This window comes from Alteromonas sp. AWQ4_252, assembly GCF_056158205.1.
Genome location: NZ_JBSWSV010000001.1, coordinates 230,685 through 461,370, shown reverse-complemented (window position 1 = coordinate 461,370; position 230,686 = coordinate 230,685). Strand labels below are relative to the sequence as shown.

At 45.9% G+C, this 230,686-nt stretch carries 204 protein-coding genes, 2 pseudogenes and 1 riboswitch (1 of these 207 running past the window's edge); of the genes and pseudogenes, 91 read left to right on the top strand and 115 right to left on the bottom strand.

The window, feature by feature from the left end; translation table 11 throughout:
* On the top strand, positions 1-1,247 hold the 3' portion of the coding sequence (locus tag ACXACM_RS02070; RefSeq protein ID WP_474819459.1) for a tetratricopeptide repeat protein. It extends 424 nt beyond the left edge of the window; 1,247 of the gene's 1,671 nt are visible here — the last part of the coding sequence; the start codon falls outside the window, past its left edge; the stop codon is at positions 1,245-1,247.
* A gap of 89 nt (positions 1,248-1,336) precedes the next feature.
* Here ACXACM_RS02070 and ACXACM_RS02065 read toward each other — a convergent pair whose 3' ends face one another.
* Genes ACXACM_RS02065 through ACXACM_RS02045 form a run of 5 tightly spaced genes read right to left on the bottom strand, consistent with a single transcriptional unit; the run spans position 1,337 to position 6,853 of the window.
* Complete coding sequence (locus tag ACXACM_RS02065; protein ID WP_474819457.1) at positions 1,337-2,656, bottom strand: sugar MFS transporter; 1,320 nt, start codon at positions 2,654-2,656, stop codon at positions 1,337-1,339.
* 45 nt (positions 2,657-2,701) lie between these two features.
* The gene (nagA, locus tag ACXACM_RS02060; protein WP_474819456.1) at positions 2,702-3,826 is read right to left on the bottom strand and encodes an N-acetylglucosamine-6-phosphate deacetylase; all 1,125 of its coding nucleotides are present in this window, start codon (positions 3,824-3,826) and stop codon (positions 2,702-2,704) included.
* Positions 3,827-3,828: 2 nt separating this feature from the next.
* Positions 3,829-4,830 (bottom strand): glucosamine-6-phosphate deaminase NagB-II, encoded by a 1,002-nt coding sequence (gene nagB-II / locus ACXACM_RS02055; RefSeq protein WP_474819454.1) that lies wholly within the window; start codon positions 4,828-4,830, stop codon positions 3,829-3,831.
* A gap of 1 nt (position 4,831) precedes the next feature.
* Positions 4,832-5,713 (bottom strand): glucosamine kinase nucleotide-binding domain-containing protein, encoded by an 882-nt coding sequence (locus tag ACXACM_RS02050; protein WP_474819453.1) that lies wholly within the window; start codon positions 5,711-5,713, stop codon positions 4,832-4,834.
* Between the two features lie 54 nt (positions 5,714-5,767).
* The gene (locus ACXACM_RS02045) at positions 5,768-6,853 is read right to left on the bottom strand and encodes an acyltransferase family protein (RefSeq protein WP_474819452.1); all 1,086 of its coding nucleotides are present in this window, start codon (positions 6,851-6,853) and stop codon (positions 5,768-5,770) included.
* Positions 6,854-7,034: 181 nt separating this feature from the next.
* On the opposite strand from ACXACM_RS02045, the gene ACXACM_RS02040 reads away from it, so the two are divergent.
* The 3 genes from ACXACM_RS02040 to ACXACM_RS02030 all read left to right on the top strand — a co-directional run bounded on the left by ACXACM_RS02040 (position 7,035) and on the right by ACXACM_RS02030 (position 13,181).
* Positions 7,035-8,060 (top strand): LacI family DNA-binding transcriptional regulator, encoded by a 1,026-nt coding sequence (locus ACXACM_RS02040; RefSeq protein WP_474819451.1) that lies wholly within the window; start codon positions 7,035-7,037, stop codon positions 8,058-8,060.
* 183 nt (positions 8,061-8,243) lie between these two features.
* Positions 8,244-10,880 (top strand): TonB-dependent receptor, encoded by a 2,637-nt coding sequence (locus ACXACM_RS02035; RefSeq protein ID WP_474819449.1) that lies wholly within the window; start codon positions 8,244-8,246, stop codon positions 10,878-10,880.
* Between the two features lie 78 nt (positions 10,881-10,958).
* Positions 10,959-13,181 carry an alpha-N-acetylglucosaminidase gene (locus ACXACM_RS02030; protein ID WP_474819448.1) on the top strand — a complete coding sequence of 741 codons (2,223 nt, stop codon included), beginning with the start codon at positions 10,959-10,961 and terminating at the stop codon, positions 13,179-13,181.
* Positions 13,182-13,216: 35 nt separating this feature from the next.
* Here the strand turns inward: ACXACM_RS02030 and ACXACM_RS02025 are convergent, their stop codons facing one another.
* The 7 genes from ACXACM_RS02025 to ACXACM_RS01995 form a co-directional block, all read right to left on the bottom strand.
* Positions 13,217-14,668 (bottom strand): M20 family peptidase, encoded by a 1,452-nt coding sequence (locus ACXACM_RS02025; RefSeq protein ID WP_474819447.1) that lies wholly within the window; start codon positions 14,666-14,668, stop codon positions 13,217-13,219.
* A 12-nt stretch (positions 14,669-14,680) separates the two neighbouring features.
* Positions 14,681-15,217, bottom strand: a complete 537-nt coding sequence (locus ACXACM_RS02020) for an NUDIX domain-containing protein (RefSeq protein ID WP_474819445.1) — start codon at positions 15,215-15,217, stop codon at positions 14,681-14,683.
* A 211-nt stretch (positions 15,218-15,428) separates the two neighbouring features.
* Positions 15,429-15,695 carry a hypothetical protein gene (locus ACXACM_RS02015; RefSeq protein WP_474819444.1) on the bottom strand — a complete coding sequence of 89 codons (267 nt, stop codon included), beginning with the start codon at positions 15,693-15,695 and terminating at the stop codon, positions 15,429-15,431.
* Positions 15,696-15,704: 9 nt separating this feature from the next.
* Entirely contained in the window at positions 15,705-19,058 is a 3,354-nt protein-coding gene (locus ACXACM_RS02010; protein ID WP_474819443.1) for a PKD domain-containing protein, read from the bottom strand.
* A 223-nt stretch (positions 19,059-19,281) separates the two neighbouring features.
* Positions 19,282-22,095: a hypothetical protein gene (locus tag ACXACM_RS02005; RefSeq protein WP_474819441.1), complete on the bottom strand. Its 2,814-nt coding sequence runs from the start codon at positions 22,093-22,095 to the stop codon at positions 19,282-19,284.
* Positions 22,096-22,107: 12 nt separating this feature from the next.
* Entirely contained in the window at positions 22,108-23,892 is a 1,785-nt protein-coding gene (locus ACXACM_RS02000; RefSeq protein ID WP_474819440.1) for a DUF885 domain-containing protein, read from the bottom strand.
* A 137-nt stretch (positions 23,893-24,029) separates the two neighbouring features.
* Complete coding sequence (locus ACXACM_RS01995) at positions 24,030-25,400, bottom strand: GntP family permease (protein ID WP_474819438.1); 1,371 nt, start codon at positions 25,398-25,400, stop codon at positions 24,030-24,032.
* 165 nt (positions 25,401-25,565) lie between these two features.
* On the opposite strand from ACXACM_RS01995, the gene ACXACM_RS01990 reads away from it, so the two are divergent.
* Positions 25,566-26,153: a gluconokinase gene (locus ACXACM_RS01990; RefSeq protein WP_474819437.1), complete on the top strand. Its 588-nt coding sequence runs from the start codon at positions 25,566-25,568 to the stop codon at positions 26,151-26,153.
* On the opposite strand, the gene ACXACM_RS01985 is transcribed toward ACXACM_RS01990, so the two are convergent.
* Positions 26,118-27,116: a substrate-binding domain-containing protein gene (locus ACXACM_RS01985; protein WP_474819435.1), complete on the bottom strand. Its 999-nt coding sequence runs from the start codon at positions 27,114-27,116 to the stop codon at positions 26,118-26,120. The genes ACXACM_RS01990 and ACXACM_RS01985 overlap by 36 nt on opposite strands.
* Positions 27,117-27,318: 202 nt before the next feature.
* Here ACXACM_RS01985 and ACXACM_RS01980 point away from each other — a divergent pair, with 202 nt between their 5' ends.
* Both ACXACM_RS01980 and ACXACM_RS01975 read left to right on the top strand, forming a co-directional pair.
* Positions 27,319-28,695 carry a YcjX family protein gene (locus tag ACXACM_RS01980; RefSeq protein WP_474819433.1) on the top strand — a complete coding sequence of 459 codons (1,377 nt, stop codon included), beginning with the start codon at positions 27,319-27,321 and terminating at the stop codon, positions 28,693-28,695.
* Between the two features lie 2 nt (positions 28,696-28,697).
* A complete protein-coding gene (locus ACXACM_RS01975; RefSeq protein ID WP_474819432.1) occupies positions 28,698-29,600 on the top strand; it encodes a DUF697 domain-containing protein in 903 nt (300 codons plus the stop codon).
* Positions 29,601-29,690: 90 nt separating this feature from the next.
* Here the strand turns inward: ACXACM_RS01975 and ACXACM_RS01970 are convergent, their stop codons facing one another.
* From ACXACM_RS01970 to ppnP, 4 genes are all read right to left on the bottom strand, one after another.
* Positions 29,691-30,731 (bottom strand): mechanosensitive ion channel family protein, encoded by a 1,041-nt coding sequence (locus tag ACXACM_RS01970; protein ID WP_474819431.1) that lies wholly within the window; start codon positions 30,729-30,731, stop codon positions 29,691-29,693.
* 140 nt (positions 30,732-30,871) lie between these two features.
* Positions 30,872-31,084 (bottom strand): transcription antiterminator/RNA stability regulator CspE, encoded by a 213-nt coding sequence (gene cspE, locus ACXACM_RS01965; protein ID WP_474819429.1) that lies wholly within the window; start codon positions 31,082-31,084, stop codon positions 30,872-30,874.
* A gap of 246 nt (positions 31,085-31,330) precedes the next feature.
* On the bottom strand, positions 31,331-32,557 hold the full coding sequence (locus ACXACM_RS01960; RefSeq protein ID WP_474819428.1) for a threonine/serine exporter family protein: 1,227 nt from the start codon (positions 32,555-32,557) through the stop codon (positions 31,331-31,333).
* A 15-nt stretch (positions 32,558-32,572) separates the two neighbouring features.
* Complete coding sequence (gene ppnP / locus ACXACM_RS01955) at positions 32,573-32,857, bottom strand: pyrimidine/purine nucleoside phosphorylase (RefSeq protein WP_474819426.1); 285 nt, start codon at positions 32,855-32,857, stop codon at positions 32,573-32,575.
* A 379-nt stretch (positions 32,858-33,236) separates the two neighbouring features.
* Between ppnP and ACXACM_RS01950 the strand changes: the two genes are divergently transcribed.
* From ACXACM_RS01950 to ACXACM_RS01910, 9 genes are all read left to right on the top strand, one after another.
* Positions 33,237-34,640: an undecaprenyl-phosphate glucose phosphotransferase gene (locus tag ACXACM_RS01950; RefSeq protein WP_474819425.1), complete on the top strand. Its 1,404-nt coding sequence runs from the start codon at positions 33,237-33,239 to the stop codon at positions 34,638-34,640.
* Between the two features lie 150 nt (positions 34,641-34,790).
* A complete protein-coding gene (gene rfbA / locus ACXACM_RS01945) occupies positions 34,791-35,669 on the top strand; it encodes a glucose-1-phosphate thymidylyltransferase RfbA (protein WP_474819424.1) in 879 nt (292 codons plus the stop codon).
* Positions 35,669-36,214 (top strand): dTDP-4-dehydrorhamnose 3,5-epimerase, encoded by a 546-nt coding sequence (gene rfbC / locus ACXACM_RS01940; RefSeq protein WP_474819422.1) that lies wholly within the window; start codon positions 35,669-35,671, stop codon positions 36,212-36,214. Before rfbA ends, rfbC begins: the two co-directional genes overlap by 1 nt.
* Positions 36,215-36,237: 23 nt before the next feature.
* The gene (gene rfbD, locus ACXACM_RS01935; protein WP_474819420.1) at positions 36,238-37,104 is read left to right on the top strand and encodes a dTDP-4-dehydrorhamnose reductase; all 867 of its coding nucleotides are present in this window, start codon (positions 36,238-36,240) and stop codon (positions 37,102-37,104) included.
* Between the two features lie 11 nt (positions 37,105-37,115).
* On the top strand, positions 37,116-38,204 hold the full coding sequence (gene rfbB, locus ACXACM_RS01930) for a dTDP-glucose 4,6-dehydratase (RefSeq protein WP_474819418.1): 1,089 nt from the start codon (positions 37,116-37,118) through the stop codon (positions 38,202-38,204).
* Between the two features lie 479 nt (positions 38,205-38,683).
* Positions 38,684-39,868, top strand: a complete 1,185-nt coding sequence (locus tag ACXACM_RS01925; protein WP_474819417.1) for an outer membrane beta-barrel protein — start codon at positions 38,684-38,686, stop codon at positions 39,866-39,868.
* Between the two features lies 1 nt (position 39,869).
* Positions 39,870-40,430 carry a polysaccharide biosynthesis/export family protein gene (locus tag ACXACM_RS01920; RefSeq protein ID WP_474819416.1) on the top strand — a complete coding sequence of 187 codons (561 nt, stop codon included), beginning with the start codon at positions 39,870-39,872 and terminating at the stop codon, positions 40,428-40,430.
* Positions 40,431-40,442: 12 nt separating this feature from the next.
* On the top strand, positions 40,443-42,656 hold the full coding sequence (locus ACXACM_RS01915) for a GumC family protein (RefSeq protein ID WP_474819414.1): 2,214 nt from the start codon (positions 40,443-40,445) through the stop codon (positions 42,654-42,656).
* Positions 42,657-42,754: 98 nt separating this feature from the next.
* A complete protein-coding gene (locus ACXACM_RS01910; RefSeq protein ID WP_474819413.1) occupies positions 42,755-43,768 on the top strand; it encodes a nucleotidyltransferase family protein in 1,014 nt (337 codons plus the stop codon).
* Here ACXACM_RS01910 and ACXACM_RS01905 read toward each other — a convergent pair.
* The 14 genes from ACXACM_RS01905 to ACXACM_RS01840 form a co-directional block, all read right to left on the bottom strand.
* Positions 43,748-44,503 carry a WecB/TagA/CpsF family glycosyltransferase gene (locus tag ACXACM_RS01905; protein ID WP_474819411.1) on the bottom strand — a complete coding sequence of 252 codons (756 nt, stop codon included), beginning with the start codon at positions 44,501-44,503 and terminating at the stop codon, positions 43,748-43,750. The genes ACXACM_RS01910 and ACXACM_RS01905 overlap by 21 nt on opposite strands.
* A 5-nt stretch (positions 44,504-44,508) precedes the next feature.
* On the bottom strand, positions 44,509-45,780 hold the full coding sequence (locus ACXACM_RS01900; RefSeq protein WP_474819410.1) for an oligosaccharide flippase family protein: 1,272 nt from the start codon (positions 45,778-45,780) through the stop codon (positions 44,509-44,511).
* A gap of 8 nt (positions 45,781-45,788) precedes the next feature.
* Positions 45,789-46,889: a DUF1972 domain-containing protein gene (locus ACXACM_RS01895; RefSeq protein ID WP_474819408.1), complete on the bottom strand. Its 1,101-nt coding sequence runs from the start codon at positions 46,887-46,889 to the stop codon at positions 45,789-45,791.
* On the bottom strand, positions 46,867-48,090 hold the full coding sequence (locus ACXACM_RS01890) for a hypothetical protein (protein WP_474819407.1): 1,224 nt from the start codon (positions 48,088-48,090) through the stop codon (positions 46,867-46,869). The genes ACXACM_RS01895 and ACXACM_RS01890 overlap by 23 nt, the downstream gene beginning before the upstream one ends.
* Before the next feature lie 2 nt (positions 48,091-48,092).
* On the bottom strand, positions 48,093-49,112 hold the full coding sequence (locus tag ACXACM_RS01885; protein WP_474819405.1) for a hypothetical protein: 1,020 nt from the start codon (positions 49,110-49,112) through the stop codon (positions 48,093-48,095).
* Positions 49,113-49,185: 73 nt separating this feature from the next.
* Complete coding sequence (locus ACXACM_RS01880; RefSeq protein WP_474819404.1) at positions 49,186-50,133, bottom strand: glycosyltransferase family protein; 948 nt, start codon at positions 50,131-50,133, stop codon at positions 49,186-49,188.
* A complete protein-coding gene (locus tag ACXACM_RS01875) occupies positions 50,126-50,776 on the bottom strand; it encodes a sulfotransferase family 2 domain-containing protein (RefSeq protein WP_474819403.1) in 651 nt (216 codons plus the stop codon). Before ACXACM_RS01875 ends, ACXACM_RS01880 begins: the two co-directional genes overlap by 8 nt.
* Positions 50,776-52,086 (bottom strand): BNR-4 repeat-containing protein, encoded by a 1,311-nt coding sequence (locus ACXACM_RS01870; protein ID WP_474819401.1) that lies wholly within the window; start codon positions 52,084-52,086, stop codon positions 50,776-50,778. The genes ACXACM_RS01875 and ACXACM_RS01870 overlap by 1 nt, the downstream gene beginning before the upstream one ends.
* A gap of 1,031 nt (positions 52,087-53,117) precedes the next feature.
* Positions 53,118-53,831, bottom strand: coding sequence for a metallophosphoesterase (locus tag ACXACM_RS01865; protein ID WP_474819400.1), 714 nt, complete (start codon positions 53,829-53,831; stop codon positions 53,118-53,120).
* Between the two features lie 41 nt (positions 53,832-53,872).
* Positions 53,873-54,997: a pectinesterase family protein gene (locus ACXACM_RS01860; RefSeq protein ID WP_474819399.1), complete on the bottom strand. Its 1,125-nt coding sequence runs from the start codon at positions 54,995-54,997 to the stop codon at positions 53,873-53,875.
* Positions 54,990-56,447, bottom strand: a complete 1,458-nt coding sequence (locus ACXACM_RS01855) for a glycoside hydrolase family 28 protein (RefSeq protein ID WP_474819397.1) — start codon at positions 56,445-56,447, stop codon at positions 54,990-54,992. Before ACXACM_RS01855 ends, ACXACM_RS01860 begins: the two co-directional genes overlap by 8 nt.
* Positions 56,444-57,412 (bottom strand): alpha/beta hydrolase fold domain-containing protein, encoded by a 969-nt coding sequence (locus ACXACM_RS01850; RefSeq protein ID WP_474819396.1) that lies wholly within the window; start codon positions 57,410-57,412, stop codon positions 56,444-56,446. The genes ACXACM_RS01855 and ACXACM_RS01850 overlap by 4 nt, the downstream gene beginning before the upstream one ends.
* 5 nt (positions 57,413-57,417) lie before the next feature.
* Positions 57,418-59,070, bottom strand: coding sequence for a glycoside hydrolase family 43 protein (locus ACXACM_RS01845; protein WP_474819395.1), 1,653 nt, complete (start codon positions 59,068-59,070; stop codon positions 57,418-57,420).
* 80 nt (positions 59,071-59,150) lie between these two features.
* Entirely contained in the window at positions 59,151-60,350 is a 1,200-nt protein-coding gene (locus ACXACM_RS01840) for a glycoside hydrolase family 88/105 protein (protein WP_474819393.1), read from the bottom strand.
* Positions 60,351-60,785: 435 nt separating this feature from the next.
* On the opposite strand from ACXACM_RS01840, the gene ACXACM_RS01835 reads away from it, so the two are divergent.
* The 7 genes from ACXACM_RS01835 to ACXACM_RS01805 all read left to right on the top strand — a co-directional run bounded on the left by ACXACM_RS01835 (position 60,786) and on the right by ACXACM_RS01805 (position 73,149).
* Positions 60,786-63,524, top strand: coding sequence for a TonB-dependent receptor (locus ACXACM_RS01835; protein ID WP_474819392.1), 2,739 nt, complete (start codon positions 60,786-60,788; stop codon positions 63,522-63,524).
* An 87-nt stretch (positions 63,525-63,611) separates the two neighbouring features.
* Positions 63,612-64,367 carry a rhamnogalacturonan acetylesterase gene (locus tag ACXACM_RS01830; protein WP_474819390.1) on the top strand — a complete coding sequence of 252 codons (756 nt, stop codon included), beginning with the start codon at positions 63,612-63,614 and terminating at the stop codon, positions 64,365-64,367.
* A 171-nt stretch (positions 64,368-64,538) separates the two neighbouring features.
* Positions 64,539-67,217, top strand: coding sequence for a TonB-dependent receptor (locus ACXACM_RS01825; protein WP_474819389.1), 2,679 nt, complete (start codon positions 64,539-64,541; stop codon positions 67,215-67,217).
* A gap of 52 nt (positions 67,218-67,269) precedes the next feature.
* Positions 67,270-68,784 carry a CehA/McbA family metallohydrolase domain-containing protein gene (locus tag ACXACM_RS01820; protein WP_474819388.1) on the top strand — a complete coding sequence of 505 codons (1,515 nt, stop codon included), beginning with the start codon at positions 67,270-67,272 and terminating at the stop codon, positions 68,782-68,784.
* Entirely contained in the window at positions 68,771-69,298 is a 528-nt protein-coding gene (locus tag ACXACM_RS01815; RefSeq protein WP_474819387.1) for a sigma-70 family RNA polymerase sigma factor, read from the top strand. The genes ACXACM_RS01820 and ACXACM_RS01815 overlap by 14 nt, the downstream gene beginning before the upstream one ends.
* On the top strand, positions 69,298-70,221 hold the full coding sequence (locus ACXACM_RS01810; RefSeq protein ID WP_474819385.1) for a FecR family protein: 924 nt from the start codon (positions 69,298-69,300) through the stop codon (positions 70,219-70,221). Before ACXACM_RS01815 ends, ACXACM_RS01810 begins: the two co-directional genes overlap by 1 nt.
* An 84-nt stretch (positions 70,222-70,305) precedes the next feature.
* Positions 70,306-73,149, top strand: a complete 2,844-nt coding sequence (locus tag ACXACM_RS01805; protein ID WP_474819383.1) for a TonB-dependent receptor — start codon at positions 70,306-70,308, stop codon at positions 73,147-73,149.
* A 103-nt stretch (positions 73,150-73,252) separates the two neighbouring features.
* Here ACXACM_RS01805 and ACXACM_RS01800 read toward each other — a convergent pair whose 3' ends face one another.
* The 13 genes from ACXACM_RS01800 to kduD form a co-directional block, all read right to left on the bottom strand.
* Positions 73,253-74,170 (bottom strand): sugar kinase, encoded by a 918-nt coding sequence (locus ACXACM_RS01800; protein ID WP_474819382.1) that lies wholly within the window; start codon positions 74,168-74,170, stop codon positions 73,253-73,255.
* The gene (eda, locus tag ACXACM_RS01795; RefSeq protein WP_474819381.1) at positions 74,167-74,805 is read right to left on the bottom strand and encodes a bifunctional 4-hydroxy-2-oxoglutarate aldolase/2-dehydro-3-deoxy-phosphogluconate aldolase; all 639 of its coding nucleotides are present in this window, start codon (positions 74,803-74,805) and stop codon (positions 74,167-74,169) included. The genes ACXACM_RS01800 and eda overlap by 4 nt, the downstream gene beginning before the upstream one ends.
* On the bottom strand, positions 74,805-76,265 hold the full coding sequence (locus ACXACM_RS01790; protein ID WP_474819379.1) for a mannitol dehydrogenase family protein: 1,461 nt from the start codon (positions 76,263-76,265) through the stop codon (positions 74,805-74,807). Before ACXACM_RS01790 ends, eda begins: the two co-directional genes overlap by 1 nt.
* A gap of 3 nt (positions 76,266-76,268) precedes the next feature.
* Complete coding sequence (gene uxaC / locus ACXACM_RS01785) at positions 76,269-77,684, bottom strand: glucuronate isomerase (RefSeq protein WP_474819378.1); 1,416 nt, start codon at positions 77,682-77,684, stop codon at positions 76,269-76,271.
* A gap of 16 nt (positions 77,685-77,700) precedes the next feature.
* Positions 77,701-79,188, bottom strand: coding sequence for a UxaA family hydrolase (locus tag ACXACM_RS01780; protein ID WP_474819377.1), 1,488 nt, complete (start codon positions 79,186-79,188; stop codon positions 77,701-77,703).
* A 135-nt stretch (positions 79,189-79,323) separates the two neighbouring features.
* A complete protein-coding gene (locus tag ACXACM_RS01775; protein ID WP_474819375.1) occupies positions 79,324-80,346 on the bottom strand; it encodes a LacI family DNA-binding transcriptional regulator in 1,023 nt (340 codons plus the stop codon).
* 133 nt (positions 80,347-80,479) lie between these two features.
* Positions 80,480-80,614 (bottom strand): hypothetical protein, encoded by a 135-nt coding sequence (locus tag ACXACM_RS01770; protein ID WP_474819374.1) that lies wholly within the window; start codon positions 80,612-80,614, stop codon positions 80,480-80,482.
* A 37-nt stretch (positions 80,615-80,651) separates the two neighbouring features.
* Entirely contained in the window at positions 80,652-80,789 is a 138-nt protein-coding gene (locus tag ACXACM_RS01765) for a hypothetical protein (protein ID WP_474819373.1), read from the bottom strand.
* 244 nt (positions 80,790-81,033) lie between these two features.
* The gene (locus tag ACXACM_RS01760) at positions 81,034-82,329 is read right to left on the bottom strand and encodes a TRAP transporter large permease (protein WP_474819372.1); all 1,296 of its coding nucleotides are present in this window, start codon (positions 82,327-82,329) and stop codon (positions 81,034-81,036) included.
* Entirely contained in the window at positions 82,329-82,817 is a 489-nt protein-coding gene (locus ACXACM_RS01755) for a TRAP transporter small permease (protein ID WP_474819370.1), read from the bottom strand. Before ACXACM_RS01755 ends, ACXACM_RS01760 begins: the two co-directional genes overlap by 1 nt.
* A 3-nt stretch (positions 82,818-82,820) precedes the next feature.
* Positions 82,821-83,807 (bottom strand): TRAP transporter substrate-binding protein, encoded by a 987-nt coding sequence (locus ACXACM_RS01750; protein ID WP_474819369.1) that lies wholly within the window; start codon positions 83,805-83,807, stop codon positions 82,821-82,823.
* A 15-nt stretch (positions 83,808-83,822) separates the two neighbouring features.
* Positions 83,823-84,668 carry a 5-dehydro-4-deoxy-D-glucuronate isomerase gene (gene kduI, locus ACXACM_RS01745; protein WP_474819367.1) on the bottom strand — a complete coding sequence of 282 codons (846 nt, stop codon included), beginning with the start codon at positions 84,666-84,668 and terminating at the stop codon, positions 83,823-83,825.
* Between the two features lie 19 nt (positions 84,669-84,687).
* Positions 84,688-85,449, bottom strand: a complete 762-nt coding sequence (gene kduD, locus ACXACM_RS01740) for a 2-dehydro-3-deoxy-D-gluconate 5-dehydrogenase KduD (protein ID WP_474819365.1) — start codon at positions 85,447-85,449, stop codon at positions 84,688-84,690.
* 187 nt (positions 85,450-85,636) lie between these two features.
* Here kduD and ACXACM_RS01735 point away from each other — a divergent pair, with 187 nt between their 5' ends.
* Complete coding sequence (locus ACXACM_RS01735) at positions 85,637-86,881, top strand: DUF4861 family protein (RefSeq protein WP_474819364.1); 1,245 nt, start codon at positions 85,637-85,639, stop codon at positions 86,879-86,881.
* A gap of 111 nt (positions 86,882-86,992) precedes the next feature.
* On the opposite strand, the gene ACXACM_RS01730 is transcribed toward ACXACM_RS01735, so the two are convergent.
* Positions 86,993-88,615, bottom strand: coding sequence for a methyl-accepting chemotaxis protein (locus tag ACXACM_RS01730; protein WP_474819362.1), 1,623 nt, complete (start codon positions 88,613-88,615; stop codon positions 86,993-86,995).
* Between the two features lie 335 nt (positions 88,616-88,950).
* Here ACXACM_RS01730 and ACXACM_RS01725 point away from each other — a divergent pair, with 335 nt between their 5' ends.
* The gene (locus ACXACM_RS01725) at positions 88,951-89,133 is read left to right on the top strand and encodes a type II toxin-antitoxin system HicA family toxin (protein ID WP_474819361.1); all 183 of its coding nucleotides are present in this window, start codon (positions 88,951-88,953) and stop codon (positions 89,131-89,133) included.
* A 75-nt stretch (positions 89,134-89,208) separates the two neighbouring features.
* Positions 89,209-89,625 carry a type II toxin-antitoxin system HicB family antitoxin gene (locus tag ACXACM_RS01720; RefSeq protein WP_474819360.1) on the top strand — a complete coding sequence of 139 codons (417 nt, stop codon included), beginning with the start codon at positions 89,209-89,211 and terminating at the stop codon, positions 89,623-89,625.
* A 136-nt stretch (positions 89,626-89,761) separates the two neighbouring features.
* On the opposite strand, the gene ACXACM_RS01715 is transcribed toward ACXACM_RS01720, so the two are convergent.
* The 4 genes from ACXACM_RS01715 to ACXACM_RS01700 form a co-directional block, all read right to left on the bottom strand.
* A complete protein-coding gene (locus ACXACM_RS01715) occupies positions 89,762-91,240 on the bottom strand; it encodes a hypothetical protein (protein WP_474819358.1) in 1,479 nt (492 codons plus the stop codon).
* A gap of 72 nt (positions 91,241-91,312) precedes the next feature.
* Complete coding sequence (locus ACXACM_RS01710; protein ID WP_474819356.1) at positions 91,313-92,416, bottom strand: SIR2 family protein; 1,104 nt, start codon at positions 92,414-92,416, stop codon at positions 91,313-91,315.
* Between the two features lie 11 nt (positions 92,417-92,427).
* Positions 92,428-95,226: a hypothetical protein gene (locus ACXACM_RS01705; RefSeq protein ID WP_474819355.1), complete on the bottom strand. Its 2,799-nt coding sequence runs from the start codon at positions 95,224-95,226 to the stop codon at positions 92,428-92,430.
* Positions 95,227-95,259: 33 nt separating this feature from the next.
* A complete protein-coding gene (locus ACXACM_RS01700; RefSeq protein ID WP_474819354.1) occupies positions 95,260-95,997 on the bottom strand; it encodes a hypothetical protein in 738 nt (245 codons plus the stop codon).
* A 291-nt stretch (positions 95,998-96,288) separates the two neighbouring features.
* Here ACXACM_RS01700 and ACXACM_RS01695 point away from each other — a divergent pair, with 291 nt between their 5' ends.
* Positions 96,289-97,197 carry a hypothetical protein gene (locus tag ACXACM_RS01695; protein WP_474819352.1) on the top strand — a complete coding sequence of 303 codons (909 nt, stop codon included), beginning with the start codon at positions 96,289-96,291 and terminating at the stop codon, positions 97,195-97,197.
* A gap of 17 nt (positions 97,198-97,214) precedes the next feature.
* Here ACXACM_RS01695 and ACXACM_RS01690 read toward each other — a convergent pair whose 3' ends face one another.
* Complete coding sequence (locus tag ACXACM_RS01690) at positions 97,215-99,344, bottom strand: winged helix-turn-helix domain-containing protein (RefSeq protein WP_474819350.1); 2,130 nt, start codon at positions 99,342-99,344, stop codon at positions 97,215-97,217.
* 147 nt (positions 99,345-99,491) lie between these two features.
* Here ACXACM_RS01690 and ACXACM_RS01685 point away from each other — a divergent pair, with 147 nt between their 5' ends.
* Complete coding sequence (locus ACXACM_RS01685; protein ID WP_474819349.1) at positions 99,492-101,321, top strand: serine hydrolase domain-containing protein; 1,830 nt, start codon at positions 99,492-99,494, stop codon at positions 101,319-101,321.
* A gap of 32 nt (positions 101,322-101,353) precedes the next feature.
* On the opposite strand, the gene thiH is transcribed toward ACXACM_RS01685, so the two are convergent.
* From thiH to ACXACM_RS01630, 11 genes are all read right to left on the bottom strand, one after another.
* Positions 101,354-102,466: a 2-iminoacetate synthase ThiH gene (gene thiH / locus ACXACM_RS01680; protein ID WP_474819348.1), complete on the bottom strand. Its 1,113-nt coding sequence runs from the start codon at positions 102,464-102,466 to the stop codon at positions 101,354-101,356.
* Positions 102,463-103,236 carry a thiazole synthase gene (locus tag ACXACM_RS01675; protein WP_474819346.1) on the bottom strand — a complete coding sequence of 258 codons (774 nt, stop codon included), beginning with the start codon at positions 103,234-103,236 and terminating at the stop codon, positions 102,463-102,465. The genes thiH and ACXACM_RS01675 overlap by 4 nt, the downstream gene beginning before the upstream one ends.
* A 3-nt stretch (positions 103,237-103,239) precedes the next feature.
* Entirely contained in the window at positions 103,240-103,440 is a 201-nt protein-coding gene (gene thiS / locus ACXACM_RS01670) for a sulfur carrier protein ThiS (RefSeq protein ID WP_474819345.1), read from the bottom strand.
* A 1-nt stretch (position 103,441) separates the two neighbouring features.
* Entirely contained in the window at positions 103,442-104,182 is a 741-nt protein-coding gene (locus ACXACM_RS01665; RefSeq protein WP_474819343.1) for a HesA/MoeB/ThiF family protein, read from the bottom strand.
* Positions 104,172-105,734, bottom strand: a complete 1,563-nt coding sequence (gene thiE, locus ACXACM_RS01660; protein ID WP_474819342.1) for a thiamine phosphate synthase — start codon at positions 105,732-105,734, stop codon at positions 104,172-104,174. The genes ACXACM_RS01665 and thiE overlap by 11 nt, the downstream gene beginning before the upstream one ends.
* Before the next feature lie 3 nt (positions 105,735-105,737).
* Positions 105,738-107,609, bottom strand: a complete 1,872-nt coding sequence (thiC, locus tag ACXACM_RS01655; RefSeq protein ID WP_474819340.1) for a phosphomethylpyrimidine synthase ThiC — start codon at positions 107,607-107,609, stop codon at positions 105,738-105,740.
* Positions 107,610-107,727: 118 nt separating this feature from the next.
* Positions 107,728-107,842, bottom strand: a riboswitch (TPP riboswitch).
* 47 nt (positions 107,843-107,889) lie between these two features.
* Entirely contained in the window at positions 107,890-109,059 is a 1,170-nt protein-coding gene (locus ACXACM_RS01650; RefSeq protein WP_474819339.1) for a heme biosynthesis HemY N-terminal domain-containing protein, read from the bottom strand.
* Entirely contained in the window at positions 109,056-110,225 is a 1,170-nt protein-coding gene (locus tag ACXACM_RS01645; protein ID WP_474819338.1) for a uroporphyrinogen-III C-methyltransferase, read from the bottom strand. The genes ACXACM_RS01650 and ACXACM_RS01645 overlap by 4 nt, the downstream gene beginning before the upstream one ends.
* A gap of 3 nt (positions 110,226-110,228) precedes the next feature.
* Positions 110,229-110,939, bottom strand: a complete 711-nt coding sequence (locus ACXACM_RS01640) for a uroporphyrinogen-III synthase (RefSeq protein WP_474819336.1) — start codon at positions 110,937-110,939, stop codon at positions 110,229-110,231.
* A gap of 1 nt (position 110,940) precedes the next feature.
* Positions 110,941-111,882 (bottom strand): hydroxymethylbilane synthase, encoded by a 942-nt coding sequence (gene hemC / locus ACXACM_RS01635; RefSeq protein ID WP_474819334.1) that lies wholly within the window; start codon positions 111,880-111,882, stop codon positions 110,941-110,943.
* 104 nt (positions 111,883-111,986) lie between these two features.
* Positions 111,987-112,658 (bottom strand): alpha/beta hydrolase, encoded by a 672-nt coding sequence (locus ACXACM_RS01630; protein ID WP_474819333.1) that lies wholly within the window; start codon positions 112,656-112,658, stop codon positions 111,987-111,989.
* 125 nt (positions 112,659-112,783) lie between these two features.
* Between ACXACM_RS01630 and gmk the strand changes: the two genes are divergently transcribed.
* The 9 genes from gmk to ACXACM_RS01585 all read left to right on the top strand — a co-directional run bounded on the left by gmk (position 112,784) and on the right by ACXACM_RS01585 (position 121,723).
* Positions 112,784-113,425, top strand: coding sequence for a guanylate kinase (gene gmk, locus ACXACM_RS01625; protein WP_474819332.1), 642 nt, complete (start codon positions 112,784-112,786; stop codon positions 113,423-113,425).
* 119 nt (positions 113,426-113,544) lie between these two features.
* The gene (rpoZ, locus tag ACXACM_RS01620; RefSeq protein WP_474819331.1) at positions 113,545-113,817 is read left to right on the top strand and encodes a DNA-directed RNA polymerase subunit omega; all 273 of its coding nucleotides are present in this window, start codon (positions 113,545-113,547) and stop codon (positions 113,815-113,817) included.
* A gap of 139 nt (positions 113,818-113,956) precedes the next feature.
* Positions 113,957-116,071: a bifunctional GTP diphosphokinase/guanosine-3',5'-bis pyrophosphate 3'-pyrophosphohydrolase gene (gene spoT, locus ACXACM_RS01615; protein ID WP_474819330.1), complete on the top strand. Its 2,115-nt coding sequence runs from the start codon at positions 113,957-113,959 to the stop codon at positions 116,069-116,071.
* Between the two features lie 18 nt (positions 116,072-116,089).
* The gene (locus tag ACXACM_RS01610; protein WP_474819329.1) at positions 116,090-116,476 is read left to right on the top strand and encodes a RidA family protein; all 387 of its coding nucleotides are present in this window, start codon (positions 116,090-116,092) and stop codon (positions 116,474-116,476) included.
* Positions 116,477-116,685: 209 nt separating this feature from the next.
* A complete protein-coding gene (locus ACXACM_RS01605; protein ID WP_474819327.1) occupies positions 116,686-117,297 on the top strand; it encodes a peroxiredoxin-like family protein in 612 nt (203 codons plus the stop codon).
* A 111-nt stretch (positions 117,298-117,408) separates the two neighbouring features.
* Positions 117,409-119,481, top strand: coding sequence for an ATP-dependent DNA helicase RecG (gene recG / locus ACXACM_RS01600; RefSeq protein ID WP_474824185.1), 2,073 nt, complete (start codon positions 117,409-117,411; stop codon positions 119,479-119,481).
* Complete coding sequence (locus tag ACXACM_RS01595; RefSeq protein ID WP_474819326.1) at positions 119,468-120,235, top strand: class I SAM-dependent methyltransferase; 768 nt, start codon at positions 119,468-119,470, stop codon at positions 120,233-120,235. Before recG ends, ACXACM_RS01595 begins: the two co-directional genes overlap by 14 nt.
* 9 nt (positions 120,236-120,244) lie before the next feature.
* Positions 120,245-120,718 (top strand): redoxin family protein, encoded by a 474-nt coding sequence (locus ACXACM_RS01590; RefSeq protein WP_474819325.1) that lies wholly within the window; start codon positions 120,245-120,247, stop codon positions 120,716-120,718.
* Between the two features lie 312 nt (positions 120,719-121,030).
* Positions 121,031-121,723: a helix-turn-helix transcriptional regulator gene (locus tag ACXACM_RS01585; protein ID WP_474819323.1), complete on the top strand. Its 693-nt coding sequence runs from the start codon at positions 121,031-121,033 to the stop codon at positions 121,721-121,723.
* Positions 121,724-121,747: 24 nt separating this feature from the next.
* Here the strand turns inward: ACXACM_RS01585 and ACXACM_RS01580 are convergent, their stop codons facing one another.
* On the bottom strand, positions 121,748-122,335 hold the full coding sequence (locus ACXACM_RS01580) for a class GN sortase (protein WP_474819322.1): 588 nt from the start codon (positions 122,333-122,335) through the stop codon (positions 121,748-121,750).
* An 18-nt stretch (positions 122,336-122,353) separates the two neighbouring features.
* Complete coding sequence (locus ACXACM_RS01575) at positions 122,354-124,498, bottom strand: marine proteobacterial sortase target protein (protein ID WP_474819321.1); 2,145 nt, start codon at positions 124,496-124,498, stop codon at positions 122,354-122,356.
* A gap of 205 nt (positions 124,499-124,703) precedes the next feature.
* On the opposite strand from ACXACM_RS01575, the gene ACXACM_RS01570 reads away from it, so the two are divergent.
* Together ACXACM_RS01570 and ACXACM_RS01565 are read left to right on the top strand one after the other, a co-directional pair.
* Positions 124,704-125,114, top strand: coding sequence for a YbaN family protein (locus ACXACM_RS01570; RefSeq protein WP_474819320.1), 411 nt, complete (start codon positions 124,704-124,706; stop codon positions 125,112-125,114).
* Positions 125,115-125,129: 15 nt separating this feature from the next.
* Positions 125,130-125,744 (top strand): DNA-J related domain-containing protein, encoded by a 615-nt coding sequence (locus ACXACM_RS01565; protein WP_474819318.1) that lies wholly within the window; start codon positions 125,130-125,132, stop codon positions 125,742-125,744.
* A gap of 8 nt (positions 125,745-125,752) precedes the next feature.
* Here the strand turns inward: ACXACM_RS01565 and ACXACM_RS01560 are convergent, their stop codons facing one another.
* Positions 125,753-126,367, bottom strand: coding sequence for a TetR family transcriptional regulator (locus tag ACXACM_RS01560; protein ID WP_474819317.1), 615 nt, complete (start codon positions 126,365-126,367; stop codon positions 125,753-125,755).
* A gap of 110 nt (positions 126,368-126,477) precedes the next feature.
* On the opposite strand from ACXACM_RS01560, the gene ACXACM_RS01555 reads away from it, so the two are divergent.
* The 4 genes from ACXACM_RS01555 to ACXACM_RS01540 all read left to right on the top strand — a co-directional run bounded on the left by ACXACM_RS01555 (position 126,478) and on the right by ACXACM_RS01540 (position 133,705).
* Positions 126,478-127,614: an efflux RND transporter periplasmic adaptor subunit gene (locus ACXACM_RS01555; protein WP_474819315.1), complete on the top strand. Its 1,137-nt coding sequence runs from the start codon at positions 126,478-126,480 to the stop codon at positions 127,612-127,614.
* A gap of 31 nt (positions 127,615-127,645) precedes the next feature.
* Positions 127,646-130,756: an efflux RND transporter permease subunit gene (locus tag ACXACM_RS01550; protein ID WP_474819313.1), complete on the top strand. Its 3,111-nt coding sequence runs from the start codon at positions 127,646-127,648 to the stop codon at positions 130,754-130,756.
* A 169-nt stretch (positions 130,757-130,925) separates the two neighbouring features.
* On the top strand, positions 130,926-132,767 hold the full coding sequence (locus ACXACM_RS01545) for a GNAT family N-acetyltransferase (protein ID WP_474819312.1): 1,842 nt from the start codon (positions 130,926-130,928) through the stop codon (positions 132,765-132,767).
* The gene (locus ACXACM_RS01540) at positions 132,764-133,705 is read left to right on the top strand and encodes a histone deacetylase family protein (protein ID WP_474819310.1); all 942 of its coding nucleotides are present in this window, start codon (positions 132,764-132,766) and stop codon (positions 133,703-133,705) included. The genes ACXACM_RS01545 and ACXACM_RS01540 overlap by 4 nt, the downstream gene beginning before the upstream one ends.
* An 11-nt stretch (positions 133,706-133,716) precedes the next feature.
* On the opposite strand, the gene ACXACM_RS01535 is transcribed toward ACXACM_RS01540, so the two are convergent.
* Both ACXACM_RS01535 and ACXACM_RS01530 read right to left on the bottom strand, forming a co-directional pair.
* Positions 133,717-134,244 (bottom strand): DUF6436 domain-containing protein, encoded by a 528-nt coding sequence (locus ACXACM_RS01535; RefSeq protein ID WP_474819309.1) that lies wholly within the window; start codon positions 134,242-134,244, stop codon positions 133,717-133,719.
* Entirely contained in the window at positions 134,241-135,725 is a 1,485-nt protein-coding gene (locus ACXACM_RS01530) for a methyl-accepting chemotaxis protein (protein WP_474819308.1), read from the bottom strand. Before ACXACM_RS01530 ends, ACXACM_RS01535 begins: the two co-directional genes overlap by 4 nt.
* A 112-nt stretch (positions 135,726-135,837) precedes the next feature.
* On the opposite strand from ACXACM_RS01530, the gene ACXACM_RS01525 reads away from it, so the two are divergent.
* Complete coding sequence (locus ACXACM_RS01525) at positions 135,838-136,380, top strand: DsrE family protein (protein WP_474819307.1); 543 nt, start codon at positions 135,838-135,840, stop codon at positions 136,378-136,380.
* A 1-nt stretch (position 136,381) separates the two neighbouring features.
* Here ACXACM_RS01525 and ACXACM_RS01520 read toward each other — a convergent pair whose 3' ends face one another.
* Positions 136,382-137,347 (bottom strand): zinc transporter ZntB, encoded by a 966-nt coding sequence (locus ACXACM_RS01520; protein WP_474819306.1) that lies wholly within the window; start codon positions 137,345-137,347, stop codon positions 136,382-136,384.
* 193 nt (positions 137,348-137,540) lie between these two features.
* Here ACXACM_RS01520 and ACXACM_RS01515 point away from each other — a divergent pair, with 193 nt between their 5' ends.
* Both ACXACM_RS01515 and ACXACM_RS01510 read left to right on the top strand, forming a co-directional pair.
* Entirely contained in the window at positions 137,541-138,059 is a 519-nt protein-coding gene (locus tag ACXACM_RS01515) for a hypothetical protein (protein ID WP_474819305.1), read from the top strand.
* Positions 138,060-138,070: 11 nt separating this feature from the next.
* The gene (locus ACXACM_RS01510) at positions 138,071-138,940 is read left to right on the top strand and encodes an ATP-grasp domain-containing protein (RefSeq protein ID WP_474819304.1); all 870 of its coding nucleotides are present in this window, start codon (positions 138,071-138,073) and stop codon (positions 138,938-138,940) included.
* Here the strand turns inward: ACXACM_RS01510 and ACXACM_RS01505 are convergent.
* From ACXACM_RS01505 to ACXACM_RS01495, 3 genes are all read right to left on the bottom strand, one after another.
* Positions 138,937-140,136, bottom strand: a complete 1,200-nt coding sequence (locus tag ACXACM_RS01505; protein ID WP_474819303.1) for a DUF3300 domain-containing protein — start codon at positions 140,134-140,136, stop codon at positions 138,937-138,939. The genes ACXACM_RS01510 and ACXACM_RS01505 overlap by 4 nt on opposite strands.
* Positions 140,137-140,254: 118 nt before the next feature.
* A complete protein-coding gene (gene ribA, locus ACXACM_RS01500; protein WP_474819302.1) occupies positions 140,255-140,869 on the bottom strand; it encodes a GTP cyclohydrolase II in 615 nt (204 codons plus the stop codon).
* A gap of 181 nt (positions 140,870-141,050) precedes the next feature.
* Entirely contained in the window at positions 141,051-141,368 is a 318-nt protein-coding gene (locus ACXACM_RS01495; RefSeq protein WP_474819301.1) for a DUF3630 family protein, read from the bottom strand.
* A gap of 94 nt (positions 141,369-141,462) precedes the next feature.
* Here ACXACM_RS01495 and ACXACM_RS01490 point away from each other — a divergent pair, with 94 nt between their 5' ends.
* Positions 141,463-142,125: a glutathione S-transferase gene (locus ACXACM_RS01490; protein WP_474819300.1), complete on the top strand. Its 663-nt coding sequence runs from the start codon at positions 141,463-141,465 to the stop codon at positions 142,123-142,125.
* On the opposite strand, the gene recQ is transcribed toward ACXACM_RS01490, so the two are convergent.
* A complete protein-coding gene (recQ, locus tag ACXACM_RS01485; RefSeq protein WP_474819299.1) occupies positions 142,116-143,966 on the bottom strand; it encodes a DNA helicase RecQ in 1,851 nt (616 codons plus the stop codon). The two genes, ACXACM_RS01490 and recQ, sit on opposite strands and share 10 nt — an antisense overlap.
* 227 nt (positions 143,967-144,193) lie before the next feature.
* Here recQ and ACXACM_RS01480 point away from each other — a divergent pair, with 227 nt between their 5' ends.
* Positions 144,194-145,528 (top strand): magnesium transporter, encoded by a 1,335-nt coding sequence (locus ACXACM_RS01480; protein WP_474819298.1) that lies wholly within the window; start codon positions 144,194-144,196, stop codon positions 145,526-145,528.
* A gap of 80 nt (positions 145,529-145,608) precedes the next feature.
* Positions 145,609-146,541, top strand: a complete 933-nt coding sequence (rarD, locus tag ACXACM_RS01475) for an EamA family transporter RarD (RefSeq protein ID WP_474819297.1) — start codon at positions 145,609-145,611, stop codon at positions 146,539-146,541.
* Here rarD and ACXACM_RS01470 read toward each other — a convergent pair.
* The gene (locus ACXACM_RS01470) at positions 146,517-147,761 is read right to left on the bottom strand and encodes a GGDEF domain-containing response regulator (RefSeq protein ID WP_474819296.1); all 1,245 of its coding nucleotides are present in this window, start codon (positions 147,759-147,761) and stop codon (positions 146,517-146,519) included. The two genes, rarD and ACXACM_RS01470, sit on opposite strands and share 25 nt — an antisense overlap.
* A 76-nt stretch (positions 147,762-147,837) precedes the next feature.
* Positions 147,838-150,009: a DNA helicase II gene (gene uvrD, locus ACXACM_RS01465; protein WP_474824184.1), complete on the bottom strand. Its 2,172-nt coding sequence runs from the start codon at positions 150,007-150,009 to the stop codon at positions 147,838-147,840.
* A gap of 280 nt (positions 150,010-150,289) precedes the next feature.
* Here uvrD and ACXACM_RS01460 point away from each other — a divergent pair, with 280 nt between their 5' ends.
* Entirely contained in the window at positions 150,290-151,432 is a 1,143-nt protein-coding gene (locus tag ACXACM_RS01460) for a hypothetical protein (RefSeq protein WP_474819295.1), read from the top strand.
* A 65-nt stretch (positions 151,433-151,497) separates the two neighbouring features.
* Here ACXACM_RS01460 and ACXACM_RS01455 read toward each other — a convergent pair whose 3' ends face one another.
* Complete coding sequence (locus tag ACXACM_RS01455; RefSeq protein WP_474819294.1) at positions 151,498-151,689, bottom strand: CsbD family protein; 192 nt, start codon at positions 151,687-151,689, stop codon at positions 151,498-151,500.
* Between the two features lie 393 nt (positions 151,690-152,082).
* On the opposite strand from ACXACM_RS01455, the gene cysE reads away from it, so the two are divergent.
* Positions 152,083-152,901, top strand: a complete 819-nt coding sequence (cysE, locus tag ACXACM_RS01450; RefSeq protein ID WP_474819293.1) for a serine O-acetyltransferase — start codon at positions 152,083-152,085, stop codon at positions 152,899-152,901.
* Positions 152,902-152,970: 69 nt separating this feature from the next.
* On the opposite strand, the gene ACXACM_RS01445 is transcribed toward cysE, so the two are convergent.
* The 8 genes from ACXACM_RS01445 to ACXACM_RS01410 are packed head-to-tail and all read right to left on the bottom strand — an operon-like array spanning position 152,971 to position 159,234.
* Positions 152,971-153,690 carry an HAD-IA family hydrolase gene (locus tag ACXACM_RS01445; protein ID WP_474819292.1) on the bottom strand — a complete coding sequence of 240 codons (720 nt, stop codon included), beginning with the start codon at positions 153,688-153,690 and terminating at the stop codon, positions 152,971-152,973.
* 22 nt (positions 153,691-153,712) lie between these two features.
* Positions 153,713-154,627, bottom strand: a complete 915-nt coding sequence (xerC, locus tag ACXACM_RS01440) for a tyrosine recombinase XerC (RefSeq protein WP_474819291.1) — start codon at positions 154,625-154,627, stop codon at positions 153,713-153,715.
* Complete coding sequence (locus tag ACXACM_RS01435; protein WP_474819290.1) at positions 154,627-155,325, bottom strand: DUF484 family protein; 699 nt, start codon at positions 155,323-155,325, stop codon at positions 154,627-154,629. Before ACXACM_RS01435 ends, xerC begins: the two co-directional genes overlap by 1 nt.
* Entirely contained in the window at positions 155,322-156,152 is an 831-nt protein-coding gene (gene dapF / locus ACXACM_RS01430; protein WP_474819289.1) for a diaminopimelate epimerase, read from the bottom strand. The genes ACXACM_RS01435 and dapF overlap by 4 nt, the downstream gene beginning before the upstream one ends.
* Positions 156,153-156,186: 34 nt before the next feature.
* Positions 156,187-157,437, bottom strand: a complete 1,251-nt coding sequence (lysA, locus tag ACXACM_RS01425) for a diaminopimelate decarboxylase (RefSeq protein WP_474819288.1) — start codon at positions 157,435-157,437, stop codon at positions 156,187-156,189.
* The gene (lptM, locus tag ACXACM_RS01420; protein WP_474819287.1) at positions 157,437-157,592 is read right to left on the bottom strand and encodes an LPS translocon maturation chaperone LptM; all 156 of its coding nucleotides are present in this window, start codon (positions 157,590-157,592) and stop codon (positions 157,437-157,439) included. Before lptM ends, lysA begins: the two co-directional genes overlap by 1 nt.
* A gap of 51 nt (positions 157,593-157,643) precedes the next feature.
* Positions 157,644-158,711 (bottom strand): MJ1255/VC2487 family glycosyltransferase, encoded by a 1,068-nt coding sequence (locus ACXACM_RS01415; RefSeq protein ID WP_474819286.1) that lies wholly within the window; start codon positions 158,709-158,711, stop codon positions 157,644-157,646.
* 1 nt (position 158,712) lies between these two features.
* Entirely contained in the window at positions 158,713-159,234 is a 522-nt protein-coding gene (locus ACXACM_RS01410) for a phosphatase PAP2 family protein (protein ID WP_474819284.1), read from the bottom strand.
* 217 nt (positions 159,235-159,451) lie between these two features.
* Here ACXACM_RS01410 and rraA point away from each other — a divergent pair, with 217 nt between their 5' ends.
* Positions 159,452-159,937 carry a ribonuclease E activity regulator RraA gene (gene rraA, locus ACXACM_RS01405; RefSeq protein ID WP_474819283.1) on the top strand — a complete coding sequence of 162 codons (486 nt, stop codon included), beginning with the start codon at positions 159,452-159,454 and terminating at the stop codon, positions 159,935-159,937.
* An 18-nt stretch (positions 159,938-159,955) separates the two neighbouring features.
* Here the strand turns inward: rraA and ACXACM_RS01400 are convergent, their stop codons facing one another.
* Genes ACXACM_RS01400 through mpl form a run of 3 tightly spaced genes read right to left on the bottom strand, consistent with a single transcriptional unit; the run spans position 159,956 to position 162,772 of the window.
* Positions 159,956-160,765 carry a S1/P1 nuclease gene (locus ACXACM_RS01400; RefSeq protein WP_474819282.1) on the bottom strand — a complete coding sequence of 270 codons (810 nt, stop codon included), beginning with the start codon at positions 160,763-160,765 and terminating at the stop codon, positions 159,956-159,958.
* 14 nt (positions 160,766-160,779) lie between these two features.
* Entirely contained in the window at positions 160,780-161,400 is a 621-nt protein-coding gene (locus tag ACXACM_RS01395) for a flavin prenyltransferase UbiX (RefSeq protein ID WP_474819280.1), read from the bottom strand.
* A 25-nt stretch (positions 161,401-161,425) separates the two neighbouring features.
* Complete coding sequence (gene mpl, locus ACXACM_RS01390) at positions 161,426-162,772, bottom strand: UDP-N-acetylmuramate:L-alanyl-gamma-D-glutamyl-meso-diaminopimelate ligase (RefSeq protein WP_474819279.1); 1,347 nt, start codon at positions 162,770-162,772, stop codon at positions 161,426-161,428.
* Between the two features lie 265 nt (positions 162,773-163,037).
* Here mpl and ACXACM_RS01385 point away from each other — a divergent pair, with 265 nt between their 5' ends.
* The 5 genes from ACXACM_RS01385 (at position 163,038) to ACXACM_RS01365 (ending at position 169,556) form a co-directional block, all read left to right on the top strand.
* Positions 163,038-164,015, top strand: a complete 978-nt coding sequence (locus ACXACM_RS01385; protein ID WP_474819278.1) for a class 1 fructose-bisphosphatase — start codon at positions 163,038-163,040, stop codon at positions 164,013-164,015.
* A gap of 168 nt (positions 164,016-164,183) precedes the next feature.
* Positions 164,184-164,717, top strand: a complete 534-nt coding sequence (ppa, locus tag ACXACM_RS01380; RefSeq protein ID WP_474819277.1) for an inorganic diphosphatase — start codon at positions 164,184-164,186, stop codon at positions 164,715-164,717.
* Positions 164,718-165,564: 847 nt separating this feature from the next.
* Positions 165,565-166,653 (top strand): methyl-accepting chemotaxis protein, encoded by a 1,089-nt coding sequence (locus ACXACM_RS01375; protein WP_474819275.1) that lies wholly within the window; start codon positions 165,565-165,567, stop codon positions 166,651-166,653.
* A 53-nt stretch (positions 166,654-166,706) separates the two neighbouring features.
* Entirely contained in the window at positions 166,707-167,729 is a 1,023-nt protein-coding gene (locus ACXACM_RS01370; protein WP_474819273.1) for a sensor histidine kinase, read from the top strand.
* A gap of 246 nt (positions 167,730-167,975) precedes the next feature.
* Positions 167,976-169,556 (top strand): methyl-accepting chemotaxis protein, encoded by a 1,581-nt coding sequence (locus tag ACXACM_RS01365; protein WP_474819272.1) that lies wholly within the window; start codon positions 167,976-167,978, stop codon positions 169,554-169,556.
* 119 nt (positions 169,557-169,675) lie between these two features.
* Here ACXACM_RS01365 and ACXACM_RS01360 read toward each other — a convergent pair whose 3' ends face one another.
* Positions 169,676-169,963 (bottom strand): YebG family protein, encoded by a 288-nt coding sequence (locus tag ACXACM_RS01360; protein ID WP_474819271.1) that lies wholly within the window; start codon positions 169,961-169,963, stop codon positions 169,676-169,678.
* 91 nt (positions 169,964-170,054) lie between these two features.
* On the opposite strand from ACXACM_RS01360, the gene ACXACM_RS01355 reads away from it, so the two are divergent.
* The 3 genes from ACXACM_RS01355 (at position 170,055) to ACXACM_RS01345 (ending at position 172,356) form a co-directional block, all read left to right on the top strand.
* The gene (locus tag ACXACM_RS01355; RefSeq protein WP_474819269.1) at positions 170,055-170,471 is read left to right on the top strand and encodes a S24 family peptidase; all 417 of its coding nucleotides are present in this window, start codon (positions 170,055-170,057) and stop codon (positions 170,469-170,471) included.
* A complete protein-coding gene (locus tag ACXACM_RS01350) occupies positions 170,459-171,721 on the top strand; it encodes a Y-family DNA polymerase (RefSeq protein ID WP_474819267.1) in 1,263 nt (420 codons plus the stop codon). The genes ACXACM_RS01355 and ACXACM_RS01350 overlap by 13 nt, the downstream gene beginning before the upstream one ends.
* 131 nt (positions 171,722-171,852) lie before the next feature.
* Positions 171,853-172,356, top strand: coding sequence for an HAD family hydrolase (locus tag ACXACM_RS01345; RefSeq protein WP_474819266.1), 504 nt, complete (start codon positions 171,853-171,855; stop codon positions 172,354-172,356).
* A gap of 278 nt (positions 172,357-172,634) precedes the next feature.
* On the opposite strand, the gene ACXACM_RS01340 is transcribed toward ACXACM_RS01345, so the two are convergent.
* The 4 genes from ACXACM_RS01340 to ACXACM_RS01325 all read right to left on the bottom strand — a co-directional run bounded on the left by ACXACM_RS01340 (position 172,635) and on the right by ACXACM_RS01325 (position 175,603).
* A complete protein-coding gene (locus tag ACXACM_RS01340; protein ID WP_474819264.1) occupies positions 172,635-173,168 on the bottom strand; it encodes a hypothetical protein in 534 nt (177 codons plus the stop codon).
* Positions 173,169-173,413: 245 nt separating this feature from the next.
* Positions 173,414-173,869, bottom strand: coding sequence for a hypothetical protein (locus tag ACXACM_RS01335; RefSeq protein ID WP_474819263.1), 456 nt, complete (start codon positions 173,867-173,869; stop codon positions 173,414-173,416).
* A gap of 158 nt (positions 173,870-174,027) precedes the next feature.
* Entirely contained in the window at positions 174,028-175,293 is a 1,266-nt protein-coding gene (locus ACXACM_RS01330; RefSeq protein WP_474819262.1) for a hypothetical protein, read from the bottom strand.
* The gene (locus ACXACM_RS01325) at positions 175,265-175,603 is read right to left on the bottom strand and encodes a hypothetical protein (RefSeq protein ID WP_474819260.1); all 339 of its coding nucleotides are present in this window, start codon (positions 175,601-175,603) and stop codon (positions 175,265-175,267) included. Before ACXACM_RS01325 ends, ACXACM_RS01330 begins: the two co-directional genes overlap by 29 nt.
* Before the next feature lie 220 nt (positions 175,604-175,823).
* On the opposite strand from ACXACM_RS01325, the gene ACXACM_RS01320 reads away from it, so the two are divergent.
* From ACXACM_RS01320 to ACXACM_RS01310, 3 genes and pseudogenes are all read left to right on the top strand, one after another.
* On the top strand, positions 175,824-176,789 hold the full coding sequence (locus ACXACM_RS01320; protein WP_474819259.1) for a hypothetical protein: 966 nt from the start codon (positions 175,824-175,826) through the stop codon (positions 176,787-176,789).
* A 165-nt stretch (positions 176,790-176,954) separates the two neighbouring features.
* Positions 176,955-177,638 (top strand): annotated as a pseudogene (locus ACXACM_RS01315) (alpha/beta hydrolase); the annotation flags it as partial.
* Positions 177,639-177,683: 45 nt separating this feature from the next.
* Positions 177,684-177,920 (top strand): annotated as a pseudogene (locus ACXACM_RS01310) (HAD family hydrolase); the annotation flags it as partial.
* 1 nt (position 177,921) lies between these two features.
* On the opposite strand, the gene ACXACM_RS01305 reads toward ACXACM_RS01310, so the two are convergent.
* Entirely contained in the window at positions 177,922-178,104 is a 183-nt protein-coding gene (locus ACXACM_RS01305) for a hypothetical protein (protein WP_474819258.1), read from the bottom strand.
* Positions 178,105-178,163: 59 nt separating this feature from the next.
* Here ACXACM_RS01305 and ACXACM_RS01300 point away from each other — a divergent pair, with 59 nt between their 5' ends.
* The 3 genes from ACXACM_RS01300 to ACXACM_RS01290 all read left to right on the top strand — a co-directional run bounded on the left by ACXACM_RS01300 (position 178,164) and on the right by ACXACM_RS01290 (position 183,385).
* Complete coding sequence (locus ACXACM_RS01300; RefSeq protein ID WP_474819257.1) at positions 178,164-182,027, top strand: hybrid sensor histidine kinase/response regulator transcription factor; 3,864 nt, start codon at positions 178,164-178,166, stop codon at positions 182,025-182,027.
* A 177-nt stretch (positions 182,028-182,204) separates the two neighbouring features.
* The gene (locus tag ACXACM_RS01295; protein ID WP_474819255.1) at positions 182,205-183,089 is read left to right on the top strand and encodes an alpha/beta hydrolase; all 885 of its coding nucleotides are present in this window, start codon (positions 182,205-182,207) and stop codon (positions 183,087-183,089) included.
* A 5-nt stretch (positions 183,090-183,094) separates the two neighbouring features.
* Positions 183,095-183,385 carry a tetratricopeptide repeat protein gene (locus tag ACXACM_RS01290; RefSeq protein WP_474819254.1) on the top strand — a complete coding sequence of 97 codons (291 nt, stop codon included), beginning with the start codon at positions 183,095-183,097 and terminating at the stop codon, positions 183,383-183,385.
* Positions 183,386-183,395: 10 nt separating this feature from the next.
* Here ACXACM_RS01290 and ACXACM_RS01285 read toward each other — a convergent pair whose 3' ends face one another.
* Entirely contained in the window at positions 183,396-184,142 is a 747-nt protein-coding gene (locus tag ACXACM_RS01285; protein WP_474819253.1) for a hypothetical protein, read from the bottom strand.
* A 107-nt stretch (positions 184,143-184,249) separates the two neighbouring features.
* On the opposite strand from ACXACM_RS01285, the gene ACXACM_RS01280 reads away from it, so the two are divergent.
* The gene (locus tag ACXACM_RS01280) at positions 184,250-185,119 is read left to right on the top strand and encodes a LysR family transcriptional regulator (RefSeq protein ID WP_474819252.1); all 870 of its coding nucleotides are present in this window, start codon (positions 184,250-184,252) and stop codon (positions 185,117-185,119) included.
* Positions 185,120-185,122: 3 nt separating this feature from the next.
* Here the strand turns inward: ACXACM_RS01280 and ACXACM_RS01275 are convergent, their stop codons facing one another.
* Positions 185,123-185,722, bottom strand: coding sequence for a lysostaphin resistance A-like protein (locus tag ACXACM_RS01275; RefSeq protein WP_474819250.1), 600 nt, complete (start codon positions 185,720-185,722; stop codon positions 185,123-185,125).
* A 140-nt stretch (positions 185,723-185,862) separates the two neighbouring features.
* Positions 185,863-186,573 (bottom strand): 2OG-Fe(II) oxygenase, encoded by a 711-nt coding sequence (locus tag ACXACM_RS01270; RefSeq protein WP_474819249.1) that lies wholly within the window; start codon positions 186,571-186,573, stop codon positions 185,863-185,865.
* A gap of 231 nt (positions 186,574-186,804) precedes the next feature.
* Here ACXACM_RS01270 and ACXACM_RS01265 point away from each other — a divergent pair, with 231 nt between their 5' ends.
* Complete coding sequence (locus ACXACM_RS01265; protein WP_474819248.1) at positions 186,805-187,548, top strand: sugar-binding protein; 744 nt, start codon at positions 186,805-186,807, stop codon at positions 187,546-187,548.
* A gap of 81 nt (positions 187,549-187,629) precedes the next feature.
* On the opposite strand, the gene ACXACM_RS01260 is transcribed toward ACXACM_RS01265, so the two are convergent.
* The 10 genes from ACXACM_RS01260 to ACXACM_RS01215 all read right to left on the bottom strand — a co-directional run bounded on the left by ACXACM_RS01260 (position 187,630) and on the right by ACXACM_RS01215 (position 196,912).
* Positions 187,630-188,289: a hypothetical protein gene (locus ACXACM_RS01260; protein WP_474819246.1), complete on the bottom strand. Its 660-nt coding sequence runs from the start codon at positions 188,287-188,289 to the stop codon at positions 187,630-187,632.
* The gene (locus ACXACM_RS01255; protein WP_474819245.1) at positions 188,286-188,624 is read right to left on the bottom strand and encodes a PadR family transcriptional regulator; all 339 of its coding nucleotides are present in this window, start codon (positions 188,622-188,624) and stop codon (positions 188,286-188,288) included. Before ACXACM_RS01255 ends, ACXACM_RS01260 begins: the two co-directional genes overlap by 4 nt.
* A gap of 202 nt (positions 188,625-188,826) precedes the next feature.
* Positions 188,827-189,003, bottom strand: a complete 177-nt coding sequence (locus tag ACXACM_RS01250; RefSeq protein ID WP_474819244.1) for a hypothetical protein — start codon at positions 189,001-189,003, stop codon at positions 188,827-188,829.
* Positions 189,004-189,199: 196 nt separating this feature from the next.
* A complete protein-coding gene (locus ACXACM_RS01245; RefSeq protein ID WP_474819243.1) occupies positions 189,200-190,210 on the bottom strand; it encodes a cytochrome d ubiquinol oxidase subunit II in 1,011 nt (336 codons plus the stop codon).
* A 9-nt stretch (positions 190,211-190,219) separates the two neighbouring features.
* On the bottom strand, positions 190,220-191,584 hold the full coding sequence (locus tag ACXACM_RS01240; RefSeq protein ID WP_474819242.1) for a cytochrome ubiquinol oxidase subunit I: 1,365 nt from the start codon (positions 191,582-191,584) through the stop codon (positions 190,220-190,222).
* Between the two features lie 13 nt (positions 191,585-191,597).
* Positions 191,598-192,149: a GbsR/MarR family transcriptional regulator gene (locus ACXACM_RS01235; RefSeq protein WP_474819240.1), complete on the bottom strand. Its 552-nt coding sequence runs from the start codon at positions 192,147-192,149 to the stop codon at positions 191,598-191,600.
* Positions 192,150-192,375: 226 nt separating this feature from the next.
* On the bottom strand, positions 192,376-192,615 hold the full coding sequence (locus tag ACXACM_RS01230; RefSeq protein WP_474819239.1) for a hypothetical protein: 240 nt from the start codon (positions 192,613-192,615) through the stop codon (positions 192,376-192,378).
* Positions 192,616-192,648: 33 nt separating this feature from the next.
* Positions 192,649-195,471: a glycine betaine ABC transporter substrate-binding protein gene (locus ACXACM_RS01225; RefSeq protein WP_474819237.1), complete on the bottom strand. Its 2,823-nt coding sequence runs from the start codon at positions 195,469-195,471 to the stop codon at positions 192,649-192,651.
* A 211-nt stretch (positions 195,472-195,682) separates the two neighbouring features.
* Positions 195,683-196,534 carry a glycoside hydrolase family 43 protein gene (locus tag ACXACM_RS01220; protein WP_474819236.1) on the bottom strand — a complete coding sequence of 284 codons (852 nt, stop codon included), beginning with the start codon at positions 196,532-196,534 and terminating at the stop codon, positions 195,683-195,685.
* A gap of 249 nt (positions 196,535-196,783) precedes the next feature.
* A complete protein-coding gene (locus tag ACXACM_RS01215; protein WP_474819235.1) occupies positions 196,784-196,912 on the bottom strand; it encodes a hypothetical protein in 129 nt (42 codons plus the stop codon).
* 147 nt (positions 196,913-197,059) lie between these two features.
* Here ACXACM_RS01215 and ACXACM_RS01210 point away from each other — a divergent pair, with 147 nt between their 5' ends.
* From ACXACM_RS01210 to ACXACM_RS01200, 3 genes are read left to right on the top strand one after another with little or no spacing between them, the layout of a single operon-like run.
* Complete coding sequence (locus ACXACM_RS01210) at positions 197,060-198,430, top strand: sugar porter family MFS transporter (protein ID WP_474819233.1); 1,371 nt, start codon at positions 197,060-197,062, stop codon at positions 198,428-198,430.
* A 19-nt stretch (positions 198,431-198,449) separates the two neighbouring features.
* Complete coding sequence (locus ACXACM_RS01205) at positions 198,450-199,433, top strand: inositol oxygenase family protein (RefSeq protein WP_474819232.1); 984 nt, start codon at positions 198,450-198,452, stop codon at positions 199,431-199,433.
* Positions 199,434-199,493: 60 nt separating this feature from the next.
* Positions 199,494-200,432: a family 43 glycosylhydrolase gene (locus tag ACXACM_RS01200; RefSeq protein WP_474819231.1), complete on the top strand. Its 939-nt coding sequence runs from the start codon at positions 199,494-199,496 to the stop codon at positions 200,430-200,432.
* A 128-nt stretch (positions 200,433-200,560) separates the two neighbouring features.
* Here ACXACM_RS01200 and ACXACM_RS01195 read toward each other — a convergent pair whose 3' ends face one another.
* On the bottom strand, positions 200,561-203,275 hold the full coding sequence (locus tag ACXACM_RS01195) for a TonB-dependent receptor (protein WP_474819229.1): 2,715 nt from the start codon (positions 203,273-203,275) through the stop codon (positions 200,561-200,563).
* A 499-nt stretch (positions 203,276-203,774) separates the two neighbouring features.
* Between ACXACM_RS01195 and ACXACM_RS01190 the strand changes: the two genes are divergently transcribed.
* A complete protein-coding gene (locus tag ACXACM_RS01190; protein WP_474819228.1) occupies positions 203,775-204,806 on the top strand; it encodes a LacI family DNA-binding transcriptional regulator in 1,032 nt (343 codons plus the stop codon).
* A 579-nt stretch (positions 204,807-205,385) separates the two neighbouring features.
* Positions 205,386-207,053, top strand: coding sequence for a glycoside hydrolase family 28 protein (locus ACXACM_RS01185; RefSeq protein ID WP_474819227.1), 1,668 nt, complete (start codon positions 205,386-205,388; stop codon positions 207,051-207,053).
* A 235-nt stretch (positions 207,054-207,288) separates the two neighbouring features.
* Here the strand turns inward: ACXACM_RS01185 and ACXACM_RS01180 are convergent, their stop codons facing one another.
* Entirely contained in the window at positions 207,289-208,188 is a 900-nt protein-coding gene (locus tag ACXACM_RS01180) for a trypsin-like serine protease (protein ID WP_474819226.1), read from the bottom strand.
* Positions 208,189-208,367: 179 nt separating this feature from the next.
* On the opposite strand from ACXACM_RS01180, the gene ACXACM_RS01175 reads away from it, so the two are divergent.
* The gene (locus ACXACM_RS01175; protein ID WP_474819225.1) at positions 208,368-210,557 is read left to right on the top strand and encodes a winged helix-turn-helix domain-containing protein; all 2,190 of its coding nucleotides are present in this window, start codon (positions 208,368-208,370) and stop codon (positions 210,555-210,557) included.
* A gap of 89 nt (positions 210,558-210,646) precedes the next feature.
* On the opposite strand, the gene ACXACM_RS01170 is transcribed toward ACXACM_RS01175, so the two are convergent.
* The 3 genes from ACXACM_RS01170 to ACXACM_RS01160 form a co-directional block, all read right to left on the bottom strand.
* A complete protein-coding gene (locus ACXACM_RS01170; RefSeq protein WP_474819224.1) occupies positions 210,647-211,135 on the bottom strand; it encodes a GAF domain-containing protein in 489 nt (162 codons plus the stop codon).
* A 149-nt stretch (positions 211,136-211,284) separates the two neighbouring features.
* Positions 211,285-212,124, bottom strand: a complete 840-nt coding sequence (locus tag ACXACM_RS01165; RefSeq protein ID WP_474819223.1) for a carboxylesterase family protein — start codon at positions 212,122-212,124, stop codon at positions 211,285-211,287.
* A gap of 95 nt (positions 212,125-212,219) precedes the next feature.
* The gene (locus ACXACM_RS01160; protein ID WP_474819221.1) at positions 212,220-214,442 is read right to left on the bottom strand and encodes a GspE/PulE family protein; all 2,223 of its coding nucleotides are present in this window, start codon (positions 214,440-214,442) and stop codon (positions 212,220-212,222) included.
* 472 nt (positions 214,443-214,914) lie between these two features.
* Between ACXACM_RS01160 and rpsJ the strand changes: the two genes are divergently transcribed.
* The 12 genes from rpsJ to ACXACM_RS01100 all read left to right on the top strand — a co-directional run bounded on the left by rpsJ (position 214,915) and on the right by ACXACM_RS01100 (position 221,942).
* Positions 214,915-215,226 (top strand): 30S ribosomal protein S10, encoded by a 312-nt coding sequence (gene rpsJ / locus ACXACM_RS01155; protein ID WP_008845776.1) that lies wholly within the window; start codon positions 214,915-214,917, stop codon positions 215,224-215,226.
* Positions 215,227-215,244: 18 nt separating this feature from the next.
* Positions 215,245-215,883, top strand: a complete 639-nt coding sequence (gene rplC / locus ACXACM_RS01150) for a 50S ribosomal protein L3 (RefSeq protein ID WP_474819220.1) — start codon at positions 215,245-215,247, stop codon at positions 215,881-215,883.
* Between the two features lie 18 nt (positions 215,884-215,901).
* Entirely contained in the window at positions 215,902-216,507 is a 606-nt protein-coding gene (gene rplD / locus ACXACM_RS01145) for a 50S ribosomal protein L4 (protein ID WP_474819219.1), read from the top strand.
* Positions 216,504-216,803: a 50S ribosomal protein L23 gene (rplW, locus tag ACXACM_RS01140; protein ID WP_474819218.1), complete on the top strand. Its 300-nt coding sequence runs from the start codon at positions 216,504-216,506 to the stop codon at positions 216,801-216,803. Before rplD ends, rplW begins: the two co-directional genes overlap by 4 nt.
* 14 nt (positions 216,804-216,817) lie before the next feature.
* Entirely contained in the window at positions 216,818-217,642 is an 825-nt protein-coding gene (gene rplB / locus ACXACM_RS01135) for a 50S ribosomal protein L2 (protein WP_474819217.1), read from the top strand.
* 15 nt (positions 217,643-217,657) lie between these two features.
* Entirely contained in the window at positions 217,658-217,933 is a 276-nt protein-coding gene (gene rpsS / locus ACXACM_RS01130; protein WP_332930445.1) for a 30S ribosomal protein S19, read from the top strand.
* Between the two features lie 11 nt (positions 217,934-217,944).
* Positions 217,945-218,277 carry a 50S ribosomal protein L22 gene (gene rplV / locus ACXACM_RS01125; RefSeq protein ID WP_474819214.1) on the top strand — a complete coding sequence of 111 codons (333 nt, stop codon included), beginning with the start codon at positions 217,945-217,947 and terminating at the stop codon, positions 218,275-218,277.
* A gap of 9 nt (positions 218,278-218,286) precedes the next feature.
* On the top strand, positions 218,287-218,991 hold the full coding sequence (rpsC, locus tag ACXACM_RS01120) for a 30S ribosomal protein S3 (RefSeq protein ID WP_070125804.1): 705 nt from the start codon (positions 218,287-218,289) through the stop codon (positions 218,989-218,991).
* Positions 218,992-218,993: 2 nt separating this feature from the next.
* The gene (gene rplP, locus ACXACM_RS01115; protein ID WP_216027168.1) at positions 218,994-219,407 is read left to right on the top strand and encodes a 50S ribosomal protein L16; all 414 of its coding nucleotides are present in this window, start codon (positions 218,994-218,996) and stop codon (positions 219,405-219,407) included.
* A complete protein-coding gene (rpmC, locus tag ACXACM_RS01110) occupies positions 219,407-219,598 on the top strand; it encodes a 50S ribosomal protein L29 (protein ID WP_119499835.1) in 192 nt (63 codons plus the stop codon). Before rplP ends, rpmC begins: the two co-directional genes overlap by 1 nt.
* Positions 219,598-219,855, top strand: a complete 258-nt coding sequence (rpsQ, locus tag ACXACM_RS01105; protein ID WP_119499836.1) for a 30S ribosomal protein S17 — start codon at positions 219,598-219,600, stop codon at positions 219,853-219,855. Before rpmC ends, rpsQ begins: the two co-directional genes overlap by 1 nt.
* A gap of 212 nt (positions 219,856-220,067) precedes the next feature.
* Positions 220,068-221,942 (top strand): DUF885 domain-containing protein, encoded by a 1,875-nt coding sequence (locus tag ACXACM_RS01100; RefSeq protein WP_474819213.1) that lies wholly within the window; start codon positions 220,068-220,070, stop codon positions 221,940-221,942.
* A gap of 25 nt (positions 221,943-221,967) precedes the next feature.
* Here the strand turns inward: ACXACM_RS01100 and ACXACM_RS01095 are convergent, their stop codons facing one another.
* On the bottom strand, positions 221,968-222,606 hold the full coding sequence (locus tag ACXACM_RS01095) for an MOSC domain-containing protein (protein ID WP_474819212.1): 639 nt from the start codon (positions 222,604-222,606) through the stop codon (positions 221,968-221,970).
* Positions 222,607-222,754: 148 nt separating this feature from the next.
* On the opposite strand from ACXACM_RS01095, the gene ACXACM_RS01090 reads away from it, so the two are divergent.
* The 4 genes from ACXACM_RS01090 to dnaB all read left to right on the top strand — a co-directional run bounded on the left by ACXACM_RS01090 (position 222,755) and on the right by dnaB (position 226,430).
* The gene (locus tag ACXACM_RS01090) at positions 222,755-223,330 is read left to right on the top strand and encodes an RNA polymerase sigma factor (RefSeq protein WP_474819211.1); all 576 of its coding nucleotides are present in this window, start codon (positions 222,755-222,757) and stop codon (positions 223,328-223,330) included.
* On the top strand, positions 223,323-223,817 hold the full coding sequence (locus ACXACM_RS01085; RefSeq protein ID WP_474819209.1) for a hypothetical protein: 495 nt from the start codon (positions 223,323-223,325) through the stop codon (positions 223,815-223,817). The genes ACXACM_RS01090 and ACXACM_RS01085 overlap by 8 nt, the downstream gene beginning before the upstream one ends.
* A gap of 15 nt (positions 223,818-223,832) precedes the next feature.
* A complete protein-coding gene (locus tag ACXACM_RS01080) occupies positions 223,833-224,858 on the top strand; it encodes a DUF4097 family beta strand repeat-containing protein (RefSeq protein WP_474819208.1) in 1,026 nt (341 codons plus the stop codon).
* A gap of 183 nt (positions 224,859-225,041) precedes the next feature.
* Positions 225,042-226,430, top strand: a complete 1,389-nt coding sequence (gene dnaB, locus ACXACM_RS01075; protein ID WP_474819207.1) for a replicative DNA helicase — start codon at positions 225,042-225,044, stop codon at positions 226,428-226,430.
* 70 nt (positions 226,431-226,500) lie between these two features.
* Here the strand turns inward: dnaB and ACXACM_RS01070 are convergent, their stop codons facing one another.
* From ACXACM_RS01070 to rsd, 5 genes are all read right to left on the bottom strand, one after another.
* On the bottom strand, positions 226,501-227,631 hold the full coding sequence (locus ACXACM_RS01070; protein WP_474819205.1) for an OmpA family protein: 1,131 nt from the start codon (positions 227,629-227,631) through the stop codon (positions 226,501-226,503).
* A gap of 108 nt (positions 227,632-227,739) precedes the next feature.
* Positions 227,740-228,174 carry a secondary thiamine-phosphate synthase enzyme YjbQ gene (locus tag ACXACM_RS01065; RefSeq protein ID WP_474819204.1) on the bottom strand — a complete coding sequence of 145 codons (435 nt, stop codon included), beginning with the start codon at positions 228,172-228,174 and terminating at the stop codon, positions 227,740-227,742.
* Positions 228,164-228,628, bottom strand: a complete 465-nt coding sequence (locus ACXACM_RS01060; protein WP_474819203.1) for a chemotaxis protein CheX — start codon at positions 228,626-228,628, stop codon at positions 228,164-228,166. Before ACXACM_RS01060 ends, ACXACM_RS01065 begins: the two co-directional genes overlap by 11 nt.
* A complete protein-coding gene (locus ACXACM_RS01055; protein ID WP_474819201.1) occupies positions 228,618-229,091 on the bottom strand; it encodes a transcriptional repressor in 474 nt (157 codons plus the stop codon). The genes ACXACM_RS01060 and ACXACM_RS01055 overlap by 11 nt, the downstream gene beginning before the upstream one ends.
* 58 nt (positions 229,092-229,149) lie before the next feature.
* Positions 229,150-229,620 carry a sigma D regulator gene (gene rsd, locus ACXACM_RS01050; protein ID WP_474819200.1) on the bottom strand — a complete coding sequence of 157 codons (471 nt, stop codon included), beginning with the start codon at positions 229,618-229,620 and terminating at the stop codon, positions 229,150-229,152.
* A 149-nt stretch (positions 229,621-229,769) separates the two neighbouring features.
* Here rsd and nudC point away from each other — a divergent pair, with 149 nt between their 5' ends.
* Positions 229,770-230,603, top strand: a complete 834-nt coding sequence (nudC, locus tag ACXACM_RS01045; RefSeq protein ID WP_474819199.1) for an NAD(+) diphosphatase — start codon at positions 229,770-229,772, stop codon at positions 230,601-230,603.
* Positions 230,604-230,686 lie beyond the last annotated feature (83 nt).

Below are 230,686 nucleotides of genomic sequence, written 5' to 3'. Positions count from 1 at the left end.
CGACGCGCTACTCGCAAGATCGCTCGTTAAAAGATCGCGAGCAGCTGGATATTGTTTACGCGAAGGCAATGAGAGCGTTAGTTAGCAAGTACCCCAAGGACCCTCATATACGCACACTTTTTGCCGAATCCCTGATGGTCATTCACGCTTGGGACTACTGGCACAGTGATGGGCAGCCAAAAGAATGGACTCCTGAAATTCTTGCTGCACTGGAAGCCGGACTCGAAGATTATCCCCGTCACGCAGGACTGATTCACTACTATATTCACGCTACAGAAGCGTCTAAAGCGCCCGGGCGCGCCGAGAAGTACGCCGATACTTTGCGCGATTTGGTACCTGGGGCTGGTCACCTCGTGCATATGCCATCACACATTTATTTGCGCATCGGCCGCTACCAGGATGGCGTGGTAGCCAATGAAAAAGCCATGCTGGTTGATGACAACTACATCTCTCAATGTCGTGCACAGGGGGTTTATCCGGTTGCCTATGTTCCTCACAACCGCCATTTCTTGTGGGCCATGGCCTCCATGCAGGGGAATAGCCGAAAAGCCATCAGTGCGGCGGAACACATGTCCCGCCACATCGATAGCCAACTCATGCGTGAGCCAGGGCTTGGCACGCTACAGCATTATTGGGTTACACCGATGTACGCCTATGTTCGATTCGGAAAGTGGGAGTCAATTCTTCACCATAAAAAACCCTCTTTGGATCTCAAGTACCCCTTAGGCATTTGGCATTATGCGCGAGGTATCGCCTTTACCGCACAAAATAATCTCCACCGCGCTCGCCTCGAGTTGGGTATGGTCAAATCTCTCTCCCGTGATGATGATTTAAAACATGTGACCGTTTGGGATATTAATGACGCGCAGAGTGTTTTGACGATTGCAGCACTTGCCCTGGAAGGCGAGATTGAAGGTCAGGCCGGAAATTACGATAAATCGATTGCAGCGTTTATGGCCGCGATTTCCATGGAAGATACCTTAAATTATAACGAACCTTCGGACTGGCATTACCCCATGCGCCAATCACTGGGCGCGATCTATCTTAAAAAAGGCGATTTCGAGCGTGCTGAAAAAACCTATCGGGAAGACTTAATCAATTACCCGAAAAATGGCTGGTCGCTGTTCGGATTAGCCGCAGCACTGTCAGGCCAGGGAAAAGCGGAAGAATCCGAAAAAGTGAAGCAACAGTTTGAGCAGAGCTGGCGCTATGCCGATTTCGAACTTAAGGCATCGCGAGTGCTTTAACGCTTCCTCCAGGCAGGCGTTCAAAGTAGTATTTGCACAAAAAAGGCGCAACGATTAGGGTGCGCCTCAGCATGTCTTCAAGGGATGCATTACCAACGCGTAATACGGCAGCCTTTTATTGCATAGAAAATAATGAAGCCGTAACAGGGTATGGTCATCCAGTACGCGTTAAGTACCCCGTAATGGTCGGCGATGGCACCAAAAACCATGGGAAGAATAGCACCGCCGGCAATACCCATAATTAACAGGGCAGAGCCTCTGGCGGTAAACTGGCCGAGTCCGGCGAGGGCGAGCGGCCACACGGCTGGCCAAACGATGGCATTTGCCAGGCCAAGTAAAGCTATGCAGGTGATTGGGTCAGGTAAGGTTGCGACGCCTGTCCAACCCCAAAATACGCTGGCAATACCGTGGCTTTGTGGGTCTGAAAAAGGAATGTACAGTGCCAGCAGCATGCCGAGGACAGCAGAAAGCATCAGAAGCTGGTGTTGGGTGAGCACTCGGGGAATAAGGATTAATCCAAGCGCATATCCAATAACCATAAAAAACATGGTGTAAGACGTTAGCCCCAGTGCACCGGGCACACCAAGTTCAGATCCGGCTAACCCGATAGTGTCACCGGCTATGACCTCAACACCCACATAGAAAAACAGCGCAACAACCCCTAGTACCAACTGAGGAAACTGAAGTACTGAGCCCTGAACCTGACCTTTATCGCCCAACTGGTTGTCTTCTTCGTCCAGGTTAAGTTCGGGTAACCCAGAAAAGCGCAGCGCCACGGCCAGTATTAGTAGCGCAATTGCCATTCCAATGTAAGGTGTGACCAGGCTATCAGCGAGAGATTGTATTTGCACCTGACGCTCAGCAGCTGGCATGGCTTCAATGCTCTGGGCTGTAACACCGGAAAATTCGCCCAACACTAATGCAGTAAACACAATTGGCGCAAGCCATCCCGCCCCTTTGTTCAACAAGCCCATAATGGAAATTCTAGCGGCTGCACTTTCACTTGGCCCCACTTTAACCAGGTACGGGTTTGACGCCGTTTGCAAAATCGTTAACCCGGAACCCACTACGAATTGCGCGGTGATAAACAAGCCGAAGGTTTGAGATTCTGCTGCAGGTACGAATAGCAAACAACCCGCAGCAATAAGTGCCAGACCCAGAGACATGGCGTTTCGATAACCTGTTTTGTTGAGTACATACGACATGGGCAGAGCCATAACAACGTACGCAATGTAAAAACTAAAGGCGATGAGCAAGGCTTCTGTGCCGGAAAGCTGGCAAACAATTTGTAAGAACGGGATAAGCGCACCATTCAGCCAGGTAATAAAGCCGAATACAAAAAACAATGTGCCAATAATAATCATCGGCATTAACGATGAGGATTTTGAAGGGGGTTGTGCTGTTGTCATTATTATTTCCTACTTGTTGTTGTTCGCGGCGTTGCCTCTGCAGGGCTACGACATGGGGGTGCCGTTTCGCCAGAAGTCGGTAACCTTGAGCTTGTCGTCCAAAGCTATCCAGTTTGCGCATGCGCCTTCAGTTAATACACCCACCTGGTCGTCGATGTCGAGGAAGTGCGCTGGTGTGCTGGTCGCCATTTTAAGCGTACTGGCCAGAGGTATATTTAAATCAAAATGTGTGTGCTGAATAGCTTCTTCCATAGTAAGCACTGAGCCCGCCAGCGTGCCGTCTTCCAACCTGAGTGTTGGGCCCTGGCGCAAAACCTTTATACCCTGATAATAAAAATGGTCGCTGTCGCTTGCCGCCGGTGCCATTGCATCGGTAACCAGCATAAGTTTATTGTCGCCTTTCAAGCGTATAGCAAGAGCGGCGCTTACAGGGTGAACGTGTTGATGGTCTACTATCAGGCCGCAATATACGTCTTCGCGATAGAGGGTTGCGCCTACAGCTCCAGGCGCCCGGCTGGTTAACGCAGACATGGCATTAAATAAATGAGTAGCAGCAGTAGCCCCGGCATCGAAAGCCTTTAAGCAAGTTTCAGCCTCGGCATTGGTGTGGCCAATGGAAACAATTACGCCCGCATCGGTGAGCCGTTTAATATCTTCAGGAGGCACCATTTCCGGTGCTACGGTCACCATCACTGTGCCTAAATCGCTGCGAGTAAACAACGCAAACTCTTCGTCGCTTAAGGGGCGAATATGTTTATCACTGTGCATGCCTTTTTTGGCAGAACTTAAGTGTGGACCTTCAAAATGGACGCCGGGAATTGCGGCTTGGTCCCATGCATGAGCCTGGGCAATGGCATCAGCGCCCTGCTGCATAACGGCAATATCGTCGGTGATCAACGTGGGCATAATGCTACCCGTGCCTACGGTAAGGTAGGCACTGGCCATTTGCTGCAGCGTCGCCAGGGTAGGGGCATCATTAAACTGCACGCCGCCACCGCCATTTACCTGTACATCCACCATGGCCGGCATAATTAAACCGGTTAGTACGGTGGCGCCAGCCGGGGTGGAGCGGGTAACCACCCGGGTAATTTTACCGTTATTCACTTCAAACCTGACATTATCGTGCAGGTTGTAGCCGTCGAAAAATTTTTTCGCGAAATAACGCATCATAGTTATACCGTTTCTGTGACTTTCTTTAATCCTACCGGGCTGTCTGGATCCATATCCAGCTCGCGGGCAGCAAGTTCAATATCTAAGTAGAAACGTTGCATAATGAGCAAAGGTGCCACCAAAGGCAAGGTGTCTTGCGGTACTTCAAGTAAAGAGCAAACGTTCGCACCACGGCGTTTTACTTCTTCAATTTGATCTTTATGGTACTGACTCGATGCATCTGGCACGTGCACATCTAAGATTGCCACACCACGGTTTAGCAACGAGATAGGACCGTGTAAAAACTCTGCACTGCTAAAGGCTTCAGCCTGAATGCCGCACACTTCTTTCATTTTAAGGGCGATTTCCCGCGACACGGCATAACCAAAGGCGCGGCCAAGTACTACGCAGCGCTCCATTGACCCCAGCAGTTTGGATGTCATTACCGGGCTGGCCGCTATTGTGTTTTCCATTTTCTCTGGTAACGCAGTTAGCGCATCCTGTAATTCAGTGTTGGCAGTACAAGCGCCAACAATACTGAGTAGTGCAAACAGTGTTGCCAGGTAGCTTTTCGTGGCGGCGACGGCAATTTCAGGGCCAGCACAAAGGGGGATGAAAAAGTCTGCGATGTCTTTCAAAGGGGAGGTTTCGTCGTTAACAAGGGCCACGCACAATGCACCTTTTTCCTTTGCCATCTTCGCTTGAGCCAGTATGTCCGGGCTTCTGCCCGATTGCGAAATTACAATGACCAGGGCTTTCTGCAAACGAAGCTTTTTACCGAAGACGCTGTTTACTGATGGTGCCGCTGCGGCTACAGGCAACCCCATTTCTGTTTCAATAAGGTACTTACCAAAGACGCCAGCGTGATCTGAAGTGCCCCGGCCAATCATGTAGGCAAATTCGGGGTCACGTTCTTTGATGGCCTCGGCCAGCTGCGCGACTTTGGCTTGGTTAGCCGATAATTGGCGACGGAAAACGTCAGGTGTTTCGGTGGCTTCAGTCGCCATTTTCGTCATTTGAGCCATTTCAGGCCTCCTTAAAATAATGTTTTGCCAGTGTCACCGCGCCGGATTCGGGTGAACAACGTGCCGGGCTAATAAATTGTTGAAAATCGTCATCCAGCCAGTCGTGCCAATAATTGGCCAGCCCGCCTATCATTGAAATGCGCTGTGCGCCAAGCTCTCTTAACCGGGTAATAACCGAAGATAAATAAATTATTCCATCTTTTACGATATTTTGCGATACAAAATCGCAACTAGTGGCGAGTTCGACAACTACAGGGGCCAGTTTTGCGTAGTCTTTTGACTTGTAATGCAAAGCTTTCCCGACAATTTCACCCCTGTCATCGGTGTTTAATACGGAACAAATTTTTTCGAAAAGTGGTGTGGCAGGTTGTAAACCATCGAGCACTGCAAGAGTGTAAGCAAGTGCTCGCCAACCTAACCAAGCCCCGCTGGCTTGATCCCCCAGAGGAAAACCGTGTCCGCCGATGACAGTTGGCTTCCCATTTGCACTTGCTAGTGCCGAACTACCTGTACCTGTGATTATAATTCCGCCGTCTTCTCCGCCGTGGGCTCCGGCGCAGGCAATGTGCAGGTCGGTGGTGAGCATAGTTTGCCTGAAAGGTAAGTGCCATTTTTCAGCCTCAGCCCGATAAGCAGGCACATTTACGCCGGCCAATCCTAAGCACGCATTAATTTGCGTCACGTCAGAAGGCGGCAAACCCGCTGCTGAAAGGGCTTGTTTTGCTGCATCTACAATAGAGTTATATGCAGTGTCTGCCGATTGTGCAGGGTTGGCGGGCCCGGAAAGACCCTCGCCAATAAGTTCACCGTTACTGTTTTCTAACCGTGCTTTACATTTGGTACCGCCACCATCGATACCAAGATAGAGTTTTTGCTGAGACACTATAAATTCCTTGCTATTAGTCCGAGTTCCGCGAGTCATGTTGCTATGAAGCCGTTAGATCTTGATGAAGATTTGTTTGCGATAAAGCCAGTACACCGGCAAAAAGCAAATAGCAACGAACAACACAATCCAGAGCGCAGCACTAAAAAATTCGCTCATGCCTGCTTGTAGAGACCAGCTTACATAGGCTTTGTGAATAGACGTACCACCAATGGGCCAGTCGAGAAGTTTTTCGATAATGACGTGGAGTACATATGCTGTAATTGCGTTCGCACCAAAAATTACCGCCAGTTGCGTACCTTTTCGGTAACCCTTGATATCGGTGTACCACACCATTGCACCCAGGATCATGGCTCCCAAACCGCCAGTAGCGAGTACGAAAGAGCTGGTCCACGCTTGCTTAATAAAGGGAAAGCCAAGGCTCCAGATACAGCCAATAGCAAAGCAGATAAACCCGAAAACGAAGAGATTCATTACCGCTTTTGTGAGATCGCCTCTAGCTTCAATCAGAATACGGCCCATTACCATACCCACAATACCCGTCACGATAGAGGGAAAGGTACTTAGCAGACCTTCTGGATCCCATTCTCCGCGCCATAACATGCCCGGCACAAATTGATCGAACCAGTTAACAATGTTCTCTCCTCGTTCGAGATGACCGGCAGGCAACCCCGGTGCAGGTATGAATAAAATAAATGCCCAGTAGGCAATAAGAATACCGGCACCTATTTTCAAAATAGTACGAGTAGAACAATAAATAGCCAGATAGCAGCATGCCAGATAAACTAAGCCAATACGCTGGAGCACGCCCAGTAAGCGTATTTGTTCGAAATGGGTGTAAAACAAATTCACCACCAGACCAAGCCCAATCAGGGTAAATGTACGTCGCCATACCTTCCGGAGAATCGACCCTATGTCGTTGGTTTGGGGGTGAATATTTTTAAAGCCGAGGCTAACAGCCACCCCGACGATAATGATGAAAAACGGGAAGACGAGATCAGCGAAGTTGATCCCCTCCCAGTAAGCATGAGAAAACTCTCCGTAAGTATTCGGGCTGTTAACCACAATCATGGCGATAATGGTAAGACCGCGGAACACATCAAGCGACAGTAAGCGTTGTTTTTTGTCTGTGTTTGTCATTGTTCAATTGCTTTTTTTATAGACAGTTGCGTTACAGTAACGCTCTCATGTCAACGTTGTCAACCAAAACATTTAAAATTCACCTTTACGTAAAGCCTGAGTAGTACTGCTTCGGGTTGCCAGACTTCCAGAATATCTTTATGCTCCTTACATGTAAGCGGATGCGGTAAAAATAATTGTCATGAAAAAGCCTACTATAAAAGATGTGGCTAAACTGGCGGGGGTCTCTTTCAAAACAGTTTCCCGGGTAGTTAATCAAGAGCCGAATGTAAGTGAGGAAGTAAAAGCGAAGGTACAGGAGTGTATCAGCAAACTGAATTACCAGCCTAATCACACCGCCCGTACCATGCGCAGAGCCCCTTTTTCTCTGGCTTTTGTTTATGATAATCCGAATAGCCATTACGTCATCGAAATGCAAAATGGAATTATTTCAGAATGTCGCAAACGCGGCTTTGAGCTGGTTATACACCCCACCGACTCCCGCTCTGAAGAGGTAGGAAAAGAACTGGCGGCCATGATTGGCTCAAATCAGATTGGTGGTGTTATTTTAACGCCGCCCTTATCTGAAAACCGCGAGCTGGTGACATTCCTGTTGAATCGCGATGCCAAAGTTGTCCGTATTTTATCTGGTTCAAAAGCACCTGACACTCTCGCCCCCGTGGTTTTTGTAGACGACGTTGACGCAGGCCGAAAAATGACAGGCTATCTGCTCGACCTCGGGCATAAAAGCGTGGCTTTTTTAGGTTATAATGCGTCTCACGAATCCAGCAGAGGTCGTCTGGAAGGGTTTGTTCAGGCCCATAGCGAACGTGGCTTGAAGGTGGATAAAAACCTGGTGCTCGATGGCGAATTCACCTTTGATTCCGGTATGGCGATGACCAAACAGATACTTGGTCTGGCCAAACGTCCTACCGCAGTGTTCGCATGTAATGATGAGATTGCCGCAGGTGCCGTCTTTGCCGCACGTTTGAATCACCTCCATGTGCCCGATGACATCTCTGTTGTCGGCTTTGAGAACAGCCCGTTTTCTACCCAAACCTGGCCCCACCTCACCACCATAGATCAACCCAATTTTGATATTGCAGCCAGCGCTGCAGCTGTGGTCATCGATATGATGCAAGCGCGCGAAGTGGCGTCGGTAAAATCCCGGGGCTTTCAGCTTAATTTACTGATCCGCGACTCAGCCTCTGCCCCATCAAAGCCATAAATTCTCATAAAATATCTGCAAAAAAATTGGTAAGTCCAGTTTGACAACGTTGACATTGAGTGGTAGCGTCAAAATAGGATGATGAAAAAATCACCTTATAAAAATAATAAAACTATAAGAACACATTCAGCGAGGTTGCCGGAAGCTGAACGTCACAACAGTGTAGATATAATGGGAACCAACATGAAACACACGCTTCCAAGTAAAACTTTATTGGCCTGCGCTATTGTAAGTGCATTTGCCGGGCCCGTAGTGGCGCAAACTGATGTGCCTGATGAAAACCAAATAGAACGCATTGATGTCACTTATCGCTCTAGCCTGGTTCAGGCAGCTGCCATCAAGCGGGACGAAACAAAAGTCGCGGATATCATCACTTCAGAGGATATAGGTAAGTTTCCAACTGAAAACATTGCGGAAGCTATACAGCGTATTCCCGGGGTTCAAATTTCCAATATAAACGGCCGCGGCTCCACAATCAGTGTACGTGGACTGGGCGCACAGTACGCCCGTACTACAGTTAATGGCCAAACCATGGCCAATGCTGACTTTACAGGTGGGTTTCGCTACGACATTATCCAGTCCGAGCTGGCCTCCAGTATTTCCGTGATCAAATCGCCCAGTGCTGATATGGACACAGGCGGTTTATCGGGAACCATCAATATTGATACCACTAAGCCACTTTCTTACAGCGAACGCAAAGTGGTGGCGTCAGTAAAGGGGCAGTATTCTGAATTTTCTCCGACCGACGATGTGACACCCAAGGCGAACATTACTTATATCGATCAGTTTGCCGACGACACGGTGGGTGTTTTCCTTAATGCCGGATATCAGGCCCTTGACGATCGGGTTGATAATTTCTGGATGGGGCGTTGGTTTCAGGATGACGAAGGGAATGATATTCCCCGGCGTCCGCGCTATCGCCGGATAGATCGCGAAACAAAACGCTATTTGATGAATGGGGCAGTGCAATGGCGCCCTACAGATAATTTTGAAACGGTATTTACGGCTATTTATGCTGACGACGATACGCAACAGGACTTGAACCAGCAGGTCTTCTTGTTTGACCGCGACGATATTACGCTACTTGGTGCACCAGAAAATGGTGTGTACAACAGTGTCCGCATTGACGATTTTACACTGGAAAACAACCGTCAGGCCGAAGACAAACAAGCCACCAGCAAAGCGTTTACGTTGCAATCGAAGTACGAAACTGACAATTGGATCTTTTCGGGCGTAGCGCATTACACCACAGGTGACGCGGTACACGCCGAGGAAGCAGTGATCCTGGCAACCACAGTGTCTGCCAATATGGATATTTCCGATAGCGGCAATGTTATCTTCGATGTAGATGAAGACTTAACCAGCCCGGGTTTATATCCGGCAGACATGCCCCGTAACGAGTATCCGAACGGCGCAACACGTTATATGGATTCGTCTGAAAAAGCCTTGCAGTTCGACGCCGAACGCCTGCTAGATGGGGACATCTTTACGTCTGTGGCTTTTGGTGCGAAATATCGAAAGGAAGAATTTAACCGTGAAGTCTACCGCACCGACCGTTTTGCCATCGGCGACGCTGATCCAGATGACTTGCCGTTAATGACAGATTTCAATTTTATGGTTACCGACTTCCTCGATAACCAGATGTCGATTGAACATGGTTGGATTGCACCCGATATTCAGGCTTACCGCGATGCGCTTGTAGCTGAAGGTGTGACCGTGCCGACCTTGTTCGCAGCACAGTCTTCTTACGGCGTAGAGCGTGATATTTTGTCATTGTACGGGTTAGTGGAGTTCGATACTTACCTGGGTGATTTTCCGTTCCGCGGTAATATTGGTAGTCGTTATGAAACGACAGATCGTACCATTAATTCTTATCTGACTGGCGACCGCCACCCGGACAATGAAGAAATTCGCCTGGTGGTTGGTGAGTACGCTGTCGATTACGACTACAGCAACTTCCTGCCCAGCATGAACCTGGTACTGGAACTCACTGATGATGTACAGGCGCGTTTTGCAGCGGCGAAAGTGCTGGTAAGGCCTATCCTCACATCGCGTTCGCAAATTGCTGCGTCACAAACTTCTGCGGGTAACTCGTTTGGTACACGCACCTACACCATCGATTTGGGGCAGCCTGAAATGAAGGCAATGACTGCCGACCAGGCTGACCTTGGTCTGGAATGGTACTACGGGGAAGGCGATAGTCTGGCTTTGACTCTGTTTTGGAAAGAAATTAAAAATGGGTCGGTATCTGAGTTTGTCTGTCCTGACAGCTACGACGGTGTTGCACTAAGTGGCACGGCGTCTGACTGTACTGATGCGGATGGCAACATTTACGAGATAACCAGTACTTATAACGACGATTCCGGTACCACCATTAAAGGGTATGAATTGGGCTGGAATCAGGGGCTGGACGAATGGCTGCCAGTTAAAGGTTTTGGTTTTTCTGCAAACTATACGTTTATTGATGCAGAAGACAGCGAAGACTTTGTGCTGACGAACTCATCTGAAGAAACCTGGAACCTTATTGGCTATTGGGAAAACGAGACTTTTAGTGCGCGGGTTGCGCTGAATAACCGGAGCCCTTACGTACAAGACAGTACGGATGCGTTCTTCGCCCGTGAGGGACGAGTGGTAGACGGTCGCAATCAGATTGATATTTTACTGAGCTATAACGTGTCAGAAGAACTGAACTTACGTTTCGGCGCGTTAAACATTAACGGTAACAACGAAGAAGCCTATTTTACTGAAGAGAAGCCAGTTTGGCAGACCACCAGTATTATTGGCTCAAGCTACTATTTGAGTGCAGTATACGCATTCTAAAAATCGCGACACTGTGATGCTGCAGCAGTGGCATCACAGTGCGCTGTATATTAATTTTTTGGTGTCGGGAATATTACAATGAATAAACCTTGGTCATCTTCTGTAAGTGCGCTATGCATGAGTATGTCGCTTGTGTTGGCAGGGTGTGACAATGATTCATCGTCGGTAAAACAACCTGAAACAGAAGTACAAAACAGTGTTCAGGCAGTACTGAGCCGTGTTACTGAAGGCGAACTGGACAATTTGTCGGTTACAAAGGTGAGCGACAACGAGCCGGAATGGTTCGAGGTCGACGTCAGCAATGGCGAAGCACAGGTAACTGGCAACTCAGAATCTGCTATGGCATATGGCGCTTATCAATACTTGCGGGAGCAAGGTGCACTATCGGTAAGCTGGGAAGGTAATCGCGTAGCAATTCCCGACACATTTCCCGATTTCGACGGTGAAAAAACCTACACGCCTTTTTCCCAGCGGGCGTATCTGAATGTTTGTGCTTACGGTTATACCACTCCCTGGTGGGACTGGGCGCGCTGGGAGCAGGAGTTGGACTGGATGGCACTTCACGGGGTGAACAATCCGGTGGCCATGGAAGGGCAGGAGTTTGTATGGCAAGCCCTTTGGAAGGAGTTTGAAGTAAACGACGAGGAGCTGGCAGAGTACTTTTCAGGCCCTGCTTTTACACCCTGGCAGCGAATGGGAAATATTGAAGGTCACGAAGGACCATTACCCCAAAGCTGGATAAACAAAAAGCACGAATTGCAGAAGCAAATTTTAGCGCGCATGAACGAACTGGGTATGAAACCTGTAGTTCCAGCGTTCAGTGGTTATGTGCCTAAAGCCTTTGCAGACAAATACCCGGATGCAAAAATTTATGAAATGCCTCGTTGGACAGGGTTTGAGAATGCTACCTACTGGTTGGATCCCGCTGACCCTCTGTTCAATAAGCTGGCGAAACGCTTTATTGAAATTTACACCGACACTTACGGAGAGCAGCAGTACTATTTATCTGATGCATTTAACGAAATGCTGCCACCTGTGTCAGAAGAAAACCGACATGCCGATTTAGCCTCTTACGGAAAGCGGATTTATGCATCAATTGCACAAGCCGCGCCAGATGCCGTTTGGGTAATGCAGGGCTGGATGTTCGGCGCTGACGAAGAGTTCTGGGATTTAGCGTCAATCGACGCATTTCTCAAGGATGTACCAGACAGTAAAGCGATGATCCACGACATTGGTAATGACCGTTATCACGTGTGGCAACGCACGGAAGGTTTTAAAGGCAAGCCATGGATATTCGGTTTCATTCATAATTACGGTGGTTCCGACCCCGTTTATGCTGATTTTGGGGATTACGTAGAGCAATTACGTGTAGTAACGAATTCAGACAGCGCCGGCGCGTTAAGTGGTTTTGGCGTGTTCCCTGAAGGAATCAATAACAATTCTGTCGCCTACGAGTTTTTATTCGACTTACCCTGGCAATCAACGCCTGATATGCAAAAGTGGGTAAGCACTTACACCGAAGCCAGATATGGGAAAACGTCACCTGAATTAGCGAAAGCATGGGATTCCCTCATCGATGGTGTGTTTTCTGTGCGTTACTGGCAAAGCCGCTGGTGGGAAGATTCTGCCGGTGCTTATCTGCTGTTTAAACGCCCTACCATTCGCATTACCGAGTTTGAAGGGCACCCTGGAGATCTGGCAAGTTTAGACAGTGCGATTAAGCAACTTCTGGCACAGGCAGATGAGTTCAGCGGCGCACCGCTTTACACCTACGATTTGGTTGATTTTACGAAACATTCTGTGTCATTGCATGTAGATTCCATGTTGCAGCAGGCGGTACTGGCGTATCAACAAAAAGACTTTGCAAAAGGTGATGAGCTAATAGGAAATGTTGAGCGGGTACTAAACCAGTTAGATTCACTTTTGGGCTGGCATAACGAAACCCTAAGCTCCTGGTTAACCGACGCGGCCCGCTACGGCGACACGCCCGAAGAGTCAGCATACTATGTGAGAAATGCCCGACAACAAATCACCCAATGGGGTGGCCCTAAACTTAAAGATTACGCGTCCAAAGCCTGGCAGGGTATGTATAAAAGTTATTATTTGCCTCGATGGAAGCAATACCTTAAGGCCTACCGCAATGCCATGGAAACGGGGCAGCCTTTCGATGATGAAGCTGCACAACAAGCGTTAATAACGTGGGAAGCGGAATGGATTGAACAGCAGAAAATTCCACAGCTGGAAAAACCTGACAACCCCGTTCAGAAAATCGACGTTCTAATGAGTGATATCTGGCAATGATCACACGCTCGCCTGTGGTTTAGCAGGCGAGCTCTTTACTGCTTCTCAATAAGTGACGCATAGAATTTCACTGCGTTAACCATGTTCTCAATACTGATCTTTTCATTGGTGCCGTGAAAACCGTCTAAATCTTCGTTGGTGATCACCATTGGATTGAACCGGTAGGCGTTAGTGGTTTTGGCATAAAACCGACTGTCGGTGGCGGCAATCGTCAACCCTGGTGTGACAATGGCATCGGGGTAAACAGTTTGCGTACTTGTCATCAAATCAGCGAACCCTTCGTTGTCACTGGGGGCTACCGTCGACGCTGGAAACGACTCCATGGCTTCCACGCTAATACGCGGGTCATCGATGGCGGCTTCTATCCACGCCAGAACGTGTTCCGGCGTATCGCGAGGGTGTAACCTGAAATTAATGGTGGCAGTAGCGGTAGCAGGTAAAACATTCGATTTCACACTACCTGAAAGCATGGTGGGCGCGGTGGTAGTGCGCAGCATAGCGTTACCGCTGGTGCTGTCATCCAGCACGGTATTGAGTAAGGGTTTGAACAGCCACATATTGGCAAACATCATGCGTTTACCAAAGTCCATATGGCGGGCAATATTGCTGTACATATCTTCGCTAACACCGTCGAGCCCACCGGGCAGTGGCGCATCCCGTACTTTTAATATGGCACTGGCGAGAATGCTAACGGCGGTATCCTGTGGCGGCATAGAGCTGTGTCCACCAGCGCCAGTGGCCGTGAGTTTTACCGTCAGAAACCCTTTTTCCGCTACGTTAATGCTGGCTATATTTTTGTCCAGGCCCGGCAAAATGTCTTTTAGCACAAACGAGCCTTCATCCAATGACCACGCCAGCTCAATATTGCGCTGCTCGAACCAGGCCACAACCGACTGCGCACCTAAGTCACTGCCTAGTTCTTCATCGTGAGTAAATGAGAAATACACATCACGTTTTGGTGTAAAACCTTGTTCCAGCAACGCGGTGGCAGATGCCATCATGGCGATAACAGCGCTTTTGTCATCCAACGCCCCTCGACCCCAAATTACGCCGTCTTCAATTACACCGGCGAAAGGGGGGTGAGTCCAGTCTTGTTCTGTGCCTGGGTTAACGGGTACAACATCATAGTGGGCCGATAACAACACAGGTGCATCGGCAGTGCTGCCTTTCCACTGCAGCAGCAAGGTGTGTTCATTAATGCGGTGTAACACAAGTGTGTCGAAGACCAGTGGGTAAGTGGTTTCCAGCCATCGAGTGAAAGCACTGAAGGCGGCATAGTTATCTTTGTTTCCGTCTTCGAAGGAAATGGTTTGGTAAGTAATAGCCTCAGATAACTGTCGGGCCAGAACGTTGCCATCAGGTTCAACTGGTGTGGTTTTACCGCCGGCTTGTGTCAATTCAGGTGGGGTAAATCGAAGGGTATTTACTACCAAAACTATCACCAGTAAACCCAGTGCCGCACCAAGAGTGAGAAAAATGCGTTTCATGCTTGTTCCTTTTTATTGTTCTTCGCATTGAGATAAATAACAGGCGAGGGCCTTGCGCATCGATTCAAAGGCAACGTCCTCAAGATTGATTTGCTTGCGAGGGAGCCATTTCACGCCGGCAATTTCTGATTGCTGTAAAGTAAGCTGTGGTTTTTGAGCTATATTCGCCACATAAAAGCCATCACAGGTTCGATAGCGCACATTGGCATAGTCGTAAGTGTTCGGCGCTGAGAGTAAGTACTGCCAGTTTTTTACTTCAATACCGATTTCTTCAAACGTTTCCCTGCGCAAAGCATCTTCCATAGATTCGTTAAAGTCTACAAAACCACCAGGCAGGCCCAACATGCCCTTACCCGGCTCTTTTCCGCGAACAGTAAACAGCACTTCATCATGACACACAGTAATACCTGCTACCGCAGTGGCCGCATTGAGAAAGAAAGTGAAGTGGCAGTTGTCGCAAAAATACCGGTTGTCGGTAAGAGTAAAGTTATCGCTTTTACACGCAGGGCAGAATCTAAAGGGGTCGGTTTGCATAATCACGCTAAACATCAAAAACCAATAGAAATAGCATGCCAGAGGCCTATGAGTTTTGCACCTGTTTCTTAAATTGCTGATGCTAAAACGAGGCATATCCGAACCTACCGTTTGTCACCAGTAACACACTTTCGGTTTTCACTGAACTAATAAAAAAGGGGCACATTGCAGTGCCCCCTTGGAAAAACATCAGGGCATGCTTAGTTCAGCATGCCTTTTCTCGTGTTTACTCTTCGTTATTGGCCGCTGCGCAAACAAAATCCACAGCATCGTAATAGCTTGCTGCCGTTTCATTCACCGCGCCTTTTCCTTCTAACCACATGAAGAAACTGCCGTCGTTATTCGGACTTACATAACCTAAGTATTTGCCTTCAGCGCTCAATACCTTGGTATCGGTGCCGTTATCTGCAGCTTGTGTGGTGCAAGCGTCGTCGGCATACGCCAACCCTGAAGACATCGCCAAAATGGCAGAAGCGATAAGTATGCGTTTCATACTGCTCTCCTAATCAAAATTAATAACCACAGGAATTTCCTGAATAATGGCAACATCATTGGCGTTAACCAGTAACCGCAAGGTAATGGTATGGCTCTCGTCACCAAAGATCTCCAGGAAGCTGCGTTTGAAGGTTACGTCAAAGCTAATGGTGTCACCGGGGTTAACACCGGTTACCGACACGCCATCTTCAGACACGTTGTCACCCAGCGGTACAATGCTTTCGACGATGTCGTAGAAATCGCCGGACGGCTCCATTTTCACCGACAGGTTGCTGCTGGCTACGTCGATGGCGTCAAGTACTGACTCTACCACTTCCGCACTGTCACGAGACAGCGAGAAGGCGTCACCGCCGGTGGCGCTGGTAAGGGTAAGTACATCAGAAACGGTACCACCTGACTGAAGACCAAATACTGTCATGTTTTGGTCGTTCAATCTGGCCAGGGTTTCGGTGAAACCTGCGCCGGGATAACCGCTTTCGTTGTCGCTGTCGTGGAAACTGGCGTCGGTGGCAAGGAACATCACCGGCAATGCACCTTCACGCCAGCCACTGGCTGCATCAGCTGTTTGGTACACGGCTTCCAGCTGACTTTCAGGGCTGTCACTACCACTTAAAATGTTCAAATCGTTGAGGGCGTTAACGACTTCGGTAGGGTCATCTGTTAGTGTTTGATCTAAGCTGTATGCGTAGTCCCTGTAGCTGCCGTACGGGCTTTGCGGGAAGTCACTGAAACTCGAAACACCGATTTTTACATCCTGACCGGCACTGCCAAAGGCATCAATCAGGCTAATAGCCCGCGAGCGGAACGTAGAAAGGTCATCACTGTAACTACCTGACACATCGACAATAAACATAATGTCTACTTCATTAAATACCGGCGAATCGCCAGGAATAACCACGTCGATTGTTTGGGTAACTGAGGTGTCAAAACCGCCTAACTCAATATTTACCAGGTCGCCTTTAGTGAGGGTTTCTGTTTCACGGCTGTCGATGGCGGCCTGAATAGCGCCTTCTACGTTCAGGCGTGCACCCATCCCTGCATTGGCGGCAGACTCTGTTGCAGTAAGCGCACGTGTCACTACGTCTGTACCTGCCGGGCTGGTCAGTGCAACATCATTTTGAATAGGCAATGCTGAAGAACGCAACATGGCTTTAATTTCAGATGGTGACAAGTTAGGGTTCACCGACTGCATAAGAGCAATCGTTGCCGTCACCAGAGGTGTGGCATAGCTGGTACCCGCGTTGCTGTAGTCTGAACGGCCATCACCGTCGGTATCACCGAAAATATGCGGCTCAGCGTTGTATCCCATAATGGAGCCTGCAGCGGTGATATCCACTCGGTCACCATAGTTTGAATAGCTGGCACGCTTCACGTCAGTGTTAGTGCTGTCGGCAAAACAAGTATTCGCAGCGTGCATATCTTCTGTTGTAGCTGCATTGAATACTGTACCTTCTGTTGTATGTGCGCCTACAACAATCAACTGGTCGCTTTCAATTGAGGTAGGCAAGCGAGAGTTTGCATCACCGGCATCGGTGCGTCCATTACCGGCGCTGGAAACAACAATAGCGTTAGGATAATCGTCTTCAAGGGTGGTGACAAAATCTTCCACCATCTTTTCAATACCAGGAAACTGATTTGCAGCAACTCGATTACTTGAGCCAGCCGTACCCTCACAGGTTTGGTAGCCTTCTTTATGTACGCCCCAGCTCCAGTTAATCACTGTAGCACCGGCACGTAACTGGGCCAGCGTTTTTGAAATGCGCCCCGCAATAGTACCGCCTGCAACGTTGATGTTCGCGCCGCTGTGAGAACCAGCCAAAGCGCTCACCAGGCCAGCGTTTCCACCGTCGCCTAATTCAGCGGCCACAATACCGGTTACCTGAATGCCGTGGTTTACATCGTCAACAGGTAAATCATTAGCATAAATGTTTACATTACTGGCACTGCGCTCGCTTTTAAGGTAGTTGTCGAAATCGTCAACGTCGAAATTAATGCCATCTTCAGAAACACCAATGGCCATGAAGAATGGCAACAACTGGGTTTCAGTGGGCGCGCGGCTCACTTTTGATGCGTAAAGCGCCGCACCTTCTTCTACCCGGTTGCGTGAGCGTTGTGATGGGCGATCCGGGTCGGCAGACCAATCAACCGACTCACCGGTTACGTTCGAGTCAATCATGGCATAGCGCACGGTGGCTTCTGCTTCCAGCGTAGCAACAAACGTTTCAAGTTCGGCAACGGTGCTGGCATCCACTTCAATCTGCCATACGTTCAGCTCTTCAATTTTACCTACAACCGTGCCACCAATAAGACCAGCAAGGCGAGCTGCTTCTGACTCAGAGCTAGCATCTTCGCTAATGGCAACTAACACGTAATCGCTGACCACTTCGGTACCGAGTTCGTCAACGATAATGCCATCTTCTGTAGGCGCAATAAGGCCGTTTTCGGTTACTTCAAAAATCACCGGGTTTGAGGTTTCTTCCTGATATTCCAGGGTAACCGCGCCAGTAGTTGCTTCGGCAGGAACGGTAAACGCCAGTGACGTGTCAGAAACAAGTTCAGCTTCTATGGCTACGCCATTCATCATTAACTGTGTGTTTGCAGGAATAAGCGCATTGGCAGTAACCGTTACTTCAGAACCGGCAATACCAAAATCAGGTGATAGCGCTGAAATGTTAGGTACTGGCGTGTTTACCACGGTTACCGTCATTTCTGTTGTTGCCGTAGCGCCTTCGTTATCCGTTACGGTGACCGACACCACGGCATCCTGGTTTTCAGTCACGGCCGGGGCAGTAATTTCAAGTGCTTCGGTAGAGGTACCGCCTAATTCAAGGGTAATTCCAGATACTTGCGTCCACGTGTATGAGGCGATGCTGCCATCTTCGTCAGTACCATCAGCCACTATGGTAACAGCGGTTTCTTCGTTTACCTCAAGAGCATCAACGATCAGTTCAACAGTGGGTAGCTTGTTCACGTTGGCAATGTTAACCACAACGGTATCAGTGGCTGTTAGCCCTTCGTTGTCGGTAATGGTCACGCTGAACGTCGCGCTGGTGTCTTCCGTTACTTCCGGTGTGGTAAAAATTAACGACGACCCGGTGGTATTCGATAGTGTAATGGTGGGTCCGTCGGTTTGCTGCCAGGCAAAGCTGGCAACACTGCCATCACTGTCTGTAGCAGTCACATTTAATGTTACTTCGGTGTTTTCGCTCACACTGACATCGCTGCCTGCATTTGCACTTGGAGGCCGGTTTGGTTCCTCAGAAGAACCGCCACCGCCGCAGCCGGTAATGGCCAGCGTGCCGGTAGTTAAACCGGTGTATAAAATAGTTTTTAATAATTGCTTTTTATGATGTGGAAACATACATAACCCTTAACGTAGAAGTCCGTGTACGTTACAGGGCGCGCGAATGTCCTTCGCATAAAAATAAATGAAAATAGCGTCACGTTCCCTGTAACTTGTTGGATACTAACACAAGTTTTTAAGGGTGTGACACTTTTTTGTTATGTGTTTTTATACTAATTAAATGAAACTAGTCTTGGCCTATACGAAGAAGCAGCGCGTGCTTGGTCTGTTATAGGGTTCTCTATTGCTGCTCGGTGCTCGACACTAAGAATGCTTCAATCCTATCCAAATTTTTTGGGATAAACCGACCATTGCGCACTTTTTCGTATTGGTGTTCGTTGCCAAAGCCGCCCAGCCATACTGCTGCGGCATTGTGAGAATAGTCTGCCGTTGCGAATTTTTCGGCAAAGCGCTTGGCGAGAGAACCGTCGGGGCTAATCTGGTTAAAATGATCTATTACGTTTTGATAAGTAATGGTTGAAACAATTTGACCATGCAACATGCTGTCATGATCATAAAAAATGCTTGCCGCTTTTTCGCCCCACTCACGCTCTGCTTTAAATTTTTCTTTCCCCATTATACTTCTCATATACTGATACATGTGCTGATCGATGTGCATGTTGCCATATCTCTTAACAAACTCAGCGGCACGGTGTTCCCTAACGACTATGAACCAGTCTTGTTGTTTTTCTTGTCCTTTTTCCGGCCAGCCAAACGAGTACATAACGCGTTCAAGATCATTGATGAACGGTGTAAACCAAACGGGCTCCCCATCAACAAAATACTGACCTGTTAATGCTAACGATACATTTTTCAAAATGTGGCTATTATCGTCAATAAAGCTATTTACTCTTTGGTAAAAGTCAGCGTTACTTTCATCAGCTTTTTGTAAACTGGGCGAGCGGTCTGCCAAAATATAGATAGCGTAAAGGTCAAAACGCATTCGATGATACGCTATCAACTCTTCAATCGTTGTAGTGTTTCTCCCACTGAAATAGTGCCTAAGATGTTCACTGTTTCCTTGCCTCGTAAATAGTCCATTAACACTTATTGGTTTGTGATTTTCTATATCGATGCGACTCATTTGCGTCCATCGTCCGTTGTAGAAGTAGTCACCTGTGCTAAATATGGCGTCTTTTACATAACGGTTTTCAGAAAGTAACTCATCAGTTATTTGTTGAACACAGGAATCGCAATCTGTGTACTTAAACGCGTGGAGAGGCAAAACGTTGGCATTTTTATCAAGCATTATTTTGTTGTTAAACAAGGGCGACTTTTCTTGCTTTTGCAAGATGCGTATTAATTTCGGATATAAATTTTTAATTGCCTGCATTTGTGGTGATGAGCAAGAGTAGCGCTCGACAAGTTCCGGGATTAGCCCAACATCACTGAGGCCGCGAGTGTTAACCAGCTCTTTTGCGAGGTCATAGAATTCTTCTGCTATTTCAACTTTATACTCGGTTACTGTCGTAACGCGCTCTCTGAACCAATAATCAGTAATAGTATAATAGTCAACGTCTTCAAGGATCTTATTAGTGGGTCTTGAGCCAACGCAGTAATAAGTATATGTGTGCGCAAAAGAGGTATAACGTGATTCAATAAAACTTAACAGTCTTGCGCGGCTGGAGCGGGTGTAGAGTAAGTCAATATGTCCATCGCCAATGTATTCGAAGAGTGATAAATAGTTTGGAAGTGTCAGTGTTTCTTTATCGTTTATCACGCGTTGCCAGCGTTCTGTAAGATAACCGCCTTTGCGACTATCAAGCATAAGCCCACTGTCATGTTTCGGTTTCTCTGTACGCAAAGTTGATATCAGCGACTTATCTGGCGCATAGATTTTAAAATCGCAGATATCAGCAGCGCCACACTCAATAACCTGACTAGAATTTCGATCACTGCCAACGCCTTTGAGAAAAGTATTGATGAAACCGGCTTCGTTAATAGCATGCCTGTGATTAAGCTCTATATAGAAAACTTTCTTAAACTTTCCCTGGTCATCACTGAGTGGCTCTCTGGAATAGCTAACAGTAAAAGGAAGGTACTCCTTTGCGTCATACTTTCCTTTTACTAAACCTTGATTGTACAGGGGGGAAATGAGTTCCTCAGGAGCGAATACATACTCGATATGCCGATACTTATTATCATCGCCTTTGACATAGAAGTTTAACCTTGCAGTATCGTTCTGATAAGCTTGATTGACTTGTTTAACAACCTCATCAAAATCGCGAAAGTAAGTGCCTTTGAGTTTAAGTTGTGCGCCAACACTGTTGGGTTTTACGTCTACTATTTTGAATTTAGGATACGTTTCTTCTTTAGAACTCGGTGCGCTGACCCCTTCTAGCTCAATACCCAAGTCTTGCTTTACCCTTGAATAGCCCGATTTGTTGTCAATGATCATGGCCCGCGCTTTCTCGCGGCATAGGGCACGCTCAGGCCCGGTCGCAGTATAAGCGCAGTATCGGGTTATCTCAGTATCGATGGGGCCATTTTTCTTATCCAGTCGTTCAAAATGAAATGATTCAATGCCTAAGGCGGCTTTCTGTTTTGTTCTCAGAATAGAAAAGCTAACAAATTGCGTATTGAGCCCGTTCCAGGTTAATACGCCATAACCATGATCGCCTTTTTCGCTAGAGGTAACTAGCACTGATTTACCTGAATGAGGAGCGATTAATTTTTTCGGGGGAGTGTCTTGTCGAACTAATGTGCCAGTAAGCTCAGTCGGGTTGCCAATGTTGAAGTCGCCAAGAAATTCAACACCCTTATATACTTTTTCTATCTTTAACGAAAACGAACTTATCGGTTCACTAAATTTGATTGAAACGGTGGAGTACCGGGAGAAACTTGTAGAATTCCTCAAGCCATTGTTCCATTGTTCCATACCCAACGATTGAACAGTAACCACCATATCGTTTACAACACCGCCCCCACTACCACCATAACGAGTAAAACTAAAATCGCTAAAATCCTTCTCTTCCGAGGCACCGACAGATACGAATGGAAGTAAAAGTAACCCAATCAATAAGATATATGTGCTATGGGGGAACAATGCTCTCATGAATCACCTTCGCTAACGTTGACTATCTATCCAGCTATCGACGTTGTCTTCAAGTACATTGAGTGGCACTGAACCCGAACCCAGTACAGTGTCGTGAAACGCGCGAATATCAAATTTGTCTCCAAGCTCTGATGTAGCTTTTTCTCGTAGTTCCAGTATCTTTAGTTGCCCTATTTTGTAGGCCAGCGCTTGGCCAGGCCAGGAAATATAGCGGTCAATTTCATTGATAATGTCTTGTTCAGACTTAGCCGCGTTGGCTTTGAAATAATCGATTGCTTGCTGGCGAGTCCAACCTTTGTAATGCAAACCCGTGTCTACCACTAAACGCACTGAGCGCCACATGTCATACGTTAACTGTCCAAAGCGCGAGTAGGGATCCTGATACAACCCCAAATCATAACCCAAACGTTCGCTGTACAGCCCCCAACCTTCAACAAACACGGCAAAGTTTAAAAAGCGGCGGAACATGGGGAGTTCACCCAATTCGTTTTGTAACGCAAGCTGTAAGTGATGACCGGGCACAGCTTCGTGCACACTGAGTACCTCAATTTCATATTTGGGGCGGGTTTCTGGTTGATACAGGTTTACGTAATAATAGCCTGGCCGCAAACCATCTGCCGAGGGTGGATAGTAGTAAGCCGTTGTTGAATCTGGTGCTATGTTGTCGGGGATGGGTTTAAGGCCGTAAGGCGCTCGTGGCAATTTTCCAAATAACTTGGTTAGCTCAGGGTCAATTCGTTTACTGGTGGCTAGGTAAGCATTAAACAAAGCGTCGGGTGTATCGTAGTAAAACTGTGGATCGGTGCGCAAAAAAGTGACGAATGCATCAAAATCTCCCTCAAAACCCACTTCCTCAATAATCTTAAGCATTTCAGCGCGGTTGCGCGCTACTTCCCTTTTTCCAAGCTCATGAATTTCATCGGGCGTCATGTCAGTGGTGGTGAAGTAACCGATAAGGTGCTGATAATATTCCTTGCCGTTAGGTAATGCCCATACGCCTACATCCTTTCGACAGGCGGGTAAATATTCACTTTCAAAAAACGCCGTGAACTCACGGTATTTGGGCGTTATCGCTTCTTCAATAATACGTTTCGCTCTATTTTGCAAAGCCTGTTGTTGGGCCTTGGGTATCGCATCAGGAAGCGAGGTGAAAGGTGCATAAAACAGGCTGTCGACAGGGTTATCTACATCGTGCCGCTTTAGTTGGTCTGGGATCCGCGACATGGTAGCTGCTGAGGGCATGATGTTCGCTTCTTTGCCGGCTTCCATGAGCAGACGCGTTTGGTCGATAAGCGTTGGCAACGCCTCTAGCCTGGCCAGCCAGTTTTCGTAGTCGCCAAGCGTGTTAAGTGGGATAAAGTTGGCGAAATCGTCCAGTGTTTGCACCCCACTGGATTGGTCGAGAGGAATAAGGTGAGTATTGAACTGGAATTCGTCAATTCCCATTTGCAGTTGCCACTGCGCTAAGTCGTAATTGGTTTGTTGAAAATTAGACAACTGGCTTCTGTCGATAGCTTTCAATTCTGTCAATGCAGCCTGATGCGCTTTGTGCCGCTGATGAATGGCACGCATACTGTAATCTGTCCAGCGACGGTTTATGGCATCATTACCAAGGCCCAAATACGAGGCATACTCAGGATTAAACTGCGAAAACTGTTGCCATTGCTGGTCAAGAAAAGTATTGAGCTGATCATTGGCAGATATATTGTTCTGAGCCAATGATTCTGATTTCGCATATGAGCTAAACAGTGTAATGAATAGCAAGCCTATCAATAGGATGTAACCATGGCGCTGCATAAAACCTTCCTTGTGTATGATTTTTACGCTGCCATCTTAGCACAGTACAAAAAATGTTCACCTAGTCGTGATGAGTATTTTGCGACACAATTTATAGCCAATACTGCTAGTAGCGTGTTGTATGCTCTTTGCTGTTCTCAGAAAACCAAACTCAACAAGCCCGCGAACAAGAAGGCAAGTGAGCCAAGCAGGGTTTCCATTACCGTCCAGGTTTTTAACGTGGTTTTTTCGTCCATATCCAGTAGGCGGGAAACAAGCCAAAAGCCTGAATCGTTAAAGTGTGAAAGTACAGTTGCGCCGCCAGCAATGGCAATAACCACACAGCATAAATCGACGGCTGATAAACCAGGTGACAATGCCACAATGGGCGCCATGAGTGCTGCCGTGGTGGTAAGGGCCACGGTTGCCGACCCTTGCGCAACCCGAAGGCAGGTTGAAATGACAAAGGCGGCAACAATAACTGGCAGGCCGGTATCGTGAAGTAACGAGGCCAGCGCATCGCCTATACCACTGCTTCGCAACACGCCAGCAAACATACCGCCAGCGCCGGTAACCAGAATTACCCCGCATACAGGCGCAAGGGATTCACCACACAACTGTTCTGTGCGTTGCTTTCCCAGTGCCGGGGTAAACAACACTAAACAAAGCAGAAGCGTAATGAGCAGAGCGATAGGGGTTTTCCCCAGCGTGCGCAATACATCTACCCAGGCCAGATCAGAAGAAATAGTGCCGGTTGTAGTAAGTGTGTTTAAGCCGGTATCCATAAAAATCAGTACAACCGGCGTAAGCAACACCGCAAGCACAGTACCAAACGCCGGTGGTTTAACGGCAGCAGCATCACTTGAGTTTTTAAACAGTGGTGGTAAATCTATGGTTATTCGCTTACCGGTATATAAAGCAAATAAGTAAGCGCCTACATACCATGTAGGTATTGCTATTATTAAACCTATGAGTAATAGCAGGCCCATGTCTGCACCTAGTAAATCGGCGGCAGCCACGGGGCCAGGATGGGGCGGTACGAAGGCGTGCATTACCGCAAAAGCGCCAGCGGCAGGTAATGCGTATTTTAATGTTGAACCGCCAAATTTCGCTGCCACGCTCATGAGTATGGGAAACATAACGATAAGACCAGCGTCGAAAAATATGGGGAAACCGAATAATAACGATGCTACACCCAGGGCAAAAGGGGCTTTCGCTTCACCAAAGCGGTTTATCAGGCCATCGGCTAACACCTGCGCACCGCCGGTGACTTCCAGCAACTTACCAATCATGCAACCCAACCCAACCAGCAACGCGACCGAAGCCAGGGTGCCGCCAAAGCCAGATACCATCACAGGTACAATCTGTGCGCTGGGAATACCGGCCACAACCGCTGTTAACGCACTAACCCCAATAAGCGCAACGAACGCATGAATGCGTAAAACCAAAATTAGCAGCACCAGTAAAAAAACGGCCCCAAGCCCGGTTAACAATAAATGCGTTGGGCTGGCGACAAGACTTATATCCATACTGTAACTCTCGGTATTGGTGTTTTAGGGTTAAAAAATGAATTCACAACGGCTAACGTTACCGGTAACATTAGCACGAACAAAACCAGGTTGTTAAACAATTTTTTAACACCCGTGAGCATGCTTTACAACGCTAAAGTACGGGGTGCTAAGGGAGGCAATACTATGTCTGCAATACAAAATGGTCAGCGCGACGGGTTTTCGATTATCGTGATGGGCGTAAGCGGTTCAGGGAAATCTACCGTAGGTGAGCATCTTGCACAGGCGCTTCAGGCCACCTTTATCGACGGTGATGACTTGCACCCACGCAGCAATGTAGAAAAAATGTCTGCCGGTATACCGTTAACAGATGACGATCGCCGCCCCTGGCTTGAACAAATAAGCAGTGAAGCGCACAAGCTGCTACAACAGGAGCAGTGCAGTGTTATTGTGTGCTCAGCACTAAAAAAGCACTATCGGGATATTATCCGCGGCAATAATCACAACCTTTACTTTGTGTTTTTAGATGGTGATAAGCATACTATTTTACAGCGAATGACCCAGCGAAAAGGGCATTTTATGAAGCCGGATATGCTGGATAGCCAGTTCGATATTCTCCAGCGGCCGGGGAGTGATGAAACTGACGTGCTTACTGTTGCTATTAGCGACAGCCCCCAGGCTATAGTGAATGATGTGCTTCAGTTACTGGCGCAGCGCAACATTACTACAGGTGCTCGTTCACACGGTGAAGCCCCGGTTAATAGACCAGGGTAATTCAGTAACAGGCGCGTTGGGTCGCTCGCCGCGCAGGCTTTGTAATATATTTGAGGCGCTTACCCGGCCCATTTCCGCTCTTGGCGTTATCACACTGGTAAGCAAGGGCGTCATTGCCTCGCCAATGTTTAACCCGTTGTATCCCGCTACCGCCATATCTTCCGGAACACGCAATCCCAAATGCTTACATCTGAGCATAACGCCGACGGCTATATCGTCATTGGTACAAAATACGGCATTGGTGCTGGGGTGCTGAGCCAGTGCTTCATCCAGTAACTCTCCGCCCAAGGTAAAACTGGAATGGGCAAGTGTAGCCACTGTTGCGGGTTCAAGCCCGGCTTGTTTCATGGCCTTTTCGTAGCCTGCTTTGCGCAGAAGGGTTCGGCTGTCCATGCGGGCGGCCAAATAAACCACGTGCTGTTTGCCCGAGGCAATAATGGCAGACACCATAGCAAACGCCGCAGCCTGGTGATCAAGCCCAACAGCCATATCAATGGGAGTAGCAGGAATTTCCATGGTTTCCACCACGGGAATACCCGCCTGACTAAGCATTTGCAGGGTACGGGAAGAATGCTGGGTTTCGGTAAGAATGAGGCCGTCTACCTGGTACGACAGCATCAGGGCGACTTTTTCTTCTTCTACCGATTCACTGTAGCCTGTATGGGCAATAAGCGTGTCGTAACCCTGTTCACCTGCTACGTCTTCCACCCCTTGTACCAAATCGGCAAATACCTGGTTTGACAAACTCGGCACTAATACCCCAATGGTTTTGCTGGACGATTTAGACAAAATAGCCGGTACCCGGTTTTTAATATAACCCAGTGTTTCTATGGCATCGGCTATTTTCTCCCGGGTGGTGGCGGCAACCGAGGCAGGCGATCGCATGTAGCGGCTCACCGTCATCTTGGTTACACCCACTTTGTCGGCAATATCCTGTAACGTAGGGCGTTTTCCTGGCGTCATGTTCTGCTCGCTGGCAAGTAGATAACACGCCAATGTTACATGTAACATCCTGAAGAGTTAATTAAAATAGTGTCGTATAAATGGAAAACGGGACGGAAACTGCACCGAATTGTTTCCAAATATAACTGTACCTTTTAATCACATCCCTTTGGCCCATATAGTGATAATATGGTTAAACATTCACACGGTAGTGAGGAAATACATGAAGCGATTCGTTCAAAATGTTCTTTCGCCTTTGTCGCCGGTAAAAGATGGCGTGAGCGCGGCAACCGGTTGGTTTACCAAAGAAACTCACCGGTTTACTATTACCGGGCTCAGTCGCAGCGGGAAAACCATGCTATTTACCAGCCTGATTACCGCTTTTAAACATCGTGGTGAAGGTAAATTCTATTGTTTACCTCTACTGCGATATTTACCAGAGAAGCTGGTGGAATCTGTTCGCGTAGAGCCCCTGGAAGGCTTCAACATGTTTCCCCTTGAAGAACATTTGGAATCTCTTGAAAGAGGTGAATGGCCCAGAGCTACCGAAGCCGTGTTTGGTGTTAAAGTTATTATTCGTCTGAAACAAAAACACAAGTTTAAGAAGCACTTGTTTCCCTACACCGACGTAGTACTTGAGCTTATTGACTACCCTGGCGAATGGATAACCGATTTACCCATGATCGACAAAACCTTCGCCCAGTGGTCTGACTCCTGTCTGGCACAACAAATGTCGCCACCGCAGGAACATTACGTTTCCGAGTGGCACCAAACCCTGCAAGATTTCAACTTCGACGAAGAGCCCACTATCGAAGCGGTTCAGGATTTGGTGGTGGTATACCGCAACTATTTAATTCAGGCCAAAAATGCGGGTATTGCCATGTTGCAACCCGGCAGTTTCTTGTTGAAGAAATCGGGGTTCGATTGGGGAGAAGAGGGGTTTACGCCACTACCAGCCAAGATCAGTAGCGATGTATCTCACCCCTGGACCATTTTGTTTACCAAGCACTTTAAATCGTTTCAGGAGAACTGGCTAAAGGAACTTCGCAAAACCACCTTCAGAGAATCTGATAAACAAATCATTCTGGTGGATTTATTCGAAGGCTTAAACCACAGCAAAATGCATGTTATGCAGCAAAAGGAAACCTTGAGTCACCTGGCGGATGTGTTTGCTTATGGCCAGCAACACTGGTTTAAAGAAACCATTTTGCGCAAGCGAAGTATTCGTCGTGTGGCTTTTGTGGCAACAAAAGCGGATAACGCTCCGCCTATGTATCAAAAAAATCTACTCTCACTCATGACTGATGTAGCCAGCAGCGCAGTAACAAAGCTGGCTGCCAATCGCATTGCTCATGAATATTTCCTGGTGTCGTCCATTCGCATTACCGATTTGGGCTCTACAACAAAGGCCATAAGGTATACATCGATAGAGGGCGACTACCGGGAAGCGCGGTATGATTTTTTACCGCCTTATATCACCTTTATCAGACAAGAAGACAATTACCCTGTACTCAGGGCGGCGGTGCCTAAGGACTACAGGCCGCGCATGCTCAACGGAATAGGACTCGACAGATTATTTCAATACTTACTGGAAGACTAACTATGCAATCTTCTGAAGAAAACTCACCTCACTATCGCTCTCGTATCAGTGAAGTGTCGTTAAACGAGGCGCAACCAAAGGTAAGCATGCCGGCGCGGCGTGATACCAGCGAATGGGATGTAGACGAGAAACAAGGCTTGTCGCTTAAAGTGGTTACGCTGCTGTTAGGCGTACTGGCTGTGGTGGCCTTTATGGTATTCGATGCCATTGAAGCCATTGTAACTCGCTTTGACACATTCCCCGTATCCAGCACTCTTCTGGGTGTGCTGATGGCCGGTTTTGTGGTTGCGTTACTCACTCTTATTATTAAAGAATGGCTGGGTTTCAGGGCGGTAGAAGCCTGTATTGAAACGCCACTAAACCTGGAAGCGCTGGCGAAAACTGAAAGCGCAGATGAAGTGAAAAGCACTATTGCAACCCATGCCAGCCGCTTTGGGAAAGGCAGTTATGCCGCACGGTGCTACAAGCAATATCAACAAGTGCTTACCGACGACATGACGGCAAAAGAGCTCACCAATCTTTACGAGGAAACGGTATCTACGCCGGTAACCGCGAAAGCTGAAGAAATTGTAAAAAAAGAAGCCGTGGTTAGTGGTAGTCTTACCTTTATTAGCCCGAATCATTTAATTCAAACTCTGGCCATTAGCTGGATAAGCTTTCGAACTATTCGTAGCGTGGCCCGGGTGTTTGGTTTACGCCCTGGTACGGCAGGTAGTTGGCGATTGTTTAAAGTACTGGCGCAAAACCTGGCGGCCCAGAGTTTGTTTGATATGGCAACCGACGAGCTGGCGAACCAAATTGGCGGCTCGCTGGCAGCCAAGGTTGTAGAAAATTCTGCAGAAGCCGTGGCGGCGGGCGCGCTAAATGTGCGATTAGGGCGTACACTGATTAAATTGCTTCGCTAACGCAACTTGCCAAAAGCGAAGGCACAGTCCCTCAGGTCTGTTTGGCTCATCTTACAGGCCTTTTCCCGTGCCCATTGGGTACGGGGTTTTTTATTCTGGCAAAATGTTACTGCCATCTTCCGGCTCTCGGCTTTGCTCTGCCTGTTTGCGAATGTCGTCATTTTCACTGGTTACATCTTCCTGATGATGATCTTGCTCAGCATTGCTGCGTGGGGCAAGTACCCCTTGTGGCTTTGATGATTGCGTTGTTGTCTGCTCCAAAGCATTGTGTTCAGCTTGTTTTCCGTTTACTAACGACAAACCTTCCGGGAATATGCGTTCTCTTGCGTCATCTGGCATAGAAATACCTGCCTCTAAGAAAGTTTCGGTGAGAATACGCATCAGCGCCGACGCCATTTTAATTACGCTGGTGGCCTCTACATTTATCCAAAAATACACTTTTAAGTTGTAAGTAGATGCCCCAAGGTTATCAATCAGTACCATGGGTTCCGGGGTTTGCAGTACATGGTCGTGATTATTGAGCACCTGCATGGCTAATTCCCGTACTTCAGCAATATTGCTGTTGTACCCCACGCCTATAATGAAGTGGCCGCGCATATTCGGGTTTGCCGTCAGGTTTTTGATGATGCCCTTATACACAGTGGCGTTCGGAAGTTGAATATGGTTGCCATCAAAATCAACCAGGGTAGTAGCCCGGGACGTCACCTTTTGTACAACGCCGGTATACGATGCAATTTGCACCACGTCACCAATACGGAACGGTCGTTGAACCGTAAGTAGCAGGCTGGAGATAAAGTTTTCAGCTATATCGCGAAAGGCAAAACCCAATACTAACCCAATAAGGCCAGTACCGCTAACAATGGCAACCGCAAATTCGGTAAGCCCGGCCAGCTTTAAAAACAGGTATGCGCCCAGCAACATAATAAGAATACTAATGCTGCGGCGGGTAACGGAATGTATAAGCGGGCTGGCAGACACATACCCGAAAGGCTTTATCAGCCATCGGCTTATGGGGGCCGCAGCCATTACCAGGGCGATGAATATTACAAGGCCAATGGCGATTTCTGGTAGTTTTGCGGTAAAAGCGTGGCTGAACTCAAATAAGCTTTGTATTGCCGGGTTGTCTTGCATGGTTCGAAACCTGTTTGTGGGTAACAGGGTGATTACGCAGCGGTGGCTCGGTTAGACCAATGAAATGTATAACAGATTTTTGGAAGGCAGATAAACAAAGAGCCGGGAAAACCGGCTCTACTACTTAGCAAAAAACGAAATTACGCTACGCGTACGTTGTTTGCTTGTGGGCCTTTTTGGCCTTGTTCGATTACGAAGGTTACTTCCTGGCCTTCAGCAAGAGTTTTGAAGCCTTCAGATTCGATTGAACGGAAGTGAACGAATACGTCTTTGCCGCCATTGCTAGGAGTAATGAAACCGAAACCTTTATCTTCGTTAAACCACTTAACTGTACCAGTTGTAGTATCAGACATTTTAAAAACCTTTTTAAACATAAAATAATATAGCGGTGACAATAACAGTCACCATGAACGCAATAGACATAACCTTTTCTAACAACGCAGGAAGATATCTATAGTCGACTGTTTAAAGAGGAAAAGTAGAAATCGAACGGGGTAGTAAAGTGCTTTAATATCTAAAGCGTGTGTACAGTACTCCTTTGCATCAGGCTTGTCTAATAAATAATCCGGATATTTCAAAAAGTTTTGTTAACATGTTGTTTATATTGCTTTTTTAGTTGGTGCGACCACATTAGCAAAAATCAAACCGGCAATAAGCGACATAAAGATTAAGAAAACTTCCTGGCCAACGTGTTCGGCTGCCACAAAATCTTGCCCCGATATAAACGAATTCAAACCAATATAGGTTTTAGAGCCAGGCACCAGCACAATAAGCCCGTGCACACCCACAATAGTATGTGGCTGGTGGACAATGCGGGTAAACAGGTTGGCAAATACGCCAAGGGCAAACGCGCCTACAAACGTGTTTAACCCCAACCCCATGTAAGGTGCACTGAATACAGAGGCGCCGTAAGCCAGAAAGCCTGCACACAGCGCCCAGGGAATATGCCTGAAACGGGTACGAAATATGGCAACCAGTGAAAAGCTCAATAAAAATACCGCCAGCCAGGTTCCCCACACGGGCAGCGACTCTGCTGGCCTATATACGTTTTCACCAAACAAACTAAACCCAATAGATACACCCAAAAATGCGCCAAAATACAATTTGAACAATTGCATGAGGGCATCCATGACCCGGGCGGTGCCCGATACCATATTGCGCGACGCCAGTTCGGCAAGGCCCATGGTAAGCGCCAGGCCGGGAACAAAAATGATCACCGATGAAAGCACAATAAGCGGAATGTTAATGCCGGGATCTAAGTACCGCCCAATACCGCAAGCGGCTAAACCGGCAATAAAACTGGTCATGGGTTCCAGCATTAAGTTTACCCGCTTTGAGCGCAACGACCACAACGACCAGAAGTAAGACAGCAAACCCAATAAGCCCGACCAACCAATTTCCGACCAGCTTGCACCCATCAGCATCGCGAACGCACCGGTAGCGGTGGCAAACGCACAACCGGTTAAAAATTTGCCGTAAGGCGAGGGAAGCTCATCGATTTCAGATAAACGCTTATCAGCTTCTTCTAACGATACCTTGCCCGCAAGGAGTTCGCTGGCCAGTTCATCGGTAAGGGAAAGGGAGTTTAAATCGAGCTCGCCAGGCTGCAAGCGCGCAGCGTGGGTGTATTCGTCTTCGTGGCCCTCTGTCCAGATAACAAAGGTAAGGGCGGTGGGCGTAGCAATAATGGAAGTACGCACACCTAAGTAAGTACCTACTTCCAGTAAATACGCTTCTAGCCGAAAAGATGGCGTACCGTATTTATGAAGCATTTTGCCAAGGCGCACAATAAAGCGCCGCTTGTTTATAAACTCAGCTGTATGCACGGTACGCGCTCGCGGTTAACTATAAAAACATAAATAAGCAGTAGTAACCGACACTTTAACATCAAAAGACTGATTCGCCGCTACATTAAATTCAGTACCGGTTTTAAATGATTGCCACTCGTCAGAGCCAGGCAGCTTAACAACCAGCTCGCCTTCAACTACTTTCATCAGTTCGTCTTTAGAAGTATCGAACACGTATTCGCCAGGCAGCATAACACCAGAAGTGCAGGGGCCGTTGGCCGATTCAAAAGCAATAGATTTAACCTGGTCGTTGAAGTAGGAGTTGGTAGATAGTGACATTGAAGACCCTTAAAAGGAGTAAAATGAGAAAAATTAGCAATGTTGTAGGCCAAAAAGAAAACCAATAAAACCTGACTGATTTCGCTGTCTGACGTATAAGCTGCCCCTGAGAATAAACTGGCACCGCACTTGCTGCAACTGCACTGAAACATTTTTATGTGTTAGCGCGATATTACGACTATAGTTGAAGAGTGTGTTTCGTTATACTGCGCAGCCTCAACAATACGGTAATAGTTCATTTTGAATAATAATGCAGTATAGTTGCATGCTGGTGCACCCGCACCAGGTTGGTGAGTAATACAATTGTCACGGACAGTTATTATTCTACAACTAGTCAAAATAGTTTTTAACTGCCAATACCAAGGGACGGTAGTAGTACATGAGTGAAAGCGGCGGTTTTATCCGCAACAACCTCAACCAGTTTGCCTTTATCTACAGGTTGGTTGATATTTTTGTTATCCAGATGTGCCTTCTTGGCATTGCCTTCCTTTACCTGGGTAAGTTCGATATAAGATACTTTGTGTTAGGGCTTCTTTCTAACATGGCGTATTTATTCTTCGCCGAACTTTTCGTGCTGTATCGTTCATGGCGAAGTGGTTCGTTCAAAGAAATGCTGTTCTACACAGCATGCAGTTGGTTACTGTCTCTTACACCGTTATTCTTCATCTTATTTTTTGCTAAACAAACCGACTATTTTTCCCGTGTTATTTTGGGGTTGTGGATAGTTGCCGTTGTGGTGATATTGTGCGCGTGGCGGGCTTTGTTCCGTAAGATGCTGGTATCTGCCCGCAGGAAAGGCTACAACACACGCGCGGTAGGTATTATTGGGTTGACTAAGCGAGGCATAGACTTAGCTGATGAAATAATAAAATTTCCGGAAAGTGGCTTTAAACTTGTTGCCGTTTTTGACGAACGCTCGCCAGAGCGGCTTTCCGACCAACACAAAGACAGGCTGGCCGGTGGCATTGCCGAAGGCGTGAAAATGGCGCAAGAAGGCAAACTGGAAATTCTGTACATTGCATTGCCCCTTACAGACAAAGCACGCATAGACAATATTCTCAAAGCACTGGGCGATACAACCGTAGACGTACACATAGTGCCAGACATCTTTACGTTTAATCTGTTGCATTCAAGAATGGGCCACGTAGGTAAAATACAAACCATTAGCGTATACGACAGCCCCATGCGCGGTGGCTATTCAATAATGAAACGCATGGAAGACGTTTTTCTTTCTCTTACCATTCTGGCCATCATTGCCATTCCCATGTTGTGCATTGCCGTAGCAATAAAACTCACGTCTAAAGGCCCGGTATTGTTTAAACAAGACCGATACGGCATAGTAGGTAAAAAAATTAAAGTGTGGAAATTTCGTACCATGCGGGTAATGGATAATGGCGAAGTGGTAAAACAAGCCACCAAGAACGACCCGAGAATTACCCCCCTTGGTGCTTTTTTAAGAAGAACCAGCCTGGATGAATTGCCACAGTTCTTCAACGTGCTGCAAGGCACTATGTCTGTGGTGGGCCCAAGACCACATGCAGTAAGCCACAACGAAGAATACAGAAAGAAAGTTGCATACTACATGCTACGCCATAAGATGAAGCCTGGTATTACCGGCTGGGCGCAGGTGAATGGCTGGCGCGGTGAAACCGATACAGTAGAAAAAATGGAAATGCGGATTAAGTACGACTTGGAATACATCCGGAACTGGAGTATTTGGTTGGACTTTAAGATAGTGGTTTTTACGTTGTTTAAAGGGTTTGTTGGGAAGAATGTTTATTAGCGAGCATTATTTAACACTAGGCTTGATTCGACTATGTTATCAGCCAGTGGGAGAAGCTATCATAATATTGTAAGATATTGGATAGATAATTGCATTATGAAGTAGTTCTGAAGATAACAGCCTGTATTATAAACAGGGAAAGGAGTTTGAATGAGAAAAGGAATTATACTTGCGGGTGGATCTGGTTCACGCCTTCATCCGTTGACCAAAGTGGTAAGTAAACAGTTAATGCCAGTTTACGATAAACCCATGATTTATTACCCATTATCGACTTTGATGATGTCGGGTATTAAGGACATCCTGATAATTACTACCCCACAAGAACAAACTCGATTTATAGAACTGTTAGGTGATGGTTCATCTTGGGGACTAAACATAGAGTATGCTGTACAACCCTCGCCGGATGGGTTAGCTCAAGCTTTTTTAATCGGCGAAGCCTTTTTGGGAAATAGCCCTAGTACTTTGATATTAGGGGATAACATTTACTACGGGCACGACCTATCTGTGTCGCTTAATAGTGCAAGTTCGCTCTCGCGCGGTGCAACTGTTTTTGGCTATCATGTGACCGATCCAGAACGTTATGGCGTGGTTGATTTCGACAATGAATGGAACGCGCTTTCGATCGAAGAAAAGCCATCTACTCCAAAATCCAACTATGCAGTAACAGGCCTCTACTACTACGACAGTCGTGTTGTAGATTTTGCGAAAGAAGTTAAACCGTCTCACCGTGGCGAGTTGGAAATCACCGACCTGAATAATATGTATTTGCAAGATGGTTCCCTGAAGGTAGAACTATTGGGTCGTGGTTCTGCCTGGCTTGATACAGGTACACTAGACAGTTTGCTAGATGCTGCAAACTTCGTGGCTGCTATAGAAAAGCGACAAGGGCTTAAGATCTGTTGCCCGGAAGAAGTAGCTTTTAGAATGGGTTATATTGACGCTGAACAATTAGAAAAATTGGCGACCCCGTTATTGAAAAGTGGTTATGGCACGTACCTATTAAAAGTTATTAGAGATAGAGTGAAGTGATGCAAGTAGTTGAAACTGGTATCCCGGATGTAAAAGTTATAGAGCCACGAGTCTTCGGTGATGAACGTGGTTTTTTTATGGAAACCTATCGTACAGATTTATTCAAAGCTGAATGTGCAGACGTTGATTTTGTTCAAGACAACCACTCTAAATCTAAACAGGGTATCTTACGCGGTTTACATTACCAACTAAAACATACCCAAGGTAAATTAGTACGTGTTGTGGCTGGTGAGGTGTATGACGTTGCTGTAGACATGCGAAAAAATTCAGCGACGTTCGGGAAGTGGGTCGGTGTATATTTGTCAGCCGAGAACAACCGCCAATTATGGGTGCCAGCTGGCTTTGCCCATGGTTTTTATGTCACCAGTGAATCGGCTGAATTTGTGTACAAGTGCACAGATTATTATGACCCGAAATCAGAAGTATCGATGAAGTATGACGATCCAACTATTGGTATTGAATGGCCTTTGGTGAATGGCGAAAAGCCCTCGTTGTCAGGTAAAGATGAGACTGGCACCGCATTTGTCGATGCGCCGACTTTTTAAATGCCCTTTTTATAGGAAGAATGATGTCACAATTGGTTGTCATTGGTAAAAGTGGTCAGCTAGCCTGGGAAATCGCTCGTCTTGTGCCTGAAGCAGTTTTTTTGGGGCGTGATGATATTGACATTACGTCCGCAGACAGTATTGCTAAAACACTGGAAGCACTAGCTCCTGCGGCAGTAATTAACGCTTCTGCATATACTGCAGTAGATAACGCCGAAAGCGACCAAGCCAATGCCTATCTGTTAAATCATACTGCCGTAGCAATGCTAGCAACATTTTGTAATAACAATAATGTATTCTTTGTACATGTCTCAACCGATTATGTGTTTAACGGTGAAAAAGGTTCACCTTATACGGTAGATGACATCATTGCACCCGAGGGCATTTACGGCAAATCCAAAGCCGCCGGGGAAGCCGAAACAAAAGCTATTTTGCCCGGGCAAAGTGCGATTCTTCGAACCTCCTGGGTATATTCAGCGCACGGCAATAATTTCGTAAAAACTATGCTGCGATTGATGGCTGATAAGCCGTTGTTAGGTGTTATAGATGATCAGATTGGCAGTCCAACCTGGGGCGAGGGGTTAGCAAAAGCTTGTGTAGAGGCCGCGACTCAAAAAATCGTCGGCGTGTTCCATTGGACGGATGAAGGCGTGTGCAGTTGGTATGATTTTGCAATTGCCATTCAGCAAATGGGCATTGAAAAGGGTCTGTTGGATAAACGAATTCCCATTAACCCTATTCCCAGCAGTGCTTACCCAACACAGGCTAAGCGCCCTCACTATAGTGTTTTAGATAAAATCATTACACGCGAAAAATTTAATACGCCTTTGTTTCATTGGCGCGAACAGCTCAGCATCATGATGGATGCTTTACTCGTCAGAAATTTATAGAAGACTTACGTATGCCAACATCAAAAACAATTATTGTAACCGGTGGAGCAGGCTTTATAGGCTCAGCTGTGGTTCGCCACTTAATTAATGATACAGCCCACAGCGTAGTTAACCTCGACAAATTGACCTACGCGGGTAACCTGGAATCGCTGAAAGAAATCGAACACAGTGACCGTTATCATTTTGAGCAGGTAGACATTTGTAATGGGCCAGAAGTGAAGCGCGTACTAGAAACTTATCAGCCCGATATTATAATGCACCTAGCAGCAGAGAGTCATGTTGACAGATCGATCGATGGCCCGGGTGAATTTATCAAAACCAACATAGTCGGTACCTATACGTTACTTGAGCAAGCACGCAGTTACTTCTCAACGCTAAGTGATGAAAATAAAAATGGATTTAAATTCCATCATATTTCGACTGATGAAGTATATGGCGACCTTCCGCATCCAGATCACTTAGAAGCAGGTACCGTATTACCATTATTTACTGAAGAAACATCGTATGAACCAAGCTCGCCCTACTCTGCCTCGAAAGCGGCATCTGACCATTTGGTTCGAGCGTGGCTGCGCACATTTAAACTGCCAACAGTAGTTACCAACTGTTCAAACAATTACGGTCCATTTCATTTTCCTGAAAAACTTATTCCATTAATAATACTGAATGCCTTGGCCGGTAAACCACTGCCGGTTTATGGAAAAGGTAACCAAATCCGTGACTGGCTGTATGTGGAAGATCACGCCCGCGCTTTGGTGGTGGTAGCCTTAGCAGGTGCTGTAGGCGAAACTTACAATATTGGAGGTCACAATGAAAAGCAAAACCTTGAAGTGGTGCACACAATTTGCGACATTCTCGACGATGTAAAACCTAAATCACAAGGTAGTTATCGCGACCAAATCACCAATGTAGCCGATCGCCCTGGACATGACATGCGATACGCCATCGACGCCAGTAAGATTCAAAAAGAGCTTGGTTGGGTGCCCCTGGAAACTTTCGAATCTGGCATAAAAAAAACTGTAACATGGTACCTGAATAACAAAGCTTGGTGGGAGGCCGTATTAGACGGCAGCTATCAAGGAGAAAGACTAGGCGTAGAGTAGTTTTAAAAGCGACGTTTTTTTTTAATTCAATCTGTATTGGATTACTGTAATAATGGCCGGAACTCGTAATGCAATGGAAGTGTAGGGTAAGTTAGAAGATGACACAAAAATAGTGAGTTTGAAAAAGCATTAAGTAGCCTTTTAAGCAGAATGCAATCAGCGCGAGTGAAGAATTTTAAAGAATGTGAACTTGCTCTCCTGTTACGTGTGCTCGATGGTCGCAGTTGGAAGAAGCATTTCATAATTATCTATGCTAGAAATCTTCCTTCTTCATTTCCAAACCGCCATACCTCATCTGAAAATTAGGACGAAGCGGTTTGGAAAGTTTAACAGCACTTATCACTAGAATATTCACAGCTGACTAACTTTACACTTAAGCGAAGTTTGGAATACTTGTCCTGTACTTGATAAAGTTGGCTATAAGGCGCTGCTATATATACAGGGTTTCAAGTTCGGGTCTGGAATTGGTTTTAGGGTTTATGGAAGTAACAAAAATGCGTGAGCGTACTATATTTACAATATCAGCAATTACTTTAGCTCTTTATGGTTCATTAGCTATCGCACAGGATAATGCGACTGGCTTTATTGCTAAAGCAGATGCGACACTAGCACATGATGACAATATTTACCGGGTGACAGATGATCTCGCACAATCTGACACTTATCTTGCGATTGCCCCTGAACTACAGCTGATTGGCGGTTCAGGGAAGCAACGCTTCGAAATAAGCTATAAAGGTGATTACGCTAAATTCGATGATATTGAAGACGCTAATTACATTGATCATGACATTCGTGCAAGCCTTGATTTTGAACATACACTTCGATTTAGTAGTAAATTTGCTGCGGGATATCAAGATGAACATGAAGACCCAGGTGCCTTCGACCGAATACAGCTAGACATAACCGAATACAACAAATTTAATCAAAAGTATTTGCTGGCTGGTATGTCATACGGTCAAATAGATGCGATAGGACGATTTGAATTCGATTACAGAAGAAATGACAAAAACTACACCAACAATAATTTAGAAGCTCTTAATTTTATTAGTGACCGCTATACAGCACGATTCACATATAAAATGGCGCCGAAAACTCGTCTTTATGTCGAAACTGTCTATACAGATTTTGATTATGAGTCAGTAAATGGCTTTGAACTGGATAATACGTACAAGCGTTATAGAGCAGGGTTAACTTGGGACTTTACCAATAAACTAACCGGCGATATTAACGTTGGTTATCAAGACAGGGATTATAAGCTGGATACCCTGCGTGATATTGATGGATTAGCCTATAATGGCGAAGTTACATGGTCAATTAACACCTTCACTAAACTTGAGTTTGTTGCCAAAAGAGAATCTATTGACTCATCGTTAGAGCAAGCTGGTGGTTTTTTGCGCACTACTTATGGTATCGGTTTGAATCACTGGTTAACTAAATTGTTAAAAGTTAAAGCTAACGCCGGTTATGGGACTGATGAACTGGTGTTCAGTGCCGCTAGAGAGGATGATCGCTTCGCATCAATGTTAGCGCTTGAATATCTTATTCTTAATAATGTAACACTTGGAATGAGTTACAAGTACGAAAAACGTGATTCAACTAATTTGTTGGCAGAGTACAAAGCCAATACTATTAGACTAAATATTATCATTTCATTGGATGATTAAAATGCAAAACACAGATAAGTTCACCAGAGCGATTACAATCTACTTTATCCTCATTGTTAGCATGTTTTCTACCACGTTTTCCAACGCAAACGCCCAAGACTTGAAGCATTACAAACTAGGCGCAGACGATGTTATATCCATCAGTGTTTTTGACGAACCAGATTTAAGCTTGCGAGAAGTTAGAGTCTCGAGTACCGGTGCTATCGCAATGCCATTGATAGGACAAGTAAGCGTTAAAGGTTTAAGTATCTCAGAAGCGGAGCAGGCTATTCACGATTTGTTTCTAGGTGACTATTTGAAGAAACCTGATATTACAATAACTATTGTCGAATACAGGCAGTTTTATGTTAATGGTGAAATTAGTAAGCCAGGGGGTTATAGCTACCGGGAAGGTATGACAGTCCAGAGAGCGATAACATTGGCTGGCGGCTTCACGGAGCGAGCGTCACGAAGCAAAATATTGCTCGTAAGAGAAAATTCGGATGGTACGCCACAAACGGTTGATCTTACAACGGCCGTTCAGCCTGGCGACGTTATTACAGTAGAAGAAAGCTTTTTCTAAAGGAATTGAAGAATGGAAAGGATGGATAGTTATCCAGCTCGGACAAAAAATGATAGTGACGTGATTGACTTAGGGCAGTACATCCGCATTCTGAAACGTCGCAAGTGGAGTATAGTGCTACTTACAGTAAGTTTCGTTTTACTCGGAATTTTTTACATTTCGAATGCAACGCCCGTATACCAAGCATCTGCAAAAATTCAAGCTGACCCGTTACAGCCAAATTCTTCTGCTCAAGATCAATTTATCATGAACTCTATGGTGTTTCTATTTTACGAAACACAATATGAAATTATACAGTCGCGTAAAGTTGCAGAAACCGTTGTGGACAAGGTGGATTTAGTTTCGCGTTATAAGAAAGAACAGGCCGAATTAAAAGCTTCGGGTGAAAGTGAAAGCTTGTTAACGTTATTTCAAGATAAAATCAAATCTTTGTTGCCAGCTGGAGAAAAGAACAAGGAAACAATTAAGCCGAATGACGAGCAATTAAAAACTATGCTTGCGCAAGCAATTCAAGCTGGTTTGGTGGTTGAAGGTGGTACCCAAAGTCAAATTATAAATATTAGCTACTTGCATGAAGATCCTCTCTTAGCCGCTGAAATAGTTAACGCTACAAGCGAGGCCTACATACAATTCGGACTTGAGGCTCGATTAAGCCAAATCAAAGATACGGCAGAATGGCTAACCGAGCAGTTAGAAGAGTTAAGAATCACGTTACAAGAATCTGAAGATAAAGTACGGAATTTCAGATTGTCGCAAAACTTAATGGATACCGAACAGCAACAACGTATCACCAATACTCAGTTACAAACCTTAAATACAGAGTTGGTAAGAGCCCAAACTCAATTATCACAAGCTCAGGAATTATATTCACAAGTTATTCAGGTTGAACGTAATGGTGGCGACTATCGCTCATTAGGCCCTGTGTTACAGAGCAATACGATTCGAGACCTTGTAAGAGAAGAATCAACGTTAAACCGGAAAGTTAAAGAACTTAGTGAGCGCTACGGAGAAAAACACCCAAAAATGATAGCCGCTAGGTCTGACCTCGCCAGTGCATTGGTAAATCTAGACCGAGAAGCTGCGAAAATTGTTGAAAACATAAAAAACGAATACCGTTCGGCACAATCGCAGGAACAAAACATTCGTGAATTGATTGATCAAACAAGAACGGAGTTACAAAGCTATCAAGGCGATAGTTTTGAGCTAACACGACTTGAAAGAGAAGTTGAAAATAATCGTCGAGTGTATGAGAGCTTCCTAGGTAAATTATTGGAAGCAGATGTAACTGGAGAGTATGACGCTTCAAACATTCGTATCATCGATAGTGCAACAATCCCAGAATTTCCAGTCAGACCAAGGGCTTCACTTATTATTGCCGCGAGTTTAGTCTTTGGATTGTTCTTTGGAATTGTATATGCCTTTGTACGAGAGTTAATGGGTGATGTTTTTAGAACACCTGATCAACTAGAGCAAGAGCTTGTTTTGCCTTCATTAGGAGTAACACCTTTAGTTAAAAAGAAGAAAAGCTCTGTGCCTCCAGAAAAGCAGTATATTGCAGACCAGCGAAGTACATTTGCAGAAGCCATAAATACAATAAGGACTGGCCTAATTTTTTCTAATATAGATAATCCACCTAGGTCAATTTTGATAACTTCGACAAACGGTTCGGAAGGTAAAACTACGTTGGCGATTAATCTGGCAGTTGCATTGAGTCAAATGGACAAGACATTATTAATTGAAATGGATTTACGTAAACCTGCTGTAGGGCGGGATTTGGGGATTAAAGCAGAGTTGGGTTTAAGTGATTTGCTGAGCGGCAAAACTGACAACAATGTGTTTCATCAGGTTGACGGAGCACCAAATTTAAGCGTTATTACATGTGGAACCATTCCCCCAAACCCGATGGAGTTATTATCTAGTAAACGTTTCGCAAATCTTCTGCAGACATTGCGTGAACGCTTTACTCATATAGTTATAGACAGCCCACCTACGTTGCCAGTAAGTGACTCTTGTGTTTTAGCTAAAATGGTTGATGCAACAATAGTTGCCGTAAAGGCAGAAGAGACTAAAATTACTATGGTCAAAGAAACTATCTCAAGGTTGAAAAAAGTGAATGCAACAATTAGCGGCGTTGTATTAACACAAGCGTCACCACAAAAAATGAGCTACTACGGTGAACACTATTACCAGGATAGTTATTATGGTGAAGAGCCAGAGAAATCTTGAGGACAGTTCTTTAAATAGCAGCTTCTTTCTAATTTGGCGCCATTGGGCGCCAAATTAGTATTGAAGTTTAATCAGTTTTGAGATTGCATAGAAAACTAATGAAATCCACAATTGAAGAAACACATTTTTTTTATCGCCACTTTTTTCAAACTAATCTTTGTGTCAGAGATAAAAAAAGACTCATTGAATTTGCGGTAAAGCATTCTCATTTGAACAGATTTACGGCTTTGCTACCAAATAATAATCTAGAAAATATCAACCTACAGCAAGATGTAGAATCAAAGTTTAAAGCTATTAGAATGGCTATTATTGCCACCAATATCAAACAACAAGCATTTATTAGAAGTTTAACGAAAATTCTGGAAGAACAATCAATAGAAATAATTTTGTTAAAATCTTCAGCTTTGAACGGTTATATATATACAGATGGCCTTTATAGAGGTAATTCGGACATAGATATACTTGTAAGCCCTGAACAAAGGAACGCCTTAGAAGAAATACTGGGCAATTTTGCAAGAATACACCATTTAAATAATCCTCAACCTTTCGATGGATTGTATGAGAACACATGGATAAGTAAACAAGATCCAACACTATTCCTGGATGTGCATACGTCTTTAACTAACCCTAAACTATATGCTATTAGCCTTGCAGATATTCAACAACAAAGTCTTTCACATCCAACTTATAAATCCGAAGCAATTCGTATGATGTCTCCAGAACATAACTTTATTCATGCTGGCCTGCATATCTTAGGAGACGGTTATATACCTCACCATAGTCTTCTAGATGCTATGGCTATATATCTGAAAGAGGACTTAGATTGGGGATTCATCGAGGCAACAAGTAATAACTGGGGATGCTCATTAATAACTAAATTACTTCGAACTGAACTAGAGAATACATTTTTGATAAAGAGTAGCGTCAAGAAAACTAAAACCGAGGGAGGACGCTTAAAAATTGGAAGGAGAATACTTTCCAAGCACTATCCAACTAAAACTATCAGAAGGAAAATACAGCAAGCGTTGTTGCAGATTACGCTAGTTGATAATCTTTTAAAAGTTATGACTACTCAAGTCGATTACATTCGATTAAGACTTTTTGGTCATTAATCTTGCTCGTATAAGGTAGAAAATAATTTGCGGGCAATTTATAAAATAACGCTTGAAACGCTTACTTGGTGATTGAGTAAACCTAAATAACCATTCTAAATAAATGGCTTGGATAGCTTTAGGCGCCCTTTTCTCTTTACCTGTTAAATAGTCTATTGATGCCCCCACACACAGTATAACTCCGTGATTAATTCGTTTCTGAATTTTAGCTGCAATGATCTCTTGCTGAGGGCTCCCGACAGCCAAAAAAACGAGATCTGCTTCTGAATTTGTAACAAAATCAATTGTTTTGTTAACTTCGCTAGCATCTTTGATGAAATCCATAGGGGGCTCATAGTGCGCTAAGAGGGTCGAATCGAGACGATAAAGCTCAACTAACTTGGTTATCTCATCAAATTTAGAACCAACGATCGCTATTTTACGCTTATGAATAATATGATTGTTAAACAGAAGAGCGGTAAGATCACTACCGGTTACGGTTTTTATTTTAATACCGAAAAACAAAATAACCAGCAAACTCAAAATCCGACTATCATTAACGCAATAGTCTATATGCTGATAGATTTTCTTAATTTCCGTATTCTTTTCAATTCTGACGAAATGATCTATGTTGGGAGTGGCCAAACTAAAACTGTCACCTGAAAGAACTGAATTTACTATCCATTCTGAAACATCATCAATATCACTATTAAGCAAGGAAATATCGAATAATTGAAAATAATTAGTTATTGCCACGTTGCCTACCTATTTGCCCATGCCATCAACATGTTAATTCCAAGACGTTTTTTGACCCAATGCATTGCAAGCAAATTCTGCATAGCAATTGCAGTTGCGACTGCAATTGCTGCCCCAAGACCGCCTAAAGTAGGGACTAAAGCGACAGATAAACTGATCACAAGTAATCCACTAATAATAGAAGAATTTCGTAAATCCTTCTCATTACCTGTCATTGACAATAAGTAACCTACAGAACCGGTTATAGCGTTGATAAATTGACCTGCAGACAAAATCTGTAGGTAAATAGCGGCGTTATCAAACTCTTCGCCAAATAAAGATAATAACTCTTCAGGAAACAGGAACATTCCAACAAAAATCGGAAGTGAAACAACACTTAACAATCTTGCTGAATAATATGCGACACTGGCAAGTTCTTCATGATTTTCCGACCTATGTAAGTGCGCAAATTTTGGAGCCACCACAGTGTTAATTGCTGTAAGGACGAAAATCATTAACATAGCAGTCCGTTGTGCAGCAGTAAAAAGAGCTACTTCCGACGATGTTGACCAAATACCGAGAAATATGTTGCCAGACCACTGAATCAATTGACCGACAAACATGACAAACCATAATGGCAAACAACTAGAAAGAAGTAATCGCCAACTAATTGGATCACCTTGATCCCGAGGTAGTTCACGAAACCAAAAAAGCAAAGCGAGGAGAGTAGTTAATACTGAAGCTAATATAAAAAAGCACGGTAGCTCTGATGGTAAAAGATCGCCCCAGAGGATGAATGAAACCATAATTACATTAGTTGAGACATTAAGAATTAAGACTGAAAGTATGGTCTTATGCCTGGCTTGAAGACCCATTGCTAATAATGCCGATATAGACAGCAAAGTTATAAAGGGGCTCATAACTCTTAGATAGGACGTCAAGCGCTCATCTTTAAAAACTATTTGTGCTATAGAATCTGCAAAAAGGAAGAAAATTACAGACAAAAATATAGATGTAATAAAAACTAATACTAAACTTTTGTTCATTACATTATTTACTGTATTCCATTCACCTGCAGATGAAGAACTTCCAATAAATCGTAACAATGTATTATCTAAGCCGACCCTTGCTAGTACCGCAGTTAAGCTAAAAACACTGAAAGTTAAAAAAAATAACCCTGACGTATCAGGGCCGTAGTTGCGAGTTAAGATAATAGAAAAGATAAGCGCTGCAATTGCTCCGAAACTTCTTACTATCAGACTCAGCAATGCAGAAAAAAAAACGGGGTAATTTTTCATCAGGCAGGCTACTTTAAAAAACGTAAAAGCAATTCTTCATACTGTTTTAAAATTTTTTCCCATTGAAAATTAGCATTAAAATTAGTACGAGTAGCTTGCGACAAAGAGTGAACTAATTCCTTGTCTTTAAAAAGAAGTTGGAATGCGTCAGAAATGTCATTTTCGTTATTGAAATAAACAGCCCCATCTTTTGCTACCCAACGGTTGAACTGATTGTCGTGTGCCAAAATTGCATTCCCTGCACCTAGAGATTCAACTAAGGACGGGTTTGTACCACCAACTGTGTGTCCGTGTACATAGCAACAAGCATGAAAGCGCAATGCACTAACGACTTTTACATCATAAATCGCACCTGCGAACAACACTTCACGAGAAGCAGACTCTAACACTTGCCGATGATAGGAATTTTCTTTATCGTATTTACCTAAAACGACAAGTTTTTTATCGCGTTTACAAGATGAGAACCCTTTAACTATCTCCAATAAAGAATTTTCGGGCTCTGGTCGTGCTATGACTATCGCATACTCTCCGGGTATTAAACCAAATGGTTCAATTAAAGAAGCATCTGCAGAAAGTACTTCAAGGCCACCATATGCAATGGTTTCGATTTTTTCTCGATTAACCCGACTAGCGAGGTGATCAGCAATTATGGGATGATCTGCAACCAAATGATTTCCAAACCAACAACCGAACCTTTCATTTAACCAAAACCAAGTTTTAGCTATCGGGCCCCATTTGTCACGCTTCCACTCAATACCATCCATGTTAATGACATTTGGGATTCCTTTTAATCTGTAAAAAAGATTAAATAACGCAGTATTATAACCAAGTGTTAATATCAAAGTATCATATTTTAGGCTATGAATTATCGAGTTGAAGTCGAACCGAACGGTGCCAAAAGCGCCGTCGTTTAGCTCCGGAATTGTAATGAGTTGTATGCCTTGCCACATAGTTTCACTATATGTGGTATTGAGATTTCCTTGACAATATACAGTTACATCCCAACCTCGTTTTACTAAATACAATGCTAAATATTCAGCAAATGTTTCAAACCCTCCGTGGGCAGCAGGTAACCCGCGAATTCCACTAATAATTACCTTTTTTTCCATAATTAAACTCCCTAATTTTAAAAAGTGAAATCCAAACTGCTGAATAAAGAATAATGCTAGCTTCGTGATTATCAATTAAGTTAGAAAAGAAACTGACCCAACATATTGCAAAAACATTGAGTGTCCCAAAAATAGCCCAAGACTTATTAACAAGATAACTAGAATTGAAGTATAGTATTAGACTAAAAATTAGCGTTACTTGAAGAAGACAAAATATAATCCCTCCAAAAGTCAATGACATTAAAAAGTTATTATCTATAAAGAGAATCAGATAACCCAAATTTTCAAAAGAGGACTGTAAGGTATAATCACCAAAAAAGTAGGAGATGAAGCCTCCATCGATAAATTTATCGATGAAATAACCCCATTGATAAAAACGAGAGCCCATCGTCTGCGATGACATAACACCCTCTTCAAACTTTCCGTCGGTAATCAATGTGATAAAAGAAAAAGGTAAAGCTAAAAATAAAAAAAACAAAACAATACGAATTAAAGATGAGAACCTCACTCTATGACGCAGAAGTGGGAAGATGAAAATCATTAGAATCAACAAAATATATGTTTTTCTAACAAATGTTAAATATAGAAAAATTAACAAAATTGCACTAGTTAAAATGAACTTAAGTGAAATCTTAGAAAAGCATAATAGCATAGCTAAGACAGAGATGAGGAAAACCCCAAAATTATTTGCACTTACAAAGATTGAAGGTATGCGAGCTTCGCCCTGAAACAACGAAGATTTAAGTCGTTCATTGAAATATAAATATTCGATATTGTAAATGTAATTTACGGCAATGTATTGCCAGAGGGCAACAATCAATATAGTTGCAAGGACAAGATAATAATAGTTAAAGTTAAATTTCTTTTTTACGTAACATTTTGCAATTAGGTAAGGCCCTGTTAAATTAAAGGTCACAGTCAAGAATGGATAAATAAATTGACTTAAATTTCCTTGATTTACAAGTTTAAAAAACCAAAATAACGAAACAATTAGAAACGTAGCAATCAGTAAAAATAATATTTTTTCAGGCGTACTATATGTTAATTTAATATCATAAACGAAGAAAGCCAAATAAATGTATATCAGAAGGGTGAATAAGAGATATAAAGTATCCGGAAAATTAATTGAAAACTCTGCAAATAAAAAAGAAAGAAAAATGCCTAATAAATATGGGAAAAATACAGGTAATAATAGAGGCATATCTATAATTTCAACCTTTCTAAAAATGGAATCAATCTTTCACTCCAATAAAGCGCAAGATCTGAAAAATCTTCTTTTCTAGCTTCAAGTTCTAAGGTAGCTTCAGCTAATTCTTTAAAATCAGAGTTTTCATATTTAATTAGACACTTATGTGTCATATCAAAATCATATGAAGATAGTACATATTTGTTAGAAGCAAAATACTGGAATAGTTTCAAGGGTGATTCATCATGTAGTAATGATACTTTGTACGGTATCAGGCCAACTTTAAAGCGTTGTAGAATAGAAAATACGTTTTTATAAACGAAAGGACCATGGCAGTATACATTTAGTGAGATTAACTGATCTCTTACAGAAGTATCATAAAATTCGCCAAAAACGCCTACAGTATAACCACTTTTAACCAATAACTTGATTTTTTCTACATCAAATTTATTTGTAACAAAGCCAATAAAACCAAAATCAAATTCAAAACTAGAAGGACTTGGTTCTTTTGACAGTTCTGAACAAAAATCATCGAGTATTGCGTTTGGTAGAACTTCACCATCAGGGAAGCTGGCCAGTGATGTTTTACTAACGCCCGTAATAACCTTGTTGAAAGCCATTGAGGCCATTAACTCATACTTTTTCCTTACTGACTCCTTTTCACGGTCCTTAAAACGGTTATGTTTGACAAAATTGTCAATAAGATCATACCAATATAAAGTTTGATCATAACACCATTCGGGCAATTGCGCGTTAGGCAAAAAATCTAAGATAACGTGCTTACCAGGTTCCTGTTTATCAAATGCTTTCTTGTAACATTTAGAATACAAACTTTCAAACCACACTCTGCCTTTAATTGGTCCGAAGATTGAAGGCACAAAAGAACTAACGAACACAACTTTATTATTTAAATGCTTGCTTATTCTGGGGTATGAAAGCTTTCGCCGCTTCAACATCACCTCAAGCAAAGAACTTGGGCGATTATAGACTACTATTTTCTTTACGAACTCTAAATCAGATAACGTTTTAATAATCATTAAGTCCCTTACGATAGGACCATATCGCTCGAGAAATTCGTAATCCCTATAAGGGAAAACATGTATAGTCAACTCATCTGAAATCAAAACCTTTATCTCCGAGGTTATTTTTAAAACCATCTACAATCGCTCTGTATACTAGTTTTAAAGGAATAGAAGTTCTCCAGCCTGCTTTAGTAAATGCTCTGAAAGCCACAAATGCAGATATAAAAAATAAAAAATTAAGCCAAAATAGTAAAGATGTACGTCTTGAGCAATCAAACGCGACTTGATTTCTAATACTGTAAAATGCTCTCCATCTTTCATTAGTAGTCAATATTCTTGTAATTACATTACCCTTACTTGATACATTCCAAGATTCCTCATAGTCATTAATACTGATACTATCAATGATTCTCAAACCAAATTTCTTACTTATCCTAGAAGTGTATTCAGTATCATCACAATATAAAAAATACTGACGGTTGGGAAGAATAGGAGATCGCAAAACATTTTCGCTTATAAGAAGTCCACCATATGGACACCAGGGGAAGTTGTACGAGTTAAGGTCTATCGTGTTAGGCTTTAAAAATTTTTTCTTTAAAATCCTCAAAATATCAAAACCGAGAAAGGAATTGTTTTTTGCGAAAAATATGGAAGGATCTTTGCCATTTAATGCTACATCCATATAACTTCTGCCAGAACGATAAAGAAAATAAGCTGGGTAGGATAAACGAATACTAGTGAGGGAATCTACGACAAAATTATCATCATCCAAAAGTAAATAGTAATCGTATTGGTAGTTCCTTGCCTCAATAAGCCCCGCATGAAATCCACCCGCAGATCCAGAGTTTTGTTTAACTCGCTTGAGAATAACATTATCATATTTTAATTCAGAGAGCTTGTTATAGTATTTATCAGTCACACCATTACAAACAATTAAAATATCCAAACCTTGACTTATTGCGGTTTGGTAAGCTCCATTGGAAATTTCATCAAAGCGATCACCATATGTAACGGTAACTATTAATATTCTATTCATAATTTAGTCTTTTGAAATCTCGTTGATAATATTCTCTTATAATCGACTTAGAATTATCTGATAGAATTATTGGCTCTGATTTTTTGTTAGCGTTTATATGTTCTAGTTTTTGCTCAATATTCAATTCTGTGAAAATAGTTTTCATATCATCTTCTAGATTTTCATATTTTCCAATGAAATCGACCATGATATTACCAAAAAAGTCCTCGATAAAAAGTGTTTGCGGTATAAAATGTTCAATAACACGCCCATATTTACTTAGGCCACCTAATTCAATGAAAGAATTTAAGTCGTCGTATTTATCAAGGTACTTCCGGCACCAATACTTATCTATTTCAGATTTTCCACCAGACTTGAGATAGTAAAATGCTGATATAATTCTATCTTCCGGGTGGCGGACGACGGTAAACTTAAAATAGTTTTTAAATTTTTGTTTATCCCTTCGGTAGTATTCTCTCCACGTGTCATGATTTGAATAATCAATATCAAAGATCGCTCTAACTATGGACATGCCAGCTGCTTTAGGAATATGGATAAAAATTGCTTTTTTCTCAATGCAATGTAAAGGCATAGGTTCGATATGAGCTTTTATTTTTTTAAATTTTATTATTTGCTCGTAATTAAAAAATTGCAAATAGTTCATTACTCGGCTCCAAACAGCTTCCATCTACTAATAATTTTTCGTTCAGAGAGTTCAAAAATCCAATATTCTCCATCACCACTCTCTCCCTCTCGTGCCATCATAAGTAACTTATTTTTATAACGTATAAATTTTGGATAGGTATAGCGACTGTCTGGCGGCTCCACTAGTGTGTTAACTAAATTTCTTCCGTCTATAACATATATTTTTAATTGATCGTTATGTAAGTTTCCGGTTATCCAAAGTAAATCTTGGTGATATACCATCTCTATGTTGTTGTGTGAATCCCATTCATTATTTGCCGGATCCAAAACTATCATTTTCTCTACTTTATTATCTTTAACTATAGATAACGTTAACTCTTTATTTTTATTATAGTGAGTAAAGTACAAAACATCATTTTTAACATAAGCTGCAAATGAAGCCTGAGAACCTGCCCAAACCTTAAGGTAATCATTATCTTGATCTTTTAAGAACTCTGAAGTAGTGCTGTTTGAGAATATTACTTTTGATAGATAGTTAGATTCATTACAGCTTTCATCAATAATACATTGTGGTTTTCTGTCTCCATTGTTAGCTTTTGCAGCCCATGAAAGATATACCTCATCTAAATCGATCATCTTGTATACATCTAGGTATCTTGTTAATAATTCAGATTCAGTATTGCTTTTGAGTAAATCACTTCTTCGTTCAACCTTTAGAATGTTTAGATCATCATCATAGGTAAATTTTCCGTCACTATTCATCTCCTCACTACATTGTTTTAATTTATTACTCACATATTGAAAAATTTCTCCCTTATTTTTAAATATTTGCGAAAATTTTATACGGCCTACATCTTTTATAGTTCCTAATTTTTCTGTATCTATGTGTTCACAGTTATTTGTTATTATTTGTCTTTTCCATTCACAATTTTCGAGAATCGAGTTTGCTATTTGTGTCCCATTATTGTTGTTTATTATGTAGGTTATTACAATCTTTCCGTTAACAAATGATAACTCTTGTCTGCTGTTTAAAAGTCCACTATAAATGGATCTCCAACGTTTAGTAGTTTTTCCGTACACAACTGTAAATAGCTTATTGTTATCCAATGGTACAATTGCTTCGCTGTCGCATGTTCGCCAAGTTTTAAGGTCGACTGATGTTGCATAAGATAGATTATACGTTGTATTTGCATACTTCGTATCTCTCCACATCCAGATCATATGAAAGCCTGTTTCATCTACATATGGGCCGACTGGATATGCACTGGCGGCTTCTGTAACGCCTATTGGGTTTGTAAGTATTATAAAAAGCAACATTCTAATGAACATAAATGTTTATTAATTCCTTAACCGTTCTCAAAAATACAAGTTTTAACGATTTTTAGTTTTATATACATACTTTTGGCATAGATTTTGATTTTCTGATTTATGGTTTCATATTAATTCTTGAGTGCTTTGAGTAACTATTTTTAGTATACTCAAAACCAGAATTTTTACTGTCAGTAATACTACGATGGAAACTATTATTTTTATGCTAAAATGTGAACTTTACAATTAATGATTTTTTAAGTTTATATTTCAAATATCCTTATCCTTATCCTCGGTTTTGGTGATTAATATCACATCTTAGCTCTAAATTTTTATTGCAATAATTAGGGGGTGCTTTTTTCAAATAATCTTTACTTCTATCATTTTAAAAGTAGTTTCTCACTTAATACATTATTAAGCTTGCCCTCACAACCCAATATAGAGAAAAGTAAAGTCATTTAAATCAATCAAACATAAAGAATAGATAAGTGAAAAAATTATAGTTTTATCTGTGAATTAATGGTTTTTCCCTATCCACCTAAAATCAACCATTGGTAATTTCTATTTCTATTTCTATTTCTATTTCTATTAAATTCGCTCAATAGTTGTCGTAATAGTAGTGTCATTTAGTGACATTCCTATGAATCATCGTGGTACTCATTGTCTAACTTTACTTCGTTACTTTCGTCGTTCAAGCGAAATTACTGCTTTTTCGTGTAGGTCCATTTGCTATAAGCATATAATAATTTTTAAACTGGTTGACTTTATAAGGCAAACTGTCATGTTCTTAAAATCAAGGAAAGGTGTTCGAGCTGTACCTTCTCATTTACCATTAGCTTTTTTGGTTACAGCGTTGTGAAAACCAATTACGAAGTCATGTACCTACTGTGTTTTTGTGCCATGGATCTAATAAAGCTCTAGGCGCGTCTTGTTTCAAATATTTAATTATTCGCAATACACTATTAATTTTTGTCGCTAGGTATAGAGAGATAACGAACACAATAAAAATCGCACAGCTAGTATAATAGTCACACCATTGGATTCTTTCGTATCTAACTTTCTTTAGCGTTAATGGGGCAATTAGCCGCTATCTCCCCAACCTCCAAAACCGTCGGCATCCCATAATAACTAGTATCAATATGCAACGAATTCCCTATCCAAATCGGCGTTTGTGTTGAGTTGTGGCCGTGTATAGAGAAATCCACACCGTGGTTTACCTTGTTTAACTTTTTGTTGAAACGCTCTCTGTCCCACAGTAGCGGCGTTACACAGGCTTCAGTGCTACCTGGAAAATGTTCCCAGCTCCATGTTGGCGGAAGTGTGTGAGAAATGCCAATCTTTTTTCCACGGTAGTCCAGTGTTATGGCAAGTGGTTGCTGTAAAAACCATTTGCACATGCTCACCAGGGTCTCGAATTTGGCGGTTTGGTGCCACATGCCGCCGTTTTGTGTCCATAATCGCATGGTGAAACTGTCGCGGCTAAGTAAGGCTTCTAACATCATGTGTTCATGGTTGCCGAGTACCACATGCGCGCCAATACTTTTCATGTAGTCAACCAGCTTGGCGCTGTCTTCGCCCCGGTCGATAATATCGCCCAGGCTGAACAGCACATCTTCTTCCGGGTTGAAGTTCACTTTGTCGAGTTGGGTTTGCAGGCGTTGGAAATCGCCGTCTAAATCGCCAACTACAAACACCCGTTTATCATCTTCAATAGTGATGTGTTTATGTAACGGGGCTTTACTAATGGCGGTTGTTTTTACGTTCATACACTGCGAGTTTTGCTTATTTAGCGCACTAGTGTATGTGGTTAATCGTCGTTTTTCAAAGGTTCCCAGCCATCCAGTATGTTGTAGGCGGAATAAATGGCTTTTTGCTTCTCTGAAAGTTGTGGGCGCTTGTCATTTATTGCTGCGCCCGGGCCCGAGCTACCAAACTCTGCAAACCGCGCATCATCAATAGGCGAAAAGTTTTTTCTGCCCCCTTCTTTGGTGCTGCCACCCATGGTTGCCCAGCCGTCGTCGGCAATGTGCTTGTCCATCCAGGTATTAATGAAAGTGGCACTACCCATTGCAAACGGGTTGGCATAGCGGCCATCGTCGAATGTTGTGGTGGGGTGCCATGGGCGACCCAGTGGCACTGAATTGTCGGGCACGCCGTCTTCCCGGGTTAATTTGCAGTTCACAAAGGTTAAACCAAATGCATCAGTAATAAGTGTACTTGGGGCCGTAACGTAACCTGTGGTGGTCATACTTTTAGCCCGTGGGCGCGACACTATATTTACACTGTCAAAATAGGCATTGCCGTTGCCAAAAATAAAATCTACGTTGCCGCGAATTTCGCCACCGTGAAAGTAGCTACGGCCGCCTTGCACGTAAAGGGTATCCTGATAGCCCAGCAGGTGAACGTTATCTACCAGGGTTTTGTCGGTATATTCTGCCAGCTTCAGTGCCACGGCTTGCGAGCCTGGTTTTTTGTTTGGGTCGTCCTTTTCCAATGCGTCGTTAGCCAGAAAGTCGAAGGCATTTTCAATGGTAAGGTTGGCCAGTGTTACATTGGGGCGGGTTACCTCAACCGTGGCGGTACGAAATGTGCCCCAGGTTTCGTCGCTGTCTGGCGATACCGGCTTACCGGCGTAACGGTCGAAAACAATTTTGGTTTTCTTTGGTCCTGCGCCTATTAGCGTAATGTTGGGTTTGTTTATCACCACGTGTTCGTAGTATTCCCCGGGCGCGATGGCAATAATCCAGTCACCCTCAGCTGGAGCGGCGTCGATGGCGGCCTGAATTGACGTGGTGTGGGGTTGGTCTAAGGCGGTGCTGGCTACAAAGGCATCGGCTTTTATGTTCGGTGGTAAGAAGTCGTGAGAGACATCTTTACTACAACCAGCCAAAGCAACCAGTACCGTAAATAGTAAGCAACGAGCATTAAACATTTGGTAATTCCACTGTTTTTCCGTTAATTCGGATATTTTCTTGAGAGATATTATCTATATTCTCAATAATGGAGGAATTATCAACCTTCTCGAAGGTAAGATTTTTCAACGACACGCCGGTAATGGGGGTGTGATCGTAGCCGCGCAGCACAAACGCCCGTTGTGCATGTTGCACATACAGGTTCTCAATACGAATATCTTCTAACTTGGGTGTAAAGTTACCCACATCACCTTCTTCGTAGAAAAAGTTTATAACAATGGCGTCTTTTACCTGGCCAACCCGAATGTGGCTGTAATTGAGGTTCTGTAAATGCCCGCCCCGAATAGAGTTGGTTTTTATGCGAATGGCGCGGTCGAGATCGGGGCTACTCATTTCGCAATGCTGAGCATACAGGTTTCTTACACCACCAGAAATTTCGCTGCCAATTACCACGCCGCCGTGACCGGCTTTCATGGTGCAGTTGTTGATAAGAATATTCTCACAGGGCTGACCAACCCGCCGCCCGTCAGCATTGCGGCCACTCTTTATGGCAATACAATCGTCACCCGTATCGAAAGTGCAGTTCTCAACGAGTACATCGGTACAGGCTTCCGGGTCGCAACCATCAGAATTGGGGCCATAGCTGTTGCAGTAGATGTCGCGCACGGTTACGTTCTTACACAGCACGGGGTTAACCAGCCAGAATGGTGCGTTGCGAATAGTAACGCCAGAAATCAGGACATTTTTACAGCGGTATGGCTGAATAAAGGGCGGGCGCAGATAATTTTCCTCAAAAACACGCTGTGCAACCGGTACTTCGTCTTCGGCCATTTGACGCAGCGGGTCACGGGTGAACTTCTGGTTTTCTACCGGGTGGTCTCCCCACTTTGCATTTTTCCATTTGCCTTTCCATGGCCACCATTGTGTGGGGCTGCCACCACCTTCCAGGGTGCCTTTACCGGTAATAGCAACATTGGTTTCTTCAAACGCGTAAATCAGTGGCGAATAACCCATTAATTCTGTGCCTTCCCAGCGGGTAAACACATAAGGCTTGTAGCGTTCAGGCTCGGGGATGAAGTGCAACACAGCGCCTTTAGCAATATGCAGGTTAATGTTCGATTTCAAATGCACAGGGCCGGTGTAAAACTCGCCTGCAGGCACTTCTACTGTGCCGCCTCCCTTATTTGCAACATCGGCTATGGCTTCGGCAAGCGCGGTGGTAGCGTCGTGGTTTTTGCCCGGTTTAGCGCCGTACTGGGTAATTTGAACGCGCAGTGGCGGAAATTCCGGTGGCTTAATGCGCTGGCGAATTTTTCTGGCTTCTTCATTCCAGGTTAACCCCGTGCCCGCATCTTTGTTTATTGCCTGATTAACACCAGACGAGCAACCCGCAGCACCAAGATAACCAACGGTAGCTAAGCCTGAGCCTGCAAATTTTAATAGTGAGCGTCGAGTGGGTTGGAAAGTCATTTTTGAACTCCTTGGGCATGCTGGCTTAGAAACTGATGAATTCGATTTGCTGTTTCTGTTAAGTAGGGGTCGAACAGCCAGAATGTGTGAATAATAGTGTCGTACTGAAAATACTGGTTCGCAATGTCATAGTTGCCGAGCTTTTCCAATACTTCATCTTTGCCAGCGGTAAAACGCATTTGACCGCTGCTAATGATAAGCATGGGTGGCGATTGTGGGTGAATATGCTTTGCAGTAGACGCTTCTACCCATTTTTCGCGGGTTGTTTCCATAGCGCCGCCAAACCACATTCCGGCAGCAGATTTATCCTTGCGTTTATTTTCATTGGCAATGGCTAACGGATGGGTAAAATCCAGTACGCCGTCTAAATCAATAACCGCGTTCACAGCGGTATTGCCAAGTGCTTTGGTTCTAAAAAGCGGTGTATGCGCCGTGTTGCCAATAAGTGCTGCCATATGACCGCCAGACGAACCGCCACCAATGGCAAGCTTGGTCGCATCGAATCCCAGGGCGTCAGCTTGCGATTTTGCATATGCAATGGCGTGGTTAATGTCGATGAGTCCGGCGGGGTAGGGCGCTTCCATCGACAACCGGTACTCTGGGGTAAAAACGACGTAGCCTTTTTGTGCCAGCAGGTTAGCCAGCGCGTAAAAGTGACTTTTATTGCCCGAGCGCCAGCCGCCACCGTGAATAAGCATTACTGCCTGATCTATGGCTTTGTCCGCAGCGGGCAGAAAGATGTCAGTGTGAAGCTCTCTTCCGTCTGCAGTGTGATAGTGTCGGTCGAAGGCAATGCGCTGGCCTGCTTCCAGCGTTAACTCAGGTAGCACAAGCTCAGGGTGGTCAGCCTGATATTTTTCAAAACGCTGAGACACAGTATAGCTGTCGTCTACCGGATATTCGGTGCTCACCGCCACAGTGGCGGTGGCCCAAAACACACTGATCAATGCACTAATGTATCGCATTGCACTTACCTTAAGCGGGGAATAAAGCGGAAGTAATCGGCCTGCAGTTGCGTATTGCGGCCATCAACGGTTAAGCTGAATAAACCGGTCTTCGCGCCTACCCACCGGCCACGACGGGCCTTAAACTGCTCTCCAACAGTAGTGAAGCGTGCATCTTCACCGGTGCGATAAGCAAAAATTGCAGTGGCATCGTCAGCCATAATATAACGCAGTTCCAGTTGCTCTGGCTTATCGGTTACACCGTGTAGTTCATTAATGGGGCCATAGTCATGTACCGACTCATCACACCCTGTTCGAGCCTCTTTGCACTGCACGTAAACTAAATGATTCTTCCCGTCTATGGGTTTTACGCCTAACCAGGCGTAGTCTTCTCCGAACAACAACAAACCGCCTTCGGCTTGCTGTTCAGCCGGTAACAGGGTAATTGCCGTGCGTACTTCAAAGCTTTGCGCGGGTAACTTTTGCAACATTAACGATGGTGTCATCCACAAGTTATCGCCTGTTTCCGGTACTTTGGGTTGGCCGTGTAGTGTCAGCATGCCGGTATCAGCGTTAATGTTGTACCACTCGTGGCTGTAGTTCGCATTCCACTGCCATTGTATACCCAGAGATTGATTAAACTCGTCGGTGGTGGGCTGTGGCTTAATATTTCCCGGGCGGCGGGTTTTCGGTTTGTTGTAGCTGTAAACCGGTGTGCCGACACCGTCGTTATCGTCATCCACACCAATCACCGGCCAGTCGTTTTGCCAGGTTACCGGCTGCAAGTGCACAATACGGCCATAGGCTTTGCGCGACTGGAAATGAATAAACCAGTCTTCGTTTTCCTGCGTGTGTATCCACGAGCCCTGGTGAGGGCCGTTGATAAGAGAGTCGTTTTGATCCATCACTACCCTGGCTGTATAGGGCCCGGTGATGTTTTCGGCGCGAAATACCGATTGCCATCCCGTTTCCACGCCGCCAGCCGGCGCGAAAATATAATAGTAACCGTTGCGCTTATAGAACTTCGGCCCTTCTAAAGTGCGATAGCCCGGTATGGTGTGTCCATCAACCACATTGGTGTAGGTATCACTTACATTGGTGGCGTCGTTTTCCATTTCCCGCAGGCTAAGCACGTTGTTAAAGCCAGCCCGGCTTTTTGCCCAGCCGTGTAACAGGTACGCTTTACCGTTGTCGTCCCACAATGGTGTAGGGTCAATAAGCCCTTTACCTGCAAGAATACGACGGGGTTTGCTCCAGTCTCCCGCCGGATCAGTGGCGGTGGTCACATAAATGCCAAAATCGGGGTCAGGGTAAAAAATCCAGAACTTCCCGTCGTGATAACGGATATTGGGTGCCCACACACCATTACCGTGCTGGGGCTTTGCAAAAACGTCCTGCGGTACCTGTTGTGGCAGGGCGTAGTTGATGAGGGTCCAGTTTACCAGGTCGGTAGAATGCAGAATTGGGAGCCCAGGTGCGGCATTGAAGCTGGATGCTGTCATATAGTAGTTGCCGTCAACTGCCACAACATCTGGGTCGGAATAGTCTATGTGTAAAATTGGGTTGCTATAAGTGCCATCGCCGTTGTCGGCAATCCAAAGCCGGTTGTCGCTGGCATTGGCTGCAACGCCAGCGGTGGCCATACAAAAACCCAGTAATGCAGATAACAATGGTTTCATGCTGTTCTTGCCTGTAAAGGTTCACGATTTTGTACACAAGCGCCCCTTAACAATAAGGGGCGCATAGCTGAAGGTGCTGCTTACTTTTCAAGTTCCAGTGCAGCAAGAATAAACGGGCCTACACCTTTGGCGTCGTTAGCACGAACCGGCTCGCTCATGTAGTACTCAACCGAACCATCGCGGTAGGGGTTACCGCCTAAACCGGCAACAGCACAAATATAGTTAAAGCTAATGACGTTATTCGCGGGGTCTACGGAAATCATTTGATCCTGAATACCGGCAAAGCCTTTTTTCGCGTAATCCATATAGCTTTCGGGCAGCACGTGCATGTTCACCGCTTTGGCAATAGAGTAGGTAAGCATGGCAGTGCCAGACCCTTCCAGATAGTTACCCTGGTTATCACCTAAATCGGTAACCTGATACCAGGCACCGGTTTCATGCTGGTATTTCACCACTTGATCGACAAAATTCTGAAGGCGAGATACCAGCCAGTCGCGTTTCTCATGATGGGCGGGCACAACTTCCAGCACATCCACAATAGCCATGGCATACCAGCCTAGTGCGCGGGACCAGTGATTGGGCGACAAGCCGGTTTTCTTGTCAGACCATTTCTGATCTCTGCTTTCATCCCAGCCGTGATGGGGAAGACCGGTTTTTTGTGAATACAGGTGCTTCTCAATAAGCTCAAACTGCTTGAAAACGTCGTTGAGTTCGTCCGGGTTGCCATAGCGCATAATGTATTCAGCGTAGAAAGGAGCGCCCATGTACAAGCCGTCTAACCACATTTGTGACGGGTAACGCTTCTTATGCCAAAAACCGCCTTCGGAGGTGCGAGGGTGGTCTTTTAACTGATCGCGCAGAGTATCGGCGGCCAGCTTGTATTTCTTATCACCGGTTTGGTCGTAGAGGAAAAACAGCACCTTACCAGGGTTAATCATATCTATATTAAATTTGCTGCGCTCATAGGTGTTAATACTGCCGTCTTCATTAACAAAGCGGTCGTAGTAGTTTTTGATGTAATCAAAATAGCGTTCTTCACCGGTTGTTTCATATAGCTTGGAAAACGCCAGGAGGTTCAAACCATGAACATAGTCCCACTGTGGTTCTTCATCCCAATCAATCATCCATGCATCGGGGAAGCGCACCATCTCTGATTCAGCCATGCGAACAGACCAAGGTGCGGTGTTATCTAAATAGGCGGTGGGCTCTGAGGCCGAAAGCGCCCCCGGAGCAGTACTGACGGCAGTGGCCAATAATAAAGAGCGGAAGAACTTACGCATGGAAATCTCCATATTAACAATTTAAAAACTTTGTGTGCTACCGGTTGCATAATGCTGTCGCAAGTCCATGTTGTCAAGTTGTTATCGAGCTAACTTTTTTCCTAACAATTGACCAATTAAGTGGAGGTTTAAGACTAATGTATAAATTTACAATCCTCTGCAGGCCGCATTTTTCTTATGTTTTGGTGTAAATTTACGATAATTTGAAAAAATTAACAAAATAATGCGAAAAAATTATTGCTACCGGTGGCATTTAGGTCTAGGATGTAAATCAAATGTAAAGCCTATGTTCAGTTTTAAGGGTTGTGCATTAGTGAAAATAGTCACCGTTAATTCTAGAAGTAGTAATTGGCGAAGTGACAGGAGTACCCGGGCTACATTGCTATAAGTGTAGTTTTTATAAAAACGAAGAGAGAACACGTGAGGAATCCACTCATGATTTTTGCCAAAAGTTTCAAACAAGCACCGTTAAGTTTAGCTATCTCTGCCGCCGTGTTAACGTCAGCGCCAGGTTTGGCGCAAACATCACCTGATGCAGGCAACGAGAATTTAGAAGTTATTGAAGTTCGCGCTACCAGCTATGCTGATAGCCTCGCCAAAGCCCTTTCACTTAAGCAGTCTTCAGCAGGCTCAGTTGACACGATTTTGGCGGAAGATATTGCCGATTTCCCAGACCAGAACCTGGCTGAAGCACTTCAACGTATCCCTGGTGTCGCCGTAACCCGTGAAGCTGGTGAAGGCCGTGAAATCACCGTTCGTGGTTTGAACTCTACCTTTACCCGGGTGCAACTAAACGGCATGCAGGCACAGTCGCTTTCTGCCGGTACGGGCGGGGTAAGAACCAGCCGTGGTTTCGACTTCAACGTGTTCGCCTCAGAATTGTTTAACCAGTTAAGTGTGTATAAAACCACATCCGCTGAGTTAGACGAAGGCTCGCTGGGCGCAACGGTAGCACTGCGCACTGGTCGTCCCTTCGACTTTAACGAAGACGTAGTGGCTATTAATGCTCAGGGTTCTTATAACGATCAGTCCAGCGAACTCGACCCACGGGTATCGGCACTGGCCAGTTGGACTAACGATGACGACTCTTTCGGGTTTCTGGTATCCGGTTCACTATCACAACGACTAATCAATAACGTTGGTGCTGACACCGGCCGTTGGGAAGACGATACCTTCGGCGCGTGTTCTGCCTGTGATTCAGAAAGTGATGTTTCTGATGTCAGCAACGCGTGGCACCCACGTTTCCCACGTTTCGCCGACAAAACCCATGATCAACAGCGTATCGGGCTAACAGCGTCCTTGCAGTTCGTACCTGGTGACAACACCATGATCACGGTAGATGCTTTATACGCGAATATCGACTCCACCCGTGACGAACCTTTCATGCAGGCAATATCACTGGCCCGTACGGGAGAAACCGGGGTTGGGCAATCTGACGTGACTGCATATCAGATTGATAGCAGCAATACCATGTACGCTGCCACCATTGCAGACGTTGATGTGCGTTCTGAGAACTTCGTGGCGGAATGGGAATCGGAATTTACTCAGTTCAGCGTGAACATTGAACACGATTTTAACGATGATTTAAGCGTTGAGTTCCTGGCGGGTTCGTCGAAGTCTGTGTTGGATAACCGCGAAACCACGGTTATTTACGAACACTTCAGCGACAACGACCCACGTAAAACCGTTGACTACGACGAAGCCAGTTCAGCCGTTACCTATGATTTCTCAGACATGCTGAACCCGACAATTGGTTACAGCTTTGATACTGCAAACCCAGCAAACTGGGAAGTATCTGAATTCCGCGACCGTATTTACGATGCTGAATCTTCTACCGATACGGCGCGCTTTGACGCAGAGTATATCCTTACTGACGAACTTACTCTGACCTCTGGTATTACCTGGCGCGAATATGGCTATGAAATCGAAGGGGTGCGCGCTGATGCCTCATTTGCCTCTCGTGATGGTTCTGATGGCGCAGTAGATAACAATGCCTGTGGCATTAGTAACGTAGTAACAAGCGGCGACGGCAGTGTTGTGTCATTCGGTGGTCAAAGCTTCTTCATGGCAGATGATGCTCGCGCAGCCGACTTTGTTGACAGTGGCTGCTGGCCATACAATGTTCGCCCTGGTGATACCCGTTCAGTAACGGAAGAAAGTTTGGGTTACTACGCCCAGTTAGATTTCAACACCGAGTTGGGCGACAAGGTTCTGCGTGGTAATGCCGGTGTGCGTCACGTGAAAACTGACCTGGAATCAACTGGTATCATCAACGGAACAGAAACGGTAACAGTTGAGCACGATTATTCAGACACCCTGCCTTCGGTAAACCTGGCACTGGAAATGACCGACGAACTCATTCTTCGTGCAAGCTGGGCTAAAGTAATGTCTCGCCCGAACCTGGGCACACTAAGCCCGGGTGGTAGCGTTTCGATTTTCGGTGATTATCGCGTTAGCTATGGTAACCCGTATATTGAACCATTCCGTGCAGATGCGACCGATTTAGCCGTTGAGTGGTACTTCGACGAAGGCGCATTGTTGTCACTGGCGTACTTCAGGAAAGACATCGAAGCATTCCCCACTACTGAAACTCAGCAACTGAGCTGGGCGGAAACCGGGTTACCCGATTCATTGTTAGGCGCAGAGCGCGACAATATTATCAATGAAACTTTTGAGGTAAGTCGTACGGTGAATGGTGAGGGTGGCGATCTGGACGGGTTTGAAATCCAGTATCAGCAACCACTTACTTTCCTGCCTGGACCAGAGTGGATGCGCAAGTTCGGTGTGTTGGCAAACGTTACCCTGGTAGATTCTGAAGTGACCTACGGTGCAGACCGCAAAGGTCCGTTAACTGGCCAGTCTGATGAGTCAGCTAACTTTACCCTGTACTGGGAAGACGATGTATTCAGTGCCCGTATCTCAGCGGCGTATCGCGGAGAGTTTTACACCAACCTGAGCAGTTCTGATGAACGCAAATGGCGGGTAATGGACGATACCACCTATCTGGATTTCTCTACCAGCTACAAGTACTCAGAGAACCTCAAGTTTACGCTGGAAGGTATTAACCTGACCGACGAGAACATTGGTGAATATATCGACCCGGATGCGATGAGAATTATCAGCAACCAGATCACTGGTCGCCAGTTCTTCGTAGGATTAAGCTACAGAATGTAATTCGTTGTTAGTGTGTCCCTTAGGCCATCAGCGATGATGGCCTTTTTTATTTAACAAAAGGGTAAAGTGCGCTTAAAAGGAGTGAAAATGAAAAAGTTTGTAGGCGCTGTGTTGTTACTATTCGTAGCGATAACGGTGCATGCGCAGGACCCAACACGACCAACCCTCCACCTTATTGGCGATTCCACCATGTCAGTAAAGCCAAATCTGGCCTATCCGGAACGCGGCTGGGGTATGTTGCTGCCGGCGTTTATTACGCCTGAGCTGGAAGTGTTAAATCACGCCGCTAATGGCAGAAGTACGAAGCGTTTTATTGATGAAGGGCGCTGGGGTAAGGCACTGTCTGAAATGAAAGCCGGCGACTATGTACTGATCCAGTTTGGTCACAACGATCAGAAAAAGTCAGATCCGGCGCGATACGCGTCAGCGGAAAAAGATTATCCGGCCTATTTACATCGCTACATCAAAGACATTCGCGATAAAAACGCCACCCCGATCATTGCCAGTTCTATTTGTCGCCGTTACTTCAATGACGATGGCACCATTCGAAACACGCTTCTGGATTATGTTAACGCCGCAGAAAAAGTGGCTAAAGAAGCCGGTGTAGCCTATTTCGATATGAACACGTTAACCTGCAATTTTTTGCAGCAGGAAGGTGATGCAGGCAGTGTGAAATATTTTCTTCGAATTCCGCCGGGTCTTTACACACGTTGGCCCGAAGGCAAAAGTGATGACACTCATTTAAATACACTTGGCGCCGCAAAGGTTGCGCAACTGTTTATTCAGGCGTTAAAAAATCAACAGCACCCACTGGCTCGTTACGTTTACCGCGGTACTTTGTAAGTAATTTGCCCGTAAACCATAGGGCCAGTTTATAAAAACCGGCCCTGCGTCAAACCGTCACAAAAGTTTCATCAAATATCTTGTCCGCTTTTCTGTGTTTTCCGCTCATTACCTATGTTACCAGCGCGCACCGGTACTAACTTAACCACTTTGCTTACTTTAGGAACACACATGAAAAACAGATTTCAATACACCACACTGTCGCTAAGTGTGATGGCGGTACTGGCTGGGTCACCGGCTGTTTTTGCTCAGCAAACTGACGCAGATGACAATATGGAAGTTATCGAAGTAACGTCGTTTCGAAGCTCGTTAATTAAGGCGAAAGACTTAAAGCGCGACGCGATTATTTCCCGCGATACCATTTTAGCTGAAGACATTGCGGACTTTCCTGATCTCAACCTCGCAGATTCTCTGCAACGTGTACCGGGCATAACCATCACCCGTGAAGGGGGAGAAGGTCGTCAAATCTCTCTGCGTGGACTGGGCCCCGATTTTACCCGTGTTCAGGTAAACGGAATGGAAGCAATGGGGACATCATCGTCACCCATGGATGCCCGTGGTGGTGTAAGCCGTACCCGTGGATTCGACTTTAATGTATTTGCGTCTGAGTTGTTTAACCGCATCGATATTAATAAAACCTACTCAGCAGATCAGGAAGAAGGTGGTATTGGTGGAACCGTGGGCTTGTATACGGCGAAGCCTTTTGATTATAGCGGAATGAAAGGTGCGTTGTCGGTTCGTGGCGGTTACAACAGTAACAGCGAAGAGACTGACCCGCGCGTTGCAGGGCTTATTTCAAACACCTGGGATAAATTTGGTGCATTGGTGTCGGTAGCGTACAGCCAGCGTCATACTTCTGAATACGGCACTAACACAACGCGCTGGCGCAGAGAAGGCGGTAAAGTAGCGGCAGACCCTACAAATACGGCACTGCAAGCGGAGTTAGATTCCGGGGAATTGTGGTTCCCACGTGGACATCGTTTCTCTCGCTGGAATAATGTGCAGGACCGGTTAGGTATTACCGCCGCCCTCCAGTTTAAGCCCAGTGACGAGTTATCGTTCACGTTGGATATTATGCATGCTGAACTGGAAAACAACACTGATGAACATCACGCGGCAGTAAAAGACAATAAAACGGTAAAAGAGCTTATTTGGGAAGAGAATGACGGTCAGAAGGAAGTGGTGTTCGCCAGTTATGAAGATGCTACGTGGCGAAATGAAAACTCCCGTCGATATAACGAGTCTACCTTTGACCAGTACACACTTACTGTAGACTGGACGATTACACCAGAGTTATATGCCACAGCCATTGTTGGCACCAGCTCTTCAGATTTCGACCAGCCTGAAGTCATAAAATCTAACATCCATGCGAAAAATAAAGTCGATATTACCACCGATTTTCGTGGTGATAGGTTCTACGGCATCAGTGCATCACCTGACTTCAACGCTGCTCAGCTTGCCGGTTACGAGATGAAAGACATCTACCTGCAAGAAGACTACATCAGCAACGATTTTGATACGGCAAAACTGGATTTCACCTACCTGTTAGGCGACACCGGCGAGTTGCAATTCGGCGCACACTACAAAAAGTTTGAAAATGCTGCCTACCGGCTAACTCAAAGCAATGCGCAGCGTATTGCCCCACAAAATACAGATGTGACTGAACTCGATGAGTCGCTGGTGGAGGTTTATAACGAACACCCGGACACAGTGTGGCTGCAGGGCGATTTAGACGCGTTGTTGGGTTTTTACGGACTGACCGATTACCGTATTGATGATAGCGGAATTACTAAGAACGACACCTCGCCGGTTACAGAAGAAACCATGGCGTACTACGTGCAGTACGGCTGGGAGTCAGAATTGGCAGGTAAGCCATTACTGGTTAGTGCTGGTGTTCGTTACTTTGATACCGAAATTACCGCAGCAGGGCTTTCCTCCGGCGTTCCCATTGAAACAACCCGATCTTACTCTGATGTGTTGCCCACGTTAAATGTGGTTTACGAAATTGAAGACAATATCTTGTGGCGTGCGTCTGCCAGCAAGAACGTTACGCGGCCATCACTCGGGGCAATTAGTTACAATGCGTCAGTGTCGCAAACCTCTGGTGACGCAATTACCAGTGTGAGTATGGGTAATCCGATGCTTAGCCCGTTTGAGTCAGTAAACCTGGATACTGCTTTTGAGTGGTATTTTGAAGAAGTGGGTTATGCGGCAGTGGCATTTTTCTACAAAGACATTGATAACTTTATCGTTGATACAACCAGCGAGGTGGTATATTCATCGTTAGGTTTACCGGCGTCTTTGTTACCGGCAGACAAAACTGTAGACAGCATCTTCTATCTGCAACGCCCGGAGAACATGGATGCATCTAAAATTAAAGGGGTTGAACTGACGTTTTCACGTGACCTTACCTTCCTGCCTGCGCCATTCGACAATTTAGGTGTGATAGCCAACTACACTTATGCCGATGGTAATGCGCTGTACCGCAATATCTACGGTATCGAAGGCAACGATCAGGAAAAAGCTTTTACCGGTTTATCCGATCACAGCTATAACCTGACTGTTTATTATGAACAAGACAACTGGGGAGCGCGGGTTTCTGCTGCTTACCGAAGCGATTACCTCACAGGGGCGTCGTCGAGTGGTGATCAGGATGAATCGGGCTACCACGGCACAACGTTTATTGATTTCTCGTCGTTTTACCAGTTAACAGATTCTATTAAGCTAAGTCTTGAGGGAATTAATTTAACTAACGAACGCCAGGAGTTATACAGTGATTCGCACGACAGGGCGTACAACACCACCACCAGTGGCCGTACGTACATGTTGGGCGCCACTATGCAATTTTAAAAAACACGGCACACCCGTTTAACGGGTGTGCTTTTTTCGTTGGAATGTAGCAATGACAAGAATATTTATCACCGCTCTACTCACATGCACTGTACTGTTATTTGCTGCATGTTCAACAACCACGAACAACGAAAGTTCGCCCCCTTCTTTTTTGCCTGAGGACGGAAAAAGCTGGCTGGCGGGCGACCATCACATTCACGGGAAATACAGTGCAAAGTGGGACACAGAAACGTCGCCGCCTACCCCTATTCTCTTTGGTGATGCGCACTATTACACTGCACTTAACGCCAGAATGGCCGCCTTTCACAACTTAGACTGGATGGTTACCACTGATCACGGCGGACCAAATCATAGCAACGTCAATTTACACCACGCCTATCCGGAGCTGGTGGATTCGAGAGCTGCAGTGCCTGAAGTCATGCAGTTTTACGGAATGGAGTTTGATACTCCCGGCGCTCGTCACAGTACGCTTATCATTCCAAAAAGTGAAAAAGAAGAAGAGCATTTGTACTTTATTGAGCGTAATTATAATCGCAGAGAAATCTATCCCGATGAATCGCCACGGGATACACAGCAATTTATGTTGCATGCTTTAGGCGCAATGAAAAGCCTGACTCCGACACCATTATTAGTGGTGAATCATCCTGCCCGAAAAGCGCCGGCCCTGAATGAATACCAAAAGGTGACGCCGGACAAAATGCGCCAGTGGCAGGATACCGCGCCTGACGTGCTGATAGGAATGACCGCCATTCCCGGGCATCAGGCGGCAACCATTAACCCGGATGGGTCCATTGATACCAGTGCCCCACGGGCGGAGTACTTTGCTTACCCCACTCACGGCGGCACCGACCAGATGTCTGCCATTGTCGGTGGCGTTTGGGACAAGTTACTCAGTGAAGGGCGCAAATGGACAGTAACCGCAGTTTCTGACAGTCATGCACATTTTACTGAAGGGCGTACCGATTTCTGGCCGGGTGAGTACGCCAAAACTTATGTGCGTGCATCACAAGATTACCAAAGCGTGGTAGACGGTTTGCGGCAAGGTGAAGTGTTCATCACCATGGGCGACTTAATTGATGCGCTGTACGTAAAAGTAGAGCAAGGCTCTAACGCGGGTCACATAGGGCAAAACGTTGAAGTAGAACCGAACGCACCTGTGCAGCTAACCATTGCATTTCGCGACCCTCAAACTAACAACTTCAATCGTCAGAACCCGTCCGTTGAGCGGGTGGATGTCATTTATGGTGAGGTAACCGGTGAATATTCAGAGCAGAATACTGCGCCCGCGAAAGTCATAAAACGCTTCTATGAAAGTGACTGGCAGCAAGAGGCTGGTTTTTCTGTGATGCATTTAACTTTACCAGCGCCAGATGGGCCAGCCTATATCAGAGTACGGGGAACCAATCGCAAGCATGAAACAGAGCCTCAGGCAGATGAAAAAGGGGAGAACCCCTGGGATGATCTGTGGTTTTACAGTAACCCCGTGTACATTAACACCGATATGGCCAGGTCACCCGCCGATTGCAATGAATCTGTCATCTCCGGGTGTAATAATGACCAGCTGTAGTGTGTCCAAGGCTGTAACTTCTTCACCCATGTCTGATAATGCTTCTTCAAACTCGCTGAGTACGCTGTTAAATGGCAGTAGCCTGCGCCGGTATTTGCAGAAAAATACCCGTTGCTCAGAAGATGCCGCCGATTTTTATCAGGAGTCGGTGACCCGAGTGCTCGAGCAGTCGCGAACAGGAGCGATTGAAAACCCCATAGGGTATGCAATGCGCATTGCCAGAAATTTGCTTGCAGGCAACGCCCATGTTGTAACTGACGAGCTGGAAGAACAGCAGTGTAACCGGGCTAATCCGGAGAGTCAGCTCGATCACGAGCAGCGTATTCAACTTATATATCAAGCACTGGACAGCATGCCAGAGCAACGCAGACGCGTGTTTGAGATGCGAAGAATTGAAGGTCTCAATCGTCAAACCATTGCTGCCCGTTTGGGGATCAGTGCAGAAGCCGTCACCAGACACATTTCCCGGGCGATGACAGACATTCAGCTTTATTTGGATAGTGCGGAGAAATGATGACCAGTGAAAAGGAAAGATGTTACCTGGAAGCTGGGGAATGGATAGAACGTTTGTCAGATGGTGAACTGGATACACTGAGCAAGCACCGTTTTCAGCGTTGGTTAAACGCCAACCCTCAACATCATCAGGTGCTGGAGAAAATGGTGAAAACCTGGGCCGACCCTGCGTTGACAGAAGCGTTTTCATTACATGCACAGCCGACACCCATGCGCAAAAAATATACCCGGATGACCTGGATTGGCAGTGCCCTGGCTGCATCGGTGATGGCCTTGACATTGCTGTGGCCAAATATGGGAAGTGAAACCGTACAGCCCGTTACCATTACCGCATCTCATGAAACGCTTAGCGATGGGAGCGAGGTGCAGTTGCAGCGAAACACCGAATTGGTGATGCTGTATTCTGACAATGCCAGAAAGCTTAATTTGTTGAAAGGGCAGGCGTACTTTGAGGTGGCTAAAGATCGGGAGCGCCCCTTTACTGTGAAAGTTGGCCAGGCAACGGTAACTGCTGTTGGCACTGAGTTTAATATCGACCGCCACCAAAACAGAGTTAATGTGACGGTTTATGAGGGCATTGTTGAGGTAAAAGGGCAGTACGACACACCGCCAGTGCTACTCAAGGCCGGAGAGCAGGTCGTCATTTCTAACAACCAGTTGCAGAAAGTAGAGCAGGTGGATCTCTCTACGTTAGTTGACTGGCGCTCGGGTTGGATTGAGCTGAATAATGAAGCGCTGTCGTATCTTGTGGCACATATGAATCGCTACAGTGACAAACCCATTGTTCTGGCCACGCCTGACCTGGCAGACAAGCGGGTGGCCGGGAGGTTCAGGCTGGAAGACACGGAACAAACTCTGTCTGTGCTGTCTGGTCTCTATCAGTTTACGACTGAATACGGTGAAAATTCCATTTCAATAAGGTAATAAGTACGTGTGTTAAGGCAAAGTAAGGCAGTTGGGTGTTTACGGGTTTTATTGCTGACAAGCATAGTAATCCCAGCGGTGGCAATGTCTGAACACCAGACTCAGCTGCCGTTAAGTGAAGCCCTTACCTTATTTAGTCGCCAAACCGGAGACACAATTGCCTTCGAGCCAGCACAGGTAGAAGGCTTTACCGTTGTACTTTCGTCGCCATTATCAGCGACTCAATCAACGCTCGAACAATGGCTTTTACCCACATCCTTGTGCGTGCAGCACGTGGAAAAAGGTTGGGTTGTAAAGCCCTGCGCCGATGATAAACCTCCCCCTGCCACTTCCTCGCCAACCCAAGATAATAATGGCCACACGCCTGTGGAAATAGAGGTTACTGGCTATCGTCAATCGCTTATTAAGGCCAGAGAGATAAAGCGTTTATCGATGATAACCAAAGAGTCAGTTCTGGCAGAAGATATTGCTGAGTTTCCCGATCTCAACCTGGCAGATGCGTTACAACGGGTTCCTGGTATCACCATCACCCGGGAAGGGGGAGAAGGCAGGCAAATTTCGCTGCGTGGATTGGGCCCGGACTTTACTCAGGTACAGGTAAATGGTATTGAGGCCATGGCCACAACCTCATCAGCTATGGATGCGAGGGGGAGTGTCAGCCGCACCCGGGCATTTGATTTTACGCTGTTTGCTTCTGAGCTCTTTAACCGGATAGACGTGAATAAATCGTACTCGGTGGATCAGAGTGAGGGAGGTATTGGCGGCACTGTGGTTCTGAATACGCCCAAGCCTTTTGATTTTAGTGACAACATAAATACGCTTTCAGTAAAGCAAAGTTACAATGAAAACAGCAGTCACTTTGACCCCCGTATGGTTGCCATGTTCAGTCGGCGCTGGGATAACATTGGAGCCCTGGTCACTGCTGCCTATAGCAAACGTCACACAACAGAGTACGGCACGAACACAACTCGCTGGCGACAGGAAAAAAAGGACTATACCGGTGACGACAGCGGGTTTCCCGTGGCAGCGCTCAATGACGGTGAATTTTGGTTTCCCCGCGGGCATCGCTATTCATTGTGGAACAATACACAACAACGCACGGGAATATCGGCCACGTTGCAGTACGCCCCGAATAAAGCCTGGGATATATCTTTAAACGGTATCGTCAGCCGGTTGCACAATAATCTCGATGAGCACCATATTGCCGTGAAAGACAACGATAAGGTATCGGTGCTGTTATGGGAGCAACGTGACGGGGATCAGGAAGTTACCTTCGCCAAGTACGAAGACGCCACATGGCGCATAGAAACCCGGGAGGATGAAAACACCTCACTCTTTTATCAGGCGAGTGCTGACGCGACCTGGCAGCCAAACAACCGCGAGTTATGGGAATTTGTCGTGGGCGGCAGTGTCAGTGACTACAAACAACCCAAAGTGAACAAGGTGAACATAAGACGCACCGGTGTGGATATTGTTACAGACTTTCGTGACGACCGCTTTTATGGGGTAAGTTACTCTACCGATACTGATACCACATCATTTGATGATTTGTATGTTAAGGATCTCTACTTTCAGGAAAACACCATGCGCTCAGCATTTACCCACGGGCGTTTGTCGGTGCGATACCTGCTTGAAAAGGGGCGTGCCCTTACCACCGGAGTACAATACAAGACGTTCTCCAACTCAGGTTACGACAGGGCAAGAAGCATCTTTCCTGCTGTGGATGGCTCGTCGGCCTTACCGCAAAGTACCCTTAATTTGTTTGCGCAGCATCCGGATAAATCCTGGGCGCAAGGTAACCTGGAGGCAATTCAGGCTCATTACGGTTTAACGGATGTTACCCTCACCCGTGCCGATACAGTGGAGCGCTCAGACTTTTCCTTACGGGAGGCAACTTACGCGGGATTTGTGCTTTACGACACCAGCATGCAGTTGGCTGAGCACGTGTTTTATATGCAGGGAGGGCTTCGATATTACGCAACGCAATTTGATACCAGTAGTTTACAGGATGGGGCCCGGCAAGCTGTGTCCAGAATGTATCAGGGGGTGTTATTCAGCTTCAATGGCGTTATGGAACTGTCTGATGATGTCTTGTGGCGTTCAAATATCCACGAAAATATAACCCGGCCATCCATCAAAGATTTGTCGATGACGGCGGAGGTATCAAAAGCCTCCAGAAACGAAGGGGACATCGGCACGGTTTTTCTCGGCAACCCATTGCTGAAACCGCTCAAATCGTTAAACATGGAAACAGGGCTTGAGTGGTACTTTCAGAATGACGGCTTTTTAGCACTGTCTTTATTCTATAAAAAAATAAATAACTTTGTGGTGGAAGACGTTGTCGCATCACCCTACCGGGATCTGGGGTTGCCGGAAAGTTTGCTGCAAGAAGGGGATTCTGTGGATGACATATTCTATGTAAGTACACCGCAAAATACAGAAAGCACAGATTTCAGAGGCTTCGAAATTACCTTCTCCAGCGATTTCGATTTTCTACCGGCACCCCTTAATACATTAGGTATAAACGCTAACTTTACTTACGCTGATGGTGAAACCCGTTATCGGGATGTACAGGGCACCGGGGAAGCGCAAACGAAAACCTTTGCCGGTTTGTCAAAGCGAAGCTACAACATTACGCTGTATTACGAGCGCCAGCATTGGTCAGCAAGGCTTTCTGCTGCCCATCGCAGCCCTTATATTCTATCCGTTCAGCCGGGCAATACAGATCAGGATGAATCGGGGTATCACGCCACTACATACCTCGATGCGTCGTTGTCGCTGGATATCCTGCCGGGATTAAGTTTAACCGCAGAGGGGCTGAATCTGACAAACGTACGCGAAGTACTCTACAGCGATTCCAACAACAGAGCCTACAATACCACGCTCAGTGGCAGAACCTATTTACTCGGGATGAAAGTAGAGTGGTAAGCCAATAGGCATATCACCGGAACTGACGGGGGGGGGGCGGCACCAGCTTCCGTAACTATTGGGACAAGTAATAGAAACGGAAGCGACTTTCGGTACCGCCAGTTCACGAGAGGGCGGTAATGTGGTTGTAAAAAGTTTCTTTTTCGACAATAGCGCCGGGATAGCTAATTACTGTGGCCGCCACTTTGGCACCAAAACTTGCTGCGTCGGTTACCGTTTTACCGCTTAATCTTGCAGACAAATAGCCGCCATTGAACGCATCTCCTGCTGCTGTGGTATCAACAACATTTTCCACCCGTTCAACGGGAACAATACAGTGGTCGCTTGCAGTGAAAATATGCACGCCAACTGCGCCATTTTTCACAACAATTTCATCAACGCCCAGTTTTGCCAAGTGCTGATGAATGCTTGTCACGTCTGTATGACCGTATAACGCCAGGTGATCGTCGCCACCGGGAAAGGCAATGTCGGCGTGAGCATAAGCTCTGTCTGACCATTCCTGCGCTTCTTGCTGAGAACGCCACAGGCGAGGTCGATAATTGGGGTCGAATACAACTCTGCCCCCGGCAGCGCGGATTTGATCTATGGTGTCGAACAATTTAAGACGCTGGGCGTCGTCAAGGATAGCCAGGGAAATACCACTGAAATAAAAAATATCAGCATGGCCTATGTTGCCATTCACAAAATGAAAGGTTTGCGTGGCAGCGGAGTTTGCCCGCCAGTAGGCAAAGGTGCGTTCTCCGTGACTATCTGTTCGCACCATATACAGACCTAAATTTTGCTTTTCACTGCGAAATACAAGGTCGGTGTTGATTTCCTCATCACCCAGTTGGAACAGTAATTCATCGCTTAGAAAGTCTGCGCCAATGGCTGTTAAGTAACTAACAGATTGCTGGTGAGCACAGCGTTTCAGGTAAACAGCAGTGTTGTATGTGTCACCGGCGTACCCTTTAGAAAGAGTATTGTTGCCGCGGTTCACCAGCTCTACCATGCATTCGCCAAAAATGACAACCCGACTCATAGGCCTAATCCTTTGTATGCCTCCAGGGCGTGTTTACAGGTTTCGGTAATACCCAGCCAGTTTCCTTCTTTCACCATAGATGATGGGATCATCCACGACCCTCCTACAGCAAAGACATTAGGTAAAGAAATATACTCGCCTAAATTGGTACTGGAAACACCGCCGGTCGGGCAAAAGCTGATATCTTTGAAAATGGTGCTTAATGCTTTGAGCATTGGTGCTCCACCGCTCAAATGTGCCGGGAAGAATTTGAGCTCTGTTAAGCCGTATTCACTGGCCATTTGGATACTGGCAGGGTCACTGGTTCCCGGAATGAAAGGCAGGTTGCAAGACATCAGCGCGTCCAGCAGGCGAGGACTTACTGTGGGCGTGACCAGAAATTGACTTCCGGCGTCAGTCGCTTCAGTGACGTGCTCTGGCGTAAGTAAGGTACCCATACCAACAAGCATGTCCGGGAAAGCCTTGCGGATGGCTGTTACGCATTTTGATGCGGCTTCCGTCCGGCGCACGACTTCCAGGTTTTTCAGCCCGCTAGACTGAACAGCGTCGGCAATATGTAATGCCTGATCGACACTGTCAGCTTGTAAGATGGGTAAAATGGGGGCCCCATTCAGGCTTTCGCGAATTCCCTTCATCATAACTCTCCAAGGCGCTGGGCCATGTTGTCTGTATTCAGACCTTTTAACTGCTCCACTTTTTTATGAACCGCATCCCGAAAAGCGGGCTTGTCCGACAATTCAGCAAAAATATCACGTTTATTGAGCACCGCATCAGTAAGGCTTGCTATATCGCCTTTGTGCTGTTCGGCCAGACTCAGCAGGTGGTCTCCCAAGGGATCAGTGATGGACTCGCCGGCTTGCTGACGTTTTGCAATAAATAGAATCCACGCTGCAATAGGTACGCACAGCAACTCAAAACTGGCTTTAGCTTTTATCCTGTCGCGCAGAGTATTTAAGATTCGAAACGGCAGTTTTTGCGATCCATCCCAGGCTATTTGAGACAGTAAATGACGAATGTGTTTGTTGTGATAGCGTGATAAAATGTCATTGCTGTATGTCTGCAAATCCATCTTGTCGCCAACTTCAATGGTTGGCAAAATTTCGGTTTCAAGGAGACGGCGCACAAACGCTTCGATTTCTGGTTTGCTAATGGCTTCATAAACCGTTTCAATGTTCAGAAGCGTACCTACATATGCCAGGGTAGAATGGGTGCCGTTCAGTACGCGCAATTTGGCTTTTTCAAACATATTTACGTCGTCGGTAAACGTCACGCCAACTTTTTCCCAGGCCGGACGAGGACCGCTGAACTTGTCTTCTACTACCCACTGAGTGAATGCTTCACGTTGAATTGGCCATTCATCAGTGACGCCCAAATCAGCTGCAGTTTGCTCCACGAGAGCTTCATCGGTTGCTGGCGTAATGCTGTCTACCATGGTATTCGGGAAAGCAATATTATTGCTAATCCAACTGGCAAGATCTGAGTCTAATAAACCTGCAAAGGCAATTACCGCAGCACCTAGCTTACTGCCGTTATCTGACACGTTGTCACAGCTAACAATGGTGATATCACCAATACCTGCAGCTTTTCTGGCACTAAGTGCAGCAACCAGTAATCCAATGGCAGAGATGGGTTCCTCGGGAAAATCCTTGTCGTGAACGATATCAGGGTGTGCCGCATCCAGCTTACCCTGACTGTCGAGGCAATAACCTTTTTCAGTAATGGTAAGCGTTACAATGTGAGTAGTAGGTGCCGTCAGCGACGCCATTATGGCGTTGCGATCTTCGCTAAGTACATACACCTCATTCAACGCACCGATGATTTGGGTGTACGGCTGGTTGTCTAATACAACCAACGAGTAAAGATTATCTTGCTCTGCTAATTTTTCTTTAAGTGTTTTACTGCGCATGGAAACTGCGTCAATACGCCAGTCTCCGCCGTGTTGCATCGCTAAATCGGTATAAACTGCCTGGTGGGCACGGTGAAATGCGCCCGGGCCGATGTGTACTATACCCGCTTTGGTTGAGGCAACATCATATAACGGTTTCTTTACCTGCGAGGGTAAACCAGCCAGCGTAGAAGAAGATAAATGTGCCATAAATTACCCCAAATTGTATGCTTTTTTAGCTAGTTTATAAGTTAATTGTTGCGCCAGCTCGGCGGCTTCCCAGTCGCTGATACGATGTTCTGTGACAAGCTGCGCAAGGAAGCGGCAATCTATTCGACGAGCAACATCATGTCGGGCAGGGATAGAAAGAAAAGCCCGTGTATCGTCGTTGAAACCTACAGTGTTGAAGAATCCGGCGGTTTCGGTAACCTGATGACGGAACCGCAACATGCCCTCAGGGCTGTCATGGAACCACCAGGCCGGACCTAATTTCAGACAAGGATAATGACCCGCAAGCGGAGCAAGTTCCCGCGAATACACAGTTTCGTCCAGTGTGAACAAAATAATATTCAGGTTGGCTTCGTTGCCGTACTTGTTCAACAATGGTTTTAATGCATTTACGTACTCAGTTTGCATTGGAATATCGTGGCCTTTATCGCGCCCAAACTTCTGGAACAAGCTTTCGTTATGATTGCGATAAGAACCCGGGTGAATTTGCATAACCATGCCGTCTTCTACACTCATTCCGGCCAGTTCAGTGAGCATTTGTGCGCGGAAAAGCTCTTGCTCAGCAGCACTGGATTTTCCACTTAACACCTTGGCAAATAGAGCTTCGCACTCGCTGGCTGACAAATCAGCTGTTGCGGCAGTAGGATGACCGTGGTCTGTTGCTGTTGCACCGTGCTGACGGAAAAACTCCCGGCGTTGACGTAACGCGTCCAGGTAGCCCTGCCAGCTTTGCGTATCTTCACCTGTGATGGCACCAAGTTTAGCGACGTTCTCAACAAAGTCTTCGCGGGAGGCGTCTACTACATCATCGGGACGGAAGGTGGTGATAACGCGTTTGTCCCACCCAGAACCTTTCAGGGCGCCATGATGTTGTAAACTGTCCAGTGCACCTTCGGTGGTAGCGATAAGCTCGATATTAAACCGATCCATTAATGCGCGGGGTTTATACTCAGCTTTTGCCAGCTCTGCAGTAATAAACTCGTAGTAATCCATGGCGTTTTCAGAGCACAACATATCGGTCAGGCCGAACACATCTTTAAATACAGTATCGAGCCACATCCGCGAAGGTGTGGCGGCGAACAAGCTGTAATGGTCTGCAAATATTTGCCAGATTTTCTTAGGATCGGTTTCTGTTTCTCCACCGTCCCAGCGCTTAATACCCAGTTGCTCTAAAGTGACACCTTGCGAGTACAACATGCGGAATACATAGTGATCGGGCAAAATAAACAGTTCGGTGGCGTTACCGAAATTTTCGTCATACGCAAACCAGCGCGGATCAGTATGACCGTGCGGGCTAATAATTGGCAGGTTGCGAACAGACTGGTAAAGCGCTCGGGCAACATCGCGGGTTTTAGCATCTACAGGGAATAACCTGTCTTCATGAAGCAAAATCGGTTTCATATTGATCTCTTTGTTATTAGAGGGTTACGCCTCGTTTCCAGATAGCAATCTCATGACTGCCGTTTTTCTCGTTACAGGTCTGTTTGCCCGACGCTGTAGAGAGACAAAGTTGGTACAGCTGTACTGCGCAGTCGTCTAACGGCATACCTTGCAATACTTGTCCCGCATTGAAGTCAATCCAGTGTGGTTTTTGTTCTGCTATCCTGGAATTTGACGATATTTTGAGTGTGGGTACAGGGAACCCGAGCGGTGTACCGCGCCCGGTGGTGAATAAAACTATGTGGGCACCGCTTGCCGCGAGTGCCGTAGAACTAACTGCGTCGTTGCCTGGAGCCTGAAGTAACGACAGTCCGTTTTGGTTCAGCGGCTCACCGTATTTTAATACGCCGCGAACGGTTGCCTGGCCGCCCTTTTGAACAGCACCTAAGGATTTTTCTTCCAGCGTGGTAAGTCCACCGGCTTTGTTGCCAGGAGAGGGGTTTTCATACACAGGTTGATTATGGTCCAGGAAGTACTGCTTAAACTCGTTAACTAAACTTACGATACTTTCGAAAACGGGTTCGCTGACGGCACGGTCCATCAGAAGTTGTTCGGCTCCGAACATTTCAGGAGTTTCGGTTTGAATAATTGAACCGCCAATATCTGTGAGAATGTCGGTCATTCTGCCAACCAGTGGGTTAGCTGTAATACCGCTAAACGCGTCGCTGCCACCACATTTAACTCCTAATACCAACTCCGAGGCGGGGACTGGTTCGCGTTTGTCTCCTTCAAGCTGAGACAACATCTCCTGAACCAGTTTAATACCTTCTTCTACCTCGTCGCCCACTTGTTGGGAATTGTAAAATCGCAGACGTTCCTCGGGTTTATCTACCAGTTCAAGCAAGTCAGGTAACTGATTGTTTTCACATCCTAAGCCGACAATTAACACTGCTCCGGCATTAGGATGAGAAGCTAGTGCAGCCAGAATGGCACGGGTATCGGTAAGGTCATCTCCCAGTTGCGAACAACCGAAAGGGTGAGTGAACGCGCGGAAACCGTCGCATGTATCAGGAAAGCGTTTTTCACATTCAATTGCGATGCGCTCAGCGGTGCGATTCACACAGCCCACCGTGTTAATTATCCAGACTTCGTTACGAATACCAACTTTTCCATTGCTTCGACGATAGCCCATAAAGGTATCAGAAGATTGTTTGCAACCGGTGGCATCGTCCGGGGAGTGAGACCATTTGTAAGCCTCTTGTCCACTCAGGTTGGTTTTCAGATTATGGCTGTGAATATGTTGACCAGCAGAAACATCACTGAGCAGATGACCAATGGGGAAGCCGTATTTGACGATATTCGTACCTGCCTTCATGTTTTGAAGTGCAACTTTGTGGCCAGCGGGAATATCTTCAGCAAGCGTGACTCTCAACGCATCATCTTTGATTCCAGTAGCGAGATCCATTGTTGCAACGGCCACGTTATCTTGAGGGTGTACCTGAATAAGTTGTATCTGACCGTGCATGGTTTGCTCCTACTGCGAAATTAATAATGGCTGTTAGCTTAATAAAAACATAAAAACAGTTTCTTAACATGAATGCCACCGGTGGCAATTGTAGGTCAGAACGCGACGATGATCAACGTTCAGAGTCAATAAATTTTACCTTTCTGCTTTTTTAGTAGACTCGCGAATTATAAGGTGCGGCTTAACAAGATAATTTTCCAACTCGTCACTGGGTTGGTTTTCAATCATGGCAATGATTTTTTTAGCGGCCAGCGATGCCATTGCGTTCACCGGGCGCTGTACTGTGGTGAGAGACGGAATAACTCTGGAGGCAAGTAAGTTATCATCGAAACCAGCAATGGATAATTCTTCTGGTACCTTTATCCCCATCTCATGCGCTACTTTCAGCACACCAGCTGCCATTTCGTCATTGTTGGCAAAAATCACTCCCGGACGATTGCTTTGGATCAGCAATTGCCTTGCACAGGAAATACCGCTCTCATAACTGTTTTTCCCTTCAATGATGTTATTTTCCGGCAGAGTGATACCGAGTTCTTCCAGGGTATCGCAGAAGCCTTCTAAACGCTCAATGGACGAGTAGTATTTTTTTGGGCCACTGATCACAGCAATATCCCGATGGCCAAGGGAAACCAGATAACGGGCAAGATCGCTCAATGCCGCACGGTCGTCTGATACCACGATATTGGCGTGGTCGTCTAAATCCACTGATGCCATACGCACATAATTAATGTTGTTATCACTCAGTGCTTTGGCGAGCTCTTTAGATTCTGACACCGGCGGCAAAATGGCTACGCCATCTATGTTTGAACGTTTTACGAATTTAACGCACTTTTCTACAAAATCTGCCTCGGTGTAATTGCAAGGATGTACAACCAGTTCATAGCCTTTTTCAGAGCACACACCAAGTACACCCCGTTGAACCTGGTCGATGAAGAGGGCGTCAGGGTTGTCGTAAATTAAACCAAGCAAAAAACTGCGGCTGGCTGCCAGCCCTCGCGCTTGCTTATCTGGGGAAAAGCCAAGTTCATCAATTACTTTTTGTATCTTTTCCCGAGTAGAAGTGCCGACATTGGTCGCACCGTTAATCACGCGGGAAACAGTGCGTTTAGACACACCGGAAAGGCGGGCAACATCGTTTATTGTAGGACGTTTTTCCATTATTATTCACTTTTTAAAAGCGCAGTTTTTGGCGCGCAAGAACCTAAGCTTTATTATTTCTTGTACTAAGCTTACGAAATCTCTCTTAGTTTAGCTTTATAAACCCGGGCAAAACAACGAAAATCCTTGTAAATCATACCGCGAACTCATCCATGGGGGCTCGCTGTAGGAAAGCAGGCGGCGAACTCACTTCAAAGCACGCCGTTAACCCATCCATGGGGGCTCCACTGCCGCATCCATGCGGCAGAGGGCTTTTAAGTAAGCTCACCTCATGCCTTCCTGCTCGCTGAATAAGTCACCTGTGCTTAACACACCGCGAACTCATCCATGGGGGCTCGCTGTCGGAAAGCAGGCGGCGAACTCACTTCAAAGTACGCCGTTAACCCATCCATGGGGGCTCCACTGCCGCATCCGTGCGACAGAGGGCTTTTAAGTAAGCTCACCTCATGCCTTCCTGCTCGCTGAATAAGTCACCTGTGCTTAACACACCGCGAACTCATCCATGGGTGCTCGCTGTCGGAAAGCAGGCGGCGAACTCACTTCAAAGCACGCCGTTAACCCATCCATGGGGGCTCAACTGCCGCATCCATGCGGCAGAGGGCTTTTAAGTAAGCTCACCTCATGCCTTCCTGCTCGCTGAATAAGTCTCCTGTGCTTAACACACCGCGAATTCATCCATGGGGGCTCTTAAAAACCGAGCGCGTTGGGTAATGCTTCTGAGAACCAAGCGAAATAGGTCACAAGCATCAATACCATAAACATTGCAGCGTAGAGTGGCAGCAAAGGCTTGATGATATTTTCAAGTTTTGTTTTGGCAATGGCGCAGGTAATGAAAAGGACGGCACCCACTGGTGGTGAGCACAACCCAATAGATAAGTTGAGTACGATCATTATGCCAAATTGCAGTGGAGACATGCCCAATTGCATAGCCACTGGCAGGAATATTGGAGTGAAAATAAGTACCGCCGGCGTCATATCTAAAAATGCGCCCACTATAATAAGTAGTAAATTAATGAGCAGGAGAATAACAATAGGGTTGTCGCTTAAATCTAACAATGCCTCACTAAGTGCCTGTGGAATATTCTCAAACGACAGCAACCAGGACATTGCTGTGGAAGCTGCAATGAGTAACATTACAATTGCAGTAGTTTCTGCTGATTTAAGAAAAATGCCTGGGAGCTCTTTTACTTTCACTTCCCTGTAAAAACCTACTGAAAGGATCAGCGAATAAATCACGGCTATGGCTCCGGCTTCAGTGGCCGTGAAAATACCGCCGACAATTCCACCAATAACCAGCACAATAAGAAACAAACTGGGCATGGCGGCAAATAGTTTCTCTACCACCACTTTTAGCGGTAGTCGATCTGAAAGCGGGTAGCCTTTAATTTTTGCCCACACGTAACACACCAGCATCAGCGCCAAACCTACCATAATGCCAGGAATGTATCCTGCCATAAACAAAGCAGCAATAGACACACCTCCACTTGCAATGGCATATACAATCAAAATGTTACTGGGCGGAATAAGCATCCCCGTAGTTGCCGCGGCAGCAGTAAGTGCAGCAGAGAAATTCGGGTCATAGCCTTTTTTCTTCATTTCAGGCAGCATAAAACTACCAATCGCAGAGCAGGCAGCCACAGCAGAACCCGAGATTGCGCCGAAAAGCATACAAGACACGACATTTACCAGAGCCAGGCCGCCGGGCAGGGCACCGATAAGTGCCATCGCGCACTCTATCAGGCGTTTAGCAATACCGCCTCTGCCCATGATAAGGCCCGACATCACAAAAAACGGAATAGCCAGTAGCGCAAAGCTGTTCAGTCCGCCTGCCATTCGCTGGGCCATGGTGGTTACAGCGGGTTCAAATTCGACGCTCATTAACATGGCAATCAGTGTGGCCAGCCCGATACTCATTGATACCGGAACGTTAATAAGCAGAAAAAAGAAGAAGCCAACGATGAGAATTATTGCTGTTACTTCCATTACAGTGGCTCCTGCGATTCGTCTATCCAAAGGTTGTATATATTAACCCCGCTATACAACACCATTAGTGCTCCGGAGATGGGAAGAACTGTGTATATCCACCCCATTTTAACGCCCAGGGCTGCAGAAATTTGGTTCAAATCCAGTGTCAGGTTCACCAATGCGTTACCACCAATAAGTAGGACGGCAACACAAAATGTCATTACCAACAGTTCCACAAAGGTCATGATTAATTTTTGCCTTTGCGCAGATTGCTTGTGAACGAACAGGTTGAAGCCCAGGTGGACTTTTTGACGATAGGCGTAAGCAGCGCCCAAAATACCAATCCAAATAAGAAGAAAGCGTGAAAGTTCTTCCGTTGCCGAGGCCGGATCCTGCAGTAAATAGCGGGATATAACCTGCCACACTACAACGAGAAGAATACTCACCATAGCCAGAATGAGTGCTGCAGCCAGCGTGTTGTCTATAAACTTCACTAAATTACGCATGCGTTACATCGCCTTAATTTCTTCGAGCAGTTCACCCACTTCAGTACCCTTGTAGCTGTCGTGGAACGGTTTTACGGCATCCAGGAAAGGTTGCTTGTCGGGGTAAATAACTTCGACGCCATCTTCAATTACTTTTGCCAACGATTCTTCGGTAGAGGCCTGCCATAATTCACGTTGATGAGCAACTGAGTCGGCCATTGCCATGCGAACCCATTCTTGCTGCTGAGCGGTGAGGTTTTGCCAGGTTCTCAATGACATCAGCATGACATCGGGAACAGACGTGTGTTCGTCGAGCGAGTAATAGCGGGCAATTTCATAGTGACGGGACAAGTAATAACTGGGGGGGTTATTTTCAGCACCTTCAACCACTCCTTGCTGCAGGGCTGTGTAGAGCTCTCCCCAGGAAACGGGGGTTGCCGCACCACCCAGGGCGCGCACAGTTTTAACAGCAGTCGGGCTATTGAGTACCCGAATTTTTAATCCTTTTAAATCAGCTGGGGTATGGATAGGGCGGTCGTTTGTGTAAAAACTTCGACTGCCTGCATCGTAATAGCCAATTCCCTTTAATTTGAATGCTTCTACGCCAGTGAGGAGGTCTGCACCAATCGGACTGTTCAGCACTTTCCAAAAATGTTCGTTGTTTCTGAATACATAGGGAATACTGAAAATCTGCATTTCCGGCGCAAAGCCCTCCAGGGGACTGGCAGACACTTTTGTCATATCCAGCGAGCCAATTTGCAATAATTCAATAAGTTCCCGTTCGGTACCAAGTTGACTTCCCGGATAAATGGCTACTTGCATCGTGCCGCCGGAATATTCTTCAAGCCTCTCTCCCAGATACACCATTGCTTTGTGTACCGAATGTTGGGTGTCGAGTGAATGCCCCAGTCGCAACGTGACAACATTGTCGTCCTGCTCGGTGGTACAGCCGCTTAGCGCGGTAATGAATATACCAAGCAAAACAAGTAAAACAGCCTTCTGGCGAAACATATATACCTCTAATTCTTATCGAAGTGCATCTGGGGGGAATTTGTCCATGTCATCGTAGTCGAGATTCTCCCCGGCCATACCCCAGATAAACGCGTAGTTAGCTGTTCCCACGCCGCAATGAATTGACCATGGGGGAGACAATACCGCTTGTTCGTTTTGAACGAAAATATGTCGTGTTTCATTTGGTTCACCCATGAAGTGACTTACTGCCTGTCCTTTGGCGAGGTCGAAGTAAAAGTACACTTCATTGCGGCGATCGTGCTGATGTGCAGGCATGGTGTTCCACACGCTACCCGGAGCCAGTCTGGTAAGGCCCATTTGTAACTGACACGTGTCTACCACGGTATTAATCAGCAATTGGTTTATGTCTCTTTCATTGCAGGTTTCCTGACTGCCAAGATGCAATACATTGGCGTCACCTTTCCCTACTTTCTTACACGGGTACGCGTGGTGGGCAGGTGCGGAATTGAGATAAAATTTTGCCGGATTGGCCGAATCAACAGAGGCAAACACAACGGAAGGGTTGTCTTTGCCGATGTACAGTGCTTCTTCCCGGGCTAGTGAGTAGGTGGTATCGCCAACAGTAACCGTACCTTCACCCCCGACGTTTATCACTCCCACTTCACGGCGCGCGGTAAAAAAGTCCATTTTTAGCTGATCGTCAAGGGTTTCCAACGTGAGAGGCTGTTCAACGGGCACGGCACTGCCCACCATAAAACGCTCGTAATGACTATAAACCCAATATATTTTTCCTGGCTGCATAAGTTTATCAGCAAGAAAGGCGTTGCGAAGCTCGGTGGTGTCGTACGCCTTAACTTCCCGCTGGCCAACTGCGTAGCGTATTTCGAACTCGGTTGTCATGATTGTGTTCCTGTATTAGTTAGCGGGCGAGGAAGCCACCGTCAACAGCAAGTATGTGCCCGTTGACGTAATTGCTGGCTTCACTGGCTAAAAACACCAGTGCTCCCTTTAAGTCTTCGGTTTCACCCCATCTGCCAGCAGGAATACGAGATATTATTTCCTTGCTTCGGCCTTCGTCGTCTTGCAACGCCTGGGTGTTATCTGTGCGAATGTAACCGGGTGCTATCGCGTTAATCTGAACATTGTTCTTGCCCCACTCATTGGCGAGGGCTTTGGTCAGCCCGGCAATAGCGTGTTTGCTGGCGGTATAAGCAGGCACAGTAATACCGCCGCTGTAGCTCAGCATAGAGGCGGTGTTGATGATTTTGCCGCTGCCTTTTTCAACCATGTGTTTGCCAATTTGCTGACTGAGTAAGAAGGCTGCGTCGGTATTCACGCGAAGTACGTGCTGCCATTCATCTAAGGGAAAGTCTACCGCTGGGCTGCGGAATATGGTGCCACCATTGTTCACAAGAATATCAATGCCATTCCAAACAGTAAGTGCATTGTCTGCCATAGTTTGCACTTGCGATAAATCAGATAAGTCAGCGTGTAATTCGGTAACCTTTACCGTACCCAGCGCGTTAATTTTTGCCATTGTGTCTGCACAGCCGCCTTCTCGGGAACTGGCGCATATCACATCGGCACCGGACTCAGCGAGTGCGATAGCCATAGCCTGACCAATTCCCCGGCTTGCGCCTGTCACCAGAGCTCGTTTTCCGGATAAACTGAAATTTGGCATAGCACTTTTACCTCTTATGATGAATGAATGATGCAGTTGCCGAGTTGATTGATTTTTCATCACAAAAATTTCAGCCACATGCATTTAACAATGTTAACAACATTTAAAATAATTGCCACCGGTGGCAATTGTCAATATATTAGTGCAAAGTATTTACAACCACGACACCCCTTTTAAGGAGCGAAAAATGAAGAAACTATCCCTACCGCTAAGTATTATTATGGCGTTGTCTGCGGTTGCTTGTAGTCCGGGCGAACGTCAGGATACTAATAGTAAAAATATTGATAATCAAAATGTTACAGGCAATGAGAACGTTTCGGTTATCGTTTCGAACTCCCCTGCGGGGGCGGCGATTCCGCAATTGATTTCGCTGCCTGCTTCATCGCTGGGAGGTGACGAAGCCGTCGGAAAAAAAATTGTTAATTTTCCATCGGAATGGACAATCGACGGACAAGGAAAAGATATATTAAACGTTCTAGTTACCCTTAACCCAGGTGAAACGCTGCCTTTGATATTATCTGACGACGGCGAATCAGCGCCTGATGTGGTGTATGCAGAATTATCAATTCGGCAAAATGGAGAATGGAACGGCACCGCTTACGAGGCTGAAGGTTTTGACTTTGAGAATGTTGAGTCTTTTACCGCGCCAGAACAGCTTACCGATCATTCCTACTACTTGCGGTATGAAGGGCCGGGCTGGGAAAATGACCTGATGGGTTATCGACTCTACTTAGATTGGCGAAACGGTACGGATATCTTTGTTAAAACAGGTCGTACCCCGGTTCTGCATCAAGTTGGACAGGATGGCTACAGTAGTTATCACGAGCTTAATGATTGGGGAGGCGATGCGCTAAAAGTTGGCAAATCTCTGGGCCTGGGTTCGTTTGGTCGGTTAGAAGGAGATACAGTGATGCACCTTCAGAATGTCGATGAAATGAGTTGGAATCTAGGTAACGACAACAAATTGTCTGCAGATTTTTACGTCCATTACCAAGGGTGGAATGCCAATAATAAGGTTGTGGATGTAACAGCCAACTACGCAATTCATGCTGGAGACCCAACCACAACGGTGAACATGGATTTGTCAGTGCCTGTCGATGATTTGGTAACCGGTGTGGTGAAGCACGAAAATGTAAATCACATTGAGCTTGAAATGGACGGGTGGGGTGTCATTGCCACTTATGGAAAGCAGAGTTTACTCGGCGAAGATGATGAGTTGGGTATGGCGTTGTTTTATGAAGTAGATGATATTTCGGGTAAGTTTGAGGGCGAACACGATTATTTAATCCAGTTCAAACCTGCCAAAAGCGTAAGCTACCAATTTATGGCGGTATGGCCTAAGCACCCGGACAGTCCTAAAGACGAAGATGGCTTTGTAGCCTTACTTAAAGCGAAGTTGAAATCGCTGGCACACCCGGTAACTACAGAGTAAACCGATTTTCAAGCGGGCTTAAAGTAAGCCCGCTAGTTTAGCTTTTCTTGCAATACTATCTTTTGACTTTTGTTCTTCGCTGGCAAAAAGCTATCGAGATAGTTGCCTTACCTACAGCTTAAAGCGGTTTGCAATATCCATTATTGCCTGCGAACTCACTCGTAACGCCTTGCTTGCAGAAGCTAATTCATCGGCGGTGCGCAAGCTGATATTGGCTGCTTCAGAAAGCGAATTGATTCGTAAATTCACTTCGGATGCTGCCTCGGCTTGCTGCTCTGTTGCCCTGGCAATTTCACTACTCGTTCCCGATACTTCTGTCATCAACCCATGCGCTTCCTGCAAATTTTGGTTGGCTTGTATTGCATGATCCACAGTCCTGGCAGAAGCAGCCTGACTTGTTTGGACGGCGTTAACTGCATTTCTCGCATCGCTCTGCAGTTTTTCAATCATCGCTTGAATTTCATCGGTGCTTTTGCCGGTTTTACTTGCCAAACTGCGTACTTCGTCAGCAACCACTGCAAAACCTCTCCCTTGTTCACCTGCGCGAGCGGCCTCTATCGCTGCATTCAACGCAAGTAAATTAGTTTGCTCAGCAATGCCGCGTATAACATCAAGCACTGCACCTATGTTGTTGGTTTGCGCAGCAAGTTCAGTTACCACGCTACTCACGCTTTCAATATCAGATGTTAATGAGCGAATATTTTGAACAGTTGTATCCACCACGGCCGCGCCGTTGTGCATATGAGTTTGAGCATTATTTGTGACTTTCTCAGCAACGTCGGCATTATTATTCACCTCAGTGATTTGCGTAGTCATTTGCTCCATAGCAGACGCCACTTGTAGCATATTTTCATTTTGTGTTTGTGCCTGAGCGTTGCTGTTTCTGCTTGCGTTCTCCACCAACTCTGCCTGTTGTGCAAGCGTGTTTATATGCTGGCGAACACCCAGTAAAGATTGCCGCATTTTCTCGGTGTATTCATTGAAATAGCGGGCGAGGCGGGTAACTTCATCCTTGCCTGTTTCTGGTAAAGATCGGGTTAAATCACCTTCGCCCTGAGAAATATCTTTCATGCGCTCGGTCACTTCATGAACCGGTGTAACAATGCTGCCGCCGATCACAAAGATCAGAAGCGCAACGAGCGCCACGCTCACTATGCAGAAAATAACAATGAGGTTGCGTAAATGAGCGTAGTCTTCCTCTAAATTCGCAAGGTAGATCCCTGAGCCTACTGTCCACCCCCAGGGTTTGAACTCTTTTACAAAGGAGATCTTATCTATTGGCGTTTCTTCGCCCGGTAGGGGCCACACGTAATCCACAAAGCCTTCTCCGTTAGATTTTATCCGCTTAGCCATATCTACGAAAAAAGCTTTACCGTTACCGTCTTTGAAAGTGCGAAGGTCTTGCCCGTCTAACGCTGGTTTAATCGGGTGCATTACCATTTTAGGGGTTTGATCTTGTATCCAAAAATAGTTGCTGCCGTCATAGCGCAAAGCTTTTACTGCTATCAGTGCCTGCTGTTTTGCTGTGGTCTCGTCAATGTCATTACGAGCGGCAAAGCTCCCAAGCATGGAATGAACTACTTCGACAAGGTGCTGGTTTTCTTCATAAGATTTTTGCTTAAGAGACTCGTGATGTTTGTAAAGCACAACAACGGTTAGCGCTACAAATAAAAGAGTTATTAAAGCCACAATAATGATCAGACGTTGTATTAAACTGAAATTTCTTAACCACATTTAGAGAACCTTAAGTTGTAACTAGGTTGTTACAATAGTGTAGGCAGTTTTTCGTGATTTGGTTGAATATTGAGCGAAATCAATTTGGGTTAACGCAAGGAGCATATTGACTTTGCCCCTAAACAAACAACATCTGTACTTCAAGTCAGCTTTCGCTATTTATACGCCAGTTTAAAATAGCATGACAATTTCCAAACTAACTATATAAATTTATTAATAAAAAATGAAAGCGTACGCTCCTAAATTTATGGGTGAAAGGAGAAAGGCTTGTTATATGAAAAGCCAGAGTTACTGGAGTTACTATATTCTTGATGGTTGGAGTTATTGGGGTTATTATGAACTCTAAATTTATTATTGATTTACTATTAAGTGAAGGATGGTATGAAGTAAAAGTAAGAGGGTCACACCATTACTTTAAACATCCGGATAAGAAAATCAAAATCACGGTCCCGCACCCTAAAAAAGATTTACCCGTTGGTACGGCCAACCGCATTTTGAAAGATGCCCAGCTTAAATAGCCGGGTCAGTTTTCAAACTACATGACTTAACAAAGCAACAAAAATAATAATAGCTGTAAAATAACGGTAGAGAATATGTTCAGCAAATATCCGATTGCAGTGGAGAAACCAGACGGCGACACCGCTTACGGTGTGGTGTTCCCGGATATAGCAGGGTGCTATTCAGCGGGTGAAACATTAGATGAAGCGATTAGTAATGCAAAAGAAGCTCTCGAGGGCTTTCTTGATATGTGTAGAGAAGAAGGTGATCCTATACCAAAACCTGGGAGCATTGATTCTCATAAAAATAACACTGAGTTTGACAAGTTTATCTGGTCGTTTATTGAGATTGACTTAACCCCTTATTTAGGGAAGTCAAAAAAAATAAACGTGACTTTGCCCGAGTATTTAATTCGTCAGATTGATGCACTTGCCAGTACCGACCCTCAATATAAAACGCGCTCTGGCTTTTTGGCAGCGGCAGCTGCACATGAACTTCAAGCCAGACGGTAAGCATAGACTGTTTAGGCATCCTAAGGTTCGTAGGCGGGTCGAGCTACTACCGGCATGTGCGTAAATTACGCGCATGCCGGTATGTAAACAGGTTTATTCCTGTGAAGGTTCAGGAAGTGTTCCGTTGTTTCGAAAATTAATCTCTGATGTTCAATACGTTCCCTATTGATGCGATAAAATTGATGAGCTTTTCGTGCTCATAAAGTTCCTGCATCAAAGTAATGGGTTTTTCACGAAGGGAGTCGCTTGCAATGATTTTGTCCCATGGAAGGGTTTTGTCTTTCAGCGATGGGTTAACTTGCTGCATCACTTTTAAAAATTCCCAGGCAATAATGCCTTGGCCAATAGAAGTGGGATGAACGCCATCCAAACTGAAAATACCGCCTGATCTAATATCACCATCTTCGGTGGTGTCGTAATATTTTGTATCAATTGGCGGGTAAACAAATTCCAGTTCATCGGGCAACTGGTAAGTAGGTTGACCAAGGTTGCGTTTCCAGGCCATCGAAGTTAATGCAGTACCAATATCTACAATGTGGAAACGGGGTTTGTCATATTTTTTGTTTTCCTCTTCCACTAACGACTTAATGATTTCGTTGAACTTAACAATGGTCTTGTCGATAAACACAGCATCGCGAAATGGCAAATACTTCCCTGTTTTCTTTGCATTACTTTCTGTGAAGGGAAAATAGGAATAAAACTCGTAATACAATGACTGTTTACCTGGTCTGGAGGGGTCATTCATCATGCGTTTTTCGCCCATGCCTTTGGCAAGGGGCGCGATAGTAACCAAAGGCACAGTACCAACAAACACATTCCAGTCTTCTTCTTTGTTGTTTTCCATGGCGGCTACAACTTCGTCAAGCAGCGTCTTGTATTCTTCTTCAAAGACATCGGGCTGCCATAAGTTCCATTTAAGTCGCTCTGAGCGGGGCGCATCAATGACTTCCTGGGGTTTATTCGGTGTGGGGGACACTTTTAAATCGAGCACGGTACCCAAGGCGTTATTTGCCCCTAACCATAAACACAGGTTTTCCACTCCCTCTTCTTCCGCGCAGTGTTTCAGCCAGGTTACGGCGCTGTAATCGCCGAATTCATCTTCGGCGTCTTCACCTTGCGGGTTCAATATACGGTATGCATTGCGAGAAAAGGGGTTGCTAACAGCGTGTAAGTAGCCGTCACCGGCATTTTTACTCTGTTCAATGGTTTCCCGGCACGTTTTCGGCGTTACCTTAAACGCATCTCCTACGTCCATACCTTCCACAGCCACATTGTGAAAGCCTTTTTTGTCATGTTGGCTACCTACCGGCTTACCGAGTTTGCCGTCACCGCGTTCGTAAAAATCTTCAGCCTGATCGAGAATCCCGTTGATCACTGAAAACACGCTTAGCCATTCCAAACCGCGAATGTTAGAGCCAAATTTACGCTCCAGCGCGCGTAGAATGCGCTCAAGATCGACTTTCGTTTTGTAACGTTCGTCCCACTTGTAATACCGGTAATTTTCTTCGCCTAGCGCATCGGCTAGTAAGGTGCTGTAACTGAGGTGTGTATTGGCGGCGCTACCAGACATAAAGCCCTGTGAAATACTGTCGCCTATGGTAAAGAGTTTGGTCATCGCTATTATTTCCCTATTTAATAAGACGAGACTGCGTGTCTTTGTTGGTGGTTGAATGTTGTGGCAAGGGGGCTAGTGCCCTTCGTGTATTTTTCTTAATTTCGCAGGAATCTCGCTTATGTCATCTACGAAAATGGGAGTGACCCCGATTTCCTCAAAAGCGTTTTCCGCATTAAATACATCCTGTTTGTTGAGGGCAGAGAATATCTCCTTAATCTGCTCATTTCGCTTGCTATCTCTACTGCTTTTGAAACCTGCTTTTATGGCAGAGTCGGAGAAGTTGTCGAGATACGATCGAGCCATGTTGTCAATTTGGTCGATATCGCTGTCTTTAAGCTCGGGGGCCTGCTGTTTAGGAAGGATGGCAAATACGTTTTTTTCTCGTGGGCCCTGCTGGGCAGCGTCCAATAACCGGCGGATGTTCTTATCAGTAAGAGAGAGCCCTATCATAAGAACAGTTTTACTTGATAAGGCTTGTAGCTGAACAATGTTACTCCACGAATACGGATCGTTAGCAACGCCATTGTATTGGTCCTCGGTGAATACAATACTGCGCTGGATTTCGTCGTCTTGAGCACGCTGAGAAGGCACAAAACCATGAACATGAAAAATAGGTAGTGACTCATCTTTCACTTTTTGTTTAGAAGAGACAATGCTGCAACAGTGTCTTTTATCTTTATCTATTACTGTTTCAAGTAATTCGTCGTAGTTGTAAGAAATTACCTCAGCCACTTTACCCTCACACAAGGTGGCTACTTCAGCGAGTGTCTTGTTTTTGTTCTTAATTTCACTGGCATCAGGTAAATAGAACTTGCCTGAATCATCAACGCGAAAAGCGCCGTATAGCACACTTCGAAAATCATCGAAGAAGTCTTTTTCTTCGTTATCCTGGTAAAAATTACGAATCTTTCTTGAGGTAACATCTAGCGGTTCGCCTAAAGAACGTAAATGCCATTCAGCCATTGCATACAAGTAGTTAGGGAAGGGACGCCATCCTTTAGCGCTTTCGTTTTTTTTAACTGTGGTATCGCTAACAACACTGTAATACATCGCTAGCACCAACTGATTCCAACTGGGAAAGCCACTTGCCATAGATACTCCGGCACCTAAAAATAGTGCCAATTCGCCTTCCGTGTATGCAGATGCTAGCTTGTTTATTTTTTCTTCATTGGTCATCACAATCGTCCTTATGTATCTGGTTGGTCGTTTATTTCATATGGCTTTTTTGAGAAGGAATATAACTTGTCGATTTCCTCCATAAGCTTATTGGCACGAGTATCATTGGCACTAATGTTCGTGGTTGTCGAAAGGTGTAAATAAATACCCCAAAGAACACCCAACGAAACAGATTGTGCATATCGCACAACACTCATTTTGTTCATTAATTCCAGCTCATCAACTACCAGCGAGCTGAGCTTCATCTCGTCAATATGTGTCCTAACATCGCTATATTGATTTGCGCCTTCTTTGCCAGGTATGAAGTTTTGGGCGATAGACTTTAATTTGTCCAAATAGGCAATTTTGAGTTGGGTTTTTTGTCGGATGTTTTCGAATTCTGGTTCATAATCTTTTTTCTTATAATGTAAGAAAGCATCTCGTTCAGATTTTGCGCTATCAAAGAAGTCACAGAGCAGGCAGCACACGAAAAGTAAATGTGCCACGCTTTGACCGCATTCAGCGTTGCGTATGGTTTCAGCTAATTCCTGAATTTTGCCCTTTATATCTTTAATTGATGTTTTCTTGTCAACTTTATTGTTTCGATTTGCTTCTCTGGTAAGGCAGCAAACCTTGTAGAACAGGAACAAAGTTATACTGTTAGAGAGGTTTCCATTACCTTTACCTTCGTTTTCTAGAGCGTGTTCTAGTGAGCTCTCTTCAGCATCTAAGGTTTGACCTGATACCAGATCTGTAGAGGTGAAAAGGAAAAAATTTACCAAATAGGTAAACATCGACAATTCTTTGAGATGTTGCTCTCGGCTATCATCGTCGTCTTCCATGAAAGCTTTCAGGTACGTGATGCAGGGATCACTCTCTGCCGAATAGCTTATGCTGGCACTGGGCGCTGGTTCAGTTGTTTCTGACAGTTTTATCTGATGCACATTGCGCAGCGACAGTACTCCTGCTGCAGCGTTGTCGCCAATGCCGTGAGCGGTGTATTCTGTATCTTTTATGCCTTCTATCGTTAGCATTACGGCGGCAGAATCGTTTTCAATGGATATTTCTTCAAACGACCCGGCCTGATCTTTCCACAACGCGATGATGGGCTTAAATGTTTCTCCTTTGGGTTGCGATAATTTGCACATTCCTAATGCCGTTACGGTCAGCACTGACGACCCTGGGTCTTCAGCAAATACAGTGGCGTAACGGGCGGGCCACCGCGCTTTCATTTGTGGACCATCCAATAATGCCGCAACGACCAGGTTAGGCCCAACACCTCTTATCACCCGAGAAACGGGTTCAACTCGTGCGAGATCCTCACAAATGAGTGGGCAAAGCGTAAACCAACCGGTTGCGCTTAAAAATGCTATTTTCCGTTTTGGAATGGATGAATTTTCCCACCAACTACCGCCACCAGGTAAGAATCCAGATAGCCCGTAGTTTTCAATCTGACTGGAGTCTAAACGCCAGCGGTGATGCTTATCTTGATATAAGTCGTACCACCTGCCTGCAAAATAGGCGCTCAAGACCACGCGGTTTCTCACTGTTTTCGCACTGTTATTGAGTTCCTTAAACTCGTCATCAGTTACATTGTTGTCTGATCTTACCCCCGCTATTACTAACGGAATTTGGTCGTTCGGAAAATTTAAGAACAGATATTTCTTCAAATGGTCTAGTTCCGATTCTGACAGTGCAAGCTCTGGTAGAACTAACATGTGAACCCTTTTACAGTGCCGCTGGCTGGACTCAATGATTTGGCTTACTTCTCGTACAAAGGCGGAATACTGACTGTCTGAATTTTCGTCGGGTTCAAAGGCAAAATACCTCGCGCTATCAAAAGACGCTCTGAATCTTGGTACGATGGGCTTAAACCAGCTTTTGTCTATTTTCGTGGGTTTAGGAATAATGACAATATTGAGCGTGTTTTCGTCTAGGTTCATCCACGGAAGTGTCCGCCACACTACATCTACTTCCGATTTTATGAACGATAAATTATGTGACATTGAGCGCAGAGAGAGTCCCACCTTTGGTGTGCGTAGTTTTGGCAAAACAATACCGTGGGCTTTGGATACCCGTGATAGCGTACCCTCTGACAACAACATCGTATTAGCCTCTAGTTCTAACACCCCACGCTTACTCTCACCTGGGCGAACAACGCCCAAATTGCACGAAACCAGATCAGCAATGGCGTGCATTTCGATTACGTCTACAATGAATTGTATATATTTTTTATCCTTCGTTTCGCTTGCCCTTTTATGTTTTGAATTCAATTGCTGGCTGCTTTTGATGTCGTAAAAAATACTGTCGTCTTCTACAAGTTCATCAAGGGATCTTACTTTTGTGCCTTCCCAAAAACGGTGAAACTTAACAAGTAAGCGTTGGAAGCTTTTTGTCTTAACGTGTTTTATAGAATTAGGTGTTGTTTTTTCAATTGATTTTATTGTTGCTGCAATTTTCTGAATAGAAATATTCTCTGGGTCAAGTTCCAGGATTTCAGTGCTTTTAAGACGATTAATTTTCTTCAGTTGTATCATATGAAGCCAGAGTTGCCATGCATTGGCGTACTCTTGAATTTCCTCCGTCCACTGAGGGTTAGTCAGCCAGCATGGAATTTCATGTTTCTTAATTTTAGAAAGAAACAGAGGGGGGCTTTCAACAACTAGCCGATACCAACCAGAGGTATCAAACAAAATCGAAGTAATACAAAAAATGTCAGGCGGCCAGGAAAGCCAAGCTATTTTGGTGTCAGCATCCGTTTTGCCCCTCATATCGGGGCCGTAAATGTCCTGCATAAATTGGTAAATGTTATTATTAGCTCGTCCTGCCATTTCAGTTCCTTGTTCGTTTTTTTAGTTGGCCATCTACTCTTTTTTCTTCTCATAACGCATAGCTACAGCATCTTTCAAACCCACCACGTTTTTCAGCGTGTTAAACCAAAATGGTGCACCTAAACTGATGAGAATTGTGCTGATCAGCAGGCCGGCCCAGTGTTCCAGGTAAAAATCTAGTGTTAGCCCATTTGGAAAGGCTTCCAACCCGCTAGGAATGCTTGCGTCATCGCTACTTGATTTGTCAGTGTCTATGTCTGTAAGAACTTCTGCGGACGCACTAATTTCCTGAGGTTCTCCGTTTGGCTTATTCTGTATCTCGTTAAATATGTTGATTGCATCAAGTTGTAAGATAAAGACGAACGCGGCAGCTATTAAAAAGGCGCTGATGTCTGAATAGGTTTTAAAAAGTCCTCTGGTTTCGTCTTCAACTAACGTAAACCAGCTTTCAACTTTTTCTTTGTCTAGCGTGCTGCCTGGTGCTTGTTTGTAGGTATCGTACAATTCGTCAAAAGACGTGTACGCATTTCTGGTTCGCGCAATACCCTTTCCGATAGCGGTATCAATTGACGATTGAATCTCTTTTTGAATCTCCTTTTCTTTCGAGGTTTCCTGCGCAATATGTTCGGCAAGCTTTTTCATGCCGTTTTTCATGATCCAGTACTTTATAAAATCACCAGAGTTCAGTGCTTTTAAGGTGGTGGTGACAAGCAAACTCATCATCAACATAAGTGAGATGAAGGCAATTAACGTTTCGAGTAGGTTAATCATGGCACTGTGCCTCTTGTTATTCTTGAGAGCACTAATGCTAAATGCGGGGTAGCGTCAATGCTGTCTCTTTCATCCTTGAATTTCCACGTGACAGCCATTACGCGTGAGTGATTAAAAAATAGTCTCTTTCATTTGTGTTTGCAACAGGAAATTAACAATATGTCTGTTGCGTATACTTTTGCGTACTTTTCGCGATAGCAACGTTTGTGTTCATGAACTTACGTTAATAATCCACAACACTCGCTTCGCTGTATAAAAGATACACATGCATTACAGTTATAGAGAATCAAGATGGGGTTTCCTCTCACCGGTTCATTGAATAAATTGCCAAATAAATATGTATTGTTGGCACTGGCATTGATTTGTGGCGGGTGTGCGAAAACGTCGCCCCAGTTTGAACAGGCTTTACAACAACTGCCTGACAACCGCACGGCTGACGACATCTTTGCACTCACACTGTCAAAACACGGCGGCGACAGGCTTAGTGATTTAAACGATTTAAACGTAGCAATAGATGGCGAGTGGCACTTTCTGGTTACACAAATTCAGCCGTTAATTGCAGATGCCGACTATCGGCAGCAATCGGAAGAAAGATTGTTGTTAGGCGAGCAGTTGTATTTTGCAAACTATCAGGGCGAGGGCGGAAACAAGCAGGTTTATCGAGCGCCAAAAGTGGTAAAAGTGGCGTATAACGGCGAGATCACCAACGACGAACAGAAAAATGCGGCAGCTGCACTTACCGCTGACGCGTTTTACCTGTTTACCCTTGGGCCATTAGCGTTACATGACCGGGTACATAACTGGAAAAGGTTGCCGGATGTCACTGAAGACGGCACTGCGTATTATCGCATCAACGCCCAGTTAAGCCCGGGTTTTGGTTTGTCAGAACGGGACTATGTGACGTTATGGATAAACAAACAATCGACGTTAACCTATCGGGTACACATCACCCTGGATGGTTTCGATGCCACAAAAGGTGCACATGCCGATACCACTTATCTTAAATACACAGAAATAGATGGCTTTACCTTCCCTACACACTTCTTCGAGCGTGTACGTGGGCCTATTAGCATTGATGCCCACGAGTGGTGGTATACAGGCATTGATATTAACCGTGGTTTGACGTTACAGGATTTATCTATCAATGGGTTATCACCACTGGCAAAGCAACCAGCGAATGTTGAAGGCGGAGCTGATTAATTAAGAACTTACGTTCTTCACCAGCTCAGCTTTATAATATCGCTTTGGGCACTGAGTGATTCTACCAACATCACTTTTTCCTCGGTGGAGGAAATATCGAAGTGAAGACGGAAGCGATTGTCACCCACAGACCAGCATTGCTCCTGCGAGTCTTCTTCGTTCACCGGCTTCAATAACAGTTTGCACAGGAAAGCCTCGGGGATCTGGTACTTAGTGTGATAAAGCGCATCATGGGTAAGGTACCAGCGGTTAGGAGAAGCGGAGGTTACCTTGCCTATATTTGACTCTTGTTGCCACTCTCCGTTGTTATTCGTTAGCGTAACCACCTGTAAATCTGCCGTAACACCCATGGCCAGAGACGGCGACTGGGGTACTGGCGCGAAAGCCAAAAGGTTAGTGGCCACAGGTGTTATCTGCTTACTGGCAACATCAAACGCCACAATATCCGGCTGATTGGCGGTAAGTCTCGACACGTAAAGTTGCTCGCCGTTCTGATGCCAAACCGGGTTCTCATGCCTTTCCAGCGCGCTGGTTAGAAACGATACGGGCAGTGGTTCCTCGTTACTCAGGCTACTAATAAACAAGCGGCCGTTTGCCGAGCCTGCCACCAGGCTACCGTCTGGTGATACCACCACGGTGTTCAACCGTAACTGGCTGTCGAGTGTGGCAATAGTTCGCTCGCTGTTCTGCTGAGTTAATTGCTGAAAAAGCAGTTGTTTGCCCTGTAGGGAAACAAAAAATACGCCTTTGTCTTGCGGTAAATATTGAGGGTAATTCTGCGCGTTGTTAAGTCTGATAAGCCTGCCGCTGCCTATTAGCGGCAAACTTGCTGCGTCAGACTCTGTATTGTGAAGAGCGGAAAGTGGCGTTTCCTGAAGATCGAGGAAGTTACCGTTATGTTGGCGCATGATGTAACAGGTTTCTCCGCAAGAAGCGAAAAAATCCAAACTGTTCTCAGGCAGGTGTGGTGTGCTACTGGTTGCGCCATCAAGCACGCTATATCTCAAATGGTCGCCGTAAAAACTGCTCATGGCGACAGTGTTTCCAGAAGGTGTCCATACTAACCGGCTGGGCACAAAAGGCAGGGTAAGATTAGCCACTAAGTTGCCGTTATTCATTGAAGTGATGAGTAACGAGGCTTCTCTGGCGACTTCTTCGCGCAAAATGGCAAGTTTGCTTCCGTCTGGTGAAAGCGCGGCCGCGTAATCGCCACGGCCTGCCACATTGGGGTTGGTCAGGGCCGTTATTGTTGTTGAGGTAAGATCAAATTCGTAAATCCGGTGCTGCTTTCCAGGCTGCATTTCTTCGGCTAACAGGAGGCCATTGTCATTGATTGTCCAGCCAATGACATACTTTTTGTCTAGCAAGGGGCTTGTGATGGCATCGAGTTGTGTGACGTTCTGCATGTTATCGATATGGGCGATATACCAGTTTTCACGATGTTCATGCAGGCGCATAAACACCAGCTTTTTTCCATCGTGTGACCAATAGCTGTCATGGTAATTGGCATTGTCCCAACTCAACCGGGTTATTACATTACTATTCAGCGATTTAAGGTAAAGTTGTTGCGGGCTGCCACGAGAATCCCGGTGTATTACCGCAAGCACATTGCTGCTGGCATTGTAATCAGCGTCAACCTCAGAGCCAGTCATGTTGGTGAGGCGGGTAATAGTCACACCGTCGGGGTTGGCTTTGTTTGGGTTGGGGGTGGAAAAGCCATACCAGCCCGCGAGGGCAAGCACTGCAAGGGCTGCAAAGCAAACTAACCAAAGAGTAGTTGTTTTGATTTTCTGCGTTTTTACGACAGGTTCTTGTATTACATCAACCCTGGCTAGCCACTTAAAACCCTGTTTGGGAATCGTTTTAATAAAACGGGGTGCACGGGCATCATCCTGAAGTACATCTCTGAGCTTTTTAATGGCTGCGCGTAATGCGTCATCTGATACAGGGCGACCCGCCCATACTTCTGATTCTATTACTGGCTTTGACAAGATAACGCCGGGATGCTGAATGAAAAGCCATAGTAATGCGTACAACTGAGGCTCTATAGCCACAGATTCATCGCCTTTGATTAGCCGTTCTGAAGCTGTATTCAGCTGAAAATCGCCGAAGGCATAAATAGTCGTCTCTTCTGGTTTTTTTGACATAAATCAGCTGCTTATCAGTGTGACTTTTTGTGAACATCCCATCTTATCGCATAATAACAAGACATCACAAAAGTTTCCTACCAGACGTCAATACCTTGGGTAAGGATGCTATCTCTCAAAGCACATAATGTAACCAGGAGCATAGCATTGTCTACACTATTAAGATTAACAGGCGTAATTTTCCTCTTACTATTTTGCTGCTACGGCATAGCCGAAGAGCATCAAATGGATGGGGTAGGGGCGCTTGATGAAAAAATACAAAAGCTGGTACAACAGCACAGGTTGTCGTCAGTAAGTTATGGGATAGTAGATAAAAACGGGGCCACTCACATTGCGACATTTGGTGTGGCTGATCTACAGAGCAATAATGCAGTAACGCCAGACACTGCTTACCGGGTAGCGTCAGTCAGCAAGATGATTGTGGGCATTGCCATTATGCAGCTGGTGGAGTCAGGCCAGTTAAACCTCGATGATACATTGGCGAGCCATGTTCCCGATGTACCTTTTAAAAACCCTTGGCGAGACACCGCCCCGTTAAAAGTACTACATTTGGTTGAAAATACCACGGGGTGGCGTGACATTTCGTTAAAAGCGTTTGCCTACAATAATGAACCCCGTCTTAGTCTTGTAGATGCACTGGCAGTTGATGCTGACAGCCGCACATCCCGCTGGCCGCCAGGGTCGAGACATGCATATACCAACTCAGCTGCCGTGGTGGCTGCCCTTATTGTTGAACGGATTACCGGTATGCCATTTGCTGTTTATGCTCAGCAATATATTTTTGCGCCTCTTAGCATCAATAGTGCTAGCTACAGTAATAACCCTGCGAACCTGGCCACAGGCTACGCAAAGGGAAGCGCTGTTGATTATAAACCCGTACTCATGACTTACGCCGGCGGGTTAAGTATGAGTATTAGTGATGCGGTAACATTGCTATCGGCATTGGCGAACCGCAACGAAGCGCTATTGTCGCCCTCAGGCTATGAACGGATGGAACATTCTCACGGTACCAATGCAAGCGTATTTCCGGCTGGTTACGGCGTTTATAACTATGCCCGGTACTACAACGGCTGGCGCTTTCGAGGCCACGACGGTGCATTGCCAGGTTGGTTATCTGAGTTTTCCTATTCCCCCGACTTTAACACCGGCTTTGTTGTTCTACAGAGTACCGAAAATGGCCCGGGGTTTCGGGCTGTGGTGAAAGCGATAAGCGACCATCTCACCGCAAAGTTTCCTAAGCCTGAGCTTGAAAAAACCGATGAGCACGCCAACAAGGCCCTTCACGGCTACTACCGTTATCAAAACCCCAGAAATCCAACTATAGCCTTTCTGGAACGCATTGCTTCATCAAACAAACTGGTGGTCAATGAGAACCAAGCTTTATTTTCCAGTGTATTCCCTTCAGGCTGGTATCGTGAGCTTTATTACGCTGGCAAGGGGAAGTGGAAAAACGATAAAAATGAGGTTGTTATGATTGAAGCGAACGATCCTGTACTAGGTAAGGTTATTCACTATGGAGACAGGGTTTTCAAAAAAGAATCAGCATTCTTAGCGTTGACCGACAAGTTTGTATTGGTGTGTTGGCTACTACTTTTTGTAGTACTGTCGTTGGTAACGCCGGTGTGGATATACAAGTTGTGGAAGAATCGTTATAAAAGCGAAGGTGCAGAACTGACCCGAAGGGCAACGCTAATTAGCCTTGCATCGGCCTGGAGCTTTTTACTTTTTCTTTTGTTAGGTTTGATGTCGCCAATAACCCGGTTAGGCAGCCTTGGCGTGGTATCTGTCGGGTTGTGGTTCACCAGCATTTTATTTGCACTTGGTACGGCGTATTCAGCCTACTTACTTATACGCAATAGAAAACTAGCTGTGAACCTGGTTTTACGCACCTTGTGCTGCGGCTTTACGCTACTTCAAATTGTCGTCGTACTGTACCTGTGTTGGCATGGCACTATTGGTATTGTGTCCTGGCATTAAAGAAGGCAAGACAAAACAAGGCACGACTGACACTAACCAAACCCCGGTAGCCAGTCGTGCCATACCGGGTCGAGATGTTGCCGTTGCATGGCTTGAATCACATCATCTACCGAGCGGGTGTCTTCTGTGGCAAATTGTTCTAAGGCTGTGGAGGGTACGCTGTACCCGCCGGGTTGTGTTTGCGATGCAGCAGAGATAGTGTTGATGGCGATAGGCACCACGTTGTCTCTGAAATTAGCGCTTTCCCGGGTAGATAGAGTAAGCTCCACTTCGGGTTGAAACAGCCGGTAGGCACAAATTAGTTGTACCAGCTGCTTATCGGTAATCGCATTCACTGGTGCTATGCCGCCGCCGGTGCAGGGACGAATGCGGGGAAACGCGACTGAAAACCGGCTTTGCCAGTAACGCTGTTGTAAAAGTTGAAGGTGTAAGGCGGTGAAAGCACTGTCGGTGCGCCAGTCAGACAACCCGAGCAGGGCTCCCAAACCTATTTTGTTCATGCTTGCTTGTCCTAAGCGTTCCGGGGTGTGCAGACGCCAATCGAAATCAGCTTTTTGGCCACGCAAATGGTAGTGGCCGTAGCGCATAGTATGGTAAGTTTCCTGATACACCAGCACGGTGTTTACGCCCCATTGTTTAAGTTGCTGATATTCGTTTTCACTAAGCGGTTGTACTTCCATGGCCACCGAACTGAAATGGGGCGTGATAACCGGTAGCACCTCTTCGAAGTACGCCATGCCTGCTTTGGTTTCGTGCTCGCCTGTTACGAGTAACACAGAATCAAAGCCCATGGCTTTTATAGCCTGTACTTCCCATGCAATTTCTTCGCGGTTCAAGCGCGTGCGCTTAATGCGATTACTCATGGTAAACCCACAGTAAGTACATTCGTTGGCGCACAGGTTAGAAAGATACAGCGGTACAAATAACGAAACAGTATTGCCAAACCGCTGGCGAGTCAGGCGTTGTGCTCGCTCGGCCATGGTGGCTACATAGGGCTCGGCAGCGGGCGAAATCAGCGCGAGAAAATCGTCCCAGGTCGGATTGGGGTTACCAAGCGCCGCAAGCACATCTGCTTTAGTTTTTCCGTATATCGATAAGGTGATATCGTCCCACTGATGCGCCATCAATGTGCTGGCAATAGTCATTGGAGTGAATCCAAAAATGTGGTGAACGGGCTTGTGGCCGCAGCTTCATGCTGGCGGCTTGCTGTACCCGCAAGATAGGCTTGTCTGCCACATTCTACGGCTTTGGCAAAAGCCACGGCCATATCGATGGGTTGGCGAGCGGTGGCAATGGCGGTGTTCACCAGTACGCCATCGACACCCATTTCCATGGCGGCGCAAGCGTCACTGGGGCTGCCAATGCCGGCATCGACAATAACCGGTACGGCCGCTTGTTCCACAATAATGCTGAGAAAATCACGGGTTTTAAGCCCAAGATTAGAGCCAATGGGCGCACCTAGTGGCATAACGGCAGCGCAGCCAACGTCTTCTAAACGCTTGCAGAGCACGGGGTCGGCGCTGCAATACGGCAGCACCTTGAAGCCGTCTTTCACCAGCGCTTCTGCTGCTTTTAGCGTTTCTATAGGGTCGGGCAATAAATAGCGTTGATCAGGATGGATTTCGAGTTTCAACCACGATGTGCCCAGCAATTCTCTGGCGAGGTTGGCGGCGTAAATGGCTTCTTCTGCATTGCCTGCACCGGAAGTGTTGGGCAATAAGGTTACGTTCATAGCTTGCAAGTATGCCAGGGTTGAGTCTTGCTTAGTGTCTTTAGTATTTAGTCGCTTTAGCGCCAGTGTCACAATTTGGCTTTCACTGGCTGTTATGGCGTCGCGCATTTGTTCGGGGGATGCAAACTTACCTGTGCCGGTAAGTAATCGTGAGGAAAATGGCGTATTGGCTAAATTTAGCATGGTTTATCCTCCCGCAACCAAAGTAAAAGCGGCGATGTTGTCGTTTTCCGATAAAGCAAAGTTTGTCCACTGGGAGCGTGGAACAATGGTTTGGTTTACCGCCACTGCCAGTTTTGTGGTGCCTGGGGTGAGTTCACTCACCAGTTTTTCCAGGCTGCATTCTTTCGGTACGGCAACCGGGTCGTCATTAAAAAATACTTGCATGTTAGTCTCCACACACAGGGCAAGCCGGATCTGGCGCCAGGGTATAGTGTTGTAAGCGAAAGCCTTTGGCATCGAAACGGATTAGTTGTCCCCAATCAATTGGTATCACGCCGGTAAGAAAATTTAGCGTTAACATGGCCTGTAGTTGTCCGGCCATGGCCACCACCGGGCTGTAAATACCTTGGTCGATACAGGTTTGTACATCGTTTACGCTGTCTTTCAAACACTGGTAGCAACCGGTTTTCAACCAGGGTTGAAGTGCTACCACCGAGGCGATGAATCCACTGGCCGCAGCGGTAATAAGTGGAATGTGGTGGGTGTACGCCAAGCGGTTAATAAAAAAACGGGCTGTTTGATTATCAGTGCAGTCGACCAGTATGTCTGTAGTTTGCAAGTGCTTACTTATGCAAGCTTTGTCGTTTACAAAGGGCACTGTTAGTACGTTGCAGTGCGGGTTAAGAGCATTAAGGCGTTGGGCGGCAGCATCCACTTTTGTTTTCCCCACTTCTTCAGAACCAAAAAGCCATTGCCGGGGCAGGTTGCTAATGTCCACATGATCGTCGTCAATGAGTACCAGTTTGCCAACGCCGGCGCTTGCCAATGCCATTGTTACCTGATTACCCAAACCACCTACGCCAAACACCATAACAGTTGCTTGCTTCAGTGCTTCCTGCGCTTGCTCGTCGAATGTATCGAGCAGTAAATGCCGGCTATACCGGCTGTATTCTTGTTTAGTCAGCATAATTCACCGTATCTGCACAAGGTGTGGTATTGCTGGTAAGTGCCGAAAAAGGCTGTTTAGGCAGACATTCGGGTTGTCTGGCTGAAGGCCGGGCGTGCTGGATTCGGTGCGTAAACTCGGCAACTACATCTGCAGGTGAGTGATGTTCGGTGATGGCAGTGACAACGGCCACACTATCTACATCGGCGGCCAGGACTGCATCAAGGTTGTGCAGTTTTATTCCTCCAATGGCGACGGTAGGTGTGTTGCCGCACAAAGCTGAGTATTGTGCCAAGCGAACCGGGCCTTGGGGTGACGACGGCATGTTTTTAGTTTGTGTAGGGTACACATGGCCTAGTGCAATGTAGGAGGGGCGCAGAGTAAGGCCACGACAAAGCTCAGCGTAACCGTGGGTAGATACGCCCAAACGCAATCCGGCGCTAGCAATTTTATGTAAGTTGGCGTGGTTTAAATCACTTTGCCCCAGGTGCACGCCAAATGCGCCGTGCTCGATAGCCAACTCCCAGTGGTCGTTAATAAATAGCTGGGTGTCATACTGTTCAGCCAGCTTCACTGCCCGTTTAATGGCCATACCGATATCGCTAATACTGTACTGGCTGGCTTTTAGCCTGAGCTGAATAATGCGTATCCCCATGGGCAGCAATCGGGCTAACCACTCCACACTGTCGACCACCGGGTATAATCCCGGTGATTTGTGGCGAAGCGGTGCGAATGCTGGCAACTTCGAAAAGTACGTGTAATCACGATAAACATAAGGGAAATACGCTCTGTCGGTAGGAACTGATACACAGGTGGTTGCACCTATGTTGTCGGTTACGGTTATCGCGTGATCAAAAGCATAAGCCATCACGGCTTCTGCCTGGCAAACCGCATCTTCTATGGCAAAGTCTTTTGCCATGGCGCTGGCAATTGCTGTGGCCAGCAAACAGCCTGAGCCCCGAAGGCTAAAGTTCGACTTGTACATATGACGGTAGTGCCACGTAGTTTCAGTGTGGTACAAGGTGTCGGAAACAGTATCGCACTGCTGATGACCGCCTTTAACCAGCACATAGTCACAGCCGTACGCCAACAAATTGTGGGCTGCGATAAGCTGCGCTTTGTCATCGTTTACCGGCAAACCGGTAATAGTGCCCAGCTCGTTGATATTGGGCGTAAGCACGGTGATAAAAGGTAGCAGTTCAGCGGCAGTGTCGGCAGTGAGAAAACCTAAAGCAACATTGGTAGATGTGGCCTGCACTGGGTCCCACACCACCGGAATGGCTGGGTAGGATTTAAGTTTTTCCACCAGTAAATAGACCTGCTCTGCATTGGCCAGTGCCCCAATTTTAATTACTGCCGGAATGCCACAGGTAAACGCTGCATCTAACTGACCGGCAAATACAGCACTATCAACCGGCACAACTGCGCTGGTGCCCGTATGGCTTTGCGACGACACCAACGTGGTTGCAACTGCTGCATGTAAACCAAAAGCCTGGGCTGCGCGGGTGTCCTGAATGAGTCCCGCGCCACCGCTACTGTCTATACCGCCTACCAAAAGAATAAAGGGTGACATAACTTACTTCCCGGCTTCAGCTGCATCGACGTACAGCTGGCTGCCCCCGGCAGAAAATTTCGCCGCCATATCGGCCATGCCTTTTTGGTGTTCAGCGGCGTGATCGCGCACTTCCTGTGAAATTTTCATTGAGCAAAACTTGGGCCCGCACATGCTGCAAAAGTGGGCGACTTTGTTGGCAGCCTGAGGCAGAGTTTCATCGTGATACGCTCGTGCAGTGTAAGGGTCTAGGGCCAGGTTAAACTGGTCTTCCCAACGAAATTCAAAGCGCGCTTTCGACATGGCGTTGTCTCGAATTTGCGCGCCAGGGTGCCCTTTGGCTAAATCGGCCGCGTGAGCCGCAATTTTGTAGGTGATAAGCCCCTGTTTAACATCGTCTTTGTCGGGCAAACCCAGATGTTCCTTGGGCGTGACATAACACAGCATGGCACAGCCGTACCAACCAATCATGGCAGCACCAATGCCTGACGTAAAATGGTCGTAACCCGGTGCGATGTCTGTGGTAAGTGGCCCGAGGGTATAGAAAGGCGCTTCGTGACAATGTTCAAGCTGCTCTTCCATGTTTTCTTTGATGAGGTGCATGGGCACATGTCCTGGGCCTTCTATCATTACCTGCACGTCATATTCCCAGGCTATTTTTGTCAGTTCACCCAAGGTACGAAGTTCGGCAAACTGGGCTTCATCGTTTGCGTCTGCTACAGAGCCGGGACGCAGGCCATCGCCTAGCGACAGGCTGACATCGTACGCCGCACAAATTTCGCAAATATCCCGGAAGTGTTGATATAAGAAACTTTCCTGATGGTGGTATAAACACCACTTCGCCATAATCGCGCCGCCGCGAGACACAATACCCGTGACACGATTTGCCGTCATGGGCACGAAGGGCAAGCGCACACCCGCGTGAATGGTGAAGTAATCGACTCCTTGTTCGGCTTGCTCGATGAGGGTGTCGCGGAACACCTGCCAATCGAGATCTTCGGCAATGCCGTTCACTTTCTCCAGGGCCTGATATATTGGCACGGTACCAATGGGAACAGGGCTGTTGCGCAGCAACCACTCCCGGGTTTCGTGAATGTTGCGTCCGGTAGACAAATCCATCACCGTGTCGGCACCCCAGCGGGTGGCCCACACCAGTTTTTCTACTTCCTCTTCAATGGACGACGTAACAGCAGAATTACCGATGTTAGCATTCACTTTCACCAAAAAGTTACGCCCAATAATCATTGGCTCGGCTTCAGGGTGATTAATATTGGCCGGAATAATGGCCCGGCCAGCCGCCACTTCCTGTCTGACGAATTCAGGCGTAATACTATCTGGGATGCGGGCGCCAAAGCTTTCTCCAGGGTGTTGTTGCGTTAAATGCGGCTCTGTAATGGCGGCTCTTCCCATGTTTTCTCGAATAGCGATGTATTCCATTTCCTGCGTGATAATGCCTTGCCGGGCATAGTGAAGCTGAGTCACCGTTTTACCCGCCAGCGCTTTGAGCATGTTTGGTTTGGCTTTGAATCGGATATTTTCTGTAGTGATGTCGGCATCGCGAGCCTGAGTGTATGCTGATTCTGATTGCGCCACAGGTTGAGTGTCTTGCCGCGCAGCAATCCATTTGTCGCGCACCAGTGGAATACCCTGGGTAACGTCTACGTCGATGTCAGGGTCGCCAAAAACACCGGCGGCATCGTATAGCGGAATAGGTGGGTTCGTTTCGGTATCACCGCTGCTCAAAGCCGTGGGGGTTTGTTTAATCAGTCGCATGGGTACGCGAATATCTGGCGTAGATCCGGTTTCGTAATGGCGGTAAGAGCCTGGAAACACCTGGCCCTTTAATGAAGCGATAAATTCCTGGGCCTGTTCGCGTTTTTGACGTCGTGTTGACATAGCATTAAATCCTTAATTTTAGGGAGTAAATGCTTGTCAGGAGTGAATACAAGGGGGCAGCAAAAACGGCGAGACGGATGTCTGCAACGTTCAGCAACAAAAAAAGTTGCTGATGTGGTGATGCTGCTATCTTGTTCCCTTCGCAGGTATTAGCCTGATCAGGTTCTACGGATCCCGCAATGCGGTCTCAGCTTGTTTTCAGTGTTGAAAACGAAGCACTCCGACAAGTTCTGTTAATTACTATAAGCCGGGGCGCTACCAAATAGCAACCCCCGAATTTTTACTCTGCTGCGAATCCGCGCTTGTAAAGTGAAAGGGCTTGGGCATCGTTATGACGACGTTCGCTAATTTCAGCCAGTGCCATGAGATCCCGCTGGTTTTCCTGTAATTTCACGGCTTTTAGCAGCACTTTCTCAGCAAGAATGTCTTCGCCAGCGTTAAATGCCAGATGTCCCAAGGTTGAATAAAGCACCGGATTCTCCCCATCTTGCTTGATCCATTTTTCCAATTGCGCAATGGCAGCTGCCGGGTTGGGCATACTGATTTGCGACATCAGCGGAAGCAAAATGGGATGAGGGCCTTTTTTCTGCCACTCAACCAAATTGGTTTCAGCTTCTTTGTGCATGCCTTGTTCCAGCAACTGCTGTGCGTAGGCAGCACGATAGGCTTCGTCATTGCGAAACTTGCGAGGAAGATCCTGCCAGTACTGACGCAACGCGTTTGCTCCTTGCTTGCTGGCTATTTCAGCAAATTTTCCTTTGGCAACCGTTTGTGCCCAGGTGATGTAATCGTCTTTTAATGGTTTACGCCACTGGGGTAGTTGTTCCTGTAGCGCCTGCCACTGGCCCAGTTCGCCCATTGCCTGTGCTTTTAAGCGAATAACCTGCGGATGCTTTGCGGCCGTGTCGTCAAGTTCGTTTAGTCTGTCCAAGGCCGCTTGCTGCTTGCCTTGGGCTAAATCGTTGCGAGCCAGCACGATGAATGCCGCCACTTTGGCGTTGTCGTATTCCGCAGCACGTTCCAGCAGCATGGTCACCCGTTCAGGTTCATTCAGTGCGTGTGCCACTTGTGCAGCGGCAAGGTAGTTCACGCCATCAAAATCGCCGTCGGTGGTTTCTTGCAGCGCTTTTTTTGCACCCTCTAAATCGCCCTCAGCCATAGCTTGATAGCCACGATAAAACTTGCGTAAGCGTTTGCGACGACTACGACCGCCGAACCAGGTTCGTGAACCCGATATGAGGCCAAGTGATCGGGAGATCAGGCGCCATAAAATCCAGCTACAGATAGCAAAAACTAATAAAGAAATGCACAGGCTGACAACGGTCATTTCTATGTTGACCGTGCCCATGGATATGAGCACATATCCCTTATCGCCAACAACCTGAGGCGCAATGAGCATTGCCGCCAGCAGGAAAACAATAAGCAGTATGAGTTTTATCAGACGCTTCATAATGCCTCCGCGCCATTTCCAAATGCGCCTTCTACGCGCTGTTCAAGTAAGCGTTGTAGTGGTGCCATGGCTTCAAGTGACGTCGGCAATGCCTCTTCCACGTTGCTTTCAAGTAACGTATTCAGTGCTGACACAGTGCCTTGCACTTTCGGCGCGTCTGCGTCAAATTTGCTATTCAACAGTGAAATTGCGTTGTTTAAAGAATGGGAAAACAACGCATTTTCACCGGCCATTGCCGCAGACTGAGCTTGCATAATTTGCAGTTTAAACTGCTCTTTATACAACCACTCTTCCTGTGATGTCATCATAGGTTCAACCGGGGCGTCGGTGCGATTCACTGAAATAAAATCATTGACGATGGAACGCCAGACCTTGGCTAAATTCGACTGCCAGTCGTCAACAGATTCAGACAATGCCTCTTTTTCAGCTTCGTCTCGTGGGCGAACAAAGGTGTTCAGAGGCAAGGTGTCGGCTTTGTTGAGCATACCGGATAAGGTTAGTGCGAGTTTTACCCGGTCTATGGTATTGGCCTGACGAAGGCTTTGGATATCTTCAGCAATGAAGCCGCGTATTGGGATCACTGAAGGGTCAGATAACTCTTTCAAACGGTCGTCGGCATTTTGTAGAAGCAAAATAGCGGTGTCGGTGTCTTTTTCTAACCAGACTTTGCGGCCGGCCATTCGCACCAGGTAATCAGCTTCTGCAATCAACCAGTCAGACGGTCTGCGGCCTTCCATATCATTCAGTTGGGAAAGCAGTTGCTCAGTTTGCAACTGCATAGACTCTGTTTTACTTGTAAGGCTATTAACCGTTTCAGCTAGTGCCTGTTTGCTTTTTTCCAGGGCAATAAGCTGTTGTTGAAGAGCGTTGTTGTCGGCCGTTAACGATGCCAGCGCAGCTTGTTGCTTGTTTTGTTCTGCTACTACGCCTGCTGTGGTATCACCCTTTTTCCAAATGTACCAGTAACCGGCTGCCGCCGTACCTGCGGCAATGAGTAAGGCAATAATTACCACAAACCACAACAGGCCGCGGGAACGGGGTTTGGCAGGTTTGTCCTTGCGCTGATTTTTATTGCTGACGGGGGCAGACGCAGCAGACTTGTCGGCGGCGGGTTTATCCTGCACAACCAGTTTCTGATCCGTTGGTTTAGTATCGTTGTCAGCCATGTATTACTCCCAATTGTCCTTTATCCACGCAATAAGCACGATGTCACTGGCATTATCGCACACGGCGATATTGCTTACTCCCTCTGCGTGCAGCTTTTCCGCAATTCGTTGGCTAACTGTCAGCCATGGGCGCGCGCAAAGAGTTTGTTTATCATAGTTGCGAAACAGTTGTTCAGCCATTTCTCCACTGGTCGCCACTATGCCTGTAATTGCAGGCCACTGCCAATCATCCGTTTGTATAGGGTGGGCAAGGGGCTTGCGAGAATAAAACAAATATTCTTCCACCTCGTGACCTCTTGCTCGCAAGGTGTTTGGCAAAGTGGTTCGACCACCTTCACCCTTAATAATAACGATTTGCTGACAATTTGCACCATTGAGTTGCGTTAATGTGAGCAAACCTTCAGAGTTTTGCTGTTCAGGTACAGTGACGCTGAGGCCTGCACTACGCAAAATATCTGCACTTGAAGTGCCTACGGCAAGCCATTGTGTTTCGGATCGAAAATAAACCTCATCGGTAATAGTTTTCGCGGCAAAGGTACTGGTGACAATGGTAATGTCTGGTGCTGAGCGAGAAAACCGCGCCTGACACAACTGCATTTGTTGCTGATTAAACGCAATTGTGACGGGCGCGACGCCGGTAACGTCAATACCCGCCTTTCTAAAGGCCGTAATACTGGCCTTTAGCTTTTGTTCGGGGCGGGTAAGAAGCAACATATTATTGTTTTAATGCCTCAAGGATCTCTCCGGCACCCTGGGCCAGTAGCGCATCTGCCACTTCTATGCCCAATTCCTGCGCCCGGCTTTGATGACCGGTAGCCGACGCATACAACAGGGTTGTGCCATCCACACTGCCTACCATACCGCTGAGGGTAAGCGTGGTGTCGTCCAGAGTGGCAAAACTGCCAATAGGCACCTGACAACCCCCTTCAAGACGTGCGTTCATGGCGCGCTCAGCAATGACCCGGCTTGCGGTGGTTTCGTCGTTCAGTGCTGCCAGCAATGCAATGAGCTCGTGATCATCATTGCGACATTCAATACCTACCGCGCCCTGTCCAACGGCAGGCAAGGATAATTCCGGAGGCATCTGCTGCACGATACGCTCCTGCATACCCAAGCGAATTAATCCGGCTGCAGCAAGAATAATGGCATCGTATTCGGCGTGGTCGAGCTTAGCCAGACGGGTGTTCACATTGCCTCTGAGGTCTTTTATCACAAGGTCAGGGCGATGTTTGCGGATCTGACACTGACGACGCAGGCTTGAGGTACCTACTACAGCGCCTTCGGGCAGCGCATCAAGGCTGTCAAACCGATTAGAAACAAAGGCGTCAAATGGATTTTCTCGGGGGCAAATAGCATGCAAACCAAAGCCTTCAGGAAACGCAACGGGTACGTCTTTCATACTGTGAACGGCAATATCAGCACGGCCTTCAAGCATGGCTACTTCCAGTTCCTTAATGAACAGACCTTTACCACCAATTTTCGCCAGCGGTGTGTCGAGAATTTTATCGCCCTGCGTGCTCATTGGAACAAGTTCTACAGTGAGGCGCGGATGCGCTTCTAGAAGTCGGGCTTTTACATATTCTGCCTGCCATAAGGCCAATGCACTTTTTCGGGTGGCGATGCGCACGACTGAACGTGCAGCGGCGTGTTGCGACATAATTTATCCTGCATCAGAATGATGAGCGGATTGTAACCAAAACTGGCCCACCTGTACCAGCGCGGGCAGTAACCTGGTCCAACAAATCCCTGTAATTTAAGTGCCTATAAAAGCACCGCTTGTAGCCAGGCACTAATGTCGTTGACTTCTTCCATGCACACACTGTGTTCCATGGGGTAGGTTGACCAAGTGGGCTGATAGCCATTTTCGGTTAACGTGTCGAAGGCCATTTTGCCCAATTGCACGGGTACGACATTGTCGTGAGTGCCATGTGCCATCATGATTGGCGTAGATTTATTGGCCGGGCTCGCTTCTTCAGCCAGTGAGCCCGGCGCGCTCATATAGGTGGAAAGGGCCATTACACCAGCGAGTTTCTCGCCAAAGCGAGTGGCCAGGTGAAGAGCAATAACACCGCCTTGAGAGAAGCCCGCCAGCACAACTTTGTCATATGCAAAACCAGCGGCGTGTTGTGCTTCAACCAATGCTTGTACCATATCGGCAGATTCCATCACGCCCTGGGCATCAGCGCGATGGTTAAAATCCATGGTTTTGATATCGTACCAGGCGCGCATGCGCATGCCGCCGTTAATAGTAACAGGGCGCTCTGGTGCGTGTGGAAACAGGAATTTTACCGGCAGCGAAGCGGGTAATTTAAGCTCTGGCACAATGGGCGCGAAACCGTGGCCGGAATCGCCAAGGCCGTGCATCCAGATCACGCATGCCACAGGGTTCTCACCGGTATTTTTCTCAACGAAAGGAAGTAGTGTTTCTGACATAAGGGGCAATCTGCTCTGGTTGTTCTCAAACGGGGTAATGGTGCATTTCGCAATGACGCATTTGTCAGGGCTATGCTACCATTGTCTTCTGAAATCACCACATCATGTCAATAAAAAGCAAGAATATGGCTTCCTTACTTGGTAATTTATTTATTTTGGCTGCACCGTCTGGTGCGGGTAAATCCAGCCTTATCAAAGCATTGCTGGAAAAATACGAAAATGAAACGGCAAACCCGATGCAAGTATCGGTGTCGCACACAACACGTGCGCCTCGACCTGGCGAGGTTGATGGCATTCATTACCATTTTGTGAGCCGTGAGCAGTTTGAATCACTCATCGAACAAGGGGTATTTTTTGAGTACGCTGAGGTATTTGGGAATTACTACGGTACGTCCCGGGTCACCATTGAGCAAACCTTACACCTTGGAACAGATGTCTTCTTAGACATCGACTGGCAGGGCGCGCGTCAGGTGAAAGCACTGATGCCGGATACCTGTGGAATTTTTATTTTACCGCCATCCACTGAAGTGTTGCGCCAGCGGCTCACGAGCCGGGGGCAAGACAGTGCTGAGGTTATTGATGGCCGCATGCGCGAAGCCGTATCTGAAATGTCTCATTACCAGGAATTTGATTACGTGTTGGTAAATGACGACTTTTCAACTGCGCTATCAGAGTTGGAAGCGATCGTCTGCGCGCAGCGCTTACGGCAGTTTAAGCAGCAAATTCGGCATCGGGATCTGTTAAACGATCTGGTTGGTAAGGCGTAGATCCGGGTTTTACCAGTGTTGCTGCAAAAGCGAACAAAACACTATGACTCTTGAGGCTTGTGATATATACTACGCGGCCATTTTTGAGTTTTTGCTTTACAGATTTTTCGGAGAGATACATGGCCCGCGTAACCGTAGAAGACGCCGTAGATAAAGTTGGTAACCGCTTTGACCTGGTTTTGGTTGCAGCACGTCGTGCTCGCCAGCTGGCTACCGGAGGCAGAGATGCACAAGTTGAAGTGCAGAACGACAAGCCTACAGTAACCGCATTACGTGAAATTGAAGAAGGTCTGGTTACTGCTGATACCCTCGATCAAGACAGCATGCGTGATCAGGAAAGACAAGATAGCGCTGACTTCTCATCAGTAGTAAATATTCTGTCTGATCAGTAAGACCGCAAGCGCTGTATCACGATATTGACTGACGCCAGCAGATCTTTCTTTAGATCGCTGGCGTTTTAGCATTGGCTTTCTTTACATTTCTCATTATTCTGTCCCTATAGGCATTTTTTCGCAGGAAACTAAGTAGCACGTGTATTTATTTGAGGGGCTAAAGCAAAAAATTTCAGAGTATCTATCACCTGAACGGGTTCAACTGGTTCAGGACAGTTTCGTTTTAGCTCACGAAGCCCATGATGGCCAGATGCGCTCCAGTGGCGACCCATACATTACGCACCCGGTTGCAGTGGCTGGGATCCTCGCAGACATGCACATGGATCACGAAACCCTCATGGCTGCCTTGCTACATGATGTTATTGAAGATACCCATTACAGTCAGGAAGATCTCGCTGCGGCCTTTGGCGAAACCGTTGCTGAGCTGGTGGAAGGTGTCAGCAAGCTGGACAAGATAGCATTTTCCAGCAAACAGGAAGCCCAGGCGGAAAACTTCCGCAAAATGATGATGGCCATGGTGCAAGACATTCGGGTAATCCTCATTAAGCTGGCAGACAGAACCCATAACATGCGCACCCTCGGTTCGTTGCGACCAGACAAACGCCGTCGTATTGCCCGGGAAACGCTGGAAATTTACGCGCCTATTGCCCACCGCTTGGGTATTCACGATATTAAAAACGAACTGGAAGATTTAGGCTTTCAGGCCATGTACCCTATGCGACACCGCGCCCTGAAATCGGCCGTGAAGCAAGCCAGGGGCAATCGCAAGGAAATTATCGAGAATATCCGTCAGGAACTGGCCACGCGAATTGGCGAGTACCGCATTGATGCTGCTGTAATCGGGCGGGAAAAGCACCTTTATTCCATTTACCGCAAAATGAAAAACAAAGAGCTCATGTTCAATGAGGTCATGGATATTTATGCTTTTCGCATTGTGGTAGACTCGCTGGATAATTGTTACCGTTCGTTGGGTGCGATGCACGGTTTGTACAAGCCCATTGAAACACGGTTTAAAGATTACATCGCCATTCCCCGCACCAACGGCTATCAGTCTTTACACACCTCGTTAGTAGGTCCTCACGGCATTCCCGTAGAAGTACAAATTCGTACCACCGCTATGGATCAAATGGCTGATAAAGGGGTAGCGGCTCATTGGCTTTACAAAGAACCAGGTGACAGCGATACCACTGCGCAACTGCGCGCGCGCAAGTGGATGCAATCACTGCTGGAGTTGCAACAAAGTGCGAGTTCCAGCTTTGAATTTATCGAATCGGTTAAAACTGACCTTTTCCCTGAAGAAATTTATGTATTCACGCCGGATGGCCGCATTATTGAGTTGCCTGTGGGCGCTACGGCAGTGGACTTCGCCTATGCGGTTCATTCTGATATCGGCAACACCTGTGTGGGTGTGCGTGTAGAACGCCGCAATTACAGCTTAAGTAAGCCTCTTGAGAACGGTCAGACGGTAGAAATCATTACCTCACCTAAAGCCAAGCCTAATGCCAACTGGCTGAATTTCGTGGTCAGTGCCAGAGCCCGCACCCGTATTCGTCAGTATTTGCGCAAACAGCATTCCCGCGAAGCTGTAAATATGGGCAACCGCTTACTGCGCCATGCATTAGGTACGGTTAAGCTCGATGATATCGCACCGGGGGATATCGACCGCGTAGTCGCTGAAACTAAGCACGATTCTTTTGATGACTTATTAACTGACATCGGATTGGGTAATGAACTCAGTGCTATTGTCGCCCGTCGCTTATTGGGTGAGTCGGCAGAAATAGCAGAGAAAAAAGGCGATATGCCGGTGGCCATTCGGGGAACTGAAGGCCTGTTGGTAAATTACTCGCGGTGTTGCCACCCCATTCCTGATGACGAAATTGTTGCTGTGTTGAGTCCGGGCCGGGGCATGACTATCCATCAGACTGGCTGTAACAATATTCGTAGATTGACCAAAGAGGAGCCTCAGCGTGTTTTACCGATGCAATGGGACGACTCGCCGCAAGGGGAATTTAAAGCGTCGCTGCGTATTGAACTGTACAACCATCAGGGTACACTGGCGAACTTAACGAATATGATTGCGAGTTGTGAGTCCAACATCATTGGGCTTCAGACAGAAGAGAAAGAGAGTAATATTTACTTTATCGACATTGAACTGACCACATATAACCGGGTGCATCTTGCACGGGTGATGAAAAAGATCAGAACCATGCCTGAAGTACAGCGGGTTTCTCGTCATAGCAAATCAAGACACTAATTCACAACAGGATCGAAAATGGCTAAATCAATTATTCAAACCGATAAAGCACCTCAGGCTATCGGTACATACAGCCAGGCAGTTAAAGCTGGCACCACTGTTTACCTTTCCGGGCAAATTCCTTTAGTACCTGAAACCATGGAAATGGTGTCAGACGATTTTGCTGAGCAAGCCACTCAGGTATTTGAGAATGTAAAAGCCGTGTGTGAAGCGGCCGGTGGTACAATGAATGACCTGGTAAAAGTGAATATTTTCCTGCCTGATTTGTCAAACTTTGCCACTGTGAATGAAATCATGGCGAAGTATTTCAACAAGCCTTACCCAGCACGTGCTGCCATTGGTGTTAAAGCATTGCCGAAAGATTCCCAAATAGAAATCGACGGTGTAATGGAATTACCAGAGTAAGTATTTACTCTCGCTATGGAGCTCTATTCAGAGCTTCATAGCATAACCTGTTAGTTTTCTAAGCACGCCTTTTCTATTCACGCTACTTCCACTCCTTCGTAATTCCCTTTTTAATAAACACGTTATTTTTATTTCATTAATGCGATAAGCTGAGAAAGTATTTTGGCTTTATGGCGGTCTGTGTAAATTCAATTATCAAGGAGAAAAGTATGCGTTATCTGGTTTTACTCGCTGTATTGTTCACGACCACTGTCTTTGCGAAAACCGGGCCTGCTCCGTCGGCAGAAGAAGTTCGCCCGTTACTTGAAGGCATGAAAGTTCCCGATGCTGTTGTATCTGACACCGAAGGTTCACCCTTTAGCCTGAAGGCCATGTTAATGCAAAAGCCATCTATCGTGCTGTTTTATCGCGGCGGCTGGTGTCCGTACTGCAACCGCCAGTTGGCAGGTATCAAAGACATCGAAAAGCAACTGACAGATTTAGGCTATCAGATTATTGCGGTTTCTCCGCAGTCACTTGATGAGCTCGCCTCCCAGGAGTTAAAAACTGAATTCGCTGCTACCTTGCTGTCTGATCACAAACTCAATGCCCTGAACGCATTTGGTATCAGTTATTACGTCGACGACAAAACAACCGAGCGTTATAAAGGCCACAACATTGCTCTGGCTATGGACGAAACAGGAAAGGCTGTCTTGCCTGCACCTGCGTTATTTATTGTGGATAAAACCGGTACTGTCCAGTTGAGTTATGTAAATCCAGACTACAGTGTTCGACCTTCCCCGGCACTTGTTTTAGCTGCGGCGAAAGCGCTTATACAATAAACGGGTTCTAAACAGAGCGGCGGTAGGTAGTTCCTGTACCGCTGGCCTCTCGCCAAGTGAGAGTGAATGGCTTACACTGTCGCTATTCACTCTTTTTTTGTTTTAATTATCATGCAGTCACTGGCTCAAACACCCATCACCACCCTTAAAGGCGTGGGCGCAAAGGTGGCTGAGAAGTTAGCGAAAATTGGTCTTCACACCATTCAGGACGTTTTGTTTCACCTGCCGTCCCGCTATGAAGATCGCACGCAAATTTATCCCATTGACACCTGCAAGCCCTTTACTCATGTGAGTATTCAGGGTGAAGTTAAAACGGCGGATATTCAGTACGGTAAAAAACGTATGCTGGTGGTGAAAGTGTCTGATGGCACGGGCACCATAAGTTTGCGTTTTTTTCATTTTGGCGCTGTGCAACGCACCATGCTGTCGCCGGGCAATCAGGTGAAGTGTTTTGGTGAAATTCGCACGGGAAAGTGGGGGCTCGAAATGATGCACCCGGAATTCTCCCTGGTTGACGAAAACGCCGAAGAAACCGAAGACACCCTGACACCGGTATATCCAACGACAGAGGGGGTGAAGCAACTCACATTGCGTTCCTTAACAGAACAGGCATTAGCCTTGCTGGGAAAAGGTGCACTTACCGACCTGCTACCAGAAGGTATGTACAATCAGCAAATTCCGCTAGCCGATGCCTTGCGGTTGGTACACAGGCCGCCGCCGAACGTCTCCCTGGTAAGTTTGGAAGAAGGTCAGCATCCGGCGCAAACCCGGCTTATTCTTGAAGAGTTGTTGGCCCACCATTTAAGTGTACTCAAGGTTCGTCAGCAAGCACAAGCCCAGCCGGGCATAGCCCTTGAAGTCAATAAAGCGCTCATTGACAAACTACTTGGTAACTTGCCGTTTTCGCCCACGGGTGCGCAAAACCGGGTAGTACAGGACATTCAAAAAGATATGGCCATGAACCGGCCGATGATGCGCTTAGTGCAGGGTGATGTTGGCTCTGGGAAAACCCTTGTAGCAGCACTGGCTGCGCTGTCTGCCATCGGGGCCGGCTATCAGGTAGCGCTGATGGCACCAACGGAATTATTGGCAGAACAACACGCAAATAACTTCCGCGACTGGTTATCGCCACTTGGTATTGAGGTTGGCTGGCTGGCCGGTAAGCTAAAAGGGAAAGCCAGAGAGGCTGTACTAACCCGGTTAGCCAGTGGCGATATTCAAATGTTGGTAGGCACCCATGCTATTTTTCAGGAGCAGGTGAGCTATCAACAGTTGGCGTTGGTAATAGTGGATGAACAACACCGCTTTGGTGTGCATCAACGCTTAGCGCTGCGGGAAAAGGGGGAACAACAAGGGCGTTTTCCCCATCAACTCATTATGACAGCAACGCCTATTCCCCGAACACTGGCCATGACCGCTTATGCCGATCTCGACACGTCTGTAATAGATGAACTTCCTCCCGGACGCTCGCCAGTTACCACCGTGGTGCTGCCGGATACCCGGCGTGGTGATGTTATTGCACGGGTGTATGATGCTTGTCACACTCAGGGGCGTCAGGCGTACTGGGTATGTACTTTGATTGATGAATCTGAAGTGTTGCAGTGTCAGGCCGCGGAAGATGCAGCGATAACCCTGCGTACGGCGTTACCTGATTTGCGTGTTGGCTTGGTTCACGGGCGCTTGAAGGCAAGTGAGAAACAGGCGGTGATGGATGCTTTTAAACAAGGCGAGTTGGACTTGCTTGTGGCGACTACAGTTATTGAAGTTGGTGTAGATGTACCTAACGCCAGTATTATGATTATAGAAAACCCGGAGCGGCTGGGTCTGGCTCAACTTCACCAGCTTAGAGGGCGTGTAGGTCGTGGTGCAGTGGAAAGTCAGTGTGTACTTATGTACTCGGGTCCATTGTCTAAAACAGCTACTCAGAGGCTGGCTGTGCTTCGGGAGTCAAATGATGGGTTTTACATAGCGCAAAAAGATTTGGAAATTCGCGGCCCCGGTGAACTTATGGGAACTAAGCAAACTGGTGTTGCGGAATTGCGTATTGCCGACTTAATGCGTGATGCGCCCCTAGTGCCCCAGGTACAACAAATCGCAGAGCGCTTATGGAACGATTACCCAAGCCACGCACAGGCCATTATTAATCGCTGGATTGGCTTTAAGGAGCAATATGGCAACGCCTGATATTCCCGTTTTCATCAACCCGGACTCAGACCAGCAAGGAAGTGAGCTACTCGTTACCGTTGCCGAAAAGTGGCAATTCCCGGTTGTAAGATCCACACCTACCGAACTTGCTATCGTTATTGAAAGTGGCAACGTGGCGGTGAAGGACTTCGCAGAACCCAAACAGCAAGGCGTGTATGTTGATTTTCTCTCGGGTAGCAGCCAGTATCGCCAACAACATGGAGGTGGTAAAAAAGAGCCTATCGCAAAAGCAGTTGGCTTAAAGGGCAGAGATAGTCTACAAATATTAGATGCCACCCCGGGCTTAGGTCGCGATGCCTTTGTACTGGTGGCTCTGGGCTGTGAGGTCACCTTGGTGGAACGTTCTGCTGTGGTGGCAGCATTGCTTGAAGATGGTATCAGGCGCCTTGCCGCCGCCTCACCCGTGCTGGCTGAAAGGCTGAAGCTAGTGCATGGAAATAGCATAGAGGAAATGAAAACGGGCGATATTTGCGCAGATGTGGTGTATCTTGACCCAATGTTTCCCCACAAGCGAAAATCTGCTTTGGTTAAAAAGGAAATGCGCTTGTTTCAGCATTTGTTAGGTACAGATGCTGATGCGGATGAACTGCTTGCGCCTGCCAGAGCCATAGCAAGTCAGCGTGTGGTAGTAAAGCGACCTGCTTATGCCGACCCATTAGCTTGTGTTGCGCCGTCAATGGCAATAACCAGTAAAAAAAATCGTTTTGATGTGTATATAACACCTAATCAGTAGGAGAACAGCATGATCAACGTTGGCAGCAATTTGCCTGAAGTCACATTCGGTTTGCTAAAAGAGGGCAAAACACTTAATCCACACACCAATGATGTATTTGGCGGCAAACGTGTTGTGGTGTTTGCTGTTCCTGGCGCATTTACGCCTACATGTTCAGCTGCACATTTACCCGGCTACGTGGCGCTAGCCGACAAGATAAAGGCGAAGGGCGTAGACGACATTGTCTGTCTTTCCGTGAATGACGCATTTGTCATGGATGCCTGGAAAAAAGCTTCAAATGCCGATGAAATTACCATGCTGGCAGATGGCAATGGTTTCTTCACAAAATCCATTGGTTTAGATATGAATACCGGTGATTTTGGTGGTGTGCGTAGCGTACGTTATTCCATGTTGGTAGAAGACGGCGTTGTAATGAAATTAAATGTTGAAGATCCCGGACGCTTTGAAGTTTCTGACGCAGAAACCATGTTAGCGAGCTTATAAACATAAAAATCAATTAAAACAATAGGTAGCGTTTCAGTTTTCTCAAGCTGGCGCTGCTTATTTTACCCACACTACCCAGTATTTAGTTAACCCGCTTCCCTCTGATACCTAATAGCCCAGTAATTACGGGTTATTAGTATAGATTTTAACTACCGCTTTTTATCTAATCTGCTATTCTTAGGGAATAGCGCAGTATACCTTTACGGTGAAGATTTTGTGGTACTTCACATTTACCATCGTTATTTACGTGCGTATATGGTCAGTCAGGATGGTCTGCACCACGAAATAACGAAGTCATGGAGGGACTTTTTAATGTTGAACAGCCAGAAATTCAGTGTATACCTCATATCGGGGTCGCTATCTTCAGACGAAGCAAACGACGAACAAGTCGTGCTGTTTCGCCAACTCCTGCTTACCTGTGGTTATCAACTTACTGAGCTCACAGCTATAGAGCAGCTTGAACATACCTCAAATCAGGATCTCATCTTTTACGATCCAAGTAATGCTGAGGAAAAACTTGCTGAATTCTATCACCACAAAGGCCACGCCCGTTGGATCCTATTCAATTTACAACACGGTGATCTCGATGAATGCGAGGCGATTATCGCCGGTGTAGAAGGTATTTTCTATGCTTCAGACTCTCCGGAATTAATACTTAAGGGAGTGAGGCGATTGGCAAAAATGGATGTCTGGTTTAAGCGCAACTCTATCAATGAAGCGTTGCGACGTTTGCGTCAGCAAACGAAAAGAAGTGCAGCAGCTATTGCCTATCCAAAAGATATTGCAAAATCGGTTGTTCATCCCAAGTTAACCAAGCGGGAAGTTACGATTATTGAATTGGTTGCACAGGGGTCACAAAACCAGGAAATTGCTGATCAGCTTCATATTAGCGTCAATACGGTAAAAACGCATATTTACAGTATTTTTAGAAAGACACATTCTCGTAATCGCATTGAGTTGCTGTCTTGGTCGCAACAGTATGTGAACGAAGGGCCTCACAGCTAATACGAGCCCATCTTTCTCTTTTTCCTAAACCCGCGAAGCGATAACAACGAAGCGTCTGCTGGGGTTGAGTGCAATACTATCGAATGGATAACAGGTGATGAGATGCACCTCATTATGGCTCTGATCGATCATCCATTCGGTGTTGGTGCTGTCAACAATGGTTTTTTTGGTCACCCGATAAGACTGCCACAGACCATTATTACTTTGTAAGTGAAATATCTCGCCTATGGCCACGTTCTCAAGGAATCGAAAGTGAGTATCCCTATGGGCACTGAACACTTTAGTGCCTGGCTCTTCAGGCAAGGCGGTGCCATCGAGGTGGCCGGGGCCGAACGCAAGGCTTGTGCCCGTGCTACCAGCGAGGGCAAAAAGGGTTTCATTTTGGCTTGGAAATTTCATGGCAGCCACAGGCCAGGTGTCGGCCCACGGCCAGGGCTTCACCGCATGGCCTTCTGATAATGTGGTGCTCCACGCCGATTCAATCAGTATTTGCGCTAATAGTGCTTTTCCTGCAATCCACGCGGAATTTCCCCAACAAAGTAGCCCGGTAACTAACAAAAGTGCACTGATCTTGTGGCGATAATCGTTGAGTAATGGGGTAAATGATGCCATTTCTGCTTTTCCTTAAACTTAGCTATTGGGGATTCGATGACTATTGAAAAACATTAAGCCACGTAAGCAGGCCATAGCAGTAAGTAGGATATACCCGGCAAATAAGGTGAAAGTGCTACTGGTTGCAGTTTTAGGAAAGGGAACCGCCTGCAAACGCTGACTCAGAGCACGCTGATGGCGCACCCTCTCTCGGGCAACACGTTGTTCAGCAGGGCGGACTATGGGTTCATCTACGGCAACAAAGGCAGTAAAGCGAGATAACAAATGGTGCTTGAGCGCCACTTCAAGAATAGAAGTTCTTACATCGTGATCGTCTATTTGTCCCCGTCTGTGGCTGGCTTCCAAAGCAGAAATTTTCTCACGTGCCCACAGTGCCCCAATACCCTGAGATTCATTTACCTGATAGGCACTTACTACACGCTCCCATTTCTGGGCGCCATTGGAGCCCGATATTTCGACGGCGGGCAAGGTTGTTACTGATTTGGCCAGAGTGATCAATGGCTCGCCAAAGTACAAATCGCCACTTTTAGCGGGGAGGGCGTCAGTTGCCACTGGCCAGTCAATAACAATATCCTTGGTGGTAGCGCGATTTAGTTTCGTGAACAGACCTTGCATGATCGGGTTTACTTCATTGCTTTGTGCAATGTATTCATAGGTACCACGCCCGGCTGCGGCAGCTTCGCTCATGAAGTACGAGTTGGGTGCGGAACCAATACCAACGGTGAACAGCCTCACGTTCTCACTATGTGTTTCAATTAAGGAAAACAGGGCTGCTTCATTCCCTACCGCACCGTCAGTAATAAATACAACTTGCTGTAATCTTTCAGGCGTTAACGATTGAGCAAATGCAGCTTCCAGTGCAGGGTACATTTCCGTGCCCCCGTCAGCATCAAGGCGTGTTACCCAGTTGTCTGCTTGTTGTTTTGCATTTGGACTCGCAAACTGTGGTAAGGCATAGAGCATCTGGTAATCACTGGAAAAGGCTATGATGTTAAATCTATCGTGCTCTGATAATTCTCGTATGGCGTAGCGCATACTGGCTTTCGCCTGTTCAATGGCGCTGCCTTGCATTGAACCTGATGTGTCGATAATAAATGTGATATCACGGTCAAAGGACGTTTCCGGTACTTGGGTTGGTGGCATCAGCATAAACAGGGCGTAGTGTTCGTTGTCTACTGTTTGTTTGAAAAGCGCTGCCCGCGGTTCCTGAGATGGCGTAGGTCGCCACTGTAGTACAAAGTCACGGTCCATCTCCGCTCGCCCGTTATCGAGAAAAACTGTGTAAGAATCACCATTCTTTTGTGCCGTGACATCGTGATATAAGCTGTCTACGTTTGATAGTGTCACCCCAGGGGTTAATGAAATAGTAATCCCGATGGGGTTAACCACCGGATTATTGACCCTATCCATGGGCGGGGATATCCAACTTGCGTCTGGTACCTCGCTGGTGGCATGGGCCCAGCCAAATCCCCTGGCATTGTCAGGCATCGATACATTGGGAGTGTCAGTGGCACTTTCAGCATAAATGGGGAGACGTGTGCCAGGCATGTAACGGGGAGTCAGTGTGGTGGGAAGTCGCCATTCAAACATACCTTGCTGATAACGGACTTTATCCACAAATTCCAGATGTACTTCAATTGTTTCCCCTGGTGCAATATTGGCAATGCGCTGGGTAAAAAGATTGGGGCGTTGCTGAACTGTTAAAGCTGCTTGTTTGCCCTCACTTAATGCCTGACGATAAATACGGGTAGCTTCTTCACGTGCTTTTATTTTCCCAACAATTCGACGCTCGCCAATACGCATTTCCATGTGTTGAACTGCGGCGTATTGAGGCAGAGGGAAGGTGTAAATACCTTCAACCCAATGCTCGCTTGTGTTGCGGAATCGTTGGGTATAACTAACCGATACCACCATGCCGTCAATGGTCGCATTTACCTGAGTACCGGTATGAAGGGCCTGGTAAGCGGTTCCCCCTGAGTGGCGTGTAGTTAAGGAACCGGCCTCGGGCAGTGCCGGGGCTTGTTCCGTTGCGTTGGCCTTTGTTACAACGACTGCTGCAGCGATGCTTACCAGCGTGATCAGCAGCCAGCCTATCCAGGCTTTCGAGCGACGTTTTGGCTGAGGGTCGAAAATAAGATGTTTGGGTATGCGTTTTAATGTCATGGTGCGCTTCCTGATTGCGTTGATGACATTAGTACAACAAGACAATGTGCCTCTTTATTGAGTGCTTTGTGGTCAATTATCTGTGAATTATGGCAAAAAGTGGCAATAAGCAACGCATTCGCAGTTTTCCTATGTTGGGAAATCGGGGGTTTTTGAACCTATATTCATATACACTTGTATTAAGATATTTTAATGCCCGGGTATTATGTCTTCGCATGACAACGGAAAAAGACGATTCTTAACAGCGCCTTATCGCTGGTTGCTCATGGCCACAGCTGTGCTCAGCCTTGGCGTAGGTCTGGTTGGCGTTGTCGTTCCCGGGTTACCCACCACTGTCTTTGTTCTGTTAGCTGCCTGGCTTGCCGCGCGTAGCTCTCCCGCATTGTCTGTTTGGCTTGATAATCACCAGCTGACAGGGCCAATCATCAGGCACTGGCGTGAAGGCCGGTGCATACCCAAAAAAGCCAAGTTTGCCGCCGCAGCAGGAATGACATTGTCTGTAGTAATCATGTGGTTCTCCAGCATGCCATTGTGGGCATTTTTGCCCACAGTAGTGGTTATGACTGTAGTGCTTTTGTGGCTGTGGCGGTTACCTGAACCACCGGTACCAGAATAAACGGGTTGAAGAGAAATGATGGCGGAGAATGAACAGGCTCTGGTTGCTACGCTGCGCAAACTGGAAACAGAGTTCGTAGAAGGGATTAGTGAATTCGGCCTTATTTCTCTGTTACAAGCCGCGCCATACCATGTGTTTGACCACGATGCATTGCGGGACAACCTCACTTTGTTTCAATGTCACTTTGTACTGTTTAACGCTTTGTATACCTTGCGCGATCAGTGGTTTGACGAACGCAGGCAAGTGTTAGATATACATGCTACCAATATTCAGCTGCGTACTGAAAAAGAAGGTTGTAACACGGTGACGACTGACGAACCGCTGCGGTCTTACTATCTTGATTGGTCTCACTTCAACAGTACCTCGGCACAAGACGTCGAAGCTCTTATAAACAGCTTTTGGGAGCGAATGGGAAACCCTGTATTAGCAACAGATGAGCAAGATGTTAGCCGGGCAAAAGTGCTGCTGGATATTCCGGATGAATCTGTGCTGAGCAAGTCTGTAATTAAGAAACACTATCACAGGCAACAACATCTGCATCACCCTGACAAAGGAGGTGATGGTGCGCTGGCAGGAAAGCTGAGCTGGGCGAAACAGGTGTTACTGCAATGGTGTGACCACGCAGAGTAAATATTCGTTCATCCTTGCTGCCAGCGACTGAAGAAAATCTCCATGAGGGCTGGTGCTTTGTTTGGCATATCGAATGCTTCCGGGGCTTCAAGATATTCTGTAACAATTCCACGAATGTAACAATTCATAGCTACCGTATAATCGCTTGCATCGGTATTGGCAGGCAACTGGCCTGTTTCAATAGCTTTTTGAAAGTAGCCGGAGAACGCCTGCATTTTTTCGTATTTGGCTCTGGTATTTGCTTCTTGCCTGTGTTGTAGCTCTCCACTGTAGTCGCACTTGAGCATAAACAGGGTTAATGATTTTTTTCTGAACTCATCTTGATCGAGTTCGAGCAGTAGATTCGTACAAAGGGCCTGCAGTTGGCCGATTGGATTGGGGTGTTCAGCTTCCAGTCCTTCCAGAATACGTTCAATAAATGGAGTATGTAGGCTTTCGTGAAGGGCATCAAAAATTTCCATTTTGTTTTTGAAGTGCCAGTACACCGCACCCCTTGTTACATCGGCTTTGCGGGCGATTTCTTCAAGTGATGCCTTGGCTACGCCACGTTGAGAAAATACTTCAACGGCGGCACTTAAAATGGCCTTTTTTGTGAGTTCTGCGTCTTCTTTTGTTCTGCGCATTGCGGATCTCCGTGAATTGACAACATACATACAAGAACGTATCTTTAAAAAGTAAAGGTAAATTGAGTAATTGTCCAGCCCAAGAAGCTGAATTAGGAAGTTAACGTGTTATGAAAAAACTGTTTTTAGCCGCCATTGCCGCATCTTCATTGTTGGCGAACAGTGGGTGTTCAGAACAATCTGACCAGGCTCAGGCCAGTCAGGGGCAAGCTCCCGCACCTACGGTGTCTGTTGAAACACTGGCTACCCAGCAGGTAGAGCACACCGTAACGTTGCCGGGTCGAGTTAGCCCTATGCAGCAATCTCACGTTCGCCCTCAGGTGGAAGGCGTGCTAACTGAACGGTTGTTCCAGGAAGGCGCAATGGTAGAAAAGGGGCAGCAATTATACCAAATTGACGACGCAAGATACTCTGCACAATTAGCCAGTGCCCAGGCCGACCTTAAAAGTGCTGAAGCTAATTTGAAAACCCTAAAAGCACGTGCAGCCCGGTATAAAGACTTACTTAGCCGCAATGCAGTAAGTCAGCAGGAATACGATGATGCATTGGCAGAAGCTGAGCAGGCCGACGCGCAAATTAGCGTCGCTCAGGCCGCTGTTGATCTGGCCAGAGTGGATTCTGATTACACCAAAGTGTACGCGCCAATTAGCGGGCAAATCAGTCGTAGTTACGTCACTGTAGGGTCTTTGGTTACGGCGAATCAAGAACAGCAATTGGCAACCATTACCCAACTTAATCCGGTTTATGTTGATATGCAGCAATCGGGTAAGGGCGTGTTAACCCTTCGCCGCGCCATGCAAGAAAGCGGTACATTGCCAGTACATTTGATGCTGGATGAAACCACCGGTGAAATGTATGACCATCAGGGTACGCTAAAATTTTCTGAAGTAACGGTAGACGAAACCACAGGAGCTGTAGCCCTTCGCGCCGAAGTACCAAACGAAGATTCGTTACTTATGCCAGGTTTGTTTGTAAAGGCCACTGTGGTGTTGTCGAACAGCGAAGATTTGCTGGTGCCTCAACGGGCAACCACGCGTCAGCCAGACGGTTCAGTGGTGGTAATGACAGTCAATAACGACAGTGTGGTTGAGCCGCGCACGATCAAAGTGAATGGCGCTTACAAAGATAAATACATTGTGACCAGCGGTGTAAGTGCTGGAGACAAAGTTATTGTAACGGGTTATCAGAAGGTGAAGCCGGGTATGAAGGTCAACGCGACGCCCTGGCAGGAACAAGACGCTCAATAACTCCGTTTAATCAGGTAGGAACAAACTTTTTATGGCACGTTTTTTTATCGACCGCCCGGTTTTTGCCTGGGTGCTGGCACTCATTACCATTATGGCCGGTATCCTTTCAATTCAGGGCCTTCCCATTGAACAATATCCGAAAGTTGCGCCACCATCGGTAAACGTTAGCGCGACATACCCCGGTGCTTCTGCGGAGACCATTGAAAACACTGTTACCCAAATCATTGAGCAGAATTTGTCGGGTATTGATAACCTGCGTTACTTCAGTGCCAGTAGTGAGAACGGGCGGATGTCCATAACGCTGACATTCAATCCGGGTACAGACCCCGATACGGCCCAGGTACAGACCCAGAATAAGGTTCAAAGCGCGGTCTCTTTACTGCCATCCCAGGTACAGCAACAAGGTGTGACGGTAACCAAATCCAACGACACATTTGCTGTTGTAGTAGGCTTTTATGCGAAAGAAGGTAATCTCACCCAATTTGACCTCAGCGACTTGTTGGTCTCTGAATATCAGGATCCTATTTCACGGGTAAACGGTGTGGGTAGCGTTCGGGTGTTTGGTGCCCAGCGCTCAATGCGCATTTGGCTCGACCCCGACAAACTCTACAGCTACAACATGACTCCTGTGGATGTGCGCGATGCAGTACAGACCCAGAATACGGATATTTCTGCCGGTCAGCTCGGTGGCATGCCTGCCATCGAAGGGCAACAGATCAATGCCACGATTACCGCTCAATCTATTTTACAAACCGTAGGAGATTTCGAGAATATCGTCCTGCGGGTGAATACTGATGGTTCCCAGGTTCGCGTGAAAGATGTTGCACGTGTAGAGCTGGGCTCGGAAAATTATTCATACATTACCCGTTACAAGCGCAAGCCTGCTTCAGGTATGGCTGTATCCCTTGCCACCGGGGCTAATGCACTGGATACCATTGAACGGGTTAAAGCCCGCGTTGAAGAACTTGCAGTGAATTTGCCTGACGGAGTAGAGGTGGTCTACCCGGTAGATAGTTCTCCTTTTATTAAGCTGTCTATAGAGTCAGTTATTAAAACCCTGATTGAAGCCATTGTGCTGGTTTTCTTTGTGATGCTGCTGTTTTTGCAAAACTGGCGGGCAACGCTGGTGCCGACAATTGCGGTTCCGGTAGTGCTGATGGGCACTTTCGCCGTGCTATATGCCTTCGGTTATAGCATTAACGTGCTAACTATGTTCGCTATGGTACTGGCCATTGGCTTGCTCGTTGACGACGCCATTGTGGTGGTGGAAAACGTAGAGCGTATCATGGAAGAAGAGGGGCTCTCAGCAAAAGAAGCAACGAAAAAGTCCATGACGCAAATTTCCAGTGCTCTGGTAGGTATTGCGGTAGTACTCGCTACAGTATTCATTCCTATGGCTTTCTTCGCCGGTTCGGCTGGGTCCATATATCGTCAGTTCTCCATCACCATTGTTTCCGCTATGACATTCTCAGTGTTGGTGGCCATTATTCTGTCTCCTTCACTGTGTACCGTGTTATTGCGCAAAAAAGATGTGTTGAATAAGCGGGATACCGGTTTCTTTGGCTGGTTTAACCGCAATTTTAACAAAGGCCGGGATGGCTATGAACGCGCGGCAACTGGCATGGCGGGCAGAATTAAACGCTTCCTGCTGGTCTACCTGGTGTTGGTCGGTGGCATGATGTTTATCTTCACCCGTTTAGCCGGTTCGTTCCTGCCCAATGAAGATCAGGGCAGCATTATGGTATTACTAAACGCGCCTCCTGGTGCTACAGCAGGACGCACCCTGGAATCGATGAAAAAAGTCGAAGACTTTTTCCTCACCGATAATGGCCAAGCTGTCGAGGATATGTTTACTGTTGTGGGTTTCAGCTTTGCAGGTGCAGCGCAGAATGCGGGTATGGGCTTTGTGCACTTAGTCGACTGGGAAGAACGGGATGAAGCGCACAGTGCCTTCTCCATTATTAACCGCGCCTATGGAGCTTTAGGGCAGATACAGGATGCCATGGCATTCCCGATTTTACCGCCGCCCATCCGTGAACTCGGCAACGCCACTGGCTTTGAATTTCAGTTGGTTGACAGAGGAAGCAACGGCCACAAAGCATTGATGGATGCAAGGAATCAATTCCTGGGTATGGCAGCACAAAACCCTAAACTGGTGGGTGTTCGCCCGAATGGGTTAAGCGATGTTCCCCAGTTTAAAATTGATATCGACAGCGAAAAAGCGTCGGCACTGGGCTTGTCACTCGGCGATATCAATAGCACGCTGAGTATTGCCTGGGGTTCTACCTACGTGAATGATTTCATTGATTCCGGCCGTATTAAACGGGTGTATATGCAAGCCGATTCAGCTTACCGAATGGATCCGGAAGATCTTGAGAAATGGTTCGTGCGAAATAACAACGGCGATATGGTGGCGTTCAGTGCGTTTTCCACTGTTGAATGGAACTATGGCTCACCGAAACTAGAGCGGTTTAACGGCGTCTCCTCGGTGAACATTCAGGGTAGTCCCGCGCCTGGCGTATCCTCAGGTGAAGCTATGGAAGAAGCGCAGAAACTGGTGTCACAGTTGCCACCCGGCTTTGCTTTGGAATGGTCTGGCCTTTCCTATGAAGAGCGGGAAGCAGGTTCACAAGCACCGATGCTCTACGCGTTGTCAATTCTTGTGGTATTCCTATGTCTGGCGGCACTTTATGAGAGTTGGTCGGTACCGTTTGCTGTTATGCTGGTTGTTCCTCTTGGCATTCTTGGCTCGGTTACCGCTGCATGGATATTTGGCTTGCCAAATGATGTGTACCTTCAGGTTGCTTTCCTTACCACCGTTGGGCTGGCGGCCAAAAATGCCATCCTAATTGTTGAATTTGCCAAAGAGCAGTACGAAGCGGGAATCGATCTTTCCGAAGCCATCTCTACTGCGGCAAAACAGCGTTTCCGCCCCATACTGATGACGTCCATGGCGTTTATTTTGGGTGTAACACCATTGGCAATTTCATCTGGCGCAGGTTCTGAAAGTCAGAATGCTATTGGTATAGCCGTAATGGGTGGTATGTTTGCCGCTACCTTCCTGGCGATTTTCTTTGTTCCTATGTTCTATGTAATGGTAGTGAAATGGTTTGGTGCCAAGCGCCAGATCGACGAAGAATAAACAGCAGGAAATCAACAGAGTACGAGATAAAGCGCCGTTCAATATGAACGGCGTTCTGCTTTTCAGGCAAAAATACGTGGGACTTTGGTCGAACACATCTACGCGTTTGCTCATCTTGTGTCAGAATAGGGCAGAATAATTAAGTTGAACAACGTCATGGAGCCTGTTGATGAACGTGGTATTACCGCCAAAGCCTGCTTGGCATCAACTAATCAAATCCGGGTGTCGTGTACTTGTGGGCGGGAATGCCTCTGTACCCCACGCTCTGGTTCAGCACTTAATTGATAACAGCGCCGGTTTCACTGATATAGAAATGGTGCATATGCTGGCGTTGGGTGACACCCGGTGGGCAAAAGAAGAATATCGTCAGCTGTTCAAAGTAAACACATTCTTCATTGGTGGTGATGAGGTTCGCCGGGCTGTGGATGAAGGCCGGGCTGACTACACACCCTGCTTTCTCTCAGAAATATCCAGTTTGTTTTCCGACGGTACATTGCCCTTAGACGCGGTGCTGGTAAATTTGAGTCCGCCAGATGAACACGGCTATTGCTCTTTGGGGGCGTCGGTGGATATTTGCATGTCTGCTGTGCGCCATGCCAATATAGTGATAGCCCAAATCAACAACAAGGTACCCCGCACCTCGGGCCATTCCTATATTCATATTAGTGAGATTACCGCGTGTATTGAAGCCGACGAACCCTTAGTGGAAGTGCCTGCGCCGCCTATCGACACAATTACAGAGCGGATTGGTCAGTATGTCGCAATGCTGGTGGAAGACGGCTCAACCCTTCAGTTCGGGATTGGTAAAATACCCAGCGCTACGCTTAAGTATCTCAAGCATCATAAAGATTTGGGGATCCACAGCGAGATGCTCACCGATAGTATTATGGAAGTAATTGAATCCGGGGCGATTACCAACAGGAAGAAAACTTTTCACCCAGGGAAAATTGTCACTAGCTTTGCCATTGGTACCCAGCGTTTGTACGATTACATCGACAACAATCCGCATATTGAGTTTTATCCGGCCAGTTATGTGAACAAGCCGACGAATATTGCCAAAAACGAGAAAATGGTGGCAATTAACAGTGCGCTGGAAGTGGACTTAACTGGTCAGGTGGTGGCCGACTCGTTAGGGTACGATTTTTACAGCGGTATTGGTGGGCAGGTAGATTTCGTTACCGGAGCGTCTATCAGCAAAGGGGGCAAGCCTATTATTGCGTTGCCGTCGACAGCTCAAAACGAAACCGTATCCCGCATTAAACCGTGCATAGCGGAAGGTGCGGGCGTAGTAACCAGTCGGGGCAACGTACACTATATCGTTACTGAATATGGTGCGGCTTCACTACGAGGAAAGAGCATACGCGAGCGGGCACTGGAACTTATTCGTGTTGCTCACCCTAAGTTTCGTTCGCAGCTTCTCGAGGAAGTACGCAAACATTACTGGGTGCCCCATTATCAGGAAAAGTATCCGACAGATATTGCCGAACTGGGTGCTATTCAGTTACAGAAGCTGGTAATACAGGGCGAGACGTTTTACTTACGGCCGTTGAATCCGGCTGACGAAAGGCGACTGCAGGAGTTTTTCTATTCTCATACCAAAGAAACTCTGCGCTTGCGATACAACCATGACCCCAAACAAATGTCGCGGGAAAAATCCTGTGATTTAGTCAGTGTGGACCAGCGTACAGATGCGGCTTTGTGCATTGTGCGCCAGGAGGGCTCTCGGATTACAATTCACGCTGTAGGGCGATTCTATTACAACCCCGGCGACAATTCCTGTGAAGCTGCCTTTGTTACTCGTGAAAATCAACAGGGTAAAGGGATGGCCAAACTTCTGCTGGCACGACTTATCGAAATCGCCACTAAGCGTAAACTTCGCCGTATGCTCGCTTATGTTCGAGCGGAAAACAAACCCATGATAGCCATTTTTGAGCAAGCCAGATTCAAGCGGATGTTTTCCGATGATCCTGGTGAAGTGGAGCTGGAACTCAAGCTGGAGGAGAGTGAGTGACCATTCGGATATTTCGCGGTAAAGACTGCCTGAAACACGACGTAGGACACGATCATCCTGAGTGTCCTGACAGGCTATATGCCATTGACGACCAGCTTCTCGCTTCGGGGTTGGAAATGACTGTTGAACACCAGGATGCCTCCCAGTGTAAAAGGGAATACCTGGCACTAGCACACGACCCATACTACGTTGACAGCATTTTCCAGCGTGCACCTGAATCGGGGTTAATCTGGGTAGATGACGATACCGGAATGACACCTGTCACTCTCAGTGCCGCTTTGTATTCTGCCGGTGCGGGTATCGACGCGGTCGATTGGGTAATGGCGGGCAGAGACAGACAAGCATTTTGCGCCGTCAGGCCTCCCGGTCATCACGCCGAGTACGCCTCTGCTATGGGTTTTTGTTACTTCAATAATGTGGCTGTGGCAGCCAGGTACGCTTTGCATCACCATGACTTGGCACGGGTGGCTATTGTGGATTTTGACGTTCATCATGGCAATGGCACTGAAAACATCATCGGTGGCGACCAGCAAATAATGATGTGTTCATCGTTTCAACATCCGTTTTACCCTCATAGCGGGGCGCCCGTTTCTGCCAGCAACATACTCGCTGCCCCCTTAGACGCAGGCACTACCGGGGAAGTTTTCAGAGAAAAAGTCTCGTATTGGTTTGATGCACTTAAAAATTACAAACCCGAGTTGATCCTGATATCTGCCGGATTTGATGCTCATGCAGAAGATCACATGGCGCATGTGAGGTTGCGGGAAGACGATTACAAATGGATTTCATCGGAGATCCGAAAAGTAGCCGATGCATGTTGTCATGGCCGTGTAGTGAGCACACTTGAAGGCGGTTACAACCATAGCGCACTGGGCCGCAGTGTAGTTGCACATTTGAAAGGTCTTCAGGGCGATACGCAGGAAACCGGCGGAGCGTGAATGTTAGTGCGTCACACGTCGCAAAAGCAGCCTTCCGAAGTGGTATTTACGGTAGCGCCAAGGTAGGTTTGTGCAGTTACCACGCTAGCTATTTGCGTGACGAGATCATCGCCCGTGTAGCAACCTAACCCTTCGGCATAAGGGCCAAGATAGCGCAATTGATTGTACTCATCGACAACCGCCAATGCCGGATAAGCTGGAAGTAACGCCTCCAGTTGTGGAGCTTCATCGACATGAATTACCTGCAGTTGGTAGTGATTGTTCTTTAGTAGTGCCGAAAGTTCCCGCTGATGAGCTTCGGTTAGACTATTGCAGTAACAGGGGTTTTGAGTTTGCAAGTGCACAATGGTGCCAGGTTTGACCCCTTGTTGTTGCAATATAGAGGTGAAACGCCGGTCAAAGTCAGGTGCGGACGCCGCGTGGGTTAAGGTTAAAGCTGGGTCGAAGGGCGACAGTTGCTTGTCGCCATAGAACCATAATCCGCTGAGCAAGCTGCCACACCAGACGGCAAGCAGTGCCCATTTAAACCCGTTTTTCACTGAAGCTTGAACTTCTTAATTGCCGCCTGCATGTCCTCACACAACGCAGCTAGCTGTCCAACCTGTCCTTCCAATTGCAAGGCAGTTTTCGCCTCTTCCTGTGAAATTTCGTGCATTTTGGCCGTACTTTCGGCAATTGAATGGGAGGCTTGCTCTTGCTCAACGGCTGCCGCTGCCACTTCAGTCATATGATCTGATGCATTGACTATCTGGCGTTCTATTTCTTCCATTTTATCTGTCGCTGTAGCAGAGTTTTCAACAGCAGTGTCAACTAACTCAATACATGTCCGCATTTGCTCCACCGAGCTTGCGGTGCTTGAAACGAGTTGTTCGGTAATAGAGGTAATTTCGTCAGCACTTTCTTTCGAGCGAATGGCGAGGGTACGTACCTCGTCGGCAACAACGGCAAAGCCCCGACCGTGTTCACCAGCCCGGGCAGATTCGATAGCTGCATTTAGTGCAAGCAAGTTTGTTTGCTCAGCAACTGCGGTAATTGAACGCATGGCATCAGAAATATTGCTACAACGTTCATTGAGTTCTGCGTTTGTTTTGGCTGCATGAGTTAGCATATTTTTAAGGGATGAAATAGAACCAGCAGTGGAGTCAATTGCTTGCCTGGATTCGCCTGTATTCCTTCTCGCTTCAGATGTTGTGTCTGTAGCAAGCTGGGTACGTTCGGTTGTCATTTGCATGGTGACCGCAATTTCTTCTGAAGCGGATGACACACTACTTATTTCAGCCGCTGACTCCTGACTTGTTCGGCTCAACTCTGTGCTCACCGTCTTGATAACCTGGCTGGAGGAGGCAACCTTGTCAGTGAGGTTACGAGTGTTAACCACTAAATTAGTTAGCTGTGATAGCAGTTCTTTAAATTGACGGGTGCCGTCAGTATCGTCAGGTACATCTACAGCCAGGTTGATGCTGCCTTGCTGGGCGAGCACGCTGTCTACTGCATGCGATAGTGCCACGGCATTTACTCCCTCGTCATACGAGCGTTTTGCCACATACATCAGTACCAGACATTCTGTTACGGCAAATACTGCGTGCAAAACGAGAGTGAAAAAAGTCAGGTGGCCGTCTTCGAAAATAAAAACGCCGGCGTCCTGGGTTTGCAGTACGAAAAAGCCGATGTGGTGGACTGCAACCACTGCAGTTGCGATAGCAATAATTATCCAGTCGCGGAATACAACAAGAAAAGCCAGCAATACAAAAATTTCGAAATGCCATTCTGTCAGACCGAAGGTTTGATTAATGTGCAAAGCCGTCATTAATTGCGTGCCAATGGCCATGGCTGTGCGACTGATTCTGGTATTAGTTTGCGTGACACTGAGGAAGAGAGGAACAATGACAACAGGTAAGCCTATGATCAAGGCTGGAAGAATATTTTCCGTGTAAAAACCTATGGCGAAGGATATAACCCACTGGACAATGATTACAATGCGAAAAATCTTGTGACCGTCTGTTACCCATGGAAGTTGCATTTCGACTCCTGACATTTCATTTTTTAGGCACAACAGTTTAGTATAGTTTCACAATTGGTTTTCCGCCATTAACCAAAAGTTAAATACTCGAAATTCATGAAAGGAATTTGTGATGAAAACAATGCCATTAAGTGGACCCGTGGCCGGTTCGTTACTCGTTGTCTCTATGGCGTGCGCACAGGCTCAGGAGTTTAAAGCCGGTCCTGTGTTTTCCAAATACGGTCGTCACGCTGCCGTTGAAGGAATCACTTTTTCCGGACAGCAAACGTTCAAGGTTGCTTTTGACGTTGCCCAAGGGTCGGAGAGTGGTGAGATAAATCGCAAATACGACACGCTGGCGCGTTTCATCAATATGCATGTGGCAAATGGTGTGAAACTTGAAAATATTGAACTCGCTTTAGTGGTGCATGGGTCTGCTACGGTGGATATGCTCGATAACGAACATTTTAGAACGCGTAAAACAGGCAATAATGACAACATTCCCTTGTTAAACGCGCTTATGGATAAAGGCGTCAAAGTCGTGGTGTGTGGCCAGTCTGCTGCAGCACAAAACGTGACCCGAGATATGCTAATTGATGGGGTTGAAATGGATTTGTCTGCCATGACCGCACACGCCCGGCTAAGTAGCCAGGGGTATTCGGTCAACCCGTTTTAGCTTATAGCCATCTTCGCCAGAGCATGGCAATTAGCATGATAATTGCCAGTACACCCATGGACCCCATAAGCAGGGTAAATGCCGTTGGGGAATCTGTTCCAGGCAACCCGCCGACGTTCATGCCGAATACACCGGTTAGAAATGACAGGGGAAGAAATATGGCGGTGACCATAGATAACACATACATGCGCATACCTTGTTGATCGGCAACCCGGTTGCGTATTTCATCCTGTAACACCACTGCGCGTTCTCTCGCCAGGTCGAGATCTTCCACGTAGCGGGTTATTCGATCTGTTTGCTCACGCAGCGTGAAAGCTTCGTCCTGTTGGAGGAACTGAGGGAAGCGAAACAAGGTATCAAGCGCATCCCGCTGAGGTGCGAGAAAACGTCTGATAGACGCTGCTTGTCTGCGAAGAGCTGCCAGGGTTTGTCGATCATTTTTGTCCAGCTTGATGTCTTCTTCAAAACCCACCAGAGCATCATCTATTTCATCCACTGTTGCATGAATCTTATCAGCCACCCGGGTAATAATATCAAGTAGTAACCCGTTAGGCGTTGGCGGAGCTTGTTGTGCCATTACTGCATCGTGAAGTTCACTTACCGATATCAGTTTGCGGTTTTTCCTTCTGGCAGTAACAATGAGGTTGTCTTTACACCATACGCGAAGAGATACCATGTCTTCCGGGTCTGCTTCCGGGTTTCTGTTAATTCCCCGCAAATAAATCAGTGCACCGTTATTGATGTGCATCGCCCGAGGCCGGGTTTCTGGCGTGCATAAAGCCTCTGCAATGCCTTCGTCCAGTGACAGGGCGGAAAGTACTGCGTCGACGTCCGGTGCATCGCATTGCACATGCACCCATATATATTCACCAAACTGGCAGCTGTAGTGTAGTTCGTGCTCAGTAAGCGGGCGGCTTGTGCCATCTGATGCAATAACGAGGGCCGATAAAAACGCCTTATCGCTCATGGATTTACTTCCTTCAAAAAGAGCAGTGGTACTGCTTCGTAAAGTGCTGACACTGAAGCGTGTTGACCTTTTGGGGATGTTTTTGCGGCAAAGATCAACAAGCTACAATCAGCCTATCATTAAATTCTGTTTTCATCAGTCAGATTACTGACGTGTGTTATTATGACGTCAATTAAACTGGCTGTGAGGCACTATGCAACAAAAACGGTTTTTCGTCCCACTAATTTTTTTCATTTATTTTTGCTGCATTGCCAGTTCACAGGCTTTTACGTTTAAATTGTCCCAGCAGGATCTAAACCAGTTTATTGGAGTGGCGTTTCCACAAACTCAATATTATGAGGGAATCAAAGCGGTTTTTGATAATCCTGTCATAACCCTGAATGACAACAACCAGGTTACCGTGAATGTTGATATTAATGCTACTCAGGACAGCCAGTATGTAAAAGCCAATGCCACCCTGAGCGGTGAAGTTTTTTACGACGGTGCAAAAGGCGAGTTGCAAATTATTCGGCCCATGCTGAACGACGTTGCGTTATTGGAAAGCTCCCTTAACGATAAAGCTCAGGTGCAGCAATGGATTGAACAGTTAAAGGGGCAATCTGCGCCTATGATCCTGTTATTGGATTTTCGCTCAATGAACCTTTCGTTTATCGGAAACCGTGTGCCCAGGGCTATGCATGTGGAAAAAGGTCTGTTAGTGGTTGACTATTAAGGAGCCAGACAATGAAACCCATCGCGTTTTTGTCAATGGACACCGATACGGCAGAAGCTTTCTTTGTTTATGACGATTTACTTATTCCTCATTTTAATAAACACGGTTATGAGGTTGAAACGATTTCCTGGCGCAAAGAGGGTGTCAACTGGAACGACTTTAGTCATGTCATTGTAAGAAGTACCTGGGATTACCAGCAATCACCTGAGGCCTTTAAACAGTGTTTGCATAACATTGATAAATCCTCTGCTCAGTTGCACAACCCACTGACACTCATGTTGTGGAACATCGAAAAAACCTACTTGAACACGCTTCAGGAGAAAGGCGTTCCTGTGGTGCCTACCCAGTGGGAGCAAGATTTCGACGAGGCATGGTTTGCACAGCAGTTCGACTTTTTTGATACTGAAGAGCTCGTTATCAAACCCGCGCTAAGTGCCAATTCAGATGATACTTTCAGAGTACCCCGAACGCAGGCAACGGAAATGGCTGGCAACCTCAAAGCCATATTTACGAACCGGCTGTTTATGGTGCAACCATTTCTTCGGGCAGTGGTTGAAGAAGGGGAATATTCTCTGTTTTTCTTCGCTGGAACCTTTAGCCATGGGCTGTTAAAGCAGCCGAAATCCGGCGATTTTCGCGTGCAAGAGGAGCATGGGGGACGTTTGTCTGGGTTTACACCTGATAGCACAATGCTAAGTGTGGCTGAGCAGGCTCTGGCAGCTATGCCAGCCCCTGCATTGTATGCCAGAGTGGATTTGATAAAGGCAGCGGGGACGTGGGCTATTATGGAGCTGGAGCTCATTGAGCCATCACTCTATTTCAACATAGACCCAGCATCCCCGGCGCGATTTGTGGACGCCTTTATCTCGTCTTTTGGTTAATCGCGGTTACGAGGGCGAGGCTTAGCCTGAGTGCGTTCTCTGCTTGGGCCTTGCGCATAACTGCGGGTGCTCGGTTTGCTGCGGGTTTGAGGTGTAGAAACCGGCTTTGCCCGAGTATAATCACTGCGTTTCACCACATCTCTGCGCGGGCTGGTAGTCACCGGCTTTTGTGTATTATATTGCGGGCGCTGAGGCGTTGTTACTGTACGCGTAGTGTTTACGGTTACCTGTCGCGGACGTTGGGTAGTTTCTGTGCGAGTAGTATGTACCGCAACCTGATGCGGGCGTTGAGACGTATGACTACCCTGACGGGTTACTGTTGTCGTACTGTAGCGTTTAGGCGCTGAGCGTACTACCGTGTCTGAATATCGTACTCTGCGATGGTCTGCGCGATGCTGCCAGGGTTGATAATCACGACTGTAAACCCGTTTTACATCATTACCGTAGTAAAAGCGCTTAACAGGTTTGCGAGTAATCACTACGCTCCTATTCTGCCAGTGTATACCACCAAAATAGAAGTGCGTTGACAGGCGTACGCTTGGACTCCAGTGAAAACCGAAACCGCCAGCTACCCGATAGTGAACAGGATGATGCCAGTACACAGGCGCTATTGGATGCCACCACTGCCCGTAAACAACGCGGGTATCATAGAAGGGCACATAAACGATTTCTTTTCGCGCAGGTTCGATGACGATGATGTCCTTGTCCCGCTCTATGCGTTGATAATCGTTGTTGATCAGTGAACCCGTGTTTAAGGCATGCTGACGCAAAACCTGAACTCTGGCGAGAACACGATTTTGGCTAATGAGGACATTGTCTCCCAGCGCCTGCAACCAGTCCAGATCATCACTCAGGGTGTGTAATATATCCGTAAATGGCACCAGTGCCTTTACACTTGGGTCCCAGTTAAATTCATCAGCAGCCTCGCTGGCCTGTTCGGCGTCAAGGTGCTGGTGCTTCTGTCGCCAGCGGTCGGCAGCAACTACATCAAGTGGGTAGGTGGCCGCGATTAAAATATGAGTGAGAATTGTGTCGGGATACAGCGCAACAGGGGCGAGTAAGCTATCCAGTTCAGCGTCGGTATACGCGCGCGCTTGTTGGCTCTCGTACTCGGTATCAGAGCGAGCCTGTGTAATTGGAGCCACGGTAGTTGCTGCCAGTATTGTTACCAATACTGCGGTGGTCAAACGTGTCATGATCTCTCCTTATCCAACCCGAAGTGCGTTGGATTCTTGATGATATAACACGTTATAGACTTAAAGAGATTAACCTGAGCTGAACGATTCCCGACTGCTGTATTCAGTTACACTTGTACTATTTGAACATGTGAGGGTCGAAAACGTGACCGAGCTTTTCCGTTTTTGTCTTCAGATAGTGTTTATTGTCTTTTGTCATACCGTGGTCAATAGGCTTGCGGGAGACAATATTAATACCCAGGTCTGTAAGCGCTTTGAGCTTTCGCGGGTTATTTGTCATTAGCTCAACATCTCTAATGTTAAGTGTATCGAGCATCACCTTACAAATGTCGTAACTGCGTAAATCGGCGTCGAAGCCCAGGTGCTCATTGGCCTCTACAGTATCCATACCACTGTCTTGCAGGTTGTATGCGCGAATTTTATTGAGTAAACCAATACCGCGGCCTTCCTGGCGAAGGTACAAGATCACACCGAAACCGTGATCGACGATATTTTGCATGGCTTTTTCCAGTTGAAAGCCACAGTCGCACCGCGTGCTAAACAGCGCATCGCCGGTGAGACATTCAGAGTGAATACGAATAGGCACAGTATTACTTTCGTTCCAACTGCCATACGAGAGCGCAACGTGCTCTTGCCCGCTGAGTTCGACAAAGCCATGAATACGGAACTCGCCCATGCGGGTGGGTAATTTGGCTGAGCTTACATATTCGTATTTGGGTTGCTTAGTGGTCATTACACTTCTATACCTGCTGCTACTTCCACCGTAATGTGGGGATAACCTCACATTTTACAAGCGTTGACATGCATACTATAGCACGTCTCGCTATTACCTATCACTGCAGGTGAACAAAGAGGAAGCTGACAAGGGTGTTTTTTGCGGTTGGTTGATGATGACGCCTTAACAATCCGTGGCTCTAAAGTGACTGGTTTTGTGTAATGTGGTGCCACAAAAAGGTGAGGTTTTCATCTTGTGTACCGACGGGTTCTATCCAAATAGCCTCACAGAGCCATTCAATCTGAAAAAGGTACTGACGGTCCAGGCAAATAAACGACACTTGTAATCGGTCTGCGCCCCAGTCTGGTTCATGCAGATTACACTCAAAGGATTTGGAAAATTGATTGACCAAACTTAACGCTTCAGCAGGGGAATGGGGAAGAGGTAAAGAAAATACAACGGTGTCGTTCTGGCGTATCGCCTGTTGTGCAAATCGAGACCGATCATATCGTTCCATTAAATCTTTCCTTATTTAGGTAAACCTCTTGGGCAGCAATTTCGTATAAAGTCTCGGCGCATGGGCGTCGTCGGTGTCTTTGCAAAGGGTCAGTATGCTTACTATTCATCATCTTAATAACTCTCGCTCGCAGAGAATTCTATGGCTATTAGAAGAACTCGGCGTTGATTATCATCTTGAAATCTATCAGCGCGATCCTAAAACAGGGCTGGCTCCAGCGCAAATGAAAGCCATTCATCCCCTCGGTCGCTCACCTGTATTAACCACAGAATCCGGCAGCCTCGCTGAATCTGGAGCCATTGTGGAGTTCATCATAGATAACTATGGCGAAGGGCGCTTTCAGCCGTCAGAAGATTCATCTCTTCGTCAGCAATATTGGTTTTGGCTGCATTTTGCCGAAGGTACTTTAATGCCGCCCCGGGTGGCGACTCTGGTTTTTTCCAAAGCAAAGGAAAAGATGCCCTGGTTACTGAAGCCACTCGCTTCGAAAATTCTCGATGGGATCACAGATGCCTATTATGGTCCGAATCTGAAAGAGAGTTTGGCCTACACAGAATCCTATTTAAATAATCACGAATGGTTTGCCGGGCCAGACATCACCGGTGCCGACATACAAATGAGTTTTCCTTTGGAAACACTTGTGGCTACCGGTCAGGCAAGTAAATACCCTGCAATCAGTGAGTGGGTGAAGAAAGTTCACGGGCGCCCGGCGTATCAGCGTGCGTTGGAAAAAGGTGGGCGGTACGATTACGCGTAGTCGCTTAGAGCACTGTCGAGGTAATCGCGAATGAGTTGTAGAAATGCCTCGCCATAACGCTCAAGCTTGGTTTTACCCACACCACTTACATCAAGAAAGTCATTAACGGTGGTGGGTGTGCGGGCCGCCATGTCTGCCAGAGTCGCGTCGCTGAACACCACAAAAGGCGGTACCTTGTGTTCTTCCGCCAGGGTTTTACGCAAGTGTTTAAGGCGCTTGAACAGTGCTTTGTCATATACGGTGGTTTTCTTACCGGCGCGAGGGTCTGGCTTAAAGCTAAGGCGAGGTATGGCAAGTTCCAGCGGAACCTCACCTTTTAGTACTGCGCGAGCGCTCTCATTTAACCGCAGGGTGGCGCCGGCAGTGAGGTCAACCCTAATCAGCCCCTGGTGGATGAGCTGGTTAATCATACTGTGCCAATAGCCGTCAGGGTGTTCCTTTCCAATACCATAAGTACTAATTGTATGGTGCTCAGACTCGTGAATACGCTTTAGCGCTTTACCCCGTAAAACATCAATAACATACTGCGAACCCGCTTGTTGGTTGAGGCGTAAAATACAGGACAGGATTTTTTGAGCAATAACCAGCCCATCAATGAGTTTTGGCGGGTCGAGACAAATATCGCAGTTGCCACAGGCCGTATCGCTGTACTGCGAGAAGTAGTTTAGTAATACCTGTCGACGGCAGGTTTGCGCTTCGGCAAACGCCTCCATAGAGGCAAACTTCTGAATCTCTACGTCAAGGCGCGCATTGGTATCACCTTGCTCAATCCACTGTCTTACTCTGGCTGCATCTTTTTCATCAAACAAAAGCAGTGCTTCAGATTCCAGGCCATCGCGGCCAGCCCTGCCGGTTTCCTGATAGTAATTCTCAATACTGCGCGGGACATCGTGATGAACCACAAACCGCACATTGGATTTGTTGATCCCCATTCCGAATGCAACCGTGGCGATGACCACGTCTACCTGGTCATTGAGAAAACGCCGTTGCACATATTCTCGCTCGTCAGCGTCCATTCCTGCGTGGTAGGCAGCGCAACTTATACCCTCGCGGTGAAGGCGGGCGTACAAATCGTCAACTTTTGCACGACTGTTACAATAAATAATGCCGCTGCTGTCCTGTTGTTTCACGTAGTCGCGAACCTGATCGAACGCTTTGTACTTTGGCATAACCCGATAGCGAATGTTTGGACGGTCGAAACTGCCTTTGTAAACGAAAGGGTCGGTGAGGTTTAACTGAACCAGAATATCAGCCTGGGTTGCCGAATCAGCCGTGGCCGTAAGACCAATGACCGGGGTGTGAGGAAAACGCTGTTTCAGGGTTCCGAGCGCGCGGTAATTTTGCCTAAAATCGTGGCCCCAGTGGCTAACACAGTGTGCCTCGTCAACGGCAAAGAGCGCCAGGTGCTGTTGTTGCAGAAAAGACATCATCCATGGAGTGAGTAGCTTCTCTGGCGACACATACAAAAGCTTCAGCGTATTACTCTGAATGCTATTGAGAATACCTTGTTGGGTGTCGTGTTCCTGGGTGGAGTTAATGTAGGCTGCATCAACGCCAACCTCTTTTAACTGTTCGACCTGGTCTTGCATTAAAGAAATAAGCGGCGATACCACAACAGCCAGGCCCTCCCGAACCAGAGCCGGGATTTGATAGCAAAGGGATTTCCCGCCACCAGTGGGTAAAAGTACCAGTGCGTCCCGGCCTTCGATGACAGCGTTGATAACGGCTTCCTGACCGTCGCGGAACTGCTTATAGCCAAATACACGAGAAAGCACTTCAAGCGGCGTACATGCACTGAAGTCTGAAGAATTTGGTTCTGCGGGGGAGGTTGCAATAGTCATCGCCAGGGATTTTACGTGTTTTCACTATGATATTCACGAACTTCGAAGTACAGTTTGCGATAGGTAGTTGTGTATTCAGAAAAAAAAGCTACTATTCGCCTCATCTGTGTGCATGTGCCTGACGACAAGAGCGCACTATGATTAGGGTGATCACATTATCCTTGCCACAAGTACGTATCAGATAGTCAATCGTCAGGGTGTTCACCCTTTTTTCTTGGAGAAACCGCATGGCTGAACCATTACCCGATCTCATCGAAGAACTCGTTTCCGACTCGCAAAGCGACGAAGCAGCATTTCTTTCCACTTTGCTTAGTGAAGATGATGTCTCTATTGCCACCTTGCTTGAATCACTACCGGTGGACAACAGGATCTCAGCCTGGGAAAGTCTGCCTCGTGATCGCAAAATCGATGTGCTGGTGGAAATGCGAAGTGATCCCAGGGAAATTCTTATCGACGCCACGCCTGAGAACGAATGGACCTTGATGTTTGCAGACATTGAAGCGGAAGACCTCCTCGAGTTGATGGATTCCTTGCCATCAAGACTCATGGATTTGGCGCTGGCAGCCTTAGATACTCAGCAACAGGCATTTTTTCGCGAGGCGACCCAGTTTGCTGATAATGAAATTGGCCACTGGCTTAGCCACGAGCAGTTAGTACTGCCAATTAATGCCAAGGTGCGCGATGGCTTACGACTTATCAGGCGCGATGTGCCGGCCCATGCTGACACTATTTTTCTGGTCAACCGCTCAGGACAATTTTCTGCTGCCGTAAAGCTAACCCGAGTGTTTGGTGCACCAGAACACGTGCCTTTAGTTGAGTTGACGGTGGAAAACATGCCTGTTTTAAAAGGCAATGACGATACTACGTCTGCGTCACTCATGGTGCAGCGTTCAGGGTTTGCTTCCGTACCTGTGGTGGACGATAGCAATAAGTTGATTGGGCGGTTAGACGTTACCTCCGCCAGCGAACTTGTAAACGAAAACTATGAACGGCAGGTGATGGCATCTGCAGGTATGGACGAAGACGAGGATTTGTTTTCTCCGGTAGCAAAAAGTGCCCGCAATCGTGCGTTATGGTTAGGTATCAATTTGCTGACTGCTTTTTTAGCGTCCTGGTTCATCGGGCTGTTTGAGGGCACATTGCAGCAGGTTGTTGCCCTGGCTGTACTCATGCCAGTTGTTGCCAGTATGGGTGGAATCGCTGGCAGTCAGACTCTGACACTGATTGTTCGCGGTTTGGCATTGGGGCAGGTAACCAAAGCAAACTTCAGGGCACTAATGGTTAAAGAGTTAAAAGTTGGCGGCCTGAACGGCATCATTTGGGCCATTATCATTGGTGTGGTGGCGTCGTTCTGGTTTGCTGATGGAGCGCTGGGCGTTGTGATTTGCCTGGCTATATTAGTCAATATTGTATCTGCTGCCCTGGCGGGCGTATTTTTGCCTGTGATATTGGAAAAGTTAAAGATTGACCCAGCGCTTAGCGGGTCAGTGATCCTCACCACAGTTACTGATATTGTGGGCTTTGTGGCATTTCTGGGGTTGGGTACCATTTTTCTGCTGTAGACTGCTTGTCGCTTGCTATTGTGGAGCCCCGGCTCCACAATATCGTTCCTTTCCTACCAAATTTCACCACGGAGTTCGTTTTGACTAATGCTGCCGATCAGGCTGCACGTGCCACAAAAGTGGGGGTGCTCAGTGCCATAGCTGCTTATTCGATGTGGGGTGTTGCACCGGTATATTTTAAACAGCTACAAACCCTGCCCGCTATGGATGTATTGATGCACAGGGTGGTATGGTCAGCCGCAATTCTGCTGGTAATGGTGTTAGTGTTAAAGCAATGGCCAAAAGTGATAGCTGCAGTACGCAGTGTTCGGGTGATGAAAGTACTGTTTGTAGCAGGCTTATTACTGGGAGCCAATTGGTTGCTGTTTATATGGGCCGTTAACAACGACCATATTCTCGATGCGAGTTTGGGCTACTACATTAACCCGCTTATCAACGTGTTTTTCGGGCGTCTTTTTTTAGGCGAGAAGCTCAGGCCTTTACAACAAGCGGCTGTTGTTCTGGCGATAGTTGGTGTGGCTGTGTTGGTGGTGTCTTATGGTGAAGTCCCGTGGATTGCACTGGTTCTGGCCATAACCTTTAGTGTGTACGGGTTGCTTCGTAAGAAAGTTGCGGTGGATTCGCTACCAGGGTTATTCATCGAAACCGTCATGTTATTGCCGCTGGCTCTGGTTTATTGGGTAGGGTTTGCCAGTGAGCAAAGCAACATGTTCACCAATAGCCTGTCGCTTAACGGGCTCTTGTTGGCTGCGGGTGTTGTTACCACCGCGCCCCTATTGTGTTTTACTGCAGCGGCAAGGCGGATCATGTACTCCACGCTGGGCTTTTTTCAGTATATCGGCCCGTCAATCATGTTTGCGCTGGCTTTGTTTGTGTACAACGAAACAATGGAACAATACCGGTTCGTCACCTTTGGTTTTGTCTGGCTCGCGCTGGTGGTTTTCAGTGCTGATTCATTGCGGGCCTACCGCGGACAACGCAAGGTTCGTCAGTCTGTACGGGCGCAAACCTGATTGCGTCCTTGAGACTTTGCCTGATATAAAAGTTTATCTGCCTCGCTTAGCAGGTTGTCCAACGCCATATTTTCATTGCTCATAAGGCCAATGCTGGCAGTCACTTCCAGTAGTTTGTCTTTATAAAGCACGGGGCTGCATTCAAGTTGTTGGCGAAATGCCTCGATACGGCGCTCAGCGTCCACCTGGGGAATATCAGGCAAGTAAATGCAAAACTCTTCACCGCCGAAGCGCGCGACGGGTACATCGCCAAAAAGACTTTCAATAAGATCTGCCACCGTTTTCAGCACGGCATCTCCGGCATCATGGCCCCAGGTATCATTGATTTTCTTGAAATGATCAAGGTCGACAAGTGCCAGCGACTGAGGCCGGGGACGTTGACGATACCGGGTGGTAACGGTATAGAAGAAGTGACGGCGATTGGGCAGACCTGTGAGGTAATCTGAGTTTGCCACCCGTCTGATGGTTTCAACATTTTCCAGAAGTTCAAGGTTCTGCATTACCCTGACAAGAAACTCTTCGTGATAAAAAGGGGTTTGCAACACATCATTTGCGCCACTTTTTAAGAACGAAGCAGTGGCATTGCCTGATTGTTTTGACGTGATCCCCACAATGGCCAGTTCTTCTTTGGCGTAGGCCCGTCTTAGCTCCGCGGTAAAGTGAATGCCCTTATCATCGTCGAGGCTCTCATCTACCAAAAGCAATCGTATGTGCCCGTTTTCAGCCAGCATCTGTTGAGCTGCGTCTTGATCTTTCGCCTCGTAAACCAAAAAATTGTGACGACGTAACAAGGCAACCATATCTCTTCGGCGACTGCGTTTGTGATCAGCAACTAAAACGCCCAGGCTCTTATTTTTCTCAAGTCTGGCGAGTAAGCGACTCAAAAAGTCGTAAACCTGATGGTTCTCTTTAACCACATAATCGACGATATCCCGACTGAGAATACTCTCTCTAACGTCAGGTTCTGCAAGGTCGGTAACGACGATGGTTGGAATAAAAGCGTCTATTGTGAAATCAATGGCTTCTCCCCTGGGAGCATCGGGCAACGCATACGCCACCACGGCGCAGAGGTAATCTTCAGGCATAGACGCGGAGAAGCGAGCTTTTGCTTCGGTCAGAGAGCCGGCGCCCTCGGCCTGTAAACCCGCTTTAGCAACGAGTTTGGATACCACCTGCAGACTCTTGGAGCTGTTCTCTATAACCAGCACTTTTCGCTGCATGTTATGCCTCAAGTTACCATGGGAGAGAGCCGGAGTTATTCAGGCTTCTTTATCATTGTGGTTTTATCGGCAGCAATTATGCTGGCTGTAGTTTTGCATATGCAAGTACCAGCCATTTACTGCCAAATTCATCGAAGTTTACCTGAACCCGGGCGTGATCACCGGAACCTTCGTAGTTGAGTACAATACCTTCACCAAATTTGCGATGCAGCACTCTTTGTCCCAACTGAAACCCGGTTTGTTCAAAACTTTCGTGAGATGTTACCCGACTAAAACGATTATGCACAGGTCTGGATACTGTGGACTTTAGTCTCACTTCTTCGACGAACTCAGCGGGGATCTCGCGAATAAAGCGTGATGCAGTGTGGTATTTATCTTGACCGTACAGACGGCGACTCTCCGCATAAGTAATAAATAGCTTTTGCATTGCCCGGGTCATGCCCACGTAACACAGTCGTCGTTCTTCTTCCATTCTGCCAGGTTCGTCATTGGTCATTTGGCTTGGGAACATGCCTTCTTCTACACCAGCCATGAATACCAAGGGAAATTCCAACCCTTTAGCGGTGTGGATCGTCATCATTTGTACAGCATCCTGATTGGAATCGGCCTGGGTTTCTCCTGCCTCTAAGGAGGCATGGGCGAGAAATGCACTTAACGGCGTCATTTCATCGGCCTCTTCCGGCACAATAAACTGTTTACAGGCGGTGACAAGTTCCTCCAGGTTTTCCAATCGCGCCTGGGCTTTTTCGCCTTTTTCAGCCTGATACATAGCATACAAACCTGATTGACGGATGGCTTTATCGGCCTGTTCTTCAAGGGGCAGGTCGTTCACTGCCTGTTCGAGTTCGGTAATAAGCAAAATAAAGCTCTGCAGTGCATTTGCCGCTCGCCCTTTAAGTGCCCCTTCTGAAATCAGTAGGTTACTCGCCTGCCAAAGTGAGCAATTGTGTTGTCTGGCCGTTTCCCGGATAGAAGCCAGTGTTTTTTCTCCCATACCGCGACTGGGGGTATTCACAACGCGTTCATAAGCTGCGTCGTCGTGAGGATGATTGATCATACGAAGATAGCCAAGGGCGTCTTTAATTTCCTGACGCTCGAAGAATCGCAGGCCGCCATATATTCGATAGGCCAGTCCTTCGTGTAGTAAGGCTTCTTCCAGTACCCGCGATTGTGCGTTATTCCGGTATAAAATGGCGCTCTCGGTCAGAGTGTTACCCTGTTGCAGCCAGCTTTTAATTTGCGAAACAATAAACCGGGCCTCATCGAGTTCATTGAATCCGGCGTAAACAGAAACCGGTTCTCCCTCTGCGCCTTCGGTCCAAAGTTCCTTGCCCAAACGCCCACTGTTATTAGTGATAACTGCGTTTGCAGCATTCAAAATAGTGCTGGTAGAGCGATAGTTTTGTTCCAGTCTGATGGTTTCTGGCTGAGGAAAATCCTTGAGAAATTTATGAATGTTATCCACATTGGCACCACGCCACCCGTATATGGATTGATCGTCGTCGCCCACAATCATTATGTTGTTAGTGCCATTACTGCAAAGCATGCGTAACCAAGCGTACTGGATATTATTGGTGTCTTGAAATTCGTCTACCAGCACTGCCCTGAAGCGCTTTTGATAATGGGCCAAAATTTCTGGATTTTTGGCCCATAATTCATGTGCCCGCAATAGCAATTCAGCGAAATCCACTAGTCCTGAACGATCACAACTCTCCTGATAGGCTGCATATATATCGCGCATTTTTTGCTGAGTGTGGTCGTTATGTGTTTCGATGTGGTGAGGACGAAGGCCCTCGTCCTTGTTACCGTTGATGTACCATTGCACTTGTCTTGGGGGCCAGTGTTTTTCGTCCAAATTCATAGCTTTGAGAATGCGGCGAATTAACCGGTATTGATCATCAGAATCCAAAATTTGGAAATTTTCAGGTAAATTTGCTTCCCCATGGTGAGCGCGCAGCAACCGATGGGCTAAGCCGTGAAAGGTACCCATCCACATGGTGTGAAGACTACGCTTCATCAGGTGCTCGATACGGCCACGCATCTCTTTCGCCGCTTTGTTCGTAAAGGTTACAGCGAGAATAGAAAAAGGCGCTATGTTCTCCACTTCCATCAGCCACGCGATGCGATGAACCAGTACCCGGGTTTTACCACTTCCAGCACCGGCCAGAACCAGCATGTTAGACGGGCGAGCGGCTACCGCTTCCCGTTGTTTGTCGTTGAGGTCGTCGAGCAGTAAAGATACATCCATTGGCAGAGTCACCGGTTTCATTGTTTCAAAGCCACGCAAGTATGCCAGAACAGGCTGTTGATTTATACAGTGAGCACGTTATCGGGGCATGAGTTGTCTGTTTATTGAACTAAAGTATAAATGTGTGTTGGTCGTTACCGCGTTATGGTTCATGAATAAAGGTCGATGTAACGACTACCTCAGGTACACATCTAGCTATTTGACAACAGTTTATGTAAAGGAGGTATGTTTTCGTCGACACTCACATTTTGCTCGGCGGTCTTGAGCATAAGGCACAGTAATGAGCGTTGAATGTACTATCGATGACGACAATGAAAGTATTAGTCGTCTGATTATTGAGATTTACGATGCAGCCCTTGGTCGTCGTTGGGGAAATGTCCTTGAAAAGTGCAATGTACTTTTTCAATCTAATAAAGCGTTTCTAATATTAAGGGATGTATCCACCGAAACCATTCTCTCCTTTAAAATAAAATCCAATGTTTCTCTGCCGGAATCAGCAATTGATTACTATCTGAATAACTTCATGGCAGACCCCGTGTTCCAGTTGGTGGTTACAAAGTTGGAAGGGGAGTATGTTAATACTACGTATAAAGAAGCATCCTCTCAGACTTTTCACGACGACTTTCGTGAAAACGTAACGGACCCTGTGTCTTCAGATAAGACACTTGTAGGTGTGGTGCTGAAAGATGAAAACTATGAGGGTTTTTTCGGTGTCAGTCGTTCAGCGGGAGCCCCACCTTTTTCAGACCGCGAGATCAATTTACTTCAACAGTTAATGCCGCATTTAATAAGAGCATCGCGATTCTTTCGCGATGAAGAGTTATTTAATCGTGACAGAGATATTGCACAAAATGTGTACGAATATGTGCAGGCCCCTTTTGCTGTTTGCGACCGGCACTTGAATGTTCTGGCAGCCAATTCAGGCGCAAAATACTATCTTAAAGATAGCGACTGTATTCATCTCAAAGCTAATAAGCTGGTTCTCTCGACTCCCCGGGTTTACAACCAGCTAATTTCGTTGTTGAGTCGTGTTTATGAACATCCCCTTGAAACTGATGTTGAAAAGAATCTGGTTGCTGATGAAAATCTCACGGCAATTTTGATTATCAGAGTTAGTTTCTTATGCGCAAAAAACGATGTAAGAGGCGAAGAACCATTATTCTTTATTCGTTTCATTGTTAAACCTGCTCCGGATTGGAGAAGGGTCGAGAACAATTTTGAATTGAGTAAGCAGGAAACCCTCATTGCCCGTTTATTGTATAAAGAGGCTGACATGGAGGACATAGCTATAGCGCTTAATATTAATCAAGTGCAAGCGCAAAGTTGGGTGAGATCCTTGCTGGATAAAATGGTTGTTGCTGACGCCAGTGAGCTGTCGGAACTTGTAATGGCGTTTCCTTACAGGAATCCTTTGCCAGACTAGACAGAGTTACTACAAACAAAGCCGCGGGGAGGCGGCTTTGTAACACAGACGAATTCTGAAGGGGATCAGTTCATGTAAGAATCGACTTCTTTCTCTGCCTCTTCACGGCTTTTGCCGTAGGCTTGCTGAATTTTACCCACTAGTTCTTCACGACGTCCGTCAATTTTATCCAGATCGTCATCAGTGAGTTTACCCCATTGCTGTTGTACTTTGCCTTTAAGCTCTTTCCAGTTACCTTCAAAGCGATCACTGTTCATAATGTCCTCCTTTGTGAGTGACGTGAATAAGCCATAAAATCATGGCGCTACTACCGGGATAGAGATTCGAAACAGGTAGTAGCTTGGGTGAAGCAAAGGATATTCCAAATAGGTTTGGGTGTATTAAGTCTATGATCTTTCGATTATAATCTAGGGAGGTAAACAAAATGCCTGATCTGACAAAGGATACTTGGTGTAATAATTACAGTAAACTTTGAAAAGCAAACAGGGTCGGCTGGTCAGGTTTATGAATGTTCCTTATAAGTTATAAGGAAAACTCATTGCCACGTTGTTTAACGATAATGATAGGCTTTTGTCGACATGCCCTTGAATTCTACAACACCGTCGCTATTCTAAGGCCGCTCAGCGAAGACAAACACACAGGATCACTCCATGCACGCGCTTTCAACAAATAACGATTTCTGGTTGACCCTCAAACGGGAAGCTCAACAGATAGCCGAAAACGAACCGCTACTGGCCAGTTATCTTCACGCGTGTATTCTGACTCATCACAATTTTGAGTCTTCTCTAAGTTTCATTCTGTCTAACAAGATGGCAGATGACGTCATGCCGGCCCTTGCCATTCGAGAAGTCTTCGACGAAGCGTATTTGTTGGAACCGGGCATAACAGATGCTGCCGTCGCAGATATCCAGGCCGTGTTTAACCGTGATGCCGCGGTAAAGGACTACCTGACGCCCTTACTCTATTTTAAAGGCTTCCATGCCGTTCAGGTGCACAGGATGGCGCACTATTTGTGGCAACATGGCAGGGAACAGCTCGCATTGTTTCTGCAAAGCCGAAACTCAGAGACCTTCGGTGTAGATATTCACCCCGCCGCTAAACTGGGTAAAGGCGTCATGTTTGATCACGCAACGGGTATTGTTGTTGGTGAAACCGCAGTGATTGAAGACAATGTGTCAATACTGCAAAGTGTTACTTTGGGCGGAACCGGTAACGAATCTGGTGATCGTCACCCGAAAATTCGTCAGGGTGTTTTGATAGGTGCCGGGGCGAAAATACTGGGTAACATTGAAATTGGTGAAGGTGCTAAAGTTGGCGCGGGTAGTGTGGTACTCGACAGTGTTCCTCCTCACGTTACAGTGGTTGGAGTACCCGCAAAAGTCGTCGGTAGGCCAGGCTGCCAGCGCCCTTGTGATTCTATGCGTCAGAACGTATTGGAAGACAGCGCAATAAGCGACGATAACAATTAATTTTTCCCCGAGGCGTATTTTGACAGCACCAGGTGGTGGCACTTTGCGTCATGGGTGTAATGGCGCCTGCTAAGGTAGTAGGTGCAGTAAGTCACCCAGCGACTGCAAGCTTATGTGGGGAAGTACTGATACCCGCTCAGAACGAATATCCATGGGCCGGTTTACCGCTAGCCAAGCCGCTTGAAAGCCCGCGTCGATGGCGCCCATCACGTCTTTTTCCATGTTGTCCCCCACATGAAGAATACGCTGGGGAGGCAATGACAACATTTCACTGGCCTTGTTGAACATATCGTTTGCAGGTTTGGCTCTATAGGTCAGGCTAGCGTGTAAAAATCTCTGAAAGTAGGGCGTCATTCCGGTTCTTTCCGGGTCAACATTGCCATTGGTGATAGCGATAAGAGGAATTTTCTTCGATAGCTTGCTAAGTACATCATGGACGTCTGCATGCAGGGTAAAGTTACTTCTTGCGGTATAGAAACAATCAAAACATTCTTTAGCAGCTTGCTCCCGCTCCTGGTCGTCAGCAATATCGCCTTTAAGTGCGACGCGCAGGGTATGCATGCGAAGCTCTCCCATATCCGATGCTAGTCCTATATTTCCTTTAATCAGATCTCGCTTTATCTTAAGCCAGTGGGCTGGCGTCATCGCGGCCGTTTTTGAGAACCTGGATTTAATGTGATCACTTAGCGCGGTTTCCGCTTTCCGTATTATTGGTTCATTGTTGTAAAGGGTGTCGTCCAGGTCAAATGTCATGGCGTCGACAGAGGTAATAGGGCGGTAAAAACGCATAGTGTAATCCTGCTGTTAAGCGTTATTTCTTTCGGGCTCGGGGGTGTGCAGTATCATACACTTTGGCTAAGTGCTGAAAGTCGAGATGGGTATAAACTTGTGTAGTCGACAAGTTCGCATGCCCTAATAGCTCCTGCACAGCGCGTAAATCTCCACTTGATTCTAATACGTGAGTAGCGAAAGAATGGCGCAACTTGTGCGGATGTACAGTTTGATTGAGGTGCTGAGATTGGGCCAGGGTGTTGAGACGGTTGGCAACCTGACGATTGGAAATGCGGTTTCCCCTTTTACTGACGAATACAGCACGTTCGTAGGGTGAGGCAAATTGACCACGGATCTTCAACCATGCTTTGAGCGCTTTTTGTGCCGTACGGCCCAAGGGAAGAATACGCTGTTTATTCCCTTTACCAGTGACGCGTAGTGTACCGTCAGCCTGACAGTCGCTTAACGAAAGCCCGGTTAACTCGCTCAAACGCAGGCCGCAGCCATACAACAGCTCAGCCATGGCCATGTCACGGCATTCAATGCCAGCATCTTTGGGGTCAGACAACAGTTGTTGCATGTCATCCACACTGATTTGTTTCGGTAAAGGGCGACCCTGCTTAGGTGCTTGAATTCCGTCAACCGGGTTACTGAAGAGTTGATGTTGATCTATCAGGTACTGGCAAAATGTACGTAGCGCTGACAACTTCAGGGCGATAGAACGGGGGTGTTTTCCTTCTCGATTGGCAGTAGCTAAGACTCGCTTAACGTCAATGGGGGTGAGTCCTGACCAGTCGGTAAGTGCTAACAAACAACCGATATCGCTCAGTTGTCTGCGATAGTTTGAAATAGTGTGATGTGACAACCCTCGTTCTACGTCGAGGTGGAGCAGAAATTTGTCGAGCCAGAACTTACATTCCGCAGACAGTTGGGGCTTTTCAGCCAAACCGCTCATCAGTATTCCAGCAGCCCTGGCATGGTAATGTTGAGTACTTCCTGCAACTGCTTAAGCAATAGCGTATCCATGTCCGGAGTAAAGTGCCCGGCGTCGTCTGAGCCAACGGCGAGAATACCCAAATCCTGCTCATCGCCCAAGAGTATAAGGGCTACAGATTCTGCGGTTTCATGTCCAAATAATACCTGGCGTTCGTGCTGGCTTAAGCGGCCAAAAAAGAAGGTGTCGGTTTTAAAGCGCTTTTCAATGATTAATCGGCGCTGAAGTTCCTGCAGAGCGTGGGGGCCCTTAAACAAATGTAATACTACGGAGTGAAGTGAGAGTCGCTCTTGTAAAACTGATTCCAGCTTGTACTGTATTTCAGAAACCGATTTGCAACGCAGCAGCTCGACGTTTAAATCTGTATAAACGCGGTAGATTTTCTCGTTCTGCTTGGCCACGCCAATAAGCTGATTGAGCTTGTAGTTTAAGTGACGTACTTTCTTACGTAGTTGTTCACTTTGCTTTTCTACAAGAGAAACGGCACCTTTCTCTTCATGGGGAATTTCGAGCCGTTCGAGAATATCCGGGTTTTCAGCGAAAAATGCAGGGTTCTTTAATAAAAACGCCCTAACTTCTTCTGCAGAGAGGCCAAATGCTTCATCATAACTGGGCTCAAGGGCCACGGTTTTCTTTGACTGGCCGGTAACTTCACTCATAGGTTAATCTGTCCGTCGTAAATGTGCTCGGCTGGCCCGGTCATTTTTAATGCCGAATCACCGCCTTGCCAGCGAATACGTAAACTGCCGCCGGGTAAATCTACCCTGACTTCCTTTTCAAGCTTGCCCTGAATTTGCCCTACGGCTACTGCAGCACAAGCACCGCTGCCACATGCAAGGGTTTCACCTGCACCGCGTTCGAAAACTCGCAATCGAATATGAGTGGGAGAAACAATTTGCATAAAACCCACATTGACTCCTTCCGGAAAACGCTCATGGCGCTCCAGTAGCGGACCAATAACAGGCACGTCAGCCTCATCGACGTTGTCGACTTCCATAACGCAATGGGGGTTTCCCATGGAGGCTGCGCCTAGAAACAAGGTGTGCTCTTCCACACGAAAGATATAGGTTTTCTCTTGTTTATTGGCAACGAGAGGCACGTTAGCGGGTTCGAACTCAGGTACACCCATATTTACGGTAACCTGGCCATCCTTTTCGAGGTACAGCACCATTTTTCCAGCTTTGGTACTGACCTTAATTTTGTTGCGGTTGATTAACCCTTTCATTCTCACAAAACGGGCAAAACAACGGGCTCCGTTGCCACATTGGGAAACTTCAGAGCCGTCTGCGTTAAAGATGCGATAGTGGAAATCCTGCTCGGGATCATAAGGGGGCTCTACAACCAGAAGCTGGTCGAAACCTATGCCAAAATGCCGATCAGCGAGTTGCTTGATCTTATCTTTTGAGAAGAAAACGTTTTGGGTGACGTTGTCTATGACGACAAAGTCATTGCCCAAACCGTGCATTTTGGAAAACTGAACCTGCATTTAGCACACATCTTATTATTTGAATATCTCTAGTTTACGTAAGTTTGTGCTCACCTTTCCAGAGATCTTTTTGTTTTTCTCTTTCCCGAACTACAACTACGCTTTCACCATCTACCATTAACTCGGGCGGACGGCAGCGACTGTTGTAGTTCGAAGCCATAACAAAACCATAGGCGCCAGCACTGCGAACCGCCAGTAAATCACCAGGTTTTATTGCCAGTTCGCGATCTTTTCCAAGAAAATCTCCTGTTTCACAAACAGGGCCTACCACGTCATAAATACGCTTAGGCGCATCAGATTTTTCTTCGACACGAACTATCTTCTGCCATGCAGAATACAACGAAGGACGCAACATGTCATTCATTGCCGCATCGACAATGGCAAAGTGTTTCTCATCACCCTCTTTAACAAACTCAACCTCAGTGACAAGCAAACCCGCATTCGCAGCAATGGCGCGGCCTGGCTCCATAATAAGTTTCATGTCTTCACGACCGGTCATGTGTTCTACCATGGCTGCGGCATATTCCCGTGGATGGGGAGGGGTTTCGTCATTGTACGTTACTCCCAAACCGCCACCCACATCAAGGTGAGAAATGGTGATACCTTTTTCAGCCAACTCATCAATAAGAGCAAGGAGGCGCTTTAGCGCATCTACGAAAGGTTCGATAGATGTGAGCTGAGAGCCGATGTGACAATCCATTCCCTTGACCTCAAGGTTGGGTAAACTGGCTGCCAAAGTGTAAGTTGCTACTGCTCGCTCTCTGGGGATCCCGAATTTGTTAGCTTTCAGGCCAGTGGAGATATACGGGTGTGTTTTGGCATCGACATCTGGATTAATACGCAGCGAAACCGGTGCTTTTACACCCATTTCTTTGGCCACGGCGTTGATTCGCTCCAGTTCAGGTTCAGATTCCACATTAAAGCACATGATGCCTTGTTCTAACGCGTAGCGGATTTCATCACGTTTTTTACCCACGCCGGAAAATACCACTTTACTGGCGTCACCGCCGGCTTCCAACACTCTTGCCAGCTCTCCGGCAGAGACAATGTCAAAACCCGAGCCCATTTTTGCCAGTACGCTTAGCACGCCCAGATTAGAGTTGGCTTTTACCGCATAGCAAATCAGGTGTGGATGACTGCCTAGGGCGTCGTCAAAAGCGCGCCAATGGCGTTCGAGTGTGGCGCGGGAATAAATATAAGCTGGTGTACCATGTTGTTGGGCAATACTTGCTACAGATACGTCCTCTGCGTGAAGCACGCCATCACGGTAGGCGAAAAAATCCATTATTGAGTGTCTCCGGGAGTAGTTGCGGGTTGCTCGGATGTATCTTGGTTTTGTTCGGACTCGTCGGGAAGGTATAACGCCCCCCGATAGCCGCAGGCAGACAGGCTGCTGATAAAAACAACTAAACACACGATGAGAAAGGGCTTTTTACGCACAGCGAACCCGCATAGACAGACTAAAATTGCTGCTATGATGGCATTGCCGTTCTAAATTGCAAGTGCCATTAAGCGTTCCCGGGTTCTGTCGCCGTACTGCACCTGTTCCCACAACGCATCGCACAATGAGCGGGTGTCGTTGAGGTTGCCTTGTTTTAGCCAGTCTATAAGCACAGTAGGGTCGTCAGGGAAGTGTATAGCCTCATTTGCGGGCGCATCCAACCACTCTTCTACGATATCTGTGTCGAGTTGAAACAGGGTATGGCATAACCCCATTCTATCGAGTGTTAAAACATTGGAAAGTTGTTCGAACTGCCCATGAAGGGGTTTTATGAGCAATTTCTTGCCCAGGTGCAGGGCTTCACTGGATAACTCAAAGCCACCGTTAGCAATCACACCGCTGCAGTGTTGGAGCGCATGTTGAAACCCCTTTTTTGAAGGTGGATGCCATGATAGATGGCCATGCTCAAAGGGCTCGCTGATATCCGGGTGATAGCAAACAAAGCGTTGGTCGCTCAACGGCTCCAGCAGTTGACGGATTTGGTCGACGTTTTCAAAGGGCAAATAAACCAGCACGTGAGCATTGCTAGGAGAAGGCGCGGGCTTGTCAGCGACGAAAGGCGGCACGATGGGCTGGTCGAAGTGATACCAGTGAACACCTAATTGTACCTGTGTCGGAGCAAAATATTTCAGGATCAAGGCATTGATAAAGGTGTCGCCGGACTTGGGAACAGGATAAGTGAAACACGCCTGATGGCTGATGGAAATAGACGGCACGTTAGCCCGCTTGGCTGCCCACGCGGTTACTGGCTCAAAATCGTTAATGAGCAGGTCGTATTCAGAGACGTCGAGCTTTTTTACATCCCTGAAAAAACGTCCAATTCGGTTTTCTCTTAGGGTTGCCAGGTTATCAACACGCCCGTTGCGGGTAATAAATGTAAGACCCGAAAAGGTACGATAGTTGCCGAACACGTCCATATCGAAGTATTTGTCGCTTTCCCGACCAGAGAATACGAAATCTACCTGAAAATCGTCGCGATGCTGAAAGGCTGCTGCCATTATGCGTGCACGGGCAATGTGACCGTTTCCGGTCCCCTGTACACCGTAAAGAACTTTCATACTACCCCAGAATAGATAAACTCAGTGAAGCGATGGTGAGACCGAGTAAAGTACCGGCAATAACATCTGTTGGATAATGCACGCCGAGTAAAATACGGGACAGGCCTATAAGGGCAGCCCAACTGTAAGCGAGCAATGCAAACGGTGGATAAAAATGTGCAACCATGCTGGCCATAAGCCATGCCGCTGCTGTGTGTCCTGACGGTAGGCTGAACTTGTCAGAGGGCGTAACATGGGCGGTAAAGTTGCTCAGCAGGTCGCATGGGCGCGGGCGTTTAAACATCTTTTTCAGGATCACATACACTGGCAATTCCAATGCGTAAGCCATTAATGATGTATACAGAAAAAGCTCACCGTGTTCAGGCTCAAATGCCCATAACAACATGCCAATGACAAAGTACAGATAGCCATCACCGGTTTTTGATAACCAGATGATACCTGTGCAGTTGCGTTTCTGGGTTAAATTGTAAAGCCAAAAAAAGAGATTTGTATCGGCTTTGGTCAAGGATTTAAGATTCAGCATTGCCTTGGCCCCATGGCTACTCGTTAGCGTATAAGCTATTAGAGCAGTGTGACCACCCAGTGACAGAAAAAAGAAACCTTTGTTACAAAAAAGCAGAATTAGTTTTTATTTGCAATGACACTCCGGTGTATGTATTTCGCTGTTGGAATAGTGCTATGCTAGCGAAGTAGCATGTCACTACATTCAATGGCAATTATGCAGCAAAAAAGGCACATGTATGGACTATAACACTTCTGAATTATGTGATTTATTCACAGACAGCGTTGACGTAGTTGACCCTATTTTTGTGAGTTACGGTGGTCGGTACTCCTTCGGCGGTGAAATTACCACGATTAAGTGCTACGAAGACCGTGGTTTGATAGACCGTGTGCTTGCTCAGCCAGGTGTGGGAAAGGTACTGTTGATTGATGGTGGTGGTTCTACCCGTCGTGCCCTTATTGATGCAGCTTCTGCGCAGCTTGCTATCGATAACGACTGGGAAGGTATCGTGTGTTTCGGCAGTGTACGGGAAGTTGATACGCTGGCTGATTTTGACATCGGTGTTTTTGCAGTAGCTTCCATACCCGTTAATGCTGAATCAGAAAGTGTCGGTGAAGTAGACATACCTGTTAACTTTGGGGGCGTGACTTTCTTGCCTGAAGATCATCTGTACGCCGACAGCACGGGCGTTATTTTGTCACCCGAGCCGCTGGATGTAGATTAAGCCACGGCCGCAGTGTGGCTACTCTGCGGCAGAAGCAAAAACTTTATTGAGATAAGCTGCAATGCGAATGCCTGCTTGTTGTAAGCGCTTCTTGGCGATGGGCAGATTGTCGTACACATAGTCATAAGACATATTGTTGGCGTCTTCCGGGTAAATGGTATCGCGTATTTCCGTTGATTCAGCTATCCATTCTTCCGGTGTTGCAGTACTCCAGGTTTCAATATCTTTAGCGGTGATTTTTCTGTCTAACCAACGTGTCCATTCGGTGTAAGACAGCTTTTTGCCATCAAGCATTTTTGAATCCCACACAGTATGCAGGTTACTGTCTTCCCAGAAAAAACGCACTTTAACATCGTTTCCACCCCGGTCTGTGCCGTTGCCCGCGTGTAACGGCTGATGCAGATCGCCAATGATATGCACGATGAAACGCAACGCTAACTGTTTGTCTTCCCGACTGGCTTTCTTGCTTTTAAGGGTAGCGGTATAAGCTTTCAAAGCAGTATAGGCATCACCCTGTTCTGGCGCTCCCACTTCGTGATAGTGCTTGTTTTTCGGCACGGTAACGTAATGCCACGGGGGAGTAGTTTTGCGCCAGTATTCGCTGGGGTTTGAGCGCATTTCATCGGCATAAGTCGAAGCTTCGGCCAGAGATTCGTTCGGCAGCAGTCGCGCAATTGCGGCTTTTGCTGCTGGCGTTAAGTGGTTTTCAGCAATGGCGCCGGTAACACGGTGACCAGTTTGGCCCCAGCCCAGAGCCGGTAAGCTAGTGAGCGAACCTGCGGTAAGACAAAACGCAAGAGCTACAGCGCGTTTGACAGAAGCGTGCATGTAAATTCCTTTTATTATTTTGAAATAGGTTGATAGCCCCAACGCATCATTAGCGTCTGGTCGATACCCACGTGATCGAGTATGCGGGCGACGACAAAGTCAACCAAATCGCTGATGTGTTCGGGATTGTGATAAAAGCCTGGTGATGCCGGCATGATTGTCGCACCCATTTGTGACAGTTTTAACATGTTTTCCAAATGAATAGAGGACAGAGGCATTTCCCGTGTTACAAGAATGAGCTGGCCGCGCTCTTTTAATACCACATCGGCGGCACGCTCAATAAGGTTGTCACTTGCACCGATGGCCACCGCAGATAGCGTGCCGGTGGAGCAGGGGCAAATTACCATCTGTTTGGGTGCAGCTGACCCTGACGCCACCGGAGAGAACCATTCTTCTTTTCCGCAAACCCTGATTTGGTTAGGTCTGGCTGAGAACCGTTCGCTGAAAAATGCGCTGGCAGCATCCGGACTAGCGGGAATTTTAAGATTTTCTTCGGTAGCGAAAACGACTTTCGCTGCTGAAGAAATCAACACAAAGACATCGTAATCGGCCTTCACCAGCACTTCCAGAAGCCGCAGTGCATAAGGAGCGCCTGAAGCGCCTGTAATCGCTAACGTGATTTGCTTTCTCGACATCGCTTTATTCCATGTGGTTGTTCAGTTATGGCTGAAGTACATCGAGTACGCGTTGATGAATACCTTCAAACCCGCCGTTACTCATTATCAGAATGTGATCACCTGGCCTGGCTGTGTTTTTTACGGTCTTTACGATACTTTCCACATCGTGAAAACACCTGGCTGGCGTCACGCTGGTTTTAACTGCTTCAGCTAAAGACCAATCCATACCTGCGGGCTCAAATACCAGTACTTCATCTGCCTGTTGCCAGCTGTTGACCAATGTGTGTTGGTGTACACCCATTTTCATAGTATTTGAACGGGGTTCTAAAATAGCGATAATACGCGCATTGCGCACTTTTTTTCGCAGCCCTTTTAGTGTTGTTGCAATAGCGGTTGGGTGGTGAGCAAAGTCGTCATACACCGTGATGTTGTTGACAATTCCCTTGCGTTCCATCCGGCGTTTTACATTCTTGAAAGAGCACAAACCCGCTATGGCATCTGCAGTGGTGACGCCAGCATGGTGAGCTGCCGCAATTGCCATCAAAGCGTTGTTGACATTGTGTTGTCCCATTAGGTCCCAGGTAACTGTACCGGTTTTCTCACCTTTATAAAGCACATCAAATTCACTGCCATCGGCAGCAATTAAACTCGCCTGCCAGTCTGTCCCCAAATATTGTTGTTCTGACCAGCAACCTCTATGCAGCGTGTCTTCCATGGCTTTGTCGTCTTTTGGTGAGACGATAAGTCCGTTTTCAGGTACCGTTCTGATGAGGTGGTGAAACTGAGTTTGAATGGCAGCTAAATCAGGGAAAATATCAGCATGATCGTATTCAAGGTTGTTCAACACCAGCGTGCGTGGGCGGTAATGCACAAACTTAGAACGCTTATCGAAAAATGCGCTGTCGTACTCATCCGCTTCAATAACAAAGAACGGACTTTCTCCAACTCGTGCTGAAATTCCGAAGTTTTCAGGAATACCGCCAATCAGAAACCCCGGCGCTAGCCCCGCCGATTCTAAAATCCAGGCTACCATGCTGGACGTTGTGGTTTTGCCGTGGGTACCGGCAACACCAATAACCCAGCGTGAAGTGAGCAGGTTGTCGAGCAACCACTGTGGTCCGCTGGTGTAGGGCAAGTTTCTGTTAAGCACATATTCTACCGCTGGATTTCCTCTCGACATGGCGTTTCCGATAATCACCATGTCGGGTGCTGGTTCAAACTGTGAAGTGTCGTAACCTTCCGTAAGGGTAATACCCAGCGCTTCCAATTGCGTGCTCATTGGGGGATAAACGTTGCGGTCGGAGCCGGTGACAGTGTGGCCCAACGATTTGGCGATAGCGGCAATTCCACCCATGAAACTGCCGCAAATCCCGAGAATGTGTACGTGCATAAATATCCTGTGTTCTGTTAAGGCGGCTACTTTAGCAGAAGTGCCCCCATGGGTGCCAATACCTGAATCAAGCATTTCCCTGAAGGCTATTCGCGGTTACAATTGATTTGTCGCTTAAATAAACGCACCCGTGGTCGAGTCAGTACAGTCTCTTCATCGGTTTATAATAAACGGCAAGCGACAAGAGTTCAGTTCAACTTTGGCAGGAAAGCATAAAAAGCACTGAACGCTCACCCTACACATATAAAAAAGGCTATTGCACACAATGAAACGTTTAAATTCGCAGTTACAAAAAGACGGGGCCCCGCTGGAGCTCATTTTATTGATCAGAACCCTCCTTGCTGGTTGTAAAGAAATTTCCTTCCGTGTAAGCCAGGGGGCACTAGCTGGCGTACTTGGGTCAACCCTCAGTGAAAACGTACAGGGCGAAACGCAAAAGAAACTGGATGTTATCTCGAATCAAATTCTAAAAGATACACTGAAAGAATCCGGCTATGTGAAAGCTATCTCTTCGGAAGAAGAAGACACCGTGGTACCTTGCAATCCGGAAGGTAATTACCTGGTAAGCTTTGACCCACTTGATGGCTCGTCGAACACTGAAATCAATAGCTTAATTGGTACTATATTTTCTATCGCTCATGCGCCCCAATGGATGGACGCTGACGACCCATCCGCATTTCTGCAACCCGGTACACAGATGGTAGCGGCCGGATATGTGTTGTACGGCCCCTCTACCATGCTCGCAATGACAACCGGAAAGGGCACCCACATTTATACCTTGGATAAAACACACGGTGGTTTCCTGCTCACTCATCCGAACATTCAGGTGCCGGAGCAAACGTCAGAATTTGCTATTAACGCGTCTAACCAGCGCCACTGGGAAGCTCCGATGAAAGCCTACGTGGGCGATCTGCTCGCTGGAGCTGACGGCCCGAGAGAAAAGAACTTCAATATGCGTTGGGTAGCTGCCATGGTGGGCGATATTCACCGCGTATTGTGTCGCGGCGGCATTTTCATGTATCCCTACGACAATCGCAACCCCTCAAAAGCGGGTAAGTTGCGCTTGTTATATGAGGCAAACCCGATGGCGTTCCTGATGGAGCAAGCCGGCGGCCTGGCTAATACCGGGCAAGGGCGTATTATGGAAGTGATGCCAACAGAAATTCACCAGCGTGTACCTGTGTTACTAGGCTCGAAAGAAGAAGTTGAAACCTGCCTGACTTACTACGCTGACGCACAATAACGAGGTGTTAACGGCAGATATCTTAAAACGCATTTAAGACAAGGGTCTTAATCGGTTTTTATTTTGTCGTACTCGCCGTATACTTATGCGCAATTTTTGCGGGAAAGCCCGAAATTCGGGTTTTTCCGTTCAACGTTTCATTGTTTAAAATAACCAAAGGATTATTTCATGAGCCTGAACTCCGTTCCTGCTGGCAAAGATATGCCAGAAGTAGTGAATGTTATCATCGAAATTCCAGCCCACGCTGACCCAGTAAAGTACGAAGTAGACAAAGAGACCGGCGCAATGTTTGTCGATCGCTTCATGGCTACATGCATGCATTACCCGGTTAACTACGGCTATGTGAATAACACCTTATCTGAAGATGGAGACCCGGTTGACGTACTGGTAATGACACCTTTCCCTATTTTGAGTGGTTCTGTGATTAAGTGTCGTCCTGTTGGCGTACTCAACATGACCGACGAATCAGGTAAAGATGCAAAAGTACTGGCCGTGCCCGTAGATAAGCTGTCTACCATTTATCGCGATGTTAAAGACATAAACGATGTGCCGGAATTACTGAAGCAACAAATCGAGCATTTCTTCTCTCACTATAAAGACTTGGAACCTGGTAAATGGGTGAAAATCGACGGTTGGGCAGACGCAGCAGCGGCCAAAGAAGAAATCGTATCAAGCGCGAAGCGTTACGAAGCAGGTGAGTAAAACCCCACTGATTTTATGAAAAAGGCCTGCGGGCCTTTTTTTGTACCCGCCACTTCAAATCGAGCTTGTCAGTGGGCCAAAAGCCCGGTCTTCAGTGCCAAGACCACGACAAATAAAAGGCAGTGAAAAAAAAGATGTCCACAAGTCATACTTTCGTGGTATGGGCTGAGATCCTTTGTCATGAAAATGATCGCCAGTAGCGGGTTTGCGATCGAATTTATGGATGACATTAGTGACATTCGTGAATTTTCATATCACATGTTGCGGTGAAACATCGCAAGTCTAACACGTGTTTATATTCTGTATCTGTGTTGACAACAGCAAAAATTAGAAGCGGTTTTATTTGTACATTACAATGCGATTGCGGTCGCCAGGCCTTATAAAATGGGATGTTTAAGATCCACACTCCCATTTCTTAGTCAAGAGCGAATTTACTTTTTAAGAATTATTTTTTCTTTATTGAAGGCATTATCAATTCAATGTAGTGGTTTTACTTTTGTACAAAATTGTTTTCAATTAACTGGTCTGTGCTGTTGGGATCTCCTTAGTTCATTAGATCGGATCATATTGTGAAAAACTGAGTGTCTATAACCATTTCAGCGATCTATTCACAAGAACTTCTACACTTCATGCACAAAGTTATCCACAGCTTGCCCAGCATCTTCAGTAGTTTTAATTTACAGCCGTGTTATTGTTTTTACCTTAGTGGCCGATAAGTACTTTATTACTATACTATGTGGCGGAGTGGCGTGTTGAGCGAACCCAGCACCAGGTTTTACGCCACCCCTACCAAACTTCACTTTGAAAAAAGCAATAGTGATTTAAATAGACATCATTGAGGACATTCATGTTTGCACTTAAATCTTCACTAACAGCGTTACAAAACGAAAATAAAAATCTAATAAAAGATAACAGAGCGCTGGAAGCGCAGGTGCAGGAACTCGAGCAGCAACTGTTAGCTGCAGAGAGGAGCGCCGGTGAGGCAGATGCAGCAAAAGAGAGTTCCTACGGTGGCGTCACCTATTCCATGCTTGACGCAATGCAACAGGTGGCCGGCATTCGTGAAACGGTATTGCACTCATTTACCAGTATAAATGAAGAAAAGGAACACATTGGTGATGTGACAAGCCTGTTCAACGAAAGTGCGACTACGCTAAGTACTATTTTAAAAGACATGGATTTGCTCAATAGCCAGATGAGCCAAATGAGTGAACGTATCTCAGGGTTGTCTGATACCGCTGATAACATCAATAAGTTTGTAACAACCATTACCAGTATTTCCGATCAAACAAACCTGCTGGCCTTGAATGCTGCCATCGAAGCTGCGCGGGCTGGTGACGCCGGTCGCGGCTTTAGCGTGGTGGCTGACGAAGTGCGGGCATTAGCAAACGAAACGAATAAATCAGCCAGTGAAGTTGCAGAACTTGTACAAGGAATTATTCAGTCAACCCGTGCTGCAGTTGGTGTAGTGAGTGGCTTACAAGACAATAACGAGCAGTTGTCTTCCGGCATAAGCGGTTTGAATGCTAATTACGAGAAAATGGTGACTTATTCCAATAGCATGAAAGACACCATTAACGACGCTTCCCTGCAAACCTTTCTGCAAACCGTGAAACTCGACCATGTAGTTTGGAAAAGCGACGTTTATGCAGTAATGTGTGGTAAGAGCAGTAAGCACCCCTCCGATTTTGCTGATCACACACACTGCCGGTTAGGTCAGTGGTATCGAGAAAATGGGCATAGTGAAATAGGCCGTACAGACGCATTTCAGCGTTTGGATAAACCTCACGCTGAAGTCCACAGAACTGGCGTTCAGGCATTGCAAGCTGCTGCGCAAGGCAATGAACAAGAAGCTGAGCGTTTACTGCAGGCAATGGAACATGCCAGTGGTGAAGTGTTAACTTTACTTGATAGAATAGCCGAACAAGCCCGTTAGTGAGTGTACACATTTTTGCTGTCGCCAATATCGCGGGGTAAATGGGGAAAAGTGTGAGCAGTAAAGAAGAAGAAAAGTTGAAACATCAAATTGCGGTGCTTCAACGAAAACTCAGCCGCGAGCAACTGGCACGTACCGCGGCTGAAGACATACTTAATGAATACTCCCGCGATGCTTATCTGGCGAATCAGAACCTGCGTAAGGCTTTAAGCGAAACCCGCGCTATTTATCACAATCTGCTTGCGCAGATACCCGAAGATACAGCAGAAAATCTTTCCCAAAAACCCATTATTGATCAGCATGCAGACATGGTTGACAGAATGACTCTGCTTAGCCAATTGGCTGCTGGAATCGCCCATGAAATAAACAATCCTATTGGTTTTATCAAAAGCAATTGTGAAATTCAGGGCTTCATGCTTAAAGATGTTTTTGATGCGTGGGATGAAGTAAAGCGCACTATCAGTGCGGAAAATGAGGAGCTCGGCAGCAAAATATTCGATATAGAGCTTAAATACATGATGTCGGATATCAGAGAAATGCTTGAAGATATTGAGCGCTCTTCTCTTGAGGGGGCAAATCGCATTGCCGAGATTGTATCCTCCATTCAAATATTTTCGTCTCCGGTAGGGAGTGAAAAAGACTATGTACCGTTGCAACATCTCATTGAGCATTGCTTAGACGAATGTATTGTTTCAATTCCAGATGCCGTGATAGTGGATGTGTCTTCATTCAGTGATGCCCCCGAAATCATGGTGAATGAAAAGCAACTGAGCCAGGTATTAAAAGCCGTAATGGATAACGCCATTGATGCGTGCAAACCCAAAGGCTCTATTAGTGTTAAGTATGCTGTTGTACCTGGGCTAGTTAAAGTATTTGTTCGCGACTCTGGAAGCGGTATCAAAGCTGAACATTTGCCTCTTGTATTTACCCCTTTCTTTACCACTAAACCCCCGGGTGAAGGAACCGGACTTGGTCTTTCTGTGGCACAAGCGCTAATGGAAGTACAAAATGGCTGGTTGAATATCGACAGCGTAGAAGGGAAAGGAACTACGGTGACACTGAATTTTCCAATTTAGCCACTGAGCTTCGAGTATTTCTGGATATACCCATCAAATCTATTTGAAAATCACAAGTATGTATCACTGTTTATAAATTGATAAATGTACGATATCCCGCGCGATTCTCCTAATTCATCTACTACTGTTTCGCACAAATAAACATCAACTAACCTAAAGTATAAATTTGAACTAAGGTTATAGATGTCAACTTTCATTGAGTTAGCGGTCATGAAGTTTGGAAAACCTATAACCACGAGATAATTTATGCGCAATAACCAACCTGTTACCCAGAAACTGTACAAGATACCGAACAACTACAGGCTGATTTCCTCTACTGACAAGCGCGGTGTGATCACTCATTGCAACACTGAATTTATGGAAGTTAGTGGCTTCGAGAAAGAGGAGTTGATAGGTAAGAATCACAATCTTGTACGACACCCTGATATACCTTCTGGTGTTTTTCGCGAAATGTGGAAAACACTGGAGTCTGGCAAAATTTGGATGGGATTGGTGAAAAACAGGCGCAAGAATGGCGACCATTATTGGGTATCAGCCTTTGTTACACCCGTATTTGAAGGTAATCAGGTTGTTGGCTATGAGTCTGTAAGGGTGCCGGCCTCGAATGAAGAAATTGCCCGGGCAGAATATCGTTATAAACGGCTGCGCGAGGGTAAATCGAGTACGTCAGCTGGTGAAATGGCAGTGTATTACTCAAAAGGTTATCTTCCCATGCTTGTGACTGGTATACCTGCAACGTTACTCGCTGCAACATTTGGCAGCCTTCTGGCTGCTATTAGCACAGCTGCTGCTTTTGTGGTTTGTGGGCTGTGGATGGCTGCGAAAACCAAAAGTGGATGGCAGGAGATCCTGAAATTATCGCCAAACAGCTATACAAACCAAGTGGTGTCTCAAACGTATTTTGACGATCATGGTACTCGCTCCAGAGCAAAGCTTGCGCTGGGTTGTGAGTTAGCAAGGTCACGCACGGCGCTGGCGCGAATAGAAGATGCCACTGACGGATTAAATGATGTGGCTAACTCTACCCATCATCAAGCAGAAACTACCAGTGCAGCGGTAGTTCAACAAAATCAGGCCACGCAATCTATTGCCTCGGCGGTACATCAGATGACACAGGCTATACAAGGTGTGTCAGACAGGGTTGAAAAAAATGCTGAAAGTGCACGTTCGGCATCAACAAATGTTGAAGCCGGTAACGTAAAAGCCGATGAAGCACTTTCTGCTATACGCGCGTTGAAAGAGGCGGTAGCCTCAATTTCAAACACGGTGCAGGAGCTGGCGCAATCTACCAACGATATCGGCGAGGCTGCCAGCCTGATTTCCACCATTGCTGAGCAAACGAACTTGCTGGCTTTAAACGCCGCTATTGAAGCAGCTCGCGCGGGTGAACAAGGACGGGGTTTTGCGGTTGTTGCTGACGAAGTGCGTTCGCTGGCATCGAAAACCCGGGAATCTACAGACAAAATCCACAATATAATTCACGTACTGGCCGAGCGTTCCGAGCGTGCCGTACGGGTGTCAAACGATGGGCTGGCTTCAGCCGAACAAGGTACGCGTATTGTTGAAGATACCCGTCAGACGTTGGCCGACATTAATACAGCGGTAAGTGTAATAGCAGACCAAACTGTTGAAATGGCTTCGGCGGTGGAAGAACAAAGCTCCGTTGCCGAACATATAAACCAACAAATTACCGAAATTGCAGATGGCGCAAAAGACACTCAACGAGCATCAGAAGCGTCACTGGCAGGCAGTATGAAGTTGCGCGATACCGTAAACCAGGTACATTCGGTTATTACCCGCTTCACGAATAAAAGCAATGTGGTTTAAGGTTACAAGCCTACCTGGCTAATTTCGAGTACCTGAAGCAAAGGGGCGGTGTCACTACTGACTGCCCCTTGCTATTTCAACGTCGTTTTATAGCCACAGCCGCACTGCAACCAGCGCCGTTAACTGTTGGCTTTAAGCTTTACCACTTCAGCCGATTCCGCCTCAAGCAATGTATCTGCAGAGGTGCCTTTCAGTAATTTGGTTACAGCATCTTTGTTTTTCGCCAGCATCACCGACAAGCTTTCAATGACATCTTCTTCCAGCCTGATGCCTTTGGCGTCGATGTAGGCTGCCAGATTATCAGCCGTATCAAGCATCTTATCGTATTGATCGGCCTCTTTTTTATCTGTAGTAACCAATTTATCAGCCCCTTTGTGTGTAACAACATACTGCACTGTAATCGCCATGGTGATCTCCGTGTTTTAGAAATTTAATTGTTACTGAATGCATAAATACTGTATAAATAAACAGTGTTAAGAGCAACTGTTTTTTTTAATTATGCTGAGAATTATTCCTGTAGCCGCACAGGCTGGTATTACCGGGTTTGAATCGCCCGCTGCTGAATACCGGCAATTGGGGCTGAATTTAGACGAGCTACTCATCGAGCACCCCACAGCCACCTTTATAGGTCAGGCCCAGGGTGATTCCATGACGGGCGTGGGTATTTTCGATGGCGATTTACTCATTGTCGACCGCGCTGCCACAGCTACCTCACTGGATGTGGTAGTGGCGAACTTAAATGGCGTATTTGTATGTAAGTTGTTTGACAGAAAAGCCATGGTGTTGCTGTCGCCAGGCAAAGGCCGCAGCCCGTATGCGCTGGGCGAGGGTGATGTGTTTGAAGAAGAGGGCATTGTTATTCGTTCTGTGCGTATGCACAGGTACACCAGGTTGCTACGCCAATGTATGCGCTAGTAGATGCCAACAGCTTTTACGCCTCGGCGGAAAAAGTGTTCGACCCGGCCATCAGGCATAAACCTGTGGTAGTACTTACCAACAACGACGGCTGTATTTGTGCGTTATGCGAGTATGCAAAAGCCATAGGCGTAAAAAAGTTTGGCCCTTATTACAAAGTAAAAAAGTTATTGGCTCAACACGGCGCGGTAATTCGCTCTTCCAATTACGAACTGTACGATTACCTCAGCAACCGCATGATGCAGGTAATTGGCGGCTTCGCGCCACATCAGCACGTGTATTCCATTGACGAGAGCTTTTTGTATTTCGACAACTGGCAACCTGCTGAAGGCTGGCAGGCATATGGCGAACGCATTCGCGATGCGGTGTGGAAGCAGTTGCGATTGCCTGTGGGCGTGGGGTTTGGCTTAACGCCTACACTGGCCAAAGTTGCCAGCCACGCGGGTAAACGGCTGGGGGATAAGTCGGGCGTTGCCATTGTTGCAACGGCGCAGCAGCGGGAAAAGGTATTGCAGCAAATGGCCGTAGATGAAGTATGGGGTATTGGCAGGCGAATTAGCGAAAAGCTCATTGCCAAGGGCATTACTTCGGCATGGCACCTTGCCTGCGCTGATGCTAAATCACTGCGCAAGTGGTTCTCTGTGGAAATAGAACGCACCGTGCGTGAACTTAACGGCACGCCATGCATTACCTGGGATGAACAAAGAGCCAACAAAAAGCAAATTTATGCAACACGGGCATTCGGCAAGCCGGTAACCGATTTAACCAGCTTGCGTCAGGCATTGTGCTGGCATGGCGAGCGGGTAGCGGAAAAACTGCGCAAGCAGCAAAGCCGGGTTAAAACCTTAACGCTGTTTGCCCACGCCAACCCGTTTGCAGAAAGCGGCCACTACCACAAAGCGGTGCAACACCGTTTTGCCATCGCCACCGCCGATACCAGGGAACTGGTGCAGGCCGCCAGCGGTGCCGCTGAAACCTTATACAAAGCGGGCATACTGTTTCACAAATGCGGGGTAGGGGCCATTGAAGTTATCGACGATGACGTAGTACAGCCCGATTTATTCAATCAGGGAACCGGTAATACCAAGCTGATGGCGTGCATCGACACCATCAATAAACGGTACGGCAGCAGCACTATTGGTATGGCCGCCAAAGGCATTCAGCAGGAAACCTGGCGTATGAAGCGAGAGTATCTTTCGCCGCAGTACACCACGAATTGGCGGCACATTCCCCGCTTTTCCTGCGAGTAGCAAGCAACTAAAACGCAACAATAGGGCGGGCCGTAACAGCGGCAAATTGCACATATTTAACCGGCAGGAAGCCAGTAAAAAAGGTAAACTCACAAATTTACTAGGCTTTCGCAAACAAACAAGGGTAACCCATGAACCTAACCGGTATTAAAGGCGTGATATTCGATTTAGACGGCACGCTGGTGGAATCGGCCCTGGATTTTACTAAAATGCGCGCCGACATTGGCTGCCCGCCAGGCGAAGACATTCTGGCGTTTATCGAAACCTTACCCACCAAAGCGCAACAGGCCGAGGCGCACAGCGCCATATTGCAGCACGAGCTAGATGACGCCCGCACCGCCAACTGGCTAACAAACGGCAAAGCCATGGTAACGCGGGTACAACAAGCCAAACTACCCATGGCCATTGTTACCCGCAACTGCAAAGAAGCCACAGCCATTAAAATTCACAACAACGACATTCCCATTACCACAGTGCTCACCCGGGAATGCGCCCCGGCCAAACCCGACCCCACCGCACTGCTGATGATAGCCGAACAATGGCAACTGCCCCCGGCAGAGTTGTTGTATGTAGGTGACTACATTTACGACCAACAAGCCGCCGAGAATGCCGGGATGCAGTGGTTGTTGGTTTGATTTAGTCATAATAATCCACAAACCGAATTTTACATTTATCTGAAACATGAGTGGTGCACTTATTATCTGAATTCGGGTTTAATTTGATTGAATTAATTTATGAAAATCGTCATTAACGCTAACTAGCATCACTCCAACAGAAATCTGGTTTGTGCGTGTAAGAAAGTTAAAGATAGTCGCAAGGGTGGCCTGTAAACTCCCCAAAATAGCGGCGTACCTTTTTAGTGTTCTTCGGCGTAAACTGAGCCAAGAATGGTTAACTCCTGATAAAAAGCCTTTTATCGAGCCTCGTACACCTCACATTTTTGTCTGTAGATAGACTCACAATCTAATTCAACATTAAAGATATCCATTATCTTTATGGAATCATTGACCGGCAGATTTCTATCGTCGAAATAAACTACCGCGGTAAAGGTTTTTCCTTTCTCTAAGAGCATAGGACTTGAAAGCACACTGAAAGAATTTATCCAGTCTTCAGTAATATTTCTCTTCTTTCCATTAATTTCAGAACCCTGGACCTCCACTCTCTCTGTGGAATTAAAGGTGAATTTATTAATCCGTCCTACTCCAAAGCCAGTGTTTTTAAGCGTCACTATCATCTTGGCAGGGATATATTTCGAAGTCATTGAGCCAAGAGCCTCGGCCTCGTAGCTCATCCCAGTTTTGATCACTTGCTCAATACTGATCATAGGGAGCACTGCTGCACGCTTGTCCTTATACTCAGCATAGCTCATGAAAGTTGCAGTAAAAAATGCACATAATGCAACCACCACTGATGATACTTCTATAAAATGCTTTGTCCGATTATCCATGACAATCTTTCCTTTTTCTGTTGTTCGCTAATCATAATAATTTCCCTCTTATATACTTTTGAAAATTTACAATAGTTCGCATTTAATAGGAGATGAATGTTTAAGAAATATATATTGAAAAAAATGAAAATCAATGGGTTGTTGTCTATTGATTACTAGCCAAGCTAGGTAAAGGACCTTAACCAAAAGTGTCTGATCAGATTTGAGATATTACAAGAAATTACTTCTATATTAGTACTATTTATCTAAATTTCCGGTAACTTGATAATAGAAGTAAAGAACGTCTTTTCTAATTGGCGAAGTTCATCTTCGAACTCTTTTATTTTTTCGTTTGAGAGAATATTATATTCTTTTAATCTTTTTAATCGGAAGTTTAAGTCTATGAGAGAGTTTAGTGCCTGCGCGTTGTAACTATGCATTTCGTTGGCAGATATTAGGCTTTGTATGCTGTTTAAGCCAAGTAAAATAGCACTAACAATCAATGATATTAAAGCTATTGAATTGGAGTTCTTATAAATAGTCGGTAAACCGGAGCTTACCACGTTGATCATGCTCACCAAAATTATTAATCCAGTTATTTTAAAGTGTCTACCTCTATACTTGGATTTATAATAGCTCCAATCACGAAATCTCATGTCGATTCGTTTTTTCAGATTATCAAGTTTGGTTTGGTCATACTCGCTTGCAGTTTCATTAGTCATGTTTCGGCTTCCCATCGACCTTGGCCTTCACCTTCAATTTTGAATATGATTTTTTTTATATCTTCATTAGACCATTGCCCCTGGAGTAATATTGCAAGCCTTTTGTTTTTGCTTGAAGGGTTATCGTTTACTAATAATTGGTCGCGCAATAACATGATTTAATTCTCCGATAGCCTTTTGATTGAATAGCTAAATAAAGCATTGACTTCATTATTTTCGCTTAGGATTTTTCGATGCTTTTCGTATTCATCCTCTAGAATATTAAGAATAGAATGAGGTTCCTCAAGTTCTTTTTCAGTAGGAATTTTACTCCAAACAATTACTCCTTTATTATCTAGATAATCGATTTTAACCTTATTGTTAATAGCGTTTTGTATATGGTTTATTGCGTACTCCGTACCTTTTATTCCGCTTCTAAGGTAGTCTACATATGCATAAAGATTATCGAAATCGTACGCTCTCAAAGTAAATTCACTTCCTTTTCTAACATTAGTTGCAGAAGTAGCTGGTTCTTCTAATGTTTCCACTTTACTCACAAAGTATTTACTCGACATTGGAAAGATTTTACTATCGACTTTAGTTAGTAATGTTCTAGCATGAGAATCTGTCTTCGCAAGTGCCCTAATTTGTGTCAATAGAGCAGGTAAGACCATAATTGCCGCTTCTGAAAGCTCCTGGTTAGTTTCTGGGTCTAGTCTTTTCAACATGGTAATACGTACGTCTGGTTGTAAAGCCAAGTAACTTGCCGAGTCGCCAATGGCAAAATACTGCAGATATGTTTTTTTAGATTTTGAGTCTTCAATTATCGGAAGATTGGCTACATCTTCATATACATAGTCAAGGGTCGCTAATAATGAGGCTTGGTCAACCGTGTGATCTGTTCCGTTATTACTGTAGCTTATGGGTAATATTGCCAATTCTTTTCGGTTAAAGCCTAGTGTAAAACTTTCTGGGTAGGCCGCCGTTGCTGTTGCCCAAGACAAATTTAGCCCTACGCTTGTTTTGGTGGTAAACAGAACAGGTTTTGGATTGCTTTTTTGGAGGGGATTCTTATCGTTAATTAGTGGTTCTGAATTCAATTTCAGCTCAGAGTTTATGGGAGCTTCTGGCACTGAATTTGAGTTGTATAGCCTGGCCATAGTAACCGCTGCTTTGCCTGTGCTAAAGGTGGTTCGTATATCTCCAGAGAATACTGATTTGTCACCCGTTTTAAAACTTGCTAAAACAGGTAGTACTTTTCCTTCTTCAAACTGGGGCGTGATCACACCTTCCGTACGTGATATATCTATTGCTGTAGTTGGGGGTGTTGTACTGAGGTCAATACCTATATTTGATTTCGTATAAACGGCTGTAGTATCTATCCCAACACAGCCGACAGAAACCAGGCTCAGTACACTAATTATCAACTGTTTCAGAGTCTTCATTACATAACTTCCATGTTTTTGAAATTTGGATGTCTAAAAAATTTGATGATGGCCAAGAAAAACAAATTTCTTGGTTATCACTAATAGTCAATTCGCTAGCCTTTGTATAGCCTATGCTAAAAAATCCACTGTTTTTCAACATGCCGATTCCAAGGCCATAAGTTATTAACTGCGTATAGATAACATTTTCTTCATCAGCGTTGGTCGTTTTAACTTTATGATAAGAAAAACCCAAAATATGTAGTGTATTCTTCTTTTCGTCATGATAGAGCACAGAGCAACCAAATAGTAAACCTGACGCAAGAATCAAGAGGCTAATCTTAATGGGAAAAAAGTGAACCCTATTGTGGGGAATCAATTCAATACTCCCTTTTACTCAGTTAAAGTGTTACTTTTATTATTTTTATCTCATGAACTTCTTTGTTTTTCACTATTTTTTTGTTTAATAGAAATAAAGTGTTATTTTGTTTTTATTTACTATTTTTTTAGTGTTTTTTAGTTGTCTATTTTAGATCTTGATGGGGGTGGTGATGCGTGATTTTTTCGGTACATTATTTTTCATATCAATAATTTTAATTATGATTGGTGGTTATATAGATTTTTTAGATTCTGATAGTTTCTGGAAAGATATCATTGCTAACACGTTTGCAAGTGTTGGTTTAGCTATATTGGTCGCTAATATTTTTAATTTTATTATTGGTACAAGTCAGTTTATAGGTTATGTGAGGGATAGGCTTATAGAGATAGTTATCTCTAAAGACTTCGTAACAAGATTGGGAGAGGATGATCAAAAAAAGTTATTAAAGTTAACGTTAAAACCATCCAGGGAGATTTCGTCGATTTATTCTGGCATTGATGATTACTTTGACGGCTATATTCAACAGTCGATGGCTCTATTTGATTCTTGCTATCGAGGGCAAATGTATATCTCTGCCGTAGCATCCATCGACAAAGAGAGAAAAGTACTAAGGATTGATTGGGATGTGAACTACTTAGTTTATAGAATAGCTGAGAAATTTGAACCATTACCCTTTTGGCTTGGGGATGAAGATTCAGTTCACAAGGTTACAACGATTTCCGCTGGGAAGAATGAAATCGAAAAGTTGGGAGAAGATAGCTTAAAAGAAACTGAAATTCAGGATCCTTCTATGGTGAAGGGGTATACAATGGACGTTCCCGATAAATTTAATAAGTACCGAGAGATTAATGTTAGGAGACTTGTTACTGAATATGGGAAAGATCATTGGCAATTGTTTTGTTATAAAGCGCTAAAGCCTTGTCACAGAATGCAAATTGAGCTCCGCTGCCAAGATGGTATAAAAGTAAGAGAGACAGAAACATTTGGAGTACAAGAAGAATTTCAAATATCTAAGGAGCAGAATAAGGTTCGAATATCCTACAATCATTGGCTTAGTCCGGGGTATGGTGTCGCAGTACTATTAGGTGTTGATAACGCACATGTACCAAAAGAAGCAAAGAAGAAAGCCAAAAGTTAGCTCCTCGGACATTGACCAAGCTCCAAGTTTTATTGAGGCTGATGGTCAATAGATGTTATTTCAGTACTATTCGTTGAGATTTGCAGAAATTTTTATATATTTAATGGGTAAAATACTCCTGAAACAATATGCTATCCTGCCTTAAAAACTGGCATAAAACACAAGATGAAACGGATATTCTTATTACTGGCGATAACCCTTCTTCCAGTTCTGATAACGCACCAAACCCTCGCAAATGATGAACGGCAAGTCACAGAACACACCATAACCTCAAACGTACTTAATGAAGAGGTAACGCTTTATGTTCAGTTGCCGCTATATTACAACGAGAACGCGCATTTTAGCTATCCAGTGTTGTATTTGCTGGATGCACCACAAGGCATTACGCTCAACTCCGGCATTCTCGATGAGCTTGTAGGTTATAACACTGGCCCGCAGATGATCATTGTTGGGTTATCCAGCAACAACAGAGACCGGGACTATACGCCTACCCTTGATACTCACTACGGCACAGAAACCGGAGGTGCTAACGAATATTTAGCGTTTGTTGAAAAGGAAGCCATTCCTTTTATCGATGCTAGCTATCGTACCGAACCTTACCGGGTTTTATCCGGTCATTCCTATGGCGGCTTATTGGTTTCTCACGCCTTCTATACCATTCCCAACGTATTTAATGCGTATTTTACCTTTAGCCCAAGCTTGTTTTGGGGCGAGCAGGCAGTCGCTAAATCTATGGTGTCGTTTATTCATAAACAGCAACGGCATAACCGTATGCTTTATCTAAATATGGGAAATGAAGGCAACCCGGAAACCGATTCACCGGAAGGCAAGCAAATGTTGGCCGGAGTAAAGATGATAGAAAGGGCGCTTAAACGTCATACACCGGACAAGTTTCTGGCTATTGTTACCCGCAACTGCAAAGAAGCCACGGCCATTAAAATTCACAACAACGACATTCCCATTACCACAGTGCTCACCCGGGAATGCGCCCCAGCCAAACCCGACCCCACCGCACTGCTGATGATAGCCGAACAATGGCAACTGCCCCCGGCAGAGCTGCTTTATGTAGGCGACTACATTTACGACCAACAAGCTGCCGAGAATGCCGGGATGCAGTGGTTGTTGGTTTGATTTAGTCGGGTTTGGGCCAGGCTGGTAGTTCTGGGTTGTCGGGGTGAAGATCTTTTACCTCTAAGCGATAGAAATATTCATCAGGAATTTTTTCTTGGTTGGTATAGGTAAGACTGCCTCCGGTTACGGTTTTGTATAAATTTTCATCTATTTCTTGAATGTTATTTAAATCTAATGTACTCATATAATTATCTCCTTTTTTCTAAGTGCGCTTAGATTCTTTCAAAGCAAAAGGAAATTGCTGTGAAAAAAATAATATTCCCTTGTAATATTCAGCCGCTATTTCTATATGGCCTTTTTTTAATAGCACTTGGCTTCACAGGTAAAAATTTTGCAAAAGCCCATTACTGGCAAAACTCTAATAGTGTCTTCGATGGGCAGGCTACAGGAATAATAAGAGATATCTTGTATCTTGAAGATAGAATCCTGTTGGGAGCAGAAAATGGACTATTCGTATTCAAGGGAAATATTACTGAAAAATTAGATCTGCCTGTTGGCAGTTTCGGCTATATCTCAGACTTGGAACCATCTCATGATGGCGGTGTTTGGGTTAGTGTGTATTCTGATGGTCTTTATAAAATAACGAATAGTGGCAAGTGGAGTAAGTTCGATTTGGATCCAAGACTCGAAAATTCTTGGAAGGTACTCGATTTTGGAAACCGCTTAGCAATACTGACGATTGGAAGTCTACTTATCGTCAATAAAGAAACTTATAACGTGGAAAAGTCTATACAAGGCTTCACTGAGAAAAAGTTTAGCGAGATACCATACGTAGTTAAAATTGATAACACGCTGGCTGTTATTGAAAAAAGCCGTCTGATAGTAGCTTCAAATCTCGGTGGCGATATCGAAATAAATGAGCTGGAAATATCCAATGTCTGGCCAAACCTATCTGCTGTCGAGCTGCTCAAGAAATACCACGAAAAATACTATGCTGTAGGCCCTGAAGGTATTTACGAAAGTCAAGAATTTCTCGGATCACACAAGTTCTATGAGTCTGAAGAGGCGATTTCTAATCCCATTTCAATAGCAGATAAAAGCGGAAGAAAGTTCCTCATTTCAAGAGAAATTTTGGAAATCAAAGAAGATGCGTTAAATAGCGTGCTTTGGGACGACTGGTTATGGAGTCCTGAGGATAACGGTTTTCTAACAGGCTTTGTGGAAACAAAATATCAAGACTTTCTTATTACAAGCTCAAGAAAAGGGTTTATCTACACACCGACATATTTCGACGCTATCAGACTGTCAAGCGTTCAAGAACATTTCGATAATCAGCTGTTAGACAAGAGTGCTCTTACTGATAGGTTTAATTCAAAGATATATCGGTTGCAAGTTCATCGTGCTTGCGGAACTTCACAAGAAGAAGAGTCCGGGCTGAAAGGCTTGTTGTGCAAAGAAGGGGTTGAGCTTATCGTCCCATATGTAGACCGCAATTGGTTAGTTCTTCAAGAACGAAATGGCAAGCAAAAGCTATCGGTGAGGAATGAAGATTCAGTTGAAGTTGATTCGTTTGCGCTTCCCGATAACGTAGTAGATGTGACGGTTGATTCCAGTGGACAGATTTACCTACTAACAACGAAAAATCGCATTTATGTCCAGCTATCGAAACTCCTTTGGAAAGATTTGGAGGTAGTAATTCCGAATTCCTCCAGATTCACGTGTTTTTTCGCACGTGAACAGGGAATTATTTATGTCTGTTCAAGTTCCACAGGAGTTTGGCAAGTCGATAGTTCCTCGTTGAAACTAACTAAAGCGCCTGTTGGGGGAATCGATAGTATTCGGTATATCCGATCAGGTATTACAGATAGTAATGGCGACCTGTGGTTTGCTACAAACTCAGGTCTTTTCTATTACAATAGTCACTTAGATTACTGGCAAGGATTAGGTAATTTGGATGGTATAAAGGATATTGACTTTGAATACTATGGGCTTGCAGCTATTGAAGATACGCTTTTAATTGATGGGGATAATTTTGACTATGAAATTCAAGGTGACGCATTCAGATTGCGTGAAGGAGAAAGGAGAAGCCGACAGTCCAATCTTAATATTCAAGTGCGGGAAGGGATTAGCGGTAAGTATTTGAGGCCGGATGAAGCTAAAGAGTTTTACACAGTCAAGAAGGGAAGAGAAATATTAAATGTAGTTGGGTTTGTCAATGACTTCATCAACAGGCGAGATCTCGGTATTGAATACACTGTCAAATCAGTATCAGGTAAATGGCGGGCAATAAATTCACCTAACTTCGACATCACTTTTCCAAAACTCCCCCCTGGCAACCACACTATACATTTACGTGTTTTAGACCCACGAAGCCAAGCTGAGCAGCCAGTCACGTCGGTCAAAATTCGCGTATTACCACCTTGGTGGCAAAGTTGGCAAGCCCAGTTGTCATTTTTTGTGCTTATGGTAATCGTAACCTGGCTGATTTACTTTATTTATCAGCGAAGAGTCCGTGAGCAGGCCATCTTTTATACGGGACTTGTTGACGAGAAAAATTACGCTCTGACTGAGGCGCAAGACTCCTTAAAAGAGATGCTAATTCGCAAGCAAAAGCAGTTTACGAACCTCTCTCACGAAATAAGAACGCCTTTGTCACTTATTATTGGGCCCATCGCTCAGCTTAAAAAATCGATTCAATCTCCAGAGAATATTGAAAAAGTGGAACTCGTTGAGAGAAACGCAAAAAATATTGAAGCAATTATCGCGGAAATGATGGAAATTGAGAGTTTTGGTAACGATGCGAAGCGTTCTGTTCAAGAGTATGCTGTGAACGCTGTCTGTAGCCGAATACTTTTTGATATGGTTGCACTGGCGGAATTAGCCAGAAAAAAATTAATGTGGAAGTGCGATACCAAGATGAAAATTTCCCTGTACAAAGGGACGTTAGAAAAGATCATAGGAAATTTGGTATCCAATGCCATTAAATACACTCCTACCAAAGGTAAGATAGAAGTAAACATATACGAAGAAGAGCTACAGCTTTGTATTTTCGTAAAAGACAACGGTTACGGTATGTCCGAAGAACAAATAGGTAAAATGTATCAGCGACATATCCGGTTTACTGAAGGTGGGCAAGGTTCTGGTGTTGGGCTAGCCTTAGTAAAAGAAGTTGTTATGGCTAATGACGGATGGATAAACGTAGAATCTGCTGTCGATGAAGGAACAACGTTTCGAGTATTTTTGCCGATGTTAAGGGAGATAGATCAGAGTGCTAACAGCCCTGAGACAAAGGAAATTACCGTTCAAGAGCCAACAGAAATCGATTACGATGTACTAAAAACTGAGCACGGCACGAAGTCGGTTATTCTTATTGTCGATGACAATGAAGAAATGCGTTTATACCTTCAAAGCGTACTTAAAGACCACTACAAGTGTTTACTGGCAGAACACGGTCAACAAGCCCTTGAAATAACCGCTCATATAGTTCCTGATCTCGTTATTACCGACTACAAAATGCCAGTCATGAGTGGCACGGATTTAACTTTGGCAATGCGCGAAAGCACTCTGACATCGGACATTCCCATTATAATGTTATCAGGCTTGACCGATTCAGATAGTGTCGCGGAAGGGCTTGAGGCTTCAATTGATACCTATGTGAACAAACCAGTTAATCCAGAAATTTTGCTGCTTAGAATTAAAAACCTGCTTAACAGAAATGAAAAACGACGAGAAAAGGCCGTAGCAGAAACCTTAGTGCAGGATAATGATCACGTACCTGACTATGTGACAGAACGGGACCAAAAATTTTACCTCTCTGTATTAAACCAGCTCGAACTTCACTATAGAAATGATAGTTTTACCAAGCTCGAATTGGCGAACAATTTGGCAATCAGTGAACGGCAATTACACCGGAAAATAAGTGCAATTTTTGGGACTAGTTATTCAGATTTGTTGCGGGATTTCAGGCTTTCCAAGGCAAAAGAAATGCTTGTAGAAGGAAAGCAAATTACCCACGTAGTATATGATGCAGGTTTCTCTGCACCATCCTATTTTAGCCGCTGCTTCAAAGAAAATACCGGGCTAACACCAACCGAATATCAGAAAGCACACCACAAGCCCAAGTTGCGAAAAGTGAAGCATTCACCGAAGAAACCCAAACCTGAATGATGCTATGTAATAAAGTACCTGCTGGACATAACATTCTCAGTTGAGGGTCTGCAAACATCCTGCAATGTGCAGCAAGCATAAGTCAGCAGCCACCTCACACAGCGACAGTAGCCTCATTTAAAATAATCGCACGCAGTATTATGCTATTCTCCCTTAAAAACTGGCATTAAACACAATATGAAACGGATATTCTTATTACTGGCGATAAGCTTTCTTCCTGCGTTAATAACGCACCAAGCCCTCGCAAAAAATGAACGGCAAGTCACAGAACACACCATAACCTCAGACGTGCTGAACGAAGAGGTAACGCTTTATGTTCAGTTGCCGCTTTATTACAACGAGAACGCGCATTTTAGCTATCCGGTGTTGTATTTGCTGGATGCGCCACAAGGCATTTCGCTCAATTCAGGCATTCTCGATGAGCTTGTGGGTTATAACACCGGCCCGCAGATGATTATTGTTGGGCTATCCAGCAACAACAGAGATCGGGACTATACGCCTACCGTCGATACCAACTATGGGGAACACACTGGCGGTGCAAACGAGTATTTAGCGTTTATTGAAAAGGAAGCCATTGGGTTTATCGATGCTAACTATCGCACCGAACCTTACCGGGTTTTGTCCGGTCATTCCTATGGCGGCTTATTGGTTTCTCATGCGTTTTACACCGTCCCCCATGTTTTCAACGCGTATTTTGCCTTTAGCCCAAGCTTGTTTTGGGGCGAGCAGGCAGTCGCTAAATCCATGGTGTCGTTTATTCATAAACAGCATCGGCATAACCGTATGCTTTATCTAAATATGGGAAATGAAGGCAACCCGGAAACCGATTCACCGGAAGGCAAGCAAATGTTGGCCGGAGTAAAGATGTTAGAAAGGGCGCTTAAACGTCATACACCGGACAAGTTTCGCTATCAGGTAGATTATTTTCCCGAAGAACCTCACCAGGTAACCCACATCATTGGCACGTACCAAGCGCTCAGGCACTTATATCCGAACTGGGACGTACCCTATGAGGCATATCTCTCGGGCTATGATGCTGTTGCTGAACATTTCAATCGCTAAGTGAAATGTACGGTTACACCATTGAAGCAAAAGGCTGGCAACTGTCTGATGCTGCATACTTTGAGTTGGAAGAGCGGGATAACCCGGAAGAGGCCATAAAGTACCTGCAAGCGGCACTTAAGCAACAACCAGATGATGTCGGTTATTTATCTACACTGGCGCTGGCTTATGAAAAACTCGGCGCATTCTCTAAAGCGTTAGACGTGCTTACCGGCGTGCTGGGGCAATTAGAACGCGATGATGAGCGATATGAGGAAATAGACCAGAGGATCAACAGCATTAAGCGCCAGCTTTAAACGAATGTTGTCAGACCCGTGGGCGAACAAGGTGCAGTTCAAAATTCACGGTGCCGTCTTGAAGCACTTTTATCTTCTCGCTGTTTTCTGAAGATGAAAAAAATTGCTCAAAACGCGCTTTGTCTTCCCATTCTGTGATCACGATCTGCTGAGGGGCAACAGCGTGAGGGTTGTGATCACTAAGCGTAATATCGTTGGTTTTCGAGATGATTTTGCCTCCCGCGTTCTCTAGTGAATCGCTGAGGTATTCAAGGTACTGGTAATAGCCATCCGGCGCGACTGGGTTTACCCACGCCAACGACACCGTATATAACTTATCTTCAAAAAACGTTAGGGTTGTGGGCTTTGTGGTTTCATGGTCGTACAACTTGAGTGCCATCCAAGCCTCCTTCCGCAAAGATTTTATGTCGCTGTATAGCGGCAATGCCTGAAATGACTTTTGTGCTTTTAATGAAGGCCACTGACTTATAACGAAAACATTGGGGCTAAATGTTCCCATCAGGGTTTTCTCTACTATAAGTACACCATTTTGTGAATATCCGTATTCTCGGGCTGTTTGTGCACTTTTCTCAAAGTATTTATCCCGCAGCGGGCGCGTTTCAGCTTCTGTTTTTGGTGCAATGAGTTGCATGACAGAGCCTGGATTAAAATGCACCGTTAAAGCATTGTTCTTCTCACTGGCAAAGGCAGGTTCAGAAATGCCAAAGAAAATTATAGTTAATAGTAAGATTAGGTAGTTACAGTATTTTTTTAACATAAGGTAGCTCTTTTTCTTAAAGTTTTCGTAATACTGCAAACACATTAGCAAGTGAAATATTACAAATCACGGTTTGTTTTTTGCTTTAAGTGGTGCATTATCGTTCCATGAAAAGTTGGAACGATTACGCCTTAATTCTTGCACTTCACAGGTCAATTACTTTAAGAGCGACTGCGATTGCTTTAGGTACTACGCACACGACAGTAGCAAGACGCCTTTCCCAGATAGAAAAGCAATATAGCGCAGCAATTTTTGAACGCATTCCAGGGGGATATCGGGCTACACCTTTTGGTGAGCAGCTCGTAGCAACAGCAACGCAAGTGGAAAATGTTATTCTTGATTCAGAACGGCGCTACTGTGCCAGCAATGAAAAACTCTCCGGCCCGATAACACTCTCTTTAGGAGAGCCTATGTCGCAGTTTCTACTGACTAAAGAGTTGGGTGAGTTCACTAGTTTGTACCCATCCATTCAGTTGAAAGTGAAAAGCTCTACAACATTCGCCAATTTAGACAAAGGTGAAGCCGATGTTGTGATAAGGGGGGCGGATAAATTACCAGAGCACTTAATTGGCAGACGCCTTTACAAGTTGGGCCTCTGTTTTTACGCGCACAAAGACTATGCTGCAAATACTCCCCGAAATCAATGGCGTTGGATCGCGCCAATTGAGAATGAGGTGTGGCCTCAGTGGTTAGCGGAATCGCCGTATCCAGAGGTCCCCATCGGAATAGTGATAGACGACATAATTTCCCGGTATCACGCTATTTTAAACGGTGTGGGCATGGGAAGAGCGGCTTGCTTTATGGGCGATACTCACTCAGATTTAGTGCGATTACCGGGCAGTGAGCCGGTACTGAAGTACGACATCTGGCTGCTCACTCATCCTGATTTGTACGAAGAACCAAAGGTAAAGTTGTTGATGCAGTTTTTGACAGATGCTTTACTGGCAAAGAAAAGTATCGTTGAAGGTAGTGACTAAGCTTCAATCCCGCTCTCTAAAATAACCCAGTTTATCCAGCACTGCCGACTTAATTAAGCCCGGTTCAATGAGGCCGGTAACCAAGGTGTGAGCAATAATGCAGAGCGCTAGATTTCTGTCACTGGCTATATAGACAATAGCAAGGCCAGCGCCTAAGAAAAAGGTGTAGAAGGTGGCATTGATGGCCGCCGCTAACGCTTTACCGCCCCAAACAAGATGGGCAATACCAAAAGCGACACCGGAAAGAATAACTTGCATGACGTCAGCAAACCCTTGTTCTTGCAGGTAATCCATCAGAATCTTACGAAAAAATATTTCTTCAAAAAAACCGGAAACCAGAGCGCCAGTCAGGGCAAGAAACTTGAGTTTATCGAACTTAAACATATGCTGGCGCACAATAGAGATACCCGCGGCACCCCACACGTACGCCACAACCAACGCAGAGGCGATTCCCCATGCGACTATGCCGACGTTTGCTAATGCTTCAAAGCCAAGTGAATGAAAGAAATTATCAGACGTAAAGGCCCAGTAAAGCAATATGCCCCCTTGAACCAGAATGATAGATGAAATGATTTTAAACGTTTGTTTTTCAGCAGAATCCATGAAACCTCCGTGTATACATCTTGCTGTTTAATTACCCTTACGTTACAGGCACTACCGACCCTAATTACTTGGCATAATGCTGAGCAATTATTGAACTTCCAGCCTAAATTATTAGTCATTAAAAGAGAAGTAAAAATTCTTTAACGATGCAACCAACTTAACAATGAGTAGCGCTTTGCTCCCGCAAAAGGGGCTACCATTTGTACCGCATGGTCTTGCGGAATACTAAACAAGGTGAAGGTGTTAAAACCTGGCATAAATCCTTGCTCCACATTGCCTTGCTCGTCAAAAAATACTGTATACCCACCCCAGTTCCTGCTCCAGTTTTTACTAAACCCAAATGTACAGGCAGCAACGCGGTCGTGTTTACTGTGGGTGTCGTTGTGATCGGTAAGAAAGTGCCCTTTATCGTACATCGATGCGTAACTGTCGGCCTTGCGAATGGCCGTTTCACCAGTAATGTCCCGCATAAGATTCAGATATTCTTCGCTATTAACAAATTGCTCGAAGGCGTGAAGCGGGTGCCCGGGATCTTCGCCAAGTGCGATGGCCTGAGAAATGTAATACTGCACAAAAGCATATTGGAAGTGGGTTTCAGCACGCTGATAAATTTCATTCAGGCAGCGCTGATTTACATCATCAGGAAGTGCCTGAATTTGTGCATAGTCGCACTCGTAAAAGCCTTTGTCATCGTTGTAGGCGAAGTACCAGTTTTTGTTCTTTTGTATACAGTCGAGTAAATAGCGAGCGGTGTCTTCAGTAAAAAAATCCGCGATCTGCACTCTGCCGCATTCTTTGTAGATACGTTTAGCGGCTTCTATGTCGATGTTTGGATTTATTGTTATTGTCACACCGAAATCTCAGTATTCTTAGTGAATATATGCTTAATAACTTATTAAGCGAGTGAGAAATGGTAAATTAGTCAAAAGTCTAAATTATGCTGCTACTGCAGCACTGGCAGTGCCCCGGGTTAAGCTATAACGTCCCGCGTACGAAAAGTTTCACATTGTTATACTGGCATGTGAGAATTCTCTGAAGTGTTAGGATGTGTGTTACACCACTTTTTACGTAAAGGAACCTGAATGAAAAAGTCATTAATAAGTACGGCACTACTGCTGTGCGGTTTATGCTCGCCACTGGCACAAGCCATGGATGCCACATTTGCCAAAAGCGGCGTTGAAGTGAATGGCAGCGGTGATGATGCAGTATGGGAAAAGGCAGACTGGCACCCAATGAACCATTTAATGGTGGGCAGTATGCCCTCTGCCGATGATTTTTCTGGGCGCTTCAAATTGGCCTGGGACGAAGGCAAACTGTATTTGCTGGTGGAAATTGTTGATGATGTACTTATCGACACTCATCCCGACCCAACCGTAAAATACTGGGATGACGATTGTCTGGAAGTGTTTATTGATGCAGATGCGTCTGGCGGTAATCACCAGTTTAGCTACAACGCCTTTGCGTACCATATTGCCCTTGATGGCAACGTGGCTGATTTCGGTGACGAAAACGATGGCAAGGGAGTGGTGTTACTCAACGACCACGTACAAAGTGTGTGGAAAAGAGATGCAGAAGCGCCTCATACCATTACGTGGGAAGTGGCTATTGATATATACCCCGACACCTTTAGCACCGCTAAACCCGGCGAGCCATTAGTGCTCAACAGCGGCCATGTGCTTGGTTTTATGCTGGCCTATTGCGATAACGATGGCAGTAAAACTCGTGAGCATTTCGTGGGTTCCCATGCCATCACACCGGTGAACGGAAGTAAGAACTTAGGTTATATTGACGCTTCGGTATTTGGCAAAATCACCCTGGTAAAATAGCCTGACGATAAGTAAAAAACCGCCGGGTATGAGCCAGGCGGTTATTTAAATTTTAAAGTAAGAAAGCTTTTACATGAAAAACTACAGCGTATTGGGTGTTAAGCCTTGCCCCAAAAATAGCAGGCGCTGTTGCGCAACATAGCAAACCAGCTTCACCGCCATGGCATAAAGCAGAGTAAGCACTGATACCGCAAAGGCTGGCCCAAATACAGCAGGATCTTCAATTCCAGCACCCATAGCTACCCATCCAAGTACCGTCATAATAGCCCCTAACCATAAACACGAGTTTCCCAGTACCTCAAACACTTTTACACTTTGCTTCACTTGAGCTATTGACTCGGCGTGACTGCTAAACAGGGAACTAAATGCTTGTTTTACACTGCCAACAGAAGTCACCGCCACTGTGAATACTATTGCAGGTGGTAGGGTTATAATTAACGACGGTAAGTCAATAAATGCGCTTGTATCGCCTGAAAGCATCATTGCCAGAACAGTAAGCGCAACAAAGAAAAGAATGCTGAATACGAACATTATAAGTACCTTTTGAGTGTGATTAAAATAATAAAATGATGTTGAAAGTGCCTGTCGCCAATACCACATTTGGCAAGCTATTTTGTTTTTAGATATTTGAATATCTTGAAATTCTTCTTCAAGGTCGCCCATGATAGGGTCTACTAGCTCAGCCGGGAGCATTTTCTCTAACAAGGTTTCGGCTATGCGTGGTGGAGAGAGATTATTCACGATTCCACCCCAACAAAGCTCAGTTTTATATCTCGCCACATAATGTCTAACGACTGACGGGCTTCCACCAATGCTCGCCTTCCTTCTGCTGTTACCTCGAAGTGTTTTTTCGCACGCCCGCCTCTTTGGGCAGTGGCTTCGCCCAGAGAAGAGCGAACCAAGCCTTTTTCTTCTAAGCGGGTTAATGTGGTGTAAAGAGCGCCAATACTGACATCCCGTTGGATGGCGTCGAACAGTACCTTGCGAATGGTCGTGCCATAAGCTTGTTCACCCAGGCGTAAAATGGCGAGCAGTACGAATTGTTCAAACTCGCCCAAAAATCTGTTTTTACTCATCTAAATACCTAATTCAGTTTTTACTACAAAGTAAAAGAAACCAAATGCATTCTAATTTATTCTACAAAGTATAGGTAATTGAGAGTAATACTTAGGTATTGATTTTGATGCGTTTTTAAAACAGGCTGGAAGAAGGGCAGGGGGGAAGTTAGGTTGCCTGCAGTTGCTACGTGGAGGCAACACTATTTCTTAATTGCGGATCTCAGAGCTGCACTGCAACATGAAGGTTAGGGCGTGGTTTTGCTACTTTTACTTCTACACAAACCTGGTCGCCATAATAGTTATCAGCGTAATTGCAATGGGTTCGAACTGCGTGGTTTGTGGTAGTGGTTACACGTTGGTTGTTTGTCTTTGATAGTCTTCTTAATAATGCGCTCATTACGTTCTCCTTGTTGAATTGGACGTATTATTGTGAATTGGGAAAATCTATTAAAGTAATTAAAATTGATTGTTGCAATTGGTTTTTGGGATTGCGTGGTGATCAGTTAATTGAAGATAACGATGAAATGAAAAGAAGAGGGCGCTGGTGTCTCGTCGATACCAGCCCCCTAAAAGCGTTTAGCATGTAAGCCTTCTTAGTAATAAGATAGCTTTTCTGATTTACCGGAAAATATCCTATAAACCATGGCGGTGTAGGCGAGAATACAGGGCACTACAACTACCGTGCCTACCAGCAGAAAACGCAACGAGTTAGCATCGGCCAGTGCGTCCATAATGGTAAGTTTGCCCGGCACCACGTAAGGGTAGTAACTCACCCCAAATGCAGCGAAGCACAGCACAAACACCAGCAATGCTAAGGCAAAGGGTAGCCATTCCCCTTTGCCTTCTGCTTCAGGCAGTTTTTTCAATACCAGGTCACACAGAAGAAGTAATGCGAAGCAAAGTATAGGGATGGTCATAAGTACCATGCCTACAGGGCTTTCTAACCACAGTGAGCGCACGCTATCGTGCAAAGTGAGGTTAAGTAAACTTACCGCAATAATACCGCTCCCCAATATCATCAAACAGCGCTTTGCCCAGTAAAATGCTTTTTGTTGAAGCTCTCCTTCGGTTTTAAGGATCAGCCAGCACGCTCCGATAAAGGCATACGCTGCCGTAACCCCAAACGCAGCCAAAAATGCAAAACCCTGGGCGTACATGTCAGTGCGTAAACCGGTTACCCAAATCCCCAGCATATAGCCTTGGGATAACGTGGTGAGCAGTGATCCATACTTAAAACACGCATCCCACTTTTTCTTGTTGGTTTGTGCAACCTTGGCGCGAAAATCGAAAGATACGCCGCGTAAAATAAGCCCAAGTAACATGAAGGTCGCAGGTAAATAAAGTGCCTGAAGTACTTCACTATGTGCTTGTGGAAAAGCGATGAGTAGCAATCCCACCGCTAATACCAGCCAGGTTTCATTGGCGTCCCAGTAGGGCCCGATAGACGCCACCATGTCATCTTTAAACTGCTCGTTTCGCGGTGGGAATAAAACGCCCACGCCTAAATCGTACCCATCAAGTATAGCGTACAGCAATACCGCCAAAGCAAGCAGGCCAATGTAGATATTACCTAGTGTTTCTGCCGACAATGATTCAAATGGCATTGTATTCTCCTAACTCGCGTGAACAGGATTAAACCGAGCGAACTTCGCTTTGCGTCGTTCTTCATCGGTAATTTCTTCAATGCCCACTGCCTTGCGACACATCAGTGTTAACGTGCCCACGTAGGCTATTAATAGCACTGAATAAATGACTGCATAAAGGGTGAACGACACGGCGATATTAGCCGGAGGTAAACTGGTGACTGCGTCTTGCGTTGTAAGCACACCACTAACCAGGTAAGGCTGCCTGCCTACTTCAGTGACATACCACCCGGCCAGTGTGGCAATCCAACCACTAAAGCTCATGGCTATGAACACTCTGGTTAGCCATGGTGGCAGACCGTTGCGTCGGAAAAGGTAATAGGCGCCAGCCCAGGCGGTTGCAAACATCAGCATGCCCATGCCTACCATCACACGGAATGAGTAAAACACGGGGGCTACAGGCGGGTGCTCACCCTCAAATTCGTTTAGCCCTTTAATTTCTCCGTTCGTATCATGAGTAAGAATAAAGCTGGCCATATTGGGAATGCCAATCTCAAAGTGATTGGTTTTCGCTTCTTCATCTGGAATAGCGAATAGCAATAACGGCGCCCCTTTTTCCGTATGCCAAACGCCTTCCATTGCTGCTACTTTTTGTGGTTGATGTTCAAGGGTATTTAAGCCGTGCATATCACCCGCCAGAATTTGTAGTGGAATTAGAATAGCTGCAGTGTAGGTAGCTGTTTTAAGAGCAATCTTAGGCGCAATTTTGTCATCACCCTTGTAAAGCCGATATGCTGATAAGCCTGCGATAAGAAAACTGGCAGTTAAGCCTGACGCCAACAACATATGTGCAAAACGGTAGGGAAATGAAGGATTAAAGATAATGGCAGACCAATCTTTTGCATAAATAACACCGTCTATCACTTCATGCCCTTGAGGCGTTTGCATCCAGCTGTTCAATGACAATATCCAAAACGCAGACATGGTGGTGCCGAATGCAACAACGAAGGTCGACAATGTGTGTAGCCAGTTGGGCACGCGACGAATACCGAACAGCATGATCCCTAAGAATGTGGCTTCAAGGAAAAACGCCGTTAATACTTCATAGCCCAATAGAGGACCGGCAACATTACCGGCTTTCTCCATAAAGCCAGGCCAGTTCGTGCCAAACTGAAATGACATGGTAACGCCAGATACCACGCCAAGGGCGAATGTAAGCGCGAATACCCGCACCCAAAAACGATAAATTCGCATCCAAACGGGGTGACCGCTTAGGTTTGAGCGCAATTTGAAATAAAACAGAAACCACCCTAACGCAATAGTGATGGTGGGGAACAGAATATGAAAACTAATATTCAGTGCAAACTGAAGTCTTGAGAGTATAAATGCATCCACAACAGCCTCCTGACTACTCGGATTTACCCGGCAGTAATTTGTCTTTAAATTCAAGGATTCGACCCACACCCGCACCCAGTTTCATAAGGGTATCGAGCTTTTCTGGCCCTAAATTTTGTAGCTCCTGAGACCACGCCGTTACTGATTCCAGCAGGTCGTGAATTTCGTGAAGGCGCGCTTGTACCTCGCTGTCTTTCTCGCTGTTCGGCTCATCCATCATTAAGTCGCGAAGCAACGACATGGTAGGGTCAATTTCCCGCTTGCGTCGCTCTTCAAACACGCGGTTAGCCAATACCCAGATTGAGCCCGCAGGCACAAAGAACTCTTTACGTTCACCGGGCACGTGATGTTGCTTAATGAGTTGCCAGGATTGCAGCTCTTTCAATCCCATGCTGGTGTTGCCTCTCGAAATGCTGAGAGCATCTGCAATTTCCTGAGCGGAAAGGGGCGTTTCGTTTAGCACTATGAGTGCTAGTATCTGGCCCACCGTACGGTTAAAGCCCCATCGGCTTCCCATTTCACCGAAGTGCATAACGGCAGATGTGATTAGTGGTGACATTTTCATTTAACGTGCCTGCTGAAGTTTCAGAAATTAATGAAAGTTTATAATCTAATATGATCCAGATCAAATTAATTCGGTGTTAGTTGTGGGGTTTCTAAAAAAGATTGAGGATTTTAGGGATATGCACTTAGCGTATCCGGGCTCGTCTGGCCTGCAATGATCCAAGTTGCCATTGCTTTTATTGATTCTTCCCAGATATCCAAATCATCACAATGATTTAAAAGGGGATTCAATGAATATTAGTTTGCGTGAAGTTACGAAAGATAACTGGCTGGATGTTATTCATTTGTTTGTGAACAGTGATGCTATCGGGTAGCAGGTTGTCGAAGTAAGATTCTACTTTATCATCTTCATTCTCGATCATAGAGGTACTTTGAGCACTTACGCCAGTCATGCTGGCTAAATAAAGAAGGCCTTGATAGTCGGCTTTCTCTTTTGCGAAGGTTGCGCCGTTGTTTTGGCGCTGCATATGTAAACCTCACGCTCGTCTTAGCAACTCCGGTTACTCAGGTAAGCGCGCCTTTTCGTTTGACTGCAGAGTAAAGCCTGTTAGCCACTGGATAATCTCGTAGTTATTGCTATCCACCCAGGCTTGGGATACTTCCTCGACACTGGCACCTTCCTCAATATCTTGCAACATGCTTACTAATTCTTCGTTACCAATTAAATAATTATCGAGTAACTGTGCAATTGTGGGTAATGTCTCTTCAAGGCTGGAACGGTAACCTACCTGAATTTCAGTTTGTGGCCATGCCGTGCCTTCTAACACTTTATTTGCTTCATTGCTGTTTGCCAGAGCTTGCCAAAGTATTTCGTCGTGGGCAGGTTCAGACACAAACTCAATATTCGGGTTGCTAAATAGCGCATCAGGGTAGTAACAGAAAAATAGACTCGGCTGTCTGCTTTTCTCGTTCTGTTTTAGTAGTTTATGTAGTAAGTCCTGATCAAATTCATGATACTCATAATAAGGTGAGAGGCCATACGCTGCTAACCTGCGCTGCTCTATTTCTGTTACCGTCCAACCTTTCGCACCTACCCAGATATCGCCTTTTCCATCACGAGATAAATCGAATATAGATGCAAATTTTTGTGAGCCAAGATCTGATATCGATAAGGTAGGCGTGTTTTCATAGTTGGTATAACACAAGCCTTGCTGACCATATGAAGACACCTTGCCTAGTGTCATCGATTTAAAGGCACGTACGAACTTTCTAATTAGCACGGCGTTATTGGCTGCCCAAATATCCGGATGTACGTCAATTGCCCCATTCTTTTTGTCAATTTCTTCGAAAGCCCGTTGATGGGACACGCTCACTAAGTGTGCTTTTGCTTCAGTATGAGAATTAATAATATCATGAAGAATGTGAGCTTTGATCTGTGCAGCAGGCCAATCTAAAAGCGCAATGTTTACGTGCGCATTGTTCATATTTCGATTGGATACAATGGGCGAAGACTCATCGGCTTCAATCTTATTTAGAGTTTCATATAAAAGGGCGTAGCTAAAGCCAAAGAATAGAAAAGTGAATACACCAAATACCCAATAGCTGTGAAGAGCGTTGTTCACACTGGTTGCTTTAGTTCGCAAGGTTGTTTCAACCGCCTCAACAATGTTTTTTTCATTGTCAGTGGCTGCTGGATGCATAAATTGGCTGGCATAATTAAGCATATCGCGACATACAAGTGCATGGTCGTGTCTTACTTGGGTGTATTTGTCCCTTTCGTTGATGAGTAAAATTAAGAAAATTACTGAGGTTGTCACAATAAGAGAAAATAGTGCTGCGGAAAAGCTATCGGGTCGAAATATCAACGAGAAAAAGACGTTAGTCGCGCCAAGTAAAATTAGAATTACAAACTCTTCTGGAGGGATCCTATCACTTTCCATGGTCATAATTTTTTCGCCCACGTTGAAAGTACTTAACAGTTGCTCTCTTAGCCGCCCCCGTTCTTTTGCTAATGATAGTAGCTTCTGCTTTGTATTCTGTATGTCGTTTTGTACAGATCGCATCTCACTCAGTGAATCGAATGCCCGAACAAAGGTGAAAAGGTGTTTAGTGATGTATTGGTAAATAAGAGGCTGATACATGGTCTCATTCTCTTGTTCACTGGTTGGCTGCTTGGGTAAGCGCATAACGGCTTCATTGAACTCACCTAACAAACGCTCTCTCTCGCGATTTAAAGAGGTAGTTCTTTCCAATGCAAACGTGGCCAATAACACGAAGAAAACAGTAGATACGGCGAGTAAATCGTAATACGAGTCAATAGGATACGTAGGAGCAAAAATCAACCAGATACCAATTAAGCAAACAGAGGTAAATAAGATTAAAAGAGACGACCGTAATGGGAATTTTAAGCCTAAGAAAATATTCGCAGAAACGATGAGTACCGATGCTACAGCTTCGTATTGGTTCAGAATACGACCTTGCATAGTGGCAAGAATAATCACTGCACCCACTGGCATAAAATACCAAAACACACTTATCGAGGCATTTGGGGCGGAATAAACAGATAAATCGTATAGCAAGCTGCCCAACGCTAAAATTGCGATGCCCACAAAGGCAACAATAAAGTAGTCGATGTGGGTGAACTGATTATCGAAGTGACCAAACAAAAATAACGTGGTGAGCATTAAAGGTGCAGCCACAAAACGTACGCTACCTTCGGTGAGAATTGCCCGGCGCAATGGCGTTAATGACAAATTGTATTGGTTGGAGATCTTACTCCAGGCGTCCATGCACTTCATTCGGATAAAACAGTTTATGGCCATAACCAAACCGCCACATGCGGCAAAAAAAATGGTATTGAGCATCGGGCTTTCCATCAACAGCCAGTCTGCGAGGCTGATGTTTGGTGCCATTAATACAATGAAGCCAGCGAATGCAGCTCCAGAAAATATATAATCTGTCGCTGAAGTAGTACGTTGTGATTTTCTAAAGGTGCTATCGATGTAAAAGAATAAAATGGGCCAAGATTCAAAAATCAGAATTGCTATAACGTCATACGTTCGAGATGACTCTAGTGCTGCATATAGTAGCAGGTGGTTCGCACAGATGATTACTCCTGAGCAGAGTGTCGGAAGAAGTAAACCTGGGTGCTTAAACTTAGCAAGAAGAGACAATAATCCATTTTTTTTATCGCCGATAAATAGAAAAAACACTACTCCCAACGTCGCGATCGCAGCTAACGTATGAGAGATGGCGGCCACAAAAAGGGTGCTTGAACGATCGATTAAGTAATTCACGAGAGGGGGGTAAAGCATCCACAGAACGATGGATACACACATAAGCATGACGGGAGAGCGAACTACCATGGTTAAAAAAGAGCGCAAGATTAATCCTTTATAAAGCAGGTCGTTAGGCAAATTTTTTTGAACGTAAATCCTATCACGACAGCTTCATTGTTAGCGACCAGAATATAAAGCACGATAGCGCTTCATATTTAGCATCTTCAAACGGAATTTAGTGAATGTGAGTTTACGTTACTTTTGCATAACAAAACATGTCCCGTATTTGAAACAAACTGTAAGGGCACCCGGGGTGTTACAGGTTGTTCAGCAAACGTCGGGGTACTACCAGCACTGAACCGTGACGGGTACCAGTTGGTAGATTGAGTTGAGGTGTCAGGTTTTCCCATTCTGAAAAATCTAGAGTTCGCATGACGCCAAAGCTATGATCGATGTATTGGTCAAAGTAGACATAAAACCAACCATGCCAAAACACAATGGCAGGCCCTTCCACCCAAAGTCCGGTCGGGGTAAAAGGAGCAGAGCGAGGTTGCCATGGGCCTTCTATGTCATCGGCTCGGGTAACAAACAGATTTTTCGCTGGCGGATAGCGGGTTTCTTCTTTGGCAATCATGACGTAGTAGTGATCATGTTTGACTATTGCCGAATCGATTACATTGAAGCCCGGCTGATAAAACAGCTGGGTAGGCGTATAGGTTTTGAAGTCTTTTGTGCTGGTAGCATAGATGCGATGATCCCAGCCTTCGTCTGCCTGTTTTTCTGTACTCGGGTATTTACCGGGCAGGGTTGAAGCCCAGTAGATCCAATAGCGTTGGGTTGGCTCGTCATAGAATATTTCAGGTGCCCAGGCGTTCTTCGCCTCTGGAAAGTCGGCCATAACAGGCAAGAATTGTTGCTCACTCCAGTTTTTCAAATCAACAGAATGCGCAATACCAATCCCAGGATCTTCCCACCCTGAAGTCCATACCATATGGTAGTGTTCATCCGGTCCTTGAATAATGACAGGATCACGCATTAATTTTGTGCCAACCGTCGGCGTAAGAACGCTTTTGTCCTGATTGAGCGCTCGCCAATTCAGCCCATCTTCGCTCACAGCCAGATGCAGACCGTCTTGTCCATTTCCACGAAAGGACGCAAAGATCAGCACTTCGTCATCACTTGAACTGAAAGTGTGTTTGCCGTACGAACTACAGCCTGTTAACAAGTGCCAACATAGCAAAACCAAGGCTATCCTATGTAACTTGCAAGATCCCTCAATGCAACCCCGTCTCATATTTTTCCTTGTTCACTCTGTAACATAATCAAATGTGACGTTATTTTTACGTATTTAACAAATTTGTCAAAAGTATTAGTAAGTTTGTTTCAGAAGTGAAAAAATATGAATTAAATTGATAGTTTACACTAGGCATGTTCTGTGAGGTATCGCCAACTGTAGAGGCCCTGGTAATTCGTCTAACGTTGCAGGCTCTGTCTGACGAGTCACTTCTGCATCAAGCGAACCGAGCAATTCTGTTAGGGTAATCATTGCCTAACCCTCCGCGTAAAACACAATCATTCACGACATCTTGACACAATAGTAACACTCAAATAACATGAATGGTGACACCGGTGTCAAGGCGTGCTAATTGTGTTGCTTGTGCGTTGGGAACTAACGATTCAATTTAGGGAATTTATGTCCAGGTTCAATCCGTATTTACTTATCACAATCTGTATATCTGCTACATGCGGATTATTATTTGGTTTTGACACCGCTATTATCGCGGGGGCATCTCCATTCATAGAAAAGGAATTCAGTGCTTCAATCGGACAAATAGAATGGATAGTGAGTGCTTGTGCATTAGGAGCTCTGTTTGGCGCGATTTCCAGCGGACGTGCAACAGACATTTTAGGTCGACGAAAGGTATTAGTGATTACTGGATGCATATTCGTTGCAGGCACCCTATTGGCAGCCTATGCGCAATCTGTTGCAGCGCTGATTGCAGGTCGTTTTATCCTCGGCTTTGCTGTTGGAACAGGTTCATTTGCGACGCCTCTGTTCATCGCTGAGATGGCTCCCGCTCAGTCACGGGGGAAACTCGTGCTATGGAACGGCGCGTTCCTTACTGGAGGACAGGTAATTGCATTTTTAGTAAATTTTTCACTGACCTCTTCGGGAGACTGGCGGTTGATGATTCTAAGCGGCATTGTTCCGGCAGTCATTCTTACTGTAGGCATGTGGTTTATGCCTGAATCTCCAAAGTGGCTTGCCCAAAAAGGCCAGGAGCAAAAAGCGCTAAACATCCTATCCAAAATTCGTATGAGTAAGGACAAAGCGAAGACAGAACTCGCCCTTATTAAAAGCACACTGAATGATAAACAAGCCAGTTTTCGGGAGTTATTAAATCCAAAGTTGAGAGGAGTCTTAGTAATAGGGTTGTTTATGGGGATTGGTCAACAGATGATGGGCATAAATACTGTTATGTATTATGGTCCGTACATCATGAAGAATATTGGCTTTTCCGGAGCAGAAACACAAATGTTTGGCACTCTGGGGTTAGGCGTAACGAACTTCCTTTTCACTATTCTAACACTGGCATTCATCGACAAATTAGGAAGACGCAAATTTCTACTTTGCGGCTCACTGTTAGCAGCACTGAGCCTGTTCGCTCTGGTCGTACTGTTGAACAATACAATGACCAGCATATCAGCGTATTTTGCCCTGTTTTTTCTCATGACTTTTATCATTGGTTACTGCATAAGTTTGGGCTCTCTGTTCTGGCTTCTTATCGCTGAAATTTTCCCCCTACACGCAAGGGGTACCTGCATGAGTTTTGTTGTTGCCATTCAGTGGGCAACAAACTTTCTCGTTTCAGCAACATTTTTAACCATATTAGCCAACCTGGGAATCGCCGTCACTTTTACCCTGTATGGCACTATTTCACTCATAGTCTTCATGTTTGTTTTACTCAAGGTGCCTGAAACCAAAGGCGTTCCTCTGGAAACAATAGAGAAAAATATTAATACAGGATTGCCAACCCGAAAGCTGGGTCATCTGGGCAATTAGTTTTACAAGGAAATTTAAAATGATTACAACTGAAAAAAGCCTGGAAGTTTCATCTGACGACTTCAGAAACTACACCGACTCCAAGTTCCAGGATAGAGTTGAGCGCACATATCGCGAAATGCAAACAAACCAGACGGTTGATTTCGTGAAAGAAAAAAAACAACATTATTTTAAGCTCGCTTATGGCTCGATGGACGTGTATCAGGTATTTAAGCTTCTTGAAGACATTGTTGATGAAAGCGATCCTGACAGCGACTTACCACAAATTATTCATGCTTATCAGTCGGCAGAGTCCATCTGTGAATTTGCAATGAAAAATGAGACTGAGTTACGGGATGACCTATCTATAAAAACTCTGTTCAAACATAAAGCCTGGTCTGAATTACCCGGGAAATGGCGTGAACTATACGAGTCAAATACAATAAAAACGCTGTACAGTCATATAGATGACTGGTCATGGTTTCCGCTTACAGGCTTTATTCATGATCTCGGCAAAGTGATGTTACTGCCACGTTTTGGCCAACTACAGCAATGGTGTGTAGTAGGCGATACCTATCCGGTAGGCGCTCCGTTTGCATCTTCCAATGTGTTTTACGACAAAAAGTATTTTCACCTCAGTCAAGATTACCCCGCTTATGAAAATATATCTGACACAAAGTTCGGGAAATATGACCGACATTGTGGTTTTGATGCAGTAGATATGAGCTGGGGACACGATGAATACATTTATGAAGCAATGAGACAAGGCAGTCTCCTTAACAAAGAGTCGCTTTATCTCTTGCGTTACCATTCTTTCTACCCTTGGCACACACCGCAAAACGGAAGCATGGCTTATAGTGAACTAGCATCCGACTTTGACTGGCTAATGCTACCTCTGTTGAAAGCTTTTCAAAAAGCAGACCTGTATTCCAAAACACCGGATTTGCCGCCACAGCATATATTGGAAGCCAAATACAAAAGGCTGTTAGACAAATATATTCCCTCAAAATCGATTAGCTGGTAGCGCGATACTTGTACCTTTACTCACTCCAATAATTGAGGCTTGCAGGAAAGGAATATGAAGATGAAAGCAGGGATAGTTTCAAAGTTAACTTTAGCGCTCGCCGTACTCTTTCCTGCAGGCGCTGAAGTGATTATATCAGACAGATTCAGTGCAGATCCTTCAGCACATAAATTTGGTGATACGTACTACGTATACGCTACCAATGATGAAGACAATTCGGGAGAATACTGGGACTCTACAGACTGGCGGTTATTTAGCTCTACGGATCTTATTAACTGGAAAGATGAGGGCTCTTTTTTACACAATAGCGTGTTCAATTGGGCTGCTGAAGATGCTAAAGCATGGGCGCCGGGAGCTATTGAGCGAAATGGGAAGTATTATTTTTACGCCCCGGTCGGCGGCGATCAAATAGGCGTTGTCGTCAGTGAGAACCCTGAAGGTCCGTTTGTCGATCCTATTAAAAAAGCTCTGGTTGATAAGTCACGAGACGACAACGCAGGAAACGAACCGATTGATCCTGCGCTTTTCATTGATTTTGACGGTCAGGCGTACATGTATTTTGGCACCCGTATACCGAAAGTAGTGATGCTGGGCAACGACATGGTCAGCTTGGCCAGTGAAATCCGTGATGTAGAAATTACTGATTTTCCTTCCGGTGACGAAAAAAAACAATATGGAGAAGCCCCGTATCTCCATATGCATAATGGAAAATACTACTTCACATTTTCCACTGGTTGGCCGGGTCAGATTGTTTATGCTACCGGCAACTCTCCACTTGGTCCCTTTAAATACCAGGGTGTAGTCATTGACTACCTGAACATAAACACAAATCATCAGGCAATATTGCAGGACGGAGATAAAAACTACATTTTTTATCACGATAGCATTAAAGAAGGCGGCGGCTATTACAGACGCTCTATCTTAGTTACAGAACTGGAATATGATGCGGAAAATAAAATTCGCCAGATTGATTTGAAAAACAGAACACTTAGCAATTAAATCAACTCCCTCTTAGTATCAGATACTCAAAAGAAATTATTTAACTATTACGTAATTCAGACATCCAGTCTTCATTGCGGACGTGAAGAACACTGTCTTCACGTCCGCTTCCAATATTAAAAGGCCAACTAGAATTTGTAAGACGCACCCAGGTAAAAAGTGCGTCCACTTGTCGTCACGTTATATATACGATCTGCGGTATCGCTGTACTGTTCATCCGCCTGGTTGGTCATATTAACTCCTTCTAAAGTCACCTTAATATGTTCGTTAACCTGATAGAACATAGATATATCAACGAACGTTGAGCCATGAATACCGTGCTCATCTTCATCTTCAGCAACGCCTGCTCCCCAGGTTATATAATCACTTCGGCTCGCCGCTGAGATACGGGCACCCCAAACATCAGTTTCATAAAATATTGTGAAATTAGTGTTATGTTTTGACAGCCCCTCAAACGTTTTATATTGATCTTCTCCAGAGTTCTGTACATTTTCGTATAAGAATTCACCGTCCGCAAACGTGTAGTTGGCAATGAAACCAATATTATTAAACGGCTCAGGCAAGAAGATCAATAAACTCTGATAAGAGAACTCCAGGCCTTTGATGTTGGTAGACCTGCCATTTTCCGGGCGCGTGTAGTTAAATAAAGTATCCCCTGTTTGACCGAGACTCTCATCCAGCAAAGATAGCGGGAAACCGGTTTCGCTGTAGGGAACTTCAACGGTAGTGGCAACAACAAAGTTGTCTATCTGCTTAAAGAACACTCCTGCAGAAACAGAGCCTTCTTCAGAGAAATACCATTCAAATGACATATCATAATTATTAGACTCAAATGGCTGTAGTTTCGGGTTACCAGCAGTAACATCCAATCCTCTGGACCCATCAGGATCCACCTGAACCTCTCCGGATACGCCTAAAGAGCCCAATGATGGCCGGGTTACATTCTTAGCTGCACTAAAGCGAACAACCGTTTCTTCAGTAGGTTCCCAAGCGAGATTAAGCGTGGGAAGAACACCGCTATAATCAGACCCAATCTCAACGTCAGCACCATTTGTAATACCCTTGGACGTAATCTCGGTATCGTAATAACGCAGACCAATATTTCCCCTGAGCGTACTGTCGCTAAAATAATTTATCCACTCATATTCTACATAAGCGGCGTTTGTATCTTCTTGTACTTTTCCTGTAGCGCTGTTAACGATATTTTCAGCACCAAGGTCGCGATTTACACCATAGAAATCCAATGCTGAATCTAAATCTATCGCAATCCAGTCAATATCGTCATGATTAGTATACGCGTAAGCAAACTGATCTATAGACCTTACTTCATTATTTTGAGGCGCTTCCTGATTTCTGCCAATATCGTTGTTGTCACGTAACTCCCGAGAGTTTTCGAATTTCTTAAACGAAACCCCGAATTTCAATGACGCATCGTTTGTTAAGATATAACTGCCGTTAATCGCTAACATATCATAGGTATTATCGATTCTGTCTTCTCTAAGGTCGATCTCTCGAAATGTCCAAACATCCGCGTCAGTAGGAGCAATACTATAGGTATTAACGGGGTCAAATCTGCGTGAACCACGATAGTCCGTAGTAATATTTCCCACACTTTCTACATAAAATTTATCTCTCTTTGGTTGGCTAAACTTAGAACTGGAGTGACCAATCAAAGTGGTTAAAAGTAAATCATCACTGACATGCCATTTGTTGGACAGTGTTATCTGTGTGAACTTTGTTTTATCCAGGTCTTCACGTGTTTCAGTACGCAATGGAGTATTTGAAAATTCGCCATATACAGCTTCAAAACCATCGCCATCGGATGCTGGTATAATTTCAAGTGCATCTATATACCCTATTGCGGTACTGCTCGAGCCAGAAGTGGGGAGATGGAATTCGCCGCGGTTATTTTCTAACTCGCTGTATAAAACATCAAAGTCAAAGGTCAAATCAGAAGACGGGCGATATTGTAATGAAGTGGCTAGCCCCGTCCTTGTTTGTTCATTTTCCCATACAGAGTAACGGTTACCACGGTTAAAGAATATTTCTCCGTTTTCCAGCGCATTTTTTACATCCTGCGATAATGAGTCGCTGTAACCTTCTGCATTTACAGTGCGCTTGCGCCAGCGGTAACCATTGTAACCCTGCTCATTGATATCTCGTTGACTGTAGGATGCCGAAAACAGTGCTCCGAAGTTTCCCCAAGTGTTAGATACTATGAAAGACATTCGTGGGTCAGTGCCTTCTGTCTGGCTATTTGTACCAATTTGTGTGCTTGCAGCCGCAGTGAAGCCGTCATAATCAAATGGCTTGGCTGACCGTAAGTTGACTGTGCCACCGATGCCACCTTCATCGAGACTTGCCTGATAGGATTTTTTAACATCGATCTGATTAAACAGTTCAGAAGCAAAAATATTGAAATCAAATGCTCGTGAACGAGTCACTGCACCACGGCTATCCATTGCAGAAGCGCTGGTCGCTAGTCCTTCCATACCATTGACTTGCACGCGCGCAAAATCTGGTCCCAGCCCACGCAAAGATATGTTTCGGCCTTCCCCACCTTCACGGGTAATTGAAATTCCCGGGACTCTCTGTAGTGAGTCTGCTAAGTTCAGATCAGGAAAGTCTGCGATGTCTTCAGCCACTATCGAGTCTTGCGAACCAATAGCATTCCGCTTCAAATCACGGGCCTTGATTAGTGAATTTCTGAAGCCTTTTACTTCGATTATTTCTTGAATTTCAACGTCGTTATTTTCTTCTGCTATAGCTGCTTGAGCTTGCATGCCAGCTATTCCTGCGAATACTGCAACCGACATCAAACTTCTTTTAAAAGTGAGTTTCATTTGAGTGCTCCTAAATACGGATTAGTCCTATCGTTCGAATCCAAAATTTATGCTGTTGATAACAATACACTTGAAATTTTTCTGGCTATTCAAACTGTCGGTTAACAGCGTCAATTCGAAAGATAGTGGTAACGAATGACAAAACACTCTTTTGAAAAGCTATGTGTATCGCGCCAAAGTGAAAACAAATGAGTTGGAAGTTAATCAGCTGTTAACACCGAGTTAACTATAATCGTCGTTTGACACCGGTGTCAATCCTAGGTGTTAAATTTCTGATATTGCCGAACATGATGATAAATACAGATAATTTTTATAAAAAATTACTATGTGATTTTATTGGGAAGCTAGTTCAATCACACTGAATAGTAAGTGTCGCATACTCTACTCATAAAAATTTTAAGTTTAATAAGCGGAATCTGCTTACATTTAATTTCACCAAATATTAGTATTGCTATGAAATCGAAATTTCGCTGATTGATCACAGAGGCAAATAGTTTTCATGAAACCTGCAACAATCAATGATGTAGCCAAGCAGGCTGGCGTGTCAAAAAAGACCGTATCACGAGTCATTAATAATGAAATCAATGTCAGTGAATCCATGCGCGAAAAAGTTCAGAAAGCTATTCAGGAAACAGGATTTAAACGAAATCCTCTCGGTATGGCCTTGGCAAAAAATCGTTCATTTTTCATAGCGCTATTAACCGACAATCCGAGTCCGGGTTATCTGATGAAGTTACAGAGAGGGATTTTGCAAGGCTGTACTGAAGAACAGATGGGACTTTTTCTTTACGATTGTAGCTTTTACTCAAATCAACTGTTAAAAGAGATTGAGGATTTTATAGATAACACACTTGTTGACGGTCTTATTTTGGCTCCTCCGATCTGCGACAAATTGGACCTGCTCGAAATGCTTAGCAGGAAAGGTGTAAACTATATGCGTATAGGCCCCAGTTACAAAAGTCGTGGGGAGTTTGTAGGCTTGAACTATCAAAAGGCGGCACGTGACGTTACAGACTATCTTATTCGCCTGAAACACCGGCGAATAGGATATATTCAAGGGCATCCTGATGAAGAATCCAGTGTAATTAAAGAGGCTGGGTTTAGAAGAGCGTTTGAAGATCATGGGTTAGAAGTTGATGAATCATTATTAGTGCAAGGGTACTACACCTACCAGTCTGGTAAAGATGCTGCATCGGTCCTCTTGAACAAAAAACCCAGACCAACAGCCATCTTTGCCTCTAATGACGAAATGGCCGCTGGCGCACTGTATGAAGCACAAAGCCGTGGAATTAAGGTTCCGGATGAGCTTTCCATTTGTGGGATCGACGACATATCTATTACGACAAAGGTGTTTCCAAATATAACAACGTACCGCCACCCTCTAGTGAACATTGGCTATCGTGCCGCCGTGCTGCTGATCCGTCGTTTAAAAAACAAGCACATAAGTTCGCATCAGAATACACCTCATAATAATGAGATATTTGAAGGTGAATTAGTCATTCGGGATTCTACTGCCCGAGTAAAACAGTAATATTCAGATCTTCGCTGAATTAATCTGTTAATACGACACTTTATAAGTGCGTAATAAGCGCGTCATTCAGACTGCTTAAACAGCCCTATAAAAAATAACAAACCGCTCGTTACTATCAGCAGAAATGTACACATTGATAATTGATTCCTCATCCTGCTGTTAACTTTATTAGTCCCCCGAAACCACAATTTCCGGCCTTACCAATGAGTTTTTGGTATATTCAAAGCATCTAGAATGCACAGATTGCCACACTTATGTGTAGCGAGGATAGATAAATAAAGTTTCTTAAAATCAGGAGTGTGTAGTGTTTTTAACTAAGTGGAATGAATTTTAAAACTACGTATTGTTAATTTTTTGTTGAATAGATAAGCCGACAACCTTATAGTAATTTGGCCTTACCAAAAAAGCAACAAGGCTACTGCCTGGCTTTGAATGCATCTTAGAGGCTGCGTTATTTATGAATACAACGAATGGCAATTCAGTCCACAATTTTTCCGTTTGTAATAAGTAAATTGCCGCTGGTATATGACTTAAGCTAGAGACGGGACCAGTACTATCTACCTCGAAGGAGAGAAAATAATGATTCGCCGTGACTTTATCAAAGCTAGTGTGCTTGCAGGCTTATACACCCAGCTGTCAGCATGTTCCAGCTCATCTAAACAGGCCTTTGTATCACGGGAAAAACAGTTCGATTCTACTCGAAAAGTTGCAGCTGACCGCGCTCAGTTACCGCCCAGACCGAGTTTGTATGTTAGTGAGTTTGGTGCAGTGGGAGATGGTAAGACACTGAACACTGATGCCTTACAGTTGGCACTGAATAGCGCAGCAACACAAGGTGCAAAACTAGTCATTGATAAAGGGCAATTTATCACTGGCACACTTCTTATCCCAACAAATACTCATCTGCACATTGAAGAAGGAGCAGCCTTGCTTGGCAGCAATGATATTGCAGATTATATGCGCTCTGCGAGGGGGTGGTATACGCTGTTAAGCGCACATAAAGCCAGCAATATTTCAATCACGGGTGGTGGTAAAATTGACGGGCGGGGGCGGCAAACAGCACTGAATATTGATTATATGCATCACTCTGGTGAGAGGGTGGTTGATAATTATAATACTCGCAGGATGCGCCCGCATGAATCAGACCGCCCACAGATTATTGATTTTATTGACTGCCGTCAGATATCAGTCTTCGATATCACCATTACTAACTCAGCCAGTTGGGTGCAAACATATTATCACTGTACAGACGTGCACATAGACAATATCAAGGTAGTAAGTGACGCTTACTGGAATAATGACGGTATAGATTTTGATGGGGTAGTAAATGGCCGGATTTCAAATTGCTTTGTAAACGCTGCTGACGACGCCATTTGTATAAAATCAGAACCTGACACTCAAATTAACGACAACATTATAATTGAAGACTGTATCGTTCGCTCAAGCTCAAATGGTATTAAATTTGGAACGTCTTCTTACAAGGGCTTTAAAAACATTACTATTCGTAATATCCACGTGTTCGACACCTACCGCTCAGCAATATGCCTGGGCTGTGTGGATGGCGGTGATATTGACAATATTAAAATTAAAAATATAACCGCTACCAATACCGGCAATGGTTTCGTCATCCGGCTCGGACATCGATATAATGAAGCCCCTCCGGGCTCAATTCGCAACGTCACAATAGACGGGCTTACAGCTGAGATTGCGTTTATGCGAGCGGATAGCAGCTATCAGGTACGTGGACCAGGATTGAACGCTTTTTTTAATCCGATCCCCGCTTCTATTACCGGATTACCTGATGCAAAAGTGAAAGATATCACCATCAAAAATATTTCATTAACGTACCCCGGCATTGCTAATAAAGGGTTGGCTTACATTCCTGTTAACCAGCTTTTTCAGGTCCCGGAAAAGCGGAGTGAGTATCCTGAATATTCCATGTTTGGTGAATTGCCCGCTTGGGGCCTGTACGTTAGACATGCGTCCTCTATCAAGATTGAAAATCTCAAATTGAATGATTCAGGGGCTGATTTCAGACCTGCATTGGTTTTTGATGATGTGGCACAGCTTGCAATACACGGTATACATATAGGCACAAGTGAAGTTCACCAACAATTGATACTCAATGATGTTAATCAGGCCACGGTTAATAATGTTATGTTGCCAGGAAAAGTGTCAGCCAAAGGATTGATATTTGGTCAGACGAACGCTGTGAATAGCGATATACCTGGACTTGTAGATATCTGATGACGAAAGGAAGTAGCTCTCTATTAGCGACCAGCGCTACTTTCTTTACGGTCTCAGCAGCGCACTGCTTGTGTTACTTGCATCGACACTATTTCTCTTTTGTCGCCATAAAGTGAGGTACCAATACAATTTGAAAAACAACAAGGTAAGAGTAAAGTCAAAACATAAGCTTGGGCATGAACAACGCCTACCTTGGACTAACCGACAACAATAGTCGGCCATCACGTCGGCCGGACTACTCCAAAATCACATTGGCACTTTGTACGTGCTTAGTTATCCAATCTATAAAATAGGACACCCGTGTTAACACTGCAACTTCCCCATAGTGGCCAAATTCATAGTCGTGCACATCGCCTTCGAATTCCCGCCAGGAAGCCAGCCCAACCAGTATGGGTGTATCGTTTTGGATTGTGATCACTGCGCCACCACTGTCTCCTGAACCTATGGTGCCTTCAAGAGGCAGAGCTTCTTTGCCTTTATCAAAGATGAATTTAAGCCATTGTTCCGAGGCATTTGTTATTTGATTGCTGTAGCGTTGCAGTTGATAGTCTTCCTGAGTAAAAGCCCAGTCTGAGAAGAACTTTGTCACATGCCACCAATAGTAGACAAAAAAGCCAGGGCCTTGGCTGTCTTTCACTTCTCCCGTCAAACCTGTTCCTACAGCGCCACGTCCAAACCCAGTAACTTCCATACCTTTTTCATTAGCGCCACCATAGATCGCAATGGGTGCAATATGATTTACCGGGTTCTCCAATCGAATCAACGCTATGTCTTTGCCAGCACTGAGTTGCTCAATGAGCGAACTTTCTTTCCCTTCATCTGCTGCCCCGCCTACGCGTTCATAATCGGGGTGCAGAATAACTTGGGCGATTCGATTTTCAACTCCCTGTATGTTTATAGGTTTGTTTTGGTATTCGTACATGAATGTGTAAATAACGTGTGCCGGTGCTAGCAGCCACTGCTTATCAATTAATACCGCAGCACCCTGAAAGGGCATATCGATGAAAAACTCAGGCGGCGAGGCCATTTTATAACGCTCTGGTGCTACATCGTGTCTCGTTATTACGGCATCAACCTGGAAGGTGGCGAATAAGAATAGCGTGAATAAAAAGGGGGTGACTTGTTTTGATTTCATTGTTGAGCGGTCCTTGATTAATGTACTACCAGAGTGCTCAACACCCGCTCCAATGTAATGATTTTTTCGTGAAAAAAGGTGACGAAAAAGTGATGATGGTAGGTTTAGCCTTATTTTAAGGGTTTGCACGAGTTGCATTGAAACGCTTATGAAGAGGCCGTTGTTGTGATACAGTGTAAATGCCTAATTTTCATCCATTTAAAGGCGTCATGATTCAATTCGGTGAGTTCATTTTTGATAGTTCAAACGCGCGTGTAGTGACAATCGCTGATGGTCAGGAGTTGCCGATTGAGCCAAAGCTTGTCACACTTTTATCGTTATTTTTGGAACAGCCAAATACAATAATAACCCGTGATGCATTTCACGAGCGCCTGTGGCCAGGTTCGCTGGTAACAGACAACGCCATCAACAAGCTGGTGGGGAATTTACGCAAAGCACTGGGCGATGAGGCTAAAAACCCACGGTATATTCAAACCATTCCTAAACGGGGCTATCGTTTAGTGTGTGAAGTGAGGCAAATACATACCAATCCAACAGCGAAGGCTGACGACAACCCGGTAATGGTTACTACTACCGGGAACGGTTCGGGTAATAACAAGAAAGGGGCCCCGTTTTTTAAATCTGGTTTTGTCATAGCCATTCTGGCGGTGATTGGTTTTCTCATGTGGCATCTGGTACCAGTTGAGCGTGATTCTGCTAACTGGTATTCCAAACCTTTGACACGGGCTAAAGGGATCGAATTTTCGCCACGTGTGCATCCAGACAGCGAACACGTCTATTACCTCAATCAAATAGGTAACCGTGACCCTGAATTGTGGTTATTGAATCAAACCACAGGTTCAAGCCGACGAATACATAATAGTGCTCATATCACCCGTCTTGTGGCTGTGGTTAAAGACAAGCGCTCCGAAGGTGAAACGATTACTCAGCTTATATACCTGTCGAAATCGCAACAAAAATGTAGTGTCGAAATAGCTTCCTTGCCTAACCCCCTTTCAACTGAGCAAATCATGGCAAGCCCAACAATCTTGTTTGACTGCACAGATAAGCGAGTTAAAGATGTGGATTATCACAAGCAGCAACGCATGATTTACTACACTGCACAACCAGAAAGTTTCTGGCCAAATCAGATTTTTGCTTTTGATATGGTGACGGGAAAGACAATAACGCCTACCCAGCCAGAGCCAAAAGGGTGGGGACATCATAGTATTGATATATCGCCTGATGGCGAAAAACTGCTGATAATGAGTACAGACAATGATCACAATACACGTCTTTATTCCCTTAATTTATCCACACACGATATAACCGAAGGCCAACAGTTCAACCGCGCCGTGGGAGAGGCAATTTGGCACCACGACTCAAACCACGTGTATTACCATTCGCCCCCTCCTGCTTACCAAATCATGGCGAGTGATTTGCGTGGTAATAATGAGAAAGCGATGATCAGTGTATCTGAAGAGCTGTCATCAGAAATGGTAAGGGTTGGCGATGAGAAGCACTTACTGTTCAGTACTGATCACAGTAACTTCAATAACCGGTGGTTACCTGGTGGAAATAACCTGGCTGACATCAGTAACTCTACAGTGTCTGACACTTCCCCCATTCTGTTTCATCACAGTGACCAATATCTGTTCGCATCGAAGCGCAGTGGCGAAACGCAATTGTATTTGGGTAGTTACCATTCAGAAGAGCCAGTAACGCTGACCAAGTTCAACAATCCTTATTCTTTGGGTTATTTAGCGCTATCTGCTGATGACCAGCACTTGCTAATAAGCATGAATGACAAGGTTTACCAATTGCCTATTGCTGAATTAATAGAAGCCTCACCTTTTACTTCTTTTAGCGATGAGAATCTGCTTTACACCAGTGAGAAGCCAATAATTTCGTTAGATTGGTTTGGCACAGATAAAGCCGCTATTACTGTCGTCGACAATGGGAACCCCGAGCTAATTGTGGTTAATTTGTCTGGGCACGAAATTGAATCCCGCGATGGGAATTGGGCATACGGCCTTACAGACAGTGAAGTTCAAAACGGGGTCTATGTTATTGAACAACAGAGTAACGCCTTGTATCACGTCGCTTTGCATACTCAATTGGCAAGTAAGGAAGGTGCCTCAGCGAGAGCACAAGAGCTTTTGTTCAATCTTCCTCAGTACTTTTACCACGTAAAAATCGACCAGGGGATGTTGTATTACATGACAACAGAGGACGATATTGAATCTCTGAACCAGGTTTTTCTCGCCGATGACAGAAAGGTTGCTAGGTATCAATTGAATCGCTTTTCCAGCTATGATGTGTCGCGAGGAAAAATTATGGTGAGTGATATGGCAGACAGAGAAGGCGATATCTATATGACAGTAAACTAGTCTTCAGGTTAAAGAAGGCGTTCCTTTGAAGGAATACCTGTTCCATTGTTGCAATTACAAAGGAAAACCCCTGAGTGGTCGTATAAACCTTATCGACCATATTGAGAGATAATGTCTTCTGCTTGTTTTCCTAATTCCTGTAATACAGCAATATCCTGCTCAGAAAATATATGAGGTTTATCATATATAACGCACAGTGTGCCTAACTCATATTCATCCGGCGATTTCAATATTATCCCTGCGTAAGCTCTGATATGTGGTTCTCCTTTTACAAGCGGGCTTCCCGCAAAGCGATCGTCTTTTGTTGCATCAGGCACGATGAGATATTTTTCTTCCGCAATGGCGTAAGTACAAAAAGACACACTTCTTGGGGTTTCTGACTTGTCCAGACACTGTCTGGATTTAAACCACTGACGGTCTTCGGCGATCAGACTGACAAGGCAAATTTTGCACTCAAAATACGTTTGCGCAGCCTTTGTGATAGCATCCAATCTCTCATCCGGGTCAGTATCGAGAATGTTTAAATCTTTCAGTGCTTTTATACGTTCATTTTCATGTGGAAGTATAGGATATGGCATTAGGCTGTCTCATCATAACCACAGGGGTTATTTGTAAAACGTAGATTTATTTACGCCGGAATTCTATAGTAAGTCAGCGAAATTAAAAACACATTTAATGTTATTGGTTATAGCATTAACTTCCATATTGCTTGCGTGGGAAGTGCAATTTATTTCTTTTGCGCGAATAACCAGGGTAACAATTCCGGTTCAGCCATTGCTGGATCCCAGCTGTTGTGACCCACACCCGGATATGATGTAAATCTGACAGGGTTTCCACGTGCTTTCAGGCCATCCACCATTCGGATATTGTACTCCGGAAGCACAACCTGGTCGGCATCACCGTGAAATGTCCAAACCGGTAGATCGGGGCGGATATCATTGGCTAACGCCACGTTAGCTCCACCACAGATGATTACTGCAGCTGCGAAGATGTCGGGTTTTCTGGCAAGTATTTCATAACTGCCCATACCACCCATCGATAGCCCCATCAGGTACATGCGAGTGGTATCTACGTATGGTAGCTCGGACAACCAGTCAACCATTGCGATCACGCCTTTTAAAGCATCGGTAGCTGGCACGTTGTTTTCGCCTGTGAATGGGAAGTCAATACTGAAAGGATACTCACTGCGATCAACGATTGCTGCCGCCCAGTAATCCTCTTTTGGTGCCTGCGGAAAAATTACAATAGCAGGGTAGTCTGTGCGGTGTTCTACAAAATATTTACCACCATTAGTTAACTGAATTTCGTTGTCGTTCCCTCGCTCACCGGCACCGTGAAGGAACAATACCACCGGATACACTTTTTGAGGATCAAATTGTTCTGGTAGCATTACTCGATAAGGCGTTTGATTAAATATTTTTGCTTCATAGAGATCACGCCACTTTTCCCGTGCAATCTTCTGAGTCGGTAGGCGTACAGACTCTTCTTTTGTGTGAGAGGCTTCAGGCGATACAGATTCAATATTCGACACGCAACCCGTTATTAGCATACTGATTGCTGTAATCATTAAATAAAACCTGGTAGTTGTAATCATTGTTCTGTTACCTGAAGTAAAAAAATGAGAAATAGCATGGCTGGTTCTGTCAAACGTCAATATTACGGCTATTCCGCCCCGCTGACTATTTGCACCTGGGCTAAATCTGTATCGCCTTTTATCACTTTATAGATGGCATCCTGAACCAAGGTGCGCATACCGTCGCTCATGGCCTGACGCTTCATGTCAGATACACTGCCTTCTTTATACACTAAACCTCGCAGCTCTGGTGTCATACCGAGCAGTTCGTGAACGCCGGTTCTGCCTTTGTAGCCCGTGTCACCGCATTCCTCGCAACCCTTTGCGCGATGCAGACGGATGGGCGTTGGCAGATTCAGTTCGTGAAGGTACTCTTCGCCGTATTGACGCTTGATAAACGCGATATCATCTTCCGTGGCATCGTACTCTTCTTTGCAGTTCTTGCATAAGGTACGTATTAAGCGCTGCGCCAAAATACCCACGCAGGCGTCGGAGAAATTCACCGGGTCGAGGCCCAGGTCAAGAAGACGTGTGATGGTCTCCGGTGCGGAGTTGGTGTGCAAAGTAGACAGTACCAAGTGACCTGTAAGCGAGGCTTCAATACCGGCATGAGCCGTTTCTTTATCACGCATCTCACCGATGAGAATGATATCCGGATCGGCCCGTAAGAATGCTCGTAACGCATTGGCAAAGGTAAACCCAATTTTAGGGCTGACCTGTACCTGTTGAAGCCCAGCTTGTGTTATCTCCACTGGGTCTTCTGCTGTCCAGATTTTTTTCTCTGGCGTGTTCAAATACCCGAGTACGGCGTGCAAGGTTGTGGTTTTACCGGAACCTGTAGGGCCCACAACCAGCAATATTCCGTGGGGTTTTTTAATCATGCTTTCCAGGCGTTGCATATTAGATGGAGCTAGGTTCATCTTCTCGATGGGCATGGCGCCGCCTGACGCCAGAATACGCATTACTACACCTTCACCAGCAACCGTGGGAATAGTTGCCACCCGCACTTCGACAAGCTGACCATTAGTACGAAAGGCAAGCTTACCGTCTTGTGGCACACGTTTTTCAGCGATATTCAAGTTGGATAATATTTTAATCCGGGCAATAACGGCACTGTGGTACGACTGTGGGATTTGGCTCATATCTCGACATACGCCATCAATACGCATGCGTACCCGTGTGGGGCCATTCTTTTCGGGGTCAATGTGAATGTCTGAAGCGTCCAAACGTTTAGCATCATGGAGAACGCGGCTCACAAGACGAACAACCACGGGAGCGTCATCAGTCATCTCATCTATGTGTTCATCTTTTTCATCATCGCCGGCGCTGATCTCATCAAGTATTTCGCTCATGTCACCAGGAGAACCACCGCCACTACCTTCACCCAGATATTGCAATATCTGATTAGGTAGGGCGACCGCTATCTCATATGTGTCGATACCCATGGCACTTTCAATTTCCATGATTAGCGCGGCATTATTGGGTTCCGCCATCAATATAATTGGCCTGTCATGGGCGTCAGCGATAACGGCCACTAGATTACGCTTGAGATAGGATTGATTTAAGCGGCTTTCGTTGTGAAATAAGTGGTACTTTTCAGGCGTAAAACCAATATATGGCACCTGATAATGTACCGATAATGTATTGCCAATATCGCCTTCGCGGATTCGGTGTTCCGACATTAAGCGCTGAATCACCGTGCGTTGGTCTGCAGACCCTTCAAGAATGTCGTTTAACGCCGCCGGTGAAATTTGATTTTTGTGCAACAGCAAATCGAAAGGGTTGTTTGTGCCACCCAGCTCGTAACGAAATTTGTTACCCAGTAATTCGGTGAGTTGCTGGGCGAGTTCGAGATCTTTTTCGTTAAATGGGCCTTGTTGCTTATTGATAACCTGCATAACACCCATCAGAACGCCTGCATTCATCACTGGCACACAAAGAATATTGTTAGTTTTAAAGTTACTGCTTTTATCGAATTTGTCGGCGAATCGCACTCGCGGGTGTATAGCGGCAAGTTCTTCTTTGTCATATGGGTTTGTGATGAGAACAGGGCGCTGAGCAAGTGCTACGTAACCAGCAATAGAAAGGGGGGAAATAGGAACTTTAATCTCCTGCGTGGCCTTGCCGGTTTTGAAGCGGGCAACTAAATCCTGATGCTGGCGACGGCGCTGAAAGATACTCATGCGCTGTGCATCAAATAATTCTAAAATTACCGGTTCGATGTCACTGAAAGCATCTAATAAAGAAGTATGCTTTTCCAAAATTGCGCTTATATTGTCGAAGGCAAGCTGATGACGACTGTTTTCGTGCATAACGGATTGATTCACTTTATTGTTATAACGACAGACTGCGTTGCATACATATACCAGCGGATAACAGTGAAGTCGTCAATTATATGATGTTCACAATATACCTTTATAGGTAAAGCGGCAACTTGACCATAGTCTAGCTAAACAAGATTAAGGGCTATTAGTGGCCCTTGTGCAAATATAGTTCAATTAATCGTATTTTTGCCTTGCGTAGAAAGCGTAAACCTGTATAATTCGCGCCCACTTGCCCGGTACAACTTGTATTCGGAGCATGAGTTTCGGCCGCATCTTCACTGTTTTTAGGGTTGATGCCAAAGTTGCGATAACGGTCAATACCGTCGACGTAGCGGGCGAGTCAGAAACAAAGAACAAGATTCCAATTGGGAATCACTGGTTTATACGCACATCTTTTCATCCCGAAGAATAATGGGAGTGAGAAGATGATTTTTTTGTTCTTTCGATTGGAGCTTAATCGATGCCAAATCAAAGAATTCGTATTCGTCTTAAAGCGTTTGATCACAAGTTGATCGATCAGTCTACGGCTGAAATCGTTGAAACGGCGAAACGTACTGGTGCTCAGGTAAGCGGTCCTATTCCTCTACCTACTCGCAAAGAACGCTATACAGTTCTGGTTTCTCCGCACGTCAACAAAGACGCGCGTGACCAATACGAAATCCGTACTCACAAGCGTTTGGTAGACATCATCGAGCCAACTGATAAAACAGTTGACGCGTTGATGCGTTTGGACTTGGCTGCTGGCGTTGATGTTCAAATCAGCCTGGGCTAATAAGAGAGGGTATTAACAATGGCGATTGGTCTTGTCGGTCGTAAAGTGGGTATGACTCGCATCTTCACTGAAGATGGCACGTCTATCCCTGTGACTGTTATCGAAGCGACCCCAAACCGTGTTACTCAGTTACGCACTGAAGAAACTGACGGTTATCGCGCTCTTCAGGTTACTGCTGGAACTAAGAAAGCGAACCGCGTCAACAAAGCTGAAGCAGGTCACTTTGCTAAAGCTGGCGTTGAAGCTGGACGTGGTCTGGTAGAATTCCGCCTGGAAGACAACGAAGGTGCCGATATTGAAGTAGGCAGTGAAATCACTGTAGAAATCTTCAACGACACTAAGAAAATTGATGTAACTGGTACATCTAAAGGTAAAGGTTTTGCTGGCGCAATCAAACGTTGGAACTTCAGTTCTCAGCGTATGACTCACGGTAACTCTTTGTCTCACCGTGCTCCTGGTTCAATTGGTCAAAACCAATCACCAGGTAAAGTTTTCAAAGGTAAGAAAATGGCTGGTCAGCTTGGTAACAAGCAAGTGACTACCCAATCTTTGGAAGTTGTACGTGTAGACGTAGAAAACAACCTTATCCTGGTTAAAGGTGCCGTACCTGGCGCAACTGGCGGCGATGTTATCGTTAAGCCAGCTGTTAAAGCGTAACGTCTGGGGAGTGAAGTGATGGAATTAACATTGAAAGATGCGCAAAGCGCTCTTGAAGTATCCGAAGCGACCTTTGGACGTGAATACAACGAAGCTCTGGTTCACCAGGTAGTCGTTGCATACGGTGCAGGTTCTCGTCAGGGTACTAAAGCGCAGAAAACGCGTTCTGAAGTACGTGGTGGTGGTAAGAAGCCATGGCGTCAAAAAGGTACTGGCCGCGCCCGTGCCGGTACTATCCGCAGCCCTATCTGGGTTGGTGGTGGCCGTGCATTCGCTGCTAAGCCTCGTGACTTTGATCAAAAAGTTAACAAGAAAATGTACCGCGGTGCTATCAAAAGCATCCTGTCTGAACTGATTCGTCAAGACCGTTTGGTTGTTGTTGAAAAGTTCGCAGTAGATGCGCCTAAAACTAAGGAACTGGTAGCTAAGCTGAACGATCTGGATTTGAACGACGTTCTTATCGTAACGCCTGAAGTTGATGAGAATTTGTTCCTGTCTGCACGTAACCTTTATAAGGTTGACGTACGTGACGTTGCTGGTCTCGACCCAGTAAGCCTGATCGCTTTTGAAAAAGTGCTGATGACTGCTGATGCAGTGAAACAGCTTGAGGAGGCGTTAGCATGAACGAAGAACGTCTACTGAAGGTGCTTAAAGCACCTCACGTTTCAGAAAAGTCTACTATGGCTGCTGAAGCAGGCAACACAGTTGTATTCAAAGTAGCTAAAGACGCGAACAAAGCTGAAATCAAAGCAGCAGTTGAAAAACTGTTTGAAGTTGAAGTAGCGGCGGTTCGCACTGTGAACGTTAAGGGTAAAACCAAGCGTCACGGCATGTCTTTCGGTAAGCGTAGCGACTGGAAAAAAGCGTATGTATCGCTTAAAGAAGGTCAGGACATCGACTTTGTCGGTGGCGCTGAATAAGAAGGGGATTAGAAATGCCATTATTGAAAGCTAAGCCAACTTCTGCCGGTCGTCGTCACGTTGTTCAGGTTGTTAACCCTGATCTGCACAAAGGTGCACCTCACGCACCTCTGTTAGACAAGAACAGCAAATCTGGCGGTCGTAACAACAATGGTCGTATTACTGTACGTCACATTGGCGGTGGTCATAAGCAACATTACCGTATTATTGATTTCAAGCGTAACAAAGACGGCGTTCCTGCCAAAATTGAGCGTTTGGAATACGATCCAAACCGCTCTGCTAACATTGCATTAGTACTGTATGCAGACGGTGAGCGTCGTTACATCTTAGCACCTAAAGGTCTGAACGCAGGTGATGCGATTCAGTCTGGATCTGATGCGCCTATCAAGGCAGGTAACTGTCTTCCTATGCGTAACATTCCAGTAGGTTCTACTGTACACGCTATCGAAATGAAGCCTGGCAAAGGCGCGCAAATCGCACGCTCTGCTGGTCAGTACGCTCAAATCCTGGCACGTGACGGAAACTACGTTACATTGCGTTTGCGTTCAGGTGAGATGCGTAAAGTATTGTCTGATTGCCGTGCAACAATCGGTGAAGTAGGCAATGCAGAACACATGCTGCGTTCATTGGGTAAAGCCGGTGCGACTCGCTGGCGTGGTGTTCGTCCTACCGTTCGTGGTGTTGCCATGAACCCGGTAGATCACCCGCACGGTGGTGGTGAAGGACGTACATCCGGTGGCCGTCACCCAGTTACTCCATGGGGTGTTCCTACCAAAGGTAAGAAAACCCGTAGCAACAAGCGTACTGATAAACTTATCGTACGTCGTCGTAACAAGTAAAAGCGAGGATTCACCATGCCACGTTCTCTCAAGAAAGGTCCATTTATTGACCTTCACTTGCTGAAGAAGGTAGAGGCTGCAGTGGAAAAGAACGATCGTAAACCAATTAAAACTTGGTCTCGTCGTTCTATGATCATCCCAGATATGATTGGGTTGACCATTGCAGTCCATAACGGTCGCCAACATGTACCTGTCATTATTAGTGACGAAATGGTCGGCCATAAGTTGGGCGAATTTGCGCCAACGCGTACTTACCGCGGCCATGTCGCGGATAAGAAAGCTAAACGTTAAGGGGTAGGAAGATGGAAGCATTAGCTAAACACCGTTTTGCCCGCACGTCGGCTCAAAAAGCACGCTTGGTTGCGGATCAAATTCGCGGATTGCACGTTGAAAAAGCTCTTGAAGTTTTAGCGTACAACCCGAAGAAAAGCGCAGCATTGGTTAAGAAAGTACTGGAGTCTGCAATTGCAAATGCAGAACACAACGAAGGTGCTGACATTGACGAATTAGTTGTTGCTAAGATCTTTGTTGACGAAGGTCCAACGATGAAACGTATCAAGCCACGTGCAAAAGGACGTGCTGATCGTATCTTTAAGCGCAGCAGCCACATCACTGTAGTTGTAGCGGATAACTAGGAGTAGAGAATGGGACAGAAGGTACATCCTACAGGTATACGCCTGGGTATCAGCAAACCATGGACATCTACCTGGTACGCTAATACTGCAGATTATGCTGATAACCTGTATAACGATCATCAGGTACGTCAGTACCTGACTAAGCAACTTAAAAACGCTTCACTGTCTAAAATCGTGATCGAGCGTCCTGCGAAGAGCATCCGTGTAACTATTCACACTGCTCGTCCTGGCGTGGTCATCGGTAAGAAAGGTGAAGACGTAGAAAAGCTGCGTAACTACGTATCTAAGCTGGCCGGTGTGCCTGCTCAGATCAACATTGCTGAAGTACGTAAGCCAGAGCTGGATGCACAGTTAGTAGCTGACAGCATCTCTAGCCAGCTTGAGCGTCGTGTTATGTTCCGTCGTGCTATGAAGCGCGCAGTACAAAACGCAATGCGCCTTGGTGCTAAAGGTATCAAAGTTGAAGTTAGCGGCCGTTTGGGCGGTGCAGAAATTGCTCGTTCAGAATGGTACCGCGAAGGCCGTGTTCCTCTGCACACTTTCCGTGCGGACATCGATTACGCCACTTCAGAAGCGTTGACTACCTACGGTATCATCGGTACTAAAGTTTGGATCTTCAAAGGTGAGGTTCTGGGCGGATTGCCTACAAACCAAGAGCCGGCTGCGCCAGCTCAACCTAAGAAGAAAGGCCGCAACGCTAAGCGAGAGGGCTAATCATGTTACAACCAAAACGCATGAAATTTCGTAAAATGCATAAAGGTCGTAACCGTGGTCTTGCTATTGCTGGCAGCAAAGTAAGCTTCGGTACTTATGGCCTGAAAGCAGTTGGCCGTGGTCGTATGACTGCGCGTCAAATCGAAGCAGCGCGTCGTGCTATGACTCGTCACGTTAAGCGTCAAGGTAAAATCTGGATTCGGGTTTTCCCTGACAAGCCAATTACTGAGAAGCCTCTTGAAGTGCGTCAAGGTAAAGGTAAAGGTAACGTTGAGTACTGGGTATGCCAAATTCAACCTGGCCGTGTTCTGTACGAGATGGAAGGTGTTCCTGAGTCTCTGGCACGCGAAGCGTTTGAACTGGCAGCGGCAAAACTGCCATTTAAAACAACCTTTGTAACTCGGACGGTGATGTAATGAAAGCGACTGAACTGAAAGAAAAAAGCGTAGAAGAGCTGAACGCAGAGTTGTTAAACCTGCTACGCGAACAGTTCAACTTGCGCATGCAACATTCAACTGGTCAGCTTGAAAAAACAGACCAGCTGAAAAAAGTGCGTCGTAACATCGCGCGTGTTAAAACCATTCTGACTCAAAAGGCTGATGCGTAATGACTGAGCAAAAAATTCGTACAGTACAAGGTCGTGTGGTTAGCAACAAAGGTGATAAATCTATCACTGTTGTTGTTGAGCGTTTTGTTAAACACCCTATCTACGGGAAGTTCATCAAGCGTTCTACTAAGCTTCACGCCCACGACGAAAGCAACGTTGCTAACGAAGGCGATACAGTCACTATCCGTGAGTGTCGTCCTGTTTCCAAGACTAAAACTTGGACATTGGTTGACGTTGTAGAAAAAGCCAGCATGTAATTGCTTGTTCTTTTCTAAAAAAAGCCCGGTTTATCCGGGCTTTTTTGTGCCTGCCTTATAGCTTTAATAATTCGTTACATACTCTTTGCCAACATGTCGCTATAAACGCGTATCCTAGTTATGATACACCGCACTATTGTGTAAGACCGCGATACTAGTCCGTTGGTTTAGCACGCAGTACTACCATAATAATAATTTTATTGGAGAGCTTAATGAAATCACCTATTACAACGGGGTTGGGCTTTGTGCTCAGCCTGGTCGCCGCATCAATGATGGGCTGTTCCCCCGCTACAGAAACAACGCAAACCCCAACGCAGCAAGAAGTACCTGTTGCTTCAACACAAACAGAATCTGAGCGTCTAAACGCATGGTTCGAAGAGCAGTATGAAACGCAGCTTCAGCGTTCACCTATGACTATGACCATGCAGGGAAAGAAAGGTCGCTACGGTGAGCTTGACGATATGTCCGAAAAAGCTGCAGAAGAACAATTTGCTTTGGCAGAAGCGGCTGTAAAAGAAATGAAGGCAACGTTCGATTACGATAAATTGGACGACGCCGCAAAAATTTCCTGGAACATTTTTGAATACCAGTTTGAGCAACAGAAAAAAATGCGTCCGTTTCAGCGTCGTAACTACATCTTCAATCAGATGTTTGGTATGCACACTATGCTGCCTACTTTTATGATCAATTATCACAAAGTAGACACTGAACAAGATTTAAAAGACTACGTCAGCCGACTGACAGAAGCGGGGCGTGCGATTAATCAACTCATTGATCAGGCCCGCATTAATGCCGACGAGGGCGTAAAAGCCCCTTATTTCGCCTATGAAGGTGTTATTAAACAAAGTGAAGGGATATTGTCTGGAAAGCCCTTTGACGATAGTGAAAACGATTCTGCGCTTCTGGCCGATGCGAAAACCAAAGCCCAGGCCTTAGTGGAAAGTGGCGATATCACTCAAGAGCAAGCGGATGTTTATTTGGAATCGGCAGCTGAGGCACTAAAAACCAGTCTTGGCCCAGCCTACCAAAGCCTGATCCAATGGTTTGGTGATGATTTGGTAGACATGGATAAAGTGGCAAAGGGGGTATGGGCATTACCTGATGGTGAAGCTTACTACAACGCTATGTTAGCCCAGTCTACTACAACGGACATGACTGCCGATGAAATCCACCAGCTTGGCCTTAAAGAGGTGGCTCGTATTCGTCAGGAAATGGAAAAAGTCAAAGCCGACATGGGTTTTGAAGGTTCGTTGCGTGAACTATTCGATTATTTCCGCGAAGATAAAGACGATGCGCGTTTGTTCTACCCCAATACGGACGAAGGGCGTGAAGGCTATTTATCTGACACCCGTGATTACATCAATGGGATGAAAGAAAAGTTGCCTGAATATTTCGGACGTTTACCAAAAGCTGATTTGGTTGTGAAGCGTGTTGAAGCGTTCAGAGAGCAGCCGGGCGCCGCGCAGCATTATTTTCCAAGTTCACCGGACGGCACAACACCGGGTGTGTATTACGTCCACCTGATTGACATGACAATGATGCCAAAAAGCGAAATGGAAGCCATTGCGTATCACGAAGGCGTACCTGGCCATCACATGCAAATTGCCATTGCTCAGGAGCTTGATGAAGTTCCTACGTTTAGAACACAGCTGTTCTTTACCAGTTATGTAGAAGGCTGGGCATTGTATTCAGAACGCCTTGCCAGCGAAATGGGCGCTTATGAAGAACCCATCAGTAACTTCGGTAGATTACATTCCGAAATGTGGCGCGCTATTCGATTAGTCGTGGATACGGGTATTCACGCTAAAAAGTGGCCTGAACAACAGGCAATTGATTACTTCCTGGATAACTCGCCTATCTCTGAGGGACAGGCAGTTTCAGAAATTCATCGATATTTTGTTATGCCCGGGCAAGCGACCTCTTACAAAATTGGTATGATCAAAATTCTTGAGCTCAGAGAGAAAGCGAAAAATGCATTGGGCGAGAAATTTGATATCCGTGAATTCCATGATTTGGTGTTAGGTGGTGGTGCAGTACCACTCAATACACTAGAATTAATGGTAAACGAATGGATTGCCAGTAAATAAAAGATACAGTGCCGGTTAGAGGGTTTTAACCCCTGCCGGCACGTTTTATTACCCGCTCACATTTTTCCCGCCACTCATCATCCAATACTTCCAGGTCGACAAGTTTCTTTGCATCTTCAGGTGCCCCTTTATCGTAAACCGCCTGCATGAGTGCTTTTACAGTCACCGTATCGTCTACCCGGGAAACCAATGACACAGAATCATTAACCGCAATAACACCGGTTTCTAAAACCCGGTAGTACCATCCTGTAATCCCCTGCAGCCCAACGAAACGGTCTAGGTTTTTAACACCATAGCGATGGGATATTTTATTGCACGGGGCCCTTGGGGCACTTACCTGCAAAACCACTGCACCAACCTGATAAACGTCACCAATAAACACATTGGTATCGTCCATGCCATCTACCAGCAAATTTTCGCCAATAGATCCCTTGTCAAACTGAATGTCAGGATAGGCTCGCTGTAACACGTTGTAACCGGCAAAGCTGAATTGGTGTAGCACTTTTTCCGGGCCGCCATGCAACTTCTTGTTTCCCTGTTCATCTTCTTTGGTGCCATCCTGGTACACAGTCAGCGTGTCTACAGATGATTTTTGTATTGCACTGGGTGCACCCCTTGGACCAAAAGGAACGGGCTTCGCGGCGAAAAGTGAGTCTATAAACATGGGTTATCCAGAAAAAATTGATATGTCGCAGGGGTAGAATAGCAGGAAAAGAAAATTTTTTTCTATTTCAATAAAACCTGTTTAAACCTTTATGATTAACCTGGCGACATACCTATTAATTACAAAAAATAATGCTTGAGAACGCACAATGACAATGCATCAGGCCAGTGTACCAGCGGCCGCACAAGCAAGTGTCTGGCAACAAGACACGGCTGTAATCAAAGCGGCCCAGGGTGGCGACAAGCTGGCTTATCACCAGCTTTATCAAATGCACGTAAAGCGCGTATACGCCCTTTGTCTGCGCTTGACTGGCGATCACGGCCTTGCTGAAGACGCAACACAAGAGGTGTTTATACAATTGTGGCGTAAACTCGCTAATTTTGATGAGCGCAGTCGCTTCACGACCTGGCTTCACAGCGTTACAGCAAACGTCACGATCAGCTACATGCGAAAACAGCGAAACTGGTTTCAGAGAATGTTTAGTCTTGAAGACAGTGCAGCAGAAAATCAGCAAGCACAGGGCTGTAGCAGTGAGGTCGATCTGGATATGTACATAAGAAGGCTACCGGAAAAAGCCAGACTGGTTTTTGTGCTACATGCTGTGGAAGGCTACCGGCATGAAGAGGTGGCTGACATGTTAAATATGGCGGTGGGTACCAGCAAAGCGCAGTTCCACCGGGCGAAGCAATTACTTAAAGAATGGATGGGCTTTGAAGATGCGTGATTTCGAGTCTGAACTAACAACCAGAGTTGAAGCATTACCTGAAGAAGTGTCTCCTCCACGTGATTTATGGCGAGGGGTTGCGCTGGGTTTGGAAGCTGAAGATAAACCCCAATCACGACGCTTTTCAAATTGGCCGGTATTAGGGGTAAGTGCCGCAATTGTTGCTGTGCTGTGTTTCTCGTTGTTTAACAACATTGACAATGGACCAGACAGGCGCATGGCGTCTGGAGATGCCTTGGTACAGGTGATAAGTCAGCAGCACCAGGCTCAAGTCAAGGCTTTGTTAACCCAGTTTGAGGGGCAGTCGGCGCTGAGTAATGACTGGGAGTCTCAGCTCAGTGAGCTTGATGAAGCTGCTGCAGCTATCGTGCGGGCATTGGAAGAGGATCCTGACAACACAGCGCTTCTGGGTATGTTACAGCATGTATATCAACAACAACTTTTGCTAATTGAGCGAGTGCACGCGCCCAAGTGGCAGCAAATTTAACGAAAGGGCGTAAAAATGAACCAAATTAACTACGATAAACATCACAACAACGCAAGCCGGACAACCTGGTTAACCTATTTATCGCGCACTGCCGGAACGACAATGTTTTGTTTACTTATGACGGCAATTGCTTATGCCGGCGAGCTCGTCGATGAACAAGCAAGTACAAGCGCATCCCCCAATGTTGAGATTGAGCATGTTACCGGGGTAGCTATTATAAAGGGTTGGAATAAAGATCAGGTTAAGGTGACCGGTGAACTGGGCAAACTAAGTGAAAAATTTATCTTTGAGCACGATGACAACAACGTGCTTATTAAAGTTGAGACCAAGCGGTATAAGCAAGATTGGCGCAGTGGTGACGTCAGTAAAGGCGATAAGCTGACTATATTCATACCCGAAGGAAGCAAAGTAGACTATACCGGTGTGATTGCTGATGTTGAGGCCAGTGCGTTGACAAGTGATGGTAAATTCGAATTGGTCAATGGTGAAATAAACTTAAGTGATTTAAGTGGCAGGATAAAAGTTGAATCGGTCAACGCCGACGTGACCATGCAAAACCTGACCGGTGTGTTAAGCGTCGAAACCGTGAATGGTGATATTTCAGGAAGCCATAACGGTAGCGATGATTTACGTATTATGACCGTTAATGGCGACATAGAATTTACCACTAAAAGCCCAACTGTGGCAGTCGAGTCTGTGAATGGTGATGCCACTATATCACTGGGGGATATCCGCGCGTTGTCGCTTACTACAGTGAATGGAGATATGACAGCCTCAATGAAATTGCTGGATGATGGAGATATCGATGCATCCAGTGTAGGAGGTTCACTGACGCTGAATTTTCAACAACAAGTTTCTGCACGCTTTGCACTCCAAGCGCATGCAGGAGGAGATATTACAAACCGTCTTAGTGATGATAAGCCTAGTTCAGCAAAATATGGCCCCAGTAAATGGCTAAATTTCAATGTCAATGGCGGAAAAGGCAGAGTAGACATGTCAACGGTTCATGGTGAGTTACGTATAGGTACTTCTGCAAAGTGATTAAAGAGGGGTATTGAACGAAAAACAGTACCCCTGACTTTCTTTTTTTATTGGCTAAGTTCCTGCTATCACAACAATTTATCCCTGTACTAATCACTTCAGTTCAACAGGCCTAATCAGTAGCATTGCAATTTAGCGCAATTCGGGGAAAATATCAGATCCCTTGGATCCGGATATGTCATCGTGAAAGCTGTTTCATCCTCAAAAGACAAAAACATCGAGAAGCTGAAAGTCCCACCTCACAGCATTGAAGCCGAACAGGCTGTGCTGGGCAGTATGCTTATCGACCCTGATAGTTGGGACAAAGTGGGTGAACTGGTAACCGACAGTGATTTTTATAATCATTCTCATCAGGTGATATTTAAGGTGGTACTGGAGTTGTTAAGCAAAAGCCAGCCCATCGACCTTATCACCGTATCGGAAGCGCTGGAACACCGCAATGAATTAGAAGATGCCGGCGGATTTGCTTACCTTGCTGAGTTAGCTAAGAACACACCGAGTTCCGCTAATGTGACTTCTTATGCAAAGATTGTGAGTGAGCGCGCAATTACGCGGGAGCTTATCGGCGTGGCCCACGAGATAGCCGAAGTAGGGTATAACCCGGAAGGGCGGGACAGTGCCGATATTCTTGATATGGCCGAAAGTAAGGTTTTCGAAATAGCGGAAAAGCGCACCGGTGAAAATGAAGGTCCCCGTGATGTAGATTCGGTGCTGGATAAAACCATTAAGCGACTTGAAGCGCTCATTCAGACCAGTAAAGATGTCACAGGTGTCACCACAGGCTTTACTGACTTAGATGATAAAACCAGTGGTTTGCAACCTTCCGATTTGATCATTGTTGCTGCCCGGCCTTCCATGGGTAAAACCACGTTTGCTATGAATCTGTGTGAAAACGCCATGATGGCGGAAGAGAAACCAGTGCTGGTTTTCAGCCTGGAGATGCCTTCCGAACAAATCATGATGCGTATGCTGGCATCCCTTAGTCGGGTAGACCAAACCCGCATTAAAACGGCAAAGCTTGACGATCAGGAGTGGGCCAGGGTGTCAAACACCATGGCTATGCTAAAAGAAAAAGATAATTTGTTTATTGATGACTCGTCCGGACTCACTCCCATGGATGTGCGTTCAAGGGCTCGTAAATTGGCCAGAGAGCGTGGTGGTATCAGCATGATCATGGTGGATTACCTGCAGCTCATGCGGGTACCTTCATTAAGCGATAACCGTACGTTAGAAATTGCTGAGATATCGCGGTCATTGAAGGCCCTGGCAAAAGAGCTGGAAGTGCCTGTAGTGGCTTTGTCTCAGCTAAACCGTAGTCTTGAACAACGTGCTGACAAACGGCCTGTTAACTCAGACTTGAGGGAATCTGGTTCTATCGAGCAGGATGCCGACTTGATCATGTTTATTTACCGTGATGAGGTGTATCACGAGAACAGTGAATACAAAGGCATTGCAGAAATTATAATTGGTAAACAGAGGAATGGACCGATTGGTACCAGTCGTCTGACTTTCCAAGGGCAATTTTCTCGTTTCGATAATTACGCAGGCCCAGCATTCGACGATGAATACTAAGGGAAAGTGAAAGATATAAAAAAGGCGCCTTTTATAGAGGCGCCTTTTTGGATTTCAAGCTCGCGTTAAATTAACGCTTTTCCGGTACTTCTACAATTGCAGATACACGGATTGAAATACGACGGTTCAGACGGTTGGCTTCAGCAGAGCTACCTTCCATCAACAAGTCAGATTCACCGAAGCCTTCAGTAGACAGGCGTGATTCATCGATACCGTATTCGTTAACCAGTACATCTTTAAATGCTTCTGCACGACGCTTAGATAAGTCCATGTTGTAAGACTCTGAACCAGGTGCAGATGCGTGACCTTCAATTACAGCTGTAGTTTTGCCATAGCGTTTGAAGAAGGCTACGAAATCCTGAATGTCTTCAGAGCGTGGCTCTCTTACCTCAGCACTTTCGTTGGCGAAAAGTACGCGCAACGTGTGAGATACTTCTTCTTTATCAAACACAGTACAGCCGTCTGCATCTACTTTGTCGTTCATAGGCGTGTCTGGGCACATATCTTTGCTATCTGCTACGCCGTCTTTGTCAGCGTCAGCAATAACCGCACAACCTTTTGCATCTACAGTCGTGCCAGCAGGTGTACTGGGGCACTGATCCATGCTGTTCAATACGCCGTCGTTGTCGTTGTCTCCATCTACTACAGGAGCAGGCTTGGTGTAAGTAGATTTAGGCGATTGGCCGATAGGGAAAGCAAAACCGACTTTAACGCTGTAATCGTAGTATGAATCATCGAAATCACGGTATGCAGCAATCTCTGTAGTGATTTTAACGTCGTCGCTTAAATCCCAGTGTTTACCAATACCAATGTTTGCCAGGTTGTAGTTTTCGTCCAAAATTTGACGTTTAACACCACCAAACAGGTACCACATGTCGTCTGGCATAAAGTAAACAGCATCTACGCCGAACATGTGACCAGAAACGCTGTCGTTTGAACCTAACTGTTGCGTGTAGTCGAGGTCAAGTGCGGTGTATTCACCACGAACAGCCCAGCTCTCGTCGAAGCGCCAGCCATATTCGAAACCAAAACCAGCACCATCGTCAGTAACGTCTGGCCCGGGCTTTTCCGCGCTCGCATTGTAGTACATGCCGTGCAAGCCTAACCAGCTATCGAACGGTTTGTTTTCTTCCTGCGCTGCCACTTGTGATGAAGTGATAACAGCGAGAGCTAATGCTGTAAACCTAAATGTTTTTTTCATTTCCACATCCTGTATAACGTTGAGTGATTCTTTTAATCAATGGATGATACCGCTAAGCACTATATGTGCCAATTATCAATAAGGCGTAAAATTGAGGAATGCGAGATTTTACCGCCAAAGTCCTTGTATCGTAGCCACGATACGCCGATTACCACCATAATTGCGATGTTCAGCCAATATTATACCTTGCCATGTACCCATTTGTAACTGACCATTTTTGATCGGAATCGTTACCTCACACCCCAAAAGACTTGCTTTGATGTGCGCCGGCATATCGTCAGCGCCTTCATAGGTATGTGTAAAATATGCAGTATCTTCATGAACAGTATGGTTAAACCAGGCTTCCAGATCACTTCGCACGGAAGGATCAGCATTTTCGTTCACAGTTAAGCTGGCGCTGGTGTGTTGCAGCCACAAGTGCAGCTGGCCTATGGAAACCTCAGAAAGAACGGGCAGTTTACTGATGACATGGTCGGTAATAATATGAAAACCCCGCTTGAAAGCGGGGAGTGTGATTGTTTCTTGATGCCAGTTACTTGTCAAAGCAAATTTCCATGTGTGCGAGGCCTTCGTCACACATAAATGGCATGATAAGTTTTGAGCCATCTACCTGATGGCTGATAGTGTGTTGTTTTCCAGACACTACGATTGGGGTAGCCATACCAAACTCAAAGCCTTTCTCAGCCAGATCCCGTTTTGCATTACCGCAAATCATATTGGTTACTTCACCTACCATGTCTCCCACTTCAGCATCCAGCTTTTCCGGACGCTCTCCCACCATGCGCTCCATGATGGTCAGCGCGAGGCTTTCGTCGAAGGTTATAGACATCGACCCTTTTACCTGAGGGCCCACCATTCCAATGAGGCCAGACACGTCACCCTGTGCAACATCACTCTGCTTTCTCTTTGGTTTACCGGGCTTAAGCTGTGTTTGTGCCATCGTTTCCATGACATTCAACAAACCACTGATAAACGGATTGACAAACTCAACATTCATGTTTCACTTCCTCAACGGCGCTATTTTCTGCGTCCTGGCATTCAGAACACAAACCATGGGCTTCTATTGTCTGTTTTGACACTTTAAAACCTTTCATTTTAGCCTGACTTTCCAGCGTTTCCCGTAAGCCTTCTGATTGTATTTCAGCTACATCACCACAACTGTCGCAAATTAGAAACTGTACTGGATGATGACAATCAAAATGGTGGCATGCAACAAACGCATTGGTCGATTCAAGCCTGTGTATAAAACCAAATTCTAGCAAAAAATCCAACGCGCGATAAACCGTAGCGGGTTTAGCACTCGATTCTGTCAGTTTAAGTTCATCCAGCAGTTCATAAGCCCCCATTGGCCCGTGCTTTCCCAACAAGATGTCATAGACTTTCTCCCTCAATGGGGTGAATCTTGCACCGCGCTGTTCACTATAGGCGCGGGCTTTATTAATAAGTGTAGTTCTATTCATTAACATTACCGGCAAACTTCATTTTATTAGTTGTGATGTAGGCATAAAGATGGCTGAATCAGGCCTCAAACGTATTGCTGGGCGTAAGTTTATGATCATACATATGCTGAATAAGCGCGTCTTCAAGAGCAAACCTTTGTTCAAGCTCTTCTCCTACCTTCGCAAGTTCTCTGTCAAATGATGTGGCCTGGCTCTCGGTGAATGATTCACTGAACTTATCGGAGAAAGCAAGGATATTATCTGTGGTTTCGCTTATTTCAGGGTAAGTTTTATGCCTTAGTTGCTCACCATCGTCATCCCCTTCAGTGAGCATATCATAAATTTCAAAATGACCTGCGGAGCAGTAGTCGAGCAATAATGTGCAAAACTCACTGATGTCGCTGGCATTGGGGAGACTGGCGTTTTGGGGAGCTAAACCGGCAAGTGCACAGTATTGCACTAACAGCTGTTGCCTGGCTTTTAACCAGGTATCGATGGTTTCTGAGTGTCCGCCCCATCTCTCTTTCGCCTGTTGCAACTTGTTAAGCATGTTGTGTCTCACTGGTTTTCCCCGTGTAGTGTTCAGTATAACACCGGCTCACACCTTAACAATGCATACCGGTGTCTTGCTATCATATTTACTGATAATTTTCCCGTGTGGCGTTATTATAGGCAGCTATTAACTGGAGAAAGCCGTTCATGATCACTGTAGTGTCTGACAATCGTCTAATGTCCACCGACGCCTTATGGGTGGTGTTCAGCCGCGACAAACTATTGGTTCCTGCTACTGGAAATGCTTTGTTTTCCGGTTCCTGGCGGCAATTGCACTTTTTACATCACTATGCGACATCTGTGGTTGAACTGCCTCCTCTATCACCAGAGCATGTGTTGCATCAACCTGTTTTCCTTTTAGATTTAGGCGCTGAAGCGCCTGAGCACGGTGAGTGGGAACTGGTGTCTATGCGGAGTATGCTTGCGGCGGGTAGCGAAGCGCAATTCAGTGTACTGGCACGAGCCTGGCAATATGTTTACTTTTTGCGTACCCATCAATTTTGTGGTCAATGCGGATCGCGCACAGAGCAGGTTGACTGGGAAATGGCTGTACAGTGCCATGTGTGTAAGCACCGGGCTTACCCGCGTATTTCTCCCTGTATCATAGTGGCGATTTATCGTGACAATCAGTTACTGCTGGCAAAAGGGGTGCGTCACAAAGACACTAACATGTATTCGACACTGGCTGGATTTGTAGAAAGTGGGGAAAGTCTTGAACAAGCAGTTCACCGAGAAGTGGAAGAAGAAGTTGGGGTCAAAGTCAAAAATTTAACTTACTACGATAGCCAGCCTTGGCCGTTTCCTCATTCGCTAATGATGGGATATTTGGCTGAGTATGACAGTGGAGACATCGTGCCTCAAGAAGGTGAAATCGTAGACGCTCAGTGGTTTGATATGGATGCGCTGCCGGTAATACCGCCAAAGCTTTCTATTGCGGGGCGATTAATTGAAGCGGCAATTTCTCAATTTGGCCCTAAATAAAAAACCCCGCAGAGCGGGGTTTCAGGAAAGTATCACGGTCCCTAATGAGGGCTTCTTTGTATAACTATATTTTTAACAACGAC

Bases quoted from the DNA above. Each gene is read 5' to 3' on its own strand.
- ACXACM_RS02065 (WP_474819457.1), bottom strand. From the start codon at position 2,656: ATGACAACAGCACAACCCCCTTCAAAATCCTCATCGTTAATGCCGATG.
- nagA (WP_474819456.1), bottom strand. From the start codon at position 3,826: ATGATGCGTTATTTCGCGAAAAAATTTTTCGACGGCTACAACCTGCAC.
- nagB-II (WP_474819454.1), bottom strand. From the start codon at position 4,830: ATGGCTCAAATGACGAAAATGGCGACTGAAGCCACCGAAACACCTGAC.
- ACXACM_RS02045 (WP_474819452.1), bottom strand. From the start codon at position 6,853: ATGACAAACACAGACAAAAAACAACGCTTACTGTCGCTTGATGTGTTC.
- ACXACM_RS02040 (WP_474819451.1), top strand. From the start codon at position 7,035: ATGAAAAAGCCTACTATAAAAGATGTGGCTAAACTGGCGGGGGTCTCT.
- ACXACM_RS02035 (WP_474819449.1), top strand. From the start codon at position 8,244: ATGAAACACACGCTTCCAAGTAAAACTTTATTGGCCTGCGCTATTGTA.
- ACXACM_RS02030 (WP_474819448.1), top strand. From the start codon at position 10,959: ATGAATAAACCTTGGTCATCTTCTGTAAGTGCGCTATGCATGAGTATG.
- ACXACM_RS02025 (WP_474819447.1), bottom strand. From the start codon at position 14,668: ATGAAACGCATTTTTCTCACTCTTGGTGCGGCACTGGGTTTACTGGTG.
- ACXACM_RS02020 (WP_474819445.1), bottom strand. From the start codon at position 15,217: ATGTTTAGCGTGATTATGCAAACCGACCCCTTTAGATTCTGCCCTGCG.
- ACXACM_RS02015 (WP_474819444.1), bottom strand. From the start codon at position 15,695: ATGAAACGCATACTTATCGCTTCTGCCATTTTGGCGATGTCTTCAGGG.
- ACXACM_RS02010 (WP_474819443.1), bottom strand. From the start codon at position 19,058: ATGTTTCCACATCATAAAAAGCAATTATTAAAAACTATTTTATACACC.
- ACXACM_RS02005 (WP_474819441.1), bottom strand. From the start codon at position 22,095: ATGAGAGCATTGTTCCCCCATAGCACATATATCTTATTGATTGGGTTA.
- ACXACM_RS02000 (WP_474819440.1), bottom strand. From the start codon at position 23,892: ATGCAGCGCCATGGTTACATCCTATTGATAGGCTTGCTATTCATTACA.
- ACXACM_RS01995 (WP_474819438.1), bottom strand. From the start codon at position 25,400: ATGGATATAAGTCTTGTCGCCAGCCCAACGCATTTATTGTTAACCGGG.
- ACXACM_RS01990 (WP_474819437.1), top strand. From the start codon at position 25,566: ATGTCTGCAATACAAAATGGTCAGCGCGACGGGTTTTCGATTATCGTG.
- ACXACM_RS01985 (WP_474819435.1), bottom strand. From the start codon at position 27,116: ATGACGCCAGGAAAACGCCCTACGTTACAGGATATTGCCGACAAAGTG.
- ACXACM_RS01980 (WP_474819433.1), top strand. From the start codon at position 27,319: ATGAAGCGATTCGTTCAAAATGTTCTTTCGCCTTTGTCGCCGGTAAAA.
- ACXACM_RS01975 (WP_474819432.1), top strand. From the start codon at position 28,698: ATGCAATCTTCTGAAGAAAACTCACCTCACTATCGCTCTCGTATCAGT.
- ACXACM_RS01970 (WP_474819431.1), bottom strand. From the start codon at position 30,731: ATGCAAGACAACCCGGCAATACAAAGCTTATTTGAGTTCAGCCACGCT.
- cspE (WP_474819429.1), bottom strand. From the start codon at position 31,084: ATGTCTGATACTACAACTGGTACAGTTAAGTGGTTTAACGAAGATAAA.
- ppnP (WP_474819426.1), bottom strand. From the start codon at position 32,857: ATGTCACTATCTACCAACTCCTACTTCAACGACCAGGTTAAATCTATT.
- ACXACM_RS01950 (WP_474819425.1), top strand. From the start codon at position 33,237: ATGAGTGAAAGCGGCGGTTTTATCCGCAACAACCTCAACCAGTTTGCC.
- rfbA (WP_474819424.1), top strand. From the start codon at position 34,791: ATGAGAAAAGGAATTATACTTGCGGGTGGATCTGGTTCACGCCTTCAT.
- rfbC (WP_474819422.1), top strand. From the start codon at position 35,669: ATGCAAGTAGTTGAAACTGGTATCCCGGATGTAAAAGTTATAGAGCCA.
- rfbD (WP_474819420.1), top strand. From the start codon at position 36,238: ATGTCACAATTGGTTGTCATTGGTAAAAGTGGTCAGCTAGCCTGGGAA.
- rfbB (WP_474819418.1), top strand. From the start codon at position 37,116: ATGCCAACATCAAAAACAATTATTGTAACCGGTGGAGCAGGCTTTATA.
- ACXACM_RS01925 (WP_474819417.1), top strand. From the start codon at position 38,684: ATGGAAGTAACAAAAATGCGTGAGCGTACTATATTTACAATATCAGCA.
- ACXACM_RS01920 (WP_474819416.1), top strand. From the start codon at position 39,870: ATGCAAAACACAGATAAGTTCACCAGAGCGATTACAATCTACTTTATC.
- ACXACM_RS01915 (WP_474819414.1), top strand. From the start codon at position 40,443: ATGGAAAGGATGGATAGTTATCCAGCTCGGACAAAAAATGATAGTGAC.
- ACXACM_RS01910 (WP_474819413.1), top strand. From the start codon at position 42,755: ATGAAATCCACAATTGAAGAAACACATTTTTTTTATCGCCACTTTTTT.
- ACXACM_RS01900 (WP_474819410.1), bottom strand. From the start codon at position 45,780: ATGAAAAATTACCCCGTTTTTTTTTCTGCATTGCTGAGTCTGATAGTA.
- ACXACM_RS01895 (WP_474819408.1), bottom strand. From the start codon at position 46,889: ATGGAAAAAAAGGTAATTATTAGTGGAATTCGCGGGTTACCTGCTGCC.
- ACXACM_RS01890 (WP_474819407.1), bottom strand. From the start codon at position 48,090: ATGCCTCTATTATTACCTGTATTTTTCCCATATTTATTAGGCATTTTT.
- ACXACM_RS01885 (WP_474819405.1), bottom strand. From the start codon at position 49,112: ATGATTATTAAAACGTTATCTGATTTAGAGTTCGTAAAGAAAATAGTA.
- ACXACM_RS01880 (WP_474819404.1), bottom strand. From the start codon at position 50,133: ATGAATAGAATATTAATAGTTACCGTTACATATGGTGATCGCTTTGAT.
- ACXACM_RS01875 (WP_474819403.1), bottom strand. From the start codon at position 50,776: ATGAACTATTTGCAATTTTTTAATTACGAGCAAATAATAAAATTTAAA.
- ACXACM_RS01870 (WP_474819401.1), bottom strand. From the start codon at position 52,086: ATGTTCATTAGAATGTTGCTTTTTATAATACTTACAAACCCAATAGGC.
- ACXACM_RS01865 (WP_474819400.1), bottom strand. From the start codon at position 53,831: ATGAACGTAAAAACAACCGCCATTAGTAAAGCCCCGTTACATAAACAC.
- ACXACM_RS01860 (WP_474819399.1), bottom strand. From the start codon at position 54,997: ATGTTTAATGCTCGTTGCTTACTATTTACGGTACTGGTTGCTTTGGCT.
- ACXACM_RS01855 (WP_474819397.1), bottom strand. From the start codon at position 56,447: ATGACTTTCCAACCCACTCGACGCTCACTATTAAAATTTGCAGGCTCA.
- ACXACM_RS01850 (WP_474819396.1), bottom strand. From the start codon at position 57,412: ATGCGATACATTAGTGCATTGATCAGTGTGTTTTGGGCCACCGCCACT.
- ACXACM_RS01845 (WP_474819395.1), bottom strand. From the start codon at position 59,070: ATGAAACCATTGTTATCTGCATTACTGGGTTTTTGTATGGCCACCGCT.
- ACXACM_RS01840 (WP_474819393.1), bottom strand. From the start codon at position 60,350: ATGCGTAAGTTCTTCCGCTCTTTATTATTGGCCACTGCCGTCAGTACT.
- ACXACM_RS01835 (WP_474819392.1), top strand. From the start codon at position 60,786: ATGATTTTTGCCAAAAGTTTCAAACAAGCACCGTTAAGTTTAGCTATC.
- ACXACM_RS01830 (WP_474819390.1), top strand. From the start codon at position 63,612: ATGAAAAAGTTTGTAGGCGCTGTGTTGTTACTATTCGTAGCGATAACG.
- ACXACM_RS01825 (WP_474819389.1), top strand. From the start codon at position 64,539: ATGAAAAACAGATTTCAATACACCACACTGTCGCTAAGTGTGATGGCG.
- ACXACM_RS01820 (WP_474819388.1), top strand. From the start codon at position 67,270: ATGACAAGAATATTTATCACCGCTCTACTCACATGCACTGTACTGTTA.
- ACXACM_RS01815 (WP_474819387.1), top strand. From the start codon at position 68,771: ATGACCAGCTGTAGTGTGTCCAAGGCTGTAACTTCTTCACCCATGTCT.
- ACXACM_RS01810 (WP_474819385.1), top strand. From the start codon at position 69,298: ATGACCAGTGAAAAGGAAAGATGTTACCTGGAAGCTGGGGAATGGATA.
- ACXACM_RS01805 (WP_474819383.1), top strand. From the start codon at position 70,306: ATGTCTGAACACCAGACTCAGCTGCCGTTAAGTGAAGCCCTTACCTTA.
- ACXACM_RS01800 (WP_474819382.1), bottom strand. From the start codon at position 74,170: ATGAGTCGGGTTGTCATTTTTGGCGAATGCATGGTAGAGCTGGTGAAC.
- eda (WP_474819381.1), bottom strand. From the start codon at position 74,805: ATGAAGGGAATTCGCGAAAGCCTGAATGGGGCCCCCATTTTACCCATC.
- ACXACM_RS01790 (WP_474819379.1), bottom strand. From the start codon at position 76,265: ATGGCACATTTATCTTCTTCTACGCTGGCTGGTTTACCCTCGCAGGTA.
- uxaC (WP_474819378.1), bottom strand. From the start codon at position 77,684: ATGAAACCGATTTTGCTTCATGAAGACAGGTTATTCCCTGTAGATGCT.
- ACXACM_RS01780 (WP_474819377.1), bottom strand. From the start codon at position 79,188: ATGCACGGTCAGATACAACTTATTCAGGTACACCCTCAAGATAACGTG.
- ACXACM_RS01775 (WP_474819375.1), bottom strand. From the start codon at position 80,346: ATGGAAAAACGTCCTACAATAAACGATGTTGCCCGCCTTTCCGGTGTG.
- ACXACM_RS01760 (WP_474819372.1), bottom strand. From the start codon at position 82,329: ATGGAAGTAACAGCAATAATTCTCATCGTTGGCTTCTTCTTTTTTCTG.
- ACXACM_RS01755 (WP_474819370.1), bottom strand. From the start codon at position 82,817: ATGCGTAATTTAGTGAAGTTTATAGACAACACGCTGGCTGCAGCACTC.
- ACXACM_RS01750 (WP_474819369.1), bottom strand. From the start codon at position 83,807: ATGTTTCGCCAGAAGGCTGTTTTACTTGTTTTGCTTGGTATATTCATT.
- kduI (WP_474819367.1), bottom strand. From the start codon at position 84,668: ATGACAACCGAGTTCGAAATACGCTACGCAGTTGGCCAGCGGGAAGTT.
- kduD (WP_474819365.1), bottom strand. From the start codon at position 85,449: ATGCCAAATTTCAGTTTATCCGGAAAACGAGCTCTGGTGACAGGCGCA.
- ACXACM_RS01735 (WP_474819364.1), top strand. From the start codon at position 85,637: ATGAAGAAACTATCCCTACCGCTAAGTATTATTATGGCGTTGTCTGCG.
- ACXACM_RS01730 (WP_474819362.1), bottom strand. From the start codon at position 88,615: ATGTGGTTAAGAAATTTCAGTTTAATACAACGTCTGATCATTATTGTG.
- ACXACM_RS01725 (WP_474819361.1), top strand. From the start codon at position 88,951: ATGAACTCTAAATTTATTATTGATTTACTATTAAGTGAAGGATGGTAT.
- ACXACM_RS01720 (WP_474819360.1), top strand. From the start codon at position 89,209: ATGTTCAGCAAATATCCGATTGCAGTGGAGAAACCAGACGGCGACACC.
- ACXACM_RS01715 (WP_474819358.1), bottom strand. From the start codon at position 91,240: ATGACCAAACTCTTTACCATAGGCGACAGTATTTCACAGGGCTTTATG.
- ACXACM_RS01710 (WP_474819356.1), bottom strand. From the start codon at position 92,416: ATGACCAATGAAGAAAAAATAAACAAGCTAGCATCTGCATACACGGAA.
- ACXACM_RS01705 (WP_474819355.1), bottom strand. From the start codon at position 95,226: ATGGCAGGACGAGCTAATAATAACATTTACCAATTTATGCAGGACATT.
- ACXACM_RS01700 (WP_474819354.1), bottom strand. From the start codon at position 95,997: ATGATTAACCTACTCGAAACGTTAATTGCCTTCATCTCACTTATGTTG.
- ACXACM_RS01695 (WP_474819352.1), top strand. From the start codon at position 96,289: ATGGGGTTTCCTCTCACCGGTTCATTGAATAAATTGCCAAATAAATAT.
- ACXACM_RS01690 (WP_474819350.1), bottom strand. From the start codon at position 99,344: ATGTCAAAAAAACCAGAAGAGACGACTATTTATGCCTTCGGCGATTTT.
- thiH (WP_474819348.1), bottom strand. From the start codon at position 102,466: ATGACTATTGCCAGCACATTGATGGCGCATCAGTGGGACGATATCACC.
- ACXACM_RS01675 (WP_474819346.1), bottom strand. From the start codon at position 103,236: ATGCTAAATTTAGCCAATACGCCATTTTCCTCACGATTACTTACCGGC.
- thiS (WP_474819345.1), bottom strand. From the start codon at position 103,440: ATGCAAGTATTTTTTAATGACGACCCGGTTGCCGTACCGAAAGAATGC.
- ACXACM_RS01665 (WP_474819343.1), bottom strand. From the start codon at position 104,182: ATGCTGACTAAACAAGAATACAGCCGGTATAGCCGGCATTTACTGCTC.
- thiE (WP_474819342.1), bottom strand. From the start codon at position 105,734: ATGTCACCCTTTATTCTTTTGGTAGGCGGTATAGACAGTAGCGGTGGC.
- thiC (WP_474819340.1), bottom strand. From the start codon at position 107,609: ATGTCAACACGACGTCAAAAACGCGAACAGGCCCAGGAATTTATCGCT.
- ACXACM_RS01650 (WP_474819339.1), bottom strand. From the start codon at position 109,059: ATGAAGCGTCTGATAAAACTCATACTGCTTATTGTTTTCCTGCTGGCG.
- ACXACM_RS01645 (WP_474819338.1), bottom strand. From the start codon at position 110,225: ATGGCTGACAACGATACTAAACCAACGGATCAGAAACTGGTTGTGCAG.
- ACXACM_RS01640 (WP_474819336.1), bottom strand. From the start codon at position 110,939: ATGTTGCTTCTTACCCGCCCCGAACAAAAGCTAAAGGCCAGTATTACG.
- hemC (WP_474819334.1), bottom strand. From the start codon at position 111,882: ATGTCGCAACACGCCGCTGCACGTTCAGTCGTGCGCATCGCCACCCGA.
- ACXACM_RS01630 (WP_474819333.1), bottom strand. From the start codon at position 112,658: ATGTCAGAAACACTACTTCCTTTCGTTGAGAAAAATACCGGTGAGAAC.
- gmk (WP_474819332.1), top strand. From the start codon at position 112,784: ATGGCTTCCTTACTTGGTAATTTATTTATTTTGGCTGCACCGTCTGGT.
- rpoZ (WP_474819331.1), top strand. From the start codon at position 113,545: ATGGCCCGCGTAACCGTAGAAGACGCCGTAGATAAAGTTGGTAACCGC.
- ACXACM_RS01610 (WP_474819329.1), top strand. From the start codon at position 116,090: ATGGCTAAATCAATTATTCAAACCGATAAAGCACCTCAGGCTATCGGT.
- ACXACM_RS01605 (WP_474819327.1), top strand. From the start codon at position 116,686: ATGCGTTATCTGGTTTTACTCGCTGTATTGTTCACGACCACTGTCTTT.
- recG (WP_474824185.1), top strand. From the start codon at position 117,409: ATGCAGTCACTGGCTCAAACACCCATCACCACCCTTAAAGGCGTGGGC.
- ACXACM_RS01595 (WP_474819326.1), top strand. From the start codon at position 119,468: ATGGCAACGCCTGATATTCCCGTTTTCATCAACCCGGACTCAGACCAG.
- ACXACM_RS01590 (WP_474819325.1), top strand. From the start codon at position 120,245: ATGATCAACGTTGGCAGCAATTTGCCTGAAGTCACATTCGGTTTGCTA.
- ACXACM_RS01585 (WP_474819323.1), top strand. From the start codon at position 121,031: ATGTTGAACAGCCAGAAATTCAGTGTATACCTCATATCGGGGTCGCTA.
- ACXACM_RS01580 (WP_474819322.1), bottom strand. From the start codon at position 122,335: ATGGCATCATTTACCCCATTACTCAACGATTATCGCCACAAGATCAGT.
- ACXACM_RS01575 (WP_474819321.1), bottom strand. From the start codon at position 124,498: ATGACATTAAAACGCATACCCAAACATCTTATTTTCGACCCTCAGCCA.
- ACXACM_RS01570 (WP_474819320.1), top strand. From the start codon at position 124,704: ATGTCTTCGCATGACAACGGAAAAAGACGATTCTTAACAGCGCCTTAT.
- ACXACM_RS01565 (WP_474819318.1), top strand. From the start codon at position 125,130: ATGATGGCGGAGAATGAACAGGCTCTGGTTGCTACGCTGCGCAAACTG.
- ACXACM_RS01560 (WP_474819317.1), bottom strand. From the start codon at position 126,367: ATGCGCAGAACAAAAGAAGACGCAGAACTCACAAAAAAGGCCATTTTA.
- ACXACM_RS01555 (WP_474819315.1), top strand. From the start codon at position 126,478: ATGAAAAAACTGTTTTTAGCCGCCATTGCCGCATCTTCATTGTTGGCG.
- ACXACM_RS01550 (WP_474819313.1), top strand. From the start codon at position 127,646: ATGGCACGTTTTTTTATCGACCGCCCGGTTTTTGCCTGGGTGCTGGCA.
- ACXACM_RS01545 (WP_474819312.1), top strand. From the start codon at position 130,926: ATGAACGTGGTATTACCGCCAAAGCCTGCTTGGCATCAACTAATCAAA.
- ACXACM_RS01530 (WP_474819308.1), bottom strand. From the start codon at position 135,725: ATGCAACTTCCATGGGTAACAGACGGTCACAAGATTTTTCGCATTGTA.
- ACXACM_RS01525 (WP_474819307.1), top strand. From the start codon at position 135,838: ATGAAAACAATGCCATTAAGTGGACCCGTGGCCGGTTCGTTACTCGTT.
- ACXACM_RS01520 (WP_474819306.1), bottom strand. From the start codon at position 137,347: ATGAGCGATAAGGCGTTTTTATCGGCCCTCGTTATTGCATCAGATGGC.
- ACXACM_RS01515 (WP_474819305.1), top strand. From the start codon at position 137,541: ATGCAACAAAAACGGTTTTTCGTCCCACTAATTTTTTTCATTTATTTT.
- ACXACM_RS01510 (WP_474819304.1), top strand. From the start codon at position 138,071: ATGAAACCCATCGCGTTTTTGTCAATGGACACCGATACGGCAGAAGCT.
- ACXACM_RS01505 (WP_474819303.1), bottom strand. From the start codon at position 140,136: ATGACACGTTTGACCACCGCAGTATTGGTAACAATACTGGCAGCAACT.
- ribA (WP_474819302.1), bottom strand. From the start codon at position 140,869: ATGACCACTAAGCAACCCAAATACGAATATGTAAGCTCAGCCAAATTA.
- ACXACM_RS01495 (WP_474819301.1), bottom strand. From the start codon at position 141,368: ATGGAACGATATGATCGGTCTCGATTTGCACAACAGGCGATACGCCAG.
- ACXACM_RS01490 (WP_474819300.1), top strand. From the start codon at position 141,463: ATGCTTACTATTCATCATCTTAATAACTCTCGCTCGCAGAGAATTCTA.
- recQ (WP_474819299.1), bottom strand. From the start codon at position 143,966: ATGACTATTGCAACCTCCCCCGCAGAACCAAATTCTTCAGACTTCAGT.
- ACXACM_RS01480 (WP_474819298.1), top strand. From the start codon at position 144,194: ATGGCTGAACCATTACCCGATCTCATCGAAGAACTCGTTTCCGACTCG.
- ACXACM_RS01470 (WP_474819296.1), bottom strand. From the start codon at position 147,761: ATGCAGCGAAAAGTGCTGGTTATAGAGAACAGCTCCAAGAGTCTGCAG.
- uvrD (WP_474824184.1), bottom strand. From the start codon at position 150,009: ATGGATGTATCTTTACTGCTCGACGACCTCAACGACAAACAACGGGAA.
- ACXACM_RS01460 (WP_474819295.1), top strand. From the start codon at position 150,290: ATGAGCGTTGAATGTACTATCGATGACGACAATGAAAGTATTAGTCGT.
- ACXACM_RS01455 (WP_474819294.1), bottom strand. From the start codon at position 151,689: ATGAACAGTGATCGCTTTGAAGGTAACTGGAAAGAGCTTAAAGGCAAA.
- cysE (WP_474819293.1), top strand. From the start codon at position 152,083: ATGCACGCGCTTTCAACAAATAACGATTTCTGGTTGACCCTCAAACGG.
- ACXACM_RS01445 (WP_474819292.1), bottom strand. From the start codon at position 153,690: ATGCGTTTTTACCGCCCTATTACCTCTGTCGACGCCATGACATTTGAC.
- xerC (WP_474819291.1), bottom strand. From the start codon at position 154,627: ATGAGCGGTTTGGCTGAAAAGCCCCAACTGTCTGCGGAATGTAAGTTC.
- ACXACM_RS01435 (WP_474819290.1), bottom strand. From the start codon at position 155,325: ATGAGTGAAGTTACCGGCCAGTCAAAGAAAACCGTGGCCCTTGAGCCC.
- dapF (WP_474819289.1), bottom strand. From the start codon at position 156,152: ATGCAGGTTCAGTTTTCCAAAATGCACGGTTTGGGCAATGACTTTGTC.
- lysA (WP_474819288.1), bottom strand. From the start codon at position 157,437: ATGGATTTTTTCGCCTACCGTGATGGCGTGCTTCACGCAGAGGACGTA.
- ACXACM_RS01415 (WP_474819286.1), bottom strand. From the start codon at position 158,711: ATGAAAGTTCTTTACGGTGTACAGGGGACCGGAAACGGTCACATTGCC.
- ACXACM_RS01410 (WP_474819284.1), bottom strand. From the start codon at position 159,234: ATGCTGAATCTTAAATCCTTGACCAAAGCCGATACAAATCTCTTTTTT.
- rraA (WP_474819283.1), top strand. From the start codon at position 159,452: ATGGACTATAACACTTCTGAATTATGTGATTTATTCACAGACAGCGTT.
- ACXACM_RS01400 (WP_474819282.1), bottom strand. From the start codon at position 160,765: ATGCACGCTTCTGTCAAACGCGCTGTAGCTCTTGCGTTTTGTCTTACC.
- ACXACM_RS01395 (WP_474819280.1), bottom strand. From the start codon at position 161,400: ATGTCGAGAAAGCAAATCACGTTAGCGATTACAGGCGCTTCAGGCGCT.
- mpl (WP_474819279.1), bottom strand. From the start codon at position 162,772: ATGCACGTACACATTCTCGGGATTTGCGGCAGTTTCATGGGTGGAATT.
- ACXACM_RS01385 (WP_474819278.1), top strand. From the start codon at position 163,038: ATGAAACGTTTAAATTCGCAGTTACAAAAAGACGGGGCCCCGCTGGAG.
- ppa (WP_474819277.1), top strand. From the start codon at position 164,184: ATGAGCCTGAACTCCGTTCCTGCTGGCAAAGATATGCCAGAAGTAGTG.
- ACXACM_RS01375 (WP_474819275.1), top strand. From the start codon at position 165,565: ATGTTTGCACTTAAATCTTCACTAACAGCGTTACAAAACGAAAATAAA.
- ACXACM_RS01365 (WP_474819272.1), top strand. From the start codon at position 167,976: ATGCGCAATAACCAACCTGTTACCCAGAAACTGTACAAGATACCGAAC.
- ACXACM_RS01360 (WP_474819271.1), bottom strand. From the start codon at position 169,963: ATGGCGATTACAGTGCAGTATGTTGTTACACACAAAGGGGCTGATAAA.
- ACXACM_RS01355 (WP_474819269.1), top strand. From the start codon at position 170,055: ATGCTGAGAATTATTCCTGTAGCCGCACAGGCTGGTATTACCGGGTTT.
- ACXACM_RS01350 (WP_474819267.1), top strand. From the start codon at position 170,459: ATGTATGCGCTAGTAGATGCCAACAGCTTTTACGCCTCGGCGGAAAAA.
- ACXACM_RS01345 (WP_474819266.1), top strand. From the start codon at position 171,853: ATGAACCTAACCGGTATTAAAGGCGTGATATTCGATTTAGACGGCACG.
- ACXACM_RS01340 (WP_474819264.1), bottom strand. From the start codon at position 173,168: ATGGATAATCGGACAAAGCATTTTATAGAAGTATCATCAGTGGTGGTT.
- ACXACM_RS01335 (WP_474819263.1), bottom strand. From the start codon at position 173,869: ATGACTAATGAAACTGCAAGCGAGTATGACCAAACCAAACTTGATAAT.
- ACXACM_RS01330 (WP_474819262.1), bottom strand. From the start codon at position 175,293: ATGAAGACTCTGAAACAGTTGATAATTAGTGTACTGAGCCTGGTTTCT.
- ACXACM_RS01320 (WP_474819259.1), top strand. From the start codon at position 175,824: ATGCGTGATTTTTTCGGTACATTATTTTTCATATCAATAATTTTAATT.
- ACXACM_RS01305 (WP_474819258.1), bottom strand. From the start codon at position 178,104: ATGAGTACATTAGATTTAAATAACATTCAAGAAATAGATGAAAATTTA.
- ACXACM_RS01295 (WP_474819255.1), top strand. From the start codon at position 182,205: ATGAAACGGATATTCTTATTACTGGCGATAAGCTTTCTTCCTGCGTTA.
- ACXACM_RS01290 (WP_474819254.1), top strand. From the start codon at position 183,095: ATGTACGGTTACACCATTGAAGCAAAAGGCTGGCAACTGTCTGATGCT.
- ACXACM_RS01285 (WP_474819253.1), bottom strand. From the start codon at position 184,142: ATGTTAAAAAAATACTGTAACTACCTAATCTTACTATTAACTATAATT.
- ACXACM_RS01280 (WP_474819252.1), top strand. From the start codon at position 184,250: ATGAAAAGTTGGAACGATTACGCCTTAATTCTTGCACTTCACAGGTCA.
- ACXACM_RS01275 (WP_474819250.1), bottom strand. From the start codon at position 185,722: ATGGATTCTGCTGAAAAACAAACGTTTAAAATCATTTCATCTATCATT.
- ACXACM_RS01265 (WP_474819248.1), top strand. From the start codon at position 186,805: ATGAAAAAGTCATTAATAAGTACGGCACTACTGCTGTGCGGTTTATGC.
- ACXACM_RS01255 (WP_474819245.1), bottom strand. From the start codon at position 188,624: ATGAGTAAAAACAGATTTTTGGGCGAGTTTGAACAATTCGTACTGCTC.
- ACXACM_RS01250 (WP_474819244.1), bottom strand. From the start codon at position 189,003: ATGAGCGCATTATTAAGAAGACTATCAAAGACAAACAACCAACGTGTA.
- ACXACM_RS01245 (WP_474819243.1), bottom strand. From the start codon at position 190,210: ATGCCATTTGAATCATTGTCGGCAGAAACACTAGGTAATATCTACATT.
- ACXACM_RS01235 (WP_474819240.1), bottom strand. From the start codon at position 192,149: ATGAAAATGTCACCACTAATCACATCTGCCGTTATGCACTTCGGTGAA.
- ACXACM_RS01230 (WP_474819239.1), bottom strand. From the start codon at position 192,615: ATGCAGCGCCAAAACAACGGCGCAACCTTCGCAAAAGAGAAAGCCGAC.
- ACXACM_RS01215 (WP_474819235.1), bottom strand. From the start codon at position 196,912: ATGATTACCCTAACAGAATTGCTCGGTTCGCTTGATGCAGAAGTGACT.
- ACXACM_RS01210 (WP_474819233.1), top strand. From the start codon at position 197,060: ATGTCCAGGTTCAATCCGTATTTACTTATCACAATCTGTATATCTGCT.
- ACXACM_RS01205 (WP_474819232.1), top strand. From the start codon at position 198,450: ATGATTACAACTGAAAAAAGCCTGGAAGTTTCATCTGACGACTTCAGA.
- ACXACM_RS01200 (WP_474819231.1), top strand. From the start codon at position 199,494: ATGAAAGCAGGGATAGTTTCAAAGTTAACTTTAGCGCTCGCCGTACTC.
- ACXACM_RS01195 (WP_474819229.1), bottom strand. From the start codon at position 203,275: ATGAAACTCACTTTTAAAAGAAGTTTGATGTCGGTTGCAGTATTCGCA.
- ACXACM_RS01190 (WP_474819228.1), top strand. From the start codon at position 203,775: ATGAAACCTGCAACAATCAATGATGTAGCCAAGCAGGCTGGCGTGTCA.
- ACXACM_RS01185 (WP_474819227.1), top strand. From the start codon at position 205,386: ATGATTCGCCGTGACTTTATCAAAGCTAGTGTGCTTGCAGGCTTATAC.
- ACXACM_RS01180 (WP_474819226.1), bottom strand. From the start codon at position 208,188: ATGAAATCAAAACAAGTCACCCCCTTTTTATTCACGCTATTCTTATTC.
- ACXACM_RS01175 (WP_474819225.1), top strand. From the start codon at position 208,368: ATGCCTAATTTTCATCCATTTAAAGGCGTCATGATTCAATTCGGTGAG.
- ACXACM_RS01170 (WP_474819224.1), bottom strand. From the start codon at position 211,135: ATGCCATATCCTATACTTCCACATGAAAATGAACGTATAAAAGCACTG.
- ACXACM_RS01165 (WP_474819223.1), bottom strand. From the start codon at position 212,124: ATGATTACAGCAATCAGTATGCTAATAACGGGTTGCGTGTCGAATATT.
- ACXACM_RS01160 (WP_474819221.1), bottom strand. From the start codon at position 214,442: ATGCACGAAAACAGTCGTCATCAGCTTGCCTTCGACAATATAAGCGCA.
- rpsJ (WP_008845776.1), top strand. From the start codon at position 214,915: ATGCCAAATCAAAGAATTCGTATTCGTCTTAAAGCGTTTGATCACAAG.
- rplC (WP_474819220.1), top strand. From the start codon at position 215,245: ATGGCGATTGGTCTTGTCGGTCGTAAAGTGGGTATGACTCGCATCTTC.
- rplD (WP_474819219.1), top strand. From the start codon at position 215,902: ATGGAATTAACATTGAAAGATGCGCAAAGCGCTCTTGAAGTATCCGAA.
- rplW (WP_474819218.1), top strand. From the start codon at position 216,504: ATGAACGAAGAACGTCTACTGAAGGTGCTTAAAGCACCTCACGTTTCA.
- rplB (WP_474819217.1), top strand. From the start codon at position 216,818: ATGCCATTATTGAAAGCTAAGCCAACTTCTGCCGGTCGTCGTCACGTT.
- rpsS (WP_332930445.1), top strand. From the start codon at position 217,658: ATGCCACGTTCTCTCAAGAAAGGTCCATTTATTGACCTTCACTTGCTG.
- rplV (WP_474819214.1), top strand. From the start codon at position 217,945: ATGGAAGCATTAGCTAAACACCGTTTTGCCCGCACGTCGGCTCAAAAA.
- rpsC (WP_070125804.1), top strand. From the start codon at position 218,287: ATGGGACAGAAGGTACATCCTACAGGTATACGCCTGGGTATCAGCAAA.
- rplP (WP_216027168.1), top strand. From the start codon at position 218,994: ATGTTACAACCAAAACGCATGAAATTTCGTAAAATGCATAAAGGTCGT.
- rpmC (WP_119499835.1), top strand. From the start codon at position 219,407: ATGAAAGCGACTGAACTGAAAGAAAAAAGCGTAGAAGAGCTGAACGCA.
- rpsQ (WP_119499836.1), top strand. From the start codon at position 219,598: ATGACTGAGCAAAAAATTCGTACAGTACAAGGTCGTGTGGTTAGCAAC.
- ACXACM_RS01100 (WP_474819213.1), top strand. From the start codon at position 220,068: ATGAAATCACCTATTACAACGGGGTTGGGCTTTGTGCTCAGCCTGGTC.
- ACXACM_RS01095 (WP_474819212.1), bottom strand. From the start codon at position 222,606: ATGTTTATAGACTCACTTTTCGCCGCGAAGCCCGTTCCTTTTGGTCCA.
- ACXACM_RS01090 (WP_474819211.1), top strand. From the start codon at position 222,755: ATGACAATGCATCAGGCCAGTGTACCAGCGGCCGCACAAGCAAGTGTC.
- ACXACM_RS01085 (WP_474819209.1), top strand. From the start codon at position 223,323: ATGCGTGATTTCGAGTCTGAACTAACAACCAGAGTTGAAGCATTACCT.
- ACXACM_RS01080 (WP_474819208.1), top strand. From the start codon at position 223,833: ATGAACCAAATTAACTACGATAAACATCACAACAACGCAAGCCGGACA.
- ACXACM_RS01070 (WP_474819205.1), bottom strand. From the start codon at position 227,631: ATGAAAAAAACATTTAGGTTTACAGCATTAGCTCTCGCTGTTATCACT.
- ACXACM_RS01060 (WP_474819203.1), bottom strand. From the start codon at position 228,628: ATGAATGTTGAGTTTGTCAATCCGTTTATCAGTGGTTTGTTGAATGTC.
- ACXACM_RS01055 (WP_474819201.1), bottom strand. From the start codon at position 229,091: ATGAATAGAACTACACTTATTAATAAAGCCCGCGCCTATAGTGAACAG.
- rsd (WP_474819200.1), bottom strand. From the start codon at position 229,620: ATGCTTAACAAGTTGCAACAGGCGAAAGAGAGATGGGGCGGACACTCA.
- nudC (WP_474819199.1), top strand. From the start codon at position 229,770: ATGATCACTGTAGTGTCTGACAATCGTCTAATGTCCACCGACGCCTTA.